Source organism: Massilia aurea (assembly GCF_040790145.1).
GTDB lineage: Bacteria > Pseudomonadota > Gammaproteobacteria > Burkholderiales > Burkholderiaceae_D > Telluria > Telluria aurea_C.
On the sequence record NZ_JBFMMP010000007.1, the window covers coordinates 1 to 230,686 of the forward strand.

The window sequence follows — 230,686 nt, forward strand, 5'->3', positions numbered from 1 at the left end:
ACAGGCCGAGATCAAAAATCAGGGATGTCTATTCTGATGCGACAGTCAACAAGATTATTCCGGACAGCAGTGCGCCTGCGCGGGAACGACGTTGGTTGCGGGTCGGGCGGCGCGGGGTTCGGCGCCTTAGCGACCCCGTCACGGCGCCAGCGCAGCCAGCACCTGCGCCTTCAAGGCCTTGATCAGCGCCGTCTCATCCGGCGGCACGCCTTCCGGCGCGGTGAAGATACGGTCCGCGTAGAACAGCCCCAGCTGGGCCTTGCCCACCACCAGCGGCAACACGATGAAGCTCTCGGCATCCGGCAGCAGCGTCTTGTACCAGGCCGGCAGCAGATCGCGGATCTTCGGGCTGAAGGCGTCCGGGATCATCATGTCGGCATTGTTTTCCAGCGCCAGGTGGAACAGGTCGCGCGTGAATGCACACGGGAAGGTGAAGCCTTCCTGCAGCTCGGCCGTGCCCTCGCCCAGCGACGTGCGCGCCCGGAACTTGCCCGTGCGGCCGTCGCGCAGGCACACGGTGGCGAAGCGAAAACCCAGCGCGCGGTACAGCGTCTCGAGCACCGCCATGATCACATCGTTGGCGCTCGCAGCCGACGCGCCCAGCACCGACACTTCCTGGACGCCCGCCAGCAGCAGGTCGCGCGCATTCTTCGGCTTGCCGCTCGGGTAGAACTCGCCTTCGTCGGCTTCGCCCGCGTCGAGCATCGCCAGCGCCAGCACGTTCGGCAGGCTGCTGCCGGCCTTCGGATCGAGCTTGGGCGCACGCTCCATGTTCATGCTCTGCAGCATGCTATTCATGCCCTCCTGGACGATGTCGAACAGCACCGCCAGCTTGGGAGCGTCGATCGCCAGCGCCACGCCATAGCGCGCCAGCAGCACTTCGGCGTCGGGCGAGTTGGCCGGATCGTGGTGACGGCCCATCAGGCGCGCCACGTCGTGGCTGAACGCGGCCACCTGGCGCATCCATTCGGCGCGCTCGAGCGCGACCTCGAGCGGTCCGGTCGCGAGCGACGCCTGGGCCTGGATGATCAGCTCGGGCAATTGCCATTCGCGCAGCACGGCCTCGGACAGGGTCTCGAAAGTGCAGCCCAGGATCAGGCGCGAGGCTTGCGCGGGCGTGTGCTTGCCGGTGGCAACCAGGGCCGCGATCTCGCGATACCGGTCTGGCTCGTGGCTGGCCAGCAGCATTGGCCCCAGGTTCTTGAACAGCGCGCAGATCGCCGCTTCCTCGGCGCCGGGATAGGGACTGTGGTGGGCCATTTCGCGCCCGACCAGGCTGGCGCACAGGGAAGCCTCAAGCTCCACCCGCACGCCGTGCTCGGCGATATCGAGCGCGTCGACCAGCAACATCGCCAGCGCGGCGGCGCGCACATTGTCAAAGCCGAGCAGGGAGATGGCACGCGAGATCGTCGTCACCGGGGCACCCGACAGCGTGCGGAACCCCACCGTGTTCGACAACCGCAGGATGCGCTGGGTCAGCGCCACGTCGGACACGACGTAGTACGCGAGGTCGCCCGTGCCCTGGTCGTCGCTGTAGCCCATGCCGATCACGCGCGCCATCGCCCCGCCCAGGCTGAACATGCGCTCGGTGCCGCTCAGCTTGCGCATCAGGGCATCGCGCACCCGGGGCCCCTGGCCGCCCTGGGGCAAATTGTTCATCGTCATCCCGCCTTGGGCGTGGGCATGCGCATCCCCTGGCGCACACCCTGGTCGTACTGTTTGAGCACTTGCTGGAACAGCGCCGCCAGCGCCGGCAGCTTGGGATTGAGCGGGTCGAGCTTGCGCACATTGCCGATCAGGGTGGGCACCTGGCCGCCGAGCCGCTCGTCCCAGCCCCCCACTTCCAGGCAGCGCAGCACGGCCAACGTGGCATTGAAGGCCACCGACGGGTTGTTCGGCAGCTTGTGCGCCGCTTCGAGCATCAAGGTGACCGCGCCCCGGTAATCGCCGCTCTTGGCGCGCGCGGCGCCGCTGGCAACCAGGTCGACCACGTGCTGGCGGCTTTCCTTGACCATCGAGCGGGCCAACCCGCCCTGGCCCGCGTTCTCCATCACGCCCACGGCGCGCGCCATGACGGCCTCGTCGCCGGCATTGCGCATCACGTCGCGCACGACCGAGCAGGCGCCCTCTTGCATGTCATGCGCGAGACACGAACGCGCGAGCTCGAGCTTGATGTCGACCGACACGCCCGGCGCATCCTGGCACGCCGTCACCGCCGTGTTCAACGCCTCGCCGAGGCGCACCTCGTTGCCCGTGTACTCATGCACCAGGGCCGACGCCACCGCGCTGCACAGCACCGTCGTGGCGCGCCCGCCCATCGTGCGGTCGAGATCGCGCACCACGGCCGCCGCGCCCACCGGGTCGCCCTTGGTCACCAGGGTGCGCACCAGCTTGACGTGGTCTTCGGGATCGCGAAACTCGGAATACTTGGCCTTGCCCACCACTTGGCGCAGCGATTTTTCGGCGGTGTCGATATCGCCTGCATCGAAGGCGATGTCGGCCAGCGTGCGCAGGCGCCGCACCGCGTGGGGCGAGACCGCCACCGCCTCGGCCAGCACGGCCTGCGCCTTGTCGAGTTCGCCAGCGGCGGCGTGCGTGCGCGCCAGCCAGTCGAAGGCGTCGACAAAGTTGCGATTGGTGTCGACCAGGTCTTCGAGGATTTCCTTGGCTTCCTCCAGGCGCTTGCGCACGAACAGCGTCTTGGCCAGCCCCAGCCGGGCCCAGGCAATGGCCTTGATCTCAAGAAGATGGCGATAGATCGGTTCGGCCAGCTCGGCCTGTCCCAGAAACATGTGCAGCTCGGCGCGCAGGCGCAGAAAATCAATGGCGTAGCGCGTGTGCTTACGCTGGCCCTCGATGCAGGCGGCGACGGCATCGACCTGGTCGCCCGCCTCCATCAGCGTGTACACGGGCAGGAAGGCATTGCGCTTGTCGAGCGCGCGCGCGATACGCTCGAGCAGGCGGTCGGCGGTGAATGGCTTGAGCACATAGTCGGTCGGTGCGAGCTCGGCCGCGCTGACCACCTTGCTGTGGTTGCCTTCGGCCGTGACCATGAAGAACATCGTGGCCAGGCGCATCAGCTTGTGGTGGCGCAGGTCTTCCAGCAACTGCTGGCCATCCTGGCCGCCTTCGAGGTCGTATTCGCACAGGATGAGATCGAACTGGCGCAGGCCGAGGTGCTTGATCGCCTGGTTGGACGTGCTGGCGTGCTCGATCCGGTGCAGGCCGCACAGCGTGAGCATGCTGTGGATGCTGGCCCGCATTCCTGCATGGGGCTCGATGATCAGGGCCGTCAGGCCTTCCAGTTCGTTCATTGTGGTCCGTGTTGGCCTGCATTGGGCGTGGGGCCGCTGCGGTATGCGCGCGCTATGACTCACGACTATCGGCGAGTATATTACGGCGCGGAACGAATTTACTGAATTGGATCGCTGCGCGGGGCCAGAACCCACGCGCAGTGCACAAAAAAACGACAGCTCAGCGCGCCGTCTGGCGGCTGTCGCACTCGGGCCTGCTGGCGCCGACGATGACGTTCTGGTAACGCACCTCGTACTTGCCGGCCGTCAGCCGATCGATCGTGAACGTGGCGCGCGGCTGCACGAAGGCGTGACGCACGTTCGAGCGGCGATCGAGGTCGTACAGCTTGACGAACACCGGCGAGGCGTTCGCGCTGTTGTCGATCGTCACCTGCATCTCGACACCCTCATTGCCCACCGGGTAGCCCGGCAGATACGCCGAATCGGCCGGCCACGGCTCGCCGCTTGGCGCGCTCAGGGTTTGCAGGTCGGTGCTGCAATCGGGCGCATGATCGGGCACGACCAGCTGGGTCGTGCCGAGCATGTGGACGACGGGCGCGCCGCGGCCGGCCCAGGTATCGGCTTCAGGTTTGACCGCTGGCGCTGCGGCCGGTTCGGTTGCCGCTGCCGGTTCCGTCGCCGCTGCAGTCGGCGTGGCGTCCAGCACGCTGGCGGACTTCTGCGCGCCGCTCCAGGCCAGGGCGCTGGGCATGATGCCCGGTTGCTGCATGAGCAAGACGGCAGCGGCGGCGCCGGTCACGAAGCAGGCGGACAGGCCCAGCCACCAGCGCGGATCGCGCATCAGGCGCGCGCGGGGCGGTTTGCCTGCCGGCGGGGCGTCCCACGCTTCGCCGCCCTTGCGCGGCTGGCCGTCCTTGGCATTCGAGCTTTCCAGCCACTCGACTTCCCACTCTTCGGATGCGATCCACTCGTCGTGCTCCTTGCGGCGCACTGGATCGGCCAGCACGTTGTAGGCCGAATTGACGACCGCCATGATACGGGCGGCTTTTTCGTCGCCGGGATTCTTGTCGGGGTGGTATTTCTGGCTCAGCGCCTTGTACGAAGCACGTATGACTTCCTGGGGCGCGTGACGCGACACCTTCAGGTTGTCATAGTGTGTGTGAATCTTGGCCATGGTGTGTCAAATCTGCCCGCTGATGCCTGCCATTGATACTACGTCCCCGGCCGAGGCTGATGTCCGGACCCTGGCGTTGGAATGTCGTACAGCTTAGACGCAATTGTGTCCGTTGTGCAAGATATCACAATCTTCACAGACGATGACTGCGGTCGGCCTGGCTGATTGCATCGGGCAATGTTACATCCTGCCCGACCACCAGCACCTTGAACAATTCGCCCATTTCCGCAGGAGAGACCAGCTTTTGCACGGCGCGCGACTGCGGCAGGAAGCGCAGCGCATCTTCTGGGTTGTTTTCAAGCAACAATTCGCCGATTCCGGCGCCGATCAGGAATGCCGCCTGGCTCATGTAGGCCAGCACCGGCAAGCCGGCATCCTGCGCCGCCAGCGCCATCGCCGTGAAATCGACGTGGGCCGTGATGTCCTGCAGGCCCGGCAGGTAGAACGGATCCGGGTGCGCGTGGTGGCGGTAATGGCACATCAGGGTGCCGCCGATGCGCTGGTCGAGGTAATACTCGTGGGCCGGGAAACCGTAGTCGAACAGGATCGCCGCGCCACGGCCGCCCGCGAACATCGTCGCCAGCGAGCCCATGAAGCCGGCGCCGACCGGGTGCAGCTCGGTCACATAGCCTTCGATCATGTGTTCGTGCCCGGGCACCTGGCGCACCAGTTGCTCGTGCAGGGCGGCATCAAGCGGCGCCTGGATGAACGCGAACGCGCCATCGGCGATCGTCACCATCTGGCGGCGCCAGCCGTCCTGCGTGCGGATGACAAGCTCGACCGGCATTGCGTCGAGCACCTCGTTGGCCAGCACCACGCCGCTGAAGTGCCCGGGCATGGCGTCCTGCCAGCGCACTTGCGGCAGATCGGCCAGGTTGGCCTGCTGGCGCGCGCGCAGCTCGCCCGACAATTCGATGATGGTGTACGAGTTGACGTGCACACCCTGGCGCCCCAGCGCGGCGAGCACGTCGCGCGCCAGGCGGCCGGTGCCGGCGCCGAACTCGATGATGTCGGGCGCGCTTTGGGCGATAATAGCGGCTGCCACGCGCGCCACGGTGGCGCCGAACAGCGGCGTCATCTCGGGCGCCGTGATGAAATCGCCCTCGGCGCCGAGCTTGGACGCGCCGCCGCTGTAATACCCGAGGCGCGGCGCATACAGCGCCAGTTCCATGAACCGCGAAAACGCAATCTGCCCACCGGCTTGTTCGATGTCGAGAGCGATGAGCTGTTGCAGGGCGTGGGACGCGGCCAGGGCGTCGCGGTCGGGTGCGGGCAGGGACATGCCGGCATTGTAGCCAGATTCGCTTTTATCAACAATTTACTGCCTGATGTTCAGGCCCGATAACCACTGATGACCGACACAGTTCCAACCGCCCTGCCCCGGGTTGCGCTGGTGACCGGCGCCGGCCGCCGCCTCGGGCGGGCGATCGCGTTGGGCCTGGCCGAGGCCGGCTGGGATCTCGCGCTGCACTACCGCCACTCGGAACAGGATGCCATCGCCACCCGCGACGCCATCCTGGCCCTGGGCCGGCGCGCCGTGCTGCTGCAGTGCGACCTGGCTGACGACGCGGCCGTGCGCCTGTTGGCGGGCCGCGCCATTGACGCGCTCGGGTCGTTGACGTGCATCGTGAACAACGCCTCGTTGTTCGAATACGACAGCGCCACCGATTTTTCGCCGGCCCTGCTGGGCACGCATATGGCGGCGAATGTCGCCGCGCCATTGCTGCTGGCGCAGGCATTGCACGCGGCCACGCCGGCAGGCGGGCAAGCCGTGGTCATCAACTTGCTGGACCAGAAACTGTACAATCTCAACCCGGATTTTCTGTCGTACACCTTGTCCAAGGCGGCGCTGCACGCGGCCACCACGATGCTGGCGCAAGCGCTGGCGCCGACGGTGCGCGTGGTAGGCGTCGCGCCCGGCATCACGATGGTCTCGGGCGAGCAGAGCGAAGCGGGCTTTGCACAGGCGCACCGCGCCACGCCACTGGGGCGCTCGTCAACGCCGCAAGACATTGCCGACGCGGTCGTCTACGCAGCGGGCGCCCGCGCGCTGACCGGCACCACCCTGCTCGTCGATGGCGGCCAGCACCTGACGCCATCGACGCGCGACGTCATGTTCCTGACCGAACCGGGCACCGACGAACCGAACAACCGCAGCACCGAATCATCTATCCAAAAGGCTTAACCATGTTGTCCGCCCTGTCCCACCCGAGCTTGCGCAATTGCCGCCGGCTGTTCCTGCGCAATTACGAAGTGATGATCAATATCGGCGTGCACGACTTCGAGAAGAAGGGCGAGCAACGTGTGCTGATCAATGTTGAGCTGTATATCCCGCTCGAGATGTCGACGCCGAAGGCCGATCAATTGTCTGAAGTAGTCGACTACGACTTCATGCGCGAGACGGTTGCCCAGCGCATTGCCAAGGGCCACATCCACCTGCAAGAGACGCTGTGCGACGACATGGTCCAGGCCATGCTGGCCCATCCGCGCGTGCGCGCCGCGGGCGTGTCGACCATGAAGCCAGACGTGTATGCCGACTGCGAAGGCGTCGGTGTCGAAGTATTCCGCATCAAGGACGAAGCATGAACGAAACCGTTATCGAGCGCATGACCGAGGCGGATTTCCCGCTGGGCGAGGCCGCCCCCGTGATCGACGCAAAAAAGCAGGAAAAGATCGCCCACGAAAACCACAAGCTGCACAAGCGCCTGTGCCGCCAGGTCGGCCAGGCCATTGGCGACTTCAACATGATCGAAGACGGCGACAAGGTGATGGTGTGCCTGTCGGGCGGCAAGGACAGCTACGCGCTGCTCGACATCCTGCTGACCCTGCGCGAGCGCGCGCCGATCCACTTCGACATCGTCGCGGTGAACCTCGACCAGAAGCAGCCGAACTTCCCGGCCCATATCCTGCCGGCCTACCTGGACAAGCTCGGCGTGGATTACCACATCGAAAACCAGGACACCTACAGCATCGTCAAGCGCCTGATCCCGGAAGGCAAGACCACCTGCTCGCTGTGTTCCCGGCTACGGCGCGGGATCCTGTACCGCGTGGCCGATGAACTGGGTTGCAACAAGATCGCGCTGGGCCACCACCGCGACGACATCCTCGAAACCTTCTTCCTGAATATGTTCTTCGGCGGGAAACTAAAAGGAATGCCGGCCAAGCTGGTGTCGGACGATGGCAAGCACATGGTGATCCGGCCGATGGCGTATGTGAAAGAGGCCGACACCGAGCGCTATGCCGAAGTGAAAGGGTTCCCGATCATTCCGTGCGACCTGTGCGGCTCGCAAGAGAACCTGCAGCGCAAGCAGATCAAGAACATGCTGCGCGAATGGGAAAAAAAGCATCCGGGGCGTGTGGAAAATATCTTCTCGTCGCTGTCGACCGTGGTGCCGTCGCATTTGATGGATCGCGGGATGTTCGGATTCGCCGACCTGAAGACGGATGGCGTGGCCAATCCGCTGGGGGATATTGCGTTCGATGAAGAGCCGTGTTCGACGCCGGCAGCTGGGACGATCTCGTTGACGCAGCTATGATTGTAAAAGCCGGTGTCAGGTCTGACATTCGGACACGGCCTCAACATTAGGCATCCGGTTTCGCTTTCTCGAAAGCAGCAACCGCCCGGCTGACCGTTTTGGTCGAGACGCCAAAGGTGATTGCAATCTGCGGCATGGTGTAGGCGGTCGATCGATAGGCGCGCGCCATCGCCTCACTCCTGTCCGGATACCGATCCTGGTAGTCGACCAGGGGAAGCGCAACTGCGCGCCGTTCGGTTCGCTTGATTTCCAAGAGCGCTTCAGATCGCCGCAACTGCTGGTGCGTCGATATAAAAACTTCATCGCCCAGCAGGATTTGATGGCGGGTAGCGTCCAGCGGGTTCGCTTGCCCAATGCCCGCCAGCACAAACGCCTGATATGCCTCAATGGCGCTGGTGCGCGTATCACCAAAGCGCCCTAGTAGCCAATTGCTCTCCAGCCATGCAGGCGGAAGTTCATCCCCGATAAAATAACGATGACTACTCCATCGCCATTCGTCCAGCGCCTCGACGACATGCGCGCGTAATGGATTTAACACGATGTACCGGGACACTTCCAGAAGATAACTTTCCTTCTGCACCAGGATTGCCTTGTAACGACCTTGAAACAAGTGTCCGACGAGATTGTGCCGTCGACTGACACTCTGCGAATACAGCCCGTTGAGTTGGCGCATGCACTGCGGAAGATTTGCCTCGGCCGTTTCGATCAGCAGATGGTAGTGATTGGTCATCTGGCAAAAGCTATGGATGATGCAATTGTGGCGTTCACACACCTTTGCAAGAACTTCTAACCAGATCCTGCGGTCGGCTTCATCGCGATAAATCGGATTACGCCGGTTACCGCGCGAAGTCACATGGTAAAGCGCACCAGGGAAGTCAAGTCTGAGTGGTCGTGTCATCCGATAACGCTACTGGATGCAGGCTCGCTGACGCTGAGATTGCGCAGTCTCCGGGAGACCATTCGACCAAGGCCGAGGTCGTGTCCGGATGACAGACCTGACACCGGCTTATGTTCGACCAAGGCCGAGGTCGTGTCCGAATGTCAGACCTGACACCGGCTTGTGTGACACCGGCTTGGTTCAGACCCCGGCTTGGTTCAGTTCCAGCGGCCGTTGACACCGCCGACGCTGTGACGCCCCGCTCCCATCAGCGCGACGGCCACAGCTGCAAAGAAGAACATCCCCTGCAGTTCCAACGCCCAGCCACCAGTTTCATTGATCGTGAAGAACTGGCTCGTATGCGCCAGCAGCACCGCCACGATCATATTGACGGCCACGACCAGCGCCGCAGGCCGGGAGAACAGGCCAAACAGGATGAACAACGGCGCGACGACTTCGCCGATATACACCCCGTAGCCAAACACAGCAGGCAAGCCAGCCGCAGCGAGCATGTGGCCGACAAAACCGATGCCGCCGCTGAGTTTGGCAACACCGTGGAACAGCAGCATCGAGGCCAGTGCGACGCGCAGCACCAGTTTGCCGGCGTCGTTGGTATTCGTAGTCAATTGTGTCGTCGTAGTTTGCATGATCGTTCTTTCGTGAATGAAGAAAAAATAAGGGCTTAGTTAAAAGCGTAGGCATCCATGGCAAGCACGCCATGTTCAAAACTCGTGTGCAGCAGCGACGCCCTGGCTTCAGGCCCGGCCGCGCCCATCGCCACGAACAGCGGCAGCAGATGCTCTTCGGTCGGATGATTTTTCTCGGCCATTGGCGCCAGACGGCGGTAGTCCAGCAAGGCGGCGCGGTCATCTGCAACCAAGCGCTCGCGCATCCAGGTCTCGAAGTCGCTGACCCAGGCTGGCGCCGGCGCATCGACGCCCTGTCCGCGAAATTCGTACAGGTTATGCGTCAGCGAACCGGAACCGATCACCAATACGCCTTCCTGGCGCAAAGCCTGCAGCGCCAGGCCAAGTTGCTGGTGGAGCGCGGGACCGGCGCCATGCACGATCGAGATCTGCAGCACCGGCACGTCGGCTTCCGGATACATCAGGCTGAGCGGCACCCAGGCGCCATGATCGAGGCCGCGCGTCGCGCTGCGACCGACCGGGATGCCTGCCGCTTCGAACAGCGCAGCCGCGCGCTCGGCAGCCGCGGGCGCGCCTGGCGCCGGGTAGCGCATGTCGAACAGCGCTTGCGGGAAACCGCCGAAGTCGTGGATCGTTTCCGGCCGGGTGGCCAGCGATACCGCCGGGCCGCAGGCCGTTTCCCAATGCGCCGACACGACCGCGATCGCGCTCGGCCGCGGCAGCGTTTGCCCCAGGCCTTGCAAGAAGCGTCGTGCCGGACTGTCTTGCAAGGCAAGCATGGGCGAACCGTGTGAAACAAAGATGGTCGGTAGATTCATGGTGCACCTCGTTAAATGATGCATTCATCTTATCTAGTTATACTGTGTTGATAAAGCCGCTAAATATAATTAAACTATTTCCATTTGATTGACAATATCTCCGAATGGACCTGCTCGGCTCAATGAAAACCTATGTTGCCGTGGTCGACAGCGGCAGCTTCGCCACTGCCGCAACCAGGCTGAATGTCTCACGCGCCATGGTCTCGAAGCAGGTGCAAAAGCTCGAGGAACACCTGGGCACGCGCCTGATGAACCGCACCACGCGGCGCCTGAGCCTGACGGAAACCGGCCGCGCCTTCTACGAGCGCAGCGTGCAGATTCTGGGTGACGTAAATGAGGCCGAACAGATTGCCGGCCAGATGACGGCGATGCCGCGTGGCGTGCTGCGCGTCACGATTCCGCTGTCCTATGGCCAGCATCGCCTGGGCAGCATCATCGGCGCCTTTACCCAGGCTTACCCGCAGGTGCAGCTCGATATCGCGTTGTCCGACCGCAAGGTCGACCTGGTCGAGGAAGGGTTCGACGTGGCGATTCGCATCGGCACCCTGCCGCAGTCGGATCTGATCGCACGCAAGCTGGGCGTCGCGTACGGCATTGTGTGCGCCTCGCCTGCTTATCTGGCCGCGCACGGCGCGCCGCAGACGCCGGGCGAGCTGGGCCGGCATGCGTGCCTGAGCTACTCATTGAGTGGCGGCGGCGCCGACTGGCGCCTCGAGTCCGCCAGCCAGCAAGTCACCGTACCGGTGAATGGCCCGATGAAGGCCGACAACGGCGACATCATCCGCCTGGCAGCCGTCGCCGGCGCCGGCATCGCCTTCCAGCCGCACTTCATCGTGGGCGAGGATCTCGCCGCCGGGCGCCTGGTACAGGTGCTGCCCGACTGGCGGTCAGCCGAGATGGGCATCTATGCAATCTATCCGAGCCGCAAGCACTTGTCGGCCAAGGTGCGCACCTTCGTCGACTTCATCGTGGCCGCGCTGGCCTGAACCGCCGGGCACAAGACATCAGTACAGCACCACCGAGCGGATCGACTCGCCGCTCTTCATCAGGTCGAACCCTTCATTGATGCGTTCAAGTGGCAAGCGGTGCGTGATCAGGTCGTCGATATTGAGTTTGCCCTCCATATACCAGTCGACGATCTTCGGCACATCGGTGCGGCCGCGCGCGCCGCCAAACGCCGAGCCGCGCCATTCACGGCCGGTCACCAGCTGGAATGGACGGGTCGCGATTTCTTCGCCGGCCGCAGCCACGCCAATGATGAACGATTTGCCCCAGCCTTTATGCGTGCACTCGAGCGCCTGGCGCATGGTGTTCACGTTGCCGACGCACTCGAAACTGTAATCGGCGCCGCCATCGGTGATCTGCACGATCGCATCGACGACATTCTCGACGTCTTTCGGATTGACGAAATGGGTCATGCCGAACTTGCTCGCCATGGCTTGGCGCGCCGGATTGATGTCGACGCCGATGATCTTGTCGGCGCCAACCATTTTCGCGGCCTGGATCACGTTCAGGCCAATGCCGCCCAGGCCGAACACGACCACATTGGCGCCCGCCTCGACCTTGGCCGAAAACAGCACGGCGCCCACGCCGGTCGTCACGCCGCAACCGATGTAGCAGACCTTGTCGAACGGCGCATCTTCGCGGATTTTCGCCAGCGCGATCTCGGGCACCACGATGTAATTCGAGAAGGTCGACGTGCCCATGTAGTGAAACAGCGGCTTGCCGTCCAGCGAAAAGCGGCTGGTTGCATCCGGCATCAGGCCGCGGCCTTGCGTCGAGCGGATCGCCTGGCACAGATTGGTCTTTTGCGACAGGCAGAATTTGCACTGGCGGCATTCCGGCGTGTACAGCGGAATGACGTGATCGTCTTTTTTCAACGTCGTCACACCTGGGCCGACGTCAACCACAATGCCCGCGCCTTCATGGCCCAGGATCGCCGGGAACAGCCCTTCCGGATCGGCGCCGGACAGCGTGTAGTAATCGGTATGGCAAATGCCGGTCGCTTTCAGCTCGATCAGTACTTCGCCTTCGCGCGGGCCTTCCAGGTCGACTTCTTCGATGGTCAGGGGCGCGCCGGCGCGCCAGGCAATGGCTGCTTTGGTTTTCATGGGATGCTCTCTGGTTCAAAAATGGAATGCGGCCATTGTGCAGGCGCGTGCGCGGCCGGCAGCGGCGCCTGGCCGGGAATGGCAGGATTTGGTGCAATAATGACCGGATCTTCGCCCTGGACTGCCCCGACAATGCACGCTGCTTCTCCCCTTGACGCCATCACCGTCGACATCGTCGTCTACCCCGGATTCAAGGCAATGGAAGCGATCGGGCCCATGTCGGTCTTCGAATACGCCAACCTGCACCTGGCGCGGCGCGGCAAGCCCGCCGGCTACGATGTGCGCGTGGCGTCCTGTAAAACCGGGCCGATACCTTCGGATACCCTGATGTCGCTCGACGCCACGAAAGTGGTCAATACGCTGGCCCTGCCCCACACGGCGATGGTGGTCGGCGCGCGCCATATCCAGGATGCGCTGGTCGACAGCGCCGCCATCATCGACTGGATCCGGGATGCCGCACCGCGCCTCGAGCGCCTCACGGCCCTGTGCTCGGGCGCCTTCTTCCTGGCCGCCGCCGGCGCGCTCGACGGCAAACGCGCCACCACGCACTGGGGCGTGGCCGAGCGGCTGCAGGCCGATTTCCCGGCCATCGACATCGATGCCGACGCCATCTTCATTCGCTCCGGCAATGTCTGGACCTCGGCCGGGGTCACCGCCGGCATGGACCTGGCGCTGGCGCTGGTCGAACAGGATTTCGGGCGCGCGCTGGCGCTGGAAGTGGCCACCGAGATGGTCGTGTATCTCAAGCGCCCGGGCGGCCAGTCGCAGTTCAGCGCGCACCTGCTCAGCGAACGCACGGCCAAGCCGAATATCCGCGAGCTGCAGACCTGGATCCTGGACAACCTGCACGAACGCCTGTCGGTGGCCCAGTTGGCGCAAAAAGCGATGATGAGCGAGCGCCATTTCGCCCGCGTGTTCCAGCAAGAGGTGGGCATGAGCACGCAGGAATTCATCGAGACGTGCCGCTTCGAACGCGCCACGCAGTTGTTGGCAGATGTGGCATTGCCGCTGAAAGCGGTGGCCGCGCGCGCGTGCTTCAGCGACGAGGCGCATATGCGCCGGGTATTCCTGAAAAAACTCGGCATCGCGCCGAAAGTGTATCGCGAACGCTTCGCCACGACGGGCGTCGCAACCGGGCGTGCCGACAACGCATACGAAGCGTCTTAGCGTCATGCTACGCTCGGGGTCATCCACACCTGCTGAAAGACCGCGATGCGCTTTTCCCTGACACCATCCACAAAGTTGCTGGGGCGATTGGCACTGCTCGCCGCCATGCTCGCGCCCTGCACCGCCATGGCTGAACCGGGCATGATCTACCTCGTGCGCCACGGCGAAAAAGCAGCCGAAGGCAAAGACCCGGCGCTCACGCCGCAAGGCCGCCAGCGCGCGCAGAACATCGCGACGCTGCTGCACCGCGCCGGCATCCAGGCCATTTTCAGCACCGCCACGATGCGCACGCTCGACACCGCGCAGCCGCTGGCGACGCAACTCGGCCTGCCGGTGCAGCGCTACGACGCCGCCACGCCGCAGGCGCTGGTCGACAAGGTCAAGGCGTTCAATGCGCCGGTGCTGGTGGTGGGCCATTCCAATACGCTGCCGGAATTGGTGCGGCTGTTCGGCGGTGCGCCGGGTGCCGAGATCGGGGATGAAGAATATGACCGGCTGTATCAGCTGGTGGGTGGTGCGGATGGGAAGGTAACGACGGTGTTGTTGACATCGTTGCCGAAAACGCCTTGAGACGTCAGTCCGTCATTGCAGCCAGCGGCGGCAATGACGGACCCAGATCGGGAAGCCCCTGATTACAGCGCCGTATCCGTGCGCAGCACCGGATACAGGTTCAAGCGCTCGTCATACGACGAGTGCCGCTTGGCGAAGAACTCCAGGCGTGCCTGCGGGCTCTTTGCAAACTCCGGGTCCGATGCCAAACGCTTGGCAAATTCGGCCGCCACGGTCGGATCGGCCGCCATCTGCTCGCGCGCCACGTCTTCGGCCACGTAGTCTTCCATGTATTCCTTGCGCTCGAAGGCCGTGTTGAACGTGCCCCAGGCCACCAGCGAATCGGGCGCCTGCGGTTCGAACATCGCCACCACCAGGCGCGCCTTCGGCTGCGCGATCGGCACGAACAGCGAACCGGCCGTTACCGCGCGCGCTTCAGGTTTCCACTTGCCGGTGACCGTCAGACGCTGGTGTCCTTCGACCGATGCCGCGTCCAGCTTGGCCTTGTCGGCGCGGAAGGTTTCGACATTCATGCGTGGGGCGTCCTTGTCCAGCGTGCGGAACACGACGCCATGCTGGCGCAGCTTCTCGCCGACGATGGCCGCCTGCGCAGCCGGCACGATGTAGCCGGCGCCCGGCGCCGTCACTTCCAGGTCGGCGACGACTTCATCGCGCAGCGGCACGCGCCAGACTTGCGGCTTGGTCTCATCGTAGCGCGTCATCAGGGCGCCCGAAATCTCCGACGGCTTGCGCGTGTATTCGTAGCCATTGAAATTGACCATCTCGGTCTTGTCGGTGGTGCGGTAGTTCAGCGCCACCTTCTTGTTGCCCAGCTTGGCCGCGCGTGCGTCGGCGGCATAGGCGGCCTGTTGCCATTCCTTGCCGTGTTGCGCGACCTGGTTCAGCACCGACACCACGGTATTGCGGGTGATGCGCACGCGCACCGGATATTCTTTCCACGAGTGCGTTTCCACCAGCATCGCCATGCGGTTACGCAGCTGGAAGTAGCCGGTCGAGAAACGCGGATCGGACACGCCATCCTCGAAGCCCGACATCGGATCGTCCTGCTTCATGAACGACATATAGTACGACTGCGGCGTCGAGCCCTCCTTGGCGATGTCCTTGATCACGTTGCTGCGCAGCGCCAGCCCGGCCTTGCGAAATTGGTCGTCGCCCGAATAGACCGGTTCGACCTGGATCGAGATATCGTGCTGGAACTTGGCGCCGTTGGTGGCGTGCAGGTCGACATAGGTCAGCGGATCCCATGCGTTCACCAGGCCCAGCATCGCCTGCATCTCGGGCGCGTCGGCTTTCAGGTAATCGCGGTTCAGGTTCAGGTTCTGGCCCGTGGTGCGCCAGCCCATCTCGACCGGACCGCGCTGGTTCGGACGGTTCCACTTGCCGAAGCGCTCGTGGCCGTCGACGTTAAATACCGGCACGAACAGCAGCACCTGCTTGTCGAGCGCGCCCTTGGCCGCGCTGCCCTCGAGGATCTGGCGCAGCGCCAGGAAGCCGGCGTCCTTGCCGTCGATCTCGCCGGCGTGGATGCCGCCCTGGATCAGCGTCACCGGCAATCCCTGCTTCTTTGCAGCCGCAGGCGTGAACACGCCGTTGTTGTTCACCACCAGCGCCTTCATCGGCCGGCCTTCCGGCGTGATGCCGAAGTCGATGCACTGCACCTGCTTCGGATACGCCTGCGCGAACGCGGCGCACAGCGCGATCGTTTCATCGTAGCGGCCGGTAGCCTGGAAGCCGGAGCGCTCCGAGATCGTGGTCAGGTCGGGGATAGCGGCGTGCGCCAGGGGGAATGCGGACAGCAGGGCCAGCAGTAACGCAGAACGAATCATCGAGAAGCTCCGGCAAGTGACAGGGAAGCCGACGATTATAGACGTGTTCTTGAGGAAAAGTTCAGTCTGGAAACACCACGGGCGGCGCGCCGATTGACCACGCCGCCCGTCAATACGGTAGATTCGCGTTAGCGCGGCGGTGCGCCGGGTGTCGGCCGGATCGAGATTTCCTTGACCTGCGGCCGCACGATTTCCATCGGCACAGTGCGTGCCCGGGCGGTTGTCGAGACCGGGCAGGCCTGCGTGGCGCGGTAGGTCAGCGCGGCGGCCAGCAAGCCTTCGTTCTGGTCCCCCACCGGCCGCGTCAGGTCATCGCTGACCTGGCAGGTCGGTGCGAAGCCGTCGGTAAAATCGCCGAAGCCCTTGTTGTTCACGCCCTTGAACTCGATCGAGAAATAGGTCGTGCCGCAGTTGGGCACCGGCGTGAAGCCGTACGGTTTGCCGCAGGTCGTGCCGCCGATCTGGATCACTTCGACGTCGGCGCCGCGCAGGCCGTTGATCACCGATTCGCTGGCCGAGCAGGTGCCGGCCGTGCTCAGCACCGTCACGCGTTTCAGGCCCAGGGTCGGCAGCGGCGTGCCGGTACGCACCGGATCGCTCGAAGCAAAGCCCCAGGCGGTCGAGCGGAACAGGATCGGCGCTTCGCGCGGCTGCTTGTCGTTGTACTGCGATTGCTCGAACACCTTGCCGTTCGTCGACTCCGGGCCCGAGACCATATAGGCCAGCTGGCTGGCCAGGTACAGCAGGCCGCCGCCGTTGTAGCGGATGTCGAGCACCAGGTCGGTCACGCCGGCCTGGCGGAAGGTGGTAAAGGCATCGATCAATTGCTTTTCGGAGACCGCATTGAAGGTGTCGAACGTCAGGTAGCCCACCTTGCCGCTGGCGGTCTCGATGATCTTCACGTTTTTCACGGGCGCCACGCGCACCTCGGCGCCCGTCATCGTCACATCGTACGGCACGCCGCCGCGCTGCAGCGTGAAGCGGTGCGCGCTGCCGGCCGTTTCAGGGAACAGGGCCAGGTTGATACGCGCGACCGAGGCCGCGTCGCTCGCATTGACAAAGTCGATGCCGTCGATTCTGGTGAGCTGGTCGCCGCGCAGCAGGCCGGCGGCGGCCGCCGGCGAGCCCGGCTCGACCGCCGTGATCAGCCACGTGCGCGGCGCCGTACCGCCCGCGTTGCGCGACCACGTGATGCCATAGCCCAGGTCGATCCCCTGGGTCTGCATCGCCTCCCATTCGGCGGTCGAATAGGTGAAGTGATAGCGGTCTTTCAGTTTCCCGGTGGCGGTCACGGCCGGCGTCTTGAGCACGTCGAAGTAGTCGAGCGCGCTCTTGAAATCGGCCATCTTGTAGGTGTTCGGGACTTCGTTGTACCAGAGGTAATACTGGTTGGTCCAGGCGCGCAGGAATTTCAATTCGTCCAGCAGCGTGCCCTGCACATCGGGGAATGCCCTGCCGCTCGCATCGACACCGGTGCGTGGCGCGGCGCACTTGTTCCAGTAGCTGCTGTAGGCGTCGCCGAGCAGGTTGGGATTGAGGTCTTCGGGCGTGGCAGCGCTGCCGGCCGGCGTTGGCGTTGGCGTTGGCGTGACCGGGGCCGTTTCGGCCACCGGCGGCCGCGTACCCACGCCCGGCGAACCACCACCGCCGCCGCACCCGGCGAGGACGAACAGCGCGCCAAGCGCACTGGAAATCAAACGGACGGAAGGCGCCTTGCGCGGGAGGTGGTATGTCGGGCTCATGCGAATGATTATAGACGCCGATATTGCTCCGGAATACCACCAACTGTCACACTGAGGCCATGCGACAACGAAGCATGCCAAGCAGACAATTCCTCAAGATCAGGCTGCACGCGGTGCCGCCCCAACCGGTGCATGAAACGCCGCCAGCAGCGCCGCTTCCTTCTCCTTTGCCGCTGTCAGGTGCCGCGCCTTCACATGCCCGTAGCCGCGAATATCTTCCGGAATGCTGGCAATCGCCACTGCCTGCGCCAGATTATCCTCGGTCAGCTTGGACAGCAGTGCCGCCAGCGTCGCGCGATACTCGCCAATCAGCGCGCGCTCGACGCGGCGCTCGGCCGAGTAGCCGAACACATCGAACGCGGTGCCGCGCAGGCGCTTGAATTTGGCCAGCACGCCGAACGCGCGCATCATCCACGGGCCGAATTCCTGCTTGATGGCGCGGCCTTCCTTGTCATGCTTGGCCAGCAGCGGCGGGGCAAGATGGAACTTGAGCGTGATATCGCCTTCGAACATGGCGGCAATCTTTTCACGGAAGGCCGGATCGGTGTGCAGGCGCGCGACTTCGTACTCGTCCTTGTACGCCATCAGCTTGTACAAATACTTCGCCACAGCTTCGGACAAGCGCGTGCCCTTGCCCAGCCGCGCCTCTTGCGCCCGCACCTGCTCGACGAACGCCTGGTACTGGCCGGCGTACGCCGCGTCCTGGTAGGCCGTGAGCAGGTCGACCCGGCGCTTGATCAGATCATCGAGCGTCTGCATGCGCTTGAACTCGATCACCTTGGCCGGCAGCGCTGCCTTGCTGACGGCGCCCAGGTCATGCGCCGCGCTGCGGCCCCAGTTGAAGGCCGCCTTGTTGAACGCGACCGACACGCCATTGAGCTCGATGGCCTTGAGCAGCGAGGCCGCCTGCAGCGGCACGCGCCCCTTCTGGAACGCATAGCCGAGCATGAACATATTGGTGGCGATCGCGTCGCCCAGCAGGGCCGTGGCGATGCTGCCGGCGTCAAGGAATTCGACGTTCTGTTTGCCGCAGGCTTGCTCGATCGCGCCGCGCGAGCCTTCGGCTGGAAATTGCCAGTCGGGGTTTTTCACGAACGCGGCCGTCGTGGCGCTGCTCGAATTGACGGCGGCCCAGGTACGGCCTTCGCCCATGCGCGACAGGGCGTCGCGGCTGGCGGTGACGATCTGGTCGCAGCCGATCACGAGGTCGGCGCTGCCGGTGCCCACGCGGGTGGAGTGCAGATCAAGCTGGTGTTCGGCCAGGCGCACGTGCGACATCACTGGCCCGCCCTTCTGCGCCAGGCCACTCTGGTCGAGCACGATCGCGCCCTTGCCTTCGACGTGCGCTGCCACCGCCAGGATCTGCCCAACGGTGACGACACCGGTGCCGCCCACGCCGGCAACGAGGATGCCGAATGGCGTGGCGACCGACGGGATACAGGGTGCCGGCAACGATGTTGACAACCCCGGTGGCGCGGCGTCGGAAGCCGCCGCCTTCTTCGGCTTTTTGAGCCCACCGCCTTCGACGGTGACAAAGCTCGGGCAAAAGCCCGACACGCACGAATAATCCTTGTTGCACGACGACTGGTTGATCTGGCGTTTGCGGCCCAGTTCGGTTTCAAGCGGCTCGACCGACAGGCAGTTCGACTGCACCGAGCAATCGCCGCAGCCTTCGCAGACGGCCTCGTTGATGACAGCGCGCTTGGCCGGGTCGGGGAATTCGCCTTTTTTCCGGCGCCGCCGCTTTTCGGATGCGCAGGTCTGGTCATAGATCACGGCCGACACGCCGGGCATCTCGCGCAGCTCGCGTTGTACGTCCATCAGCTCGGACCGGTGGCGCACCGTGGTGCCGGGCGCCCAGGCGTAGTCGCTCGGGTATTTGTCGGGCTCGTCGGTGACGACGATGATCGGCGTGACGCCTTCGGCCGCGATCTGGCGGCTGATCATGCCCGGGTCAAGCGGGCCGTCGACGTTCTGGCCGCCCGTCATCGCCACCGCGTCGTTGTACAGGATTTTATACGTGATGTTGACCTTGGCCGCCACCGCAGCGCGGATCGCCAGGATGCCTGAGTGGAAGTACGTGCCATCGCCCAGATTGACGAATACGTGCTTCTCGTCGGTGAACGGCGACTGGCCGATCCAGGTCGTGCCTTCCGCGCCCATGTGGGTAAACGTCGATGTTTCGCGGTCCATCCACAGCACCATGTAGTGGCAGCCGATGCCTGCCATCGCACGCGAGCCCTCCGGCACTTTCGTCGAGCTGTTGTGCGGGCAGCCTGAGCAGAAATACGGGATGCGGTCGGTCTGCGGATTCGGTTTCGCTGGAATATTGCGCAGCACCAATTCTTTCGCTTCGAGGAAGGCGATGCGTTCCTTCACGCGCTCGGCCACCGGATGCCCGGCGCAATAGTGCCCAATGCGCGACGCGATGGCGCGCGCGATCTGCGCCGGGTTCAGTTCATAGGTTGCCGGCAGCAGCCAGTCGCCGTGGCCCATGCGGTTCTTGTTGCTCCACTCGCCCGTGTCGTCGAACTTGCCGACCACGCGCGGCCGCTCGCCATCGGGCAGGTTGTACAACTCTTCCTTGAGCGCGTATTCCATCACCTGGCGCTTTTCTTCGACCACCAGGATTTCATCGAGGCCCCGTGCGAACTCGTGCACGCCTTCGGCCTCGAGTGGCCAGGTCATGCCGACCTTGTACAGGCGCAGGCCGATGTCACGCGCGGCCTGCTCATCGATGCCGAGGTCGGCCAGCGCCTGGCGCGTGTCCAGATAGCTCTTGCCGGCGGTGATGATGCCGATCTTCGGCTGCGGACTGTCCCAGATAATCCGATTCAATTTATTCGCACGGGCATAGGCCAGCGCGGCATACCATTTGTGATTGCTCATCCGCACTTCCTGGTCCAGCACGGCGTCCGGCCAGCGAATGTTCAGGCCGCCCTCGGGCAGCTGGAAGTCGGTCGGGATCACGGTCTGCACGCGGTCCGGATCGAGGTCGACCACGGCGCCCGATTCGATGATGTCGGTCACGCATTTCATCGACACCCACAGGCCCGTATAGCGGCTCATGGCCCAGGCGTGCAGGCCGAAGTCGAGGTATTCCTGGACCGACGACGGATACAGCACCGGGATCCCGCAGTGGGTCAGGATGTGGTCGGACTGGTGCGCGGTGGACGAGGACTTGGCCGCGTGGTCGTCCCCGGCCAGCACCAGCACGCCGCCGAATTGCGACGAGCCGGCGTTGTTGCCGTGCTTGAACACGTCGCCGCAGCGGTCGACCCCCGGGCCCTTGCCGTACCACATCGAGAACACGCCGTCGTACTTCGCATCCTTGTACAGATTGGTTTGCTGGGTGCCCCAGACAGCGGTGGCTGCCAGGTCTTCGTTCATGCCGGGATGGAACTTGACGTGGTGTGCGTCGAGGTGGGCCTTGGCCTTCATCGCGGTCTGGTCGACCGACGTAACGGGCGAGCCGCGGTAGCCGGTGATGTAGCCGGCCGTGTTCAGGCCGGCTTTCAGGTCGCGCTCGCGCTGCAGCATCGGCAGGCGGATCAGCGCTTGCGTGCCGGTCATGAAGGCGCGACCGCGCTCGAGCGTCCATTTGTCGTCGAGCGTGATCTCGTGTTGTGGCGAGGCGTGTTGGGGCGACGCCAGGTGGGCGCGGTCCAGGGGTGCGTTCATTGTGTCTCCAAGAAACTGGTGGCGGATGCCGGAAGCGGTGCATTTCCTGCATCTCGCTTCTGTGCGGGAGTCGTCTCCCGTCTGTGAGCCAGTATAGACCTGCCCCTCCAGCATTAAATTCCAAACAATTCCCCCTCCCTCTTTAATTGCGCAATAAAATTGCCATACAAAAGACAGATGTGGGGAAGGTATGTCAAAGATTGAACTGGATAAAACAGATCGCAAAATCCTCGAGATTTTGCAGAACGATGGCCGCCTGTCGAACCAGGACGTGGCCGAGCGCGTGAACCTGTCGCCGTCGCCCTGCCTGCGCCGCATCAAGCGCCTGGAAGAGGCCGGCGTGATTCGCCAGTACGTGGCGCTGCTCGATTCCGACAAGATCGGCCTGGGCCTGCTGGCGTATGTGAACGTGCGGCTGGAAAAGCACAGCGAAGTGGCCAGCACCACGCGCCAGCCGGGCCTGCCGGCGACGTCACCGCGCAACGATTTCGCGGTGTCGGTGGGCAGCTGGCCGGAAGTGGTGGCCTGCTACGCGATGACGGGCGACATGGACTTTTTGCTGCGCGTGCACGTGGGCGACATGGACCACTTCTCGCGCTTCATGATGGGCACGCTGCTCAAGCATCCGGCGGTGCTCGATGTGAAGTCGAGCTTTGCGCTGCAGCGGATCAAGGAAACCACGGCAATGCCGCTCGTCTGATTCGGCAAGTGACTGCGGTGGTCGCTTTGTTTATTTCTTCGGGGTGAAAAACTTCACCGCCGCCCGCGTATTGGCCTTGAACGTGTAGTCGATCGCCGCGAACTGTTCTTCCAGCGCCTCGGCCATCACGCTGCCCGGGCTTGGCGGCGGCAGTTCAAGGTGGGCGTCGGCCTCGCCATAGTCGCGCGTCACGCGCATCCCCGCCTTTTTTGCGATATGCATCATCGTCTTGTTTGACGTCAGGCACTGCATGTACAGCGTGTCGACGTCCGAATTGCGGCAGTGGATCGCCGCGCGCTGGAACAGGCGCGTGCCCACCCCCTGCCCGCGCGCCGACTTCGATACCGACACGCCGAATTCGGCCACCTGCGCCTTGGCGGTACTGGTGCGCCCTTCGGTCGGCGCGAACGCCAGGTGCCCGACACCCACCAGCTGGAACACATTGTTGACCACACCAAACACGATGTCGCGCGCAAAATCGAGCTTGCCGACATAGGCCGCGATGCCGTCATCGGACATCATGCTGCCAAAGCGCAGCAGGCGGTCATCCTTGTCGAGCGCGAGCAGATGGCGCAGCACGCGGCGGCGGTCGCGCTCGTGCAATTCCTTGACCAGGACCGGCGCCTGGCCTTTCTTGCCGCGCAAGCCCTGTATCCAGCGGCGTAATGGATTGTCCAGCATCTTGACACCTTTTCGTGCACGGCAACCTGCCGATGTTATCCGATGCGGTCGGCTGGCGCCGTGTTTCTTTGCGCGCCGTCGGCGGGCAGTTCCTTTACTGGTTCACGCCGTGCCTGCTCCAGCGCCAGCCCGGCGCTGTCGTCCTCGTCGCGCCATTGCGACTGCGGGCTGACCACGAAGCGGCCCTTGCCGGCCTGCTTGGCTTCGTACATGGCTTTGTCGGCCTCGGCCAGCAACACCTCTTGCCCGCGCGTCGCGCCCATCTGGCCGCGCGCGCTGGCGATGCCGATGCTCGCCGAGATCTTCACCGGGTGGCCGTCGGCCTCGGTGATTGCTTCGATTTCCGCCAGCGCCAGCCGCGCCACGCGTAGCGCGCCGTCGCGCGAGGTCACGTCTTCGAGCAGGATCACGAATTCGTCGCCGCCCAGCCGCGCCAGCGCATCTTCGGCGCGCAGCTTGGCCTGGACCTTGCGCGCGACGTTCTTGAGCACCAGGTCGCCGGCGGCATGGCCCCATGTATCGTTGACGGCCTTGAAGCCGTCCAGGTCGATGAACATCAGCACCACCACGCTGTCGCGACGGTCGGCCCGGGCCAGTGCCCGTTCGAGCAGGCGCGTCAGCTGGCGGTAGTTGATCAGGCCGGTCAGGCTGTCGTGCTGGGCCAGGCGCTCGAGCTGGACCGACTGCGCCTGCAGCTCGGCGGTGCGCTCGGCCACACGCTGCTCGAGCGTTTCGTTGGCCGACTGCAGGCGGCGATTGACGACGCCGATGATGCGGTAGCTGCGGCGCAGGCGCACGCCGGCATACGCCAGCAGCACCAGCAGCAGGCCGGAATACGCCGCCAGGTAGCCGCGAAAACGCTGGCGCTCGAGCAGCACGGTGTCGAACGAGCGCTCGAACTCCTGCTCGAGGCGGTCGAGCACGACATCGGTGCCGACGGCGGCGATCTGCGCTTCGAGCAGGTTTTCCAGCGGCCGCTTCTCCAGGATCACGCGGCTGCTCTGGATCACGGCGTCCATCTTGTCGACCACGGCCGGCGAAAACGCGATCTGCTGGGCCGCGACATTGCCCAGGATTTCTTCGATGCGGGTGGCCAGTGCCGGTGACGGCGCGATGTTGTAGCGCAGGATGTCGCTGAGCAGCGCATTCAGGGTCGTGTCGAGCCGCACGACGATCCGGGCCGGCGCCAGCGCGCCTTCGATGCCCGAAATCTCGGTCTTGAGGTCGGCCACGGCCGGCGGCATGTGCAGCAGGGCCGCGCGCAGCCGTGGATTGTGCTGCGCGAACTCGGCCACCAGCATCTCCTTGTTGCGCAGCGCCACCCGCAGCTGGACGCAGGCATCGCTCGCGGCGCGGCTGCCGGTAAGGGGCGCGGCTTCTTCCAGCCGATCCATCAGGATCCGCATGCGCGGCAGTTGCGAACTCAGGTCGGGCCGGATGGCGGCGCGGCCGGTGTGGGCGCGCAGCAGATTGGCGTCCCATTCGGCGTCGAGCTTTTCGAATTCGCGCAGGTTGAGCAGCACGTTGCTGCGCACTTCAGGGTCGATGACCTCGGTGCGCGAATAGAGGAACACGAGCAGCGCGCTCATCAATACGACGGCCAGGCTCGCCAGCAACAGGCGGCGGCGCCGTACCCAGCTTCCTGCTCGGCGTCCCAGCATCGTGAACATCGTTTTTCTCCAACGCAACAATTAACATTATTGAAGAATAGCAAAACGACGGCCCGCACTATACAGAGGGTGTAACGACATGTAACTGTGTCGCCCCACAGGGCGCTTTCTCACACTTTATTACAAATGGCGGCCACCGCCTCCACGCGTGCGAGGTGGACGGCTTCGGCAATGCGGTCGCGCCGATCCGCGCAGCGCGCCGCCACGGCGCCGGCATCGACGCCGCGCGCTGCTGCCAGGGCTTCCTGCAGCAGCAGAGACGGGGCCTTTGGATCAACCGCATGGCAAGCGGTTGCCAGCAGCATCTGGGCGAAGCGTGCGGGTTTACGGAAGGCGTCGCTGCGCTCGAAGAGTGTGACGAGCGCTTTGGCATCGAGTTCCCCGGCGTGTGCCAGCACATCGTGCTCGCGTGCCGTCATGATGGTCAGGTCGCGGCATTCATTGGGCACTTTCAGGCGCCTGGAGACGGCCTCGACGGCTGTCGTGCCAAGGTCGCGCATCAGGGCGGCGAAGCGGATCTCGAGCGGGTGATCGTGCTGCGCGGCGGTGTCAATGACGCGCAGCGCAGGTTCATGGGTAGCGAGTTCGGGCAACAGGCGCGCCAGCGCGCCGCACTCGTCCAGCACGACCAGCATGCGCGATGGCTGGCGTTCCATCAGCCCGCGCGCCAGCTCTTGCCAGACGCGCTCGGGCACGAGGGCGTCGACCTCGCCCGCGTCGACCATCTGGCGCATCAGCACATTGGTTTCATCGGCCACGCGAAACTCGGGCAGGCGCGCGGCAAAGCGCGCCACGCGCAGGATGCGCACCGGGTCTTCGGCAAAGGCTTCCGACACATGGCGGAACAGGCGCAATTCGAGGTCGCGCCGGCCGCCCAGCGGATCGACGATCATGCCATCCTCGCCCTGTGCCATGGCGTTGATGGTCAGGTCGCGCCGCACCAGGTCTTGCTCGAGCGTGACGTCCGGCGCCGCATGGAACACGAAGCCGTGGTAGCCGGGCGCGGTCTTGCGCTCGGTGCGCGCGAGCGCGTATTCCTCGTGTGTCTTCGGATGCAGGAAGACCGGGAAATCCTTGCCCACGGCGCGAAAGCCGGCTTGCAGCATTTGTTCGGGGGTGGCGCCGACGACCACGTGGTCGTGGTCCTTCACCGGCAGCCCGAGCAGCGCATCGCGCACGGCGCCGCCGACAACATAACTACGCATGCATTACTCCGGCAGGTCGGCGTCGTGCAGCGGCGTCGGGTGGTTCTCGAGCATCGCTTCATTGACCCAGCGCGCCACGGCCGGCTGGGCCAGCACGCGCTCGCAATAGGCTTGCAGCGCGGGCGCGAGGGTCACGCCATAGGTCTGGAAACGCAGCACGATTGGCGCATAGAACGCGTCGGCAATCGAAAACGCGCCGAACAGGAACTGGTGATGGCCAAAGCGCGACAGGCAGTCTTCCCAGATTTCGCAGACGCGGCCGATGTCGGCCTGGGCGCCATGCGTGCGGCCACGGCCCGGCAGGCGCGCCTGGATATTCATGGGCATGGCGCTGCGCAGCTCGCCAAAGCCGGCATGCATCTCGGCCACGATCGAACGCGCCAGTGCGCGCGCCGCCACGTCTTGCGGCCACATGGGCTTGTCGGGAAATTGCTCGGCCAGGTATTCAATGATCGCCAGGCTGTCCCACACCGTCATTTCGCCGGCCAGCAGTACCGGCACGCGGCCTGCATGCGAGTAGCGCGCGATCTCGTTGGCGGTGTCGGGCTGGTCGAGCAAGACTTTGATTTCAGTGAACGGGATGCCGAACGCCATCGCCGCCACCCACGGCCGCATCGACCACGACGACAGGTTCTTGTTACCAATGATGAGCGTCAAGCCAGGGCTGCGGGTCTGGTCCAGGGTGTGCGTGAGGATCGGGTCGCGTTCGATGGTCTGCATGAGTTCGTTCAGGGTGCGTGGCGAAGGGCATCCCGGGCGGCGGTTGGGCGCCCGGCACGGCTGGGGTTTCAGCGTCAGCTTGCGGCCCAATGACGCGACTGTCAAGGTGGGCGGCCCCCGCCAGCGGGGGCCGCATGCTGGCTTACTTGCCTGTCAGTCGAGCACCGACGTGGCGGGCCGCGGCGTGATCGTGCCCAGGCGCGCCTTGAGCGATTGCGGCTTGCCCTCGAAGATTGACGCGTAGTTGGTGGCGTTGGCCATCACGTTGCGCACATAGCCGCGCGTTTCGGTGAACGGGATGGTTTCGACGAAAATCGCGCCTTCCATTGGCGCCTCGAGCCGGCCGCGCCAGGTGCGCGAGCGGCTCGGGCCGGCGTTGTAGGCAGCGGTGGCCAGCACTTGCGAGCCTTCAAAATTGTTCAGCACCATCGTCATGTAGTTGGCCCCGAGCGTGATATTCACGTGCAAGTCATTGAGCATGCTGGTGACAAAGTTGTTCAAGCCAATCTTGGCCGCCACCCACTTGCCGGTGGCGGGCATCACCTGCATCAGGCCCGATGCCCCCACGCCCGAGCGCGCATCGCGAATGAAGCGCGATTCTTGCCGGATCAGGCCATACACCCAGGCCTTGTCGAGACTGAGGCCCTGGGCGGTGGGCTTGAGTACCTCGAGGTGCGGCGCCGGGAAGCGCTGGTCGTAGCTCAGCTCGGTGCGCGTGCGCAGCGATGTTTCGACCATGCGGTCGAGCAGCTCGTTGCGCCGTGCCAGTTCGGCAGCGGCCAGCAGCTGACGTTCGGACAGGTTGCGCAAACCCCAGCTCCATTCGCGGTTGCCTTCCGCGCGCAGGCGCAAATCGTAGAACTTCAGCGCCCGTTGCAGACTCTGATTATTGGCGGCCTGGGCCAGCTCGGCGGCGGTGATCGGTGTGATCGGCGGTGGCGCGATCACCTGGTTGCCCAGCTCTTCCTGGGCCAGCTGGGTATAGAAGGTGGTCTGGGCGGCGATGCTTTGCCACAGCGTGCGCGCTTCGTCGGGCCGGCCATCGGCCTGGTGCGCGCGGCCAAGCCAATATACCCAGGTCGAGTCGGCGCGCAGGGCTGGCGGCATTGCCTCGATCGTGGCGCGCACGGTTTTCCAGTCGCCGCGGCGCAGCGCCATGCGCGTCTTCCATTGCATCTGGAAATCACTCAGGGGCGCGCCTTTCGCGCGTTCCCAGTAATCGTGCGCTTCGGGCGCCAGCGCGATCGATGCGGCCAGCGCCACATTGGCCCAGCCGATCGCGCGCTCTTCGTTCGTCAGTTGCGCGCTGTTTTTTTCCAGGCCGACCACGGCCAGCCGCAGCGTGGTACGCGCCATGCGGCCCACGGCGACCAGGTACAGCTCGCGCTCGGCGCGGGTCTTGCCGATGCCGCGCGCCATCGCCACGGCCGGCATGTCGACCGCCTGGGTGGCGCGGGTTTCCGGCAAGCCCAGCAACACTGCGGCGCGCCGCGCCGGGCCGGTGGCGTTGTCCAGGCCGGCCAGGCGCAGTTGCGTGAGCAGGTCGGCTTCGGTGAACTGGCCGTTGGCGACCAGTTGCGCAATCAGGGCGCCGCAGGCGTCGCCATAGCCGGCCGGGGTTTTGAGCAGCGTGCGCGCCGCGTCGGCCACGCGCTCGCCCCGCTCGGCTTTGGCCAGCAGCGCGTAGCAGCGGATCGGCAGGCTGCCCGACTGGGCCAATGCGCCGGCTTCGCGCTCGAACGTATTCCATTCGCGGCGCTTGCCCAGTTCCATCAGCCATTCGGCGCGCAACTGCTCGGCGGCCGCCGTGCCTTCATGGCGGCGCAGCACTTGCAGCACCTCGTCCTGGATGGCATCGCGCAGGCGAGGTTTCAGACGATAATAGTCAACGTAGGACGCCAGCAGATAATTGGTGACGGGCAGGCGCGATGCGATGGCGTTGGCCCGCGCATCGTCACTCTGGCGCGCTGCTTCGCGCAGCAACATGAAGTTGTCGTCGTCGGCGCGACTGGCCGCGCCCGCCACGCTGGGCGCACCTGCTGGAACGGGGGTTAGTGCTACCTCGGGCGCGGGTGCTTCCGGGTCTTCCTGGGCTGCTGCGCCTGGCACGAACGCCAGCTGCAGAACAAGGGCAATAGCAGCCGGCAAACCGCCGGCAGACAATTTCGATTGAAACATCTACCACTCTCACAATACGCTGCATTGAAACCATGACCGGCGAACCAAGAATACCACGCGCCTCCGTGCCGCCACCAGACGCAAGTGCTCTACAGCAACTGCATCAACATAAGGCGTTGTTGCGCAACACGCTCAAGGCGCGGCGGCGCGCCATCGCCCCGGCGGACAAAGCCGTGTGGGACGCGCGCATCGGGGCGCGGGTGCTGGCGTGGTGGAAGACCAATCCCCACGCATCGCTGGCCGTCTACTGGCCACTCGCGGGCGAGCCTGACCTGGGGCCAGCGTACGCGGAAATGGCGGCGGCAGGCGTACGGCTGGCGCTGCCTGTGGTCGTTGCGCGCCATGCGGCGCTGGAATTTGCCGAGTGGCTGCCGGGCGAGCCGACCGTCACTGACGCCATGGGCGTAGCGGTGCCGGCCGATCTACGGATGGTGGCGCGCCCGCCGGCGCTGCTGGTGCCGTGCCTGGGATTCAATGCGCTGGGGTATCGCGTGGGATATGGCGGCGGATTTTACGACCGTACGCTGGCGCCCGAGCCGCGCCCGAGCACGGTGGGGATCGCGTATGCGTGCCAAATGGTCGAGTTTGTTGGCGACGCGCACGATGTGGCGTTGGATCGGGTGATTACCGAGGCGTAATGCGGTGGGCGGGAATATCGAGCGTTATTTGAACGCGTCGGCGGCGTAGCCGCCGACGCGTTCAACCGCCGTATGCGCCGCCGTTCAACCCCTGAGCCGCTGCCAGATCGCCGTCGTCGGCGCCACCTGGTTCATGCTGTAGAAATGCAGCCCCGGCGCACCGCCGGCCAGCAATTTCTCGCACAAGCCCGTCACCACATCGAGCCCGAACGCCTTGATCGATGCGCTGTCATCGCCAAAACTGGCCAATTTGAGCCGCACCCAGCGCGGAATCTCGGCGCCGCACATGTCCGAGAACCGCATCAGCTGCATATAGTTCGTGATCGGCATGATGCCGGCCACGATCGGCACCGTCACGCCCAGCTTGCGCACATTGTCGACAAACGAGAAATACGCATCGGCATTGTAGAAATACTGGGTGATGGCGGCGTCGGCCCCGGCGCCCACCTTGCGCGCGAACGCTTGCAGGTCGTCCTGCGGCGAGCGTGCCTGCGGGTGCATTTCGGGGTAGGCCGCCACTTCGATGCGGAACCAGTCGCCGGTTTCCTGGCGAATGAATTCGACCAGGTCGCTGGCATAGCGCAATTCGCCGGCGCCGCCGTAACCGCTCGGCAAATCGCCGCGCAGCGCCACCACGCGGCGGATGCCGCTGTCCTGGTACTGCTTGAGGACGGCGCGGATCGACTCGCGCGTGGCGCCCACGCACGACAGGTGCGGCGCGGCTTCGTGGCCGGCCGCCTGGATTTCTTGCACCGTCTGCAGCGTACCCTGCTGGGTACTGCCGCCGGCGCCGAACGTCACCGAGAAATACCTGGGCTGCAACTCGGCCAGCGTGGCCCGCGTGATGCGCAGTTTCTCGGCGCCTTCCGGCGTCTTGGGCGGGAAGAACTCAATACTGAAATCAGGAGTTTCCATCTTTGTCGGAGAGAAGCAAGCTAGAGAGCGCCCACGAAATGATGCTGTACAAAATCGCTGCCAGGAAGGCTGACCAGAAACCGGCGACTTCGAACCCATCGACCATATTCGACACCAGCCAGAACAGCACGGCATTGATGACCAGGATGAACAGGCCCATCGACACGAGCGTCACGGGCAGCGTCAACAGCACCAGCACGGGACGGATCAGGGTATTGACCAGGCCCAGCACCAGCGCCGCGATCAGGGCGGTGCCGACGCTCGAGACTTCGACGGAATGCATCAGGTAAGGCAGGGCCATCAAGGCCGCGGCATTGATCAGCCAAGTGATTAACAGGCGCATCGGTACAGACTTTCGTGAACTTAGATAAACGAAACGCCCCGAAAGGCGTTTCACATTACAACGGGACAGCTACCGATCAGTAACGGTAGTGTTCCGGCTTGTACGGACCTTCCTGGCTCACCGTGATGTACTTGGCTTGCTCATCGGTCAGCGTGGTCAGTTGGGCGTTCAGCTTGCGCAGTTGCAGGCGCGCGACTTTTTCGTCCAGCTTCTTCGGCAGCGTGTACACGCCCACCGGATACTGCGCGGTGTTCATGAACAGTTCGATCTGGGCGATCGTCTGGTTCGCAAATGACGAGCTCATCACGTACGACGGGTGACCGGTGCCGCAACCGAGGTTCACCAAGCGGCCTTCGGCCAACAGGATGATGCGCTTGCCATCAGGGAAGATAACGTGATCGACCTGCGGCTTGATGTTGTCCCACTCATATTTCTTGAGCGCGGCGACTTCGATTTCGTTGTCGAAGTGACCGATATTGCAGACGATGGCCTGGTCTTTCATCTTGAGCATGTGCTGCTCGGTGATGACGTGGTAGTTGCCGGTGCAGGTGACAAAGATGTCGCCGTGTTCGCAGGCGTAGTCCATGGTCACGACGCGGTAGCCTTCCATCGCCGCCTGCAGTGCGCAGATCGGATCGATTTCGGTGACCCACACTTGCGCCGACAGCGCGCGCATGGCCTGGGCCGAGCCCTTGCCGACGTCACCGTAACCGGCGATGACGGCCACTTTGCCGGCGATCATGACGTCGGTGGCGCGCTTGATGCCGTCGACCAGCGATTCGCGGCAACCGTACAGGTTGTCGAACTTCGACTTGGTGACCGAGTCATTGACGTTGATGGCCGGGAAGGCCAGCTTGCCCTCTTGGTGCATCTGGTACAGGCGGTGCACGCCGGTCGTGGTTTCTTCGGTCACGCCCTTGATTTCTGGCAGGCGTTTCGAGTACCACTTCGGATCGCGTGCCAGTCGGCCCTTGATCGCGTTGAACAGGCAGATTTCTTCTTCCGAACCCGGCTTGTCGAGCACCGAGATGTCGGATTCCGCCCGCACGCCCAGGTGCAGCAGCAGGGTTGCATCGCCGCCATCGTCCAGGATCATGTTGGCGTGGTTGTCGCCTGGCCACTCGAAGATGCGGTGGGTGTATTCCCAGTATTCGTCCAGGGTTTCACCCTTGACGGCGAACACCGGCGTACCGACCGAGGCGATGGCCGCGGCAGCGTGGTCTTGCGTCGAGTAGATATTGCACGATGCCCAGCGCACGGTGGCGCCCAGTGCTTCCAGCGTGCGGATCAGCACGGCGGTCTGGATGGTCATGTGCAGCGAACCGGCAATGCGCGCGCCCTTGAGCGGTTGCGTGGCGGCGTATTCTTCTTGAATCGCCATCAGGCCCGGCATCTCGGTTTCGGCGATGCGGATTTCTTTTTCGCCCCAGGCGGCCAGGGAAATGTCGGCGACCAGATAGTCGGCGGTGTCTTTGAGTACGGCGTTCATCACGCCCTCCTTTCAATGATTAGAAAAAAGTAACGTGAGCGCAGTTGCTGATATCCGAGCCTGGCTGAAAGGATGCTTTCAGTCGCAACGCTCCTCGGAACGAAGTAGTTTAGCACGCTTGATCCACGATGGATACGCTTGCCTGAACGACCACGGGTACACTGGGCCGACCTGACGACGACAAATGGAAGCGGCATGCTGCGATTCGGTCCCTGGAGCACAACGCTTGGCCTGGCCGCCGCTTTCGGCGCGCTGGTCGCGCTACTGCTGTGGTGCGCGCGCGGCAACCGCAGCGCCCAGCGCCTGCTGGCGCTGCTGCTGATCGTCGCGGTGCTGCGCCTGATGCCGTACGTGCTGGGCTTTGCCGGCGCCTACGACCTTTGGCCGTGGCTGTCGTTCGCGCCGTTCGACCTGCGCCTGGCCATCGGACCGCTGCTCTACCTGTACCTGCTGCGGCTGGCCACGCCCGCGCTGCCCCCGCGCTGGGGCTGGCACCTGGCGCCGGCCGCGCTCGACCTGAACTATATGCTGTGGGCCTTTGCCCTGCCCCTCGCGCAGAAGCACGCCTGGGAAGCGCAGGTGCATGGCCCGTGGATCTCGCCGCTGCAGGATGTGGCAGGGGCACTGTCGCTGGGGCTGTATCTGGTGCTGGCGGCACGCTTGCGGCGGCGTTATCTCGACTGGCTGCACGAGCACGTCAGCGACCGCGATGCGCAGCGCCAGCCGTGGGTGGCCAGCGTGCTGCTTGCGCTGGGCCTGTGGCTACTGGTCTCAACCGGCTTCGACCTGTACAGCGCGCTCGTGGCGCCGCTCACCTATTACGACCGCTTTCCGCAATACCTGGCGTTTTCAAGCATCATCCTGTGGCTCGGGCTGGAAGGCTGGCGCCACGCGGGACGGGCCTTCCCACCGATGCGCCCGCTGACACCGGCAGCACCTGCCGGGCGCGACTGGCAAGCAACGGCAGACGCGTGGCATGCGCGCATCCGCGACGAAGGCTGGTGGCGCCAGCCGGGCCTGAGCCTGGCCGACGTGGCGCAACGGCTTGGCACCAACGAGAGTTATGTCTCGCGCGCTTTCAACGGGGGACTGGGGCGCAATTTCAATGGCGCGATCAATGCGTTGCGGGTCGATGCGGTGCAGGCAGGCATGCGCGACGATCCGACCGCAGAACTGCTGGCCCTTGGGCTGGACTGCGGCTTTTCATCGAAAGCGAGTTTCAATCGGGTGTTTCGGGAGCAGACCGGCATGAGTCCCAGCGCCTGGCGCGCGGCTCACATCACGAAACATGCCGCCCCGACGGCTTTTGAGGCGACGCCGGCGACGCGACAGGCTTGAATACGGGTCAGAGGCGCGGGATGGTCCTGCGCCGGAACCGGACCTCATCATGCCTTTCGTTTATGCAATCGTATTGCTCACCGCGCTGTTCCAAGTACCGGCCCCGGCCGCAGCCGCGCCGCCAGCACCCCTTGGCCAGGCGCTGGCGGGCCGCTGGGAAGGAACTTTGCAATACCGCGACTACACGACGGACAACGCCGTCACGCTGCCCACCAGCCTCGTTGCCGATACTGCGCTACGGCTGGCTTTTACCTACGACGATGGTCCGGGCAAGACGGTGCGTTCAAGCGAGCAGTGGACGTTCGACGGGACGACCTTGCAGATGGGCGCAGCCAGCGCGCCGCTGCAGGTCAGGGACTATCGCAGCAACGCGCGCGGCGACCTGGTGCTGATCGCATTCGGCAACGGCATCGAAAACGGCGTGGCGGTCGAGGTGCGCCAGGTCGTGCTGCGGCAAGGCGACACCTTGCAGATCAGCCGCGCGAGCCGCCTGCCACGGCAGGAATGGCTGCTGCGGCACGCCTACCGGCTCACGGTTCGCCGTTAGCGCCAAAGGTCCGGAACCCGGAACGTTCACCCAGGCGCTCGACATAATCGAGCACGGCCGGATAGTGCGGCCGCTCCATCGGCGTGAGCAGCCAGCGGTTGACGGACAGGCCGAGCCCCACATCGGCGAGCGAGAATTGCGCGCCAGTCACAAAGGCGCCGGTGGTGGCCAGCTGGCGCTCGAGGATGCCGATATGCCGGTGCCAGTTGCTCGTGCTGGCCGCGATCTGCTCGGGATCGCGGTGCGCCGGGCTACCCCGTACCAGCGCCATGAAGGCGTAGCGCCAGGCATTGTTCAGTTCGGTGGCCTGCCAGTCCATCCATTGCTCGACCAGCGCACGGGCGCGCGGCGTGGCCGGCAGCAGGTGCTGCTCGGTGCTGCCCGCGCACAGGTAGCGGCAGATTGCGTTCGATTCCCATAGCACGAAGTCGCCATCGACGATGACGGGCACCATCGCGTTCGGGTTCAGCGCAAGGAAACTCGCCTGCGATGGCGACTGGAAGCCCGCGCCCCAGTCTTCGCGCTCGAACGGAATGTCCAGTTCGCTGCACGTCCACAAGACTTTGCGCACATTGATCGAGGCGGCTTTTCCGAGAATTTTCAGCATGCGGTCTCCTGATAAAGAAAAACCCCAAAAACTGCAGCGCAATTTCTGGGGTTCGATGTGCTGGCGCGAATGTCGCGTCAGGAACTTATGCGAGGCCGGCCGCTGCGCGCAGCTCGGCTGCCTTGTCGGTGCGTTCCCAGGAAAACTCGGGCTCTTCGCGGCCGAAGTGGCCGTAGGCAGCGGTCTTGGTGTAGATCGGACGCAGCAGGTCGAGCATCTGGACGATGCCTTTCGGGCGCAGGTCGAAGTGTTCGTTGACCAAGGCCGCAATCTTGTCGTCCGGGATCACGCCGGTGCCTTCGGTGTACACAGTGATATTGATCGGACGCGCCACGCCGATGGCGTAGCTGACCTGCACCTGGCACTGGCGCGCCAGGCCGGCGGCAACGATGTTCTTCGCCACGTAGCGGGCGGCGTACGCTGCCGAACGATCGACCTTGGTAGGATCCTTGCCCGAGAACGCGCCGCCGCCGTGCGGGGCTGCGCCGCCGTAGGTGTCGACGATGATCTTGCGGCCAGTCAGGCCGCAATCGCCCTGCGGGCCGCCGATGACGAAGCGGCCGGTCGGGTTGACCAGGAAACGCGTTTCCTTGAGCCACTCGCGCGGCAGCGTGGTCTTGATGATTTCCTCGATGACGGCTTCTTCGATCTGCGAGTGCGTCACGTCCGGATGATGCTGGGTCGAGAGCACGACGGTGTCGACCGCGACCGGACGACCGTTCACGTAGCGCAGCGTGACTTGCGACTTGGCATCCGGACGCAGCCATGGCAGGCGGCCATCCTTGCGCAGCTGCGACTGGCGCTCGACCAGGCGGTGCGCGTAGTAGATGGCTGCTGGCATCAGCTCTGGCGTTTCGTCGCAGGCGTAGCCGAACATCAGGCCCTGGTCGCCGGCGCCCTGGTCGAGGTCGATGCCCTTGCCTTCGTCAACGCCCTGGGCGATGTCCGGCGACTGCTTGTCATAGCAGACCATGACGGCGCAACCCTTGTAGTCGATGCCGAAATCGGTGTTGTCGTAGCCGATGCGCTTGATGGTGTCGCGGGCGACCTTGATATAGTCGACGTTGGCGTGGGTGGTGATTTCACCGGCAAGCACGACAAGGCCGGTATTGCACAGCGTTTCAGCAGCAACGCGGGCGGTTGGATCCTGCTCGAGGATCGCATCGAGGATCGCGTCGGAGATTTGGTCAGCCACCTTGTCTGGGTGGCCTTCGGAAACGGATTCGGAGGTAAAGAGGTAGTCGTTCGACATGAAGGCTCCTGGTACGGGTCATAATTCTGCCGCAGCAAACTGAGCCTGCGACGCTTTAGCGACATTTATATTCCGCTTCGCAAGTTGTCTGTTAACTCGGCGGATCCAGCATAAAGTGGTATTTTACGCTTCCTTGGAATTTTGGTGTGGAAACGCACGTCGTGCATACCACCCATCAATCGTCATGCTAGTTGTCCTTTTTCGAACATTATCAGTTTTTCCTTTGCCACTCTTGCACGCCCTGGGCGCCGCGATGGGTTGGGTGGTGTATGGCCTGTCGCCGTCGTATCGCAAGCGCTTGCGCGCCAATCTGATCCAGGCCGGCTATGACGCGCACTGGCGCGGGGCCGTGGCCGAAGCCGGCAAGGCCGCCATCGAGCTCGCGTTCGTCTGGTGCGCCAATCCGGAGCGGGTTGCCAGGCATGCCACGGTGGAGAATTGGGGTCTGGTCCAGGCGCGGCTCGACGCCGGTCGCGGGATTGTATTTCTTACGCCACACCTTGGTTGCTTTGAAATGACGGCGCAGCAAATCGCACTGCGCACGGCATTGACAGTCATGTATCGCCCGCCGCGCAAGAGCGCGTTGAAACCGCTGGTCGAAGGCGCCCGCGCGCGCCACAACCTGCATCTGGCGCCGGCCAATCTGTCGGGCGTGCGCATCCTGGCCAAGACGCTCAAGGGCGGCCAGCCGATCGGCTTGCTGCCGGACCAGGTGCCGCAAGAAGGCGAAGGCGTCTGGGCGCCATTTTTCGGCCGCAACGCCTACACGATGACGCTGCCGGCCAAGCTGGCCCAGCTCGGCAAAGCAGATATCTTGCTGGTATACGCCGAGCGCCGCCCCAATGGCGCAGGCTACATCGTGCGCTTCGTGGAATTCGATGGCGACCTGTCCTGCACCGGCGCCGAGCAGGCGGCCGCCATCAACCGCGCAATGGAGCAACTGATTGCCCGCGCGCCGGCACAGTACTTCTGGAGCTATAACCGCTACAAGCAGCCGGACGGCGTGGTGGGCCCGGACAGCGAGGCTACGCCATGAGGATCTTGCTGGGGTTTATGTGGCTGCTGCATTTCTTGCCATTACCCATTTTGGGTCGCTTCGGCGAGGCGGTCGGCAGTTTGATGTTTTTGATCCTGGGCAAGCGCCGCAAGATCGCGCTGACCAATCTGCGCCTGTGCCTGCCAGAGCTCGACGAGCGCGCGCGCCGCACGATGGCCAAGGCACATTTCCGCGCCTACGCGCGCAGTATTTTCGAGCGCTCGATCCTGTGGTGGGCGCCGGAAGAACGCGTGCGCAGCCTGATCCAGGTGGAGCCATCGGTGCCGCTGGCCGCGATGCAGGACGGCCCGACGATCCTGCTGTGTCCGCACTTCGTGTGCCTGGACGTGGCCGGCATCGGCGCGCGTGTGATTCCCGTGTGCAGCATGTACGTGCCGCAAAAGAATGAAGCCTTCGACCGCCTGCTGCGCCACGGCCGCGAACGCTACGGCCCGGTGCGCCTGGTGACGCGCAAGGAAGGCATCAAGCCGATCCTGCGCGCGCTGCGCGACGGCCTGCCCTACTTCATGCTGCCCGATATGGACTTCGGCGAAAAGGATGCCGAGTTCGTGCCATTCTTCGGCGTGCCTGCCGCGACGCTGACCGCGCTGGGCCGCATTGCCGGCACCACCGGCGCCAAGGTCATCCCCGTGATCGCGACCTATTTGCCGAATTACCAGGGCTGGCGCGTGCGCTTTTATCCGGCATGGGAGAATTATCCGGGCGACGATATGGTCGAAGCGACCCGCCGCATGAACGCTTTTATTGAAGAGCGCGTGCGCGAAGCGCCGGAGCAATATTTCTGGACCCACAAACGTTTTAAAACCCGGCCGCCGGGTGAACCTTCGCTGTACGATTAAAGCCATGAAACTGACATTCACCAAGATGCACGGCGCCGGCAACGACTTTATCGTCGTCGATGCGATCAACCAGCAGGTCGACCTGAGCGTGGAGCAATGGCGCCGCCTGGCCGACCGCCGTTTCGGCATCGGCGCCGACCAGATCCTGGTCGTGGAACGCCCGACCGAAGCGGGCGTGGACTTTCGCTATCGCATCTTTAACAACGATGGCGGCGAGGTCGAGCAATGCGGCAACGGGTCGCGTGCGTTCGTGCGCTTTGTCGTCGACAAGGGGCTGACCCAGGCGCGCAGTATTCGCGTGCAGACCATGTCGGGCATCATCAACCCGCGCCTGGAAGACGACGGCAGCGTCACGGTGGACATGGGCGCCCCGCGCCTCGTGCCGGCCGACGTGCCGTTCGACGCGGCCGGCCTGGCGGGCATGGCCCAGGGCGACGACATGCTATGGCCGTTGCCGGTGGGCGATGAAACCGTCTTCGTGTCGGTGGTCTCGATGGGCAATCCGCATGCGGTGCAGGTGGTCGACGATGTCGATGCGGCGCCGGTGGAAACAACCGGCCCGCTGATCGAGCGCCATGCGCGCTTTGCAAAGCGGGTCAATGCCGGCTACCTGCAGGTGGTCGACCGTCACCATATTCGCCTGCGTGTGTTCGAGCGCGGCGCGGGCGAGACGCTGGCCTGCGGCACCGGCGCCTGTGCGGCGGTCGTGGCCGGCATCCGACGCGGCCTGATCGATTCACCGGTGCGTGTGTCGGCCCGTGGCGGCGAACTGAGCATCGCCTGGGCTGGCCCGGGCCAGCCGGTGTATCTGAGCGGCCCGGCTGTTTCGGTGTTCGAAGGCGAAGTCGAGATCTGAGCCGGCGTGCGGCCGCCTGCGCGTCAAGCCGCCAACTCAACATCGGCCTCGTCGTCGCCATCGTCGCCCGGGCCTGCGACATCGAGCAGCGTGCGCAGCCGGTACAGCCGCTGGCGGTAGTTGCCTTCCGGCCCTGCCGGGCCACAATCGACCGGTTCGAACCGGCGCACGATGCGGTCGAGCGCCTGGCGCTCTAGCGTCGACGCCACCATCACCAGCCGCCGTTTGCTGCGGCCGTAACTGGCGCGGATATCGATCACCATGCAGTGGCCCTGGTCGGCGGCGCCCACATCAAGCAGCAACGCTTCGGCGCGCGTGAGGTTGAACAGCCGCGCCAGTTCGAGGCGCGCTGCAAGCAGCGGATGCGCCGCCAGCACCCCGGCGTGCCGCGCCAGCAAGGCGCCCGTGGCGGTGTACGGCGCAGTGGTCAAGCGCGGTGCGATCTTGTCCAGCAAGCCCGCCGCGTCTGGCGCGCCTTGCGCCGCCGCCTTCTGCAGCCAATACACTGACCGCACATCGTTGTTTTCATTCTCGCGACGCGCGCGCCAGGCGTTGTGGCCGCATTCAAGCTGCGCGTCGCGATACCCCATCTCGGCCGAGCGCTCCAGGTAGCGCTGCGCATCGGCGACATTGCGCTGTGAAAATTCAGGCTTGATATAGATGCGCGACAGCGCGTACCACGCCTCGGCCAGCCCCTGTTCGCCCGCCAGTGTCAGCCACCGGATCGCCTTCTTGAAATTGGCAACGTGCGCGAAGTACACATCGCCACTGCCAATACGCCGCCCATCCACGTGCATGCGCGCAAAGCGCAGGCCCAGCGCCAGTTGCGCGTAAGGATCGTGCTCGGCTGCCGCGAGTTCCCAGAAGACGGCCAGCTCGCCGGGATCGCAGGGCTCGGCCGCGGCACCCTCCACCGCCACGCCTTCAACGCCGCCGACGCCAACAAGCGCGGGATCCATCAGGCGCGCGCAACGCGACAGCAGCGCGATCTCGTCCGGCGCAAACCGGCGCATGTCGCCCGGCTCGCCGTGCTCGGCCACCAGCGCCCGCGACTGCGGCAATGCCAGGCGCAGATAGTCGGCCCAGCGCCGCGCGAACCATAGCGCATCGAGTGCCGCGTGCTGCGCCGTGGAAGCGCCATGCGCCGGCGCGGGCCGCCCGACATTCGACGCGCTCTGGGCTGCCGGGATGCGCACGGCCATGACCGGCGCCACGGGCCTGTTCGCAGATTGCTTGCGCTGCTGGGTGAGCAGCATCTGGGCATGGGAGAACCCGGCCCGCGCGGCATCTTCGAGCGCGCGCACGGCTTTCGGGGGTTGCTGCCCGACCGGGGCCAGCGGATCGAGCACCAGTTGCGCAAACACGAGCCCCGCATGCACGCTGCCGTCGTCATAGGCGCGTTCGTACCACTGCGACACGCCCGCCACATCGCGCTGCGCCAGTTCGAGCGGAATATGGTTGCCGATCAATTGCCAGGCCGGCGGGCAATCTTGCCGCGCCGCGCGCTCCAGCCAGTGCAGCGCGGTGGGAAGGCTCTGCGGCAAGCCGGAACTACCGAACAGGTACAGCTTGCCCAATTCGAGTTGGGCCGCCACCTGGCCGGCACGGGCATTGCGGATGATCGCCAGTTCTTCGCGGTTAGCCATCGTTGGAATACGTGTAAGACGTGGAAGGTGAGCCTGCAACACACGGCGGCAACGCGGAATTTGCAAATATACAGCGATCGTGACCGCGCGGCGCTGCTGTGTGACTGAGGCCAGAGTCTAAGCCGTGACGCATAACGATTCGATTGGATTCCGGGGCCGATTGATGGGTCGCAAAACAGCCTGAAACCGATGAAACTGTTCCGGATAACTGCAAGGCAAACCATTGCGGCGGCCTCGGCAACGCCATAACGAAGCGTTCAAGATGTTCGGTTGACACGTTTCATGCCGCTCGTTTCAAAAATACAACAGCACGGTTCGATTTATTGGCAAGGAGCGCAGCGCCCCGCCGATAATTGACCTATTAGCTAGTCTTGACGTTTGAAACATTTAAGGTGCACGTATCGCGCGTTCAGCCAGAGTCTCAACGCTCCAGATGTACGTGTTCACCTTGATTACAGGATTTCCCCATGAAGACTTCTCTCCTGGTCGTCGCACTGCTTGGCGCTTGCGCCGGTGCGGCCCATGCGCAGACGTCAGTGCAGGTCTACGGCAACCTCGATGCCGGCGTCGTCAAGCGCAGCGGTCAGAATGTCAGCATCGGCAAACGTTCCGCCAACACCCTCGGTTTCAAAGGCACCGAAGACCTGGGCAATGGCCTCAAGGCCCTGTTCCAACTTGAAACGCGCTATGAGCCGGACACTGGCAGCAATGAAATCGGTCCCGATGGCAATGCGCGCCGGCTGTTCCAGGGCCAGAGCCGCGTCGGCCTGCAGGGCGACTTCGGCATGCTGCGCATCGGCCGCGGCCTGACCCCGTTCCACGAAACCATCGGCGCCTTCGAGCCGTTCCACGCCATTGAAACCGCGGGTGGCTTTTATACCGACCTGAGCGTGGCCGGCTACAGCTCGCAGCCACTCGACCCGGTCGGTTCTTCCGGCAACCGCTGGTCGAACGCGGTCTGGTACAACTCGCCGGTCGTGAATGGCTTCCAGCTCAACACCGCCATCGCCACCAAAGAAAACAATGGCGGCGTGGCCATCATCGGCCGTGGCAGCGCGACTGCGCCCCAATACGCTGCCGGCGCCGAGGCCTCGGCCAATCCGTTCTCGATCTCGGGCACGTACAACAACGGCCCGGCTGCCCTGATGGCGGCTTACGAGCGCAACGCCGTCGAGTCGAAGGTGTGGTCCATTGGCGCCTCGGTCAACCCGACGCCGGAACTCAAGCTGATGGGCACGTTCACCCGTCTCGACGAAGACAACACCCGCCTGTTCAGTACCGAGACCAGTTCATGGGTCGTGGGCGCGAATTACACGGTCGGGCCCGGCAAACTCCTCGCCGGCTACGGGCAGAAGGACACCGACGGCCTGGAAAAGGTCAAGCAACTGTCGCTGGGCTATGAATACAGCCTGTCCAAGCGCACCTACCTGTATTTCGACGTCTCGCGCAAGAAGGGGCTCCTGACCAACCCGGGCACCATCAACCAGTACGACATCGGTATTCACCACACGTTCTGACAACGGGCAACGCGGCGCATGCCGCGACCTTCTCCAGGGCGAGCATCGGCAACGGTGCTCGCCCTCGTCGTTTGCAACGCTCTGTAGCCTTTTCACAACGACGCCGCCCCGCCTGGCCGTTTCCGCACGAGCGTTCTGTACAGTACGGCAAGGCAGTGGCATATTTGCGTGGCGAGCTCATGCTACGCGACAAGAAAATAATATGGAGACAAGATGAACAAAAGCCTGATCGCCGCCCTGCTCGGCGCGACGTTTGCAAGCACCGCCCTGGCCCAGACCAGCGTCCAGATCTACGGCATTGCCGATGCCGGCGTGATGTGGCAAAAAGGTGGCCCGGCCAAGATCTATAGCGGCGGCGCTGATGGCTCGCGCCTCGGCCTGCGCGGCTCCGAAGACTTGGGCAACGGCTACAAGGCGATTTTCAATCTCGAAGCACGGGTCGAGCTCGACACCGGTTCGCAGCAGCCGACGCTGATGAACGACAATCCGGGCCGCTACCTGCTGCGCGGCATGGAACGCATCCCGGTCGCCATCCGCGAGCGTCTGCAAGCGGCCATCCAGCCGCCGGGCGCCCCGGCCGTCAACCAGGAAAAAGCGCTGTTCGACCGCACCTCGATGGTCGGCCTGATCACGCCGGTCGGCGCCGTGCTGCTGGGCCGCATGTACACCCCGGGCTATGAAGTCTTCAATATGGCCGATGCCTTCGAATCGGGCACCGCCGGCACCTGGGGTCACATCACCGGCGGCACCGCCGGCTTCACCGCGCTGGGCGCCGACATCCGCTCGCAGGAAGCCATCCAGTACCGCATCGCCTTGCCGAACGGCCTTGGCGGCTCGGTGATGTACGGCGCGCGCAATTCCGGCTATCTCGGCCGCTACAACAAGTTCCGCGCCGGCGCGGTGACGTACAAAGCCAACGGTTTCGATGTCGGCGTCGGCTACAACCATGGCTATGACCAGCAGAACCGACCAAGCCTGCGCACGCTGACCGTTGGCGGCTCGTATGCACTGGGCGAGAGCTGGAAATTCTTCGCCGGCTTCCATAGCCAGCGCAACGACAATTCGGCCCTGATTCCCGATTACCTGAATGGCTGGGACACGGCCGTGGCCCCGGCGCTGACCGCGCAAGGCATTCCGGTGGCGACCCAGCAGGGCTTGCGCGCCATTTTCGCCGGCGCGATCTCGGCCAATACCAAACAGGACGCCAACAGCTACCAGATCGGCGCCCACTACAAGATCGGCAACGGCCGCATCGTGGCGTCGTACGCGCACCAGAACGACCGCACCGCGTCCAACAGCGATGCCAATCTGTATGCGCTGGGTTATAACTACTACCTGTCCAAGCGTACCGACCTGTACACGGCGCTGGCGTTCATCAAGAACGACAACGAAGCCCAGTACTCGCCAGGCACCTCGGGCAATCCGGGCGGCTTTACCGAAGCGCCGGGCGCCGACGGCCGCGCCTTGCAACTGGGTATCCGTCACCGCTTCTGACCTCGTCCCGTTCACACGAAGACGCCTGCGGGCGTCTTTTTTTGTTCTCCGGTGCAATGCCTTGCGTCGGTTAAAATGATTCGATTCTTTCCAACACCCCATTCCCCCATGAGCACTGCACCACTGGACGCCAGCACCGTCGCACAATACCTGATCGATCACCCGGAATTCTTCCAGGAGCAAGCCGGTCTGCTGGGTGAAGTGAAACTGTCGAGTCCGCTGACCGGCCGCGCCGTGTCGCTCCAGGAACGCCAGATGGAAGTGATGCGCGACAAATTCCGCGCGCTTGAACTGCGCCTGGCCGACCTGTCGCGCCGCGCCGAGGAAAACGCCGGCATTGCCAATCGCTTCCACGCCTGGACCCAGTCCCTGCTGGTCTCGCAAGGCGGCGCCGCGATGGCGCGCGACCTGACCGAAGGCTTGCGCACCCACTTCATCGTGCCGCAAGTCACGCTGCGCCTGTGGCATGTGGCGCCGGAACACGCCGACGCCTGGTTCGCCAGCAATGTCTCGGACGACGCACGCATCTTCGCCAACAGCCTGCGCGCGCCGTATTGCGGCCCGAACAATGATTTCGAAGCCGTACGCTGGCTCGACGATGCCGCATCGATCCGCTCGACCGTGATGCTGCCGCTCGGCCCGCCGGGCCAGAGCTTTGGCCTCCTGGTGCTGGGTTCACCCGATCCGGCCCGCTTCACCACCGCGATGTCGACCGACTTCCTGGTCCACATCGCCGCCACCTCGACCACCGCCCTGGCGCCGCTGCGCGCTTGAGCCCCATGGACACGCGCGACCCGCCATCCGACTGGGCCGCGCGCTACCTCGGCGAACTGGCCACCCAGCGCCAACTGTCGCCGCACACGATCGCCGCCTACCGGCGCGACCTGGCCGAGCTCGCCGGCTTGGCCGGCCACAGCGACTGGGCCCGGCTGGTCCACGCCGACATCCGCCGCTTTGCCGGCAAGCTGCATGCCGGCGGCCAGTCCGCACGCACCATTGCGCGCAAGCTGTCCGGCTGGCGCGGTTTCTATGAATGGCTGTCGCACCAGACGATGCTGGACGCCAATCCGGTCGATGGCGTGCGCGCCCCGAAACGTGCGCAAAGCCTGCCGAAGGCGCTGGCGGTCGACGATGCCGTGCAATTGATGGAGGCAAACCAGCGCGGCCACCTCGAGCCGTTCGAGCTGTGCAATCACGCGATGTTCGAGCTGCTCTATTCGAGCGGGCTGCGCGTTTCGGAACTGGCCGGCCTGGACGTGGCCTGGCAAGATGCGCGCGCCGGCCAGCCGGGCTCGCTCGGCTGGCTCGACCTGCAGGCGGGCGAAGTGGTGGTGACCGGCAAAGGCAACAAGATGCGCCGGGTGCCGGTGGGCGGGCCGGCGCGCGAGGCGCTGGAACGCTGGCTCGCGGTGCGCCCTGCCGCGCGCGACGGGGGCGCCGCGCTGTTCCTGTCGGCACGCGACACGCGCATCACGCCGCGCGTCGTGCAAACCCGCCTCAAGCAGCATGCACTACGCGCCGGCACGCCGGTGCACGTGCACCCGCACGTGCTGCGCCACTCGTTCGCGTCGCACCTGCTGCAATCGTCGGGCGACCTGCGCGCGGTGCAGGAATTGCTCGGCCACGCCAGCATCACGTCCACCCAGATCTATACGGCACTGGACTTCCAGCATCTGTCAAAGGTGTACGACGCGGCCCATCCCCGCGCCAAGGTCAAGCCGGGATCGTAGCGGGCCGGCTGGTAGCGCCCTTAAAGCAGGCCGAGCAGCGCGGCCTTGACCACGGCGCCGGTCTTGTTGGCCGCACCCAATTTAAGCAACGCATTGGCGACGTGGAAATTGACGGTGCGCTCGGATACGGACAGGATGATGCCAGCCTCGCCCGACGTCTTGCCGTCGGCCATCCAGCGCAGCACTTCGGCTTCGCGCGCGCTCAGCGCAATCGCCGCCCCGGCCGGACGCGCCAGGCGGACCAGCCCCTGATGCGCCGCGTGGGCCAGCCACGACATATTCGCTTCACTCTGGCCCAGCTCGGCGTCGAACAGCGCATCCTGCGAGCGCGCCAGCGTCAGCATGCCAACGCTGCCGTCCGCAGTGCGCGAGGCCTGGGCCCAGCCCACCTGCAAACCATGCCCGCGCGCATCCTCCCACAGGGGCCGGGCCTCCGCGAACACGGCTTCGCTCCACACCACGGGCAAGAGTGAGGCGATGCCATGCTGCACCGTGGGATCGCGCGCCAGATAGCCTTGTTCGGCATAGCGCGCCTGCCAGGCTACCGGGTAATTGTTCAGCATGACGGTCGACGGGTTCGACAGTGGCAATGGCATGCGCATGCCGTACGCGCAGTAGTCGAAGCCGAGTTCGCGCGCGGCCCTGGTGACGACCGCAAACAACCCGCTCGAATCCTGGGCCCGCGTCATGGCCTCCAGGTGGCGGTTGCGCCAGTCAGCCATCGATTCGTTCACTACTGCGTCTCCTGTTCGACCTGCGCCAGCCGACTGTCATATATGACAGTACCGCTGCCTTGCCACGCTTCTTAGAATATTGCTTCGCGTCCAATTGTCGCTGTACCAGGGCTGGATGACAACTAACTTTATGGAGCATCCATGTCCTGCCAGCTGTCCCGTACTGCCGGTGCCATCCTGTTCGCCCTGAGCGCGTTCGCCAGCGCTGAAACGCCCACGCACGCACCCGCGCCCGCTGCGATAGCGGCGCCAGCCAACGACATGCTCGACGTCGGCCCCTACCGGGTGCAGATGGCCAGCCAGGGCACCGGCCCGTACACCGTGATCTTCGAGTCCGGCTTCGGACGCGACCTGAACGTGTGGCGCGCGGTGGCGCCCGAGGTCGCCAAGTCGAACCGGGCCGTGACTTACTCGCGCGCCGGCCATGGCCGGTCGGCACCACGCCCCGGCACACCGACCCTGACCGGCCGCACCGACGAGCTGGAGGAACTGATTGCGGCGGCAGGCCTGCAGCCGCCTTTCGTGCTGGTCGGCCATTCTTACGGCGGCTTTCTGATTCGCAGCTACGCCGCGCGCCATCCGGCGCAGATTGCCGGCATGGTGTTCGTCGATCCCAGCGACGAACACCAGAATATCGAATTGCGCAAGCTCGACGCGGCCGCCGTCGACAACGATACGCGCCTGCTGGCGCAGTGCATGCCGCCCAAGCTCCAGCCCGAACTGAGTCAGTTGCAGGCGATCCTCGACAGCGGCAAGCTGAGCCTGGCCGGTCCGCTGCCGGACGTGCCGGTGGTGGTGCTGACCTCGGTGCAGCGCCGCGAGCAGCCGCAGCTGTTTCTGGAAACCCCTGCCGCAGTCGAGGTCTGGCGCGACCTGCATGCCCGTTTTTTCCGCAGCTTCAAGCGCGGCAGCCATGTGGTCACGCCGTATAGCGACCACAATATTCACCAGGACGAGCCGCAACTGGTGATCGCAGCGATCGCCGATGTGATTGCCGCCGCAGAGACGGCGCGCGCTGCACGCGAGGGGACGGCGCCGGGCAAGTAGCCGGCGAACGAACGGGTAAATCAGGTCGCATAATCGAGTGATGTTTTGAACTCGATCAACACGAAACACGCTAGATGGTGAGGTTGCAAGAATTGCGGCATAATCCCCCGGTTCTTTTGTCCAACCTTGAAGTCAACCACGAGTAGCGAACCAATGGACCTGATTCCCAGCACCATCCTCACCGGCTTTCTCGGCGCGGGCAAGACCACCCTGCTCAACCGCATCCTGCAAGAAGACCACGGCATGCGCATTGCCGTGATCGAGAATGAATTCGGTGAAGAAAACATCGACAATGAGATCCTGGTACAGGATTCAGGCGAACAGATCATCGAAATGAACAACGGCTGCATCTGCTGCACCGTACGTGGCGACCTGATCGAAGCGCTGAACAGCCTGGCCAAAAAACGCGCGGCCGGCGAGATCCATTTCGACCGCGTGGTCATCGAAACGACCGGCCTGGCCAATCCGGGCCCGGTGGCCCAGACCTTCTTCGTCGACGAAGAAGTTGGCGCCCACTACCTGCTCGACGCCGTCGTCACCGTGGTCGATGCCCGCCACGCGATGGAACAATTGACCGAGCACGAGGAAGCCCAGCGCCAGGTTGGCTTTGCCGACAAGATCCTGCTCTCCAAGACCGACCTGGTCGATGCCGCCGCCGTCGGTGCGCTCAAGGCGCGCCTGCAGCGCATCAATCCACGCGCGCCGATCGCCACGAGCGACTTTGGCCGCGCCCCGATCGCCGACGTGCTCGACCTGCGCGGCTTCAACCTGAACGACAAGCTCGACATCGATCCCGATTTCCTGCGCGTCGATGGTGAAGATGGGCACGACCACGATCACAAGCACGAGCATGGGGCTGACTGCGGCCACGACCATGTTCACGATGCCTCGTGCAGCCACGACCACCATCACAGCCACCACAGCGACGACATCGCCGCCTTCGTGTTCAAGAGCGAACGCGCGTTCGACCCGGAACGCCTGGAACAATTCCTCGGCAGCCTGGTACAGGTGTTCGGCCCGCAAATGCTGCGCTACAAGGGCGTATTGCGGATGGATGGCGTCGATCGCAAGGTCGTGTTCCAGGGCGTGCACCAGATCATGGGCAGCGACGTTGGGCCAAAATGGGGGGAGAATGAAGTGCCCGCCACCAAGATGGTGTTTATTGGTAAAAATTTACCAAAAGACGTATTTATCCGCGGACTCGAACAGTGTTTGGTATAAACTGCATCAGTTTGACTGGCCGAGCAGGCATGGCCGACGCCTTGCGTCGATAGTTTGCCGGATCAGGCCGCACGTACCGCCACGACGCGCGTCAAACAGCCAGTGGTGAACCGCCCTTGCCGCCCATGCGGCGCGGACGGAGATAGGATGGCGCAGCGTCGCCATCAAGGCAGCTTGCCCAGCGTGCACCCTTTGTGCGGTGTTACTGATGAGCAAGCTGATAAAATGCAAACCTCTGTCGTATCGAAGGCATCATGACTAAAACAACGAAACCGAATACCGCCCAGTCCGACGACCGTATCATTACGGAAGACGAGATTCGCGCGATGGGCGAAGGCGACTACATGAATGCGGCCCAGCTCGCATTCTTCAAGAACCGCTTGCAAGAACTCGAGCGCGAACTGCTCAAGAACGCTGGCGAAACCACGGAACACCTGCGCGAAACCGTGCTGGTTCCCGATCCGGCCGACCGCGCAACCATCGAAGAAGAACATGCGCTCGAACTGCGCACGCGCGACCGCGAGCGCAAGCTGCTCAAGAAAGTCCAGCAATCGATCCAGTCGATCGACGGCGGCGAATACGGCTGGTGCGAAGAAACCGGCGAGCCGATCGGCATCCCACGCCTGATCGCCCGCCCGACCGCCACGCTGTCGCTGGAAGCCCAGCAGCGTCGCGAACTCAAGCAGAAGCTGTACGGCGACTGATTGATGACCGTGCTGGGTACCAAGCCGGCACCGCAATGAAAAGCATGCGATCCGTCGCATGCTTTTTTTGCGTATGCATATCAGTTCTTGATGGTTGTAACGAGTCATGACAGTCACCGCCCTGCCCTGACGCGCACGCTACAATCGCTCGAATCTATCCAGTAATTTCCCTTAAGATACACTGATGCCCGATCACGTGTGCGCAGCATACGTCGTCAAGGTCCGTGCTAAGGTCATGGGTGGACAGGTTATCAACGACAACGGTAAGCATGGGGCTTTTTTCCTTCCTGAAGAAAAAGAACGATGCGGTGGCCGCGCCCAACTGGCCGCCACCCGAGTCGCGCCTGCGCGGCGAACCGTCACGCCTGGATTCTGAAGCCGAACGCGAGCGCCAGCGCGAAATCGCCCGCGCCACGGCTGCCAAGATCGACGAGATCGAGCTCGAGTTCGCCTCCGACATGTTCGACGACGAGCCGGCCTGGGACAGTGGCGGGCGCCCAGCAAACGGCGTCTCGTCCATTGTTGCCACGTCCGATCCCGACGACATTCCGGACCAGGCCGCAGCACCCGCCAGCGCGCCGGCGGTCGACGAAAGCGCCATCCTGTACGCCAACGGCCAGGTCGCCGCTGCCGAACAATTGCTGCGCGAATCGCTGCCGACCCTGGGTCGCCACGAGCGCCTGCCGTGGTGGATGCTGTTCGACCTGTACCAGGCCGACGGCCGCGAAGAATCGTTCGAGAGCATTGCGATCGACTACGCCAGCCACTTCGAAACATCGCCACCGACCTGGCAGCCGCTCGCACCCGCCACCGTCGCGACGCAGCCGGCGCTGGGCATGGCCGCCGTCGAAACCTTCGACACGCAGCTCGATGCGACTGTCGCGCCCCGCCTGCGGCGCGTGCTCGAAGCGCCGGCGCCGAATGTCCGCCTCGATTTCGGCAAGGTACGCAGCATCGATGCGGACGGGGCCGACTGCCTGCTGGCCGCCTTGCAAGCGTTGCGCGCGAGCGACCGCGAACTGGTGCTGGCCGGCGCCGACACCCTGATCACGGCGCTGCGCCCGATGCTCGTCATCGGCAAGCGCGGGGCCAGCCCGGCACTCTGGCTGCTGCTGCTCGAATTGCTGCTGCTGACCAATCGCGAGAAAGATTTCGAAGAAGCTGCGATGGATTACTGCGTCACTTATGAGGTCTCGCCACCCTCGTTTGAAACGCCCCGGCACGTTTCAACCGCCGCGCCAGCGCCGAGCCAGGGCGATCGCTTCATGCTGCCGGCCCTGATCACCAGCCTGGAGCCGGGGCTGATGACGGCCATCGATGCCTATGCAGCAGAACGCGATATGCTCGTGCTCGACTGCTCAAGGCTGGTGCGCATCGACTACGCTGGCGCTGGCAGCCTGCTGGCGCGGCTCGATTCGCAGGTGGCCGCCGGCCGCACAGTCGAGCTGCGCGAACTGAATCACCTCGTGGCGGCCCTGCTGCGCCTGCTCGGTGCCGGCGATGGCGTGCGGCTATATCCGCACCGCTACTGACGCTACAGCACCCCGAACGCCAGCAGCAGCAGCAGCAGCGTCAGCGTCCATATCCTGCCGAGATAAACTTGCAATCCCGCGCACGGGCCCCACCTGCTGATAGCCAGACAATTACGAGGTCAAAATGGAACAATTTCACGGTACAACCATCGTCAGTGTGCGACGCGGCAATCAGGTCGCGCTCGGCGGCGATGGGCAGGTCACGCTCGGCAACGTCGTCATGAAGGGCTCGGCCCGCAAGGTACGCAAGCTGTATCAGGGCAAGGTCTTGTGCGGCTTTGCCGGCGGCACCGCCGACGCCTTTACGCTGCTCGATCGCTTCGAGGGCAAACTTGAAAAGCACCAGGGCAACCTGCTGCGCGCCTCGGTCGAGCTGGCCAAGGACTGGCGCACCGACCGCGTGCTGCGGCGCCTTGAGGCGATGCTGCTCGTGGCCGACCGCGAGACAACCCTGATCATCACCGGCAATGGCGACGTGCTCGAGCCCGAAGACGGCATCGGCGCGATCGGCTCCGGCGGCATTTACGCCCAGTCGGCCGCCAAGGCGCTGTACGAGAACACCGACATGGCGCCTGCCGAAGTGGTCAAGAAAGCGCTGACCATCGCGGGCGAGCTGTGCATCTACACGAATATGTCCCACATCATCGAGACCCTGGATTGATATGAACAGTTTCATGAACATGACCCCACCCGAAATCGTCTCCGAGCTGGACAAGCACGTCGTCGGCCAGGGCAAGGCCAAGAAGGCCGTCGCGATCGCGCTGCGTAATCGCTGGCGCCGCCAGCAGGTCGACGAACCGCTGCGCTACGAAATCACGCCCAAAAACATTCTCATGATCGGCCCGACCGGCGTCGGCAAGACCGAGATCGCGCGCCGCCTGGCCAAGCTGGCCGATGCGCCGTTCATCAAGATCGAGGCCACCAAGTTCACCGAGGTCGGCTATGTCGGGCGCGACGTCGACACCATCATCCGCGACCTGATCGACATCGGCATCAAGCAGACCCGCGCCAGCGAAGCGAAAAAGGTGCGCCAGCGCGCCGAGGATGCCGCCGAAGACCGCATCATCGACATCCTGGTGCCGCCGGCGCGCGACTTCGGTTTCAATACCGCCAACACACCCGACAGCAAAGAGGGCGACGCCACGCGCCAGACCTTCCGCAAGCGCCTGCGCGAAGGCGCGCTCGACGATCGCGAGATCGAGATCGAGTTGCTTGATGCTGCGCCGCAGATGGAAATCATGGCGCCGCCGGGCATGGAAGAAATGACCGAGCAGATCAAGTCGATGTTTGCCGGCGCCAACAGTGGCCGCAAGAAGCCGCGCAAGCTCAAGATCCAGGAAGCCATGAAAATCCTGATCGACGAAGAAGCCGGCAAGCTGCTCAACGAAGACGAGCTCAAGCAAAAGGCGATCGCCAACGTCGAGCAGAACGGCATCGTGTTCCTGGACGAGATCGACAAGATCGCGACCCGCTCCGAGCACGGCGGCGCCGACGTCTCGCGTGCCGGCGTGCAGCGCGACCTGCTGCCGCTGGTCGAAGGCACGACCGTCAACACGAAGTACGGCATGATCAAGACCGACCACATCCTGTTCATCGCGTCGGGCGCATTCCACCTGGCCAAGCCGTCGGACCTGATCCCGGAATTGCAGGGTCGTTTCCCCATTCGCGTCGAACTCGAATCGCTGTCGATCGAGGATTTCAAGAGCATCCTGACGGCCACCCACGCCAGCCTGACCAAGCAATACCAGGCGCTGCTGGCCACCGAGGGCGTGCAGGTCGAGTTCCTGGACGAAGGCATCCATCGCCTGGCCGAGATTGCTTTCTCGGTCAACGAGCGCACCGAGAATATCGGTGCGCGCCGCCTGTACACGGTGATGGAAAAGCTGCTCGAAGAGATTTCGTTTACGGCCGGGTCGGAAAAAGACCAGGTGGTGCGCATCGATGCGGCCTTTGTCAACGATCGGCTCGACGCGCTGGCGGTCAACGAAGACCTGTCGCGCTACGTTCTGTAAATTTTTTGAGAGAGAACGGCATGGCTAACAAGGCACTGGCGACGCGGCAGAAACTGCGGCTGCGAATCGAACCGTCGCAGCAATTCGGCAAGCCGCGCAATCCGATCGCCGCGCTGGCCAAGGCGCGCGCCGCCGGCCCGCACGCCAAGCCGCTCTCGAGCGAGCGCACTGCCGCCAAGCAGGCACTCAAGAAGGTCAAGCTGGTGGCGGAAGACGACGACTAAGCCGGCGCCTCTGTGCATACACTCTTTGCGGACACTTCGGTGTCCGCTTTTTTTTGGCGGCCGACTCCCGATTCCTCCGCACGTGCCTTGTCCGCACCGTGATTCAACGTTAAAGTCAGCCGTCGTCATCTTCCCTGGATTGCCAATGAGTTCACCCGATCTGATCCTCGACGCGCTGCGCATGCGCTTGCGCGCTGCCGGCATCACGTATAAAACGCTGTCCGAGCGCATTGGCGTGAGCGAATCGAGCGTCAAGCGCATGTTCGGGCAAAAGGATATGGCGCTGTCGCGTCTGGCTGAAATTTGCCAGGCCACCGGCATCGGGCTGGAAGACTTGCTGCGCGGTGCGATCGAAGCGCGGCCCCAGCTCGACGCACTGAGCCTGACGCAGGAACGCTCCATTGTCGCCAACCCACGCTTGCTGTTGATGGCGATCTGTTGCCTGGGCCACTGGAGCATCGAACAGATCATCGAGACCTACAACCTCACCGAGGCGGAGTGCATCACGCTGCTCGCCGAGCTCGACCGGTTAGGGCTGATTGAACTCAAACCGCTGAACCGCTACCTGCTGCGCGTGTCGAACGCATTCCGCTGGCTGCCGGATGGGCCGGTGCAGCATTTCTTCCGCGAGAATGTGGTGAGCGATTACTTCTCGGGCCGCTTCGATGGGGCCGGCGAGGCGCTGCTGTGCCTGCCAGCACGGCTGTCACCGGCAAGCGCGCTTGAACTGTCGCTGAAGATCGACCAACTGGCGGCGGAGCTGGCGCGCCTGCACCGCAACGACCGGCGCCTGCCGGCCGACGAGCGTAAAGGCCATACGCTGCTGCTGGGATTCAGGTCATGGGAACTGGCGGCGTTTACGGCATTGCGGCGCTGAGCCGCGGTTACATCAGCGGCCGGTTCTCGTTCATGGGCGGCGCGTTCGGTGGCATCTGCACCTGGCCCTGCTGACCGGGGTTGTCTTGCTCTGGCGGTGGATCGCGGGGTTGGCCCGGCATTGCAGTATTTCCTGGCAGCCCTTGTGGGTTGGAATTCGGCGGTGCGCTCTGCATCGTCGGCGGCGCATTGACCACGCCTGGTGAAGTCTGCGGCTCCATCATCGGCGCGGCAGCCACTGGCTGCTGCGGCATCGGGCGCGGTTCTGGCTGGCTGATCGAACTGGTCTGGCCGGCATCGGGCGCCAGTTCGACGCGCTTCATCACGCCGCCGTCGGACAACATCACGTAGCGCCGATGCACTTCGGCCACCACCACGCCGGGTGCGATTTCGCGGCCGATGCGCACCGCTTTCGGCGGCGCGCCGTCGGCCACCAGGATCACGGCGCTGTTGGCGCCGGCCGAGACCACACCGGTTAATTGAAAACTGGAAATCGCGACCGTCGGCTGGCCGCCAAACAGCGTTGCCGCAGCTTCGGGACTTGGCTCGGGCTGCATTGCCATGGGCGCTGCCGCCAGCGGGCGCTGCTCGGGCTTGTACAGCTGCAGCACCCAATAGGCGCTCGAGGCCGCCAGCACGATCAGGGCCAGCAGGCTCAAAAGAAGGGGCAAACGCTTGTTCATGGTGTCTTTCGCATCACTATCTTGGCATCACTGCACGATTACTTACTGCACCAGCTGATTGATTTCAATGATCGGCATCAGCACCGCCAGCACGATCAGCAGCACGACCAGGCCCATCGCCAGGATCAGGACCGGCTCGAGCAGGCCGGCGATGGTCAGCGTGCGGCGTTCGAGGTCGGCCTGCTGCGAATTGGCGGCGCGCTCGAGCATCGCCGGCAGTTCGCCGGTGATTTCGCCGGCGCGGATCATGTGCACGAGCATTGGGGGAAACAGCTTTTGCGCCGATAGCGCGCGCGCCAGGCTCACGCCTTCGCGCACGCTGGCCGTGGCTTGCTCGACCAGTTCGGCCATCGCCACGTTCGATAGTGTCTCGCGGCTGGTGTCGAGCGCGCGCAAAATCGGCACGCCCGAACCGGTGGTGATCGCCAGCGTGCTGGCAAAGCGCGCGGTGTTCAGGCTGCGCTCGAACTTGCCATAGATGGGCGCGGTGAGCAGCCACGTGTGCCAGCGCCGTTTGAGCACCGGATTGCGCAGCGCGCGCCGCCACAGCCAGAACGCGCCGACGAGCAGGATGCCGACATAGATGCCATACGCCCGCACGAAGTCGGACACCGCCAGCATGACCACCGTGAGGAACGGCAGCTTTTGCTTGGTGTTGGCGAACACCGAGACGATCTGCGGCACCACGTAGGTGAGCAAGAAAATCACAATGGCAAACGCAACGACGGTGACGATCGCCGGATAGGTGAACGCCAGGCGTACCTTTTGCACGAGGGCGTTGCGGCGCTCGATATAGTCGGCCAGGCGCGAGAGCACACGCGACAGTTGGCCGATTTGCTCGCCCGAGCCGACCAGGGCGCGGTAAATCTCGGCGAAGTCGCGCGGGTGGTGCGTCAGTGCCGTGGAGAATGCCGAGCCGCCGATGACTTCGGCGCGGATCGACGCGACCAGGTCGCGCACGTACGGGCGCTCGGCCTGTTCGAGCAAGGCGGACAACGCTTGCTCGAGCGGCAGGCCGGCTTCGAGCAGGCTGGCCAGCTGGCGCGTGAACAGGGCCAGTTCGTTTTGCGACAGGCGCTCGCCGATGCCGCGCGAACGGGCCACGCCGGCTGAGTCGAGCTGGGCCGCGATGGCTTCGACGCTCAGGGGCGTGAGGCCCTGCGCGCGCAGGTCGGCTCGCGCGGCGCGCGGGCTGTCGGCGTTGACCACGCCTTTGCGGGTGGCGCCCCCGCTGTCGACGGCCTCGTAACGAAATGCCGGCATTAATGCATCCTCAACTTCGCGGTTCCCATCGTTACGGTGCCCATTTTAGTCCTTGGTCACGCGCACGATTTCGGCCCGTGTGGTGGTGCCGTCGAGCAGCCAGCGCTCGCCGTCTTCGCGCATGGTCTTCATGCCGACGCCAAGCGCGGCCTGGCGAATATCGGCTTCGGAGGCGCGGTTGTGGATCTGGGCCCGGATCTGGTCGGTGGTTTCGAGCAGCTCGTACACGCCGACCCGGCCATGGTAACCGGTGTGGCCGCAGCGTTCGCAACCGACCGCGTGCCACGTGGTGCCGTCGAACGTCTTGCACTGCGAGCAGAGTTTACGCACGAGACGCTGCGCCATCACGCCCAGCAGCGACGACGACAACAGGAACGGTTCGATGCCCATGTCGAGCAGACGCGTCACGGCCGAGGCCGCATCGTTGGTGTGCAGCGTGGCCAGCACCAGGTGACCGGTGAGCGACGCCTGCACGGCGATCTGCGCCGTTTCCAGGTCGCGGATCTCGCCGATCATGATGATGTCAGGATCTTGCCGCAGGATGGCGCGCAGGGCTTTCGCGAACGTCATGTCGATGCGGGCATTGACCTGGGTCTGGCCGACGCCGTTCAGGTCGTACTCGATCGGGTCTTCGACGGTCATGATATTGGCCGTCGCCGCATTCAGGCGCGACAGTGCCGCATACAGCGTGGTGGTCTTGCCGGAGCCGGTCGGGCCAGTGACGAGCACGATGCCGTGCGGCTGGTTGATCAGGCGGTCGAACTGCGGCAGCAGATCGCTGGCCATGCCCAGGTGCGACAGGTCGAGGCGCCCTGCTTCTTTATCGAGCAGACGCAGCACGGCGCGTTCACCGTGGCCGGTCGGCAACGTCGACACGCGCACGTCGACCGGCTTGCCGCCCACGCGCAGCGTGATGCGGCCATCTTGCGGCAGGCGTTTTTCGGCAATGTCGAGCTGCGACATGATCTTGATCCGCGAGATCAGCGACGCGTGGATCGCCTTTTTCGGGCGCACGATGTCGCGCAGCGCGCCGTCGATACGAAAACGCACGACCGAGGTTTGCTCGAACGGTTCGATGTGGATGTCGGACGCGCCTTCGCGCAGCGATTGTGTCAGCAGTGCATTGATCATGCGGATCACCGGTGCATCGTCGGACGATTCGAGCAGGTCTTCAATGGCCGGGACGTCTTGCAACAGCTTGGTCAGGTCGAGGTCGGCATCGAACTCGTCGACGACCTGCGAGGCGTCGTTGCCGCCGCCGGCATACGCGCCGGCAATGACTGTATCGAGCTCGTCCTTGTCCATGCGGCGCAGCTGGATGCGGCCGAAACGGCGCGACACCTCGGCGATGGCGGCCGGCGCGGTGGCGCTGGAGACCAGCACTTCGACGCTCTGGCCCGGCTCGCCAGTGCCGCGCGCCAGGACGACGTGGTCACGGGCGAAAGCGTAGGGCAAGAGATTGTTCATGAGATTCACTCCCGGTTCGGTGGCGTCACCGGGCGAAATTGCGAGGCTGGCACAGCAGTGCCTGATGCGGCGCCCGGTGCTGGTGTAGACACGCCGGCGCCCGGTCCGGTTCCCGCAGGATTTGTCGCAGGGCTCACGGGTGCCGGGCGCGATGCGCCTGGCCGGTTGGCCGCGCCATCGTTCGATGCGCCCGGCGCGGCGTTGGCCGGTGGTGGCGTCTGGACCGGCATCGTGGCCATGCCGCCACCTGCCGGCGGTTGACCGTTGACCAGCGGCGGCAACAGCGGCGCGCCCAGGTCGCGCAGCAGCGGCGAGCTTTCGGGCTGGCCGGCAGCGCCGGCGGCGCGCATGAATTCGTAGCGGTCCATCGCGATCGAATTCGACGCATCCTTGCTGCGCACCACGACCGGGCGCAGGAACACCATCAGGTTGGTCTTGTTGCGCGTGCGCGTGCGGTACTTGAACAGGTTGCCGATCACCGGGATATCGCCCAGGCCGCGCACTTTTTCTTCGCCATCGCCCTCGGTGTCTTCGATCAGGCCGCCCAGCACGATGATCTGGCCATCGTCGGCCAGCACATTGCTTTCGATGGCGCGCACATTGGTCGTCAGGCCCGAGGCCAGGTTGCGGGTGGACGCATCGACGCTCGAATTCTCGTGGTAGATGGCCATCTTGATGGTGCCGCCTTCCGAGATTTGCGGGCGCACTTTCAGCAGCAGGCCGACGTCTTGCCGGTCGACCGTCTGGAACGGGTTGCCACTGTTGTTGCCCGATGTGGTGTACGAACCGGTGATGATCGGCACGTTCTGGCCGACCTTGATGGTGGCCAGTTCGTTGTCGAGCGTGATCAGGTTTGGCGTCGACAGGATGTTGGCGTTGCCATCGTTTTCGAGCGCGCGGGCGACAGCCCCCAGGCCGAGCTCGCCACCGACCTGGCGGAACAGGCCGAAGGTCAGGCCGGTCGCGATACTCGGCACCGTCGTTGCGCTGCTGCCCTGGCTGGCGGCCAGCGCCAGGTTGACAATGCTGCTGTTCGAGCCGCCGCCGCTGTAGTTCTGCACGCCGCCAAAGCGGTATTTGCTGTCGGAGTCGCCGGTGGCGCCGACCCATTGCACGCCGAATTCGGACGCCTTGTTGGACGTGACTTCGACCACCAGCGCCTCGATATACACTTGGGCGCGGCGCACGTCGAGCTGGTCGATGACCGAGCGCAGGTTGCGATACACGGCATCGGGCGCGGTGATGATCAGGCTGTTGGTCGAGGCGTCGGCCTGGATGAAGCCGGAACCCTGGCCGCCGCCGGCGCCGCCCGCGTTGGCGGTCAGCTGGCTTTGCTGGCCGAAGGTATTGCCGGTGCCGCCCATGCCGGTGCTGCTCTGCTGGCCCTGCTGGCCACCCAGGCCGCCGGCGCCGCTCTGGCCGCTGCCGGTGGCCGACGTGATCGAGCTGCCCGATGTGCCCTGCTGCTGTACCGGCACGGCCGACGCGTCTTGCGAGACGACGGCGCGCAGCGTTTGCGCCACGCGGCTGGCGTCGGCGTTTTTCAGGTACACGACGTGGATATTGCCGCGGCTCGAGCTCTCTTGGTCGAGGCGCGCAATCAGGCTCTTGGCCAGGTTGGCGCGGGCCTGCGACGGCGCACGCACAATGACGGCATTGGTGCGCGGATCGGCCAGCACCGTGACGCGGCCCGAGTCACCGCCCGCGGCCGGCTCCATCAGGCGCGTGACGAGTTGCGCGATATCGCTGGCGATGGCGTTGCGGATCGGGATCACGTCGAGCTCGGCCGCCACCGGCGCGTCGAGCGCGGCGATGATGCGCGCCAGGCGGCGCAGGTTATCGGCGTAGTCGGTGACGACCAGCGTGTTGTTGCCCGGGTTGGCCATGATCGAGTTGTTCGGCGAGATCAGCGGACGCAGCACGGCGGTAAGGTTGGCGGCCGACTCGTACGACAGGTAGAACACCTGGGTCGCGATCTGGTCGCCGGTGGCCTTGCTGGAGCGCACCCCGCCCACTTGGGTCGGCGACGATTGCAGCTTGGCCTCGGCTTCGGGCACGACCTTGGCATAGCCGTCACCGCTGGTGACCACCGCGAAGCCCTGCAGGCGCAGGGTCGAGGTGAGCAGGCCGAACGCTTCGCTCTTGCTCAGCGACTTTTCGGACACCAGCGTGAGCGTGCCCTTGACGCGTGGGTCGATGATGAAGGTCATGCCGGTGTAGTGGCCGATCGCCTTGATCACCGATTCGATGTCGGCATTGACGAAGCTGAGCGCTGCGGCGTTCGCGGTCTCTTGCGCAAGCGCCGGCAACGGCAAGGCGACGATGGTAGCGGCGCAGCACAGCATGGCGCCGGCGGCAAGGCGGCGCAGGGCCGGAAGTTCGAGGTGCGCGAAGGTGGTGTGGTCTGTTTTCTTCATTATCTGAACTCGAGTGCGATTACGTTTTTGCCGTTCACCATCCGGCGCTGTCCCAGCAGATTCAACATGGTTCCCAGAGTGTCTTCATAGCCATCGGCGGCCGCTGCCTGGCCTGAAAAGCGCAGGCGGCCGTTCTGCAATGCACCCGTGCCCGACAGCAGCAGGGCGCCGCGCACGGTACGCAGCGTCAGGTCGGCCTGCGGTCCGCGCCAGTCCATGATCATTTCGTAGCTGCCAAGCGGCTTGACGGGCGACATGCGCGAACCCATATCGCTCATCGACAGCGTGGTGCGACCCTGCAGCGTCACGATGTTTTGCTGGCGCAGCAGGTCAAGCGTGTTCCATGAAAGCCGGATGCGCCCGCTCGGCGCCAGTGTGTTGAGCGGCGCGCCCAGGCCCGACAAGCCTTCGGCCGGCAACAACAGTTCGCCGGCATTGACTTGCCACTGCGACCAGCTGCCCTGCACGCGTACCGGATTGGCCAGCGCCTGCGTATTCTCGAGCGTCATGCTTACCTGGCCCAGCACCACCAGCGGCGACAAGGTCCAGTTGAAACGGCCTGGCAGCAATGGCGTGACCGCACCACCCTCGCCCGGCGCCCCGCCGATAAAGGCCGAGCCGCGCCAAAGCGTACCCTGCGCATCTCCCAGCGTCAATCGACCGCCGGTCTGGCGTTCGACCATGGGGCCCAGCCAGGCCGCCGGCAAGAACGCCACAACCGTTGCCACCACCGCCAGAACGACCAGCAGGCCCCACGTCAGCACCCGCCTCATGCGGCCGGCTCGCTGCTTTGACGCAGCGTGAGCGTGGCATCGACCTGGCCGAGGGCATCCTTGGCGGTAAATTGCGCGTCTTGCACCAGCAGGCGGCTGTCGCGGCGCTGCGCGTCGAGCCAGCCCATCAGGTTTGCGAACGACACGCCATTGAGTTGTACCTTGGTGTATTCGCCGCTGACCGACAGCGATGCGGGATTGAGCCCGCTGGCGGCCATGCTGGCAGCCAGCGCTTCGCGCGTGACTGGCACGACGGCCGGCGCCGGCTGGGCCGCGACAGCGCGCGCCTCGGCCGCCAGCGCGTCGAGCTGCGCGGCTTGCTGGCGCAGTTCGGGCAGCGAGCGGCGCAATTGTTCGCGGCCAGTTAATGCCGGTTCGAGCAGCACCAGGTACAACAGCGCCAGCGCCACCACGCCGCCACCGACGAGCAGGAACTTGCGTTCTTGCGCGGTGCGCGCGATCCAGTAGCCGCCCACGCGCTCGCGCAAGCCGCTCAGTTTGCCGACGACGCTCATGGCTTGGCTCCTGTGCTGCGGATCAGCCAGGTGGTCGCGTCGGGCGACTCCAGGCTGAGATTACGTGATGACAGGGACGACCGGAGCTGGTCGGCCATGCCAGGATTGGTTGACTCTGGTTTGACGCGCACGGTGAGCGCGCGTTCGCGGTATTCGATTGATGCAATCGCAGGCGCAACGCCCAGACTGCGTGTCGCTTCGCCGAGCGCGGCGGCCATCCAGTTGAATTCGTTGCCCGCCACCTGGCCGCTGCCGGCCTTGGCGCGATCAATGTTCTGGCGCATTTGCGCGACAGGATCGATGGCCGGCTGGTTCGGATACACCGAACGGAACGTTTGGCTCATCTGCAGGCGCACGGCATCGGCTTCGCGCTTCAGACCCAGCCACTCGACATTCAGGCCGATCAGGTTGATGGCCAGCGCCGCCACTGCCAGACGGATCGGCCAGCGCCAGCGCCGCCAGTCGCGCTGCGCAACACCGGCCGTGCCCAGGCCCGGCACCAGGTCGAGCACGGGGCCGGTGCTGCCCTTGGCGCCGGCGATCCAGTGCGCCCAGTCATCGCTTTCGAGGGTGATGCCGGGGCCGGCTTCGGCCACCAGCGCGTTGTATTCGCCGAGCTGGTCACGCTCGACATACAGCACCAGCGGCGCATCGCCCGACAGCGCCCGCGCCGTTTGCAGGGCCATCACCGGGCTGCCGTCGAGCGCCAGGCCCATGCCGTCGTACTGGCTCTGGCGCAGGATCAGTTCGCCGTTGCCGACGGCGGCGCTGACGCTGCCCGGATGCAGCGGCAGGCACAGTTGCTCGGGGACGGCGGCGATCTGGCGGGCACCGAGCGCGAGCAGCGCGCGCACGAGCGGCGCGAGCCAGGCTTGCTGCACCACGGCCACCGGCCGGCGGCCATCGGGCTGCACCGGGCCGGCCACCAGCACGCAATCGAGCGGGTCGCCCAGGATATGTTCTTCGACGAGGGACGGCAGCGCCGCGCGCAGGCGCGCGCCGGCCAGCGGCGGGGCCTGCACCGACAGCAACGTGACGTCGCTGGCGGCCAGCACCAGCACCACGCGGCGGCTGGCGGCCACGACGTCGCCCAGATTGCGCAGCACGCCCTCGCCCTGCTGGCCGATGGCGCCGTTGTCGCCGACCAGCGCGAAACGGCACAGGGCGCCTTCGCCCTGGCTGCGTGCCGGATGCCGGATATAAAGAGTACTCAAACTGTCTCGCTTTCTTCTCAGTTCTGGCGGGTCCAGACGACGGTCACGCTATTGGGATTGACCAGGTTGCCACCGACCAGCACGAGCGATTCGGCGTCCAGTGCGGCGCGGTCGAGCCGGATCCGGCTCTGCACCAGGAAATACGTGCTCTTGGTGGCAATTTTTGGTTCGATATCCGCTTGCCCGCCCTTCCATGTCAATTTGAAGTTCGCCACGTCGAGCCACGGCGCCCGCTGGCGCTGCGCGATGAGCGTATTCGCTTCGGACAGCGAGCTGCCCGGCAACACGGCGGCCAATACTTCGGGCGACGCGGTATTCACGTTCACATTCGTATCCGATGACGGCAGTACGATCACGAACGGGCGCAGGCGCTCGACCGCTTCGGGCTTGAGACCCGGCACCATCAGCAGATCGTCAACCCGCTCCAGCCGCATGGGCGCACCGCTGCGCCGTGGCTGGGCCACCGCTGTCGTGCCCGTGTCGTCCCGTTCCGGCACGGCGGCCAACTGCTGGCCGGCAGCGACGAAATCGGCGATCGGGCGCGCCAGCCGCGCCTCGAGCCGCAGATTGGTCAGCAAACTGCGCATCACTTCCACCTGGGTCAGTTCAACCTTGCCGCCCTTCGCCAGATTGTTCAGATTGTAACGCGCCGTGGCGTCCAAAACCTGCCCCGACAGCGACGCATTGAAGTTTTCGCCCTGTACCCGCTCACGTTCGATGTACTGGTCGAGCCGGGTGTCGGCCAGCGGCGTGGCCCAGACCTGGTCGAGCGATGTGTAGTTGCTATTATTATTGACGCGCAAAATCACGCTGGCCCAGTCGAGCGCGCCGCGCTGGATCCACTTGGTCTGCGATTGCAGGCGCTGGTTTTCCATCGAGCGCACCTGCACCTGCTGCTGCCAGAACAGGCTGGCGACAATCGAGATGGCCAGCGTGGTCAAGAGCATGGCGGTGACCACGGCGACGCCGCGCTGGCGCGCGAGTAGCGATTGTGGCCCGTGCATCAGGTGCCCCCCAGCAGGAAGGCCTTGACCATCGGCTGGGCCAAGCCCTGCACGCTCAGGGCCACCTGCACGCCGGTCGGTTCCAGCGCGCTCTTGGCGGGCGGCTCGGTAGTTGTAGGATCCGCCGGCGCGCCGCCCACGGCGGTGGGTTCATTGCGCCAGACATTGTTTTGCCAGCCCTGCACCTGCATGCCGACCACGCCGACCTGCAGCACGACGGACGGCGAATTGTCGGCCGCCGCATCGGACGCGATGGCTTGCCACAGCTGCTCGATCTGGATCAGGTCGCGCGTGCCGGGCGACTCGCGCCGTACCAGTTGCCCGGCCACCACGCGGTAGCTCACCACTTGCAGACGCGACGGTTCATTTTCGACAAACACCTTGCGCACGAGGGTCAGGCGGTCGGTATCCCACAGCAGCGAGGGACGGCCGGCCATGATGTCGGTGCCAGCCGCATGCTCGCAATCGTTTTCCATCTGGGCAAAGGCCAACTGCATGCCGCGCGTGGTTTCCATGTCGGCAGTGAGCGCCACGCGGGCGCGGACGATGCCGTCCAGCCCGCGCCAGCCGAGCACGGCCACCATGGCGAGGATGGCGATCGCCACCAGCAGCTCGACCAGGGTAAAGCCCGCAGCGCGCGGCCTGCCGCTTGGGATCCATGTCATACCGGGGATGGCCTCAAAACCAGTTGAATCAGTTTGACAATGCGGCGACCGGGATTATCGACGTCGAACACCGACACTTCGATCCTGCGCAACAGCGGATTCGGGCTGGTCAGCACTTCTTCTTCGCACATCAGGTTCAGGCCGCCTTGCGGACACGGAAAGCTGCGCTTGCCCACTTCGGGGAACTCGCGGCCGAGGCGAATCTGCACCAGCCGGTTCTCGGCCGACCAGGTCGCCATCATCGAGGCGCGCAGACCCTGGCTGTTCGATGTCAGGCTGCCGACTGCGCGCAGGCCGGCGGCCAGCGCGGTGCCGACGATGACGAGCGCCACCAGCACTTCGAGCAGGGTAAAACCGGCGGCAGGACGAAACGGGCGGCGCATGGTGGCGAAATAGGTCATTCGACAGTGAAGTGGCCGACGCCGTCGGCGCGGATCGCGACCGTGTTGCCGCCTTTTGCCAGCGTCAGCACGAACGGCCGGTCGACCGGCTCGCGGCCGAACGTGATGCGCAGCATGTCCGGGTTGCCGGTGCCGGTCGGCTGCAGGATCAGTTGCAGCGGTGCGTTCTTGAATCCGCGCTCGCGCAGCAGGTCGTCGCGCGTGACGGGCTCCCAGCCGGCGTCGCCGCGCACCATGAAACGGTAGTGCTCGCCATTGGCCTCGAACGCGACCAGGCGATTGCGCACGATCGCTTCATCGCGCGCCAGTTGCAGCAGCAGCGCCAGGCGCTGCGCTTCTTTCTCGAGATCCTGGCGCGGACTCGGGATGGCGTTGAGCGTGGCCATGCCCAGCGTGAGGCCGATGATGACCATCACGACCAGCAGCTCCACCAGGGTGAAGCCGCGTGTGCGCGGTACGCGCCGGGCCGGCATGGCGATGACTTATTCCCAGGAACCGACGTCGGTGTCTTCACCGGCGCCACCGGGCTGCCCGTCGGCGCCGTACGAGAACACGTCGATCTCGCCTTTCACGCCCGGCGACAGGTATTGGTAGGCGTTACCCCATGGGTCTTTCGGCAGCTTCTCGATGTAGCCGCCTTCTTTCCAGCCATTGGCCGATGGGCCCGAGGTCGGCTTGGTGGTCAGGGCGATCAGGCCCTGCTCGGTGGTCGGGTAGCGCTGGTTGTCGAGCTTGTAGAGCTTGAGCGCCTGCATCATGGTGGCGATGTCGACCTTGGCGGCCGTGACGCGCGATTCACCGGTACGGCCCAGCAGCTTGGGCACGACCAGCGCGCCAAGGATGCCGATGATGACCACGACCACCATGATCTCGACCAGGGTAAAACCGCGTGCACGACCTGTGCTGCGCGCATTGCGCTGAGTACGTTGAAAATTCATAAGCTTTGTGTGAGGACAAGGGAATCGATGGAACCGGAACAGTATAAGCCCGAAATATGACAAGCGTACCGGTGAAAAGTACGCAATTGTATGTCACGTTCACCCGCGCGCCACGTTTGACGACGGGCGTTAAGACGCACCTAATCAACAGTGTTGCCGCTCCCACCATGGCGCGCGGCGCACACCGGGCAAGCCGGATTGCGCGCCACGCCGATGGCGGTCCATTCCATGTGCTTACCGTCCAGCATCAAGAGACGGCCGACGAGCGGCTGGCCGATGGCCATGATGAGTTTCATCGCTTCGGCGGCCTGGACCGCACCGACGACACCGACCAGCGGCGCGAACACGCCCATGGTGCTGCAGGCCACGTCTTCGAAGCCACTCTCCTCCGGGAACAGGCAGGCGTAGCACGGCGCTGCCGGGCGGCGCGCGTCGAACACGGCCAGCTGGCCGTCAAAACGAATCACGGCGCCCGAGACCAGCGGCGTGCCGGCCGCCACGCAGGCGCGGTTAACGGCGTGGCGGGTGGCGAAGTTGTCGCTACAATCGAGTACGACCGTGGCGGCGCGCGCGAGTTCCAGCAAGCGTTCGGGACCGGCGCGTTCGCGCAAGGTGGAGACGGTGATGTCAGGGTTGATTGCCAGCAGGGCCGCGCGGCCCGAGTCGACCTTGGGCTGGCCAATGCGCTCCGTCGTGTGCATGACCTGGCGCTGCAGGTTGGTCAGGTCGACCACGTCGTCGTCGACCAGCGTGATGTGGCCGATGCCGCTGGACGCCAGGTACAGCGCGGCGGGCGAACCGAGGCCGCCGGCGCCAATGATGACGACGTGGGCGTCGAGCAGGCGTTGCTGGCCTTCGATGCCGATATCGTCGAGCAGGATGTGGCGCGAGTAGCGCAGCAGTTGGGTGTCGTTCATGGGGTTCAGGCGCGGGGTGTGCTACGGACTGGGGTTCCCGCCTTCGCGGGAACGACGTGCCGAGTGACGTGGCCGGAGTTGCCCCCTCCTTGCTCACTGACCACCATCAACCAACGTCGTTCCCGCGCAGGCGGGAATCCAAATACACCCCACATCACCCCGCCATCATTTCTTCGCCGGCGCATGCAACTCTGGCGGCTTGTGCTCCGCCCCCGGCAATGACGCCGGCGCAGGCTTGTCTTCCGTCGGCTCGCCTTTCGCCAGCACCACTTTGATGCCCTTGAAGTGATTGATCGCCTGGGCCAGCTGAAAATCGTCCTTGCCGCCGAACTCGAGCGGCTTGCGGTCTTTCAGCAGCGCCAGCGCGCGCTGTTGCTGTGCCAGGCTTGCCGCCTGATCCTTGGCAGCGGTGTCCGGCTTTTCGCCTTCGGCCACCAGATGCCGCTGCAGATCCGATTCGCGCACGCGCAAGGCGTTGAGCAGGTCGCCCTCGGCCGTTTCGTCCACGCGCAGGTCGGGCTGCACGCCCGTGGCCTGGATCGGCCGCCCTTTCGGCGTGTAATAGCGCGCCGTGGTCAGCTTGATCGCGGTATCGGTCGACAACTGGCGCAGCGTCTGCACCGAACCCTTGCCGAACGTGCGGCTGCCCATCACGATCGCGCGCTGGTAATCCTGCAGCGCACCGGCCACGATTTCAGAGGCCGATGCCGAGCCGCCATTGACCAGCACCACCATCGGCACCGTCTTGAGACCGGCTGGCAGACCGGCCAGCGGATCGCCCTGCTGAGCATAGAATTCGCGCCGTCCGTAGAACGACTGGTTCGAATCGGGCAATTGCCCTTTGGTGCTGACAATCACTTGATCGGCCTGGGGCAGGAACGCCGCCGTGACGCCGATGGCGCCTGGCAGCAAGCCGCCCGGATCGTTGCGCAGATCGAGCACCAGGCCCTTGATGTCCGGTTGCTCGGCATACAGTTCCCTGGTTTTCTTGGCCAGCTCGTCGAGGGTGTTTTCCTGGAACTGGCTGATGCGCAGCCAGGCGTAGCCGGGCTCGATCACCTTGGCCTTGACGCTGACGACCTTGATTTCGCGGCGGTCCAGCGGCACGACCCACGGCTTGTCGTCGCCGGGCCGGGCAATGGTAAGCGTGACCTTGCTGCCGACCTTGCCGCGCATGCGCTTGATGGCGTCGTCGGACGACATATTGCGCACGGGGACATTGTCGATCCGGGTGATCAGGTCGCCCGACTTGATGCCGGCCTTGAACGCGGGCGTGTCTTCAATGGGCGAGACAACCTTGATATAGCCGTCTTCGTTCGAGATTTCGACGCCCACGCCGACGAACTTGCCCTGCACCGCTTCGCGCATGTCGCGAAACGCTTTCTGGTCGAGATAGACGGAATGCGGGTCGAGCGAGGCGACCATGCCGCCGATGGCTTCGGTGAGCAATTTCTTGTCTTCGACCGGCTCGACGTAATCGGTCTTGATCAGGCCATACACATCGGCCAATTGGCGCAGCTCGTCCAGTGGCAACGACGTGGCGCTGCCGGCTTTTTGTGCATGCGCGGAGAGCTGGAACGATGCCGCGGCACCCAGCAGCATGCCCACGCCGACCAGCCCGACCCCTTTTGCTTTCATGCCCATGTATGCCCTGTGGTGAACCTAGAACCGGACCCAGCCTGCCGGGTCGAACGCCTTGCCATTACGCCTGAGTTCAAAGTATAGCCCCGATTCTTCGTTACCACCGGTGTTGCCCGCGCTGGCGATCGCCTCGCCCGCGCGCACGCTGTCGCCGGGGCGTTTGAGCAGCGCCTGGTTGTAGCCGTAGATCGACAGGTACTCGCCGCCGTGGTCGATGATGATCAGGTTGCCGAAGCCACGCATCCAGTCGGCATGCACGACACGGCCCGGGGCCACGGCGCGCACTTCGGTGCCTTCCGGCGCCTTGAAGAAGGTGCCTTTCCAGTTCGGCCCATCGCCTCGGCGGGTGCCGAAGCGCGCCACCACGCTGCCATTGATCGGGCTGCCCATGCGGCCCTTGAGGCTGGTGAACGAGCCGGCCGGTGCTGCCGGACCGAGCAGCACTTCCGGCGCCGGCGCCGGCGTCGGTTCAGGCCGCGTTTCCACTGGGCGCGGCTGCTCGACCACGAGCGGCGCCTCCTTGATCGGCTCGGGCATCGGCTCGGGTTTGACGCCTGGCTTGGCAGCCGCATTCTGGCGCGCGATGCGTTCACGTTCGCGTTCGCGTTCGGCCCGCCGCTCGGCCGCGGCCTTGGCGCGCGCCACTGCCAGCACGCGGGCTTTTTCTTCGGCCTCGGCCTTGGCTTTTGCCCTCGCGGCAGCGGCGGCAGCGGCCGCCACCTGGCGTTTGCGCTCGGCTTCGGCCTGTTCGCGGATCAGGCGCGCCAGGCGATCGACCAGGCCCGACATGCGTTCTTCGTCGCCTTTCAGGCGGTCGGCCTGCTTGCGCTGGTCGGCCAGCTTGCTCGACAGCGTGCCGAGCAGCGCGGCACGGCGCGCCTTTTCTTTCTCGAGCGTGTTCTTCTGGTCGAGCTGCTCCTGGGCGATTTCTTCCAGCTCTTGCTGGGCGTTTTCCACCTTGTCGCGGTTGGCCTCGACCTGCGCCAGATTGCTGCGCACCGCGTCCAGCAGGCGCGCCTGGGCCTGAGAGACATACGCCATCAATTGCAGGTCGCGGCTGATGCGGTTCGGATTGTCGCCCGACAGCAGCAGCTTGATGCGGTCTTCGTTGCCAGCCACATAGTGCTCGCGCAGCAGCCTGGCCAGCTGCTGTTGCTGGGCGCGGATGGTCTGCGCCAATTGCGCTTGCTGGTTGGCCAGCTCTTGCAGGCGGGTGGCCGTGGAATCCTGTTCTTCGGACAAGTCGCGCAGCGCGCGGTTGGCGTCGGAAATGGCGGCCTCGGACTCGGCCAGCGTGTCGGCCGCGTCTTCCTTGGCGCTTTCAGTCTGGTTGATGTCGCGCTTGATCGCCGCCAGCTGTTGCTGGATGCCGGCGCGCTGCTTCTCGGCCGCCACTTTCTGACGGCTGCGCTCGGTCTGGCGCTGGGCCCAGGCGTCCGACGCGAATGCGCCGGACAGCGCGACCGCCAGCAAGGCGCTCAGTAGCGCACTGCCGGCGCCCTTCATGGTTGGCAAGCGCAAAAGATTACTTCGCCTTCCCTTGATTCGCGACCGCTGCCATGGCGGCGGCAATCGCTGCCTGGTCGCCCAGGTAGTAGTGCTTGATTGGCTTGAGGTCGGCGTCGAGTTCGTACACGAGCGGCTGGCCGTTCGGGATGTTCAGACCCACGATGTCGGCGTCGCTGATGTTGTCGAGCATCTTGATGATGGCGCGCAGGCTGTTGCCGTGGGCCGAGATCAGGATGTTCTTGCCGGCGCGGATCGCTGGTGCGATGTCGTCGTTCCAGGCCGGCATCACGCGCGCCACGGTGTCTTTCAGGCATTCGGTCAGCGGAATCTGCGACTGGTCGAGGCTGGCGTAGCGCGGGTCGCTGAACGAGGTGCGCGGATCGTCTTTTTCAAGGGCCGGCGGCGGCGTGTCATAGCTGCGGCGCCACACCAGCACTTGCTCGTCGCCGAACTTGGCGGCGGTCTCGCCTTTATCCAGGCCCTGCAGCGCGCCGTAGTGACGCTCGTTCAGGCGCCAGTCATTCTTGACCGGCAAGTACATCGTGTCCATTTCGTCCATTGCCAGCCACAGCGTGCGGATCGCGCGCTTGAGCACCGAGGTGTAGGCCAGGTCGAACGTGAAACCGGCATCCTTGAGCGCGCGACCGGCGGCTTTCGCTTCGGCCACGCCCTTGGCGGTCAGGTCGACGTCGACCCAGCCGGTGAAGCGGTTTTCGAGGTTCCAGGTCGATTCGCCATGGCGCATGAATACGATTTTGTACATGTAAGCTCTTTTCGCAAAATTTCTGGTTGATATCCGGTCCAGCATCTATTTTATAATGCCCCGATTCAGTTCAACCAATCGGAACCCTTGTGAAATTCATTATCGATAATATTTTCCTCGTGGCGATCGCCATTCTTGCCGGCGGCGCGCTGCTATGGCCAGCCCTGGCGCCGCGCGGAAAGCGTGCGACGCCGCTGCAAGTGACGCAGATGATCAACCGCGGCAAGACCACGATCGTCGACGTGCGCAGCAGCGAAGAATTTGCTGCCGGTCACCTGCGCGACGCGAAACACATCCCGCTGGCAGACTTGAGTGCACGCATCGGCGAACTGGACAAGTCGAAAACTCGCACTGTCGTCATGGTCTGCCAGACCGGCGCCCGCAGCGACAAGGCGGCGCGCCAGTTGCAGGCCGCCGGTTTCGAGGACGTTCACAGCCTGGAAGGCGGCCTGGCGGCCTGGAAGGCTGCAGGCCTGCCGCTCACCAAATAAACCGCCCCATCGACTCGATCGGGCACACGAAAGGATTCATCATGGCAGCTCACGTCGTTTTGTACCACACCGCATCCTGCCCTTACTGCGTGCGCGCCGAGCGCCTGCTCGAAGCCAAGGGCGTCACCGACATCGAAGGCATCCGGGTCGACCTGGATCCCGAGCAGCGCCAGGTCATGATGCAGCGCACCGGCCGCCGCACGGTTCCGCAGATCTATATTGGCGACACCCACGTCGGCGGTTTCGACGAATTGTATGCGCTGGACCAGGCAGGACGCCTGGACCCGCTGCTCAAGGGCGAGTAAGCTGTAGGCGCATCGTTTGGCGTGGCCGTCGGCGGCAAGACTGCTATTGCTGGCAAGTTGATTTTGCTACAATTGCCGTCGTGATCGATCCGACGGCACGTTCACGACGTCGCGCTCGACCAGGCAACCGGAGTGGCCCGCCACTTCCCACTATTATTAGAAAGCGTTCCATGTCCGACGAAACTCTGCAACCAGTATTCCAAATCCAACGCGTCTACCTGAAAGACATGTCGCTGGAGCAACCGAACTCGCCATCGATCTTCCTGGAGCAAGAAGCGCCAGCGATCGAAGTGTCGCTCGACGTGGGTGCTGAAAGCATCGCCGAAGGCATCTACGAGTCGACCGTGACGATCACCGTCACCGCCAAGGTCAAGGACAAGGTTGCGTTCCTGGTCGAAGGCAAGCAGGCTGGTATCTTCGAAGCCCGTAACATCCCGGCTGACCAGATGGATCCACTGCTGGGCATCGGCTGCCCGAACATCATCTATCCATACCTGCGCGCGAACATCGCCGACGTGATCAGCCGTGCCGGCTTCCCGCCAGTGCACCTGGCCGAGATCAACTTCGAAGCCTTCTACCAGCAGCGCGCCCAGGCCATGGCCGAAGCCGCAGCAGCGCCGTCGAACTAAGCAGCAACAGTCGTACCCGACGAACGCGGCACCGCGCCGCGTTCGTGCCAGATGTCCGGCGTCCCGGTTTCACCCACCATCCAGGCCCGCCATGTTCCCGTCCCGCCGTCTTGCCGGCCTCCCGCTCATTGCCTCATGCGCCGCATTGCTGGTCGCCCCGAGCGCATTGGCGTTTGATTTCAAGACAGTTGGCAAGGTCCCCGCGATTCTCTACGCGACGCCATCGGCCAAGGGAAACAAACTCTATGTCGCGCCGCCCGGCATGCCGTTGCAAGTCATGCTGACCTATGGCGACTGGGTCAAGGTGCGCGACATGAACGGCGACGTGGCCTGGACCCAGGCCAAGGGCCTCCAGGCGCAGCGCAATGTGCTGGTGAAAACACCCGGCGCGCGCATGCATGCCGGTCCCGATGAGTACTCCGCTGTCCTGATGACGGCCGACAAGGGCGTCGTGCTGGCACTGAGCGATCCGACTGCCGTCGTCTGGGCGCACGTGCGCCACCGCGACGGCATCGATGGCTATATCAAGGTCTCCGACATCTGGGGTCTGTAATCCACTGCAGGAGTTCCATGCAACAGCAAAACCTCAACAAAATCACTGTCCTCGGCGCCGGCGCCTGGGGCACCGCCGTTGCCATTGCCCTGGCGGCGCGCCACGACGTGCTGCTATGGGGCCGCAATCCCCAGCAGATGCGCGATATCGACGCCGCGCGCGACAACCTGGCGTATCTGCCGGGCCATCCGCTGCCGGCAGCGTTGCGCGTGAGCGCCGACTTCGACGCCGCACTGGCCCATGTCGCCACGACCGCACCGGACGACACGCCGCTGCTGATCCTGGCTTGCCCGGTGGCCGGCCTGCGCCCGCTGCTCGAACAATTGCGCGGCCGGCCGATTCCGAACGTGGTCTGGCTGTGCAAGGGTTTTGAAGCCGGCACCGCCCTGCTGCCGCACCAGGTGGTGGCGCAAGTGCTGGGCGACGCCGTGCCCGGCGCGGCGCTGTCCGGCCCGTCGTTCGCGCAAGAAGTGGCGCGCGGGCTGCCATGCGCGCTGACCGTGGCGTCGAGCTCGCGCGCGCTGCGCGAACGCGTGGTCGCGCTGGCGCATGGCGACAATCTGCGCGTGTATTCGTGCGACGACGTCGTCGGCGTGGAAGTCGGTGGCGCGGTCAAGAACGTGATGGCGATTGCCACCGGCACGTCCGATGGTCTGGGGCTGGGCCTGAATGCCCGCGCCGCCCTGATCACGCGCGGGCTGGCCGAAATCACGCGCCTGGGGCTGGCGCTGGGCGCGCAGCCGGGCACGTTCATGGGCCTCAGTGGCATGGGCGATCTGATCCTGACCTGCACGGGTGACCTGTCGCGCAACCGGCGCGTGGGGCTGGCGCTGGCCGAAGGCAAGGCACTGGCGACCATCGTGGCCGAACTGGGCCACGTGGCCGAAGGCGTGCCGTGTGCGAAGGCGGTGCGTGAACTGGCGCGCAAGATGGGCGTGGATATGCCGATTACCGAGGCGGTGGCGGGCGTGCTGTTCGATGGGGTGGATGCCGCGCACACGGCGGCGGGGTTGCTGGCGCGGGATCCGCGGATTGAAGTGGCGTAGGGGCTGGGCGGCGGACTTGGGTTCCCGCCTTCGCGGGAACCCAAGTCAATGTGCACGCCGCAACCGTAAAACCTCAGCCGGTTGGCCCACCCGACCGTTCCGGCCCCATCAAAATCGTCATCAACGCCACCGCATCCTTCACGGCGCGCACCGTGTGCGGCACGCCACCGGCCAGATACACCATCTCGTTCGGCAGCAGCGACGTCGTTGCGCCATGCGCATCGACGGCGATCTCGCCTTCCAGGCACAGCACCGTCACTTCGCCATCGACCCGGTGTTCGGGAATGGGCCGTTCCACCGGCAGCACCAGCCGGATCAGTTCCATATGCTCGGTCTTGACCAGGGCCACCGAGGTGAAATGGGCGATGTCGTCGTCGCCGCGTTGCAATGCGATTTTCTCGCCGGATGTAGCGTGATGCAAGGCCATGTCGCCCTCCTCTATTCGTCGTGTTCGTCGTGTTGTTCCGGGACGCTGCGCAGCCAGGTGACCAGCGCAAACGCATCCTTGAATCCCTGCGCCAGTTGCGGCACCAGTTTCTCTGGTGCGTTCAGCGCCAGATCGACTTCGGTCCACACGAAAAAGCTTTTCAGCTTCAGGTACTCGACATGCGGATGATCCGCATCGAAACCCTTTGGTGGACGCTGCAACTTGTCCTCTTCCAGGAGGTCACCATAGGTGGCGCGGAGATGCTTATTCTTCAACATTTTGGCAAAACCCGTCGCATCGTTGACCACGTGCTCGCGGATCGCTTTCAGGCGCGGCGGTGGCGGCAGGTATTCGCCGACGCCAAAACCGAGCTTGCCGCTGGCGTCGATCTGGAAATAATAGGTCGAGCCGCCGCCGGCACTGGGGCGGCGCTTGTCGTTCGGCGTGATGCCGGCCGAGAAGCGCGTCTTGTACGGCGTCTTGTTTTTTGAAAAGCGGATATCGCGGTTGATGCGAAACATCGCCTTCTTCGGGTTGCAGGCCGCCACCTGCTTGTCGAAGGCCGTGATGGCGCGGATCAGTTCAGTGACGACGTCGTGGAATTCTTCGCGCAGGATGTCGTAGCGCGGCTTGTTCATGATGAACCACGGGCGGTTGTTGCTCTCGGTGAGTTCGTTCAGGTATTGCGTCAGGTCGCGCAGGTGCATGTGGGTCCGAAAATAGAAATCAAAAAGTTCAGGGTGCCTGGCGTGGACGGCGACCAACCTTGACGTCGATCGTCGTTTCGCGCTGCTGGCGCAGGATCGTCATCGGGACGGACGCGCCCGGTTCGAGCTGGGCGATCAGCTTGAGCATCTCGTTCGTATCAAGCACTTTTTTACCAGCAACTGCCACCAGGATGTCGCCCGGCTGAATGCCGGCGCGCGCGGCCGGCCCGCCACGCACGACGCCGGCGATGATGGCGCCGCTGCTTTTTGGCAGGCCAAAGCTGTCGGCCATCTCGGGCGTGATGTCCTGCGACTCGATGCCGATCCAGCCGCGCACCACGTGGCCGTTCTTGACGATGGCGTCCAGCACGCTCTTGGCGGTGGACACGGGAATGGCAAAGCCAATGCCGACCGAGCCGCCGGTCTGCGAATAAATCGCCGAATTGATGCCAAGCAGGTGGCCATTGGTATCGACCAGCGCGCCGCCCGAGTTGCCGAAGTTGATCGCGGCATCGGTCTGGATGAAATTCTCGACGTGGTTGATGTGCAGGTTGTTGCGCCCGAGCGCCGAGATGATGCCCATCGTGACGGTTTGCCCGACACCGAACGGATTGCCGATGGCCAGCACGACATCGCCCACGCGCGCCTGCTCCGGGTCGCCCAGCACCATCACCGGCAACTTGCCTTCCCTGATGCGGATCACGGCCAGGTCGGTTTCGGGATCGGTGCCGACCAGCGTGGCTGCGGCCTTGCGCCCGTCGGCCAGGCCGACCTCGATGGCATCGGCGCCATCGATCACGTGAAAGTTGGTGACGATATAGCCGTCGCTGCTGACGATGACGCCCGAGCCAAGGCTGGCCAGTTGCTCGTCCTGCGGCGCGCGGCCGCCGAAGAAGCGGCGAAACAGCGGGTCTTTCAGCAGCGGATGCGCCTCGCGCGACGCCTTGCTGGTATAGATATTGACCACCGACGGCATCGCCTTGGCAGCCGCATCGCGATAACTGCCTGTTGCGGCCCGGGGCGGCGCCTGCAGCATCGGCACCGACTTGCCGGGTGCGCCCACCTGCACTTGCGTGGGCTTCTGCTCGAGCCAGCCCGGACGGACAGCGGCCACGACCATCCAGGCAGCCAGCGCAATCGTCACCGCTTGCGCAAACAGCAGCCAGTAGCGCCGCAGCGGGTGCGGGCGCCTCAAGTCGCGGACGATGTCATGGCTCACTTTTTAAGCGAGTCGCGAATCTCGCGCAGCAGCAGCACATCTTCTGGTGTGGCGGCCGGTTTTGGCGCTTCGATCGGGCCGCGCAGGCGGTTCATGATGCGCACCATCTGGAAGATGATGAATGCCAGAATGATAAAGTTCAGCAGGATCGTCACAAAATTTCCGTATGCAATCACCGCACCCGCCTTTTGCGCCTCGGCCAAAGGTAGGCTATAACCTTGGTTATTGAGGGGAATGTAATAATTGGCGAAATCCAGGCCACCGAACAGGGCGCCGATCGGCGGCATGATGACATCCTTGACCAGCGAATCGACGATGCGGCCGAACGCGCCGCCGATGATCACGCCGACGGCGAGGTCCATCACATTGCCGCGTACTGCAAATTTCTTGAACTCTTCCATCATCGCCATGATCGCGCCCTCATTGTTGTTGAAATAAGAGTTTGCATGATACCCGATGCATATTGAGGGCGGTTTCACCCGGGCGCCGCCATGGTGCAAAAGACCACGCCAGCAAGGCGTGTAGACGAGACAATATTTTTTCTACACGTGTTGCCGTTCACATATAATTTTGCATGCTGGAAGCTCGGTATTAATTCTTATAATTCGTATATTCACGGAGTGGGGTTGGTATGAGTACTCAAAAGCAGGTCGATCCTGGTCGACGGGGCTTGCTGGTCGCGACATGCGCCGCAGGCGGCGTCGTCGGCGTGGCCACGGCGGGAGCCCTGGTCAGCACCTTCCAGCCATCCGAGCGCGCCAAAGCGGCCGGCGCGCCGGTTGAAGTCGATATCGGCGACGTCGCCCCCGGCGAGATGAAAGTCGTCGAATGGCGCGGCAAGCCGGTCTGGATCTTGCGCCGCACCCCCGCCATGATGGCCACGCTCGACAAGGACCAGGGCGAACTGGCCGACCCCGCCTCCGAAAAGATATTCCAGCTCGACATGCCGGAATACTGCAAGAACCCCCACCGCTCGCGCGTCGAACACAAGGAAGTGCTGGTCACGGTGGGCATCTGCTCGCACCTGGGCTGCTCGCCTTCCTCGCGCCTGGCGGCCGGGCCGCAGCCGAACCTGCCCGACAACTGGCCGGGCGGCTTCTTGTGCCCATGCCATGGTTCGACCTTCGATTTGTCCGCGCGCGTGTTTAAAAACAAGCCGGCGCCGACGAATATGGATGTCCCCCCGTACATGTATCTGTCCGACAGCAAGATCGTGATCGGCAAAGACGAGAAAGGCGAGGCATAACCATGGGCGCGTTCAAGGAGACAAAGCTGCCGGCCGATGCACCGGCAGCCGAAAAAGCGCTGGCCTGGGTCGATGACCGCTTTCCGGCCACCAAGCTGTGGAACGATCAGTGGGGCCAGTACCGCGCGCCCAAGAATTTCAACGTCTGGTATCTGTTCGGCTCGCTCTCGGCCCTCGTGCTGGTGCTGCAGATCGTCACCGGCATTTTCCTCACAATGCACTACAAGCCCGACGCGGCGCTGGCGTTCGGCTCGGTCGAGTACATCATGCGCGAAGTGCCATGGGGCTGGCTGGTGCGCTATATGCACTCGACTGGCGCCTCGGCCTTCTTCATCGTCGTCTACCTGCACATGGCGCGCGGCCTGATGTACGGCTCGTACCGCAAGCCACGCGAGCTGGTCTGGCTGTTCGGCTTCGGCATCTTCTTGTGCCTGATGGCCGAGGCGTTCTTCGGCTACCTGCTGCCGTGGGGTCAAATGTCGTACTGGGGCGCACAAGTGATCGTCAACCTGTTCGGCGCGATTCCCGTGATCGGCGCCGACCTGTCGCTGTGGATCCGCGGTGACTACGTGGTGTCGGACGCCACGCTGAACCGCTTCTTCGCCTTCCACGTGATCGCCCTGCCCCTGGTCATCATCGGCCTGGTCGTCGCCCACCTGACCGCGCTTCACGAGGTCGGCTCGAACAATCCGGACGGCATCGAAGTCAACGACCATATCGGCCCGGACGGCTACCCGCTCGACGCGATCCCGTCGCATCCGTACTACACCACCAAGGATCTGTTCGGCGTGACCGTGTTCCTGCTGCTGTTCTCGGCGGTCGTGTTCTTCGCACCCGAAATGGGCGGCTACTTCCTCGAGTACAACAACTTCTTGCCAGCCGACTCGATGAAGACCCCGTCGCACATCGCGCCGACCTGGTACTTCACGCCGTTCTACTCGGTGCTGCGCGCCACCACGGCCGACTTCATGTACGTGCTGATGGCCGCGGTCGCCGCCTACGTCGTGTTCATCTGGTTCAAGTCGCGCCTGGCCTTCATCACCAAGGCCATCATCGCCGCGATCGGCCTAGTGCTGATCATCGGCATGCTGCCGCAAGTGCTCGATGCCAAGTTCTGGGGCGTGGTGCTGTTCGGCTCGTCGGTGATGATCATCGCCGGCATGCCGTGGCTCGACCACTCGCCGGCCCGCTCGCTGCGCTACCGTCCGGACTGGCACAAGTGGGTATATGCGATCTTCGCGCTCGTGTTCGTCACGCTGGGCTACCTGGGCACGCAACTGCCGACCGCCGCCTTCACCCTGATCTCGCAGGTGTGCACGCTGGCGTACTTCGGGTTCTTCCTGCTGATGCCGTGGTGGAGCACGATGGGCGCCTTCAAGCCGGTGCCGACCCGTGTCACCTTCACCCCGCACTGATTGCCCACGGACACGCGCACAAGGACATCCCATGACATTGCTTGTGAAAAAACTGATCGCCATCCTGGCGCTGGCGCCTGGCTTGGCCTTCGCCGCCGAGGGCACCTTCCCGCTCGACCGCGCCCCCGAGCGCGGCGACCTGGGGTCGTTGCAGAACGGCGCCAAATTGTTTGTGAACCATTGCCTCAACTGCCATTCGGCCACGTCGATGCGTTACAACCGCCTGCGCGACCTGGGCTTGTCGGACGACCAGATCCGCCAGAATCTGTTGTTTTCTGCCGACAAGGTCGGCGACATGATGACGACGGCGATGCGTCCGAAAGATGCCGCGGCCTGGTTCGGCGCGGTGCCGCCCGATTTGTCGGTGATCGCGCGCGCCAAGGCCTCGCCGGCCGGCACCGGTGCCGACTACCTGTACACCTATCTGCGCACGTTCTACCAGGACGAGACCCGGCCGACCGGCTGGAACAATATGGTGGTGCCGAATGTCGCGATGCCGCACGCCATGTGGCTGCAGCAGGGAATCCGCACGGCGAAGTTCACCGACCAGCCCGATCCGCACGAGGCCGGCAAAACGGTCCACACCTTCGCCGGCTTTGAGCAAGTGAGCCCGGGCACCATGAGCCAGCAGGATTTCAACACCGCCACGGCGGATCTGGTCGCCTACATGGTCTGGATGGCCGAACCGGCCCAGGCCACGCGAAAGCGATTGGGTGCGTTTGTGCTGTTATTCCTGACGATTTTCGCCTTTTTGGCCTGGCGATTGAACGAATCGTACTGGAAAGAAGTGAAGTAATTCGCTTTCGTTGCTCGGTTGGCTATAATACGGGCAATCATTTCTCTGGGGTGAGTGCTCGGCGCTACACCCCTTTGTTTCTTAAGGAACTATAAACCATGATGGTTCTCTACTCCGGCACCACGTGCCCGTTCTCCCAACGCTGCCGCCTCGTCCTGTTCGAAAAGGGCATGGACTTCGAAGTGCGCGACGTTGACCTGTTCAACAAGCCGGAAGATATTTCGACGATGAACCCGTACGGCCAGGTGCCAATCCTGGTCGAGCGCGAACTGATCCTGTACGAATCGAACATCATCAACGAGTACATCGACGAGCGCTTCCCGCATCCGCAACTGATGCCGGCCGACCCGTTGATGCGCGCCCGTGCCCGACTGATGCTGTTCAACTTCGAAAAAGAGCTGTTCGTCCACGTGCACACGCTGGAAAGCGAGCGCAACAAGTCGAACGACAAGATCCACGACAAGGCCCGGACCGAAATCCGCGACCGCCTGACCACGCTGGCGCCGCTGTTCCTGAAGAACAAGTACATGCTGGGTGACGAGTTCTCGATGCTCGACGTGGCCATTGCCCCGCTGCTCTGGCGCCTGGACCACTACGGCATCGAACTGTCGAAGACCGCTGCACCGCTGATGAAGTACGCCGAGCGTATCTTCTCGCGCCCTGCTTATATCGAGGCGTTGACCCCGTCCGAGAAAGTGATGCGTCGTTGATCGACATTGGGCGGGATTATTCCCGTCCCTTTCTGCACCCGCACCTGACGCGCCGAAACTGGACGTTCTTCGGGCGAATCCGATAGACTGGCGCGAACACCCGTTTTGCCCGTATTGCTAGACACCACCACCATGTCAGACATCTCCACCAAACCCTACCTGCTGCGCGCCATCTACGAATGGTGTACGGACAGTGGCTTCACGCCTTATCTCGCAGTCAAGGTCGATGGATCGACGACGGTGCCGATGGAATACGTCCGCAAGGGCGAGATCATCCTGAACATCAGCTTCGGCGCTACGTCGGCGTTGAAAATGGACAACGACGCGGTCCACTTCCGGGCACGCTTCAATGGCGTCTCGCGCGAGATCTACATCCCTGTGCACAATGTGTTGGCGATTTATGCCAATGAGAATGGTCAGGGAATGGCGTTCGAGGTGGGGGCGTTGCCTGATGCTTCATCAGATGATTCGTCACCTGGAGTGGGGACTGCACCTGCGGGGCCGTCGCTGTCGGCGGTGCCATCAAAAGGCGTGGATTCGCCAGTGGTGCCGGATACGGAAGTGTCTGCGCCAGCGCCCTCGGGCGGTGACGATGAGCCACCGAAGAAGGGTGGACGACCGACCCTCACGCGCATCAAATAGCGTATAATTCTTGCTCTAAAGATCACGCCGGCTTAGCTCATTTGGTAGAGCAGTTGATTTGTAATCATCAGGTGATCCGTTCGATTCGGATAGTCGGCACCAAAAATATGCAATAAAACAAAGGGTTACGCGATTTATTCATGTAACCCTTTTCCTCTTTTGAGTTTTACCCACGGTCATGTAAGCGCCATGTAACCCGACTAGGCGAGTTCCTATTTGTTGTGGCTTTTCCTATAATTGACATGTCACTCGTGATAACGCACAAGTCGCATGTAGTACGCCTGAGGAGCGCGCAAGTCTCGGTTGCTCCAAAAGGAGTGACGCTGTTAAAATCAAGGCTTAGTACTGTAAAAACGTACAGTAGAAATTTTCACCGCACATCATGAAGGAGGGAACCGTGGGACATCTATCCAGCAGCCCGTTTGCCTTCTTGGGAGCAGAGGGAGCAGCTCGAGAGTTGCTGTCCAGATACTGGGATGGCCAATTACCAATCGATCCAGTCAAGATTGCCACCATAGCTGGTATTTCTGTCTACGGACGTGGAGGCTGGGATGACATGGATTACTCGTATAGCGGGTATTACAAAACGCTTAATGGCCGACCGTCTATCGAATATAACGTTTCCGAGCCTCCAGTACGCCAGCGGTTTACGGTTGCACACGAGCTAGGACACTTCGCTCTTGGGCATGAGGATGCACCAAGAGATACAGGTAACTTTCAGTCGAGTGGTGACCAGCGCGAGCGGCAGGCAAATAGATTTGCCGCCGAACTGCTTATGCCGTCTTCTTTGGTGACTCAGTACTTCCAAAATGGCGTTGCAAGCAGCATTGAAGCTCTGGCTAACATTTTTGGTGTCTCCAAGGACGCGATGGGTTATCGCTTGATTAACTTAGGATTGCTCCGATAACCGGAAATATGTTTTAACTCGGCAGAAGCAGTCGCTACTTAAATTAGCTCAGGAAAAATATTGAGTTTTCAATCCTCGACGGCAGACGCGCCTTCTTCGCCTCAGTCCCTGGAAAACCATTCTCCAGACCCAAGTAACACACTAAATGGAAGTGTTAATCCACCTCAAGCAAGCCAGCTAAGGACAGAGCTCGGTTCGCAACCAAACTCAGCAACAGCTGAGCCAGGTGATAGTCGCCCATTGCCGCCCTTTCACGGAAACCTTTTAAACGACGGGATTACTGACCAGATATCACGGCGCGCCCAAAGACGCCCAATTGTTATAGCGGCATTATTTGTGCTAGGGGCGTTTACGGTGTGCCTGATTGGGGTCGTCTTCACGCTGGGCGTGGCATTTCACCAAGCATTAAAGCCAGACAATATCGCGAAATTTGTAGCTGTGGAACTACGGGGAAAAGTTAACGAAGTTGCTTCAAAGCAGGCTGAAAAAGCTGGCATTTCTTCTAAATTGGAAAAGCCTTCTCCTGCTTCCGATAAGGATGCAAAGGCTATTAACGCGAAGACCGATAGCGAAGACGCTGTGGCTAAAGAAGCTGAACCAATCAAAGTAGAAGCTAAAATCTACGGCGAGATACGTGACTCAATGGTCCCGTTGGTTGCCTTAGTATCCATCCTCACTGTAGCTGTTATCGTGATTTTAGGAACTATGTTGAAAGCGGCTTTTTCTCCCCACCCTAACAGTGGATACAACTTGGCGGAGAAAAACGATACATCTCCGGTTCCCCTTCTTGAAGCTCTTAAGTCTTTGATTGAGTCAGTTAAGGCAGCGTGGAAATAGTGTTTGTGCAATCCAACAAGGTCTAACTGTTAGTTGAAAGGCTGCGTTGCCGCCACCCAGGATGGCAACGCCGAATAAATCCTTTCAGCCAAATCTCATTCTAAATCGTAGCTCGTTTCTTCTCGCCCTGCTCGAGACTATCCGTCAGATTTGCAGTTTCTTCAGAACTGGATCCCTCGGCTGGGCAGGGCCCAGTGGCGATAGGACAAGCTCGAACAGGATCTTCGAGTGTGACATTCATAGCGTTTTCGGCTTTGAAACGTAGCGCTCGTCCAAAACGACTCATACCCTCCCAATCTACGACTTGCTCACCGTTAACGTCTGTTTTCACAGGCACCATAATGCGGGTAGCCTTAAGTCGCTCCAAAGATGCCCCGTTTCCCCACTGGAACTTGCTCATCTGTTCTCGGAGCAGCGCAACGAGAATTGCTCCATTGTCGGCAGAAAGTCGAGGATGTCGCAGCACCTGGATTTCTTTGCTCGTATAGAAAGCCGCCGGCTGATAAAACACTGTAGATGTTGAAACTCCGATTGTGATCGCGTTCGCAGCATTAGGCGGATCGAACCTTTGGTGCGGCAGAAATGCTCCGATTCCGTTTCCGCCACCCGAACGCGCCACATATGGAACCGATGGATTACCAGATAGGATCGCTTTACTGAGATCGAACCACTTTCCAGCTGCGCGCATAGTCTCAAACACATCCGTAATGAGTACTGGCGCATACACCAACTCTGGCACTACGGTATCGTCGATCGAGGTCAACTTCCGAACAAGTCTCACTCGATTTTTTGCGTTTGCCAGCAATTCTGCGCCGAGGCGTGTTAGTCCCTCCCAATCAACAACCTGCTTGCCCTCCGCGTTAGTAGTCACAGGAGCCATGATTTTTTGACGGTTAAGTCGAGTCAGCGTAAGCTTGTAGCCGAAACCGAACTTCGGTACACATTGTTGCGTAAGCATGCTCGCAATTAACAGCAGGGCCGGCTCGGTAGCCTGATCGGACAGCGGTTCAAGCGCAATGACGTCGTCCGAGGCGCTGAACGGAGCTGGCTGGAATCTTGCGTGCCCAGTTCCGCCGTCACCGTTATAAATCAAGGTAACCCAGCCCCCTGGAAACAATACTGGAGTAGCTGCGAAATCAGTAATGCTGTTGTTTACTCTGGATGCGCCGACAAACGGAGTCGTTCCAATTTTTCTATGCGCTGCGATCAACCGCTTACCCTTATGAGCGCGGAACAGCCCAGATTGCTTCTTATCGACATCGACCACGTACACCGGGGCAAAGGTCAGCTCATCGAATGTGCTCAAGCGTCTGCTCCTGCCGGCTGTAGCTTCTTCTCTTTAGGCGTGATGAGGGCGCCTTTGCCATGGGCGTGCATATCGACCTGCCACGAAAGGTAGTCCGCGACTGTTGCCATAAAGTCCTCGACAGTTGGAGGCTGGTCATTGAAGTAAAAATACGAGTGCTGCCATTCATCCTGCGCCGTGATTTCGGAACGGACGATAAACCGGGTGTCATCGACCGCCTCACCGCGTAACACTTCAAGCAGGTGCTTGCGTCGCGAAGCCGCCGTGCCGTCGTCAGTGAGTCCTCGATGCATTTTTACCTTGTAGCCGTCGCGCTGGAAGTTGACAAATTTTACTTTCGCATCTGCCGCGTGTGGCCGCCATGCGGTGAATAGCGCAATTACTGGATGGACTCCAACTCCTGAATCCGCAAATGTCTCGCCATTCATCGTAATGACTGCATCGAGCGTGTGCTTCTTCAGGAGCGCCACTTTTCGGTCCTTGTCCTCCTTTGTCTTCCCTACCATGGTCGATTGCGGAACAATCGCTGCGAGACGACCACCGGGGTTCAGAAACTCTAACGCTTTTGAAATAAAAGCCAGCTCAGATAGGTGACGCGTTGTCTTGTCCTTCGCTTGCGAGTATGGCGGATTCAGCAGTACCTTTGTGAAGCCGTGACCGTCTCTGGTCCAACTATCTCCTGGCCCCTTTGTGTCACCCCGCATTTCGTGTAAGGGAGCTTCAAAGATCGAGTCGCGACGGAAGTTCGCCTTACCGTCGCCGCGCAGAATCATATTCGTAGCACCGATAGCAAACAGTTTGTCTTGTAGTTCGATACCGTAGAGCCGATTCTTGCGAATGTCCTCCCTTATCGCTTCGTCGTCCCCAGCATCTTTGAACATGCGGTGCATTGCAGTGATAAGGAACGATGCGGTACCAGCCGTCGGGTCTAAAACCCAGTCCGCAGCGCCAACATCAATAAGCTCAGTCATGAGCGATGTGACGTGATCTGGAGTAAGCACAATGCCGAGTGTATTACCGTCGCCGCCGCCATACGAGATAAACTCGTGGTAGAAGTTCCCGAGTACGTCAAATGAACTCATTGATGGATCTGTGACGACCTTCTGCACATCGTCTTTGAGGATTTTTGCAAAATGCTTGAGTGGGGTCATCCCCAACTCAGGATGTACGCGATTTAAAGCGGGTGATTTTTCAATGAACGCGAACTGATCAAGCAATGTGCCGATCTTCTGCTGCGGACCGAAACCCTTCGAGACCATATACGCATTGGCTGCTTTATAGATCTTTGCACCGTCCCAGTCGTCCGGCAATTTCTCGTGGTATGAGCCCTTTAGCTCGTCGATGACGAATCCTGGCTTCTCCAGAGCTAGCAAAATTGCGGATACGAGAGGCGCCTTTCGATCGTTTTCAACCGACCCGAAGTTGCGCATCCCTTCATGCAAACGCGAAGCAGCTGCCTTTACAGTATCAAGCCGAATCTCTGCCCGTGACTTATTTCCGCGCACTGAGACTGAGTAATACTCGCTAATTGCTTCCGCACCGAACACATCAAGGTTTGCAAGATCGTCGAGCAACTTAACTTGGCCAGGCTCAACGTAAGCGACGGCGATCTCGTGATGATGCTCTTCACCGCCAATGCCAACGGCAAAGATGCCCTTATCATACGGCACCCCATTTTTTAACATCGTCTGGGCGTAATGCACAGCGCCATTCAGCGCATAATCTTGCCTATATGGGAATTCAGTGGTTACCTTATCGTCTTCAAGGAACCGGGTAAAGCGTGCTTCCTTTTTATCTTCGATAACTACAATAAAATCATCGACGGTGAAAACGAATTCGGGTTTGCCTTCACCCTTTTGAGTCTTCGACTTAGAGCCTCCCGCAAGCGCGCTCCGCTTCCAAGCTGGGCCCCCATCATGCTCCCACGGTCTCGTTTCTCCGATATCGCGCAAGAGTTCTCGAACGAACTGATCGGTAGCCTTCTCGTTGCCCATCTATATTACCCTTAAAATCTTGTAAATTTTTTAATAAACTTCGTAAAGCGAGAGACTCTCATTCTTCTCCCAGCCGCACTGTCTTGACACCCAATGCAGCCATGCACTGAGAAAAGAACACGAAGCTGAAGGTACCCCGATTGATCTTCGCAGCAATACCCTTGTAGGTCTCATGTACACCGATTGAATTCAGACGGCTTGCAAGCTCTTCATAGCCAACGCCAGAGCGGGCCAGCTCTGCTTTAAGCAGGTTTGATGAGCATCGGTTCCATTCGTCAGCAATCATCTCAGCCCCTATTGTTAGTATTAGGCAATACTACACGAACGTATAAATTTCTACAAATATATTGATTTTCTTGCGTATGCGGGTAGCTGGATACTCATAGGCGTGTTGGCAACTCCTCTACGTCGTCACACAGATCGTGCATTAGCTTACTGCGTGAGGGGCTAGTCCTGGCGTCCGAAGGACGAGTACCACCGTAGGCCTACACCTAAGAGATAGCAGATGGGTTGTGGGCAGATTACGTTTAGCGTTTCGACCGCTTGATCGAGCAATGTTGTCTGCAAAAACACGAGCAAACGTTACATCCAGACGCTTCTCGGCCCTAGGCGAAAGCGTCGGGCCGTGCTGCAACCTAGCGCTCTCTTCACAGCTACCAGTCCCCATTTGGCAAATTCGACAAATGGGCAAGCGCTTGCGCTCATGAGTCGCCGCACTACTTAACCCAGCCCTCACTTGAGAGAGTGGTATAGAACAGACCTTCTACATGTGATATTTACCCGTTTGACGATCCTCCCATTTGGCAAATCCAACAAATGGGACGACGTGAGCGGTCGCGGCAGGCGGCCTACGGCAGCAACAGGCTGTAGGTTTCAACGTCCAAGGCCCTAGCAATTTTCTCTAGATTGTCGAGAGATATGTTCCTTGCATGGCGCTCCACATGAGCGATGAATGTACGGTGTAGGCCAGCCTCGAGCGCAAGTCGCTCTTGCGACCAGTCACGTGCTTGACGCAGGCAGATCATATTTTTCGCAAGGAGGCTCCTGGCGGAGAGGACGCTTGGTGGCGTCGTAGGGGTGGTTGGCTGCATCGAAGCAGTCTTACAACGTGCCGCTTTTGCGTCAGCCGCTTTTGCGTCACAATATGATTTTTGACTGGGTTTGAGCGTCAGAAGTGCCCCGAGGCTCTTCTCTAGCGCCACTCTCTAGCTGAGCGAGGCAAAGACCATGACCCTTAGCAATGATGATGATAGATTTGCAAACGACCCAGAAGATATGGACGAAGGGAGTCTAGGATTGACCGTGGAGGAAATTAGTGAGCAGGCAGTAACAGCTTTCTATAACGAGACTTGGGGCAAACGCTCCAACGTTGCTGACAGGAACGCTGAGCCGAGTGAATTTGCAAGGTTGCACGCGCTCCCTGGGACAATGCACGTCAGTGGCTTAATAGATCTTGCACAGATTACAGATTCTTTATTTTTGCCTGATGAGCGAAAACTGTCTGCTGTACGGCCACCGGTACCACTGGAGCTGCTCAAACGAAGGGCAGAGGTCCGACGGTATGCGGAGGAGGTTTTTGGCTCGGAAAAGAAGGCTAACGGGTGGTTTGAGAGGCCGATGGCAGTGGTCTTAAATCGAAGGAGGCCTGCTGAGCACTTGCAAACTCTCGAAGGTGTGATGAGGTAGAGGCATTTCTGCGCTCCTTTTATCCGCCAGAAGATAAGACCGAGTGAGGCGCGACTGTTTGCATTCGACGTACTGCTCACTAGGTGTAACGAGCATTATCCGTCGCAAGCTTTGGGACCAGACTCAAATCCGTTCGTTACCGTTTACACCACCAGAACCTATGAACTCCCCTGACGACTTCCACGAATTTCCACGAGACCTCGGCGGCTGGCATGGACCAATGACCCGCCCTCCTGCGCCACGTGAGCCTGAGCCAGGCCTGAGCTTCATAGCCCGGCTTCGCTGGCATGTACGTGAGTATTTTCGCCCAAAGTCTGACTGGGAACGTATAGGTATCAAACTAGCTAAGGCACAGCAACAATAATGAAGCACACGCTACTCAGGACTGGAACCTACACGCCATGGGAAGGTAATGAAGGAGAATTTAGAACACAACTTTACCCTGATGGATCAGCGATGAGTGTAAATGAACGAGGCATTTTTTTTGTTAGGAGAAGGCATCCATACTTTGTCAGCATAGCTTGCAGGGGCCAGCAGGCATCGATCGAACTGGACCGAGGTGTAAGCAACCAGACCTTGCAACGAGCCACTTTTCTACGAGTTATTTCTCCGGTTTCTTAAACGGCGCCTCGTTGGCACTAACTATTCCACTAACCTTGCCCCACTAACCAGTAGTGGATTGCGTAGCATTCAGCGGTTAGGATCTACTTAGCATTCGTCACTCGCAAGAGGCTTTACGATCCGCATCACACTAGCGCGTGAGATGTCGTAATCCCTAGCGAGTGCGCTAATTGATGCGCCGGCAGAATGACGAGCGGTCATCACCGTGCGCTGCTCATTTGTCGTGCTGGCTGGGCGGCCGAGAATCTTACCCTGCGCTTTGGCTCGCGCCAACCCCGCCTGCGTTCGCTCGACCAACAGGTCCCGCTCCATCTCAGCCATCGCCGCAAGCATAGTTAGCATCAGTTTGCCTGCCGAAGAGGTCAGGTCCAGCTTGCCGAGTTGGAGGACAATAACCTCAATGTGGCGCGCGGCTAACATCTTGATCGTAGCTCCGATATCCTGGGCATCCCGACCAAGGCGATCAAGTTTGGTCACGACCAAAGTCTCATGATCGCGAATCTTGCCGAGCAAGATGCGGAACTGTTCACGTTGCAATGCTGGGACCTTACCGCTTACTCCCTCATCTGCATACCAGTAATTCACGTCGTACCCAGCACGCTCAAGTTCGAGACGTTGGTTTTCGCTTTGCTGCTCTTTCGTACTCACGCGACCATATCCAAAAATTGCCATTTATTACATTTCCCTGTCCAGTTCGATGCTCATATGTTCATTAACCTCAGAATTTTATTTGAACATGTTCATAAATAGAAGAACTATTTTATGAACATCCCAGTCAGACATGAAGACGCACTGTTCAAAACCGGTCCATTTTGAACAGGATCGCCGACGGCACAAGACATAGAGAACACAGGGAAGGATGGGCAGACACGGCAAGCTATGCAAGGCGGACTCGACAAGCCTGTGCGATGCGGATGCGCGCTACTGACTGGAGACGCGCACTTTTAAGTAACTCAGTTGAATTTTTCAACCAAGAGTGGTAACCTTGGTTCATTGAGACGTTGGTGCGCCGGACAGAAGTACGTTATCCGGGCGAACTGATCAATAGACGTGAGGCCGCTCTTTGAGTGGCCTTTTGTCTTTCTATGCGGCAGAACGCACGTTCTTCGGCAGCACGTTGTCTCCCTTCGGAATGACAGAGTAGAGCTCAGCCTTGGGCTTACGCTGTGTCAGTTCAAACACCGCTTCGTCCAGTACTTCATTTCCATACCCATCCTTCCTCCTAGCCGTGCTCTTCAGCGCAGTCATCCTTACAGACGACTGCACTTTAGCCGATGCCGCTAGGGCATGCTCAATCTGCAAAACTACATCATCGATCGTGTAGCCGTCACGTTGCACCCTGCTTTTGTATACATGGGAGCCGATGAATACGATCTCTGGACTTTCTAAGCGAGGCAGTTGGGCCGCCACCTTGAGCTGGTTGAGCGTTGCGAACTGCTCTGGTGTAAAGCAGCCAATCACGACGGCGCGTACTCGCCCACATCTAGCCACCTCTTCCAGATTGGCGCGGATTAAACATTGTGCATTATTAAATAGAGGCATATGCTGAAAGCAGGCTTCGACCTGGTACCTTCTCGCTAGTACAGTGGTGGTTCTGGCTACATACGTCGTCAACGGTTGTCGGCCGAGCTATGTCACGTAATTTCTTCTATGTCTTACAAGTCCTCATCCTCGGCTTCGTCGAGGTCAGTGGCTCGGATTTCCTGAGCCCGTTGGAAGACTGCGGTGTAAGCAGCCTGCTGTACCCATCCCTTAGCGAGCAAGGCCCTAACTGCGTGGTAGGGGTTGAGCAACAATACAAACTGACACGGCCCAGCCAAGCCAGCCGCGTAATCGATGAAGCCTAATTCCTTGAGTACCCGGAGGTGCTCGCGCCAAGTGGTCACGTTACGCTCACCGGTATAGCCTGCTTCCATGGCAGCCGCAGCCTCAACCTCGATCTTTACCAAGCCTTCATCGAATACACGGCACCACAGTACCAAGTAGGCCTTGCCGGCTGGAACTGACTTGCCGGCCGTGACCTGCTTAGAAGCGTCGGCAATCAGATCCATGAAGAGTGGCATCGTACGTGGAATAGTAGTAAATCCGTCGCGGTCGTTGCGCAGCCAAAGGTGTTCATCGGTAATGTCCGGCCAAAGTTGCTTGCGCATAGCCAGCGTCGCCTTTTGAGCCTTTGAAAGGCGCTTCTTTGTAGCTTTTTCACTGAGCCTAGGTGATATTGGAACCGCTTTCGCGGCCGCCTGGGCACGTGGTTTAATCGTGATCGTTTCGGGAAGCTTCGCCATAATTATCTGGTCTTTCGTTGTTTTGGAATTTCTTAAAAATCATCGTTTCGATGTGCTCTACTTTGACATAAATACGTTTTAAATCAAACACTTACGTTTATTTTACTTAGAAACGGCTTGCAAACATATTTACAATCAACTTTGCTTATTTTTCTTCCATTATACAACTCAGATTCCGAGTTTCGTGATTTGCCGACGCCTAGACCTGCGAGAGGCAGTATCCATGCGGGTTCTCAGTAAATTTGTGGTGCTCATGGTGCTCGTTGTGCTCTCTGTGCTCCTCGTGCTCACGGTGCTCATGGGTATTGCCAAAGGGGCTGGTCCGCCCATCAAGACAAAAAAAAATTTAGTCTAGTCGATGGAAGTAGGCGTGTCGGAAGACAGATAAGCTAGACACGTTCGCATGTAAGAGCGAGCGGAGCAACGGGAGACTAGTGACAGGCGGCACTTTCTCACGAAGACACACCGCCAGCGCGGTATGTAGCGCCAGTAGGAAGTTCTGTTGGATCACCCAGGTATTGAACTGCTGTACTGGCCGGCCAACGAACGTTCAGCCCATGTGGCCCAGCGGGAGACGGCGAGTGCATGCATCAGCTTGCGTGGCGCGCCGTGCTGGCCCGCTCTCATCACCCAAAGGAACTCCGCTGCATTTTTGCCCACTGGGATCTGGCGAGTATTGTCGCGTTCGGCGGAAGTTGATACGCAATAGAGCCGGCGCGGTATCGTGCCACAGGGGAGCGGCCGAAGCACGGGCTCGCGGCCCTCATCAAACACGCGACCTGCTCGTTACTGAGGCAGCTCCTAAGTCGCGTATGCGTTCGCGGCCCGTTAGCCGTGGATCGCGGCGATCTATCTAACATGCTGCGCGATGCAATGCTTATAGCTGCGCTAACTCGAGGAGTTGTGCGCCCGATACGTCAAGTGCCCGAGCGATCTGGCACAAGGTCATAACAGCGACGTTGTTATCGCCCCGTTCGACTCTACCGAGGTAGCTGCGATCCACCTCTGCTAAGTGAGCAAGCTCCTCTTGTGAAAGGCCAGCGGCGAGACGCAAGGTGCGGATGGCGCCCCCTAAAGAAACGAGTTGCGGAGACTGTCGTAGATGGGAAGGGTTTGGCACCCAAGAATGATCCAGCTATACTCTAGAGCAGGCCACGGTACATGTACCTCAAAACGCAGATCTACCCCTTCAGAGTGGTGGAGTCGCGCTAGCTTCAGGCTTATAAAGAATCAATACTTGACAATACATGGGTGCTCGAAATTTCAAGCAGCGGACATGCAGCACATGCGATGTAACGTTTCTTCCTACTGGCCCAAAGACTAGGCAATGTGACAATTGCATGCAAATTTTTAAGCTGTGCGAATGGTGTCACACTAAATTTAGCTTCCGATCTGTTGGACCACAAAATAACGCGAAGCGTCGATTTTGCGCCAACCCTTGTGCAGCTAGTTGGCGCAACGCGCAGCCCGGAAGAGCTGAAGCTTTTAATGAATGGATGACAGGTATCCGTGGCGTGGTGCTGCGCGGCAGGAGTAGCCCCCAGAGTTCCGTTCGCATGAAGGCTAACAATCCTATGTCGAAACCGGAAACTGTTGAGAAGATGAGAAGCAAATTACTCGGCAGGACGTTTCTTGCTAGAGGAGGAAACTCCAAACTGACTAAACCCCAGCTACTGGTGGCAACCAGCCTTGGATTGCCTACCGAAGTAGCAATTGCTACTCGCGAAGTCCGAGCTGATTTTGATAGTCTTCCTCCGTGCTACAAGGTCGATATCGCCAGTGTCCCGCATCGACTTGCCATTGAAATTGATGGGAAGACACATCGTCTTAAAAAATGGAAGTTTCTCGATCGGAGGAAAACAGAAGTTCTTGCTGCGCTCGGCTGGACCGTGATCCGCTTTTGGAACGAGGAAGTTGAGAACGACTTCGATCGGGTTTTAAGCAATATCAAGCACTACCTTGAGACCATGCCTGTAGTTGAGAGGAGCAGCAACGTGTGACACAGTGGCGTTCTTAGCCTATCGCCGCAACCGTGCCTCATGATCCCTTTGACGGTGTCGAAGACATCAGTCGTGCTCGGCATGGTGCCACTATAGTCGCGCGAGAACCAGGAAATCCATTCCAGCGTGGCCAGTTCAACGGCTTCACGTGTTTTCCAAGGAGCGCGGCAGTGGATCAACTCAGCCTTGTAGAGCCCGTTGATAGTCTCGGCCAGGGCATTATCATAGCTGTCGCCTTTGCTGCCTACAGAGGGCTCAATGCCGGCTTCTGCCAGACGTTCGCTGTACTTTATTGACGCGTATTGCGAGCCCCTATCGCTAGGGTGGGCCAAGGCATTTCGTTCGGGCTGACGTGCGTACAGCGACTGCTCTAGTGCATCGAGCACGAAGTTGGTCCGCATCGAGCTGCTTACCCGCCAGCCGACGATACGTCGAGCAAAGACGTCGATAACGAAGGCAACGTAAACGAAACCCTACCATGTCGAGACGTACGTGAAATCGCTAACCCTGGTTTGGCCGCTACGCCTTGAACTGGCGAATGACCCAGTCGAGCGGGCACGGCAGCCGATCTTGGCCGCGATTGACGTGATAGCCGCCCACTGCGACTCATACTCGCTGCCAGACTCGCTAACCGTGGGCACAGCGCGCTCGATGACTTCAGGGGATACTTGAGTTGCTTCTTCATAGCTCCGTTTTCTCAAAGAATGGAGCCTCCACAAAACCCGGGGCGTTTCAAAGTCATGCCGCGTGCTTGCTGCAAATTGGATAGCGGAGCGCGGTGATTGCATGCATCACTACCGATACTGAATAGCTGCTATGGGCAATGCCTGCTTAGTCTCCAACTTAGGTCGTCTCATACAACGGCTGGGAAGCCGTTGTACTCTAGCCAACAAGCCCCCGCGACCCAAATCGTGCTTCAAGCTGTCATTAAGTCGATGAAGGAGCCTGGCTCGGCGCGCGCTCCCCGAAACACAACACCAAAGCTCCTAGCCAATGGCAGCGGATCAGCCTTGTGAGGCTTGAGCAAAGCTTGGATCTGCTTGCCAGGCAACATCGTCTTCGCTAAGACATCCGCGCATCTCTGCAATAAAAGCATGCGCTGCCCCAACGGGTGCTTGACCCGCACTTCGGGCCGGGTAAGGCCATATCTCTTTCCCACTGTTTCGTAGAACGAGGAAAGCCGTGCCGACATCTGGGTCTTGCCACCGTAGAGACGAGCTCCGTTCATTTTTCCTTTCACGAGCGGAATCAAGATGACATGGCAGTGCGGAGAGCTTTCGTCGAGATGAGCAACCGAACTTAACAAAGGCGCTTTAAATTCGGCCTCTGCCCAACGAGTGCAATCTGCAAAATATTCGACCAAGTCCCCTTTCGTCTTGGGCAACGCGGTGAAGATGAGTTCAATACCCACAACGGCGTCCTTCCTCAACGCTTTCCCCTCGGTATCTGCCGTGCTGACAATACCTTTTGCAATACCCATGGCTGCTGTTGACGTGTCTGGTCCGTGCAACGCGTAGTTGTTGATCGTGCGTTTGCTGTCAATGTTGCCGTACGAACCCCGTTCGGCAGCAATCTCTCGAAGGTTATGCCTCAACGCTGCTTGTAAGTGCAAAAATCCGCTCAGTTTGCCGCTGGAGAAGGCACCAGCATCCTGGCTGGATGCTGATACTTCCGCCAAGGCGACGGCCGAGTCATCGCCGACGGTGTCCCTTGGCCATGGGCTCACTTGCCCGCTCCTGCGAGCAGTGCATCCACGTCACTGACGCGCCAGTGGAGCCGATTGCCGAATTTGACGGGGACGATCCCGAAGAAGTGTCCAGTTTGGCAGTACGCCTTCCTGATGGTTTGCTGTGCTCGCTGCATTAGCTTGCCCAGTCCGGCAGTAAGGATGAACTCGCTGCCGTTCGCAACGGCTGCAAGGGCTGGAGAGGAAATCGTGTTGTTGCGCATCGCCATAGTTAGTCCAAAAGCTGCACCAACGTGAGCGGGGTGCTCGAGTTAAAGCGCAGGACGATCAAGACTGTATAGCGGACTTTCGGAAAACTTAGAATTTTTTTTTGCAGCGACGCGTTAGAGCCTCCAGGTCGCTGTTTTACACCCATGAGCGCGTCTTCGGCATCCCAGTCAACGATCAAGCGAGCAATGGGTGCCCCCACAGCTAGGATGCGTTGACGGCAACAGTCAGGCGCCGTCGAGATGCCAGGAACGATGTCGGATTTTGGTGAAGTCTACACAAGTATAGACTTCACACGCCTAGAGAGCCGGGCGCCGTTTCGGCTTGTGCTTAAGCAGCTATCTATGGGTGAACCGGGATTTCTACTACTTGTGAATGCTCATCAGCATGGCGCGGCGTTGCAAAATTTACCCCAGCCTCTTGCAAAATCCACGTTTCGATCTTGGCATGCCACTTCGCTAGAAGGTCCAGCGGACGCCGGATGTAATTCTGTTCACGGACACCTTGAGGTGCATGCCCTTGGATTTGGGCTGCGATTCCTGCTGGGGTTTCCTCCCACTCACTAAGGGTCGCAAAAGATCTTCGTAGCCCATGTAGAGTCAGGTGCGGCAGCCCGGCGGAGGCTAGAGCCTCATTGTGCGCGATCCGTGGCTCCGCAATACGTCCTGACGCTGCTGCTGGGCTGGAGAAGACCCATTCATTGCGACGTGGTAGTTGCTCAAGAAGACGCGCTACGTACGGAGTCAGTGGCACCTGTCGTGCACCTTCGATCTTGTCCTTTATGGTGATGTATCCCCATCTAAAATTCACATCGTCCCATCGCAGTTGAGCCAACTCGTCCCTCCTAGCCCCTACAAGTAACAGACACTGCAAGTAGGCACTGATGACAGGATTCTTGATCTGGCGTACTGCGTCGAACCATGGCTTCAACATAGCCCGCTGCAACACATCATTACGTTTTTTGGGTTTGCCCAAGCTCTCCCGAGCTCGGGTGCTCTTCGTCGGGTTGTTCGGAACCATGTCTGAGTAGATTTTGTGCGTGGAGCACCAGTTCATACAGGCCTTGAGCAGCCTCCAGGAAAGCCTTGCACTGGAAGGACGAGTTTTGGCTTCCACTTTGGCCCACTCTTCAATGCGCTCCGTGGTCAACGCTATCAATGGGACACTCGAAAGCGTAAACAGCGGGCCCGGTTGAGTTAGTTTTCGACTGCGACTGCGGGCCTCTCCTCCCGCTTGGATGAGCTTACGATGTGCGGCGATATGGTGCTCTGACCAGCCATTCTCGCGGCTTCCGATCCGATCTGCAACGTACTCTGGCCAGATATGTCCGAGCGTCACGGACTCCCGCAGGCTAGCCGCCTCAGCGGCATCTCGTGCTGCATCTTGAGCAGCCTGTTGCTCTACTTTCACTTGGCGTGGATCTTGTCCACCATCGACGAGCACTTTCAGGCGTCTGGCCTCAGCTTGTGCCTTGTCCAGGTGCCAGGCCTTTTCTAAACCAATGGTCGTGCGCAAGGTTGCATTGTTCAGCTTCGCCTGAAAGATGTATGCTTTTACCCCATTTGCGGTTGCGCGTAGGCCGAGCCCCGGTGCTTCTGTGTCCCAAAGAAACGACTGACTCTTGCAAGGCTCGCATTCAAAAGCCCGAATGCGGCCCGCGGTGAACTTCACTCTCGCCATTGATGAGCTGCTCCGAAACGTCTAACGTGTAACCGCCATGTAACCCGAACCGGAGTATATCAATCAACGATGAGCAATACAACATCAGTGAAAAATACACGCAACCATTTGAATTTTAAGTGTTTTCTGGCTTATATATACGATAATCAACACTAAGGAATATGGCTTTTCGGCGATTTGTAATCATCAGGTGAGCAGTTCGACACCGGCAGCCCGCACCATCATGGAGCCTAGCCTTTCTTCAAATGGGGCTTTTTGTTGCCAGCAACTTCTATTACGGCTTCCGACAGCGACTCCACGCCGTGTACAGCCGCAATACACTTCCGCTCTGAACGTCCACAATCCTTTCACGTTGGCATTGTCTTTGTACCAGTCATCCCTGTTTTTCCTTTCTAACCATCCCCAACTTGGGTACACTCAATGCATGCCACGTTTGTCGAGCTTCCTGCGTTTCAGCGCGTGCGAGAACTCTACTTCGACGACGAATCATTCAAGCAATTACAGAATGAAATGATGAGACTGCCCGAGGCAGGTGACATCATTCGAGGCACAGGCGGCTTGCGGAAACTCCGCTTTGGGGATGAGCGCCGTGGCAAGGGAAAACGTGGTGGACTGCGCGTTATCTACTTCTGGAAAGACCCTAATGACCAGTTCTGGTTATTTACCGTGTACGACAAAGATGAAGCAAGCAACCTGAGCGCAAAACAGCGTGACGCACTGCGCGAGCGGTTGCAGATGGAAATTGCAGCGGAGAACCAAACAATGACAAAACGCGATATTTTTTCCGAGTTGCTGGAAGGCTTTGACGCTCTTGAGCAGGCCCGACTAGGGAAAACCACACTCAAGACGACGTCAGCCGAATACAAGCCCCCTTCTCCATCACACCAGAAAAGGTACGGCAAATCCGTACCAAACTAAACGTGTCGCAACCCGTATTTGCACGCCAATTACGCACCGAAGCACGCACAATCGCAAACTGGGAGCAAGGCGTTTCCAAACCCAATGCGCAGGCAGCGATCCTGCTTGCATTGGTCGATCGGCACCCTGAACTCATCGACGAAAATCGTCGCATTCTCCTGACCCAGAGCCCCAATCTCGATGCAATAATTACAATCCACAAGATTAGTTTGACCGTAAATTAACCCGATGCTATAGTCGGGCAAAGCCAATGGTAACGTTTCCAAACGTGCCAAAAAAACATGGCACTGAACGGAGACAAGATGGTCAAATCCCGCAACCTGGCAGCAGCCTGCACCTGGTTGTGCGCCGCTGCTTCCTTGCTGGGAATCGCGATCAGCAGCAGCGCACCAGCCAATGCGGCCGCACCCAAAGCAGAAGTCATCCACTGGTGGACCTCCGGCGGCGAATCGAGCGCCGTGAAGCAGGTCGCCCAGGCCTTCCGCAATGCCGGTGGCGTGTGGGTCGATAGCGCCATCGCAGGCGGCGACCAGTCGCGCGCCGTCACCATCAACCGCATCATCGGCGGCAACCCGCCGACCGCTGCGCAGTTCAACACCTCCAAGCAGTTCACCGACGTCATCGAGCAGGATATGCTCAACAACGTCGACGCCGTCGCCAAGGCCCAGGACTGGGACCGCATCCTGCCCGAGCCGCTGATCGACGTCATCAAGCACGATGGCCACTACTACGCGGTGCCGCTCAACATCCACATGCAGACCTGGATCTGGTACTCGAAAGCCGCTTTCAAGAAGGCGGGTATCGACAAGGAACCGGCGAGCATGGACGAATTTTTCGCCGCACTCGACAAGCTGAAGGCCGCCGGTCTCATTCCCCTCGCCCACGGCGGCCAGTCGTGGCAAGAAACCGTGCTGTTCTCGGCGCTTCTGGCCAATATCGGCGGGCGCGAACTGTACCTGAAAGCGATCCGCGACCGCGACCAAACCACGATCCTGTCGCCCGCGTTTCGCGATGTGCTGCTGGCCTTCAAGCGCATGAAGTCCTATGTCGATCCCGGCGCGCCGGGCCGCAACTGGAACGACGCCACCGCGATGGTCATCAGCGGTAAAGCAGGCTTCCAGGTGATGGGCGACTGGGCCAAGGGCGAGTTCACCAATGCCGGCCAGCTGCCGGGCCAGCACTACGGCTGCATCGCGGGCCTCCAACCCGACACGCCGTACCTGATGCAGGGCGACGTCTTTGTTTTCCCGCGCACCGACAAGCCTGAAGCCATCAAGGCCCAGCAACTGCTGGCGCAAGTGGTCTCGCAGCCAGCGTTGCAGATCGCCTTCAGCAAGCTCAAAGGCTCGATCCCGGTGCGCCTGGACGCCCAGTCCAATGAGCTCGACCTGTGCGCGCAAAAGGGCGTCGCCATCATCAAGGACCGCACGCGCCAGGTCGGCGTGACCGAGGTGTATCTCACGCCCGACCAGAACGGCGCGATGCAGGATATCCTGACCGCGTACTGGAATATGGACACGCGGGTCGAGAAGGTCCAGCGCAGCATCGCCCGCGCCCTTAAATACTGACGGCATGCACACACCGCGCCTCTCCACACGCCTGAGTCCCCACATCGCCCTGCTGCCGATGGCGCTGACGGTGCTGCTGGCCTATGTCGGCGGCGCGCTGTGGACCTTGCGCACATCGTTCACCGCGTCGCGCACCTTCCCGTCCGATACGTATATCGGCGTGGCGCAGTACGTGCGCCTGTTCGACAACGAGCGCTGGCTGCTGTCGCTGCACAACCTGGCCGTCTACGGCGCGGTGTTTATCGTCGCCTGCATGGTCATCGGCTTTTTGCTGGCCGTGTTCATCGACCAGAACGTGAAGGGCGAAGGGCTGCTGCGCACCGTGTTCCTGTATCCGTATGCGATGTCGTTCATCGCCACCGGCCTCGTATGGCAATGGCTGCTCGCGCCGGGCAGCGGCATCGAAGGCGCCGTGCGCCAGCTGGGCTTTCCCGGTTTTTCGTTCGACTGGATCGTGCACCAGGACCTGGTGATCTACACCGTCGTCATCGCCACCGTGTGGCAAGCCTCGGGCCTCGTGATGGCGCTGATGCTGGCCGGCTTGCGCGGCATCGACCCAGAGATCTACAAGGCCGCGCGGCTCGACGGCATCCCGGCCTCTCGAGTTTATCTACAAATTGTGCTGCCGATGCTCGGCCCCACTGTGGCCACCGTGTCCCTGCTGCTCTCCACCGCCGTCGTGAAACTGTTCGACGCCGTCGTCGCAATGACGCAAGGTGGGCCCGGCATCGCCAGCGAAGTGCCGGCCAAGTTCATCATGGACCATCTGTTCCTGCGCTCGAACATCGGCCTGGCCTCGGCTGGCGCCGTGACGCTGCTGGTGCCGGTGCTGGCCCTGCTCGCGCCGTATGCGTATGCGCGCAGTCGCCGCGCGCGGATCCAGGGAGGCCACGCATGAATGCGCCGCACATGTTCACCCCGCCGCTGCCGGTTGCGAGCCGTCCGGCCGCGCGGCGCAAGCGCGGCTTGACGCCTGCGCGCATCGGCGTGTACGCCTTCCTGTTCAGCGCTGCGCTGTTTTTCCTGCTGCCGCTGTATGTCATGGTCATCACGTCGTTCAAGCCGATGAGCGAGATCAGGATGGGCAATGTGTTCGCCCTGCCCGGCGTGGCCACGCTGGGTCCGTGGCGCGATGCCTGGGGCGCGGTCAGCCAGGGCTTCTGGAATTCGGTGGCGATCGCCGTGCCCAGCACCGTGATCCCGATCCTGCTCGGCGCGATCAATGGCTACGCGCTGTCGTTCTGGCGCCCGCGCGGCGCGAACCTGCTGTTTGGCGTGCTGCTGGCAGGCGCCTTCATTCCGGTGCAGGTGATGATTTATCCACTGGTGTGGATGATGGCGCATGCCGGTGTCTTCGGCTCGCTGCCGGCGATCGTCGTCGTGCACGTCATCTTCGGCATGCCCCTCATGACGCTGCTGTTCCGGAATTACTATGCGTCGGTGCCGCACGAATTGTTCCAGGCTGCGCGCATCGATGGCGGCGGCTTCTGGCGCATCTTTTTGCAAGTGATGCTGCCGATGTCGCTGCCGATCATCGTGGTCGCCGCGATCATGCAGGTCACGGGCGTGTGGAACGATTACATCCTGGGCCTGGTGTTCGCCGGACGCGAGAACCTGCCGATGACGGTGCAGCTCAATAACGTGATCAACACCACCACCGGCACGCGCATGTACAACGTGAACATGGCCGCCACCATCCTCACGGCCGCCGTGCCGCTGGCGATTTATTTCATCTCGGGACGCTGGTTCGTGCGCGGTATCGCCGCCGGCGCCGTGAAAGGCTGACCCTCATGTCGAATGTCCATCTGCGCAAACTGTGCATCAATCGAGGCAACAACGAGATCATTCGCGACCTCGATCTGCAGATCGCGCCGGGCGAATTTCTCGTGCTGCTCGGGCCATCGGGCTGCGGCAAGTCCACGCTGTTGCACAGCATCGCCGGTCTGATCGACATTTCGGGCGGCGCCATTGAGATCGGTGGGCGCGACATGAGCCACGCAGATCCGAGCGAGCGCGGGATCGGCATGGTGTTCCAGTCGTATGCGCTGTATCCGTCCATGACGGTCGAGAAGAACATGTCGTTTGGCCTGCGCATCTCTGGCACGCCGAAGGCGGAAGTGACGCGCCGCGTGCGCCGCACGGCCGAGATGCTGCAGCTCGATGCCCTGCTCGATCGCAAGCCGGCGCAGCTCTCGGGCGGCCAGCGCCAGCGCGTGGCGATCGGGCGCGCGCTGGTGCGCGAAGCGGGCGTGTACCTGTTCGACGAGCCGCTGTCGAATCTCGACGCCAAGCTGCGCGCAGAACTACGGCGTGAGCTCAAGCTGCTGCACCAGACGCTTGGCTCGACGATGATCTACGTAACGCACGACCAGGCCGAGGCGATGACGCTGGCAACCCGCATCGTCGTGATGCAGGGCGGGCGCATCCAGCAGATCGGCACGCCGGCCGAGGTCTACGACACGCCGGCGAACCGCTTCGTGGCGGGCTTTCTCGGTTCGCCGTCGATGAATTTTGTGGACGGCGATATCGATGCGAACGGGCGCTTCAGCGCCGGCACGTTCACGGTACAAATCAGGCGTGGCGGCGGCGCCGGCGCCGTGACGCTGGCCGCGCGCCCGGAACACATCCACATCGACGATCACGGGCCGCTATGCGCCAGCGTCACGCTGGTCGAGCCGATGGGGAATCACCAGGTGGTGTGGCTCGACTGCGCCGGCCAGGCGTTATCGAGCATCGTGCACGATGCGCGGCCGCTGGTGGCTGGCCAGGCCGTGCGCTTTGCGATCGACGCGGGCCGGGTGTCGCTGTTCGATCGCGCCACCGGCAAACGCCTGTAAAGAGAGGTGTCAGATGCAGGTGAATGCAGTATGCTTGACGGTTATTTTGATCAAACATTGAACAAGGATCGCTCGTGGCGACAATCAAGGACGTAGCGCGGCTGGCCGGCGTCGGTCTCGGCACCGCCTCGCGCGTGGTCAGCGGCAAGGGCTCGGTATCGCCCGCCACGCTCGAACGCGTGCGCAAGGCGATCGACGAGCTGGGTTTTCGCCCGTCGCATGCGGCGCGCGCCCTGCTGTCCGGCACGAGCCGGATGGTGGGTGTCTACATCCCTGTTTTATCGGGCACCTTCTACACGCCGATCCTGCAGATCATCGACACCGAACTGCGCGCGGCCGGCCTGCACATGGTGGTCGCCTTCGGCGTGGGCCTGGGCGACGCGCGCAACCAGGCCATCGAGGGCATCGAGTTCCTGATCGAACGCGGTTGCGATGGCCTGATCATGATGACCAGCGCGCTGACGGCTGAAGACATCGCGGCCCTTGGCGCCAAGCGCCGCATGATCGTCTCGCTGAACCACGATTTCACCGACCTGCCCGGCCAGTGTTTTACCGTCGACCATGCGCTGGGCGGGCGCCTGGCAGCGTGCACGCTGCTCGAGCACGGCCACCGCGACATCGCCGTGATCTCGGGCCCGAATGCGCTGGTCGACAACGTGGCGCGTATCGACGGCTTCATGCATGAACTTCTGGCCGCCGGCCTCGACACCGATAAAGTCTGGATCGCCGAGAGCGACTTCTCGCCACAGGGCGGCTGGCTCGCGGCCAAGGCCCTGGTCGAATCGAAGACGCCGTGCACGGCGCTCTTTTGCGCCAACGACGAGATGGCGGTGGGCGCGCTGTCGTACTTCCAGGAAGCCGGCATCAGCGTACCCCGCGATCTGTCGGTGATTGGCTACGATGACACGCCCAGCGCCGAATTCGCGGCGCCGCGCCTGACGTCGGTGCACATGCCGTGGCGCGAGATGACCCTCAGCGGCGTAAATGCCCTGCTCAATCGCTGCTACGACTTGGGGCGCCCGGTCACGCGCACGTTCCCGGTCAGCGTGACGATGCGCGCATCGCTGGCCAACGCCGGTGTGGGCAAGGCCAACCCCAAACCCAAGCGCGGGGGCAAAAAGACATGACGCCACTGGCGACGCCAGCACGGGCCGCGCGCGGCCATTTTTTTGAACACGAACTGGAAAGCTTTCCAACAGCATGCCGATGCTTTCCCCGATTTTCATTCAGACCTTGTTGACCAGATAAAGCGAGACCCATGACCACTGCCAACCGCCCCGAGCCACAAGCGCCGCAGCGCAGCGATTTCGCCCGCGACTTCCTGTGGGGCTGCGCCACATCGTCGTACCAGATCGAAGGCGCCGCCCGCGACGACGGCCGCGTCGAATCGATCTGGGACCGCTTCGCCGCCACGTCCGGCGCCATCCGCGACGGGTCGGACGGCCTGGTCGCGTGCGACCATTACCACCGCTGGCCGGAAGACTTCGATATCGCGCGCGGCATGGGCCTGAACGCCTACCGCTTCTCGATCGCGTGGCCGCGCATCTTCAGCGAAGGTGGCGGCGCCCCGAACCAGAAGGGCCTGGATTTTTATTCGCGCCTGGTCGATGGCATGCTCGAACGCGGCCTGCAGCCATGGGCCACGCTGTACCACTGGGACTTGCCGCAAACGCTGCAGAATGCGGGCGGCTGGGAAAACCGCGCGACGATTGACGCGTTCCTCGAGTACACCGATGCGATGACGCGCACGCTCGGCGACCGCGTCAAGCACTGGATCACCCACAACGAGCCGTGGTGCACGGCGATCATCGGCAACTTCGAAGGCTGGCACGCGCCCGGCAAGACCGACCTGAAAGCGGCATTGCAGGTCGCGCATAACGTGCTGGTCTCGCACGGCAAGGCCGTGCCGTTGATCCGCGCGAATGTGCCGGACGCGCAGGTGGGCATGGCGGTCAGCCTGCACCCGCTGCGCGCGGCCAGCGACAGCGCCCTCGACATCGCGGCAAAGGAACGCCACGACGGCCTGCGCTACCGCTGGTTCCTCGATCCGCTGTTCGGTCGCGGTTATCCTGAGGCGACGCTCGCGCAGGTGGGCGCTGCGGCGCCCGACGTCGCGCCGGGTGACATGGCCGCCATCGCGGTCAAGACCGACTTCATGGGCGTGAATTACTACTTCCCCGAAGTGGTCGCGCATGCGGCCGGCCACGCGCCGCTCGATGCGAAGGTGCTGCCGACCACGCAGGGCGAAATCACCGCGATGGGCTGGCCGGTGGTGCCGGAAGGCCTGGCCGAACTCTTGCTGCGCATCGAGAACGACTACCACCCGGGCCCGATGTACGTGACCGAAAACGGTTCGGCCTTCGACGACGTGGTGGGCGCCGACGGCGAGATCGACGACGTGCAGCGCCGTCATTACCTGATGCGGCACCTGGCGTCGCTCAAGAGTGCCATCGATAGCGGCGCGCCAGTGAAAGGTTACTTCGCCTGGAGCCTGCTCGATAATTTCGAGTGGGCCGAAGGTTACCTGAAGCGTTTCGGGCTGGTGCACATCGATTACCTTACACAGCAACGCCGCCTCAAGAGCAGCGGCAAGTGGTACGGCGCGTTCCTGCGCCAGGCATGACTATTTAAAAAACAACCATAGAACGAGACAATCCATGACAACTACGCTTCGCCCTTCCGTCCTCGCCATTGCGATCGCCCTTGCCCTGCCTGCCTTCGCGCACGCCGCCCCCGTCGATACCAAATTGGCCGACTGGCCACGCGTCACCAGCGCGATCAAGCAGGACGCCGCGCTTGAACAGCGCGTCCGGGACATCGTCAGCAAGATGACGCTGGCCCAGAAGGTCGGCCAGATGACGCAGCCCGAGATCAAGACCGCCACGCCGCAAGACGTGACGACGTACTACCTTGGCTCGGTACTCAATGGCGGTGGCAGCTGGCCGAACGGGAACAAGGCGGCCAGTGCCAAGGAATGGCTCGATCTGGCGCAGGCGTATCACGAAGCGTCGATGAAGACCGACATGGCCATCAAGGTGCCGGTCGTGTGGGGCACCGATGCAGTCCATGGCCACAACAACGTGCCGGGCGCCACGCTGTTCCCGCACAATATCGGGCTGGGCGCGGCGCGCAATCCACAGCTGATGCGCGAGATCGGCGCGGCCACTGCCAAGGCCGTGCGCGCGACCGGCATCGCCTGGGTGTTCGGGCCGACGCTGGCCGTCGTGCGCGACGATCGCTGGGGCCGCACCTACGAAAGCTATGCCGAGCATCCGGAAGTCGTGCGCAGCTACGCCGGCGAGTACGTGGCCGGCATGCAGGGCGCGTTCAAGAGCGATGCCAACACCATCGCCACCGCCAAGCACTTCATCGGCGATGGCGGCACAAAGAACGGCAAGGACCGCGGCGTGACCGAGGCCAGCGCCGTTGACCTGATCAACATCCACGGCGCCGGCTACGTCCCGGCGCTGGCGGCCGGCGCGCAGACCGTGATGTCGTCGTTTAACAGCTGGACCGATACGGCCGCCGGCGTCGAGCATGGCAAGCTCCATGGCAGCAAGGTGGCGCTCACCGATATCCTCAAGGGCAAGATGGGTTTTGACGGTTTTGTCGTCACCGACTGGAATGGCATCGGCGAAGTGAAAGGCTGCCGCAACGACAGCTGCGCCCAGGCGGTCAACGCCGGCAACGACATGTTCATGGTGCCGGACGACTGGAAAGCCTTTATCGCCAACACGATCAAGCAGGTCGAAGCGGGCGAGATTCCGATGGCGCGCATCGACGACGCCGTCACCCGCATCATCCGCGTCAAGCTGCGCGCCGGCCTGTTCGACAAGAGCCCGGCCCAGAATGCGTATGCGGGCAAGGATGACGCGATGCAGGCGCGCGCGCTGGCGCGGCGCGCCGTGCGCGAGTCGCTCGTGCTGCTCAAGAACGAAGGCCCTGCCCTGCCGTTGAAACGCGGCCAGAAAATCCTCGTGGTGGGCAAGAGCGCCGATGAGCTGGCGAACCAGAGCGGCGGCTGGTCGATCACGTGGCAAGGCACCGCCACCACGAATGCGGACTTCAAGAACGCCGACACGATCCTGGCCGGCATTCGCGAAGCGGCGGGTAGCGACAACGTGAGCTTCAGCCTCGACGCCAAGGGCATCGACGTGTCGAAGTTCGACGCCGTCATCGTCGTCATCGGCGAGCGCCCGTATGCGGAAGGCGATGGCGACATCCACCCATCGGGTACGCTGCGCCATAGCAGCCGCTATCCGGAAGACCTGGCGGTGCTGAAGGCGGTGGCCGGCAAGGGCAAGCCGGTCATCACGCTGATGGTCACGGGCCGCCCGGTGTACGCCAACGACCTGCTCAATCTGTCGGATACCTTCATCTCGGTCTGGCTGCCGGGTTCCGAGGGCAAGGGCGTGTCGGACGTGCTGTTCGCCGGCAGCCAGCGCCATGACTTCCGCGGCACGCTGCCGTTCTCGTGGCCGAAGTCGGCCTGCCAGGTCAAGCTCAATGTCGGCGACAAGGATTACGCGCCGCTGTTCGCTTATGGCTATGGGCTCAAGGCCGGCACGCGCTCGAAACTCGGCAAGCTCGATGAGACGATCCCGCAGGGCGGCTGCAGCGCCGGCAATACCTTCCCGGTGTTCAGCCAGGCCGACCGCACCAGCTTCCCGCTGGCGATCCGCAGCAGCCAGCAAGCCACGGTACTGAGCGCGGACCTGAATGCGAGCTTCACGCTGCCGGGCATCGTGGTGACGACCGCGCAGGTCAATACGCAGCAGGACGCGAAGATGGGCGCCTGGACCGGGCCGGCGACGCTCGAAGCGCGTGGCGCGCGCACCATGACCGTACCTGCGGCTGCCGTGAAGGATGGCGTGCTGCGCTTCGATACCATCGTCGCCAAGGCGCCGGCCGGCAAAGTCACGCTGGCGATGCGCCAGGGCGCGGATAGCTTTGAGCTGGATGCAACAAGCCTGTTCAAGCGTCTGGCCGACGGCGGCAAGCATACGGTCTCGATTCCGCTGGCCTGCTTCCAGACCAAGGGACTTGATCTGGCCAAGGTCGATACGCCGTTCAGCGTGACCAGCAGCGGCGCGTTCACCGCCGCCTTTGCCAACATCGAGATAGCCGGCGGCGCCGCCAAAGAGGCCGATGCCGTGCAGTGCGGGGAATTCAAATAACGGCAGGTCTGGGATCTTCGCGGTCAAGAAGCGCCGGGCGATCACCCGGCGCGCATACGGCCTGCTTGATTACTGAACAATATTCCGCTTCGCGCGGCGTTTCGGCTATCCTGTCGGATCAAATTTTTAGTCTGCACCAATAACGGAGACACCATGCAGAATCCCATCCAGACCCCGACCGTGGCCAGCGCAGCGACGCAGGGCGAAAGCAATCCGCATACCGGCGCGCTGTTCATCGTCACCATCCTGTTCTTCATGTGGGGCCTGATCACGTCACTCAACGACGTCCTGATCCCGCACCTGAAATCGATCTATACCCTCACCTACATGCAGGCGATGCTGGTGCAGCTGTGCTTCTTCGGCGCCTACGTCGTTGTCTCGCTGCCGGCTGGCGCGCTGATTCGCCGTCTCGGTTACCAGAATGGCGCCGTCGCCGGCCTGCTGGTCGCGGCCACCGGCTGCGCCCTGTTCTATCCGGCGTCGAACGGCGGCTATGGCCTGTTCCTGTTCGCGCTGTTCGTGCTGGCCAGCGGGATCACGATCCTGCAGGTGGCGGCCAACCCGTACGTCACCGTCCTTGGCCCTGCGCGCACCGCCGCCAGCCGCCTGACGCTCACGCAGGCGTTCAATTCGCTGGGCACCACGGTGGCGCCGGCGCTGGGCGGCTTCCTGATCCTGTCGACCGTGGCGCTGTCGGCCGACCAGCTGGCGCTGCTGCCGGAAGCCGACCAGGTTGCGCACCGCGCGGCCGAAGCGGCTGCGGTACAGGGCCCGTACCTGGGCCTGGCCGCAGCGCTCGCGCTGCTGGCCGTGCTGTTCGCACTGGCGCGCCTGCCGAAGATCGCGTTCCAGGACACCACCACCGCCGCCGTCGACGGCAAGGGCGGCGCGATGGCGTACCGCCACCTGGTGCTCGGCGCACTGGGGATCTTCCTGTACGTGGGCGCTGAAGTCAGTATCGGCAGCTTCCTGATCAACTTCATCGGCGAGCCGCACATCGCGGCCCTGTCGCATGCCGATGCGGCCAGCTACGTCAGCCTGTATTGGGGCGGCGCGCTGGTGGGCCGCTTCATCGGCTTCGCCGTGATGCGTTACGTCAGCCCGGGTAAATCGCTGGCCGTCACCGCGCTCGGTTCGATGGCGCTGGTGCTCATCGCGATCTTCACCGACGGCAGCCTGGCGATGTGGGCGATCATCGCGGTTGGCCTGTGCAACTCGATCATGTTCCCGACCATCTTCAGCATGGCGCTGCACGGCCTTGGCAAGTTCACGGGCCAGGGCTCGGGCATCCTGTGCATGGCCATCGTCGGCGGCGCCATCGTGCCGTTCATCCAGGGCATCCTGGCCGACACCATTGGCCTGCAGATCTCGTTCCTGGTGCCGGCGGCGTGCTACCTGTTCATCGTGTACTACGGTGTGAAGTATGCCAATCTGCACCAGCAGAAGGTGGTGACGGAATAAGCGCCAACAGCTACAGTTAGCCGCAAGACCGTCGTTCCCGCGCAGGCGGGAACCCAAGTGTGCCAGCGTTTCGATAACGCGAACAACTTGGGTTCCCGCCTCCGCGGGAACGACGTTTTGAGGGTGCGGAAACTGCGTTGACTGCACCGCCGGTTAGCCGATTACCGGTTCAAACGCTTGAGCAGCTGCGCGCGCACCATGCGCGATGCGTTGTCGTCCATCGGGCCGAGCAGCCCCCGCGCCCCCGGCGGGATATGCGCCGCGGTGTCGGCATCGGCCTCGAACACATAGTGCCGGAACAGTTCAGCCCACGCCGCGCGCTGCGCTGGCGGCAGGTCGCGCACCGTCATCAGGGCGTGCATCAGGGCGTTGTTGGGCGTGTCCATCCAGCCCGGCGACTGGCGCCACCAGTAGTTGACCAGTACATTGACATCGTCGAGCGCTTCGACGTGGTGCCACCACATCGATGGGATGAACAGCGCATCACCCGGCGCCAGTTCGGCGCTTTGTGCGCTCGCCAACGCCTCGGCAAAGCGTGGAAAGCGTTTGAAGTCGGGCTGCGCGAAATCCACCAGGCTGACTGGTTGCCCGGCCGGTGTCAGGTCGATCGGGCCCACATACAGATTGTGCTGCTGGCCAGGCGGGAACAGCGTGAAGCGGCGCCGGCCGGCCGCGATGCAGGCCAGGTTGTCGGGTAAATCGTAGTGGGCGGCGATGCGCGTGCGGTTGCCGATCCAGATGGACGCCAGCGGGTCGCGCGAGCCCAGGTCGATGTCGTTCTCGGCCCGGAAACCCGGCAGCGCGCCGTCGATCGTGGTCGAGCCGACGTAGATCGCTGGCGGCGTTGGCGTGGACACGTACTTTGCCAGTTCATCGAGCACCGCATCGAGACGCACTCGCAGCGACTGAAAATTGAAGCCGTCGAGCGCCGCATTGTAGAAGAAGCGCCCGTCGATTTCGGGTGGGCCGAGCATCGCATTGACGGTGGCATCGCCACACCAGCGGCGCAGGTAGGCGATGGCGGCCTGCGGCGCTTCGCGGCCGGCCGCCACCACCGGCCAGCCGGCCACCAGGCCGCGCAGCAGCAGCGGCTCGGTCGACGCCAGGATCGTCGTATCGAGATCCGCCGGCGTCAAACCGACGATTTCGCGGATGGCGCTAACGGCGGGCGGCATCGCGCTGATTCCGGCGATCGATCAGGTTGCGGAAGTTCGACAGCGAGGCCAGTGCGAAGTAGATTGGGGCAAGGTAGCCGGCCGCGTGCAGTTCGGCGATGGCCGCGCCATCGAGCGCGCCGAGGCGTTCTTCGTGGATGGTAAAGAAGCCGCCCAGGCGGTTCTGCGCGCCGCTGTCGAATTCCATGTCGAGTACAAAAGCGTCGAGCAGCTCGTGGCGCTTGAGCGCTTCGAGAAAGCCGATATTGGCCTGCACGCCATTGTGGATGTTCGACAGCATGGCGCTGACCTTTTCCAGATACCCGGTGTTGCCGCCATGCGGCATGAATACCGGTTCGCCTTCGGTCGTACTCACGCGCGGGTGGTCGAGGTCGACCTGGATCATCAGCTCGTCGCCGTTGCGGCCGATGTAGAACGGCTGGCGCTCGTGCATCCATGGCACGAGCGGCGCGTCCCAGCGGCCATCGATCAGGAACAGGTTTTCGTCTTCGGTAAAGCCCAGGAGCGCGATCGCTTCGAAGTTGGCGCCGTCTTCGAGCTGGCGGAAGATGATCGGATAGATCCCCTGCAGGGAGCGAAATTCGTCGGCGAAGGTGGGCACCCAGGCGACTTCGCTGCCCAGGCCGGGACGGTGGCCGGCGACGATGCGCAGGTCCTTGTGTTCGATATTGTTCAGCAGGGCGATATTGGGCATGGATGTCTCGTTGTCGTTGTTCGAATCACGCGGTAAAACGGCAACGGCGGGACGGCTGCTGCCGACCCGCCGCTGCGGTTGCAGGGCCGGTGTGCGGGAAAGTCTACTCCCGAACGCCGGCGCCGGCCAGATGGTGCGCTATCAGAATTTGTAGCGCGCCGCGAGCATGTAACGTGGACCCGATTGCGTCACGAACAGCACCTGCTGCTTGGTGCGGCCATGCGTGCGCTGGATCTCGTCGGTCAGGTTGATGCCCTCGAACGACACCGACAGGTTCTTGTTGACGTTGTAGCCCACGCTCAGGTCGAGCTGGCCGTACGCTTCGACGTAGTTCGGGTTCGGGCCCGAGCCGTCGAACGTCGACGACAGGAACTCGTCGCGCCAGTTGTAGGCCGCGCGCACATTCCACTTGTCGTTCTCGAAGATACCTACCAGGTTGGCCGAGTCGCCCAGGCCGACCAGCGCGAACTGCTCGCCGACGCTGCCGTTGTCGTACTTCAGGCCCGAATTGACGTAGGTGTAGTTGGCCTGCACGCCAAAGCCGCTGTTGCCGAACATGTGCTGGACATTGAATTCCAGGCCGCGGATGTTGGCCTTCTTCTGGTTCGAGTACGACGTGATGCGGAAGTTCGCGACCGGATCGGTGCCGATGGCCGTGATGGTGCCGGTGGCGTCGCCCGATGCATTGTTCGGCCCCGCGACCACGCCTGGCTGGCCATTGAAATTGCGGAAGATGTAGTTGCGGATGCAGGTGGTGTCCGCCGTGGTGCAGCTGCCCAGCGCCGCATTCCAGTAGGCGCCGCCGACCGGCGTGCGCACGCCGAACGGCTGGGCGATGATCTGCGACTGGCCGGCGTAGTTTTCAAGCTGCTTGCGGAAGTGGTTGATCGACACAAAGCTCTGGCGACCGTAGTACCACTCGAGGGCCAGGTCGAAGTTCTTCGACTTGACCGGCTCGAGCGCCGGGTTGCCCTGCGAGCCGGTGCCGCCCTCGACACGCGCCAGCGTGTCGAGCACCTGGCCGCCGGCGATCTGGTCGTAGCGTGGACGGCCAATGGTATGGCCGTAGCTGAAGCGCCCCTTGATGTCGTCGCGCAGCGCGATGTCGGCGTCGAAGCTTGGCAGCACGTGGCTGTACTTGCCCTTCAGGGTCGTGAAGCCCGACTCGCCGAACACCACCGGCAGCTCGTTCTGCGAGACCCAGCTGATCGCGACCGGGGTCGGCACCAGCGCGGTGGAGCTCACGTCGGTCTTTTCGTAACGGACGCCAAGCGAGGTATTGATCGGGAAGCGCGTCGCGAACTCGGTATTGAATTGCAGGTACAGGCTCTTCGATTTCTCTTCGGTGCGGCGGTCGGTGTCGTAGGTGGTCTTCGGCAGGTACAGCTGCGGCAGGCCGGAAGCCTGGGCCACGATGTCGCGGATCTGGCCAAAGTTGAAGGTATGGAAGCGATCGAACAGGGCCGGGTTGCCGCTGCCATTGACCTGGTCAAAGTACTTGCCCAGGCTGTCGACGGTGAACAGGCTGGCCGGGTAATCGGAGGCCTGCGTCGCGCCGCCCCAGGTGTCGCGCTGCTGCACCGAGAACGCCGAGCGGTAATCGACCTTGGTCGCGCCCAGGCCGAACTTGACCTCGGACGCTTCCATCACTTTCCAGCTGCCGTGGGTCTGGATCTGGTCGACCTCGGTCTTCATGTAGCCGTTCTCGAACACCGAGCCGGTGACCTGCTGCGGCGCGCGCGCGTAGTCGGCGCCCTGGATGCTCAGCACCGGGAAATCCTGCGAGAAGTCGGCGGTGGTGTTGCCGCGGCTGAAGCTGGCGGTGCCGATCACATTGCTCGATCCCCAAGGGCTGTCCGGCGTCGATTCGGCCGACGAGCTGTGGGCATCGAGCTCGAAACGCAGGTCGGGATTGACGCGCCAGACCGTATTAAAGCCCAGCGATTTGTTTTCGCTCCTGGTCGCGAAGTCCGACACGCCCATGGCGATGTCGGCGTTCCCGGCCGGGATGAATTCGGTATAGGTCAGCGGGCCGGCGATCGGGCCGTCGGTCCAGCTGCTCGACGACGGGCCGAAGTTGAACCACGCCGACATGTCGTTGCGGCGGGTGTGGATCTTGTTTTCCGAATAGGTGTAGTCGAGGGTGCTGGTGATCGACTTGTTCGGCGCGAACTGGAACACCACCTGGCCGTTGGTGCGCTCGCGCTGCACGCCGCTCAGGTTGTAGTTCAGGTTCTGCGGGGTCTGGTACAAGTCGTTCGGGCCGGGACGGTTCGTGATCAGCTCGGAACCCGGCTGGCCCGGCAGCGGAATCGCGCCGTAGGTTGCCTGGTCGCCGCGGAACGGGCCCTTCCAGCCGTTGGCCACCGACGCGCGGTTGTAACCCAGGTTGCGCTCCTGGTAGCTGGCCGACAGGCCGATGCCGAAGCGGCCGTCGGCCGAGGTGTTCGAGTAGATGCCCGAGATTTCAGGGGTCACCTTGTTGCCGTGCTGGAGACCGTCCGGCAGGTTGGTCGCCGACGTGTCGTGCACGCCCTTGATGCCGACGCTGGCCTGCATGCCAGGACGCGACAGCGGACGCGCGGTGATCACGTTGATGGTCGCACCGACGCCGCCGGTCGGGGTCTCGGCGCGGCTCGATTTGTACACTTGCAGCTGCGAGATCGCTTCGGACGCGATATTGGCGAAGTCGAACGCGCGGCCATTGCGGTCGCCCAGGTTAGACACCGGCATCTGGCGGCCGTTGAGCAGCACCAGGTTGAAGTCGGGGCCGACGCCGCGCACGGTGATCTTCGATCCTTCGCCGATTTCGCGGTCGATCGACACACCCGAAATGCGCTGCAGCGATTCGGCCAGGTTCGTGTCGGGGAATTTGCCGATGTCTTCGGCGACGATGCCGTCCACGAAGCCTTGTGCATTGCGCTTGAGGTTCATCGACGATTCGAGACTGGCGCGCAGGCCGGTCACGACGACGGTTTGCGTGCCGTTCTGGGCGGGGCCGGTGATCGATGCGGTGGGGTTGCTGGCCGCGTCGACCGCCTGGTCGGGAGCACTGGTCGCGGTCTCGGCTGGCGGCGTGCTGGCCGCTTCCTGGGCGAACGCCGGCATGAACGCCGCGCACGCGCTGGCAACCGCCAGACTGATCAAGGTCTGTTTAGCCTTTGGGTAGTACATGTCTTCTCCTGTTTTTATAAATATGACCGTGCTCAGACACGGTGTCTCCGCCATCCGGTTGCGTCGCCGCTGCCCCCGGGTACTGCCTTTCAAGCCCGGGCGCCTCCCTGCCCGGCCATGCACCACCATGCGGCGCAGCGAGACCGATCGGCTGGTACCGATGGCCTCGTTGCGTGGATTACCTGGTGCGCGCTGCACTGTTTCATGTGTCCTCGGCTCCTTGGCGGGATACGCCGAGAGGGGATCGAAGCTGGTTTGTCTATCGCATGGAAACGTTTCCATGCTGTGATCTGAATCTTAGAGTTATGAAAATAAATTGTCAACGGAATATTCTGTAACCTCACCGAGGTGTGTGACGTAGTTTCGCAACACTTTGGTGCGCCTGGTACATTGACCAGACGTCACAGTGGCAGGCGTCGAGCGGCCGTCCCTACGTTGACAGCGATTTTTCGGCTCGTTATAGTGACTTGACGTTTTGGTAACGTTTCCAAATTGGAGCATCGATGCACCATTTTCTGGCCCGCCGCGCGCGGCGCTTCGTCGGCGCAGCACTGTTCGCCGCTGTCTGTGTCACCTTTGCCAGCGCCGCGCATGAAGTCGCTCCGGCTCCCGCGTTTGCCTGGCCCGGCGGCGCGCGCGCCGCTGTCAGCCTGGCGTACGACGATGCGCTCGACTCGCAGCTCGACAACGCGCTGCCGACGCTCGACCGGCATGGCGTCAAGGGCACCTTCTACCTGCAGCTATCGAGCCCGCCGGTGGCGGCGCGCCTGCGCGAGTGGCGCGCGGCGGCCGCGCGCGGCCATGAACTGGGCAACCACAGCCTGTTCCACCAGTGTTCGGGCGCGTTCCCCGATCGCGGCTGGGTCGTCGCGCACCGCGACCTGGCGACTACCAGCCGCGAGCAGATGGTTGACCAGGTCGTGCTGGCCAATACGATGCTCGAGGCGATCGACGGTCAGCGCGAACGCACCTACACCGCGCCGTGCGGCGACGTGCAGGCGCTGGGTGGCGCTTATCTGCCGGCGCTGCATCCGGCGTTCGTTGCGATCAAGGCGGGGCATGGGCCGGGCGTGCCGGCGTCGATGGCGGCGGTGGATCCGTATGCGGTGGCCTCGGTGGGCCCGGTGGGGAGCAGCGGCGCGGAACTGATCGCGCTGGTCGAGCAGGCCGTTGCACGCGGCACGATGGTCGCTTTCACCTTCCACGGCATCGGGGGCGACCATCTGAGCGTGCCGTCAAAGGCGCATGAAGAACTGGTGCGTTACCTGGCCGCGCATCGCGACGTGGTCTGGACCGACACGTTCCTCAACATCATGAAACACGTGAGGCGGGAGCAGACGCGCCTGCCCCGGCCGGCGCCTTGACCTTGACAGTGACCGGCTCAGCGTAGCGACAGCGATTCGGTCGCACTCACGCCCAGGTGCAGCGCGGTGCCATGGCGCGCCAGGTCGCGGCCCAGTACCAGGCGCAGGTTGGTCGGTGCGTTGCGCCCGACTTCCTGCAACTGGGCGCTGCCCAGACGCTGCGCCAGGCGCCGGGCGGCATCGAAATACGCCGCTTCGTATTCGATGCGCGTGTGGCGCACCGCGAAGCCGGGCTGGTTCGACAGGCGCGTGACCTGCATGCCCGGCTCGTCGATCCGGCGCGACAGCGCACGTGCCATGCCGGTCACGCCGTTGCCGTTGCTGATCTCCAGCTGCGTCACGTGCCGACCCAGCGCGGGCGGCTGCGGCGCGTCGTGGTGTGTGCTGCCGCCCGCTCCTGTACCTATGACTGTGCGGCGCAATGCCATCATGCCGTCTTCACCAACCTCGACCTGTTCCTGCGCCCAGCCGGGATGGGCCGATGGCAGCGGCGCCCCCATCGCCTGGCCAAGCGAGGCGACCGCAGTCTGGCCACCGGCGGCGGCGAAATCGGCGCGCAGGTCATGCTGGCGCAGCGCGGCGGCCTGCCGGAACATCTGCTGCGCCCGCTCATCCTGCCCCTGAGCGCCCAGGGTTTCGCCCAGCAGCTGCCACGCGCGTGGATTGAGCGGATCGAGCAGGCAGGCGCGTTCGAGCGCGGCGCGGGCTTGGTCGTGATCGCCGTCCAGCAAGTGGGCGTGTCCCAGGTTGACCAGCAGGTAGGCCTTGTCCGGCGCGGCGTCGCGTACCAGCGCGGTAACCAGGTCACGCCAGATGGCGATCGCCGGTGTCAGTTCGCCGCTTTCGGCATGCAGTGTCGCCAGGCCGTTGCGCGCGCCCGGATGGCCAGGCGCCGCCTGCAGCGCGGCGCCGTAGGCGGCGCGCGCGGCATCGGGTTGTCCGGCCAGGTGCCGGTCGCGCCCAAGCGCGTAGGCCGCGTCGGCCTCGGCCAGGGGGCCGGTGGTGCGCGACACGAACGGTGCGCAGGCCGCGAGGCCGGCGCACAACAGCGCCAGCCGGGTCAATCGGCTGCATCGGGTCAACGTGGTGGTGCGGGTGGTCGTCGGGCGCATTGTTTTCTCCATTGGTTCAGTTAGCACCGGGCAGTGCCTTCAGGGCGCGTGAAATCTGGATCGCGGCCGGTCCGAGCAGGACCATCATCAGCGTCGGGAAAATACAGAAAATCAGTGGGAACAGCAGCTTGAGGCCGATGCGCGCGGCGCACTCCTCGGCGATCATGCGCCGCTTGTGACGCAGGTTATCGGCGTACACGCGCAGCGAATCGCCGACGCTGGTGCCGAAGCGTTCCGACTGGATCAGCATCGCCACCAGTGTGTCGACATCGTCGACACCCGAGCGCAACGCGAAATTGCGCAGCGCTTTTTCCTTGCTGAAGCCGGCGCGCATTTCCATCAGCACCAGTTGCAGCTCCTGTGCCAGCACCACGCTCTTGATGTGGATTTCGGCGGCCACCTTGACCATTGCCCGTTCCAGGCTCAGGCCCGCTTCGACGCAGACGGTCAGCAGGTCGAGCGCATCGGGGACGGTCTCGAAGATCTCGCGCCGACGCCGTTTGATGCGCCGCGCCAGCACGACGTTGGGCAGGTAGTAGCCGATCGCCGCACTGGCCACCAGGACCATCAGCACCATCCGGCTCGATGCGCCGCCACGCAGGAGCATTACCGGCGCCACCATGGCCGGCGTCAGGAGCGCCAGCGCGGTCTTGGATGCGAAGTACAGTGTCGGCACCGATGGATTGCGCCAGCCGGCGTTCATGAAGCGGGTGCGCAGCGTCGACTTTTCCCAACCCTCGTCGGGGATGGACAGCCGGGTGAGCGGACGGACAATACCAGCCACGCGTTCGGTCCAGCGCAGGCCCGGCATGCTGGCCTCCGACGGCGCGCGCTGGCCGAGGAAGTGGCGCAGGCGTTCGCGCAGCGCCAATGGTGCGAACAGGGCCAGCGCAACCCAGGCCAGCATGCAAATGACGACAAAGATAACGAGCAGGAACAGCAGCTGAGCGGCATTCATGGCAGCCTCACACGCGAATACGGATGGTCTGGCGCAGCCACAGCACGCCGAACACGATCATGCCCAGGCCGTACCACAGCAGGCGTACACCGGCCGGATCGGTCCACAGCATGCTGATGTAGTTCGGGCTGCTCACCGCCAGCATGCCCATCACGCAAAATGGCAGCAGGCCGAGGATCCAGGCCGACATGCGCCCTTCGGCCGACAGCACCCTCACTTGGGCCACGAGCTTCAGGCGCGCGCGGATGATGCCGCTGATATTGCCGAGGATTTCAGCCAGGTTGCCGCCCGAGTCGCGCTGGATCAGCACCGCGATGACCAGGTAGCGCAGGTCGGTCAGCGGAATGCGCGCGGCCAGGCCGTGCAGCGCTTCGTTCATCGGCACGCCGTAATTGATCTCTTCGCGCGCGATGCGAAATTCGCCGGCCAGCGGCTCGGGAAGTTCGTTTCCGACGATCTGCAAGACGTTGGTAAACGAGTGACCGGCGCGCAGCGCGCGCGCGATGAAGTCGGCGGCCTCGGGCAATTGCAGCTCGATGCGCACCAGGCGCCGCCTACGCATGCGATGCACCAGCCACCAGGGCAGGGCCAGGCTGGCGCCGCTCAACGCCAGGCGCAGCAGCAATGGCAATGACCAGGCGGTGGACAGGATCAGTACCAGTAGCAGGCAGCCGAACGAGGCGATGATGAAGTGGCTGACGGTCCAGCTGGCGCCGGCCTGCACCAGCAGCGCATCGATGCGCTGGGCCAGGACGGCGCGGTGCAGCAGGCGGTCCAGCGCAGGCTGGGGGCTGTAACGGCGCTGCTTGAGGATCGAGATGCGCTCGCCCGAACGCGCCTGCAGCGAGCCGGACATGACCTGCAGGCGGCGCGCGATCCGGCGCGCGGCCGCGCCATGGGTGCCCATCCACCACAGGTAGAAGCCTTCGACCGCCAGGATCACTGCGGCGAACAGCAGGATCACGAAACCGTAGAACAGGGTGTCCATGGTGCGCCTCAGTCGAAAATGCGGTCGGGGTCGAAGGCGTCGTCCGCCACCGGCACCCCGAACAATCTGAGGCGGTCGGCAAAGCGCGGCCGCACGCCGGTGGCGCCGAAGTGGCCGAGTACTTTGCCCTGCTGGTCGACGCCGCTCTGTTCGAAACGATAGATCTCTTGCATCGAGATGATCTCGCCTTCCATGCCGGTGATCTCCTGCAAGCTCACCAGCTTGCGCGTGCCGTCGGTCAGGCGCGAGACTTGCAGCACCACCGTCACCGCCGAGACAATCTGCTGGCGGATCGCGCGCGGCGTGAGGTTCACGGCGGCCATGCTGACCATGTTTTCCAGGCGCGACAGCGCGTCGCGCGGCGTATTCGAGTGGATCGTGGCCAGCGAGCCTTCGTGGCCGGTGTTCATCGCCTGCAGCATGTCGAGCGCCTCGGGACCGCGCACCTCGCCCAGGATGATGCGGTCGGGGCGCATGCGCAGCGCATTGCGCACCAGTGCGCGCTGGGTGACTTCACCCTTGTCTTCGATGTTCGGCGGCCGGGTTTCCAGGCGCACCACGTGCGGCTGGCGCAGTTGCAGTTCGGCGGCGTCCTCGATCGTCACCACACGCTCGCTGGCGGGAATGAAGCCCGAGATCAGGTTGAGCAAGGTGGTCTTGCCACTGCCGGTGCCGCCCGAGATCAGGATGTTGACCTTGGCCGTGCCCAGGCCTTCGAGCACCTGGATCATCGGCGGGGACATGCTTTTATAGTCGAGCAGGTTCTGCACCGTCAGCGGACTGCCGCCGAAACGGCGGATCGACAGGATCGGACCATCGACGGCCAGCGGCGGGATGATCGCGTTGACGCGCGAGCCGTCCGGCAGGCGGGCGTCGACCATCGGACTCGATTCATCGACGCGGCGCCCGACACGCGAGACGATCTTCTCGATGATCTTCATCAGGTGCGCGTTGTCGTGGAACGTGACGTCGGTCAGTTCGAGCCGGCCGCGCCGCTCGACCCAGACCTTGCTTGCCGTGTTGACCAGGATGTCCGAGATCGTCGGGTCGGCCAGAAGCGGTTCGAGCGGGCCGAAGCCGAGCATTTCGTGCTGGATGTCGAGCACCAGGTGGTGGCGCTCGTGCTGGTTCAGGACGATGCACTCGTCTTCGATGATGCGCTGGACCAGCAGCGCCAGCTCGTGCTTGAACTGTTCGGCGGTCAGCCGCTTCAGGCGCTCCAGGTCGATCCGGTCCAGGATCATCTGGTGCATCAGCTTCTTGAGCTCCTGGTAGGCATGGTTGGGGGCTTCCTGCGATTCGGCGCCGGTCGGGCGCTCGGGACCGGACAGCGCGAGGCGTTCGCGAAGGGACATCGATGTCTCCAGAGCGTGGTTGAAACAGGGGGAAGGACGTCAGTCGTCGGGATTCTGGCGTCCGAACAGGCGCTCGAGCAGGCCGCGGCTTTCCTGGACCCGGTGCGCGGTGACCAGTTCGACCAGGTCGGCCAGGCTGCGCGCGGCGGCGCTGGCGCGCGACAGTTGCAGCACCGGCACGCCCTGGTTCACCGAATCGGTCACGGCGACGTAGTCGTTGGGGAAGGTGTGCACCACTTCGCAGCCGAGCGCCGCGTGCAGGTCTTGCAGGCGCAGCTTGCCGCCCTTTTCGTAGCGGTTGACGATCAGGCGGATGTTGTCGAGCGCGTAGCCGAGCGAGCGGAAGATGTCGAGCAGGCGGCGCGCATCGCGGATGTCGGGCAGCGCCAGCTGCAGCAGCGGGTAGATGGTGTCGGTCACGTCCAGCGCGCGCAGCGATACGGCATCGATCTGGCGCCCGACATCGAGCAGCACATAGTCGTAGTGCTGGCGCGCCACGCGCAGGATGGTGTCGATGTGCTCGGGCTTGGCCTGCTTTTCGTGGGCCGGATCGTCAGCCGCAGCCAGCACGCCAAAGCCCGGCGTGACATGCACCAGGCACGATTCGAGAAATGGCCCGTCCACGCGCGCGATCTGGGCGCACACGTCGGACATCGTCATCGCCGGCTTCTGGTCCGACACGTACAGGGCGGCGTCGCCGAACTGGCCGTGCAGATCGATGAGCAGCACCTTCTTGTTGGCCAGCGTGGCCAGCGCATAGCCGAAATTGGTCGAAATGAAGGTGGCGCCGCTGCCGCCCTTACAGGCGATAAAGGCGAGCACTTTACCGTCGCGCATGGTGGACACGCCGGCGGCGCTCGCGATCCGGTCCATCGCCTCATGGAAGGCGCGGTGCTCTAGCGGCAGTTGCAGCAGCTCGCGTACGCCGGCGCGCATCGCCGTGATCAACAGGTCGGGCTGATGCTGGGTGGTCAGCAGCATCAGCTGCGAAGTCGGGTACTGGCGGCCCAGGCGCTCGAGCAGGTTTGCCTCGGACGGTTCGAGGTTGCTCGCATCGACGATCACCAGTTGCGGCGCGTCGGCATCGGGCCGGTCCAGCGCCTCGCGCAGGCCCTCGCGGGTCGCGGCCAGGTGCAGTGGCGGCATCCGTGCGGCGCCCTGGGAGGCGAGTTCCGCATACAGATGACTGTCACGGCTGATCAGGAGCGCTCTCATGAATTCCTCGGTCAATGGGGCTGGCTGCGCGTGTTCATCGCGTGCCAACCATGGGCGCCGGCTGGCCGGTTGCCGGACTGGCAAACGCGCGCTGGTAGTTATCGATGGCGGCGCGCGCCGCCGGGCCATCGAGGCCCAGGGCTGGATTGCGGTTGGCGCCAGCGCCCGGATCGATCGTCTGCGCCGCCAGATTGCTGCTGGTCGCGGTGCCGAACTGGCTGTCCCAATGCGGCGTCGCCGATGTGCAGCCTTGTGCGCCGCAGACCAGCAGCGCCAGCACCGCCCAACGATTGAAGGTGGTTGTCATCGCGCTCTCCCTAGTGCAGTTCGAAGCCGCCAGCGGTCTGCCGCGGTGAGGATGCCGCGGACGCGCCCCCGGGAGCCGGGCTGCCAGCGGCCGGCTCGCCTTCCAGCCGGCCTCCCAGCAGCACACCGGCGCGCGATGGCACGATGAACTTGTCGGTGGGAAGGCTCAGGCTTCCCCCTGGCAGCGGCTTGACCAGGCGCGCCGTGATGACGAACACCAGTTCGGTACGCTCCTCCTGGAAGTCGGTACTGCGAAACAGCGCGCCCAGCACCGGCACGTCGCCCAGTCCCGGCAGGCCCTTCATGTTGGCGACGACGTTGTTGCGTACCAGGCCGCCGATGGCGAAGCTCTGGCCGTCATACAGCTGCACCGTGGTGCTGGCGCGACGCGTGGTCAGGAGCGGCATGATGGCCGTGCCCGAGATACCGGCGGCGCTGATGCCGATCCCCTCGCGCGACAGCTCGGACACCTCGGGCGCCACCTTCAGGTTGATGCGCCCGCCGGCCAGCACGGTCGGCGTGAAACGCAGACCGACCCCGAATTCACGCTCTTCCAGGGTGACCTTGCTGTTTTCCTGCGCCACCGGGATGAAGAACTTGCCGCCAGCGAGGAACGAGCCTTCCTGACCGCTGATGGCCAGGACGTTCGGCTCGGCCAGGATGCGCACGATGCCATCGAGCTTGTCGGCCTCGACGCCGAACCGGTTGCCGTTGGTCTTGAGTCCGGACAGACCGGCGAGTGCCTTCCCGCTGAGGAAATCGGTGACCAGCGTGGTGGTCCAGCTGCCGGAACCGAAGCTGAAGCGGGCCCCGGTCTCGAGACGCTCGAGCAGCGTGCGCGCGACTTCGGCCACCTTGACCTCGAGCTGCACTTGCTGCGGCGCGCTCACGGCCAGCAGGTTCACCACGCGGGCGCCGCCCCCGACCGCAGCGCCGCCAGTGCCGGCGCCGTTGCCGACCAGGATCACGCCATCGGTCGCGTTGTCCTTGTCGGCCGCGGGCAGCTGGCGCAGCGGCCGGCGCACGTAGGCGCTCGCCAGTTCCACCGCGCGGGCCACGGCCGTCGCATCGCTGACCGTGCCGGTCAGGACCAGGGTATCGTTGGCCGCCATCACCCGGATCGCCTTTTCATCCGGCATGGCTGCGGCCAGCATGGCCTGCAAGCTGCTCGGGTCCATCGCGACCGTGATGTCGATCACGCTGCATGCCCCGCTGCGGCCCTGCACGATCATATTGGTGCTGCCAACGTCGATGCCGGCGATGTACAGCGTGTCCGGCGCGACCAGCATCGCCTGCACCACGGCCGGATCGCCGACACTGCGCCGGCGCACGGGTTCCGGCAAGCGCAGCATGGTCGACTTGCCCATCTGGAGCGCCATGACGGCCGGCCGCGCCGCCGCGCCCTGGCAACCCGTTTCGATGCGCGTGGCCGTCTCTGGCGCCACGGCTTTCCGGACTGCGGGCGCAGCGGCCGGCGCCAATCCACTCATGCCGGCCAGTGCGGCCGCCAGGCAGGCGTGCAGTGCGATCGTGGGACGTCGGTTCATGATCGATCCAGTCGTAGACATCAGAAGCATTCCTGCGACGCATGCAGGCCGTTGATGACGCTGATGCAGTCGCGTCGCGCCGTCGGCGCCGCAGCGCGCACCTGCTGCACCCGTGGCCGTGGTGGCATACGCACGACGAGTGGCGGCGCGGGCGGCACTGGCATTGGCAGCAGGTTCTGCTTGGTCGCGCCGGCAGTGGCCGCGGCAGCCGGATCGACCTGGTTGCGCAGCGCCAGCGACAGCGAACCGACACTGCGCGCCAGGTCCAGCATTTCGGCCTGCTGGGGCGTGACCTCGAGCGTGACGGCGTTGACGACCTTGGGCTTGGTCCCGTCGCGGCTGACTTCCTGCGCCACCGCCAGCACGAGGATCCGTTCCAGCACAATCTTCGAGATGCTCTGCGCCCGTGCCTGTGCGGCGGCCGGGTCAAGCATCGTTTCGGTGCTGACGATGATGTCGACGAAGTTGCCGGGCAAGGCGAAACCGGCCACGCCGATCACGTCATTGACGCGCACCGTGATCGCGCGCTTGCCTTCGGTGATCAGGGCCGACAGCCCGCCGAGCGTGCCCACCGGCGCCAGCTTGGCTTCGCTGACCGGCTCGCCCGTCAGCAGGCTGCTTTTCAGGACCCGCCCACCCAGCGGCTGGGGATCGGTGAACGCGCCCTTGGGCACGCTGGCAGTCGGCCAGTCGACAATCAGGAACATCTCGGGAGCGAGACGCTGGCCGATGTCCACATCGCTCTTCGCGACGACGATCCGGCCCGCGCTGGGGACCGGCGCATTGAGCAGCCAGCGTGCGGCCAGCGCCACGGCGAGCAGGCCGAGCACCACCGCCAGCGCCATCACGATCATGGCTCGCTTGTTTTTCATGCTGCCTCTCCTTCGTCCGGCGCCGCACCGCCGCACCATGGGGTCAGCGGCATGGCGGCCGCACCAAACAGGCTGCTCCAGGCCCGGATCAGGCCATCGATATCGCAGCGCGGCGCATGCCCGGCGAAGCTGGCAAAATCGGCGATCCGACCGAGCAGCTCATGCGGATAGGCCGCCAGCAGCGGACGACGCGTGCGGCGGTGCAGTTCATCGATCAGGAACGCAAGCGCAGCGTCATCGAGGTCGATCCGGCGCAAGCGCGCCTGGCGCCGCAGCAGCGCGCGGTAATTGGGTTCCGACAGCGGTCCGAGCGGGATCCGGTAACCGATGCGGCGCAGACAGGCGTCGTCGAGCACCGACTCGGGTGTCAGGCTGGTGGCGATCACCAGGCAGACATCGAACGGCAGCGCATGACTGGGACCGCCGGGCACCGTGACGTGGTCCTGGCCGGCCTCCAGCGCACCGAGCCAGCGATGCAGCAGTTCGCCCGGGGCCACGCGCTGGCGGCCCAGGTCGTCCACCACCAGCAAGCCGTTGTTGGCCAGGATGTGGGGCGGCGCGCGCAGCACACCGCTGGCCAAGTCGCTGCGCAGTTCGAGCATGTCGCGCGCCAGTTCGGCGCCCACGTGCACCAGTGGCCGCTGGCTCAGCGCCCAGCGTGCATCGACACTGCGGCGCTCTTCCAGGCCGCGCATGTGCAGCGGCACCGGATGCAGGGCCGGATCGTGCAGCTGCACAACCTCGTGATTGACCAGCACCGCGTAAGGCACGGCAATCGGATCCTGGCGCAGGCGTGCGAGCTTGCGCGCCAGTGTCGTCTTGCCGCAGCCGGACGGGCCATACAGTAACAGCGGGCGGCCCGAATGCAGCGCCGCGCCGATCAGTTCGCGCACGCCCGGCGCCAGGCCGTCGCCGTCGAGCACCGCTTCCAGTTCGGAGGGCGTGACGCGCGCGGCATCCGGCTGGCGCTGCGACTGGCGCGCCACCACGGCGCGCCAGGCCGCCAGGGTGACCGGGGCCGGACCGACATAGCGCGATTCGGCCAGGTGCTCAGCCGCCGCACGCTGGCCGATGGCCGTCAGCTGGTAGTGCACATCGAGGTCGGTATCGCCCGAATAGGCGACTTCAGCCTGTTGCGCGCCGACCATGCCCTGCAACACTTCACGCAGCACGCTGACCGACAAGCGCAGGCGGCCGGTGAGCTTGGACAACGGCGTCTTGCCGCCGGCATGCAGCGTCTTGATCACCAGGGCGGTCACCAGGCGCACATCGAGCCCGGTATCGCGCACGGTACGCGGCTGGCGCGGCAGCACGGCCGCCACGTCGCCGTCCGCATCGATGCCTGCCGGTGACACGGCAAATGCCGCATCCGGCCCAATCCACGCGGCGGCCGATAACACGTCGATCATGACGCCTCCTGCTGCTGAAGTTGATCTCAGGAAAATCTAAATTGATTCTATCGAGCATTTTTTGTGAGCATTTGATGCCTCACAAGCGGGGTGCCCGGTCGTCAACCAAGGGGGGTTGGGCCGTAGCGTCCGACCAGATGCACGATCGTCCCGGCCGCGATTGCAACACCGTACGGAATCGATCCGGCGCTGCGATATCCGTCGACCCCGGGCGTGAACCCGCGCGGCAGACGCAGCAGCATGGGCCGCAGCATGGCCCACAGATTGGACATGGCCAGGCGCAGCCGTCCATTGACAATGATGATCACGAGCGCCATGACCCCGCCCACGCACCAGGCCACGATCACGATGTGCAGTGCGTCGCCCGCACCGGTAAAGGCGCCGACGGTGGCCATCATCTTGACGTCGCCGGCCGCCATGCCGCGCAGAAGATAAAATGGCAGGAGCACCGCCAGGCCCAGGGAAAAACCACCCAGTGCCGCCAGCAGTGCGTCGAGCGGATGTGGCGAGAGCAGGTGCAGCACCAGCGCGCCCGACAGTCCCGCTAACAGCAACCGGTTCGGAATACGCCGGCTTTCCAGATCCTTGATGGCCGCCACCGTTACCAGCAGCAGTAGCAACGTGTCGAGGTAAGGTGCGACATCCATGATCGATCCCAGAAAAAATGCCCCCCGGGGCCGTACTGCAACCCTGGGGGGCCGTGGATTACGGAGCAGCAGCTACCGGGACAGCCGTGTTGAGGCTGTCGCGAATTTGCTCGAACACCCGTTTGATACCATCACCGACCTCGTCAGCCACCGTGGCCATTGCGACGCCGATGAGGGCGGCGATCAGGCCATACTCGATGGCAGTGACACCGTTCTCGTCTGCAATAAAGGCTTTGATGGCGGAGGTAATCGTGCTCATGACAAAACTCCTTGTGGTAGTTAAGAAATACTGGCTGCGACCGGGCCCGATCGCCATTGCCGTGTTACGTTGTGCCAGTAGATCGACTATAGGATTAGTGCCGTACGGCAATTTGACGATGCGCAGTTTTTCCACATGGAAATATTCGCGTTTGAGGAAAAACAAGGCTGCCCAGTTGGTGCACAATGCCTGGCCAAAGCGGGATAAAAATCGTCAAGAATAGTTGCCGCTAGTACAAAAAAGCATTATGCTGCTTTGCTTGACCGCTGAAAAATGCGGCACATTTGGCCCGACAGCGCGTTACGCAGCGCCACTTGCAGGGTCTTCTTTTTAGCACTTGGTTGGTCTGATAACGACGACATGGATTCCCTGCTGCAACACATGGTGGATATGACCGGCCACCGCGATCACGCCATGCTGGATATCTCCGTCATCTCGGCGGTCCAGGAGTTGTCGGGCGCAAGCCAAACCCGGGTGTTGGGCATTTCCACGGTCGGCGGCCAGCTTTTCGTGCGCTCGCGCGCCTGCATCCGTGCCGGCGGCGCGGCCTGTCAGGAAGAACCGCAAGACAGCGGCCCGGGCGAGTCGATCGCCAACTACCCCGAACTCGAAGCGTGCCTGCGCCAGCGCGCCGCGCGCGCCGAAGGCCAGGGTGACGACGGCTCGCGCCGCCTGTGGTTGCCGATCTGGTTTGGCGAGCGGGCCAACACCTGCCTCGAGATCGCGCACGACAGCCCGTTCACGCCAGAGGCGCTGTACATGGTCAACGGCATCGTCAGTGTGTACCGCAACTTCCAGAATCTGCTCGACTACAGCGAACGCGATTCGCTCACCGGCCTGCTCAACCGCAAGACCTTCGACGACCAGCTGGCGCGCATGCTGCACGCGGCCGACGTCGAAGCCGTCACGCCCGGCCTGGCCGAGCGGCGCGGCCAGCAGGGGCAGCTCGGGACCGAACAACAGTGGCTGGCCGTGATCGATGTCGACCACTTCAAGACCGTCAACGACCGCTTCGGCCACCTGTACGGCGACGAGGTCCTGATCCTGATCGCCAACCTGCTGCAGTCGTCATTCCGCACGCAGGACCGGGTATTTCGTTTCGGCGGCGAAGAGTTCGTGGTGCTGCTGCGCTCGACGACGCTGGAGAACGCGCGCCGCATCATCGAGCGCTTTCGCCTCGACGTCGAGAGCCACCACTTCCCGCAGGTGGGGCAAGTCACGGTCAGCGTCGGCTTTACCAGCGTCAGCGCGGCCGATTCGCCGGTCGTCACGCTCGGCCAAGCCGACCAGGCGCTGTATTTCGCCAAGGCCCACGGCCGCAACCGCGTCTGCTACTACAAAGAGCTGGTCGAGGGCGGCCTGCTGCAGACCGTCACCACGAACGACACCGCCGAATTCTTCTGAGTGGCGTTGCGCCCTCAGGCCAGCTGCATGAAGCGCAGCGGTTCGACCTGCCATTTTTCGGCCGTTTCGTGACGCACGATCCGGTCGCCGCCGCCAAAGCCGAGCGCCCGTGACAAATCGACGGTCTCCGGCTTGATATAGCGCTGCTGCCTGGTGTGGAAGAAGACGTTGACCTTCGGCGTGAGCAGGCTCGTTTCGTGCGGCTCGACCACCACGCCCAGGCGCCCCGATTCCAGCAGCACCAGCGTGCCGACCGGGTAGATCCCTACGCAGCGCATGAATTCCTGGGCCAGCGCGGGATCGAAGTGAAATTTGCTCCACTCGTAGATCTTGCGCAGCGCTTCGGCCGCCGGCATGCCCTTGTGATAGCAGCGCTCCGACGTGATCGCGTCGTACACGTCAACGATGGCCGCCATCTGTGCCAGTTCGCTGATCCCGCCCTCGGCCTGGCGGTCGGGATAACCGCTGCCATCGCGCCGCTCGTGGTGGTGCAGCGTGATGTCGAGCGGGATGGCGCCGATGCCGGGCGTGCGCAGCAGGATGTCGTGGCCATCGCGCGGATGGCGCTTGACGATCTCGAACTCGGCATCGGTCAGGCGCCCGGCCTTGTTGAGGATCGCGTCCGGCACCAGCGCCTTGCCGGTATCGTGCAGCAGGCCGCCGATGCCGGCCTGGTAGATGCGCTCTTCGTCCATATTGCGCGAGCGGCAGAACGCCACCAGCAGCGCGCATACGCTCACCGAATGCAGGAACGTGTAATCGTCCTTGTTCTTGATTTGCAAAAGGCCCAGCAAGGCGCCCGCATTGCGCAGGATCGATTCAGTGATGTTCTGCACCACCGGACTGACCTCGTCGAGTTCGATGGCCTTGCCCAGGCGCGCGTCCTGCATCACCGTGCGCACCAGGCTCACCGCCTGGCGCCGCACATTGGCGGCGCGCTGCATCTCTTCGCCCACCGACACCCGTACCGGGCTGTTGACGGTCGCCGCCAGCGCGGTCACTTCGGCCTCGGTGGCCGCCTGCGCCTGGGCCAGCGTCGGCGCGTCGACGTCCATGCCGCGGCTGCAATCGATCACGACGCCGTGGATGCCCGCGTCGAGGATTTTTTGTATTTCAGTGTCGCAGGTCAGCAGGAACTGACTGCGCACGAAAGGGTGCTCCATCCAGCCACAATCGAGATCGTGGATGAACATGCCGACCTTGAGCTGTGATGCATCCACTTTTTTCAACATCTGACGCCTCTTTCGATCACTGAATGCCAGCGCAGTGCGCCGTTATGCATCCAGTATAACCAACAGATTTCTATTAATCACTTATTGTTAATTTAAGGATATTTTGATCGCCACACCCGCCCTGCTTTCTACTTGACGTTAACGTTAACGTCAGATACCGTACCAGCACTCCTCGTCCTCACGCCTACAAGGACTGCTACCCATGAACGACCCTACCCCTGCCGCCAACCTGGCCGCCCCCGTCACCCCGCAACTGGCCAACAAGGTGCGCTTCGTCACTGCCGCCTCGCTGTTCGACGGCCATGATGCGTCGATCAATATCATGCGGCGCATCCTGCAATCGAACGGCGCCGAAGTGATCCACCTGGGTCATAACCGCTCGGTCGACGACGTCGTCACGGCGGCGCTGGCCGAGGATGCGCAGGGCATCGCCATCTCGAGCTACCAGGGCGGCCATGTCGAATACTTCAAGTACATGATCGACCTGCTGCGCGAGCGCGGCGGCGCACACATCAAGGTGTTCGGCGGCGGCGGCGGCGTGATCGTCGCGCGCGAGATCGACGAGTTGCACGCGTACGGCGTCACCCGCATCTTCAGCCCCGAAGACGGCCAGCGCCTGGGCCTGGTCGGCATGATCCACGCCATGCTGCAAGCCTGCGACATCGACCTCTCGCCGTACGCCCCGACCACGCTGGCGGCGCTGCAGCAGGGCGAACTGGCCGCGCGCCACCGCCCGCTGGCGCAACTGATCACGGCCCTTGAAAACGACAAGGTCGACCCCGCGCTGCGCGCGCAGATCCTGGCACACGCCGCGCCCTTGCGCGTGCCGACGCTGGGCATCACCGGCACCGGCGGCGCCGGCAAATCCTCACTCACCGATGAACTGATCCGGCGCATTCGCCTTGATCAGGGCGACCGCCTGAACATCGCCGTGATCTCGATCGACCCGTCGCGCCGCAAATCGGGCGGTGCGCTGCTGGGCGACCGCATCCGCATGAACGCGATCAACCCGTGGAACGGACAGACCCGCATCTTCATGCGCTCGCTGGCCACGCGCGACGCCGGCTCGGAAATCTCGCAGGCCCTGCCCGACGTGATCGCCGCCTGCAAGGTCACCGGGTTCGATCTCGTGATTGTCGAGACGTCCGGCATCGGCCAGGGCGACGCCGCCATCGTGCCGCATGTCGACACGTCGATGTACGTGATGACGCCGGAATTCGGCGCCGCCTCGCAGCTCGAAAAAATCGATATGCTCGATTTCGCCGACTTCATCGCCATCAACAAGTTCGACCGCAAGGGCGCGCTCGACGCGCTGCGCGACGTGGCCAAGCAGTACCAGAGAAACCGCGAACTGTGGAGCCAGAGTCCGGACCAGATGCCGGTGTTCGGCACCCAGGCATCGCGCTTCAACGACGATGGCGTGACCGCCCTGTACCACGGCCTGCTGCCCAGGCTCGCGGCACTCGGCCTGCCGATCGACGCGAGCAGCCTGCCCTCGCCCGCGTTACGCTACTCGAGCGGCAAGAACGTGATCGTACCGCCGGCACGCAGCCGCTACCTGGCCGAGATCGCCGACACGGTGCGCGGCTACCACCGCCACGTGGCGCGCCAGGTCAAGCTCGCGCGCGAGCGCCAGCAACTGGGTGAATCGAAACGCATGCTACTGGCGGCCGGGCAAGGCGCGGCGACGGGCGACGCACTCGATGGCTTGATTGCAGAGCGTGACAACGCGCTGGATGGCGCGGCCAAGCTATTGGTTGCGGGCTGGCCCGCGCTGCAGGCCGCGTATGCCGGCGACGACTACGTTACCCAGGTGCGCGACAAGGAAATCCGCACGCGCCTCGTGACCAGGACCCTGTCGGGCAATCCGATCCGCAAGGTGGCGCTGCCACGCTTTGAAGACCACGGCGAGATCCTGCGCTTTTTGATGCTCGAGAACGTGCCGGGCGCGTTTCCGTTCACGGCCGGCGTGTTCCCGTTCAAGCGCGAAGGCGAAGATCCAACCCGCATGTTCGCCGGAGAGGGCGACGCGTTTCGCACGAATAAACGGTTCAAGCTCGTGTCGACCGGGATGGACGCCAAGCGCCTGTCGACCGCGTTCGACTCGGTCACGCTGTACGGCGCCGACCCCGCGCTGCGGCCCGACATCTACGGCAAGGTCGGCAACTCGGGCGTGTCGATCGCCACGCTGGACGACATGAAGGTGCTGTACGACGGCTTCGACTTGTGCAGCCCGTCGACGTCGGTGTCGATGACGATCAACGGCCCGGCGCCGACCATCCTTGCGATGTTCATGAACACGGCGATCGACCAGCAGATCGACAAGTTCGCGCACGAAAACGGCCGCCAGCCGACGCCGGACGAAACCGAAAAAATCCGCGCCTGGGTACTCACCAGCGTGCGCGGCACGGTGCAGGCCGACATCCTGAAGGAAGACCAGGGCCAGAACACCTGCATCTTCTCGACCGAGTTTTCGCTGAAGGTCATGGGCGACATCCAGGAATATTTCGTGCGTCACGGCGTGCGCAATTTTTACTCGGTGTCGATCTCGGGGTACCACATCGCCGAGGCGGGCGCCAATCCGATCTCGCAACTGGCCTTTACGCTGTCGAACGGTTTTACCTTCGTCGAAGCCTACCTGGCACGCGGGATGCACATCGACGACTTCGCACCGAACCTGTCGTTCTTCTTCTCGAACGGCATGGACCCGGAATACACGGTGCTGGGCCGCGTCGCGCGGCGCCTGTGGGCGGTGGCCATGCGCGAGCGCTACGGCGCCAACGACCGCTCGCAAAAACTCAAGTACCACATCCAGACGTCGGGCCGTTCGCTGCACGCGCAAGAGATCGACTTCAACGACATCCGCACCACGCTGCAGGCCCTGATCGCGATCTACGACAACTGCAACTCGTTGCACACCAATGCCTACGACGAAGCGATCACCACGCCGACCGACGAATCGGTGCGGCGCGCGCTGGCCATCCAGCTGATCATCAACCGTGAATGGGGCCTGGCCAAGAACGAGAATCCGAACCAGGGCGCGTTCATCATCGACGAACTGACCGACCTGGTCGAAGAGCAGGTGCTGCAGGAATTCGAGCGCATCGCCGAACGCGGCGGCGTGCTGGGCGCGATGGAAACCGGCTACCAGCGCGGCAAGATCCAGGAAGAGTCGATGCTGTACGAGCATCAGAAGCACGATGGCACGCTGCCGATCATCGGCGTCAATACCTTCCGCAACCCGAAGGGCTCGGGCGCGCCGGCCACGATCGAACTGGCGCGCTCGACCGACGATGAAAAGCAGTCGCAATTGCAGCGCCTGGATGCCTTCCACGCGCACCACGCCGACGCCGCGCCGGCCGCCCTGGCCGCGCTGCGCCAGGCGGCGATCGACAACCAGAACGTGTTCGCGCACCTGATGGACGCCGTACGCGTATGCTCGCTGGGGCAGATCACGACGGCGCTGTTCGAGGTGGGCGGGCAGTATCGGCGCAATATGTAGTCTGCGCACGGGCAACCCGGCCTAGAATGGGTCCGTCACCACGATGGAGCCGTCCATGCCGATCCACCCCGTACAACTGGCCGCCCTGATGCGCGAAGTCGAACAGGAAGACCCGATCGACTTCGCCGACCTGCCCTTCCCCGAGGACGAACTGCGCGACCTCGTCGCCAACCACCTGTGCGAGATGGCGGCGGCGATGGAAAACTTCAGCCAGGAAGATCGCCTGATGACGCTGCTTGCCGTGTCGGCCAAGCTGGTGCTGGAGAACCTCGTGCTGCACGTGCAGCTGCTACGGCGGCATGGAATACCAGTCAGCGACGACGTCGAGACCCTGTTGACCCGCTTGCGCAAGCCATCCTAGCCCAATGTCTCGTGCCGCATGCCGGCAAACCGATTTATTTCCTTTAGTCAACATTTTGTGCCGGATTTCCCCACACAATTTACAACTGCGATGTGTGATTTTCGATAAGTAATGATAAGAAGGAACTGATCGCAACCTCATGGGTTATGATTATTATTCGGGAAACTACGCTTGCATCCCAAACATATTGCGAGCTTCATCAGAAGGAAACACAATGTCGGGTAATCTTACCAAGAAGCAACTTGCTGTTGCTGCGATCGCTGGAACGATTTTGTTCGGCGCGGGAATCAGTGGTTGCAGTCGCACCCAGACAGCGGAAGAGCTACTGGTCGAAGCACAGCAATATGAACAAAAGGGCGACCGCAAGGCGGCCTTGATCCAGCTGAAGAATGCTGTTGAAAAAAACCCGGAAAACGCCCAGGTGCGCCTGCGTCTTGGCACGTTGCAGCTCGAAATGGGTGATGCGCCATCGGCCGAAAAAGAACTGCGCAGGGCGGCAAGTCTCAATCTGCCAGCCGCCACCATTGCGCCCTTGCTCGCGCAAAGCTTGCTCGCGCAAGGCAAGTTCGAACCGCTGTTGAACGACATCAGCGCCGATCAAGCCAAAGGATCGGCCATCTTGCTGGCGCGTCGCGGTGACGCGTTCTTGGCGCTCAACAAGCGCGACGAGGCGCGTGCATCGTACCAGGCTGGTCTTGCCGTCGACGCCAATTCCGGCGATGCGCTCGGCGGGCTGGCGCGGATCGCCCTGCTCGGTAACGACACTGCAACTGCCGAGGGCATTCTCGACGATGCAGCCGTGCGTGCCCCGAAGAATACCGACATCTGGATGATGAAGGCGGCGATACTGCGCAGCCAGGCGAAAAGCCAGGAAGCCCTGGCTGCCTATGACAAGGTATTGACGATCGATCCGACGCACCGCAGTGCGAACCTGGAGAAGGTCTTCGTCCATGTCGGCCTGAAAGATACGGCCGCGGCCAAGGTCGATCTCGAAGCAGCGCGCAAGAATGGCGCCAATTCACTGAACCTGACCTACGCGCAGGCACTGCTGCAATTTAACGGCGGCGAATACCCAGCGGCGAAAGAGTCGCTGCAAAAGATCTTGAAGGTTGCACCGGATCATCCGCCCAGCATGCTGCTGGCGGGCGCCGTTGAACTCAATCTGAACAACCTGCGTCAATCCGAACAGCATTTGCGGCGTTATCTGGAAGGCAATTCAGACAATCTGTATGCGCGCAAGTTGCTTGCGCAAGGGCTACTCAAGCAGAAGGAATCGGCCGCCGCCGTTGCGGCATTGGAACCTGCGCTCAAAACCGGTTCCGACGACGGTCAATTGCTGGCGCTGGCCGGTCAGGCCTATCTGCAGACACGCGACTATGCCAAAGCCACGCCTTACCTCGAGAAGGCAAGCGCGCTGGCGCCGGAGGCCGCTGGCGTACGCACTGCGCTTGGCATGTCGCGCCTCGGCCAGGGCAATGCGGCCGGCGGTATCGGCGAGCTGGAGCAGGCCGCACGTCTGGATCCGTCCTCGATCGAGGCTGGCGCTGCCCTGGTGCAGGCGCAACTCGGCATTGGCAAAACGGAGCGCGCCCTGGCGGCGATGGCAGCGCTCGAGAAAGCCCAGCCGGGCAGCGCTGTCGTACAGAACATCAAAGGTGATGTCGCGCTGCGTAGCAACGATCGCAAACTGGCCCGCGCCAGCTTCGAAAAAGCCATTGCGCTAGATGCCGCCTATTTCCCGGCAATTACCAATCTGGCCCAGATGGATGTTGCCGAAAAGAACTTTAGCGGCGCCAAGAAGCGCTTTGAAGCCGTCCTGGCCCGCGATGACAAGAATGTCGACGCCATGAATGCCATGGCCGCGCTCGGCAAGCTGCAAAACGATCCTGCAGAAACAGGAAAATGGCTGGAGATGGCGCAGACCAAGAACCCCGACGCGCTGCGGCCAGCCCTCAATCTTGGCGGGCATTACTTGAGCTCGAAGCAGCCGGAAAAAGCCGTCGCGTTGCTGCGCAAGACCTTGGTGACGCATCCAACCGATGTGCAGGTCATCGATTTGCTGGGCCAGGCACAGCTTGCTACTAAAGATTTCCCGGGCGCCCTCGAAAGTTTCAGCAAGCTTGCCGCAGCGGATCCCAAGTCGCCGATGCCGCAGATGCGACTGGCAGCGGTGCGGATGCAGATGAAGAACGAACCGGCTGCGGCGGAAGCGCTCAAACGCGCGCTGACAATCAGTCCGAACTTCCTCCCGGCACTGGCTGGTCAGATGGAAATGGCGCTGCGCGCAGGCAAGCCAGATGACGCGCTGGCCATCGCGCGCCGGGTCCAGGCCGACAGTCCCAAGGCGCCTAACGGCTACGTGCTCGAAGGCGACATGATGCTGGCGACGAAAAACGTGCCCGGCGCCTTGGCTGCTTACGACAAGGCATTTGCCATTACTAATTCGCCAGCACTGCTGGTGAAGATTTCGCAGGTGCTGGCGCAGAATGGCCGCGCGCCCGATGGCGCTGCGCGACTCGAAAAATTCCATGCAGCCTATCCGGGCAACGACATGATTGCCATGCTCGTGGCGGACAACCACTTGGCGAAGCGCCAATTCAAGCCTGCGATCGCCAGCTTGGAAGCGGCGCTGAAGGTCAGGAAAGAGGATCCCGCTGCGCTCAACAACCTGGCGTGGGCGTACCAACAAGAAAAAGATCCACGCGCCTTGCCGACGGCAGAGCAGGCTTACAAGCTCGCAGGACAGAACGCCGCCATCATGGACACGCTAGGCTGGATTCTGGTCGAACGCGGCGATACCGCGCGCGGAATCGACTTGCTGCGCAAAGCAGTCGCTACAGCACCGGAAGCTTCTGACATGCGCTATCACCTTGCCGCCGCGCTGGCCAAGTCCGGCGACAAGGCCGGGGCACGCAAGGAGGCTGAACAGTTAGTGGCAAGTGGCAAGCCATTCCCAGCCCTCGAAGATACCAAAGCACTGTTAAAACAACTGTAAGTTCTTCAACGGCCGCCTGAGGGCGGCCGAATTCTTTCGCCTCTATCGGTTTGACCATCCCATCATGACGTCCATTACGCAGCGTACAGAATCCCGTAAAACAGGAAACGGCGTCCTTCGCCGCTTATACAAGCGGCTTACCGGTCGACGGGACATTCTCGTTCCCTACTTTAATTTCCAACGAGTACTAAAAGGGGAAATGGAATCGGCCGTCTTGAAAGAAATATTTCGATTACGTTACGAAGTTTACTGTTTGGAACGTAATTTTCTTGATGAGAATATTTTTGACGGGGAGATGGAATCTGATGAGTTCGACGACTGTTCCATTCACTTCGCTGCTTATACCCTGAGCGACGAAATCATCGGTACGGTACGGCTTGTGCAGCCAGGTGTGGAACGGGCATTTCCCTTCGCTTCCCACTGCGCAGCGTTCCCGGAGTTTATCCATCCACATCCGGACCAAGCCGCTGAAATTTCACGTCTGGTCGTCCGTAAAACCTTCCGCCGCCGGCGTGGCGACTCGATGGAAGGTATCTCCCAAGACTTCATGGAACGAGGGAAAACTGAAAAAATTCAGCCCCGATCGGCAATGCAGCGCGACAAACGCGGAAATAGTCCGTTATTATTGCTCGGGCTTTACCGGGAGATGTTCCGGCATAGTCGACAAAATGGCATCAGATATTGGTATGCGGCAATGGAACGTTCCTTGGCTCGCTCTTTAGACAAGATGGGGTTTCGGTTTGTTCCAGTGGGACCGCAAGTGGATTACTACGGCCCTGTCACATTGTTTATGGCAGATCTTGAGGAACTGAACGAGCGTTTATACCGGGAAAATAAATTCTTAGCAGCATGGTTCAATGATGAACCCATTCCTTTTTGGATCGTGGCAAAGACCATGGCCAGTAATTTCCTGGAGGCACGCTCCAAGAAAAAATAACTAGGGTCCGAGACAGGACAAAAATATATTCATGAATAACGGAAAAACGCGCGTCGATCCCGAGGCGTTTCTATCTCGTATTGGTTTCGCGGCGCATCAGGAAACCTATGACCACGCTAACAGCCAGATTTTTCGCGCATACCGAGGGCATGCAGGCACGGCACCGAGCGATATTTTCAGGCTGCGTCACCAGGTCTATTGCGTAGAATGTGCTTTTCTCCCGGTCGAACACTCGGTCGACGGGATGGAACTGGACGACTATGACAACGACTCCACCCATTTCGCCGCCTACACCATGGACGAAAAACTGGTAGGCGCGGTCAGGCTCGTTCAACCTGAGCCTGACAGGGCCTACCCCTTCGAATTGCACTGCGAAGTCTTCGATGATTTCAATCTGCCTGAGCGCGAAGAAGCAGCCGAGGTATCACGCCTGGTGGTCAAGAAGAGCCATCGCCGCCGTCGCGCTGACAGCGTACTCGGCATTCCCGGATTCGCTCCCCTTCCAGGCCACGACTTCGATCCCACCGTCGATCGTCGCGACAGCACGTCGCCCATGCTCCTGCTGGGGATGTATCGTGAAATGTTCCGCCACAGCCTGGAAGCGGGGATCCGGTACTGGTACGCGGCGATGGAGCGCTCGCTTGCGCATGCGTTGAAGAAAATGGGATTCCGTTTCCAGGCAATCGGGCCGGAAGCCGATTATTACGGCTCTGTCACGCCTTACGTCCTCGACCTGCATGACCTGGGACGCAAGATGATGCATACCAACCCGGAACTGGCTTCATGGTTCAGTGAAAAAGTCCCGGTCGTCGAACGTCATCACCCTTCACGCATGCACGTTGTGCGCAAGCCTGAATCAGGCAGCGATATTAATTAATTTGGTGACGTGGTTGCGGAAGCTGTGAACGACCATATTGGGCGCGGACGGTACATCCATTCCAGCCAGCATATCGTGCATCATTGCCACGGCCAGCGCAGCCACCGAGAAACTGCCCACGGCAATCTGCGATGCCGGGCAGACCGTGCCATCTTCCATGATGGTCAGCGCCTTCGAGACCTCTTCCATCACCTGGGAGTCCAGGTGAGCGCCGATGCGGGCCATGACGCGTCCGAACACTTCTGTATAGCTGAGATTGCCTGCAGCGGCGGCGGCCTCGACATCTTTCTGCAGGATTGCCGGCAGCGAGTTGCCGGCGTTCGGCGGGAAATACAGTACACCCGCCCCGAAACCGATATTCATGGCCGTGAAAATTGGCTTGGCCAGTGCCGCGGCATTCCCGTGCAACGCCAGTACAGCCGAGAGGTCGACGAAATCGATCGTATCGAAGATCAGATCGACCTTGGCGACCAGCTCCGCCGCATTGTCGGCGTCGAGCATGGCAACGTGCGCCTCGACCTGGGCTTCCGGGTTGATCCGCAAAATATGCTTTTTCAGCGACTCGACTTTCGGCATACCGACGTCCTCGAAATCGAAAAATTGACGGTTCAGGTTATGCGCATCGACGACATCGCCATCGATCAAGACAAAATTCTGGAAGCCGCTACGGGCAGCGCAAATCACCGGACCACTGCCAAGACCGCAGCCTGCGAACAAAATCCGTTTGGTCCGGATTTGATCCTGGGTTGCCGCTGCAATGTAGCCGCTATTGCGTTTAACAAACTCGTCGTACTGGAAAGTGGCCATGATTGTTCCGATCGTAGAGGTACGTTTATGTGTGGACATAATTGTAGACAGAAAAACCTGGCCGGGACAGATGATTCAAGTGTCGGGATACTTTACAGTTAGTCGTCAGTAGTCAAGTAAACTATTTTTCAAGAACAAAAATAGTCATATTAATCAATAACTTAAACATATATTTGATTAGCTGGCATGCCTCGTGCTAGTAGAGGCATATTGCAGTCGTACACGTCAACCCTTGTGAGGAAATACAAAATGAACGTCAAGAAAATTTCGGGTATCGCCGCTGGTGTCGCACTGGCATTCGGCATGATGGCTCCAGCAAGCGCAGTCACCCTGACCGCTGGCGATCTGAAGATCACCTTCAATGCCTTCGATGCCGGCACCGTCAACTACGGTAACAGCGCTAGTGTCAAGTGCACCAGCGTGGTCGCTTGCGACAACGTCGCTGGCATCAACAAGGCGCCGAATTCGTTCGGTAGCGAAGACACCTGGGGTATCTTCTCGGTACAGAGTATTTCCAAAGTGTCGGATGGCAGCGCCATCTACACCGCTGGCCAAGGCGGCAAATTCCTGACCGGTATGTTCGGCGGCATCATGGATACGGCTGTTGAAGTTGCAGGCTCCCTGTCCCCAACCACCACGACCTTCGGTACCGGCGGCTGGCTGAACATGTACGAAACCACCACCAACTACGATTCGTCGTTTGGTCCTAGCGGCCGTCTGGGTGAAAAAGGCTACAACGGCATCACCAACGTCGGCGGCACGCTGGCGCTGGAAGCCGTCTTCGGTGCTGGCGTTTCAGGCGGCAACACTGAATACACCTACAACTCGACCTTCAACAACTCGACCATCGGTGGTAACGGTCTGGGCTACCTGGACGTCCTGAGCGGTTCGTTGTACGACCTGTTCAACACCAACTCGCAAATCGATCCGAACGGCAACGCTCGTGACCTGTTCCTGAAAACCACCTTCAGCCAGACCGGTGCTTCTGCTGCTGCAGGCTGGACCGTCGATGCTAGCGGCGACGTCCTGGGTGAAGTTGGTGAAGTTCCAGAGCCAGGTTCGGTCGCTCTGCTGGGTCTGGGCCTGGCCGGTCTGGCAACCCTGCGTCGTCGTCGCCGCGCCTGATCGCACTGCATTCGTACCGAAACAATGCCTGGCATTGAGCTGACTTCCCAGAATTTGGACAGTTAGTTCGCCGGGCAGCAAAAAGGCTGAGTTCTGTATAACAGAACTCAGCCTTTTTTATTGGCAATCATGATTATCCATATCAGGGTGATGACATGGTCGCGGCCACGCGCGATTGGCGCAGGGGGTATTGACATGCCCAGCGCTCGGCCTTGCGGTAGTGGGACGGACCCGTATTAGTTGTTCTCGATGCCCGGCAATGCCTCTTTCGGCCCATCCGCAGGCTTTGGCGAGAGGAATGCTTTGTGGAACAAATGCCGCGCCAGCAATAGCGGCGGCATGCGTAGCCAGTTGCCGCGCACATACAGCAAGAAATGGGCGGCGCCATCGAACCGCCGAGCGCACTCGGGATGTGGCGGCGCCAGTGCCCGCAGAAACAGCGCATCCATCCATTGCAGCACGATACGGGGCGGTGCATATTCGGCAGCGGCCGCCATGACCGTGGCGGGCACGGGCGTGCCATACAGCCGGGTGGCATAGCGTAGCGCGTAGAACATGGGGCGTGTCAGCGACAGCGCATTCGCGCGCTTGACCATCCCCTCCCAGAAGCCGGGCTCGGCGCCAAAATGCGTCGCCAGGCGATGCATATCGAACAGGTCGCGCAAGCCCTGGTCGAATTCGCCCCCGAAGAACAGGTGGACGGCGCTGTGCAGGAACATATCGTGCGGGCACAAGGTGCTCACGCCCAACGCGCCAAGCTCACCAGCAATCGGGCGCGCCGCGGCGCGCAGCATGGCCGGATCGGGCCGCACCGGCGCCGTTTCGGGCAGGATCGCGTGGTGGACGTCGATGGCATTGCCGCGGCGCAGATGCACCATCGGCGGCAGCTCATGCATCCAGCTACGGTAATAACGCTGGTCGTAGGCGTCGTGGTGGGTGCTGGCCCAGCCATGGACCATCAGCGCACTTTCCACCTCGTGCAGGCTGTCCTTGGGCACGAGGATGTCGATGTCCGAGAACAGGCGGCCACGACCGGATGGCAAGCCGGCCATCGCATACGCCGCCCCTTTGAGCAAGATCAGGGGCAGACCCAGGTCGGCCAGGTCGCTGTGGATACGCTCGACCTCGTAGCCGGTCAGGCGACGGTGGCGCAGTGCGACGATGCGGGCCGCCTCGAGATGCTCGCGCGGCTGCGGCGGCACGTCCTCGAGCAGGCCATGCTCTTCGAGCAGGAAGACCAGGATCGCGCCGACATTGGCACTGTTGGCTTGACGCAGCAGGCGCTCCCAGCCGGGTAAATCAAGAAGCCGGACGCGGCCTGGCGTCGACAGCACCTCGACCAGCAGCGATGGCGGGCGCGCCGTCACGCCGTCACGCCCGCGAGACGGTCGAACAGGGCCACCGCTTCGTCCAACTGGCTGTAGCGGAACTCGTGGCCGTCACAGCCCTCGACCAGATCGGCCAGGCAATCGAAGCCGGCAGGACCCAGCACGAAATAATTGAACGCGTTTTCAGCCACGCGAATGAACAATTGGCCCTTGGGCAGCGGCATGAGCGTGGTGGGTGCGCCCGCCTCGTAGCGTGGAAACACGATGTGACGCGCACGCCCAACGTCGCCGACTCGCGCCACGCTTTCCGTCGGGGCCTTCAGGTGCGCGATCGTGCCCTTGTTGGTGCCGGGTACCGATGGGCCGAGCACGGCGTCGGGTGCAAACGCGCGAATCACGTCGATCGAGGCATTCTTGAGACTCACGGGGCGCACCAACGGCGCGAGCATGCCGTCGCTGCGCCGCACCAGCGTCAATTCATCCGACAGCAGGCGCCAGCCGCGGCATACCAGAGCGGCGCACAGCGTGCTCTTGCCAGAGCCGGGCGGGGCCGGCAGGACGATCGCACAACCATTGCGCTCGATGACGGCGGCGTGCACGATCAGATAGCGGTGGGCACGGTTCGAAACGCACCAGTTCATGACCCATTCGAACATCGGCCAGGCCTGCGCCACCGGCAGCGGGGCGAATGGCTCACGGCCATCGTGGTCAAAACGCACCTGCGGATGCCACCAGCGGCGCAGGCCGCTGCTCTGGCGCAGGCGCACCTGGAAATCGGCGAAGCCCCCCGGCTCCTCGATCGGATTGTCGCGATACATCAACCCGATGCCATCGGCGACCAGGGGAATATTCGATTGGATTCGGCTGACAAACGGTCCGGTACGCAGTAACAGACCAGGGCCGCCCAGGCGCCGCACCAGTTCGGCACGGCCCAGATCGGCTACAAGGGGCATGGTTCGATCAGATTCAGGCAGGAGAGTTGTTCGAGCAGCTCAGCCACATCATGGGTCAGCGTGGCGTCGTCGACTTCGAAACGTTCGCGCAGGACTGCGGCAAGGGCCGATTCGGGCGTGGGCGCGGCGCCTATATGTTGCAGCACGACCAGGGCCTCGAGGGTCAGCAGATGGGTCGCGCCGGACACTTCATTGAACAACACCACGTCGTCCTGCCACTCGCGGTAATGCAGAACTGCAGGGCCTGGACGACGCCAAGCCCCGGATTGCTCACTCGCCGTGGACAGCGACAAGATATTTCCTGACCTGATGGATGTTCCAGAATTCGCTGGCATTAACCTTGTACAGGCCGCCATTCTTGAGCTCGTTCCACATGCGCTGCAGCGTCGGCACGTCGAGGAAGTCGATGCGGCGCGAGATGACGTTCAGGTAGGCCGTGGACAAATGCCGCCCGATATACGCGTATTGCGAGTCGAAATCGGCCGTCATCACCTCAGCCAGCGTGTGCGCAAAGTAGGTTTTCTCGAAGCGTTTTTCGCGGCAGCTGAACACATCCGCAAAACGCTTCGACTTGTTGCACGGCCAGCTGCGCTGGACATGGCACCAGTTCGATGGCGACAGCGGATAGCAACGCTGTTCGGTGGCGACATTGCTGTTCAGGCCAGCCGAGTGGAATGCCGATGCCGACTCGCACACGAAACCGGTTTTCTGGAGCGTCGCGTGGCTTTCAAGCGTCATCAACACACCTGCCGCGCCCAGGCCGGCTTTGGCCAGGCGGCGCCGCGTGGCGCCATGCTGGGGCATCGCCGAAGGGAGGTGAAGGTGTTGCGGCTCGTTACCGCTTTGTTGCTGATCGTTAGCCACGGCTAGTCCTCGATTTCATATACGCACTCAGATGACTGAGCAAGTTTCGTGCCCGAAAGATTCCTGCGGGAATATTTTCACTTAAAACAACTACTTAGGCGCTTGTCAAGCACGATTCACACTGCATTGTAGAGCCGGACACCGGGGCAGTGTAAAAATAATCGACAGCGGCTTAGAAGAAGCTCTCTGGGATGACCAGAATGTCGCCTGGACGCATCATGATGTTGGCCGAGATATCGCCATCCTTGATGAGGTCATCGAGACGCACAGGAAGTTTTTCTTGCTTTCCATCAACGGTACGAATGATGCTGGCTTTATTGCCCGAGGCAAATTCAGTCACGCCACCGACGGCGATAACAACATCCATCACCGACATTTCACGACGGTATGGCAACGCCTGAGGACGCGCCGCCTGGCCGATAACGCGGATCTGGTCGTTGAAGTTGCCAATGAAATTGGTCACGATAACGGTCACAACCGGTTGCTGGATGAACTTGGCCAGCGCACCCTCGATATCGCGCGCCAGCTGGGTCGAGGTCTTGCCGGCAGCCGGCAAATCTTCGACTAGCGGGGTTGTGATCTTGCCGTCCGGACGTACCGGGACCGTCATCGACACTTCCGGATTGCGCCAGACGATAATGTTGACGCTGTCGCCAGGGCCGATCAGGTAATCCGGATTGATCGGCGCCATCGCGGCGGTGCTAGGCGGCAGCGGCGTGGCGCAGCCGGCCAGGATCAGCATGCAGGCAGCGGCGCCAGCGGCGACCAGGTGTTTCGTCAGTTTCGTCATCATTGCGTTCATCCCTTGCGCGCTCCGTAATCCACCTGCCTGCATGGTTTACCGCGCGAATCAATAATTGTTATTTCGCCATCATGGCCTGCGCTATTGTAGCGCAGACGGGGATGGGAACAAGCCATGCACAATTGAAATACTTTCTTGTTGCGAGATCAACACGTTGGCATCGGCAGGTGTGTGCAGACCGCGCTAGCGCTCCAGCAATTCCTGCACGTGGCGTACCGGAATCGCATACGTAATCCCGCTTGGCGCCGTGATGGCGGTCTCCTTCAACCCTTTCACGAACACCATATTGATTACCCCCAGAACCTGCCCGGTCTCGGGATCGTAGAGCGGGCTACCGCTATTGCCTGGATACGCGGTGCCGTCGAGCTGATAGATGCTGAAGGGCGAGCGTTGCAGCTGCACCACGGCGCGGGCATCGAGCCGGCGCGCGCTAAGCGACGGCTGCATCACCGGCGTGATCGCCGCCAGCAGCGCGCGGTGCGTGGCCGGATACAGGCCCAGCACCATCCCGAGCGGGAAACCGGTGAATGCCAGCGCCTGCCCCTCGGCCGCCATGCCCGCGTTCCCCAGGCGCAGTGCCGGCAATGGTGCGCCCTCGAGGCGCAAGTGGGCCAGGTCGTGCTGGCGGTCAAGTCCGACCAGCTGCGCCGCGCGAAAGCGCACGCCGGCGCCGTCGGGCACCACGATCCCCAATTTTTCCAGCTTGGCCCCGTCGAGTTCATTGGGTACCACGTGGGCATTCGTGATCACGCTCAGGCCATCGCCGACCACGAAGCCGGTGCCACTGAACACGATGGCCGGGCTGCGTGTCTGCATCTGGGTGCCGATGCCGACGATCGACGGCTTGACCGCCGCCACCGTCTGCGGCAGCGTGGCCGCAGCAGCAGGTATCACGTGGCACACCAGCGCTGCCAGAACGACGGCAACGAGCTTTTTTCCAATCAATTGACTAATCATCAAACAATCTCGTTAGGTTGTAGTTGCACGACGGAAGCAATCGTACGGCCCCTTTCGGTTTTTAGCCATTACAATAAGGGTCTTTGAATTTCAGCAACATTTTCGATGCCTCGCCATGCTCCCGCCATACCATCCTGATTCCAAAAAATACAACAAGCGATTTCGCTAAATGTTTGCGATAATGCAACAGTTAAGCGTCCTGTAATGAAATTTACTTAAGCTTTTCCTTTGACTGTTTGCGCTTGTGTTGCAAACAGACGGTATCGTTTACCCAGAATCGCTGGATTTTCTAACCCGCAATTGCAATTGCTTAGGGTACAAGCGATCATGCACTTTGTTTATTTGTGAGCCTGGTCTTTTGCAGACCAGAACCCGACCGGCGAGACTGACACGATGGCTGAAATTACTTCCCAGATTCTTAATCTATTAAAAGCCATCGGCAAGTACCGCTGGCATGCGGTCATCATCGCCTGGGTGGTGGCGCTGGCCGGCTGGCTGGTTGTCTACAAGCTGCCGAATCAGTATGAGGCGTCGGCACGCGTGTATGTCGATACCCAGAGCATTCTCAAGCCACTGCTGTCGGGCATGACCATGCTGCCGAACCTGGAACAACAGGTTCTGTTCATGCGCCGCACCCTGATCAGCCGTCCTAATGTGGAGCGGGTGGTGCGCGAGGTCGATCTCGACGTCAAGGCAACTGACGCCAAGGAAATGACCAAGCTTGTCGATGACATGATGGCCAATATCAAGATCGGCGGCACCGAGCGCGATGACATCTACACCATCAGTTACACCGGCAGCAGCGCGCGCGAGGGCAAGGACGTGGTCCAGGCCTTCCTGACCATCTTCGTGGAAGGCAGCTTCGGCGGCAAGAAACAGGATTCCGAAAAAGCGGTGCAGTTCATCGACGACCAGATCCGCAGCTACGAAGAGCGCCTGGCCGCGGCCGAGAATACCTTGAAGGAATTCAAGATCCGCCACATCGGCATGTTGCCAAGCGAAGGCGCCGACTACGGCACGCGCATGGTCGCCACCAACGAAGGCCTGAACCAGGCGCGCCTGGAATTGGCCGAAGCCGAACAGGCGCGTAATGCCATCCGGCGCCAGATTTCGGGCGGCGGCAGCAGCGCAGGCGGCACGCGCCCTGCGCCGATCTTCATCGATCCGGAACTGGACGAGCGCATCGCCACAGTCAACAAGACGCTCGATACGCTGCGTACCCAGTACACCGAGCAGCATCCCGACATCGTCGCCAATCGCCGCCTGCTCGAGCAGCTGCGCGAGCGTCGTGCCGAGGCAGCCAAGAATACCAAGCCGAGCATGGATCCGGGCGCCAACTACAGCCCGATGCTGCAACAGCTGACCGTGCAGTTGTCCGACGCCGAAGCACGCGTCGCCTCGCTGCAGGCGCGGGTCGCCGAATACAGCGGCCGGGTCGGCCGTTTGCGTGGCCAGGGCGAGCAGGTGCCGGAGATCGAGGCCCAGCTGTCGCGCCTGAACCGCGACTATGAAGTCAATCGCGAAAACTACCAGAAGCTGGTGGCGAGCCGCGAGTCGGCCAAGCTGTCGGGCGACCTGTCGTCAGCCACCGACATGCTGACCTTCCGCGTCATCGATCCACCGACCGCGCCTGAAATTCCAAGCGGCCCGAACCGCCTGCAACTGTTCTCGCTGGTCTTCGTTGCCGCCCTGCTGATTGGCCTGGCCGGTGCATTCCTGCTGAGCCAACTGCGTCCAACCTTCCTCAGCCAGGCGACCCTGCGTGAAGTCACGGGTCTGCCGATCCTGGGCTCGGTCAGCATGAACTGGACCGCCGAGCAGACCGTGCTGCGCAAGCGCCGCCTGCTCGCTCTGGCCGCCTCGGTGCTGCTGCTGTTCGGCATTTATGGCGCCGGCATCGCCACCATCATGGTCCGTCCGACGTTGTAAGGCCGGTTGGCCAACAAGGAGCAAATGTGAGCATTATCGAAAAAGCGGCCAGCCGCATCGACCAGCAGCGCCAGAACGCTGCTGCCACCCCTGCAGCCGTGATCGTGGCGGATCCGCTCGACCCCATCACCACCGATGCCGGCTTCGTCCCGGCGCGCGCACCCGAGCAGGCCGCCGCTCCGGCTGCGCCGGATGTTGCCCCCGCTACTGTCTCCGGCGTGGCGCCGGCTGTTGCACCGACCACGGGCCGCCACAGCACCCGTCGCATCGAACTGGACCTGGCGCGCATGCGCGAGCTGGGCATGGTCACCGCCGCCGGCGGCCGCACGAACCTGCTGGAAGAATTCCGAATCATCAAGCGTCCGCTGCTCAAGCGTGCATTTGCCGAGCGCGGCCCGAAAGACAATCCGGGCAACCTGATCATGGTGACGAGCTCGCTGCCGGGCGAAGGCAAGACCTACAGCGCGATCAACCTGGCGATGAGCATCGCCATGGAACTCGATCACACCGTGCTGCTGGTCGATGCCGACGTGGCGCGTCCTTCGGTGCTGCGCACGCTCGGCCTGCCGGCCCAGCGCGGCCTGATGGACATCCTGCTCGACGACACGCTCGACCTGTCGGACGTCATGCTGCGCACCAACGTCGACACGCTGTCGATCTTGCCAGCCGGCACCAGCACACCCCGTGCGACCGAGCTGCTGGCCAGCTCGACCATGACGGCGATGGTGCACGAACTGGCGCACCGCTATCCGGACCGCGTGATCATCTTCGATTCGCCGCCGCTGATGCTCACCAGCGAATCGCGCGTGCTGGCCAGCCACATGGGCCAGATCATCGTGGTGGTGGAAGCCCAGACCACGACCCAGCACGCGGTCAAGGAAGCACTGCAGCAGCTCGAAGGCATGGCCAACGTCAATCTCCTCTATAACAAGACCAGGGACATTCCTGGCATTGAAGAAACGTATGACTACCACTATGGCTAAAGGGCGCGCCAGCCTTTCCGTGCCGCGCCTGGCGCCATTGGCAGCAGCAGCAATGCTGCTGGCCGCGTGCCCGGCGCAGGCCGAATGGCGCGTCACGCCGCTATTGCTCGTCAGCGAAATCTGGACTGACAACGTCAACCTGACTGAGGACCAGTTCGCGCACAGTGACCTGATCACCCAGGTTTCGCCAGGCATCACGGTGGTCAACCGCAGCCGGCGCCTGACAGTCGATGCCACTGCTCAACTGCACGGTTTCGCCTACCTGCACGACAGCGACAAGCGCAACCTGGCCGACCCGGGCGTGATTGGCGCCGCGGACAGCACCTCGAACACGCAGCGCACCTACAGTGGCAATCTAAAAGGCGAGCTGCTGTCCGACCTGTTCTTCGTCGAAGCCACCGCCTCGCGTGGCCAACAGAGCCTTTCGGCATTCGGTCCGCGCGCGGGCAACGACCTGTATTCGAACCGCAATCGTGCCGAGATCGATACCTGGAGCATTAGCCCCTACCTGACCCACCGCTTCGGCAGCTTTGCCTCCGGCTTGGTGCGCTACACGCGCGACTCGGTCGGCGGCGGCGATGCTTTCGGCTACAACAACACTGGGGGCGACACCATCCATGCGACGCTTGCCAGCGGCGCATCCTTCAGGACCGTCACCTGGGGCATTACCTACGTAAAGCAGAAACTGGGCGGCGCCGACTATGGCGACTCGACGAACGAGAACCTGGCCACCAACCTGCGCTACGTGCTGAGCCCGCGCTGGTCGTTGCTCGCCAACGCCGGTTACGATCGCTACCGCTACGAAGGTCTGGGCGGTGGCGATCAGGGCGCCAACTGGTCGCTCGGCGCTGCGTGGTCGCCATCGCTGCGCACGAACGTTCAGGCAACGCTCGGACGTCACTTCTATGGCACTACCGGCACGTTGTCGGCGTTGCACCGTTCGCGCCACACAACCTGGAACATCAGCTACGACGATATCGTGACGACCTCGCGCGAGCAGTTCCTGTTGCCGTCGACGCTCGATACGGCCAACCTGCTCAACAGCATGTTTGCCACTGCCTACCCCGACCCTGTCGAGCGCCAGCGCATCGTCGCAGCGTACATTCAGGCCAACGGGTTGCCGTCGTCACTGACCGACAGCGTCAACTATCTGAGCAATCGATTCATACGCCAGAAATCGCTGCGCGCATCGATGGGATACAGCAAGGGAATCAGCAACGCCGTATTCTCGGCATACGCCAACGACCGCAATGCCCTGTCCGATCAGCAAAGCGACAGTTCGTTGCTGGGCATGGCGCAAAACAGTCTGAACGACAACGTGCGACAGCATGGTTTCGACGCGAGTTATACGTATCGGCTCAGTTCCCGTTCCAACCTGACCGCCGGCTACGACTTCAACAAGAGCGAATCCCGTTCCGGGAACTACGAAGACCACCAGCGCACGCTGCGCTTTGGCGTGTCACGCCGCTTTGGCGATCTGCTCGCCGCCGCCGACCTGCGCCGCCGCAGCGGCACCGTCGGTCGCTGGACCAACGACGGCGCCACCAGCAACGGCACCTACACCGAGCACGCCATTGTGGCGAGCCTGTCCATGCAGTTCTGAGAGCTACGACAATCACGATGTACGAAACCTATTACGGCCTGTCGGCCAAGCCATTCCAGCTGCGCCCCGATCCGCACTTCTTCTACGGCTCGAAGGGCCACAAGCGCGCCATGGCCTACCTCGAGTACGGCCTGTCGCAGGGCGAAGGCTTCATCGTCATCACGGGCGAAGTCGGCGCCGGCAAGACCACGCTCGTGCGCAACCTGCTCGGTCACCTGCCGCATGACCAGATCATCGCCGCGCACATCGTCAACACCAGCCTCGATCCGGAAGACACGCTGCGCATGGTGGTTTCGAGCTTCGGCCTGTCGTTCGAAGGCCAGAGCAAGGCCGAACTGCTCAACCGCCTCGAACAGTTCCTGCGCACCGTCGACCGCCAGGGCAAGCGCGCCCTGCTCGTGATCGACGAAGCCCAGAACCTCAATGCCCGCACGGTAGAAGAACTGCGCATGCTGTCGAACTTCCAGACCGACGAGCGCTCGCTGCTGCAGACGTTCCTGCTTGGCCAGCCCGAGTTTCGCGCCACCCTGCACAGCCCCGGCATGCAGCAGCTGCGCCAGCGCGTGATCGCCAGCTACCACCTGGGCCCGATGGATGCGGCCGAGACGCGCGCGTATGTCGAACACCGCCTGGCCACCGTCGGCTGGCAGGGCACGCCCTCGTTCGACGATGGCGCGCACGCAGTGATCTACGCCTACAGCGGCGGCATCCCGCGCAAGACCAACACGCTGATGGACCGCGTGCTCCTGATGGGCTATCTGGAAGAACTGCAGGCGTTCACCGAAGCGCACATCAACGACGTGGTGCGCGACATCTCGGAAGAATTCGATGCGCCCGACACCGACGATTTGATTGATGCACAAGCCGGCCAGAAGACGGCCGACGGCCACGCCAATGAACTACACCCGGGCGAACGCCGCGCCAGCGTCGAGCAGCTCGACGAACGCATGATGCGCCTCGAGAAATCGATCGTCTCGGTGTTGTCGATCCTGAAGAAGATCGCGGCTACCCCACCGACTGCAGCCGGCGCCGCGCCCCATCACCCGGACCATCAGGAGTAACGCCCCATGAAAATGACCGCTCCCGCAGCCCGGCCGCGTCCAGCGCCGGGTGAAAAAATCCGCAACGCCATGACCTGCGACGTGGAAGACTACTTCCAGGTCTCGGCGTTTGCCCCGTACATCGACCGCGCCAGCTGGCCGACGCGCGAATGCCGCGTCGAAGCCAATATGGAACGCATCCTGGCGCTGTACGAGCGCGAAGGCGTGCGCGCCACCTTCTTCACGCTGGGCTGGATCGCCGAGCGCTATCCCGCCATGGTGCGCCGCATCGTCGAGGCTGGCCACGAACTGGCCAGCCACGGCTACGGCCACCTGCGCGCGTCGGACCAGAGCCGCGCCGAATTCGACAACGACATCCGTTCGGCCAAGGCGCTGCTGGAAGACATCGGCGGCCAGCAAGTCGTCGGCTACCGCGCGCCGAGCTTTTCAATCGGCCACGCCAATCTGTGGGCGCTCGAGGCGCTGCACGAAGCCGGCTACAAGTACAGCTCGAGCATCTACCCGATCGCGCACGACCACTACGGCATGCCCGACGCACCCCGTTTCGCGTTCTACCCCAACGGCCCGGATGGCATCCTCGAAGTGCCGATCACCACGGTGAAAATGGCTGGCCGCCACCTGCCGGCCGGCGGCGGCGGCTACTTCCGCCTGCTGCCGTACGCGCTGTCGCGCTGGATGATGGAAAAGGTCAACCGCGAAGACGGCGAGTCGGCCCTGTTCTACTTCCACCCGTGGGAAATCGACACCGACCAGCCGCGTCCCGAAGGCCTGGGCGCCAAGGCGCGCTTCCGTCACTACGTCAATATCGACCGCATGGAGCGCCGCCTCGAACAGCTGGCGCGTGATTTCAAGTGGGACCGCATGGACCGTATCTTTCTGGACAAGCCATGAATTCGATCATCGAAGCGGCGCAAGCCAGGCGCGCGGCGCCACATGCCGCAGCCGCCGGGCCGCAGACGCTGCATTTGATGACGCCGCAGAGCGCGGCGCGCTGGGACGCGTTCGTGCGCGCCTGCCCCGAGGCCACCTTCTTCCACCTGTCCGGCTGGCAGTCGGTGATCGAGCAGTCGTTCGGCATCAAGACCTGGTTCTATTTCGTCGAGCAGGATGGCCAGATCCAGGGCGTGCTGCCGCTGGCCGAGATCAAGAGCCGCCTGTTCGGTCATTCGCTCGGCGCGATGCCGTTCTGCGTGTATGGCGGCGTGGCCGCCATTGACGACGGCGCGCGCGTGCTGCTCGACGGCGCGGCCGATGCGCTGGCACGCCAGCTTGGCGTGGGCCACCTGGAATACCGCGCCATGGAACGCGCACACCCGCATGACCCTAGCTGGCTGACCAAGGAACTGTACGTCACGTTCCGCAAAGAGATCAGCGCCATCGACGACGAAAACCTGAACGCCATCCCGCGCAAGCAGCGCGCCATGGTGCGCAAGGGGATCAAGCTGGGTCTGAAGGGCGTGGTCGAGGACAACGTCGAGAATATGTTCACGGCCTACGCCCACAGCGTGCTGCGCCTGGGCACCCCGGTGTTCCCGAAGAAGTACTTCGCGCTGCTGCAGAAAACCTTCGGCGCCGAATGCGAAGTGCGCTCGATTTATACGCAGGATGATCGCCTGGTCGGCTCGGTGCTGTCGTTCTACTGGCGCGACGAAGTGGTGCCCTACTACGGCGGCGGCATGGACCTGGCGCGCGAAGTGGCGGGCAATGACTTCATGTACTGGAACCTGATGCAGGCAGCCAGCGCGCGCGGTTGCCGCCTGTTCGATTTCGGCCGCAGCAAACTGGGCACCGGTGCCTACGACTTCAAGAAGAACTGGGGTTTCGTCGCCACGCCGCTGCCGTACGAGTACAAGCTGTACGCCACCGATGCGCTGCCGGACAATAACCCGCTGAACCCGAAGTACCAGTTGTTCATCAAGGTCTGGAAAAAGCTGCCGCTGCCGGTGGCGAACTTCCTCGGGCCTTACATCGTGCGCAACCTGGGCTGATAACGTGCAAGACCTGCTGCTGCTGATCCACCGCATCCCGTACCCGCCCAACAAGGGCGACAAGATCCGCTCCTACCACCTGCTCAAGCACCTGGCGCGCGACTACCGCGTGCACCTGGCCACGTTCGTCGACGATGCCGACGACTGGCAGCACGTGCCGACGGTAGAGGCGCTGTGCGCCAGCAGCCATTTCGCGGCATTGCATCCCCTGCGCGCACGCGTGCGCAGCCTGGGCGCGCTGGTCAGGAACCGTTCGCTGTCGCTCGATTATTACGAGGATGCCGGCATGGCGCGCTGGGTCGACCAAGCAGTCGCCACGCACAAGATCGATCGCGTGATGGTGTTCTCGTCGCCCATGGCGCAGTACGCCGACAAACTGGCCGGGGCGCGCCGCGTGATCGACTTTTGCGACGTCGATTCGGACAAGTGGCGCCAGTACGCCGACAAGAAGTCACCGCCAATGAGCTGGCTGTACCGGCATGAAGCGCGCCAGTTGCTGCGTTACGAGCGCCAGGTCGCCAGCGAATACGACGCGTCGCTGTTCGTCTCGGCGCCCGAAGCCGATCTGTTTCGCAAGCTGGCCCCGGAAAGCATCGCGCGCATCGGCCACTTCAGCAACGGCGTCGATACCGAGTATTTCTCGCCCGAGCACGCGTTTGCCAGCCCGTACGCCGTCGGCGAACGCGCCCTGGTGTTTACTGGCGCGATGGATTACTGGCCCAACGTCGACGCGGTGCAGTGGTTCTGCGACGAGGTCTTCCCGGCGCTGCGCGCGCGCGATCCTGCCCTCTCCTTTTACATCGTCGGCTCGCGTCCCAACGCCCAGGTGCAGGCGCTGGGCAGCCTGCCTGGTGTGACCGTGACGGGCACCGTGCCCGACGTGCGCCCGTTCATTCGCCACGCCTGCGTGGCGGTGGCGCCGCTGCGCATCGCGCGCGGCATCCAGAACAAGGTATTGGAAGCGATGGCCATGGCCACGCCGACCGTGGTCTCGCCGCAAGCGCTCGAAGGCATCGACGCGCTGCCCGGCAGCGAGCTGGCGGTGGCCGACGGCGCGCCAGCCTGGATAGAGACCGTGGGCGCGCTGCTGGCGCGTCAGGACCAGCTCAACACCATCATGGGCCGCGCCGCACGCGCGCGGGTCGAACATCACTACAGCTGGCCGAGCAATCTGGCCTGCATCGAGGAGCGACTGGAATGCACGTGACCCCCCCATCCGGCATCGCCGGCGCGAACCTGGACACCGCCCTGGACGCCAACCTGGTTGCTACTCCCACGCCGCTGGCGCGCTCGAGCGCCATGCTGATCGCGCTGGCGCTGCTGGCGCCCTTCTTCCTGTACCTGAGCACCGCCGAATCGCTGGTCGCGATCTGGAACAGCTCCGAGACCTTCGCCCACGGCTACGCCATCCTGCCGATCAGCCTGTGGCTGATCTGGCGTCGGCGCGACGTGTTCGACGCGATTCCCGCGCGCCCGTGGGCGCCGGCCCTGATCCTGCTGGCGATGCTGGGCGCCGGCTGGCTGCTGGCGCGCATGGGCGAAGTGCAGGTCGTGATGCAGTACGCCTTTGTCGCCATGTTCCCGATCATCGCCCTGGGCATGCTCGGCCCGCGCCTGGCGGGGGCGCTTGCGTTTCCATTGCTGTTCCTGCTGCTGGCGGTGCCGTTCGGCGAAGTGTTCGTCGGCCCGCTGATCAACCTGACCGCCGACTTCACCGTGTGGGCGGTGCAGGCCACCGGCATCCCGGTGCTGCGCAACGGCACCCGATTCGATCTGCCCACCGGCTCGTGGTCGGTGGTGGAAGCCTGCAGCGGCGTGCGTTACCTGATTTCATCCGTCACGCTGGGCTGCCTGTACGCCTACCTGACCTACCAGTCGACCAAAAAACGTCTGCTATTTGTGGCGGTGTCGATCGTCGTGCCGATCATCGCCAATGGTTTGCGTGCCTACATGATCGTGATGATCGGCCACTTGTCGGGCATGGAACTGGCCACCGGCGTCGACCACCTGATCTACGGCTGGGTGTTCTTCGGCCTGGTGATGCTGCTGATGTTCTGGATCGGCAGTTTCTGGCGCGACGACGAGCCGCTGCCCGCAAGCGAATTGCCAGTTGCAGCGCGTACCAGCCGCGATGGCGTGCCCCCTGTCAGCACGGCCCGCATGGCGGCGATGTGCGCCGCCGTGGTGGCCGTGACCGCGCTGTGGCCGGGCTTTGCCCGCTACAACGACGCGGCCAACCTGAACCCGCAGCCGGCGCAACTGACGAGCGTCTCGATCGGCTGGCCGCAGGTGGCGCCATTTACTGGCTGGACGCCGCGCTGGGTCGATCCGGACGCCACGTACCGCGCCACCTTCCGCAACACCGAGGCGATGGGGCCGGTCGCGCTCGACATCATGTACTACCGCAACCAGCGCAACGGCAAGGCCCTGATCAGCTCCATCAATATGCTGGCCGAGCCGGACGACGCCTGGCATGCGCTCGGCGGTTCGGCGCGCAGCGAGACGATCAACGGCAAGCCGGTCACGCTGCGCGAGACGCGGATGACTGGCCCGGGTGGCCAGTTCCTGGTGTGGCAGTGGATGTCGATCGACGGCCACCTGACCTCGAACAACTACGTCGGCAAGCTGCTGCAGGCCCAGGCCAAGCTGCGCTTCCGCGGCGACGACGGCGCCGTCGTGCTGATCTCGGCGCCGGTACGCGACGACCAGGAAGCGGCGCGCGCGGCCCTGCGTGCCTTCCTGGCAGGCGAAGGCGAGGCCATCGAGCGCGCGCTCGAGCACGCACGTACGCATTGAACGGGGCCGAACAAGACATGCACAGTGACTTGTCCGTGCTGAACGCCCAGCGGCCTCTCGTGGTGCATCTGGTGTATTCGCTCGATGTGGGCGGACTGGAAACGCTGCTGGTCGATTGCATCAACCGCATGCCGGCCGAAAAATACCGGCATGCGGTGGTATGCCTGACCGGCTACAGCGCGTTCGCCGACAAGATCACGCAACCGGGCGTCGAACTGTACGCGCTCAACAAGCCGCCCGGGAACGGGCTGCGCGTGCACGTCGATTTCTGGAAGCTGATGCGGCGCCTTCGCCCGACGATCCTGCACACTTACAACCTGTCGGCGATGGAGTACTGCTTCACGGCCGCCGCCGCCGGCGTGCCGGTGCGCATCCACGCAGAGCATGGCCGCGACGCGTCCGATCCGCATGGCCTGAACCGCAAGCACAACATCCTGCGCCGCCATCTTGCGCCGGTCATCGACCGCTATGTGCCGGTGTCGGACGATTTGCACCGGTGGTTCGCGGAGGTGGTCGGCATCCCGGCGGCAAAGAATCACCTGATCAAGAACGGTGTCGACACGGCCCGCTACGCCCCGCGTGCGCAGGCCAGCACCGCTGCGCCGTGGCGCGCCGACGACATCGTCATCGGCGCCGTCGCGCGGGTGCAGGACGTCAAGAACCACGCCAGCCTGGTGGCCGCCTTCGCGCTGCTGCGCGAGCGCCTGCCGGCCCTGCGCGACCGGCTGCGCCTGACGATCGTCGGCGACGGCCCGTTGTACGGCCAGGTGAAGCAGCAAGTCAACGACGCCGGCCTGCAGGACGTGGTGTGGCTGCCCGGCGCGCGCGCCGACGTGGCCGACCTGCTGCATGGCTTCACCATCTTCGCCCTGCCCTCGCTGGCCGAAGGCACGCCGGTCTCTCTGCTCGAAGCGATGGCGTGCGGCTTGCCGTCGGTGTGCTCGCGGGTGGGTGGCATTCCCGAAGTGGTCACCGATGACGTGCATGGTATCTTGGTGTCGGTCGAGATCGACGCGCTGGCCGACGCGCTCGCGCGTTACGTACAAGACCCGGCCCTGAGGGCGCGCCACGGCGCCGCGGCCCGTGCGCGCATCGAAGACAAGTACAGCATGGCTGCCATGCTCGGCGCCTACACCGCGCTGTACGACGCCCTGTATGCGCGCAAGGCCCAGGCGCGACAACGCCCCACCGTCAACTCTTAACTTCAGCGGAACCAGAACAGCATGTGCGGAATAGTCGGCATTTTTGATACCCTCGGCAACCGGGAAATCGACCGCGCGGCCCTGGGCCGCATGAACGAGAGCCAGCACCATCGCGGGCCCGACGAGGGCGAGCTGTATCTGGAGCCGAGCATGGGCATGGGCCACCGCCGCCTGTCGGTGATCGACCTGGCCAGCGGCCAGCAGCCGATCGTCAACGCCGAGTGCGACGTGGTGATGGTGTTCAACGGCGAGATCTACAACTACCGCGAACTGCGCACGGAGCTGCAGGCGCTGGGCTTTGTGTTTCGCACCAAATCGGATTCCGAGTCGCTGCTGCACGCCTACCAGGCCTGGGGCCCGGACTGCGTGCACCGGCTGCGCGGCATGTTCGCGTTTGCGATCTGGGATCGCAAGCAGCAAACGATGTTTTTGGCGCGCGACCATGTCGGCGTCAAGCCGATGTTCTATTCGCTGCTGCCGAACGGCCTGTTCGTGTTCGGCTCCGAGCTCAAGTCGATCATGACCCACCCCGAACTGTCGCGCAAACTCAATCCGCGCGCGGTCGAGGATTACTTCGCCTTCGGCTACGTGCCCGAGCCGCACACCATCTTCCACAACGCCTACAAGCTCGCGCCGGGCCACCGCATCGTGATCAAGGCCGGTGCGCGCGACGTCAAGCCCGAGCAGTACTGGGACGTGCCGTTCAAGCGCGCCCCGGCCCGCCCGATGCAGGAGATCGAGCACGAACTGATCGAGCGCGTGCGCGAATGCGTGCAGAGCCAGACCGTGGCCGACGTGCCGCTGGGCGCCTTCTTGTCGGGCGGCGTCGATTCGAGCGCGGTCGTGGCGATGATGGCGCAGAATAATCCCGAGCCGGTCACCACCTGCTCGATCGGCTTCGACGACCCCGAATACGACGAATCGAAGTTCGCGAGCGAGGTGGCCACGCGCTACGGCACGACCCACCACGCGCAGATCGTCGACAAGGACGACTACGGCCTGATCGACACGCTGGGCCACCTGTACGACGAACCGTTCGCCGACAGCTCGGCGATCCCCACGTACCGCGTGTGCCAGCTGGCGCGCAAGCACGTGACGGTATCGCTGTCGGGCGATGGCGGCGACGAAAGCTTTGCCGGCTATCGCCGCTACCGCTACGCGATGGCCGAACAGCGCGTGCGCGACAAGGTGCCGGCCAGCCTGCGCAAGCCGGTGTTCGGCACGCTGGGCAAGCTGTATCCGAAGGCCGACTGGGCGCCGCGCATGTTCCGCGCCAAGACCACCTTCGAGGCGCTGGCGCGCGACACGGTCGAGGGCTACTTCCACGGCGTGTCGATCATGCCCGACCGGGTGCGGGCGCAGCTGTTTTCCGATTCGTTCAAGCGCGAACTGCAAGGCTACAGCGCGATTGACGTCTTCCTGCGCCACGCGGCCAATTCGCCGACGGACGATCCGCTGTCGCTGATCCAGTACCTCGACTTCAAGACCTGGCTACCGGACGATATCCTGACCAAGGTCGATCGCGCCAGCATGGCGCATTCGCTCGAGGTGCGCGTGCCGCTGCTGGACCATACGTTCGTGGAATGGGCGTCAAGCCTGCCGCCGGACATCAAGCTTGGCGGCGGCGAAGGCAAGTACATCTTCAAGAAGGCGCTCGAGCCCTATCTGTCGCACGACGTGCTGTACCGTGCGAAAAGGGGATTTTCGATTCCGCTGGCGGCCTGGCTGCGCGGCCCGCTGCGCGAAAAATTGCGCGCGGCCGCGCTGTCGCCGCTGCTGCTCGACACCGGCATGTTCAACGAAAAATTCTTGCGCGAGATGGTCGACCAGCATATCGCCGGCAGCAAGGATTACAGCGCGCCGTTATGGTCGGTGCTGATGTTCGAGACGTTCTTGCGGGTGAGCGCCAACCGCCCATAAATGCCGGCCTGCCGCAGCGGCCACGATTTCTCAATTATTTTCAAGATGGACGACGCCATGACCGCAATGCCGAGACTGATTGCCTTCTACCTGCCGCAGTACTACCCGGTGGCAGACAACGACAAATTCTGGGGCAAGGGATTTACCGAGTGGACCAACACCGCCAAGGCGCGGCGCCGCTTCCCCGGCCATTACCAGCCCCACGTGCCGGCCGATCTTGGCTTCTATGATTTGCGGGTGGCTGAAACACGCCAGGCGCAGGCAGACCTGGCCCGTCAGTACGGCATCGAAGGCTTCTGCTATTACCACTATTGGTTTGGCAACGGCAAGCGCGTACTCGAGCGTCCCTTCGCCGAAGTGCGCTCGTCGGGCGAGCCGGATTTCCCGTTCTGCCTGTGCTGGGCCAACGAAACCTGGAGCGGCGTCTGGCACGGCGCGGAAAATCGTATCCTGATCGAGCAGCTGTATCCGGGCCCCGAGGACGACCAGCGCCATTTCGATGAGCTGCTGCCCGCCTTCCAGGACCCGCGCTACATGAAGGTCGATGGCAAGCCTATCTTCCTGGTCTACCGTCCATTCAACATCAAGGATACCGAAGCCACCGTGACACGCTGGCGCGAGATGGCGGCCAGGGCCGGCCTGCCAGGCATCTACTTCGTCGGCGTGTGCGCCGCAGGCCAGCCCAATCCCGAAGATGTCGGTTTCGATGCTTCGATCTTCCACGGCAATGCGCCGCTGCGGCCTTGGGGCAGCTGGAAAAATCCGGTCACGATGATCAAGAACGCCGCCCTTCGGCGCCTGGGCATCCCGACGATCCACGATTACGAGCGCTCGATCAAGTACTTCGTGCCCGACAGCCTGCCGCCGACGCGCTATCCGTCGGTGATCAATGGCTGGGACAATACCGCGCGCAGTGGCGCACGTGGGTTGGTCCTGCAAGGCACCACGCCACAGCTATATGGCCGCGCGCTGAAAAAAGCGTTCGACGTGACGCGTGACCGCCCGCAGCACGCGGATGCCCGCCTGATCTTCTTGAAATCATGGAACGAGTGGGCGGAAGGCAATCACCTGGAGCCGGACTTGAAGGATGGCCACGCCTATTTGCAGGCTGTGGCAACCGAACTGGAACAGGAACGGGTTCGTCTTGGACAGAATCAGGTAGATCCGCTTTTGACGCAAGCGGCTTGACCCGATGCCCCCTTGCCGCCCTGCCGCCCGATAGCGGGATGGGGCAGGCCGCGATGCATCACGGTCTGCCGCTTTGACACCGTGTCAATCGGGCGTTACATTCGGCTTGCCGAACGAATCGCGCAGAAATGGATTCTCGAAGCGCGTCTGACCTTCTGCCCCTGCATCCAGCTGTGATACTGCCAGTTCACTGGTAATCATCGTCGATGCAGTCACAGCCATTGACTGGCTGAACTCCACACCATTGTTATAGCTACGACGATCGATTACCCACGCACGTCGAACGCCGCTGGCGCAAGCAGCAACGTCGGACCCGACGCAATACCTGATGCCACCGGCATCCACAAAGGCCTTTTCGGGAATCAACGATAGCGCCTGGCTGCGTTCTGCACCCAATTTGGCCGTCAGATTGCGCCATTGGGGATTGTCAGGAGGCCGGATCGCAAGCGGAAAACCCCAGTCGGCGCCTTCGGCATAGAACATTACCCCCCAATACACGCTCAAATGAGGAGCGATCACCATATCGCCCGGCAAAGCGCGCTGCTTGACATAGGCGGCGGCAGCTTGGTAGCTCTCTTGCGGTATGAAATTGCCGGCCCAGGGCATCGTCACGCAAGCGAGCGCTGCCGTAAACACCACGGTCAACGCGGTCGCAAGGCGCCGTCTTTGTTGCAGCACGTGCGCAATACCGGCGCCGGCGCCCAGCGCCAGGAAAGGCATCAGGTTGGCCGAGAACACCGGCGGCTTGAAAATGGGCTTACCGAGAAAACCGATGATATATACCGCCAACAAGACGCCAACCGGCACGACCAACACAGTGATGCGCCACCGCTTGCTCTGCATCCCAAGAAACACCAAAGTGCCGAACACGAGCACGCCGGCCCAGGTCAGCATCTCGAGGTAATCTCCGCCCGCGCCAGCGACTGTCTGGCCAAAAATCATGATGAAACTATCCCAGGAACTTGGGGGCAACGGCTCGGTGCCGCGCATCAGGGCGCTCAAGGGTAAGGGCAGCATCGCCACCCCCGCAATGCATTGCAGGATCACCCAGTGCTTGACGACCTTAGCTGTTGTCGTTTTGAAGTGTTCGATTGCAATTGCCAGCACGACGAACGCGACGAAGATGAATTCGATGGCGTGTACGTAGGCTGCGCATGCTTCAAGCAACACCAGCGCAACAGCGCACCAGCGTGACGGACGTTGTATGAAGCGAACGTTCACGTACCAAACGCCCACAATCAACGCTGGCACCAGCCCGTACATACGAAGGTTACCGGCGCCCCATGCAGTGGTCGGCAGCAACAGGAAAATCGCCGTAGCCCACAAGGCCGCGGTTGCGCCGCTCGTCGAGCGGGCCACCAGATACAGCACCAGCGCCGACACCAGCGTCAACGCCAGCGAGCTCGCCAGGGCCCAGGTTCCGCTCTCCGGCGAGAACAGCATCCACCCCTTCAAAACGAGGAAATAGACGAACGGATGTATATCGTTACGCAGGACCTCCATGAAAAAACTGGGCAGCGGCTGGAACGTATGGGTCAGCGCAATCAGCTCATCTTCCCATAGCGAACTGCGTAGCGAGAAGTAATGGATGAGCGCGACCAGGCCGATGCCGATGGCCAGCAACGGCAAAAACCGGTGAAGCAGCCGCTGTCTGGTGGTGTTGCCGGAAGAAAGAGATGTCATGTTATTTTTGGGTGTCGACTCGAAATGCGAATTTGCGATAACCGACATAACTCGCGCATGCTTGCAGCACAGATGCGATTGCGATGGCCAGCGGCGGCGGGCATTGTTTCCAGACCAGCAGTGAGTAGATGCCATAATTGATGGCGGCAGCCGCCAGCGCCGTCAGCGCATAACGCATCGCTTCGCCAGCTGATTTTTCTTCCTTGACGTCAAACGTAAAGGTACGGTTTGCAAGCCAGGTCACGACAGTGGCGATGGCAATGGCAGGAGGACGGGCGTAAAACGGCGAGACGCCGCTCCAGATCAGGAATGTTGTACAGCCGAGGTCCACGACGAAGCCGAGTCCCCCGACCAGAATGAAGCGCAGGATCACTCGCCGCCCTGCCCGTTTTTGAAACGGGACACCAGCAGATACTGAATACGCTTTTGCTCGAGGCGGCCACGGGCGACACTGTCGAGTATCAGTCCGCACATGAGCGAGATACCGGCAAGCAGCATCAGGCCGGTAGCCAGGATGGCGGTCGGGAAGCGCGGCACGGTACCAGTCTCGATATACGTGTCGAGCAGCGGAATGCCAAGTGCGATGGAGACGAACACGAATACGAGTGCAATCGTGCCGTAGAACTGAGCCGGCCGGACTTCTTTCAGCAAAAGCATGAAGGTCAACAGGATCCGGATACCATCACGAATCGTGTTCAGCTTGCTGGTACTGCCCTCCTGGCGTGCGCCATAGGCGGTCGGCATTTCCACGATCGGCATGCGCAACTGGGATGCATGCACGGACATTTCCGTTTCGATTTCGAAGCCCGCCGACACGGCAGGGAAGGTTTTCACGAAACGGCGCGAGAAGACCCGGTAGCCCGAAAAGATATCGGTGAACAGGCGGCCAAACAGGCGTCGGTACAGGCCATTGAACAGGCGGTTGCCAAAGCCATGACCGGCGCGGTGCGCGTTCTCGTAGACGTTTTCGCGGGTGCCGACCACCATATCGAGCTGCTCCTCGATCAGGCGCGCAATCATTGCTGGCGCGCGGTCGGCATCGTAGGTGCCGTCGCCATCGGCCATCAAATAAATATCGGCATCAATGTCGGCAAACATGCGCCGTACGACGTTACCCTTGCCAGGCCAGGGCTCGTGACGCACGACGGCTCCGGCAGCGCGGGCTTCACTGGCGGTATTGTCGCTCGATCGATTGTCGAATACGTATACGCGCGCACTGGGGACCACTTGCTGAAACTTTTTTACAACAGCGCGGATTGCCAGTCCTTCGTTATAGCAAGGCAGCACGATCGCAATCTGCAGGCCGTCGAACACGTGCGAATGAGAGATGGACGGGGTTGAGACCGACGAGTCTTCATGGACAAACTCGTTGACGATCGATGCGGCTTCTGCGGTGTTCATGATTCCCTGTTCTGCTGAAGATGAAATTAAAGTGCTTTCCCACGCACAATAGCGCAGCATGTTTTTGATTTTATTGCAGGAATCAGGCTTGCGCCAGCATTAGCACCCGACGTACCGTTCGATCCCATTTCCGCTACGCTCGTGTCGCTGCCCAGTCACGGTACCAGGTCCAGAACTTGCCCAGCCCGGTCGCCAGCGGCGTGGTCGGCGCAAAGTCCACCCAGGCCTTGAGCTTGGCGATCGACGCATGCGTGGCCGGCACGTCGCCCGGCTGCATCGGCAAGAATTCTTTCTGCGCCTCGATGCCCATCACGGACTCCAGCGTACGGATGAACTCGAGCACCTGCACCGGATTGTGGTTGCCGATGTTGAACACCGTGTGCGGCGCGCTGGTCGCCGTCGCTGGCGTCGGCTTGAACAGCAGCCGCACCACGCCCTCGACGATGTCGTCGATATACGTGAAGTCGCGCGTGAGCAAGCCTTCGGCGAACACGGGAATCGTGGCACCGCGCAGCATTTTCTCGGCAAAGCTGAAGTACGCCATATCGGGCCGGCCCCACGGACCGTACACCGTGAAGAAGCGCAGGCCGGTAGCCGGCAATCCGAACAGGTGGCTGTACGAGTGCGCCATCAACTCATTGGATTTCTTGGTGGCCGCGTACAGCGACACCGGCGCATCGACCTGGTCGTCTTCGCTGAACGGGACCTTGGCGTTCTTGCCGTACACGCTGCTGCTGCTGGCGTACAGCAAATGCTCGATCGCACCCTGGCGACACGCTTCGAGAATATTTCCGAAGCCCACCAGGTTCGACTGGATATACACCGCCGGATTGTCGATCGAGTAGCGCACGCCGGCTTGCGCCGCCAGGTGCACCACCAGTTGCGGCCGTTCACGCTCGAACAACGCGGCGACCTGGGCCGCATCGCTCAGCTCGACCGTGTGGCAGGCCACGCCCGCTGGCGCGAGCAGCGCCCGCACCCGGTCATGCTTGAGCCGCGGGTCGTAATAATCGTTGAAGTTGTCGCAGCCGACCACCTGATGGCCCATGGCCGCCAGGCGCGCGGCCACGAAGCTGCCGACGAAGCCGGCAGCGCCCGTGACGAGGATGCGCTGGGCTGCCATCAGACTGCCGTCCGACTGACGCGGCCAATCCCTTCATAGGCCAGGCCGGCGGCAGCGACGACGGCCGGATCGTAGATATTACGGCCGTCGAAGATCGCCTTGTCGCGCAGGGTGGTCGCCAGGCCGGTGAAGTCCGGCGCGCGGAATTCTTTCCACTCGGTGACCAGCACCAGCACGTCGGCGCCCTCGGTCGCGGCGGCGGCCGAGCTGACGATCGTCAGCATGGCGTCGACGCGCGCGGCGCCATGCTCGCGTTCCAATACGCGCAGCGCTTCGCTGCTGGCGACCGGATCGTAGGCGCGCACGTGGCAGCCGGCGTCGAACAGTTCTTTCAGCAGTACCAGGCTCGGCGCTTCGCGCATGTCGTCGGTGTTTGGCTTGAACGACAAGCCCCACAGCGCGATCGTCTTGCCCTTCAGGCCTTCGACGCCGCCGTAGAAGCGGGTCAGTTTCTTGAACAGCACGTTTTTCTGGTTGTCGTTGACCAGTTCGGTCGCTTCCAGGATGTGCAGCACCTGGCCATGGTCGCCGCCGGTCTTGACCAAGGCTTTGACGTCTTTCGGGAAGCACGAACCGCCGTAGCCCATGCCGGCGTACAGGAACTGCGAACCGATGCGCGGGTCCAGGCCCATGCCGTGGCGCACCGCTTCGATGTCGGCGCCCAGCACTTCGGCCAGGTTGGCCAGCTCGTTCATGAAGCTGATGCGGGTCGCCAGCATGGCGTTGGCGGCGTATTTGGTCAGCTCGGCGCTGCGCACGTCCATCTCGACCAGCTTTTCGTGGTTGCGGCTGAACGGCGCGTACAGTTGGCGCATCAGCCTGGTGGCGATGGCGTCGTCGCTGCCGACCACGATGCGGTCAGGGCGCATGAAGTCGTCGATGGCCGCGCCTTCTTTCAGGAATTCAGGATTGCTCACCACCGAGAACGAGAGCGTGCTGCCACGCTTGTCGAGCTCGCCCTGGATCGCCGCGCGCACCTTGTCGGCGGTGCCGACCGGCACGGTCGACTTGTCCACCACGACCACCGGCTTGTCGATGCGCTGGCCGATCGAACGGGCTGCGGCCAGGATGTGGGTCAGGTCGGCGCTGCCATCTTCATCGGGCGGCGTGCCCACGGCCAGGAATACGCACTCGGCGTGGGCGACGGCTTCGTCGTAACTCGTCGAAAACAGCAAACGGCCAGCATTGGCGTTGCGCTCGACCATATTGTCGAGGCCAGGCTCATGAATCGGGATGACACCGTTCTTGAGCATCGCGATTTTTTCTTCGTTGACGTCAAGACACAGTACAGTGTTACCGACGTCGGCGAAACAAGCGCCTGAAACAAGCCCGACATAGCCGGTGCCAATGATGGTGATCTTCATGATTTAAATTGGGGACGAAGTAACTGAACGAAGGAACCGGGCAGAGCAGCACGGCGAACCAAGCCATTTTTCCACAGATCCGAAAAGGATTGCCACACGTAACAAATGCAGTATAAAACTTGAATTATAGTATCATGCTTGTCAAAAATTTATGCGTCTGGCCCCCAATCGTGCTGCTTTACGGCAAAATTTTTCGCATAATGACGACATTGCAGTCCAACACACCCACTCCCGGACCACGGTGTCCGGCGGTGCATCGACCGGCACCCGTCACGACACGATGAAGTTACTTACCTTCAGCACCCTGTATCCCAATTCGCAGCAACCGAACCACGGTATTTTTGTGGAAACCCGCTTGCGCTACCTGATTGCCAGCGGGCAGGTCGAGTCGCGCGTGGTGGCACCGGTGCCCTGGTTCCCGCTAGAGGGAGAGCGTTTTGGCCACTATGGCACCCTGGCCAAGGTACCGCGGCGCGAAACCCGCAACGGCATCGACGTCACCCATCCGCGCTACTTGGTGCTGCCGCGCGTGGGCATGAACGTGACGCCCTACACGCTGGCGCATGCGGCCAAGAAGGAAATTGGCCGCATCCTCGACAGCGGCTACGACTTTGACGCCATCGACGCTCACTATTTTTATCCGGACGGCGTGGCTGCAGTGATGCTCGGCAAGTACTTCAAGAAGCCCGTGGTGGTCACCGCGCGCGGCACCGACATCAACCTGATTCCGCAGTTCGCACGACCGCGCCGGCTGATCCTGGACGCGGCGCGCGATGCCGACGGCATCATCACCGTGTGCAAAGCGCTCAAGGACGAAATGGTTGAACTTGGTGTAGCCCCTGGCAACATCACCCCGCTGCGCAACGGCGTCGACCTCGAGCGTTTCGCGCCGCTCGATCGCGCCGCCGCCCGCGCGGCCGTGGGACTGGTTCCGGGCCGCTTTACCCTGCTCTCGGTTGGCCTGCTCGATCCGCGCAAGGCGCACGACCTGATCATCCGCGCCCTGCCCCACTTGCCGGACGTTGACCTGTTGATCGCCGGCATCGGCCCGGAAAAGAACAACCTGGAACGTCTCGCGCGCGAGTTGAACGTACAGGATCGCGTTAAACTGCTGGGCAGCGTGCCGCAGACCGAACTGAAGACTTATTACAATGCCGCCGACACCCTGGTGCTGGCCTCGAGCCGTGAAGGCTGGGCCAATGTGCTATTGGAAAGCATGGCGTGTGGCACGCCGGTGGTGGCAAGCAATGTGTGGGGCACGCCCGAGGTCGTGGCGGCGCCGGCAGCCGGCGTCCTGATGCCGCAGCGTACGCCCGAGGGTTTGGTACAAGCGCTCAAGCAACTGCGCGCCAACTACCCGGCGCACAGCGCCACCCGCCGCTATGCCGAAGACTTCGGCTGGCAACCGACCACCCAAGGCCAGATCGACCTGTTCCACTCCATCTTGGCGAGAAAAGCCGCGTGAAAATCCTTTATCACCACCGCACCCGTTCCAAGGACGGCCAGTACGTCCACATCGAAGAAATGATCCGCGCGCTGCGCGCCGAAGGCCATGAGGTCGTGATCGTGGCCCCGCCCAGCGCCGAAACCGAATCGTTCGGCTCGGACGCCGGCCCTGTCGCCTGGCTCAAGCGCCATCTGCCCAAGACGTTCTACGAATTGATGGAGTTGTCGTATTCGCTGGTCGCGTACCGGCGCCTGGCCAACGCGGTCAAGCAGCACCGCCCGGACGTGCTGTACGAGCGCTACAACCTGTTCCTGCCAGCGGGCATCTGGCTGGCGCGCAAGTACAAGCTGCCGATGCTGCTCGAAGTGAACGCGCCGATCCTGGAAGAGCGCGCCAAATACGACGGCCTGGCGTTGACGAAGCTTGGCCGCTGGTCGCAGGCCTATGCCTGGCGCAACGCCGACATGGTGCTGCCGGTTACGCACGTGCTGGGTGATATCGTGCAAGCGTACGGCGTGCCGGCCGAGCGCATCGACGTGATCCCGAACGGCATCGACCCCGAGCGCTTCGCCGGCGCGCCGGATGTCGAGCAAGCCAAGCGCGCGCTGGGGCTGCAGGATGTGCTGGTACTGGGCTTTACCGGCTTCGTGCGCGACTGGCACGGCCTGGACAAGGTGATCGAGCTGATTGCAGAAGACCCGCCGGAAGCGCGCCGCCATCTGCTGATCGTCGGCGACGGCCCGGTGCGCGCCACGCTCGAGCAGCAGGCGCGCGACCTGGGCATCGGGCACCGGGTGCAGTTCACCGGCATCATCGGGCGTGACGACGTGGCGCGTTACGTGGCCGCGTTCGACATTGCGCTGCAACCGGCCGTGGTGAAGTATGCTTCGCCATTGAAGCTGTTTGAATACCTGGCGCTGGGCAAGGCAATCGTCGGCCCGGACCAGCCGAATATCCGCGAGATCCTGCGCGCCGACCACAACGCCGTGCTGTTCGATCCGGATGTACCAGGCGACCTGGCCGCCGCGGTCAAGCGCCTGTGCGACGACCCTCTGCTGCGCGCCCGGGTGGCGCAAGGCGCGCGTGACGCCATCGACGAACAGCAATTGACGTGGCGCGCCAATGCGCGCCGCGCTGTCACCCTGTTCGAAAGGTTGATCCAGCGTGCGTGACATCATTCTGTTTCTCGCCTTCGCAGGGGTTATTCCATTCATCTTCAAGCGGCCGGTAGTCGGTGCCATGGCGTACGCCGTGGTCAGCCTGATGAACCCGCACCGCCTGACTTACGGCTTTGCTCAGAATTTTCCTTTTGCGCTGTATCTGGGCGTGGTCACGCTCGCCGCAGTCCTGATCTCGCGCGAGCAGAAGAAGCTTCCCATGACGCCCCCGGTTCTGGTCATGCTGCTGTTCTTTACCTGGTACACCGTTACCACGGTGTTTGCTCAGGTACCCGTCGGCGCGTGGATCGACTGGGAACGCTATGCCAAGACCATGTTAATGGTCTTCATTACCATCATGACCGTGCGCACGGTCAGCGACGCCAAGGTGCTGGCGCTGGTGGTGGCGCTCTCTCTCGGTTTCTGGGGCGCCAAGAGCGGCGTGTTCGTGATTTTCAGTGGGGGTGGTGAAGGCTTGCGCGGCCCGATGAGCAGCTTCATCAGCGACAACAACACGCTGGCGCTGGCCATGGTTACCATTACGCCGCTCACCGTCTACGTGGCTACCCGTGCCAGGACAAAGTGGGTCAAGCGCGCAGCAATGGCGATGACGGCACTGACCATGCTGGCCGCGATTGGTTCGTATTCGCGCGGCGCGCTGCTCGGCACCTTCGCCATGGGTTTCTTTCTGTGGCTCAAGTCGACGCACAAGCTCAAGACTGGTTTGGCCTTTGCGCTGATCGTGCCAATTGTGTTCGTCATGATGCCGCCTGAATGGACCGGGCGAATGCATACCATCCAGACCTATGACGAAGACGCATCGGCAACGGGCCGTATCAATTCCTGGCATTTCGCGATCAACGTGGCCAACGAATTCGTACTCGGCGGCGGTCCGAACGTATTCACACCCCACATGTTCATGCTATATGCACCAGAGCCGGAGCGTTACTACGATGCGCACAGCATCTATTTCCAGGTGCTGGGCGAACAGGGGTATATCGGACTGGCGATCTTTCTGCTCATGTTCGTGGTTACCTGGCGCGCGGGTGGTCGTTTGATCCGCCATTGCCGTGGCAAGGAGGATCTTGCCTGGGTTGTGACACTGGCGCGGATGTGCCAAGTCAGCATGATCGGCTACCTGACCGCCGGCGCTTTCCTGACCATGGCCTACTACGACCTGATCTATTACATCATCGCGATCCTGATCTGCCTGGAAAAGGTCCTGGTCCAATCGCCCCAAAAAGACGACGTACCGCCGATGCGGCTCCAATTCGTCGAGCGCTTTCTGGAGCGCCGCAAGGCGAAAAAGAAGACGCGCGTTGTACGCCTGAACAAAGGTGCCTGAGCACCATTTACCGGTCTCAGACCAGCACTTCCAGCGCCGCCGGATGGCCCAGGAAACCGGCGGGGCTGGCGCTGGCGCCATAGGCGCCCGACTGGAACACCACCACCAGGTCGCCGACGCGGGCGTGTGCCAGGTCCATGCGCTCGGCGAGGATGTCGAGCGGCGTGCACAGCGGGCCGGTAGCCGACGCCGGGCCGCTGTCCGGCGCATCGCCCCCTGCATTCATGCGGTTGCCGATCGCGACCGGATAATTCTTGCGGATCACCTGGCCCAGGTTGCCTGACGCGGCCAGGTGATGGTGCATCCCGCCATCGAGCACCAGGAATACCTCGCCGCGCGAGATCTTGCGATCGATCACCCGCGCCACGTACACACCGGCTTCGCCGACCAGATAGCGGCCCATCTCCAGCGCCAGGCGCGCTTGTGGCAGCGCCGCGGCCAGGCGTGGCAGCCACTCGGCCAGGTGCGCCCCCATTGGTGCCGGATCGAGGCGCTGCTCTCCCGGGAAATAAGGAATCCCCAGCCCCCCGCCGATATTCACCTGGCGCACCGCCAGAGGGCTCTCGCCGGCCAGCCGCGTCGTCAATTCAATGGCCAGCTCGATGCTGCGCGACTGGGCCTCGATGATGGCGTCCAGGCGCAGGCTCTGCGAGCCGCTGAATATATGGAAGCCCTCGAAGTCGCACCCCAGTGCCGCCACCTGGCGCAAGACGGCTGGCGCCTGCTCGGCGTCGATGCCGAACGGCTTGGCGCCGCCCCCCATGCGCATGCCGGACGACTTCAGCTCGAACGCGGGATTGATGCGCAGCGCCACGCGCGGCGCGATGCCCAGCAGGTCGCCAATGCGCGCCGCGTTGTCGAGTTCATGCTGCGACTCGATGTTCAGGCAAGCGCCGGCAGCGATCGCCTGGGTCAGCTCGCCCTCGAGCTTGGCCGGGCCGGCAAAACTGATGCGCGCCGGGTCGATGCCGGTGTCGAGCGCAGTTTTCAGTTCGCTGCCCGAGGCGACGTCAAGGCCATCGACCAGGCCCGCCATATGCTGCACCAAGGCCGGCATCGGGTTGGCCTTGATCGAATAGTGCAGCGCCACTTGCGGCGGCAGGATCGCGCGCAGGCTGGCCACGCGCGCGCTGCACAGCGCGCGGTCGATTGCATAAAACGGCGTGCGGCCGACGCGCTGCGCAAGGCGCGGCAGCGCAATGCCGCCGACGTGCAGGACGTCGTCGACAACCGGGAAGTAGATCTGGGGAGCGTGCTGGGGCTTGGTGCCGGTCATGGGCTTGCGGTCAAAACGGTTGGATTGGCGCCGGCGCTAGCCGGTCTGGATGGTGTGCTTGAGCAGGTTGCGATCAATCTTGCCGTTCGGGTTGCGCGGCAAGGCTTCGCTGCGCAGCACGATATGCGCTGGCACCATGTAGGCCGGCAGGCGGCGCTTGCACTCGGCCAGCAGCGCCGCGCGGTCGACTGCGCCCGGATCGGCCACGGCCACCGCCACGATGGCCTGGCCCAGCGTCGCGTCGTCGATGCCGAATACCGCGACCTCGCTCACCAGGCCGCTGGCATGCAGCACGCTCTCGACTTCGGTCGGGCTGATGCGGTAACCGGAGACCTTGATCATCTCGTCGCCGCGGCCGACGAAATACAGAAAACCGTCGGCATCGCGGCGCACGGTGTCGCCCGACCAGACGGCCAGTTCGGGCAGCGGCAGCGCGGGGTCCTGGCCGGGCGCGGGGCGGAAGCGCAGCGCGGTGCGCGCGGCATCGTTCCAGTAACCGAGCGCCACCAGGGCGCCACGGTGCACCAGTTCACCCGGTTCGTCGGCGTCGCAGGGCGTGCCGTCGGGCCGCACCACGAGCACCTCGGCATTCGGGATCGCGCGCCCGATCGAATCGGGTCGCCGCGCCACTTCGGCCGGTGGCAGATAAGTCGAGCGAAACGCTTCGGTCAGGCCATACATCAGGAAGATCTCGGTCTGCGGCAACGCCGCTTGCAAGGCCTGGACCGTCACGACCGGCATGGCGCCGCCGGAATTGGTGATGAAGCGCAGCGTGCAGTCGTGTGGCCAGGCCAGGCGCGCCAGCGCGATCCATAACGGCGGTACGGCGGCCAGGCCCGTGATGCGGTGCTCGCGCACGGCGGCGACGATATCTTTCGGGAACAGGTAGTTCATGAGCACCACCGAGGCCCCGCGCAGGAAGGCGGTGGTGAGCTGGCTCAGGCCATAGTCGAAACTGAGCGGCAGCACCGCCAGCAGGCGGTCGGCGGCTGTCAAGCGGAGGTAATCGGCGACGCTGGCGGCGCCGGCGACCATGTTCCGGTGCGACAGCACCACGCCCTTGGGCGCGCCGGTGCTGCCCGACGTGTACAGGATCGCGGCCATGTCGGTGTCGATGCGGCGATGTGGCTGCCATGGCGCCGCCGGCGCTTGCAGCGCGTCCCAGTGCAGCAGGGCCGGCCCTGGCGTCGCGGCCACGGGTGCGCCGGTGGTCACCAGCACGCTCGTCAGATCGGGGCACCCCGCCAGCACCGGCGCCAGTTGCGCCAGGCGCTCGGGCGTCGTCACCAACAGGCGCACGCTGCAATCGGCCAGGATATACGCCACCTGGTCTGGCTTGAGCAACGGATTGACCGGCACGAACACGCAGCCGGCGGCGGCGGCGCCGAACATCGCGGCCACGTTCTCGATGCGTTTTTCCATGTACACCGCCACGCGTTCGCCTGGCTGCAAGCCGCGCGCCAGCAACAGGGCGGCCACCGCCGTGACCTGGCCGGCCAGCGAACGGTAGGTGCAGCGCGCCGCGCCGTAGACCAGGGCCTCGGCGTCGGGAGTGCGTGCTGCGCTGTCGAAAATGCTGTCGTGGATCAGGTGATTCATCGCGGTCCGGGCCCGTGCCCGCTAGGGAATGGATGTGACATGACGCCGCTGGCGGCACCCGCCATCTTACCAGTTCAAGCCCGTGCGTTGGAGAAAGCTGGCCCCTTAAAAGGCTGTGGCGCCATGGTATATTTCGATGATGCCGAGTATACACACCAGCGTTGCCGTTCGCCGTCTGATCCCGTCCGTTCCCGTGCTTTCGCTCGCCGCATTTCGTGCCGGACCTGACGCCGGCCGCGCGCTGCCGTCGCTGCTCGACGGCGCGCAGACGCGCCTCGTCACCAGCGGGCGCATCGCCATCGGCCTGGCGCTGCGCGCCCTGGGCGTCGGCGCCGGCGACCTGGTGCTGGTGCCGGCCTATCACAGCCCGTCGATGATTCCGCCGGTGCACTGGTGCGGCGCAGAAGTCGTGTTCTATCGGGTGCTGCCCGACACCTGCGCCGACCTCGACGACATCAAGGCCAGGCTGGCCGACCATCCCGCCGTCAAGGCCGTCATGGTCACCCACTTTTTCGGCGTGCCGCAAGATCTGGCGCCGCTGCGCGCCCTGTGCGACGCGCGCGGCATCGGCCTGGTGGAAGACTGCGCCCACTGCTTTTTCGGCGAGCGTGACGGCGTGGCGGTCGGTGGCAGCGGCGACTACGCGATCGGCAGCAGCATGAAATTCTTTCCGATCCATGAAGGTGGTTGCCTGGTATCGCGCCGACACGCATTGGATGCGCGCCTGCATTCGGCCGGCCCCGGCTTCGAAGCCAAGGCCGCGCTGGCCGCGCTCGAAACCAGTTTTTCCTACGGTCGCCTGCCCGCGCTGCGCGTAATGCTGGCCCTTCCGCTGCGCGCCAGGACGCTGGTCTGGAACGCCCTGAAGGCGGCGCGTGCTCCGGCCGGCACCGCTGGCGCCGCCGCAGCACCGAGTCTGGCGCCCTCATCGTCGGACAGTAGTTACAGCTTCGATCCGCGCTGGATCGACAAACGCTCGTCCTGGTTTTCGCGGCTGACGTTGCGGTTGGTCTCGCATACACGCATCGTGGCGCGGCGGCGCCGGCATTACCTGGCCTTGCACGAGGCCCTGCATGACACGCCAGGCTGCCGGCCTCTGTTTGCCGCATTGCCCGATGGCGCATGTCCGTGGGTGTTTCCGCTGCTGGTCGAGCAGACCGACGCGGTGGCTGAGCGCCTGGCGCACGCCGGCGTGCCGATGGTGCGCTTCGGCGCTAGCCTGTGGCCAGGTGTCGATGCCACGGTCTGCGCCACCAGCGTCGAACTCGGACAGCGGGTGATCGCGCTGCCCTGCCATCAAGCCTTGCACGGCACCGAACTGGCCTGGATGATCACCACCGTGCGCCAGGCGCTGCAGGCCAGCGCGAAGGTCGAGGCATGAGCTGGAACGTGGTACCGGTCAGCCAGTTCGGCGCGCACGCGCAGCGCTGGCGCACGCTGCACGCGGCAGGCGCGGCCTCGCCGCTGCTGGCCGCCGACTTCGTCGACGCGCTGCTGGCCCACTTCGGCACCGGCCGGGAATTGCTGGCGTGGCATGACACGGACGGCGTCACGGACGCGATGACCATCCTGGCCCCAGGTGGCGTCGGGGTCTGGCACACTTTCCAGCCGTCCCAGGCGCCGGTTGGGCTGTGGCTGCAGCGCGATGACGGGGCGTCTGCGGCGCTGCTGCGGCCATTGCTGGCCCGCCTGCCCGGACCGGCGCTGCTTGTTGGCCTGACCCAGTGCGACCCGGCGCTCGTCGCGCGCCCGGCGGATGCCGCCTGCGTGCGCACGGCCGACTATATCCGCACTGCCCGCATCACACTGCGCGGCGCCGGCGGCTTCGGTGCGTTCTGGGAAGCGCGCGGCAAGAACCTGCGCAGCAATCTCAAGAAGCAGCGCAACCGGCTGCGTCAGGATGGCGTCACGCCGCGCCTGGAAATTTGCCGCGCGCCCGGACACATGGCGCAAGCCGTTGCCGATTATGGCCAGCTCGAAGGCAGCGGCTGGAAAGCGGCCGGCGGCACCGCCGTCGATGCCGGCAACGTGCAGGGTCGGTTTTACAGCGCCATGCTCGAAGCCTTCGCGGCGCGCGGCGCGGCCAGTGTGTATCGTTACTGGCTGGGCGACCAGCTGGCGGCGATGGACTTGTGCGTGGAAGGGGGCGACTGCATCGTGGTGCTCAAGACCGCCTACGACGAGACGATCGCGGGCCAGTTGTCGCCAGCACTGTTGATGCGCGAAGAGGCGTGCCGCCAGCTGTTCGACGACAACCGTTTCGGGCGGATCGAGTTCTATGGCCGCGTCATGGAGTGGCACCTGCGCTGGACCGACGAGGTGCGCACGATGTACCACTTGAACGGCTATCGGTGGCCTGGGCTGGCACGACTGCATGCCATGCGCAACAGAAGTGGGCCTGCAGGGTAATCAAGCCGGTAACTCGAAGAGCCTGTGCATCTGACGTCACGAGATTGGTGGCAGGCCGGATATTTTCAGGCGCACCAATGCCCGTTCTTCTTCGGAATATACCGGCGCCAGTGCTGGCCGCAGTAATATCCGCCGCTCAGCATGTTTTGGCTTGTTTGATCGGGCACCGATCATGACGTTGAATACCTTGGGTACATGGCGCACCGCGACGTCGAAAATGATCACCAGAATTGCGATAGTTGCGATAGGTGTGACAAGCCAATACACGACGTACGGAACAAATTGCATGTGACTCATCACAGCCCACCACGACAGTTCCATGAACGGCATGTGGGCAGCAAAGACAAAAAAACTGTACTTGCTGTACCGCGTAGCCAAAAATTCAACTCTGCTGCCGGTCAACAATGATGCGGCAGGCCAGATGATAAAAGGCGATATCAGAACCAGTAAAGTGTTGTCTTCCACTTTAAATATCATCATGCCCACGCAGATTAAAAAAAATAGGGCAATCAGTGGTTTTGCATATTTGTCCCACCCAAAAATCTTCCAGCGATACACGGCGGCCATGCCGCCAATGTAGAACACGATGAAGCTACTACCCCGGAATACCAAGTCGCCATCTTGATTATTACCGAAGATGATAGCCATACTGAGCAGTCCCAATACTGGGACCGTTCGGATTATGCAGCCCAGCAGCGGAGCCAGGAGCACGAATACAATCAGGTCACGCAGGAAGTGCAACGGACCGTTCGCCGGATAAGTGCTTACGCCGAGCAAAAGGTCAGCCCAGGCAATGGGCAGTTGATTGATCAGTTCGGTGTATCTTGCCATTCCAAACAATATTTCAAAAACCCACATCAATTTGAAATAGATAAGAGCAAAGACAAAGAACGGAATGACCAGCGTGGCGAATTTTTTCTTAAATAGCCGCACCCCTTGCAGGTCCAGATCAGCACTGAACAACAAGAACCCGGCAATGAGTGACATGGTCGGTACCGTGCCACGGCCAACACCGTGAAGGATGAACGCATTAAAGTAGTTAAAGAAACCAGGCGTGATATCGGACATATTGACCGATACGCCTCGCAGATGCGTAAACACCATGGCGACTATTAAAAGCGGGCGCAACACTGTGATTCGGTTACTTACGCTGCGATCAAGCATGGTTTCTTCATATGAGATTAGACACAATTTTTGGAAATTGAGTTCATATCCACATGATTCAATTATTTCCAATGTTGATTTTTTGAAAATAATATCATTATAAAAATAATAGCAGTTAAAAATATATGTTTTTTATGTTGTAAAAATGATACCAATTTTGGCGAAAAATTGTGCTACTGATATATGTGTGATTTGTCAGCGACATGGTAACGCCAGGTAAACCATGACGAAAGATTGCCTCCTCTGGATACAGGTGCTGAATCGAAGAGACAGGTTGCGCGTGCAAAGCAGCTGCGCGGCGTTGCTCAAGTCTGCCTGTGGCCAGGCGCCTGAGGGCCGATTATCGTGCCTGCGTCAGTCGCCACAAGGGACGACGTACAAATGACGGCGAGTTCAGGATCGCGTGTTTGATCTTGAATCGTTTGTCTTCGGGCTGCTTGATGAACTTTTTTACCGTCTGCGATGCCAGCGCAAAATCGCCGCGTGCGAACGCCGCATCGAACACATAGGCGCATTTTTCGTCCATGCCGGCATCGAACGCCGAACGGGCCGCTTCCAGGCCGCCATGGTGTTGCAGCGCATATTCCATGATCGTGATCTCGCCCTGGACCTGGCGCAGTTGGTCGCTCGAGTCATTGCCGTCGTGGCGCCGTATCCGGGCCAATGGCCGCGTGCAGAAGCCGACCTTCGCCCTGACCACTGCCCGCAGCACGAACTCGAAATCCTCGGCGCCGACGCCATTGAAGGCGGGGTCATAGCCGCCGATCTCATCGTAGATGGCGCGCCTCACCGTCGAGCCGGTCGGGAACAGGACCTGGAACTTGATCACCCGCGCCAGCAGATCGGGCACGTCGAGCCAAACGGCATCGTTAGCCGGGAGGTCGTCATAGACGCCAGCCGGCGCGTACGAGAGCCGATCCCGGAACACCGTGCTCTGATTGAACGAGAGGAAATTGCTGTACAGGACGTCGCAAGCAGAATTGTCAGCCAGCCAGCGCGAGAACATCGTGAGGAACCCGGGCTCGAGCAGGTCGTCGGAATCGCACAGCGTGGCATAGTCGCTCTTCGCGGCGCGGATGCCGGTATTCCTGGCCGACTGCACGCCCCGATTTGGTGTCGCGATGACGGTAATCCGGTCGCCGTAGCGCTCGAGAACCTCGAGCGTATTGTCGGTCGACCCATCGTCGACGACGATGATCTCTGCGAACGGCGTGTGCTGGTTGAGGGCGCTGTCGATCGTCTCGCCAATCAGGTGCGCGCGGTTATACGCGGGAATGACCAGGGAAAACGATGGTTCGGTGCGAAGCGGATCAGGCATGCGCCATCCTCAAGCGGGTGAAGCGGCGCCGGTCTGCGCCGCCAGATGGGCCTGCAGCTGCGACACGCTCATGAACTGGCCGCCGGCATCGCGGAACCAGGCGCAATAATCATGCACCATGGTGATGAAGCGTTCCAGGTCGGCGGCCGTGCGAACATAGGGTGTATGGCCCGGGACCATCGACGGGCTGTGATAGGTGAGCGAAAAAACCTGGCAACCGTCGGCCAGAAGGGCTTGCGTCAAGCGCCGCATTTCAGCGCCATTGGCCTGTTCCGGACTGAGGCGAATGCGTTCGAGCGCGCCGCTGCGAGCCAGTACGCCGCCCAGGCGCGCCTTGCGCGCCCATGGCTTTTGCGCCAGCTCGTACAGGGCCGGCCCGTGGCTGCGCAGCCAGCCGGCATAGCCGGTCGTGACCGGCAATTCGAGCAATGTGGCAGCGCCCGTCGCGCACCAGTACGGATGCTCGTCGAATGCACGAAAATCGGGACCGCCATCGTCCTGGAAGCTGCTGTAAGGTACGACGCTGGCGTCGACGCGATAGCCGAGCGAGGCAATCGAATCGGCCGTGTGCGGCCCCAGGCCGTAACGACCGGCCTTGAATCCCACGGGTGCGCGCCCGAACGAGGTGGTGATCGCCTCGGTGATCATGCGCAACTTGTCGAATTCGAGCTGGCGCGGCAAATTGCCGGCATACGAATTGAAGTGCGTGACGTCTTCATCGTACGGCGGCGAGACCCAGGGATGCAGGTGGGTGCCGATCTCGCAGCGCCCCGCTTCCATCAGATCGCGCAGCACCGCAACCGATGCCGGCGTGGTCGCTACAGGCCAATCGATCATATAGGTCGGCACGATGCCCATGCGGTCGTACACGCGTTCGTGCATCAGAGGTTGCGCGGCGATCGAACTGGTGCCGACGCTGCTGCGGTCGAACGGCTGGCCCCAGTCGAATTCTTCTTCGGTGTCGATGATGACCAGCAACACTGGCCGCTCTCCGGCGGCAAGCCTGGCAGTGGTATGGTTGCTCGTGCCTAGCATGGGGTATTTTTTCGCAGGGATTCAGAAGACGCCGACACAGTGGGTTGCAGCGCGGCGAGGCAGGCGTCGATGCGCCGATAGGTCGACAGGAACGTGGTGTCGTCCTTGCCCTCGGGGTCGAGGATCTGGACATCGGCCGCGTCGCCCGCATCGGCTTCGCCAAGCAGGTAGATCCGGTCGGCCAGATGCGGGTACCGCGCCGCGATGCTGTCGAGATTGATCCGATCGAACGCGATCACCAGGTCGGCCGCTTCCAGCAATGGCGCGCTGGCATGCCGCGAGCGGTGCGTGTCCATGGCCACGCCATGGCGCGCCGCCGCTGCGATGGCCACCGCAGGCGACGGGCGTTGATTGCGCGGCAGCATGCCGGCCGAAGCGAAATGAAGCTTGGCGCCAGCAAACATCTGCGCCGATTTCAGTTCGGCATAGCTGCTTCGGTTGATATTGCCCTGGCAGACGAACAGCACCTCGACCGGACGCGCGCCAGCGCTTGCCAGTAGTTCGCCGAGGCGCTGCTTCAGGCGGGCAACTGCCGGCTGTCCCTTGCGGCGCTGGTGTCGCGCGGCAAGGCGACCCGCGACCAGCTCGCGTAGTTCACGCAGGCCGGGCTGCGGGTCGTCCAGCACCAGGGTATCGAAGTGTTCGCGGCCGATCAGCAGGCGATGGAAACCCCAGGCCCAGCTGGCGTAGTGTGCGGCCAGCTTGCCTGGCCGGCCCGCCAGTTCGGCAGCGCTCATTCTGGTCTGCCACATGTCGAGCACCAGGTTGCGGCAGTAGCGACCGGCGGGATAGTCCACCGCCGGCGTGGTCTCGCCGCGCACCAGCAAGCGATACAGGCGATACGGGAAATCGACGCCGATCGATACCGGCAAGGGCAGCGAGCCCCATGGCCGCGCATTCACTTCGATCAGGATCCAGCCGCCACCCTCACCGTCGATCTTGAACTCGAACATCGCCAGGCCGGTGTAGCGGCTGGCGCGCACCATCCGCTCCACCGCCGCCAGCCGGCCCGGATCGAGCGCGGCGCTCTTGCGGTAGTAGCCGCTGCCGTTGAATTCGTGGGCGCGGACATGCTCGAAAGCCTGCAGCACCGCGCCCTCATGGCACAGGACCGAGACGCCGGCGCCAAAGCCGGGAAACTTCTGTTCGAACAGGATCGGGGCGTGCCGGTCTTGCTTTGCCAGCCATGCCGCCAGTGCCTCGCGATCGTCGACGATGCGGGTGCTGGTGCGCACGTACAGTTCGGGCAAGGCGTACGACATCGGTTCCTTGATCACAATCGGCAGGCCGATGTCGGCCACGATGGTCTCGACTGTGTCATGTGGCGCCAGCATCCGCCCCGGCGCAACCGCGACGTCGCACGCCTGCGCCAGTTCGCGCGTCTTGACCTTGTCGAAGAACGTGTCGAGCGTAGCGGCCGACGGAATCGCCAGCGCGCAGCGGGCCGCCAGGGTGTCGCGGTGCAGGCACAGGGGCAGCAGGCCACGCTCGTCGCACGGAATGACCAGCTTGAAATCGTGCTCGCGCAGCAGTGTTTCGATCGCGGCCAGCCAGGCGGCGCCGCCGTCGAGGTAATACGGCAAGAAATGGACCGCGTGGATATACCGCGACGCCAGCGACGGCGACCGGAAGTCGAACGGCGCGGCATGCACTTCCAGGCCCTGGCGCCCAAGCGAGCGCACGGTGGCCAGGAAGCTGCGGGTGTCGTCCCCGATGACCAGCACTTTGTCGCGCGTGCTCATGCCCGGCCCCGGATCAGCTGACGCGCCGCCAGGGCGCCGGTATACATCGCCCACTTGAATGACGCGCGCGCGGCCAGCGCGCGGCGCGCGTACTGCATGCCCAGCGCATGCCGGCCCTGGCCGGACCAGTAGCGCGACAGGTGACGCAGGATATCGCCCTCGTAGACCTGGCATAGCCGGCGGATCGCGGGACTGTCCACGCTCATCGCGATGTGCTGCGACACCAGGGCCGACAGCAGCCAGCGTTCGGGCTGCGAAAAGCTGCGCGACAGATTGTTCTGGCGCGCCGGATCGGGCACATTGTGCTGCGCCACCAGGTCGGGGTTGAAGAACACGGCGCGCGCCGCATCGGCCGCGCGCCAGAAGAAATCGCGGTCTTCCTCGTACGAGGTGCGGGTCCAGAAACCGCCGATGCGCTCGGCCGTGCTTTTGCGCAGCGCCAGGATATTGAGCTGCGCAAAGCCACCTGCGCGCGTCAGCTCATCCAGCGCGATCTGGTAACCATGCGCATGGGTGCGCGGGCGATTTGCGACCATCTCGACGAGCGCCGGCAACCAGTGCGCGCGTTCGGTGACGCCAAGGTGCGATACTGCAATCTGATTGGCGATATACAGGTCGACGTCGGGTTGGCTGTCGAACACCTCGGCCATCGCGGCCAGATGCGTGTGGCTGGTCCATACGTCATCGTCGTCGCAGAAGGTGACGATGTCGCCACTGGCAGCGTCGATGCCGATATTACGAGCGACTGACGGTCCGAAGCCCGGTCCGCCAGCAATGCCCAGTTCGATCACCCGGAATCGGCTGTCGAACCGTTCTTGAAAGCCGGCATACGCCTTGCGGGTATCCAAGCTGGAACCGTCATCGACCACGATGACTTCGAAGTCGTCGAACGTCTGGGCATCAATGCGCGTGAGCATTCGCTCGAGCAGCAGGTGCCGGTTACGCGTGGGAACAATGACCGAAATATGGCGTCCGGGATGCGGATCGCGGCGCGCCAGAAGGCTTTCAAGTGGTCGGGCATTATCGCGGGATGACAATTCTTCGCCTTCGGTGCGTTAGATTGCGGCAGGCCAGGGCCGCGGAAAGAATCTTGCCATCCTAACACACCCGATCCCCAGTACGCAGTATTCGCGCGGAGCGGCAGCCGCAGCTACATCACGCCCCACGGTTTGTTTGCAAGCCGATGACAGGCCATCGGATCGATCATCCGCTTTTAACAATGCACTCACTGCAGCCATCTGAATATGTTTTTTAAAAGAAATATATATTTATTCTTGGAAATGTTTTTGCGAGGGTTTTCAGTAAATATTGTTTGATTATAAATGAGCGATTTCGAGAATGATGAACTTGTCGTGCCAAATGAATCCCTGAATAAAACTGCATGCAAAATCGCTAGCAATTACATCATCCTGGATAGATTGCTTTAGGATAGCTCGGCGTCAAAAGATGCCTATATGCAGCCTTCGACCTGCGTTCTTACAACAAAATCAGGAAATATTGGTGATGAATCATTGCTCGATTTTTAATTCATTTGGCTTTTCGCCAATGAAGCAAATTAATCGCTTGACATATCGCTACATTTTGTTAGCGCTTTGTGCTTTATCTGTTGTTTTCGTGTGGAAACAAATGGAATTTGGCGGGAATCAGAACACACAAATGATGGATCAGGGTAAAGTTAAGTTCTTCGAAGAAATTCTTTCCTTGGCGAATCAGTTGCCCCACTCCACGAATTCTTATATGACCACTCTGAATATTCAAGCTGCGAGCGACGAACACAGTTTCGCGCTGCATCCTGCTCAGGTTCTAGTACGTAGTACCAGCACCCGTATCGTCACCGCCATGTGCGCCGTCATGCTCACCGCCTGCGGCGGCGGCGGCGGTGACACCGCGACCGATACCGTGTCGCTGGCAAAAACCACCACAGCGTTCACGCCAAAGCCGACGTCGACTTCGCCAGTTACCCCTGTAACGCCAAGCACGCCAGCAGATGACAAGGGCAGCGCAACACCCATTGTCGCGGGCGTCTTGCTGACAGACTTCAGCATCCAGAATATCGGTGCGGCCCAGACCAATGTGCCGTTCACCTTCGGCCAGGTAATCGCCGAAGGCCAAATGAATGCCAAGGAAGGCCTGGCCGCCAAGTTGCCGGACGGCACCCTGATTCGTCTGCAAAGCGACATCAAGGCCACCCATGCTGATGGTTCAGTACGTCACGTGGTTATTTCGGGTGTGCTGCCTGCACTGGCACTCGGTCAGACGCAAACCCTGCAACTGGTCAAATCGAGCGCGTCGACCAAGAGCGCGGAAAGCCTGCAAACGCTCGCAGCCTCCGGTCTGACCAGCAAGGTCACCGTGACGCTCGACGGCGTGAAGTACACCGCCTCGCTGGCTGACGCGCTGGCCGCCGATACCGCGCCACGTAACTGGCTTTCCGGCAATATCGCTAACGAATGGCATCTGAATGCACCGCTGAAGAATGCCGCTGGCGTGGTGCAGCCCCGACTGGCTGCGCGTTTCGACGTACGCTGGTACTCCGGCTTGGCGAAACAGGCGCGAGTTGATGTCGTGGTCGAAAACAACAAGGCATTTGTCACCGGCAGTAACCTTACCTATGACGTCAACGTCGAAGTGGCAGGGCGCTCGGTATACGCCAAGTCGGCACTGCTCCACTACCATCACGCACGTTGGCACCAGAATGGCTGGTGGGATGCGGCTCGCGTTCCGCTCATTGACGTCAAGCTCAATTCCAAGTACCTGATGGCCACCAAGGCCGTGCCAAACTTCGACAGCACCATTGTGCCGTCTGAAAAAGAACTGGCAAATTGGGGCCAGGGTATTTCGGACGTCAACAGCGGGCCGATGAAGGTAGGCCCGATTGTGGACTACATGCCGATGGCTGGTGGACGGGGCGACATTGGCCCGCTGCCAGGGTTCTCGGCAATGTACTTGCTTTCGATGGACAAGCGGGCACGCAACGCGATGATGGCTGCGGCCGATGGATCGGGCACATGGTCCATCCACTATCGCGACGAAAACACCGGTTACCCGATTCGTACCGACAATGAAGCAAACTCCCGCGTCACCACGCACTACAATCTGTCGACCGTGGGACCATTGCCGATACCGCGCTTTGTCAATGCTGCTACGCCTTTTGAACCTGATACCGCACACCAGCCATCACTGGCCTACCTGCCATACCTGGTTACCGGCGACTATTACTATTTGGAAGAGTTGCAGTTCTGGGCCGCATGGAATCCATTGGGCACCGATCCGGGCAACAATGGCAACGGACAAGGCCTTGTGCGTTGGCAACAGCTGCGCGGACAAGCCTGGTCGCTGCGCACGCTTGGCCACAGCGCCTACATCACGCCCGATTCTCATCCATTGAAAGCGTATTTCACGAAACAGCTCGACAACAATCTTGACTTTTACCACAAGACCTATGTGGTGGGTAACCCGAACAAGCTGGGCATGTACGATGGATCGGGTGAGAATGCCGCCAGTCTGACGACCTCGCCACCATGGCAGGACGATTTCCTGACCTGGAGCTTTGGCTACCTGTCCGAACTGGGCTTCACCAAGGCAACGCCGATTCTGAAGTGGAAAGCCACCTACCCGGTTGGCCGCATGACGGCACCAGGCTACTGCTGGATTCAGGGTGCTGCGTACCAGCTCAAGTTCCGCGATTCGCCAACCTCGCCGATCTACGACAGCTTTGAACAATTGTATAAATCGAATTACGACGGTCCGAATCACTACGACGACAATGGCACCCTGTTCATTCATCCACAAGGTCTGCGCTACATCGACCAGCCTTGCGGTAGCCAGGCGCAAGTTGACTTCCTGTCGCTGGTTCACCATTTCCAGTTTGAGTTCCGTCGCATGACCGGCTATGCGGACTCGACACTGGGCTATCCAGCGAATATGCAGCCAGCTCTGGCAGTTTCGGCCACGTCGGGGATTCCCAACGCTGCACAGGCCTGGACGCTGTTCGAAAGCCGCTCGGCGAAGCCGCCATACCAGAACTCGCCGCAGTGGGCCATCGTCCCGCGTTAAGCACGATGCAGTAACCCTCCTGGCCGGGCCTTTGGATTAACCAAAGCGCCCGGCCAGCGTACATCTGGGCCGGGTATGTCGGCGCCATCTCGTCACCGGTCACGCGATTTTCACTGTTTATTTACAACAATCTTTCAATTGCAACAATTTCGGTGACGGGCGGTGTGCGCTTGCTGTAGCAGCTTATAATGTCGTGCGTAATAGCAAGAATTTATACAGGACCACTGTTTGCTGTTCATGAAACAGGCAAGCCAGTCTCGAGATCAGTCAAGTCAGGAGTTAGCGTACATGTCGTTGATGAACAGGATCATTCAGCGTGTCAAACGTGATTATTTTCGGGCGCGCCACCACAAGGTAGCCCTGAAGGTCATGGCAACGAAGCCCGCCAGTCGGGGCGACGTGCCTTTCATGCTGCTGTCGATGGTCCATACGCGTGACGTCTACGTCTACCTGGTTGCTGTCAAATCCTTCATCCACTTCGTCAATCCCGAGCGTATCGTGGTGGTCTGCGATCCATCGATCACGGACGACGACCGCGCAGCGTTCAGGCAGCAGGTACCACACATCGAGTTGCGCGACGCCGATGAGTTCACTCACCCGGACATTCCGCGTGGCGGCACATGGGAGAGGTTGTTTGCCATTTCGGAATATGTCCGTGATCATTACGTGATTCAGCTCGATGCCGATACGCTGACAGTGCGTCCGATTCCAGAGGTGCTCGAAGCGATCCGCAACCAGAATGGCTTCGTGCTCGGTGAAATGCCAGATACTCCGGTGCGTTCGCTGCCCGCAGCACGTGAAAATGCCTTGCCCTGGATGCATCCCGGCGCCCATATCCAGGGTGTTGTCGAAACGGAAATGGTGTTTGCCGGCCTGCCAGAGAACGCCGTGTATATCCGGGGGTGCTCCGGCTTTTCGGGTTTCCCACGCTCGACGACGATGCGCGAGACGATGCTTGATTTTTCGCGCCGCATGGGCGGCAAGTTTGGTGAGCGCTGGACCGAATGGGGCACGGAGCAGATCACATCGAATTACGTCGCATCGAATATGCCGGGCACCCGGGCCTTGCCGTACCCCAAGTACGCCACACCTGATGAGGCGACGACCGACACGGCATTCTTCCACTTCATCGGTTCAATGCGTTTCATTAACAACAAGTATGAAGTCACGTCACGCCAGGCACTGCGCCTGATCAGCGGCGTTCCTGCCTAGCTCGACCGCTGCGCTCATTCATCATCACCTGGTAACACGCTGTATGGTAAATCTGCGCCGCTCGCTGGTCATCAACTTCTTCTCCTCGTCCGGCGCAGCGCTTCTGCAATTCATTGTCAGCGTGCTGCTGGCGCGCATGCTCAGCCCGAGCGAGATCGGCGTCTACTCGATGACGGTGGTCTTCGTGAATCTGGCGCATGTGTTCCGCGACTTCGGTGTATCGACCTACCTGCAGCGTGAGTCGGTACTTACACCAGACAAGATCCGCTCGGCCACCGGCGTCGTGTTTGCCACGTCGTGGCTGATCGCCATCAGCATGTTCCTGGCCAGCGACTGGATCGGGCGCTGGTTCAATGAGCCCGAGATCGTGCCGGTCATGCAGGTGCTGGCAATCGGCTTCCTGTTCATTCCATTCGGCACGGTGACCAATGCCTTGCTGACACGCGAATTCGCAGCGGAAAAGCAGGCCATCGTGATGGCCGTTGGCACCTCCAGCTTCTGCATCAGCTGCCTGGTGTTAGCCAAACTGGGATTCGGCAGCATGAGCCTGGCATGGGCTAACCTGATCAATATCCTGGCCTGTGCAATTGCATACATCCCGCTACGTCCAAAAAACACCCCATGGAGCCCATCGTTTCGGCACTGGCGCAGCGTGGCCCACTTCGGGCTGGGTTCGCTGCTGACGAGCTGCACCGTGGCGATCAACAATGCCATTCCCGACATCTTGCTGGGCAAGATGGGATCGGCACGCCTGGTCGGTTTGCTCAGCCGTGCAAATTCGACGGTGACGATCTTTACCTACGTCGCCGGCTCGACGGTCAACTATGGCGCCGTATCCTATCTGGCCCAAACCTACCACCGTGGCGAATCTCTGATCCCGACCATGAGCCGGGCGACGGCGCTGCTGACCGGCGTGGGATGGCCTGCGCTCGCCCTGACGGCCCTGCTGGGTCATGAAATCGTGCTGGCGCTGTATGGCGCGACCTGGCTGGCCAGCGTGCCGGCGATCCTGCCGCTGACGATTGCCGCTGCGGTCGGCATGACGTTCAACTACATTCATCCGGCCATCGTCGCCATCGGGCGCCCGTACCTGAGTGCGATTCCGGTCCTGGTCACCCTGACAACCCGGATCGGTTTTGGCGTTGCGCTGTTCGACGGCGGCCTGACGGGTTTCGCCTGGGCCCTGTGCTGGGCATCGCTCGCCGCCACGCCCATCGTCATCATGCAGCAGAAGCGCTACTTCCAGTGGGGGTTGATACCGCTGCTGCGCGCCATGGTGCCAAGTGCGTGGGTCGCGATCGGCACGACGGCGGCCGGCGCTGTCCTGAACCTGGTCATTCCCGCCGACTGGCCGGCGCTGGTGCGCCTGCTGGTCATGCTCACGCCGCTGGCCCTGTTCTGGTACCTGATGTTGCGCGTAACCCGGCACGAACTGCTCGAAGAAGTGCATCGCATGACCGCGACGGTCAAGATGAGACTGGGTCGGCTGCTCCCGACTGTATAATTCGAACAAGGTTCCTCCAGACGAGAATGACGATTATGTACTTCGATGAAGTAAAGACCATCCTGATTGACGTGCTTGCCCTGGGCGAGTCGGGCCAGCACCTCAGCGAAGATTCGCCCCTGCTGGGCAGCCTGCCGGAGCTCGATTCGATGGCCGTGGTCAGCCTGATCGGCGCACTCGAAGAACGTTTCGGCATCGCCATCGACGACGACGACATCAGCGCCAGCACCTTCGCCACTGTGGGCACGCTCGCTGCGTTCGTCGCGCAGAAGCAGGCCGAATGACAGCCAGCCAGGTTGCGTCCTCCGCCGAGCCGTTCTTCCTGAAGATTGGTGCCGGTCAGCGCTTCTGCCTGTTTCATCCACCGCACGGGCCATGCCGTGGGGCGGTGCTGTATGTGCCGCCGTTTGCCGAAGAAATGAACCGCTCGCGCCGGATCGCGGCGCTTCAGGCGCGCGCGCTGGCGGCGCTCGGCTATGGCGTGCTGCAACTCGATCTGTACGGCTGCGGCGACAGCAGCGGCGATTTTGGCGATGCGCGCTGGGACATCTGGAAAGAAGACCTGGCCGCTGGCGCGCGCTGGCTCGACGAACGCCTTGGCCAGCCGCTGCTGCTGTGGGGCCTGCGCCTGGGCGCCCTGCTGGCGCTGGACTATGCACGCACCGCGCAGCACCCGGTCAAGACCCTGATCCTGTGGCAGCCGGTGCTCAGTGGTTCGGCCTACCTGACCCAGTTCCTGCGCCTGCGCACGGTCGGCGCCTTGCTGGCAGAGGGCGCGTCCGGGCATACCGGCACGGCGGCGCTGCGCGCCTCGCTGCAGGCCGGCGAGACGCTCGAGATCAGCGGCTACGACCTGGCGCCCGAACTGGCCGCCGCCATCGATGCGCTGGCGCCGCTCGAAGACTTCACGCCTGACTGCCCGGTCCACTGGTTCGAAGCGCTGGGCATGACCGGCCAGGGCGCTTCGCCCGGCGTGTCGCCCGGTACGGCGCGCGCCAGCGCGGCCTGGCTGCAGCGTCAGGTCGACCTGACGCTGCACCAGGTGCACTGCCCGCCATTCTGGACCACCCCCGAAATCACGATCTCGCCGGCCTGGCTGGCGGCCACCTCGACGGCCTTGCAGGAGCACGGCGATGGACATTGAAGAACGGGTCGTGGCCTTCGACTGCCATGGCGACAGCCTGTATGGCATCCTGAACCTGCCCGAGACGCCGGGCACGCGCGCGGTGCTGGTGGTGGTGGGCGGACCGCAATACCGCGCCGGCAGTCACCGCCAGTTCACGCTGCTCGCGCGCAGCCTGGCCATGAACGGCATCGCCGCCATGCGCTTCGATTACCGCGGCATGGGCGACAGCGAAGGCGCCGAGCGCGCATTTGGCGACGTGCAGGACGATATCAAGGCAGCGATCGACGCATTCATGGCGGCCGCGCCAAGCGTGCGCGAAGTGGTGCTGTGGGGCCTGTGCGATGGCGCCTCGGCGGCCATGATGTACGCGCCGCTGGACGCGCGCGTGAGCGGCGTCGTGCTGCTCAACCCGTGGATCCGCACGGCCGACAGCATCGCCCGCACCACGCTGCGCCACTATTACCGCGACCAGCTGGTGGACCGCGCATTCTGGGCGCGGGTACTGCGCGGCAGCTTCAATTACCGGCGCTCCCTGGCCTCGATGTTCCAGCTGGTGCGCACCGCGTTCGGCCCGGGAACGGGGCCGCGCACCACGCTCGCGCTGCCCGACCGGATGCACGCCGGCCTGCACGCCTTCGGCGGCCAGGTGCTGGTGATCATCAGCGGCGCCGACCTGACCGGCCGCGAATTCTGCGACCTGGCCGAGGCCACGCCGAAGTGGCGCCAGTTGCTGCAATCGTCGCGCGTGACCCAGTACCGGATCGACCGGGCCGACCACACGTTCTCGCGCCGCGTCTGGCGTGACCAGGTCGCGCACTGGACCGGCAGCTGGCTGCGCAGCTGGTAAGTAAAACGTACGCTCCGGTCAGCGCGCTCCGTTCACCAGGCAGCTGTTGAAATCGTCGAACGCGCCGTAGATGGCGCTCTTGCCACGCTGCGCGCCGCACAAGTCGGTCCCGGCGGTGGCGCCAGAGGCCCGCCCGGGCGCACCGCCGTCCCAGTGCAGATCCCCGCTGGCAGGCGCCGCGAACAGGTTGCGCACAGGGTGGTAGCCAGCAAACATCTGCCACAGCGGCGTACTGCGGTTATCCTCCAGGTGCAGCAAGCCGTTGTCGCGGCTGCGGATCGGCCCATCGACCAGGTTGCCGTCCAGGCGCGCGCTGCTCGTTGCAAAGCGCACGTCGATGCCGCCCGTATCGAGCAAGGTATTGTCCACGACACTGCTGCGCGCCGCGCTGTTGAGATAGATGCCGACGTCGGAACACCCCATCACGAGGTTGGCGCGCAGCGTGCCTTGTTCGTGCTCGGTGATGCAGCGCCCGTCGCGGCACACTGCCGCACCGGTGCCACCGCCGCCCAGCGACAGCCCCACGCGCTGCCCCGGCACGCCGCGCAGGGTGCGTTCGCACCACACCAGATTGCGCTCGAAGACGTTGCCGCTGCCGCCGCCCTTGGCGAACGCGCCATAGCTGATCAGGTCACCCTCGCCCTTGATGAAATCGCTGATCACGTTGGCACGCATGGTCCAGCCATTGGCGGCGACGAGGTCGATCGGCGTGACCGGGTTGGATGTCCGGCGCACACGCGTTGCCGTCAGCGTGTTCTGCTCGATCAGGCCGTCGTCCGGAAAGCGCCCCTGTTCGCCATTGATCTTGAAGTGGGCGTTGAAGTCGGTGATCGTGTTGTTGCGCGCGACGAAATGGCTGGCCGCACCCACCACGTGGAAGGCATGCTCGCAGTAGCGGTCCTCGGCGCACACGCCGCGGATGGCCAGGTTTTCAAAACGCCAGTGTGGCGCCTTGACGCGAAAGCCCTCCATCAGGTCGAATTCGAGCTGCGCGCTGCCCGGTTTGAGGGCGCGCACGACGATCGGCGCACTGGCGCGGCCGGGCCGGTTGACGTCGAGCGGTGCGCCGCCGAACCGGTACACGCCCGGCAGCAGCGTGATCGTGTCGCCCGGGTTGGCCTGCGCCAGCGCAGCGCGCAGCGCGTCCGGCGTGGCCACTTCGATGGCGCCGGCTGCATCGACGCCGACGGCGCCCGCTTGCGCGCCAAGGGTGATGGCGAAGTCCGCCGGCAGCGCCGCTTCGCCCCGATCGAGCCGCAGCAACAGCGCGGCGCTGACCTGCCCCGCCTTGACGATGACCGGATTGTGGCCGCTGGTGCGTTTTTCGATATACGGCGCCAGCGCGCGCGGCGTCACGCCCACCCGTTCGACCAGGTAGGCTGCGCCGGCGGCGCCCAGCACCAGCAGCGCCAGCGCGCCGACGACGGCCTTGCGCATCATGCGCTGCTCTTGATGCCGTGACGGCTCATCAGGTCGTACATGGTCGGCCGGCTGATGCCCAGCATTTCCGACGCCTTGACGATATTGCCGTCCGCGCGTGCCAGCGCCTTCACGATGGCGCCCTGCTCGGCCTCGTCGCGCACCTGGCGCAGGTTCAGCGGCTCTTCGACCGGCGTGTCGCCTTCGGGCAGACCCAGATCGTCGGCCACGATGGTCGGGCCATCGGCCATGATCACGGCGCGCTTGACGCAGTTTTCCATCTCGCGCACATTGCCCGGCCACGCGTAGCCTTCGATCGCCGCGATCGCGTCGGGCGAAAAGTGCAGCGTCGGGCGCGATTCCTGGGCGCAGAACTTGTTCTTGAAGTGGTGCGCCAGCAGGGCCGCATCGCCCTGGCGGTTGCGCAGCGGCGGGATCGTCACAACGATCTCGGACAGGCGGTAATACAAGTCTTCGCGGAAGCGCCCGGTGCTGCACAACTCCTTGAGCTTCTGGTGCGTCGCGCACACGATGCGCACGTCGACCGCGATTTCTTCATGGCCGCCGATACGCTCGATCACGCGCTCCTGCAAGAAACGCAGCAGCTTGGCCTGCAGCGCCATCGGCAAATCGCCTACTTCATCGAGGAAGAACGTGCCGCCGTGGGCCAGTTCGACCTTGCCCTTGGTTTGCTTGGCCGCGCCGGTGAAGGCGCCTTTTTCGTAGCCGAACAATTCGCTCTCGAGCAGGTTCTCGGGAATCGCGGCGCAGTTGATGGCGACGAAACGCTCCTTGGCGCGTGGTGAAAGCGCGTGCACCGCGCGCGCCAGCACTTCCTTGCCGGTGCCCGATTCGCCCAGCAGCATTACCGAAGCCGAGGTCGGGGCGACCTTCTCGATGCTGCGGCACAGCTTGAGCATGCCGGGGTCGCGGCTGATCACGCCGGCCATCGGCGAGTCGGCCTGGCCAGATTGCATGCGGCGGTTTTCTTCCTGCAGATTGTGCAAGAAGAATGCGCGCTGGATCACCAGGTTCAGCACTTCAGGCTCGGGCGGCTTCTGGTGGAAGTCGTAGGCGCCCATGGCGATCGCCTTGACCGCATTGGCGCGGTCCTGGTTGCCGGTCAGGACGATCACGCGCGTCTCCGGCGCCAGCGCCAGGATCTGCTGCAGCGTGGCCAGGCCTTCGGTCGAGCCATCGGGATCGGGCGGCAGGCCCAGGTCCATCGTGACCACGGCCGGCTCGTGGCGGCGGATCTGCGCCAGCGCGCTTTCGCGGTCGTCGGCGACCACCACGTCATAGGCGTCGAAACTCCAGCGCAGCTGCTTTTGCAGGCCCGGGTCGTCTTCGATGATCAACAGTTTTGGTTTGGTTTGGCTCACGGTTGTCCTTTGGTCACGCAGCGCGCTCGGCGCCCTGCTCGCGGTACAGCGGCAATGTGACGGTAAATGTGCTTCCCTGTCCCGGCACGCTGGTCAATGCCAGCGCGCCGCCCAGTTCCTGGATGTATTCGCGGCTCTCGAACACGCCGATGCCCATGCCTGCCGGCTTGGTCGATTCGAATGGCTTGAACAGCCGCTCACGGATGAACTCCTCGCTCATGCCGGCGCCGGTGTCGGCCACGGTGACCGTGACCTGCCCACCCGCGCGGGCAATCGCCACGTTGACACGGCCGCTCTTGGGCGTGGCTTCGATCGCATTCTGGATCAGGTGGCCCAGCACGCGCTCGAGGCGTTCGCGGTCGGCCAGCACCAGCAGGCCCCCATCGACCACGTCCAGCACCGGATGCGGCTCGAACGCGCTCTTGAGCGCAAGCGCCTGGCGCACCACGTTCTCGACGCGCAGCGGCAAGGGCCGTTCCGGCGCGTCGTTGCGACTGAGCTTTTGCAGCATCATCTTCATCTTGTCGACCGAGTGTGTCACGGTATCGAGCATGTCGCGCTGGAACTCGGGATTGTCGCGGTGCTTTTCGGCGTTCGCGTTCATCAGGGACAGCTGGGCCACCAGATTTTTCAGGTCGTGCACGACGAAGGTCGACATGCGATTGAACGACTCGAACTGGCGCGCCACCATCAGCTCATTGGCCGCATCCTGCTGCGCCAGATAGCTGGCGGCCTGGCTGCCGGCGATTTCCAGCAGGTCGAAGACTTCCCAGTTCAGCGACACGGCGCTGCGCGCATCCTGCAGCACGACGAAGCCGAACAACTTGCCATGCAAGATCAGCGGCACCACCAGCCAGCCGCGCGGGAACGCGGCGAGCCAGGCCGGCAGGGCCAGGTCGCCGTATTTCTCGGGCAGGGCTGCAAATTCACGCAGGTCGATTACCCACTGGGTGGTTTCCAGGAAGCGGCAGAAACTCGAGTCGGCCGGTTCGACCGCGGTGCTGGTGGCCTGCCACCCCGCCACCGGCTGGTAATTGCCGTCATCGCCGTCGCGGCGCTGCCACAACACGCCGCCGGGACTTTCGACCAGCGCGCCGACCGCCTCGATCGCGCGCTCGCCGATATGCGTGCTGTTGGCCGACAGGGTGCGCGTAAAGCGCATCCATTCCTCACGGTAGTCGTAGCCATAGCTGTAGAAATGCTTGCTGATGAAGACCTTGAGCCAGGCGCGGAAGGTGCCGGAGAACAGGGTCCCGGTCAGCAGCAGCAAGGCGCCACACAGGAAAGCGACCTGCATCACGCCGCCCCAGCTGCCGCCGAAATAGCGCAGGTAATAACCGGCAAACCCCATCGCCAGCAGGTAGATCGCCGAGCCGAACAGCGCGGTGGAATGGAACATCACGCGCCGCGACAGCACCAGGGCGTTCGAGCGCGACACGCTGCGCTTGACGGCGGTGCCGATCAGCGGCATGGCCAGCGCATTGACGATGCCGCGCGCAGCCCAGGTGTCCGGGTGCATCTCGTGGAACAGCATCGCCTGGCTGTACATGTAGAAGTCGTAGACGAACATGGCGCCGATGCCCAGGCAGGCGAACTTGATGGCCCAGCGCTCCTGGATCGTCTTGTTGCGGTACACCTGCTCCACCAGCAGCATGCCCAGCACCGCCTGGCATACGCGCGCGGTGACATTGGGCAGCAGGCCGCCGTCCAGATTGAGCATCAGGTCGGTGCGCAGCAGGATGGTCGCCAGCAGCAACGCCATATAGCACGCGGCGCCGATGAAGATGGACGGACGCAGGCTGAAGGGCCAGCGGCTGGCAGGATCGCGGGAATTGCCCAGCAAGAGCAGCAGGACCACGCACCAGGCGGCGCTGCGCAGGATTTCGAGGGTATCGGTCCAGACCGACCACATTTCGTGGCCACCCGCGCCCTGCCATGCCACAGCGGCGGACCAGAGCGCGGTGAATCCGCAGGCCATGGCGATGGCGGCAACCTGGACGCGGCCGCGCCAGATCGTGAGCAACAGGCCGATCAGCAGCAAGAAACCGATGGCGGCGACGCTATAGCTGTAGACGGCTATGGTGGTCAACGTTTGCCATCCATGAAAACGACCATTGAAAAATTCGGGATAGAAACGTTAAAAGCCATCGACCCGGGTGCGCGCACCACAGGTCAATCCAGGATGATCAGCGTCCGCTACGGAACAACACAACCTTGAGCGTATTGATCAGGATGAGCACGTCCAGGAACAGGCTGTTGTTCTTCACATAATAAAGGTCGTACTGCAGTTTTTGCAATGCGTCCTCGGCCGATGATCCGTAGCCATAGCGCACCTGCGCCCAACCGGTGATGCCAGGCTTGATGCTATGACGGACATTGTAGTATGGAACCACCTCGATCAGCTGCTCGACGAAGTAGGCGCGTTCCGGCCGCGGGCCAACGAACGACATGTCGCCCTTGAACACGTTCAGGATTTGCGGAAGCTCATCGATCCGGGTCTTGCGCATGAAGTTGCCCACACGCGTCACGCGCGGATCGTTCTGGGCCGCCCACTGTGGCGTCCCACCCTTTTCGGCATCGGCGCGCATGCTGCGAAACTTGTGTACACGGAAAATCTTGCCATCTTTGCCGACCCGCTCCTGCGAGTAGAACACGGGGCTGCGGTCTTCCAGCCAAACGGCCAGCGCAGCGCCGAGCATGATCGGAAACGTTACGGCCATGATCAGGGTGCTGCAGATCAGGTCAAAGCCACGCTTCATGAACGTGCGGATAAAGCTCTGGTCGAAGCCACCGCCGAATACCAGCCAGCTCGGCTGCAGCGAATCGACCCGGATCTGGCAGGTTTCGCGCTCGAAGAAGGTGGCGGCATCGGTGACCTTCACGCCTTGCAGCTTGCAGTCGAGCAGTTCCTTGATCGGGAAACTGCCACGCCGGTTTTGCACTGATACCACGATTTCTTGCGCGCCATACTGGTTGGCCATCTTCACGAGCGAATCGCCGTCGCGCACCTTGAGCAAGTCGGCGGCCGGCACGCACACTTCATCGCTGCCCACCGGAATGAAGCCGACAACGTGGTAGCGGTGGTAGCTGTTCTTGTTACGGGCCAGTTCACTGCATTCCTTGGCCAGTGCGCCATTACCCAGGAACAGGATGCGCGACTGCATCAGGCTCAGTTCGGATGTCTTGAAGAAGATGATGCGCGCGATAAAAATACCGGCAGCGGCCAGGCCGAACCCGAGCAGCAGGATGCCACGGCCAAAGTACAGGTCGGGTGCCACGTAGAACACCAGCGTCAGGATCAAAAAGCCCATCACGAACGCCGGCATCAGCTTCATGAAGAACGGATGACGCAGGCCTTCGTCGAAATCGAGCTGGTACATGCCCATGGCGCTCATGCTGAAGCTGACCGCCACGGCAAACGCGACGGCCGAGGCCAGGAAGTGATCGAACTGATCGGTCGTGAGCGGTGCGCCGATGTCGAGGAAACGCATGGCCGCACCTGCATAGGCGGCCCCCAACAGGATCAATATTTCCACGAATAGCAGGACGAAGACGATCTTCGACACGTAGTGGTTAGAGATCCGAAACATGTTATTCCCCAGATTGATGATTACGCTTACTACATGCCGAGATGCCGGATGCACGCGCCGTACACCCGCTACACCACCATTGCCTATCTTGGCAGCGACAGAATTTCAATTGATTTCAAATCGAAGCGTTGCCCGGCCCAATGTACGACAACACTGTGTATGGCTAATGACCTGGAGAACACTTGTCCAACCAGAAAATTATTCCAAAACCACCATAAAGACGCGATTTTGTTGCAATAAAAATATCGTTTGATGTTTATTTTTTTGACATATTTTTAACATTCAATATAGCATGGAAACACCTGCTTACTCAACGAGAGGCTGTCAGCCCGTCAGGTAGATGCAACAGCACGCAACAAAGCCGGTGCAATCATGAATACTTTCGCATCGGAATGACAACACTAATTCCTTGGTGCAATAAAGTCGAAGGATTTTAGCATTGACTGTGCATAAAGCTGCGCAATGTTCGTAATCGTGCGCTCTTGCTTTAATAACAATTCTGGATGAATCGGGAAGCGCCCGGCGCATGGCGACCCGGCGCCGCAGGTGGCGCCGATACGATGCGGGGAACGATGAGACAAGCGTTGCAGACAACGCCAGATGATGAAGGCAAGAGCGGCAAGAACCGCAATATGCCGAATTGGTGCGGCTGGCTGGAATCGAACCAGCGACCCTTGGCTTCGGAGGCCAATACTCTATCCACTGAGCTACAGCCGCACTGGCAAGCGTAGCGAAGGATACAGTCTTTCGCCGGGTACGTCCATGGGCAGCGCCTGAAAAACCCTGGCATCAATACAGGTTTACACTATAATAAGATGCTCGACGGCACTTGCAAAAAAGCCACTAGATCGCAGCGCCCCAGTGGCCGGTTTTTTTAATTGAATTAAGGAAATCATGAGCGACGCACAGCACGACCACGAATCCCTCATTCGTACGCCAAAACAGCTCGTGATCGCTGTCGCGGGTTTCTTCCTAGTCATTGTCCTCGGCATTATCTTGTTGGTTACCTTCGTCACCAGTGCGCCCACGACCGGCGCCGGCACCGATGGCAAGAGCGCCGACGCGATCGCTGCGCGCATCCGGCCCGTCGCCGCAGAAGGTTTCACACTGCGTGATGCCAATACCCCGCGCGTCCTGTTGGCAGGCTCGGCTGTCTATGCCGCCACCTGCGCCACGTGCCACGACAGTGGGATGGCCGGGTCCCCCAAAATCGGTGACAACGGCGTCTGGGCCGCGCGTCTGGCGCAGGGGTATGACACCCTGCTCAAACATGCGATCGAAGGTATCCGCGCGATGCCGGCCAAGGGCGGCAATCCCGACCTCGACGACCTGGAAGTGGCGCGGGCAGTCGTGTTCATGACCAATAAAAGCGGGGCCAGTTTCAAGGAACCGACGGCACCTGCGCCCGCCGCAGCAGCGGCGCCGGTGGCCGGTGGCGCCGCTGCTGCGGGCGCAGCGGTGGCTGCGCCTGCGCCGGTGCCAATTGCCGCCGCCGTGGCGACAACACAACCGATGGCGAGCGCACCGGTTGCGGGGCCGGTCGTTGCCGGCGCCGATAGCGGCAAGAAGGCCTACGACACGGCATGCATCGCCTGTCATGGCGCCGGCATCGCGGGTGCGCCCAAGTTTGGCGACAAGGCGGCGTGGAGCGCGCGACTTGGCCAGGGTGCCACGGTGATGTATGACCACGCCATCAAGGGCTTCCAGGGAAAAGCCGGCTTCATGCCGCCAAAAGGCGGCTCCACGCTTCCCGATGCCGACATCAAGGCTGCGGTGGACTACATGGTCGCCGCAGTCAGATAATCAGCGCAGACATTGGCAAGACAAGAAAGCGCCGCTCCCGGCGCTTTTTTTCGCCTGTCAATTTCATGCAGACGGGCGATGTACCAGGCTCACCGTCCTGCGAAGCCAGCAATATTATAAAAATAGTTCCGACAGTTTCTTTACCGCCTTTAACTTTGCCAACTGTGACATATTGACGCAAATACAAAGTAACAATTGCTTACAATCCACAGTGCGTAAATACCTTATCCTGCACAGCCTCCAGTCGAAATAAATTCCTACCGGAATCTTTACAGGATTAGACCATCATGCATCCTCGCTCCAAATCTGCCGTGTCTGCTTCGTTTCGGCTGAATGCCGCGCTCCTGGTGTCCCTCGCTGCGGCCGGCGGCGCATCCGCCGCCACCTTGTCGGTTGGCCCCGGAAAAACCTACGCGGCGCCCTGTGCCGCCTTTGCCCGCGCACAGTCCGGGGACATCGTCCAGATCGACGGCGGTAAAACCTACAGCGGCGACGTCTGCGCCATTGGTGCCAGCAACCTGACCATCCGCGGTGTGAATGGCCGTCCAAAGATCGATGCAGCTGGTAAAAACGCTCAAGGTAAAGGCACCTGGGTTATCCAGGGCAATAACACCACAGTCGACAACGTCGAGATGGCTGGTGCTTCAGTGCCGGACGGAAATGGCGCAGCACTGCGTGTGGAAGGCGCCAACTTCACGCTGCGCTCGTCGTTCTTGCACGACAACGAGAACGGCATCCTGACCGGCGCGAATGAGAACAGCCACATCGTGATCGAAAATACCGAGTTCGGCGCTAATGGCCGGGGCGACGGTTACACCCACAATGTGTATATCGGCCACGTCGGCAGCCTGACGTTCCGCTACAACTATTCGCATGACGCCAATGCTGGCCACAACCTCAAGTCGCGCGCCAGCGTCAACACGATCAACTACAACCGCTTCTCGAGCAGCACCGGCAAACCGAGCTACGAGATCGACCTGCCGAATGCCGGTACTTCGTATGTCATCGGCAATGTGATCCACCAGCCGGCCAATCATAACAACCCCGGTTTGCTGTCGTATGGCAACGAGGGGGCGAGCAATCCTGGCCAGGATCTGTATGTTGTCAACAATACGTTCCTGAACGACGACAGTGTGCGCGGCACCTTCGTGGTCGTGGGCGGCAGTGTGACCACGCCAGTTCTGCTGCAAAACAATATCTTTGGCGGTACGGGCGCCGCGACCAACCAGGCCAATGCCATTGACCGCACCAACTTCCGTTCGCTCGTGCCCGGCTTCGTCAATCGCCTGCTGTTCGATCTGCATCCGACCGCGAACGTGCTGGTGATTAACGCCGGTTCGGTGCCGGGCGTGTCGGCAACCGGTGTGTCCCTGGCGCCAGTAGCCCAGTACAAGCACACGGCTGCCGGCGAGACCCGCCTGGCTGCGAGCGCGCGCGATATCGGCGCCTACGCGGAATTGACGGCGGGCAGCACGCCGGCGCCAACGCCAACGCCGACACCAACGCCTGCCACCTGGACGCAATGCGCCAACGAAAACGCCACGTGCAGCTTCAATGGCTCGCGTGAAGTGCGCTACGGCGCCGGCAATGCCTGGGTCGTCAAGGTATTTACCAATTCGGTGCAGTGCACGAACGCGGTATTCGGCGACCCGGCGCTGAACACGGTCAAGACCTGCAGCTACGCCGGCGCGGCGTCGACTGCCCCGACCCCGACGCCACCCGCACCGGTGACCTGGACTGTTTGCGCCCCTGAAAACGGCACCTGCTCGTTCAGCGGCGCTCGTGACGTGCGCTACGGTGTGCCAGGCGCCTACGCCACCAAGGCGTTCACCAACCGGGCCGCCTGCACCAATGCCGTGTTCGGCGATCCAAAGCCGAACGTGGTCAAGTCGTGCAGCTATTCGAGCCAGGCACGCTGATCGCATAGCGGTCAGGCAGTACCAACGACAAGGGCCGCATACGCGGCCCTTGTCACATGCAAGCATCTACGGCGTGCGCAGGCTTACCAGATGATCACGCGATCCTTCGGCGCCAGGTACATCTTGTCGCCAGCCTTGACCTTGAACGCTTCGTAGAAGCCAGGCTGGTTCTTCAGCGTGCCGTTGGCGCGGTATTGCGCCGGCGAGTGCGGGTCGGTCTTGATCTGGGCGATCTGCGCCGGCTCGCGCATCTTCGTGCGCCACACCTGGCCCCAGCCCATGTAGAAGCGCTGGTCGCCGGTCAGGCCGTCGATCACGGGCGCTGGTTTGCCCTTGAGCGAGATCTTGTATGCCTTGTAAGCAATCGCCAGGCCCGAGTTGTCGCCGATGTTTTCGCCGAGGGTCAGTTCGCCGTTGACGTTATAGCCTTCGAGCGGGCTGAACGCGGCGTACTGCGCGATCAGGGCCTTGGTCTTTTCGCCAAAGCGCTTGCCGTCTTCTTCGGTCCACCAGTTGCGCATGTTGCCGTCGCCGTCGTACTGCGAACCCTGGTCGTCGAAGCCGTGGCTGATCTCGTGGCCGATCACGGCGCCGATGCCGCCGTAATTGACCGCATCGTCAGCCTTCGCATCGAAGAACGGCGGCTGCAGGATCGCGGCCGGGAACACGATCTCGTTCAGTTCCGGGTTGTAGTAGGCGTTGACGGTTTGCGGCGTCATGCCCCACTCTTCGCGGTCGATCGGTTTGCCCAGTTTGTTCAGTTCACGGTTGTATTCCACTTCGCGCGAACGCATCACGTTGCCCACCAGGTCATCGCGCTTGACGGTCAAGGCCGTGTATTCCTTCCACTTGTTCGGATAGCCGATCTTCGGCGTGAACTTGGCCAGCTTGGTCTGCGCTTCCTTCTTGGTCGCAGGGCTCATCCAGTCGAGCGTGTCGATCGAATCCTTGTAGGCGGCCAGCAGGTTCTTGACCAGCACTTCCATATGCGCCTTGCGCTCGGCCGGGAAGTGGTCTTTCACGTACAGCTTGCCCACTGCATCACCGAGGCTGCCTTCGAGCGTGGACACGCCGCGCTTCCAGCGTGGTTCCAGTTCCGGGATACCGGCCAGCGTGGTGCCGTTGAACGCGAAGCGTTGGTCGACAAAGGCCTTCGACAGGTAATTGGCGTAGCCGTTCACGGTCTGGAATTGCAGGTACGCTTTCCAGGTCGCCAGCGGAACACGGCCCAAGACGTCAGTAAAACCCTTCAGGTAGGTCGGCTGGCTGACGATCAGGTAGGTTGCCTTGCCCTGCAGGCCCGCGGCTTTCAGCCACGTGTTCCAGTCGTAGCCCGGCGCCATCGTGGCCAGCTGATTGAATTCGACCTTGTTATAGGTCTTGATCGGATCGCGGTTTTCGACCTTGGTCCACTGCACCTTGGCCAGTTCGGTTTCCAGGGCGACGATGGCTTTGGCATCGGCTGCGGCAGTTTTGCTGCCTGCCAGCGCCAGCATCTTCTCGATGTGCACCTGGTACTTGGCGCGCACCTCAAGCAGCTTGGCGTCGTCGAGCTTCAGGTAATAGTCGCGGTCGGGCATGCCCAGGCCGGCCTGGTACAGGTCGGCCACGTACTTGGTCGAATCCTTGGCATCCTGGTGGATGAAGAACACGAACGGCACGTTCACACCGGCGCGGCCCAGGTGCGCGAACAGCGCCGGCAGTTCAGCCTTGCTCTTGATCGCGGCGATCTTGTTCATCTCGCCCTTCAACGGCGCAGCGCCCAGCTGCTCGAGGCGCGCTTCGTCCATGTAGCTGGCGTAGAAGTCGCCGATCTTGCGCGCTTCGCTGCCGGCGGCGGCGTTCTTGTCGGCGGCGGTGCGCTCGATGATCGCGCGCAGCTGCGGCAGCGTGTCGTCGCGCAGCTGGTGGAACGCGCCCCAGGTCGACTTGTCGGCCGGGATCTCGACGCTCTTGAGCCATTTGCCGTTCAGGTGTTCGAAGAAGTCGTCCTGCGCGCGCACGCCCGGCTCGATGTATTGCGTCGCGATGCCCGACGATGCGCCGGCCGGCGCGGTCGCTGCGGCAGCGTTGGCCTGGGCCATCGCCATCGGCGCGATGAACGATGTGGTCAACACAAGCGCCGCAGCGCTGAACAGATTGCGTTTCATGTGATCTCTCTCTTGTGTGTGAGTGCAATGCAAAAGGCCGACGCTCATGACGCCGGCCTGATGTTCTCTATACGATTACCAGATGATGACGCGGTCTTCCGGCGCCAGGTACATCTTGTCGCCCGGCTTCACGTTGAACGCCTCGTAGAACTCGGGCATGTTCGACACGGTGCCGTTGGCGCGGAACTGGCCCGGCGAGTGCGGATCGGTTTTCACCTGATTGATCTGCTGGGCTTCACGCATCTTCGAGCGCCACACCTGGCCAAAGCCCATGAAGAAGCGCTGGTCGCCCGTGAGGCCGTCGATCACCGGCGCCGGCTTGCCGGCCAGCGACAGTTTATACGCCTTGTAGCCGATCGACAGGCCGGCGTTGTCGCCGATGTTCTCGCCCAGCGTCAGTTCGCCGTTCACGTTGTAGCCCGGCAGCGGGGCATAGCCGTTGAACTGCTTGACCAGCTTGTCGGTGCGGGCCTTGAAGGCGGTGCGGTCTTCGGCGGTCCACCAGTCGCGCAGGTTGCCGTCGCCATCGGACTGGCTGCCCTTGTCGTCGAAGCCATGGCCGATTTCGTGGCCGATCACGGCGCCGATCGCGCCGTAGTTGACCGCGTCGTCGGCGCGCATGTCGAAGAATGGCGGCTGCAGGATCGCGGCCGGGAACACGATCTCGTTCATCGTGCTGCGGTAATACGCGTTGACCGTCTGCGGCGTCATGCCCCATTCGGTGTGGTCGATCGGCTTGCCGAGCTTTTCGATATTGCGGTTGTAGGCGAAGGTCGACGAACGCATCGCGTTGCCCACCAGGTCATCGCGCTTGATCGTCAGGCGCGAATAGTCGCGCCACTTGTCCGGGTAACCGATCTTCGGCGTGAACTTGGCCAGCTTGGCGCGCGCTTCCTTCTTGGTCGCCGGGCTCATCCAGTCCAGGTTGTCGATCGACTGGCCGTAGGCGATGATCAGGTTCTTCACCAGCTGTTCCATGCGCGCTTTGCGTTCGGCCGGGAAGTGCTCGGCCACGTACAGCTTGCCCAGCGCCTCGCCCAGCGCGCCTTCGACGGTGGCCACGCCACGCTTCCAGCTCGGACGCTGCTCGGCCACGCCGGTCAGTGCGGTGCCGTAGAACGCGAAGTTCTCGTCGACGAATGCCTGCGACAGATACGGCGCGTATTCGCGCAGCAGCTGCCATTCGAAGTACGACTTGAGCGTGGCCAGGTCGGTCTTGGCCAGCAGCGCGTCAAAGCCCGTGAAGTAGCTTGGCTGATTGACGATGATGGTGTCGGTCTTGCTGCCCACGCCGGCGGCGCCCAGGGCGCCTTTCCAGTCGTAGCCCGGCGCCAGCTTGGCCAGCTCGGCGACCGTCATCTTGTTGTAGCGCTTGACCGGGTCGCGGTTCTCGACCTTGGTCCACTGGACCTTGGCCAGTTCGGTTTCGAAATCGACGATCGCCCTGGCCTGCGCGGCGGCGTTCTTTTCGCCAGCCAGCGCCAGGATCTTCTCGACGTGCACCTGGTACTTGGCGCGGATCTCGGCCAGCTTGGCGTCGTCCGCCTTCAGGTAATAATCGCGGTCGGGCATGCCCAGGCCGCTCTGGCTGATATAGGTTGCGTGGCGGGTCGATTCGCGCATGTCCTGGCCGACGTAGATGCCGTACGGGCTGGCCACGCCAATCTTGCCCAGGTGAGCGGCCAGTGCCGGAATACCCTTCTTGTCCTTCAGTGCGCGGATGCGCGAGAGCTCGCCGGTCAGCGGCTTGTAGCCCAGCGTCTCGCGGCGCGCGTCGTCCATGAAGCTGGCGTACAGATCGCCGATCTTCTTCGCTTCCGTACCCGACTTGGCGCCGGTGTCCTTCTGCGCCGCCTCGATGATCGCCAGCAGTTGCGGCGTGGTGTCTTCGCGCAGCTTCATGAAGGTGCCCCAGCTCGAGCGGTCGCCCGGGATCTCGGTCTCTTTCAGCCACTTGCCGTTCAGGTGCGTGAAGAAGTCGTCCTGCGGACGCACGCTGTTGTCGATGTACTGGGTGTCGATGCCGGAGATAACCCCTGCCGGTGCGGCAGTGGTGGCGGCAACGGCAGGTGCTGCGTCGGCGGCCATGGCTGGCGCGGCGAAGGCTGCCGCAAGGGACAGGGTCAGGGTACTCAGGAGGTGTCGCTTCACGGAAAAATCCTTACTTGCTAAGTGTTCGCAGGAATAAACAACGTCCTGCCGGGCGCGCCTGCTGCGTGCCGGCAAAAGAACATTCTAGCGGGTGGACTCCCGACAGCACCTGGCATGGTGGTTTTTTTACTTTTCGATACACATGGAAATGGAATTTTCGCGTATGCATGTGTTGGAAGGAGACAACACGTTGAGAGCGGGCAAAAAAAATCCCGCGCCAGGAAAGCCGCGGGAAAAGACCACTTCAAGAGTGGAGAGAGAGAAAAACTAGCCACAACTATAGGCGGCCTCTTCAGGACCAAGCGCGACTCTTACAATTACTTACCCTCGCTAACGGCATGTAACAAATCGCTATTCGGCCGAATTACGCCGATTTTCCCTAATTAACTCGACTGTAACGACATGACTGCGATGGGAGGACCGTCTGCGCCCGCGCGCGAACCGGTTTATACTCCGCTTGCGCAACCTCAGGCATATCGCAGCGCCTCGGGTTCCACGATCGGCGCGCGCTGCCACAATGGGTCACCATGGGTTCCACCTTCAAGAATGCCTGTCTGATCGGCCTGGGCGCCGTTGCCGGCGTCGGCCTGACGATGCAGTTTTCCGCTCTCTCGTTCAAACCGTCGCTCGACGCGAGCATGCCGGTGGCCGGGCTGCGCGAGCTGGCCGACGTCGTCGGCGTCATCAAGACCAGTTACGTCGAGCCGGTCGAAGACAAGGCCCTGCTGTCCCAGGCGATCACCGGCATGGTCGCCTCGCTCGACCCGCATTCGGCCTACCTCGACGCGCGCGCGTTCCGCGAACTGCGCGAAGGCACCGAAGGCCGCTTTGTCGGCCTGGGCATCGAGATCAGCATCAGCGAAGACGGCTACATCGAAATCATCAGCCCGATGGAAGATTCGCCGGCCTACCACGCCGGCATCAAGGAGGGCGACCTGATCACGCGCATCGACGGCCACCCGATCCAGGGCACGCCGATCGACGAGGCCATCAAGCGCATGCGCGGCGAGCCGGGCACGCGCGTGACACTGACCATCGCGCGCAAGTCGGCGCCGGCGCCGCTCACCATCACCGTCGAGCGGCGCGAGATCGTCCAGAAAAGCGTCAAGGCCAAAATGGTCGAACCGGGTTACGCCTGGCTGCGCGTGGCGCAGTTCCAGGAGCCGACCGTGGACGACATGGCCGCCAAACTGCAGGCGCTGTACCGCGAAGACCCCGACCTCAAAGGCCTGGTGCTCGACCTGCGCAACGATCCGGGCGGCCTGCTGCAGGGCGCGATCGGCGTGGCCGCCGCCTTCTTGCCGAACAACGCCGAAATCGTCTCGACCAATGGCCAGCTGATCGAGCAGCGCCAGCGCTTCTATGGCCGGCCCGAGTTCTACATGCTGCGCAGCGGCGCCGACCCGCTGGCGAACCTGCCGCCCGCTTTCAAAAAGCTGCCGATGGTGGTGCTGGTGAATACCGGTTCGGCCTCGGCCTCCGAGATCGTCGCCGGCGCGCTGCAAGATTACAAACGCGCCGCCATCCTCGGCAGCCAGACCTTCGGCAAGGGTTCGGTGCAGACGATCCGCCCGATCGGGCGCGACGCCGCCGTCAAGCTCACCACGGCGCGCTACTACACGCCGGCCGGGCGCTCGATCCAGGCGCGCGGCATCGTGCCCGATTTCCCGGTCGACGAATACCTCGATGGCGATGGCCTGAATGCCCTGCGCATGCGCGAAGCCGACCTGCAGCACCACCTGGCCAACGGCGCCGGCCCCGAAGTGGCCACGCGCGAAGACGACATCGAAGAGCAGATGCGGCTGCTGAACGAAGCGCGCCAGCGCAAGCCGCTCGATTACGGCAGCGCCGACGACTTCCAGCTGGCCCAGGCGCTGCGCCACCTGAAGGGCGAAACAGTGGTGTTATCCAGCCGCGCCGCCGGCACGACCCTGGCGCGCCAGGGGCGCTGAAGTTACGCCGCCGCTGCCCGAATGCTGCCCGGTTTTCCTCAGATTCCCACGCCTGCGCCGAGCGTGTAGAATCGGCGCACCTTGCGGCAACGTGCCCTTATCTTCCTTGAAAGTTTCACTAACATGATACCTGTCGTCATCAGCGGTACCGGCCTGTTTACGCCGCCGCATTCCATCTCGAACGACGAGCTGGTGACCGCGTTCAATGCCTACGTCGAACTGCACAATGCCGAACACGCGGCCGCCATCGCGGCAGGCGACGTGACGGCGCTCGAGCCATCGAGCAGCGGCTTCATCGAAAAAGCGTCCGGCATCAAGTCGCGCTATGTGATGGAAAAAAGCGGCATCCTCGATCCGGCCCACATGACGGCGCGCATCGCCGACCGCCCGGACGACCAGATGTCGCTGCAGGCCGAGATGTGCGTGGCCGCCGCACGCGAAGCGCTCGAGCGCGCCGGCAAGGCGCCGCAAGACATCGACATGGTGCTGGTCGCGTGCAGCAATATGCAGCGCGCCTATCCGGCAATGGCGGTCGAAGTCCAGGAAGCGCTTGGCATCGACGGCTTCGGCTTCGACATGAACGTGGCCTGTTCGTCAGCCACCTTCGGCATCGCCACGGCGGTCGACGCGGTGCGCGGCGGTCGCGCCCGTGCGGTGCTCGTGCTGAACCCCGAGATCACCAGCGGCCATTTGAATTTCCGCGACCGCGACAGCCACTTCATCTTTGGCGACGCCTGCACCGCGATCATCATCGAGGCGCAAGCCACGGCCACCGGCGCACACCAGTGGGAAATCCTCGATAGCCGCCTCAAGACCAGCTTCTCGAACAATATCCGCAATAATTTCGGCTTCATGAACCGCTTCGATGAAGCCGGCGTCGGCCAGCCGGACAAGCTGTTCCGCCAGCAGGGCCGCAAGGTGTTCAAGGAAGTCTGCCCGATGGCGGCCGAGACGATCAAGGACACCTTGGCTGCCGCCGGCTTGAGCACCGACGACGTGTCGCGCTACTGGCTGCACCAGGCGAACCTGAACATGAACCTGCTGATCGTGCGCACGCTGCTGGGCCGCGACGCGACAGCCGGCGAAGCGCCGGTGATTCTGGACAGCTACGCGAATACGTCGTCGGCCGGGTCGATCATTGCGTTCCACAAGTACCAGGACGATCTGGCGGCGGGCACCAATGGCGTGATCTGCTCGTTTGGGGCCGGGTATTCGATTGGGTGCGTGGTGGTGCGGAAGGTGTAATTGGCGTTGGTGGTGTGCTTGCTCACTTGGGTTCCCGCCTCCGCGGGAACGACGTTGTTAAATAATACGATCAGCCACACGCCAACTCTTTAGCCATCGACCTTGGCACGTCGTTCCCGCGGAGGCGGGAACCCAAGGCAAGCACACCACAACCACAATTCAAAGCCGCGCCGCCAACTCAAAACCCTCACGAATCGCCCGCTTCGCATCCAGCTCCGCCGCCAGCGCCGCGCCGCCGATCTTGTGAAAACGCGGCCCGCCGCTCGTCGCTTCGGCCGGCATCAACTCGGCCAGGCTCTCCTGTCCCGCGCAGATGACGACGTTGTCCACCGCCAGCACGCGCGCTTGCCCACCGACCGTGATGTGCAGGCCCGCGTCGTCGATGCGGTCGTACTGCACGCCGGCCAGCATCGTCACGCCACTACGCACCAGCGTAGCGCGGTGCACCCAGCCCGACGTCTTGCCCAGCCCCGCCCCCGGGCGCGTGCTCTTGCGCTGCAATAGCCAGACCTGGCGCGGCGGCTGCGGCGCCACGGGCGCCGTCAAACCGCCCGCCGTGGCCACCAGCGGATCGACGCCCCACTCGCCCATCCAGTGCGCCGGCGTCATTGGCAGCGCCACGTGGGGATCGTGCACCAGGAATTCACCCATGTCGAAACCGATGCCGCCGGCGCCGACGATCGCCACGCGCGCACCGACAGGGCGGCCATCGCGCAGCACGTCCAGGTAACTCAGGACCATCGGATGGTCGATGCCGGGGATGGCCGGCTTGCGGGTGCGGATGCCCGTGGCGACGATCACGTCGTCGAATCCCCCGGCCAATAACGCCTCGCGCGTGACGCGGCAGTTCAAGCGCACGTCGACGCCGAGCAGCGACAGACGGCGCCCGAAATAGCGGATCGTCTCGGCGAATTCTTCCTTGCCAGGCACGCGCAGCGCGACATTGAACTGGCCGCCGATGCGGTCCAGCCCATCGAACAGCGTGACGCGGTGACCGCGTTCGGCCGCCACTGTCGCTGCCGACAGGCCGGCTGGCCCCGCGCCCACCACCGCAATGCGGCGCGACTGCGCGGCCGGGCGTAGTACCAGTTCGGTCTCGTAGCAGGCGCGCGGATTGACGAGGCACGTGGCGCGCTTGTTCGAGAACGTGTGGTCGAGACACGCCTGGTTGCAGGCGATGCAGGTGTTGATCTCGTCCGCGCGGCCGCTGGCGGCCTTGTTCACGAAATCCGGGTCGGCCAGGAACGGCCGCGCCATCGACACCAGGTCGGCGTCGCCGCGCGCCAATAACGCGTCGGCTTCACCAGGCATATTGATGCGGTTCGAGGCCACCACGGGTATGCCAACCTCGGCCCTTAAACGGCCCGCCACTTGTGCGAACGCCGCGCGCGGCACCGACGTGACGATCGTCGGAATGCGCGCCTCGTGCCAGCCGTAACCGGTATTGATGATCGTCACGCCGGCGGCCTCCAGTGCTTTCGCCACCAGCACCACCTCGTCCCACGTATTACCGCCTTCGACCAGGTCGAGCACCGAATGGCGGTACATCAAAATGAACTCCGGACCGACGGCGGCGCGGATGCGGCGCACGATGTCGATGGCCAGGCGCATGCGATGTTCGATCGGCCCGCCCCACGCATCCGTACGGCGATTGGCGCGCGCGCACAGGAACTGGTTCAGAAGGTAGCCTTCGCTGCCCATGATCTCAACGCCATCGTAGCCAGCCTGTTGCGCGAGCCGCGCGCAGCGCACGTAGGCAGCGATCGTCGATTCGATCCCCGCTTCGCTAAGGGCCCTGGGCTTGAAGCGCGAGATCGGCGACTTGAGATTCGACGCCGACACGACGAACGGCTGGTAGCCGTAGCGCCCCGCATGCAGGATCTGCAGCACGATCTTGCCGCCCTCGTCGTGCACGGCGCGCGTAACGCGCCGGTGGTTCGGCACGTCGCCAATAAAATTGAGCGTGCCGCCGAACGGCAGCAACCAGCCCTGGCGATTCGGCGAGATGCCGCCAGTGACGATCAGGCCCACGCCGCCGCGCGCGCGCGCGCGGTAGAACGCGGCGAGCTTGCCGTAGTTGTAGAAGCGGTCTTCGAGCCCGGTGTGCATCGAGCCCATGATCACGCGGTTCTTCAGCGTGGTGAAACCCAGGTCGAGCGGCGCGAGCAGGTGCGCGTAAGCAGAAGAGGTAGTCATCGCGGCATTACACCGCGATTTTGTCGAGCCGTGTGTCTAAACACGGCCCGCACGCATCACGCGAGGTGGCTGTCGCGGTCGCGCAGCTCGGCGAAGCTCTCGATGCTGCCGATCTTGACGACGATGGGGTTCAGGCTCGCGCCTGGCGACATCGAGCGCCATGCGAACTGCCATTCCTTTTCGCGCGCCTGGCCTGCGCTGCGGGTGAATGCGGCGCCCAGTGGCGAGCGGCTGCCGTATTCGATGGCGCCGTCGATGCCGGCCCAGTTGGGCAGCATGCGCTGCACCGCGCGGTGCAGGCGCTCGCCGAATTCTTCGCTATTGTGGATCACCAGGCAGGTGTCACTCGGCGTGATGATGTCGAACAGCGCCTTGTCCCAGGCGGTGGAAAACGACAGGTTCAAAAAGCCGCCGCTGGGCTCGAGGCGAAACTGGCCGAGGCGCAGCGAGTTTTCAAGTTCGGTGCGCAGCGCGTAGCGGTGCAGGGTCGGAGGGCGTTGGTAGTCGTGCATGAGATTCTTTCTGGCCGCGCGCATCAAGGCAGTGGCGGCGGCGGTTGCTGCATCATGATTTGCTGGTGCTGCATGCGCATGAAACGCGACGAGATGAAGATCTCGCGCAAAAAATAAACGAAGCTGCTGATCAGGGCCAGCATCGCCAGCACGAAGCTCGCGGCGATGTACTGGTCAAGCGGAATGCCCGTGGTGTCGCCCGCGAACAGCATCGCGATGACGACGCACACCAGCAAGCCGCAGGCGGTGCTGGAGGCGATCGCGAAGTTGATCAGGTGCGAGCGCTGGTACAGCAGTTCGAGCTCGCTGGAAAACTCGGTATTCGGGCTGACCTTCAGGCGGTCTTCGAGCACGCGGGTGCGGTCGATGATGCGCGCCAGCCGGTTGGTCAGCACCGTCAGTTTGGTGGCCACGCCGGTGAGCAGGAAAACAGGCGCGATCGCCAGCTGGATAACGTGGCCGATGTCGCTGATCTGGATATTCATGAGAACACGTTGGTCTTGTTGTGGTGTGTCTGAGGTACGTCGGGCGTAGTTTAACAGCCGCCGCTCATTCGAAGCGCCCGTGGCGCTTGAACTGTTCGGTGGCCGCGACCAGTGCGCGTGCGATGCCCGTTTCCAGCGCGCCGTGGCCGGCGTCGGGGATCATGTCCAGCTTCGAGCCGTGCCACGCCTGGTGCAGGCGCCAGGCCGACAGCGGCGGGCAGATCACGTCGTAGCGGCCCTGCACGATCACGGCCGGCAGGTGGGCGATGCGCCCCACGCCCTGCACCAGCTGGTCTTCGTCGAGAAACGCGCCGTTGACCATATAGTGCGCCTCGAGCCGGCCCACGCCCAGGTCGAGCGTGTCGCTGGCGATTTCTTCGGGCTGCGGCAGCAAGAACACGCGGCGGCCTTCGAAGCGGCTCCAGGCGCGCGCGGCCGGCCAGTACACCTCGGGGTCGTGGCACAGCAGGCGGCGCGCGTAGGCGCCCAGCAGATCGTGACGCTCGTCCAGCGGGATCGGCGCGACGAATTCGTCGTACAGCTCGGGATAGAACCAGCGCATGTCGTTGATGAACCAGTCGACTTCGGCGCGCGTGCACAAGAAAATCCCGCGCAGCACGAAGCCCAGGCAGCGCTCGGGATGCGCCTGGCCATACGCCAGCGCCAGCGTCGAGCCCCACGAGCCGCCGAACACGAGCCACCCCTTGATGCCGAACATCGCGCGCAGGCGTTCGATGTCGTCGATCAGCAGTTGCGTCGTGTTGTTGCGCCACTCGCCCAGCGGCGTGGACTTGCCGGCGCCACGCTGGTCGAACAGGATCACGCGGTAGGCCTTGGGATCGAAAAAGCGGCGGTGCTGCGGCGACAGGCCGGCGCCGGGGCCGCCGTGCAGGAACAGCACGGGAATGCCGTCCGGGTTACCGACTTCTTCCCAGTAGATCGTGTGCAGTTCGTCGACCGCGACCACGCCGGTGCGAAGTGGCTGGATCGGCGGGAACAGCGACGGCGGCGTGACTGGCATGGCGGCTTTGACGGACAGTGAATCGGGAAACCGATTGTAACGTACCGCCGCGCGGATGCAGAAGTGCAGCCACGGCAAGAGACAGCGCGTTCACGCCAACTGACCCAGCACCCAGCCTTCCCAGCGCCGTACCTGCGGGTCGGCGGGATGGCCTTCGGCGCGGTGGCCCTCGACCACGTCGAGCATGCCGAACAGGCCGACGAGTGCATCGAAGCGGTCTTCGCCGCTGGCGTGCGCGCCGAAGCCATCCATGATGGCAGCGTCCAGGCCCGCGGCCTGCGCATGGCCGCGCTGCGCCAGCCAGGCTGCCAGGTGAGGTGCGACCGAGCGGCGGCCTGCCTGGCTGCGCTTGCTCCAGACCGGCCGGCGCCCGATGCCGAGCCGGTGGTAAGTGTCGCCCGGATAGGTCTCGGCAACGATGGTCCGTTCGCCGCCAAGCAAATCAGGCAGCGTTCCGTCGAACGGCCACAGTGCGATGCGCGCGCCCTGAGGCTGCAGCACCTCGCGCCAACCGGCCTGCGCCGCCTTGCCCACCTGGTTGCCGCCCAGCGTCCAGAACAGGCTGCACGCGGCCGGGCGCTGCGCCGTCTTGCGCTCGCAGACGCGCAGCAGATCGGCCGCGCAGCAGTTGCCCAAGCCTGTGAGCAAGTGCTCCCGCAGGCGGCCGCCTGGCCGGATCGGATAGAAAGGCCGATGGATGCCGATGTCGGCGCAGTCGTCGCAGACATCGAACCAGCGGTCCCACATGCCGCTGCCAACGGTCGCCAGCAGTTCGGCAAAGTTCGCCAGCCCGGTCGCCGCGCCATATGCAGCGGGCACGCCGATCGGAAAATCGACGCCGACCAGCACCGGCCCGGGTTCTTCCGGGCGCGCCTCCAGCCGCTGCAGGAAGGTGCCGGTCACGCCCACCGGCTCGGGCAGGCTGATATGCCAGCCGGTGCCGACGCGCAGCGCCACCGCCATCCAGCGTTTGCCGGGGTGGACGCTCCAGTCGCAATGCGCGATGACGCGCGGCAGTGGCCCTGTCACGTTTGCGCGCACCAAAGAAAAAAGCCGTGTCGCCACGGCTTCACGACGCCAGCTGGCGTCACGCTGGTTGACTCGATCAAGACATGTGCTGCCCGCCATTGATCGCGATATTCGCGCCCGTGACGAACGCCGCTTCATCCGACGACAGATAGGCGACCAGGCCGGCGACTTCTTCTGGCTTGCCAAGACGGCCCATCGGGATTTGCGGGATGATTTTCGTCTCCAGCACTTCGCTCGGGATGTCCATCACCATCTTGGTGCCGATGTAGCCGGGCGAGATGGTATTGACCGTCACGCCCTTGCGCGCGACTTCGAGCGCCAGCGCCTTGGTAAAACCATGCATGCCGGCCTTGGCCGCCGAGTAGTTGGTCTGGCCGAACGCGCCCTTCTGGCCATTGACCGACGAGATATTGATGATCCGGCCCCAGCCGCGCTCGACCATGCCGTCGCACACGGGCTTGGTCATATTGAAGACGGAGTCGAGATTGGTCTTGATCACGGCATCCCAATTGACCTTGTCCATCTTCTTGAAGGTCATGTCGCGGGTGATGCCGGCGTTATTGACCAGCACGTCGACCGGGCCGACGTCGGCGATCACCTGGCGCACGCATTCCTGGGCTGCATCGTAGTCGGCCACGTCGCAGGCGTAAGCCTTGAAATCGAAGCCCTGCTCGCGCATGGCGCCCAGCCAGCCGTCGACCTTCGTATTGCCCGGTGAAAAAGTGGTGACGACCTGGTACCCCAGCGCCGCCAGTTTGATGCACACCGCCTCGCCCAGGCCGCCCATGCCGCCGGTTACTAACGCTACTCTAGCCATTGTCTTCTCCAGTTTTATTGTTGGTTGCTACGTCGAAACCGGCAACGGTGCCGGCGCTCGTACTGGCCGCCTTGGCACCTTGCCGTGATAGATACGCTTGTTGGATGCAAGTAGCGTGTCAGTCGCGCTCGATCGCCAGCGCCACGCCCATGCCGCCGCCGATGCACAAGCTGGCCAGACCCTTCTTGGCGTCGCGCCGGATCATTTCGTGCAGCAACGTGACCAGCACGCGCGCGCCGGAGGCGCCGATCGGGTGGCCCAGCGCGATGGCGCCGCCATTGACATTGATCTTGGACGTGTCCCAGCCCATTTCCTTGTTCACGGCAACGGCCTGGGCGGCAAAGGCTTCGTTGATTTCCATGAGGTCGACTTCTTCATGGGTCCAGCCGGCTTTTTTCAGGCACAGCTTCGAAGCCGATACCGGGCCCATGCCCATGACCGCGGGATCCAGCCCCGACGACGAATAGGCCTTGATGCGCGCCAGTGGCGTGAGACCCAGTTCGCGCGCCTTGGACGCGCTCATCATGATCACGGCGGCGGCGCCGTCGTTCAGGCCCGATGCGTTGCCGGCGGTGACGGTGCCCTCTTTATTGAAGGCAGGACGCAGGCCGGCCAGGGTTTCGATGGTGCTGCCCTGCTTTGGATACTCGTCGGTATCGAACATCGTGGTGCCTTTTTTGGAGGCGATTTCGATGGGGATGATTTCGTCCTTGAAGCGGCCTTCTTTCTGGGCCGCTTCGGCCTTGAGCTGCGACTGCAGCGCGAATTCGTCCTGTTCGGCGCGCGAGATCTCGTACTTGCGGGCGACATTTTCGGCAGTGACGCCCATGTGGTACTGATTGAAGACATCCCACAGGCCGTCGACGATCATGGTGTCGACCAGCTTGGCGTCGCCCATGCGGAAGCCGTCGCGCGAACCGGCCAGCACATGCGGCGAGGCACTCATGTTTTCTTGCCCGCCGGCGATGACGATGTCGGCGTCGCCGCAGCGGATCGCCTGGGTCGCCAGATGGGTGGCCTTGAGGCCGCTGCCGCAGACCTTGTTGATGGTGTAGCCGGGTACCATCTCGGGCAGGCCGGCCTTGATCAGGGCCTGGCGCGCCGGATTCTGGCCGACACCGGCGGTGAGCACCTGCCCCATGATGACTTCGCTGACAGCGGCGGGATCGATGCCGGTCTTTGCCAGCAGGTGCTTGATGACTTGCGCGCCCAGTTCGGCGGCGGGGATCTTGGCGAGGGTTCCGCCGAATTTACCAACTGCGGTGCGGCCAGCGGCCACGATGACGACGTCTTCCATTTCATTCTCCGTTCAACCAGCCTGAGGCCGGCATTATTCAGGACTTCCCTGGGACGGGGCGCAGCGTTTTCGGGTGCCGTGCCCATGCGCATGGAATATTGAAGCCTCGACCAACCGGCGCGCCATGAAAATAGCAGCGGGATCGAGGGTTGAGGAACCCATGCTGATCTTTTAGCACTGGCAATCTTAGCAGTTTATTCATCGAAAACAAGGTGACGAATAAGGCAATTTGATCTGGCACAGAACTTTAATTTTCAACACGATACGCGCGCAATTGCCAGCAGGAATGATGCGTGCGCTTCTGTCCTTTTCTACAATTTTCACAGTAGAATGCACAAGCGCAATGCCAACCACTCTGTTTTATGCCCAAGACCACGCTTCCCATCGAGATCAAGATTTCCACGGTCGTCGCCATTTCGACGATCCTGCACTCGGCAGACCTCGAGGCCATCGATGCCGCCCTGGCGTCGATGACGGGCGGCGTGTCGGACTTTTTCGAGGATGAGTTCGCGGTGATCGACGTGAGTGCCTTCACTTCAAGCGCCTGGACGATCGACTGGGCGGCCATCGTGGCGCTGCTCAAGAAGTATCGCCTCAACGCGGTGGCCGTGCGCGGCGCCAGCCCTTTGATGATCGATGCAATCCGGGCCCAGGGCCTGGCGCTGGACGATGGCTCGGGCGGCGTGCACGCCGGCGGCCATGCCACGCCGCCCCCGCTTGTGGTGCACGCCGCGGCATCGGAACCGGCGCCCGCACCAGCCGCGCCAACTGCACCGGCGCCTCAACCGGCATCGGCATCGGCATCGGCACCGAGCCAGGCCAGCGCGCCGGCCCTGGTGCCGATGGTGATCGACACCCCGGTGCGCGCCGGCCAGCGCATCTATGCGCGGGGCACCGACCTGATCGTCACCGCGGTGGTAAACAATGGCGCCGAACTGATCGCCGATGGCAGCATCCACGTGTATGCGCCGCTCAATGGCCGCGCGCTCGCTGGCGCCTCGGGCAACGCCGATGCGCGGATCTTTGCGCTGTCGATGCAGCCCGAGCTGGTCTCGATCGCCGGCGTGTATCGCACCTTCGACGAAGGCTTTCCGTCCGACCTGGCGCGCCAGCCGACGCAAATCCGGCTGGTCGGCGACCGGATCGATATCCAGTCGCTGGCGACGCCGTCGCGCGCCTGACCTCCGAACTGAACAGATACTGAAAAGGACTTATTTGTGGCACGAATTATTGTTGTGACGTCCGGCAAGGGCGGAGTGGGCAAGACCACCTCGAGCGCCAGCTTCGCCTCCGGGCTGGCCATGCGTGGCCACAAGACCGCCGTCATCGACTTCGACGTCGGCCTGCGCAATCTCGACCTGATCATGGGTTGCGAGCGCCGCGTGGTGTATGACCTGATCAACGTCGTCAATGGCGAAGCGACCCTGAACCAGGCGCTGATCAAGGACAAGCACTGCGACAACCTGTTCATCCTGCCGGCGTCCCAGACTCGCGACAAGGACGCCCTGTCGGAAGAAGGCGTCGAGCGCGTGATCAACGACCTCGTCAAGATGGAATTCGAATTCATCATCTGCGATTCGCCGGCCGGTATCGAGCACGGCGCGCTGATGGCGCTGACCTTCGCCGACGAGGCGATCGTGGTGACGAACCCGGAAGTCTCGTCGGTGCGCGACTCGGACCGCATCCTGGGCATCCTGCAAGCCAAATCGCGCCGTGCCCAGAGCGGCTCGGAGCCGGTCAAGGAACACCTGCTCATCACCCGCTACTCGCCAAAGCGCGTCGACGCCGACGAAATGCTGTCGTACCAGGACGTGCAGGAAATCCTGCGGATTCCCCTGATCGGCATCATTCCCGAATCGGAATCGGTACTGCACGCCTCGAACCAGGGCAATCCGGCGATTCACTTCAAGGGAACCGACGTGGCCGACGCCTATGAAGACGTGGTAGCGCGCTTCCTGGGCGAAGAACGCCCACTGCGCTTTACCAACTACGAAAAGCCGGGTTTGTTCCAGCGTATCTTCGGAGCCAAGTGATATGGCGCTGCTTTCATTTCTCTTCCCCGAAAAAAAGAAGAGCGCGACAGCCGCCAAGGAACGCCTGCAGATCATCATTGCACGCGAACGCACCAACCGCGCCGGTCCGGACTTCTTGCCGGCCCTGCACCAGGAACTGATCGCGGTCATTTCGAAGTACGTCAAGGTCAATCCGGACGATATCAAGGTATCGCTCGACCGCCAGGGCAACCTGGAAGTGCTCGATGTGAACGTGGTGCTGCCGGATAATTGACATGCGGGGCGTCCGCGCCGCATGTCATCCCCGCGGAGGCGGGGATCCAAGTTTCCCTGAGTACCCCGCGCCGCACGTCATCCCCGCCCTCGCCGACGCCTTGGCGGGGATCCAAGTTTCCCTACAAAGCCCGCTGCAAGCGGGCTTTGTTTTTTTATACGTTACATCACCAGAATCGGCGCCTTCTCCGTGCCGCTGACTGCGCCGACGGCGTCGTCGTCGTCGTCGTCGTCGTCGGCCACGTTATGCTCGATCCCGGCGTTCTCCAGCTCGCGCGCCACGGCCACGCACGCTTCCACGTGCTGCGTGCCCATCCGCTTGAACAGCGTGTAGCCGATCGCGGCCGATGCGATCTGGCCAGCGATTGGCACCATCTTCGCGCTCGACTTGACCGCCATCCGGCCGGCCACGCGCTGGAACAGGCGCAATACCACGCCGCGCGTGACGAGTTTGCCAACCAACATGCCGCCCACCGATGCCGCCGCTTTATACGCGATGATGCGCAAACGGGGATTGAGGCGCTCGATCTGCTTCTGGGTCAGGCCGAACTCGGCGTTGACCTCATCAACGAGGGACGCAAAACCGGTAATATCAGCTAAAAGATCCAAGCCAGGAATCGGAACAGCCGCAACAGCGGCCGACATGGCGGCGCGTTTCTTCACGAGGGCAAGACACCGCAGGCGCGTGGCCGCAATTTCAGGGCCGCTGACGGGCACACGGTCTTCTGGGACAGTCACATCTTTGCGTCGAAACAACATAATCTCACCCTTTTCATTATTTGAATATCATCTGAAAATGAGTGTACGCCTGTGGCGAGAGCTGGTAAGTGGTCCCTTTAACACAACAGTCAGAACAATAAGCGAAAAAACGATATTTACCTTTAGCACTATTTTGTAAAAGTCTGATATATTCGTTTTTAACCTTGTAGGAATCTTCCTACACCGAAAACTTTCACTCTCGTCCTATCATGAAGATTGCCGTTCTGGAGCAAGACCGCCCGCAGGCTGACCTGATTTGCCAGGTCCTCAGTGGTGCCGGCCACAGTTGCCAATCGTTCGACAGCGCCCGCGAATTGCTGGCGCAACTGCGCAAGGATAGCGCGGACATGCTGGTGATGGATTGGAACGTTCCGGATATGGACGGCGCCGAAGTGCTGCGCCGTGCCAAGGAAAAACTGGCTTCGCATGCGCCAACGATGTTCCTGGTCGGCAATAACGCGGAAGACGACATCATCGCCGGCGTCAATGCCGGCGCCGACGACTACCTGGTCAAGCCGCTGCGCCGCGGCGAACTGGTCTCGCGCGTGTCGGCCCTGCTGCGCCGCGCCTACCCGTCGCAAAATAGCGCCGAGCAGCTGCAGTTCGGCCCGTACACCTTCGAGACCCGTCCGGGCCGCCTGCTCAAGGATGGTTCGGTGATCGACGTGACGCAGAAGGAATTTTCGCTGGCGCTGCTGTTCTTCCGTAACATCGGCCGGCCGCTGTCGCGCGCCTATATTCATGAGTCGGTCTGGGTGCGCGATAACGACTTGCCGTCGCGCACGATGGACACGCACGTGTCGCGGGTGCGCAATAAATTGCATTTGCGGCCAGAAAACGGGTTCCGCCTGGTGCCGGTCTATAGCTATGGCTACCGCCTGGAAAAGCTGGGAGCGTGATCCCCGGCCGTGGCCCGACCTGATCCCCTTCTGCCATGAGGGTATAATGACCGCAGTCATTCACCCTCTTACCTCCCCAGAATGCAACTTCTTGCCGTTGGCCTGAACCACACGACCGCACCGGTCTCGCTGCGCGAGCAGCTGGCGCTCGCCCCCGATCAGATCGGCACGGCGGTGCAGTCGGCGCGCGGCTGGTTCGCGCGCAATGGTTCCACGGGCAATGAAGAAGCGGCGATCCTCTCGACCTGCAACCGCAGCGAACTGTATGCGGCCACCAGCCTCGCCGACCCGCTCGACGCGTCGGCGCAATTTCTGGCCCATTACCACGCCCTGAACTACGCCGAGCTGCGCCCGCACCTGTACCTGCTGCCGCAGGATGACGCCGTGCGCCACGCGTTCCGGGTTGCCTCGGGCCTCGATTCGATGGTGCTGGGCGAGCCGCAGATCCTGGGCCAGATGAAGGATGCCGTGCGCACCGCCGACGAAGCCGGCGGCCTCGGTACCTATCTGCACCAGCTGTTCCAGCGCACCTTTGCCGTGGCCAAGGAAGTGCGCACCACGACCGAGATCGGCGCGCACAGCGTGTCGATGGCCGCCGCCGCCGTGCGCCTGGCGCACCGCATTTTCGATCGCATCGCCGACCAGCACGTGCTGTTCATCGGCGCCGGCGAAATGATCGAACTGTGCGCGGCGCACTTCTCGGCGCAAAACCCCAAGTCGGTCACGATCGCCAACCGCAGCATGGAACGCGGCGCGCTGCTGGCCACCCGCTACAACGGGCGCGCGATCGCCCTGGCCGACCTGCCCGACTGCCTGCACCAATTCGACATTGTCATTTCGTGCACCGCCTCTACCCTGCCGCTGATCGGCCTGGGCATGGTCGAACGGGCCGTCAAGGCGCGCCGGCACCGGCCAATGTTCATGGTCGACCTGGCCGTGCCGCGCGATATCGAATCCGAAGTGGCGCGCCTGGACGACGTGTTCCTGTACACCGTCGACGACCTGGCCCAGGTGGTGCAGACCGGCATGGAAAGCCGCCAGGCCGCCGTGCGCCAGGCCGAAGCCATCATCGAAACACGGGTCGAATCGTTCATGCACTGGGTGGGCGACCGCGCCGTGGTGCCGGTGATCCGCGACCTGCACGAATCAAGCGAAACGCTGCGCCTCGCCGAACTCGAACGGGCGCGGCGCATGCTGGCGCGCGGCGACGATGCCGACGCCGTGCTCGAAGCCTTGTCCAAGGGCCTGACCGCCAAGTTCCTGCACGGCCCGCAACAGGCCCTGCACCATGCCCAGGGCGACGAACGCGCGCGCCTGGCCAGCTTGCTGCCGCAGCTGTTCCGCGGCCGCCGTTAGCGCACCTGTCCTGCGGCGGCCTGCCCGCCCGCGCCGTGCCTGGCGCATCCCGGCCGCGACCCGCGGCTTGCCGAATCCTCTTCATCCTTGATACCGCCCATGAAACCTTCCATGCTCTCCAAGCTGGACCAACTCGCCAACCGCCTGGTCGAGCTGGATGAACTGTTGATGACCGAAGGCGTCACCGCCAATATGGACAGCTACCGCAAGATGACGCGCGAACACGCCGAACTCTCGCCGCTGGTGGCCGTGTACCGCCAGTACGAAAGCGCGCTGGCCAATACCGCCGAAGCCCAGGAGATGCTGCAGGACCCTGAAATGAAGGACTTCGCGCAAGAAGAAATCGAGGCCGCCAAGGTGCAGATGGCCGCCCTGGAGCAAGAGCTGCAAAAAATGCTGCTGCCGAAGGACGCCAACGACGAGCGCAATATCTTCCTCGAGATCCGCGCCGGCACGGGCGGCGACGAATCGGCCCTGTTCGCCGGCGACCTGCTGCGCATGTACACCCGCTTTGCCGAGCGCAATCGCTGGCAGGTCGAGATGGTGTCCGAGTCGACGTCCGACCTGGGCGGCTACCGCGAGGTGATCGTGCGCGTCGTTGGCAACGGCGCCTATTCGAAACTGAAATTCGAGTCGGGCGGCCACCGCGTGCAGCGCGTGCCGGCCACCGAAACGCAGGGCCGCATCCACACCTCGGCCTGCACGGTGGCGGTGATGCCCGAGGCCGATGAAGTCGAAGACGTCGACATCAACCCGGCCGACCTGCGCATCGACACCTACCGCGCCTCGGGCGCCGGCGGGCAGCACATCAACAAGACCGATTCGGCCGTGCGCATCACTCACTTGCCCACCGGCCTGGTGGTGGAATGCCAGGACGACCGCAGCCAGCACAAGAACAAGGCGCAGGCGATGAAGGTGCTGGCCGCGCGCCTGAAGGATGCACAACTGCGCGAGCAGCAATCGAAGGAAGCGGCCACGCGCAAGAGCCTGATCGGTTCGGGCGACCGCAGCGAGCGCATCCGCACCTACAACTTCCCGCAGGGGCGGCTGACCGATCACCGCATCAACCTGACGCTGTACAAACTCGATTTCATCATGGATGGCGACTTGAGCGATCTGACCAATGCGCTGGCGTCGGAGCACCAGGCCGAGCAACTGGCGGCGCTCGGGGATTAAGCAACCATTAAGTTGCCAGATTGAAAATCGCGGAAAGCCGGTCAGGACGTTTGTGAGAAAATGACCGGTACCGATTATGTCCACGATAGAGCCGACGCCGTTCCATTGTCAGCCCTGGCACGTCATCCCCGCGCAGGCGGGGATCCAAGTCTGTTGAGCAGCCACTGTCGAGAAACGCAGCGACTGCGCAGGCAAACTTGGGTTCCCGCCTTCGCGGGAACGACATGCAAGTGCTAACGAGGAAGGGTAGCGACTTGCGTTCACGCTGAGAAAACATCATGCAACCTACTAACCGCCAGGCCCTGTTCATCATCTCATTCATCAGCTTTGCGCTGGTCGGCTTCGCGCTGTATCTGCAGCACAGCCTGGAAATGCGGCCTTGCCCGCTGTGCGTGATCCAGCGTTATTTCTTCCTCGGCGTCGGCCTGGCCGCGCTCGTTGGCGCCTTCAGCGGCAAGATCAGCGGCAGCGTCGTGGTCGCGCTGCTGGCCGCCGTCGGCGGCTTGATCACGGTCGGCAAGCACCTGTATGTGATCGCCAACCCCGGTTTCTCGTGCGGCATCGATCCGATGGAAACCATGCTCAACAAGATTCCGACGGCCGAATACCTGCCATGGCTGTTCCGCGCCGACGGCCTGTGCGAAGGCGCCACCGACAAGGTGCTGGGCCTGGCGATACCGCAATGGTCGGCCGTCTGGTTCGTGGTTCTCACCGTGCTGCTGGCCTGGGTGCTGGTGCGCCAGATGCGCCGCGTCAACGCATGATCGAGGCGGGCGCCACCCTGGCCCAGGCGCGCCTGGCGCTGCCGCTCGATGCGCTGGAAAACCGCATCCTGCTATGCCATGCGTTGAATCTGCCGCGCGTGGCGCTGATCACGCAGTCCGAGCGCGTGCTGACGACCGACGAAGCCAGCGTGCTGAACGCACTCGTGGGGCGGCGCCTTCGAGGCGAGCCGATCGCCTACATCGTCGGCGAACGCGAATTCTTCGGGCTGCCGTTCAAGGTCACGCCGGCCGTCCTGATTCCGCGGCCCGATACCGAACTGCTGGTCGAGCTTGCACTCGAGCGCCTGGCGCCGCAAGCGTGCCTGCTCGACATGGGCACCGGCAGCGGCGCCATCGCGGTGGCCGCCGCACATACCCGGCCCGACCTGACCGTCACCGCCCTCGACGTCAGCGACGACGCGCTGGCCATCGCGCGCGCCAACGCCACCGCCAACGCGGCGCGTGTGCGCTTCGTGCGCAGTGACTGGTTTGCCGCGCTCGGCGACGCACGCTTCGACGTCATTGCATCCAATCCCCCCTACATCGTGGCCGGCGACGTCCACCTGAGCGAGGGCGACCTGCGCTTCGAGCCAGTCGACGCACTGACCGACCATGCCGACGGCTTGTCCGACCTGCGCCAGATCGTCGCTGGCGCCAGCGCGCATCTGGATGCCGGCGGCTGGCTGCTTCTCGAACACGGCTACGACCAGGCCGGCGCCGTGCGCGCACTGCTGGCGGCGCGCGGCTACACCGATGTGCAAAGCTGGCGCGACCTGGCCGGCATCGAACGCGTCAGCGGTGGCCGGCGCGGCGCCTGAGGTGCATATAGCGCGCCCACCCGGCTATGGACTTGCTAAAATGACTAGTCCTGTTACCGGAGCCTGCATGCGCACCTTGTTCGCATCACTTGCTTTGCTCGTGGCGCCTTTATGCGCCGCCGTGCCCGCCGTGCCCGCCGTGCCGGCACTGCCGCCGCCAGCTGCCGTGCAGCCTGTCGTCCAGACGGAGGCGCCGGCACAGCAGGCGGCCCAGCTGTTCGAGCGCGACTGGCAATGGCAACTGCGCCGTGCGCCCGAACGCGCCACGGCCCTGGGCGAGCAGCGCTACAACGCCTACCTGACCGACACCTCGCTGGCCGCACGCGCCCAGGCGGTCGAGCATGAGCGCAGCATGCTGGCAGCGGCGCGCACGATCGAGCGCAGCGCCCTCACTGGCCCGGACCAGACGTCGCTTGACCTGTTCATCGCCGACAAGCAGCGCATTCTGGCTGGCGCAGCCTTGATGCCGTTCGATCCGCAACCGCTGACCGCCTACGACGGCCTGCAGGTGCAACTCCCGCGCCTCGTGGCCCAGATGCCCTTCGCGACCGACGCCGACTACCAGACGTACCTGGCGCGCCTGCAGGCGCTGCCGGCCCACGTCGATGGCCTGATCGAGCAGTTGCGCGCGGGCCGGCAAGCCGGTTGGACCACGCCGAAGGCGGCGCTGGCCACCGTGCCGGACGCCTTGCGCGCGCTGCGCGAAGGCTTGCAGGATGGCCCGCTCGGCGCGCCATTCAAGCGCATCCCGGCGTCCATCGCGCCCGAGGCGCGCGATGCCTTGCGCGCCGCCGGCGCCGCCGCCCTGGCCCACACCGTGGCGCCCAGCCTGCGCACGCTCGAGACGTTCCTGCGCCAGGACTATCTGCCAGGTGCGCGCGAGACGATCGGCGCGAACAAGCAGGCTGGCGGCGCCGACTGGTACGCCCACCTGGTGCGCACCAGTACTGGCACCGCGCTGACACCGGCCCAGGTGCACGCGCTGGGTGTGCAGGAAGTTGCGCGCCTGCGCGCCGCGATCGAGGCCGTGATTCCACGTACCGGTTTTCGCGGCGGCTTTGCCGAATTCATCGTGTTTGCGCGCAGCGACCAGCGCCTGTTCTTCACCGACCCGAACGCCCTGCTCGACCGCTACCGGCGCACGCTGGCGCTGGCCCAGGCGCGCCTTGGCCGCGTGGTCACGAACGTGCCGGCGGCCGGCATTGTCGTCAAGCCGATGGGTACCAACAGTGTCGGCCAGCCGGCCGCATACTACGAGGCCGGGAGCGCACAGCGCACGGCGGCACTGGTGGTCGACAATGTCCGCCTGGACGCGCGGCCGATGTGGCAGGTCGATACCATCGCGCTGCACGAGGCGGTGCCCGGCCACCACCTGCAGGTTGCGCGCGCCCAGGAACTCGCGCTGCCGGCGTTTCGTCGCTACGGCTGGTACGACGCGTTCGGCGAAGGCTGGGCCACCTACGCCGAGGGCCTGGGGCCGGAGCTCGGTCTGTTCAAGGACCCGTTCTCGCTGTTCGGGCACCTGAACGAAGAGATGTTCCGCGCCGCGCGGCTGGTGGTCGATACCGGCATCCACACGCTGGGCTGGTCGCGCCAGCAGGCGATCGACTTCCTGGGCGCGCACACGGCCAATCCACCGGCCGACAACGAGGCCGAGGTCGACCGCTACATCGCGCGCCCGGCGCAGGCGCTGAGCTACAAGATCGGCCAGTTGCGCATCCTGGCGCTACGCAACAAGGCCAGTGCCGCGCTGGGCCCGGCCTTCGACGCGCGGCGCTTCCATGACGCGGTGTTGAGCGGCGGCGCGCTGCAGCTGCCGGCGCTGGAACGCCAGATCGAGCGCTGGATCGCGGCCGAGAAAAACCCGGCGCCAGCGCCGCAGACAACGCCGGACGACGCCTTCAACGCCGAGTTCGAAACGCCCGTTCCGGCATTCGAACCGGCATTCGAATTCGACTTCGAATTTGACGGTGAAGTCGCGCCGGGGTTCGATCCCGGTCCGGCGCCCGATTTCGCGTTGCCGCCAAAACCCGCTCCGCCGCCCGTTATCCCGTCGTACCAGGGGCCTGCCTGGCGCGAATGAAGTGCCCCCGAACGTGGAGTCCGATTTTCGGTTAATCTCTGCACCAGCCGAAACAGGCAGTACAAGAAAGGAAACACCGTGTCGAACCAATTCAACCGCCGTCTGGCCCTGCTGGGCGACGACGAACACCGCGCCTTGCTGGGCCAGGGCCTGCGCGGCATCGAGCGCGAAACGCTGCGCGTGGACGCCGCCGGCCAGCTCGCGCGCACCCCGCATTCGCCTGCCCTCGGTTCGGCACTGACGCACCCCAGCATCACCACCGACTACGCCGAAGCGCTGATGGAATTCATCACCCCGGCCGAACAGGATATCTCGCTGGCGCTGCACCGGCTCGACGCGATCCACCGCCACGCGTACGCCAGGCTGGGCGACGAAATGCTGTGGGGCGTGTCGATGCCGGGCGAATTGCCGCCCGAAGAAGACATCGAGATCGCCTGTTACGGCACCTCGAACATCGGCCAGCTCAAGCACGTATACCGGCGCGGCCTGGCGCTGCGCTACGGCAAGGCCATGCAGTGCATCGCGGGCATTCACTACAACTACTCGCTGCCTGAAAAGCTGTGGCAGGTGTTCGCACACGACGACGGCATCGTCGAAGAACGGCGCCACGCGCTGCGCGACTTCCAGTCCGAAAGCTATATCGCGATGGTGCGCAACTTCCGCCGCTATTCGTGGCTGCTGATGTACCTGTTCGGCGCGACGCCGGCGCTGACCACGAGCTTCTTGCGCGGCCGTCCGCACAACCTCGAGACGCTGTCGAACGACACGCTGTACCTGCCGTACGCCACCAGCCTGCGCATGAGCGACCTCGGTTACCAGAACGACGCGCAATCGGGCCTGCGCCCGCACGAGAACAGCCTGGAAAGCTACGTCACGAGCCTGATGGACGCGGTCAACCGCCCGTATGGGCCCTACCAGGAGCTGGGCACGAAGAAAAACGGCGAGTGGATCCAGCTGTCGACCAATGTGCTGCAGATCGAGAACGAGTACTACTCGACGATCCGGCCCAAGCGCGTGATCCGCACCGGCGAACGTCCGGTGCAGGCGCTGTGCAACCGCGGCGTGCAGTACATCGAGGTGCGCTGCATGGACGTCGATCCTTACGAGCCGATCGGCATCTCGCTCGAGACGGGGCGCTTCCTGGACGCGTTCCTGCTGTTCTGCGCCCTCGAGGACAGCCCGCTCATCAGTGACCATGACAGCGCCCTGCACGCGCGCAATTTCGCGCGCACGGTCAAGGAGGGCCGCCGCCCCGACCTGACGCTCACGCGCGACGGCGTGGAAGTGCCGCTCAAGACCTGGGCCCTCGAACTGATCGAGCGCATTCGTCCCGTGGCTGCATTGCTCGACGACGGGCACAACGACGGCGACGTGCACACCGCCTCGCTGGGCCGCCAGAAAGCGAAAATCGAGGATCCGGCACTGACGCCGTCGGCGCGCGTGCTGGACGAGATCCGCACCCTGGGTTCGGCGGCGGCGTTCGGCCTGCAGCAAAGCACGCTGCATGCGGCGTCGTTCCGCGACAGCCCGCTGATGCCGGCCGAAGAAGCGCTGTTCGACGAGATGGCCGCCGCCTCGATCGCCGAGCAGGTGATCATCGAGCAGACCGATACCGGCAGCTTCGACGCCTTCGTTGCGGCCTACAACAGCAGTACCCTGTGTTGCGATAGCTAGCGCTGCAGTACCGAGACTGTACCCGACGCCGCATCTGCCCGGACCTGCGAGGAACACTTGCTCACGTTTTATAACGAACACCATGCCCAGCATGACGGCCGCGTCGACATGTACCGCGGCGAGCTGGTGCCGTGTTCGGAAAAACCCGCGCGCGTGGCCATGGTCTTGAAGGAGTGCGAGCGGCGCGGCCTGGGCGCGATCGTCACGCCGCACGGCGTGCCCCTGATGACGCTCGAGCGCGTGCACAGTCCGCGCTACCTGCACTTTCTGCGCACGGCCTGGAGCGAGTGGCTTGCACTCGATCCCGGCAACGCCGGCAAGGATGCTTTTCCGGCCGTGTGGCCGGTGCGCACGCTGCGCAGCGACATCGAACCAGAGAATTTCTGCGCCCGCCTTGGCCTGTACTCGATGGATTGCGGCACCCCGCTCACGAGCGGCACCTGGGTCGCGGCCAAGACCGGCGCCGACTGCGCCGTCAACGCCGCCCATGCGCTGCAGCGTGGCGAACGCGGCACCTTCGCGCTCACGCGCCCGCCCGGCCACCACGCCGGCAGCGATTTTTTTGGCGGCTCGTGCTTTCTGAACAATGCGGCGCTGGCGGCCCAGCACCTGCTCGACGACGGCTTTGAGCGCGTCGCCATCCTCGACCTCGATTACCACCACGGCAACGGCACCCAGAGCATTTTTTATGGCCGCAGCGACGTGCTGTTCATCTCGATCCACGCCGACCCGCGCTTCGAATATCCGTTCTACCTGGGCCACGCCGATGAAACCGGCAGCGGCGCAGGCGCCGGCTACACCATGAATCTGCCGCTGGCGCCAGGCAGCAGCAGCGCCGCCTGGTTCGCAGCGCTGGAGACAGCCTGCGTGAAGATCGCGATGACGCGCCCGCAGGCGCTCGTGGTGTCGCTGGGCGTCGACACCTTCGCCCATGGCAACGACCCGCGCTTCAACCTGCACAGCGGCGACTTCCTGCGCATCGGCGAGCGCATCGCGCATCTCGGCCTGCCGACCGCTTTCATTTTCGAGGGCGGCAACCTGAGCCCCGAGCTGGGCATCAATACTGTCAACGTGCTCGAAGGGTTCGAGACCGCCGCCGAATAACGCACATCCGCTGCACCTTTTTTTATTTCATCCGCACCTTCCCATGACCACCCCAAGCACCATCGACTGGCAATTCTCCCGCTTCGCCGACCTGACGCCGTTTGACCTGTACGAGGTGCTGGCCCAGCGCCAGAACGTTTTCATTCTCGAACAAACGTGCCTGTATCCAGACATCGACGGCTACGACCTCGAGGCCCGCCACCTGCTCGGCTGGCGCAACGGCGCCGGCGACGGCAACGGCGATGGCAAGCGCCAGCTGGCCGCCTACCTGCGCGTGCTGGCGCCGGGCGCGAAGTACGACGAGATGTCGATCGGCCGCGTCATCACCACGCCCGCCGCGCGCGGCACCGGCGCCGGCCGCGCGCTCCTCGAGCAGGGCATCGCCCACGCCGAAGCGCTGCATCCGGGCCATCGCATCCGCATCGGCGCCCAGCAATACCTGGAGCGCTTCTATGCGAGCTTCGGCTTCGAGACCGTCTCGGCGCCGTACGACGAAGACGGCATCATGCACATCGACATGCTGCGCTGAGCACGCTGACCGCACCGCCGCGCCGCCGTGCCACCGTGCTCTATGGCGCCGGCGGATCGAGGCGCACGTGCTGGCACGCATCCACGCTGCAGGCCAGCGCCAGGATCTGGCGCGCATCGTTGATGTCGAGCGCGGTCGTGAGCACCCAGCCTGCCGGCATGCTGCTCAGCGTGTTCAAATCGCGCAGCGCGCCGCCTTCGTACAGGAAGGCGCGCGGCTCGAGAAATTCACGATCGCGATACGACTGCCCCACCACCGCACCGAGGTTGTTCAGGCCGTTGGCCATGCCGTAGTTGCCGCCCAACGAACCCAGGTTGCGCATGGCGCCGTTCGTGTACAGGAATGGGGCCGTGGGCGAATTGCCGTTCTCGTCCACTTCGGCCGTGGTGCCATAGCCCGCCACCTGGCCGGCATCGTTGATGTCGTTGCCGGCACTGTCGCGCCCGCCCAGCGTGCCCAGGTCGAGCAAGGTCCCGTCGCGAAAGATGAAGGCGCGGTACGCGGCATCGGCCGAATCCGATGTCACCGCCGCATTGCCGGTCACCTGGCAATGGCGGTTGATCGCCAATGCAAAGCTGAAGTCGCCGCCGAGGCTGGGGATGGGGCGCGTGACGCCCCTGGCGACGACGAAGCCACGCACGCGCTCGCCTGCGCCCCAGTAAGCATTGCCGATCACGGCGCCGCTGTCATTCAGACCGATGGCATAGCTGCTGGCAAACAAGGTGCGGCGTTCGACGTTGCGCAGCCCTGCGGCCGAGAACACCACCGCGGAATCCTCGTAGCCGCCGGCCAGCTGGCCCCCGTTGTTGATGGCCTGGGCGAACGAGCCCGGCGCCAGCGCGCCGTAGTCGCGCACGGTTGCGCCGTCCCACACGGCGGCGGCGCCGTTGGTACCCGCCACGTGGCCACGGTTGTTGATGGCGTAAGCAGTAAAGCCGGCGGGAACGAAGGTGACCCGGAAACGTGCCGTTGGGCCCAGCGGCGCGGCGCTGACCGACGTGGCCAGCGGCGCCGTCAGCAGCACCGCCAGCATGCTCGCCAATGCGGCAGGCAACGGCGCCCGCCCGATCGGTCGCATGCGTCCGCGCGCGCGCCACGCCAGCATCAGCAGACCCGTCGCCAGCATTGCCCACGCGCCCGGTTCGGGCACCGACGCGATGATGTCGAGCCGCACCGCGCGGCAGTCGTCCAGCCCGCTGCGACAGGCTTCGGCCAGGATCTGGCCCGCATCGTTGATGTCGATGGCCGTGACGAACTCCCAATCGCCCTGCCCCGTCACGAGCGCGTTCAGGTCGCGCATCGCGCCGGCTTCGTACACGAACGCGTGGTAATCGAAGCCGTCACTGCCGCCGATATCGGACAAGCCCACCACGCGCCCGGCGCTGTTGAGCGCATTGGCGCGCCCGACGACGCCGCCCAGCGTGCCGAGATCGGTCATGCGCTCCTGGTCTGGTGCGAACAGGAACGGCCGTTCATCGATCCCCTCGCTTAGGCGCGACCAGCCGGCGACGACGCCGGCGTCGTTGATGTCGTTCGCTTCGCTGATGCGCCCGCCGAGCGAGCCGAGATCGTGCTGGCTGCCGTCGCGGTACACCGATGCGTAGCGTTCGGGATCGGGCCAGTCGTCGGCGCCGCCACTGAACGGCCGGGTGGCAAAGCCTGCCACCTGGCCGCCGGCATTGATGGCGTTGGCCACGCTGATCGACCCGCCAAAGCTGCCCAGCTCGGTGATGGTGCCGGCGGCGTAGACAAAGGCGCGAATGCTGCCGAAGCTGTAGTTGGCGAAACCGGCGACCTGGCCGGCGTCGTTGATGGCGGTGGCCCAGGTGTCGAATGCGCTACTCAGGGTCGTGACGGCGCCATTGGCGTAGACAAAGGCGCTGAAACCCTGCAGGCCCACGACCGCGCCATTGTTGTTGAGCGCGAGGCCTTCGCTGCCGGGCAGCACGGACGCAAGATAGGTGGTGCTTGCCGGCGACCAGATCGCGGCGCCGCCATGGGCCGTGCCGACCACCTGCCCGGCGCCGTTGAGCCGGGACGCATTGAAGTCTTGCGGCAGCAGCGTCATGCGGTACTGCGGCGTGGCCAGTGCTGCCAGCGGCAGCGCCAACATAAGTAGCAGCAGCAAGTTATTCAAGAAAAGTTTGCGGAGGAACATGAACCATCCTTTGCGGGTACCCGGAAAACTCAACGATGTCGTAGATGACCTGTGGCTGTTCTGCGCCAGCGCAGAGTTGCGCGTGGGTGTCAGGATGCCGCCACACGGCCAGCGACCAGCAGGACGACCGCACTGGCCAGCAGCAGCCATGCGGGCGGTTCATGTCCCGCTGCATGGCGGGCCATGGCAACGATGCAGACAGGATCGGCCACGGCGGGCGCGGGCATGGCGGCGCTGGACGAGGTCAGGATGAGAAACGGTAACGCGCCGAGGACAGGCAAGAAATGCGGCATGGTGGGCCCGGGGAGAAAAAGTCCCGAGCATCGCCGATGGGCAGGCGCCGATCCGTGCGCCAGATCAGCCGTGCGCGCCGCATCTGGCCTGAATACCACATGGACGACGGCCCGGACCGGGCGAACCGACGAAAAAAAACCGGAGCCAGGCTCCGGTCTGTTCCCGCGCACTGCCGTGCGGGCTTATCCGACCTTGTTCAGGGTCACTTCGAATACCAGGCCCGAATTCGGCGGGATCGGACCGCGGCCGGCGGAGCCGTAGCCCAGTGCCGACGGGATCAGGATCGTGCGCTTGCCACCGACCTTCATGCCCGTCACGCCCTGGTCGAAGCCGGTGATGGTCTCGCGACTGCCGAGGGTGAAGGCAAATTCGCCGGATTCCTGACGCGTGCCCTTGAAATCGCTTGCGGTCGAGCTGTACAGCCACAGCGTATAGGCCACCGTGGCGGTCTTGCCGGCGACGGCTTCGGCGCCGGTGCCAACCACGTTGTCGGTCCTGGTCAGGGCCGCCGGGCTGCTCACGGCCGGCAGGGCGGGTGAATCGTCGCTGCCGCCGCCGCAGGCGCTGAGGGCGAGCATGGCCGCAAAGGCGGCGATCAGGGGGAGCTTCATCATGGGAATCCTTGACTCGAAAAAAGGCACACGAAGTGTGTACAACGAAAGCTCGTACCTTATCGAATCAGCCACATGAAACTGTCCGGATTTTGTCTAAAAATTGTAGTCGGGCAAATTCCCTCACCTTAGATTTCGATTTGCGTGCCCAGCTCGATCACCCGGTTGGTCCGGATCTGGTAATAGTCGGCCGCGCTGCGGGCGTTGCGCGACATTGTCACGTACAGGTGCTCGCGCCACGGCGCCATGCCGCCGCCCGGGGCCGAGATCACGGTCTGGCGCGCGATGAAGAACGACGTTTCCATCATCTCGAATTCCAGCCCCAGTGCGGCGCTGCGCTGCATGATGTCCGGAATATCGGCCTCGTCCTTGAAGCCGTAATGGATATTGAGCTGGTAGCAGTTGTGGCCCAGGTCGACAATGTCGATCTGATCTTCCGTCGGCACCCACGGCTCTTCGCGCATGTGCACCGTGAGGAACACGACGCGCTCGTGCAGCACCTTGTTGTGCGACAGGTTGTGCAGCATCGCGTGCGGCACGCCATCGCTTTCGCCGCGCAGGAAGATCGCGGTGCCCGGCACGCGCGTGGGCGGCGCCACGAACAGCGACTCCATGAACGCTTCCAGCGGAATGGCATGCTTTTGCAGGTTCTCGAACACCAGCTCGCGGCCGCGCTTCCAGGTCAGCATCAGGGTCAGCAGCACGCCGCCCATCAGCAGCGGGAACCAGCCGCCGTGGAACAGTTTGGTGGTGGTGGCGGCGAACAGCATGACGTCGATCACCAGGAAGAAGCCGGTCGCAATCAGGCACATCCACAGCGGCAGATGCCAGCGGTAGCGCGTGACGAAGAACGTCAGGATCGTCGTGGCCATCATGGTTGCCGTGACCGCGATGCCGTAGGCGCCAGCCAGTTCGTCCGACGAACCGAAGCCGATCACGGCCACCAGCACGACGGCCAGCTGCAGCCAGTTGACGGCCGGGATGTAGATCTGGCCGATCTCGCTTTCCGACGTGTGCATGATGCGCATGCGTGGCAACAGGCCCAGTGCAATGGCTTGCTTGGTCATCGAATAGGTGCCCGAGATTGTCGCCTGCGAGGCGATCACGGCCGCCATGGTCGACAGGATCACCAGCGGGATGACGCTCCAGGTGCCGAGCTGGTGGTAGAAAGGATTCTCGACCGCTTCCGGCTGCACGATCAGCAGGCCGCCCTGGCCCAGGTAGTTCAGGGTCAGCGCCGGATAGGCGATCAGGAACCAGGCCCAGCGGATCGGCTTGGCGCCGAAGTGGCCCATGTCGGCGTACAGCGCCTCGGCGCCGGTAATCGCCAGCACCACCGCGCCCAGAGCGATGAAAGCCAGCATTTTATTTTCCAGCATGAAGTGCAGCGCATGCCATGGATTGAGCGCATTGAGGATCACCGGTGCTTCGATGATATTGACGATCCCCATCGCGGCCAGTACCAGGAACCAGACCGCCATCACCGGGCCGAAGAAGCGCCCGATGCCGGCCGTGCCATGGCGCTGCACGCTGTACAGGCCCACCAGCACGATCACCGCCAGCGGAACGACGTAGTGCGACATGCCGGGCGCGGCGACCTCGATGCCCTCGATCGCGCCGAGCACCGAAATGGCCGGCGTGATCACGCTGTCGCCATAAAACATGGTGGCGCCGATGACGCCGATGGCCAGCAGCGGGAAACTCCATTTCGAGGTGCGCGGAATCGAACTGGTGGCCAGCGCCATCAGGGCCATGATGCCGCCCTCGCCACGGTTGTGCGCGCGCAGCACGAGGATCACGTACTTGAGCGAGACGATCATCGTCAGGGCCCAGAAAATCAGTGAAATGATGCCGAGGATATTCGGTGTATTGAGCGGCAGGCCATGGTCTTCGTCGAACACTGCGCGCAGCGTGTACAGCGGGCTGGTGCCAATGTCGCCGTAGACGATCCCGACCGCGGCCAGGGTCAGGGCCGCCAAGCTGCTTTTCTTGTTATCTGAGGTCAAGAGTCCACCATCGCTGTTGAATAGGTGCGGCGCACCATAAATTGAAGTGTTCGGCAATGCAAGAAGATTTCGTTGTGCATCATACACCTGTGCAAAACCGGGGGCGCTTCAGCAGGTCTTTACAGTTTCAGTGATAATGTCTTCCCTGCAACCTCGCCCCTCCTTCCCATGCGTTCCGGCATCATTTACGCGGCCCTGGCCTTTTTCTGCTGGGGCTTGTTCCCCATTTATTTCCATGCCCTGGGGGAGGTACCGCCGTTGCAGATCCTGGCGCACCGCATGCTGTGGTCGCTTGCCTTTCTGTTGATCCTGCTTTTGTTGCGGCGCGACTGGAAATGGCTCGCCATCGTGCGCCAGCCGCGCGTGTTCTTCAGTTTTGTATTGTCCGCCCTGCTGCTCAGCGCCAATTGGCTCGTGTATATCTGGTCGGTGATGAACCACCACGTGATCGAAGCGAGTCTCGGCTACTTCATCAATCCTTTGGTGAACATCGTGCTGGGTTATCTGATCCTGAAAGAACGCATGCGCCCGCTGCAGTGGGCTGCCATCGGCGTGGCCGCGATGGGCGTGGCCTGGTTGACCTGGCAAGCGGGCACCGTGCCGTGGATCGCGCTGTTCCTGGCGCTGTCGTTCGGCGGTTACGGCTTGCTGCGCAAGACCGCCGCGCTCGGCCCGCTCGAGGGCCTGTCGTTCGAGACCATCGTGCTGTTTCCGCTGGCGGCCGGCTACGTACTCTGGCTGACGGTGCAGGGCCAGAACGTGTTCATCAACACGGCATCGGACACCACGCGCTGGCTGTTGATCATGGCCGGCCCGCTCACGGCCATTCCCCTGCTGCTGTTTGCCACCGGCGCGCGCAAGATCCCGTTGTCGATCCTGGGGCTCTTGCAATACCTGTCGCCGACCCTGCAATTCCTGCTCGGCGTGTGGCTGTTCAAGGAAGCGTTCAGCGCCGATCGCCTGGTCGGCTTCGCGCTGATCTGGTCCGCGCTGGCGCTGTTCGCCGGCGAAGGATTGCTGCGCCGGCAGCCGGTTGTCGCCAAGGCTTGAAGGGAGGCATCCCGGGCAAACTTGGCAAGAAATCCTGTGTCGGGCGCGGGTTCTGGCGTATCCTGTGCACCTCGAACAACACCAGAGTACAAGCATGGCCAATTACGTCTATACCATGAACCGCGTGGGCAAAATCGTCCCACCGAAACGCCAGATTCTGAAGGACATCTCGCTGTCCTTCTTCCCGGGCGCCAAGATCGGCGTGCTGGGCCTGAACGGCTCGGGCAAATCGACCCTGCTGAAAATCATGGCCGGCATCGACACCGACATCCAGGGCGAAGCGCGCCCGATGCCGGGCCTGAACATTGGCTACCTGCCACAAGAGCCGCAGCTCGACCCTGAAAAAACCGTGCGCCAAGAGGTTGAATCTGGCTTGGGCGAAGCGTTCGAAGCGCAAGCCAAGCTCGAAGCCGTGTATGCCGCATACGCCGAAGAAGATGCCGATTTCGATGCGCTGGCCAAGGAGCAGGAACGCCTGGAAGCGATCATTTCGTCGTCCGACGGCGGCAACCTGAACCTGCAACTGGAAATGGCCGCCGACGCGCTGCGCCTGCCGCCATGGGATGCGAAAATCGCCGTGCTGTCGGGCGGTGAAAAGCGCCGCGTGGCGCTGTGCAAGCTGCTGCTCTCCAAACCCGACATGCTGCTGCTCGACGAACCGACCAACCACCTGGATGCTGAATCGGTCGAGTG

At 63.0% G+C, this 230,686-nt stretch carries 203 protein-coding genes, 2 tRNA genes, 1 pseudogene and 1 riboswitch (1 of these 207 cut by a window edge); of the genes and pseudogenes, 98 read left to right on the top strand and 108 right to left on the bottom strand.

The features are described 5' to 3' along the window. Positions 1-138: 138 nt before the first annotated feature. From AB2N08_RS12180 to AB2N08_RS12195, 4 genes are all read right to left on the bottom strand, one after another. Entirely contained in the window at positions 139-1,659 is a 1,521-nt protein-coding gene (locus tag AB2N08_RS12180) for an HDOD domain-containing protein (protein WP_367610915.1), read from the bottom strand. 2 nt (positions 1,660-1,661) lie between these two features. Next, the gene (locus AB2N08_RS12185; RefSeq protein ID WP_367610916.1) at positions 1,662-3,314 is read right to left on the bottom strand and encodes a response regulator; all 1,653 of its coding nucleotides are present in this window, start codon (positions 3,312-3,314) and stop codon (positions 1,662-1,664) included. A 160-nt stretch (positions 3,315-3,474) separates the two neighbouring features. Then, positions 3,475-4,428 carry a J domain-containing protein gene (locus AB2N08_RS12190; RefSeq protein ID WP_367610917.1) on the bottom strand — a complete coding sequence of 318 codons (954 nt, stop codon included), beginning with the start codon at positions 4,426-4,428 and terminating at the stop codon, positions 3,475-3,477. 133 nt (positions 4,429-4,561) lie between these two features. Then, positions 4,562-5,710: a class I SAM-dependent methyltransferase gene (locus tag AB2N08_RS12195; protein ID WP_367610918.1), complete on the bottom strand. Its 1,149-nt coding sequence runs from the start codon at positions 5,708-5,710 to the stop codon at positions 4,562-4,564. A gap of 69 nt (positions 5,711-5,779) precedes the next feature. Between AB2N08_RS12195 and AB2N08_RS12200 the strand changes: the two genes are divergently transcribed. Genes AB2N08_RS12200 through ttcA form a run of 3 tightly spaced genes read left to right on the top strand, consistent with a single transcriptional unit; the run spans position 5,780 to position 7,964 of the window. Further along, entirely contained in the window at positions 5,780-6,613 is an 834-nt protein-coding gene (locus AB2N08_RS12200) for an SDR family oxidoreductase (RefSeq protein WP_367610919.1), read from the top strand. Positions 6,614-6,615: 2 nt separating this feature from the next. Next, positions 6,616-7,014 carry a dihydroneopterin aldolase gene (locus tag AB2N08_RS12205; protein ID WP_367610920.1) on the top strand — a complete coding sequence of 133 codons (399 nt, stop codon included), beginning with the start codon at positions 6,616-6,618 and terminating at the stop codon, positions 7,012-7,014. 20 nt (positions 7,015-7,034) lie between these two features. Then, positions 7,035-7,964 carry a tRNA 2-thiocytidine(32) synthetase TtcA gene (gene ttcA / locus AB2N08_RS12210; protein ID WP_367611109.1) on the top strand — a complete coding sequence of 310 codons (930 nt, stop codon included), beginning with the start codon at positions 7,035-7,037 and terminating at the stop codon, positions 7,962-7,964. 46 nt (positions 7,965-8,010) lie between these two features. Here the strand turns inward: ttcA and AB2N08_RS12215 are convergent, their stop codons facing one another. The 3 genes from AB2N08_RS12215 to AB2N08_RS12225 all read right to left on the bottom strand — a co-directional run bounded on the left by AB2N08_RS12215 (position 8,011) and on the right by AB2N08_RS12225 (position 10,306). Beyond that, on the bottom strand, positions 8,011-8,862 hold the full coding sequence (locus AB2N08_RS12215) for a transposase (protein WP_367610921.1): 852 nt from the start codon (positions 8,860-8,862) through the stop codon (positions 8,011-8,013). Between the two features lie 197 nt (positions 8,863-9,059). Next, positions 9,060-9,488: a DoxX family protein gene (locus AB2N08_RS12220; protein WP_370662416.1), complete on the bottom strand. Its 429-nt coding sequence runs from the start codon at positions 9,486-9,488 to the stop codon at positions 9,060-9,062. Between the two features lie 35 nt (positions 9,489-9,523). Then, positions 9,524-10,306, bottom strand: a complete 783-nt coding sequence (locus tag AB2N08_RS12225; protein ID WP_367610923.1) for a DODA-type extradiol aromatic ring-opening family dioxygenase — start codon at positions 10,304-10,306, stop codon at positions 9,524-9,526. Positions 10,307-10,428: 122 nt separating this feature from the next. On the opposite strand from AB2N08_RS12225, the gene AB2N08_RS12230 reads away from it, so the two are divergent. Beyond that, a complete protein-coding gene (locus tag AB2N08_RS12230; protein WP_367610924.1) occupies positions 10,429-11,292 on the top strand; it encodes a LysR family transcriptional regulator in 864 nt (287 codons plus the stop codon). An 18-nt stretch (positions 11,293-11,310) separates the two neighbouring features. On the opposite strand, the gene AB2N08_RS12235 is transcribed toward AB2N08_RS12230, so the two are convergent. After that, the gene (locus AB2N08_RS12235; protein ID WP_367610925.1) at positions 11,311-12,417 is read right to left on the bottom strand and encodes an S-(hydroxymethyl)glutathione dehydrogenase/class III alcohol dehydrogenase; all 1,107 of its coding nucleotides are present in this window, start codon (positions 12,415-12,417) and stop codon (positions 11,311-11,313) included. Positions 12,418-12,549: 132 nt separating this feature from the next. Between AB2N08_RS12235 and AB2N08_RS12240 the strand changes: the two genes are divergently transcribed. Then, entirely contained in the window at positions 12,550-13,584 is a 1,035-nt protein-coding gene (locus AB2N08_RS12240) for a GlxA family transcriptional regulator (RefSeq protein WP_367610926.1), read from the top strand. Between the two features lie 87 nt (positions 13,585-13,671). Then, positions 13,672-14,154 carry a SixA phosphatase family protein gene (locus tag AB2N08_RS12245; protein WP_367610927.1) on the top strand — a complete coding sequence of 161 codons (483 nt, stop codon included), beginning with the start codon at positions 13,672-13,674 and terminating at the stop codon, positions 14,152-14,154. 62 nt (positions 14,155-14,216) lie between these two features. Here the strand turns inward: AB2N08_RS12245 and AB2N08_RS12250 are convergent, their stop codons facing one another. From AB2N08_RS12250 to AB2N08_RS12260, 3 genes are all read right to left on the bottom strand, one after another. Then, the gene (locus tag AB2N08_RS12250) at positions 14,217-15,980 is read right to left on the bottom strand and encodes a M14 family metallopeptidase (protein ID WP_367610928.1); all 1,764 of its coding nucleotides are present in this window, start codon (positions 15,978-15,980) and stop codon (positions 14,217-14,219) included. Positions 15,981-16,108: 128 nt separating this feature from the next. Next, complete coding sequence (locus tag AB2N08_RS12255) at positions 16,109-17,722, bottom strand: S41 family peptidase (protein ID WP_367610929.1); 1,614 nt, start codon at positions 17,720-17,722, stop codon at positions 16,109-16,111. A gap of 99 nt (positions 17,723-17,821) precedes the next feature. Then, positions 17,822-21,403, bottom strand: coding sequence for an indolepyruvate ferredoxin oxidoreductase family protein (locus AB2N08_RS12260; protein WP_367610930.1), 3,582 nt, complete (start codon positions 21,401-21,403; stop codon positions 17,822-17,824). 190 nt (positions 21,404-21,593) lie between these two features. On the opposite strand from AB2N08_RS12260, the gene AB2N08_RS12265 reads away from it, so the two are divergent. Continuing rightward, entirely contained in the window at positions 21,594-22,103 is a 510-nt protein-coding gene (locus AB2N08_RS12265; RefSeq protein ID WP_183554481.1) for an Lrp/AsnC family transcriptional regulator, read from the top strand. A gap of 30 nt (positions 22,104-22,133) precedes the next feature. Here AB2N08_RS12265 and AB2N08_RS12270 read toward each other — a convergent pair whose 3' ends face one another. From AB2N08_RS12270 to AB2N08_RS12290, 5 genes are all read right to left on the bottom strand, one after another. Continuing rightward, positions 22,134-22,784, bottom strand: a complete 651-nt coding sequence (locus tag AB2N08_RS12270; RefSeq protein WP_367610931.1) for a GNAT family N-acetyltransferase — start codon at positions 22,782-22,784, stop codon at positions 22,134-22,136. A 35-nt stretch (positions 22,785-22,819) separates the two neighbouring features. Continuing rightward, entirely contained in the window at positions 22,820-24,454 is a 1,635-nt protein-coding gene (locus AB2N08_RS12275) for a diguanylate cyclase (RefSeq protein WP_367610932.1), read from the bottom strand. A gap of 110 nt (positions 24,455-24,564) precedes the next feature. Continuing rightward, entirely contained in the window at positions 24,565-25,659 is a 1,095-nt protein-coding gene (locus AB2N08_RS12280) for a multifunctional CCA tRNA nucleotidyl transferase/2'3'-cyclic phosphodiesterase/2'nucleotidase/phosphatase (protein ID WP_367610933.1), read from the bottom strand. Between the two features lie 3 nt (positions 25,660-25,662). After that, positions 25,663-26,379, bottom strand: coding sequence for a glutathione S-transferase family protein (locus AB2N08_RS12285; protein WP_367610934.1), 717 nt, complete (start codon positions 26,377-26,379; stop codon positions 25,663-25,665). 153 nt (positions 26,380-26,532) lie between these two features. Continuing rightward, positions 26,533-28,557, bottom strand: coding sequence for a lytic transglycosylase domain-containing protein (locus tag AB2N08_RS12290; protein WP_367610935.1), 2,025 nt, complete (start codon positions 28,555-28,557; stop codon positions 26,533-26,535). 32 nt (positions 28,558-28,589) lie between these two features. Between AB2N08_RS12290 and AB2N08_RS12295 the strand changes: the two genes are divergently transcribed. Next, positions 28,590-29,195, top strand: coding sequence for a 5-formyltetrahydrofolate cyclo-ligase (locus tag AB2N08_RS12295; protein ID WP_367610936.1), 606 nt, complete (start codon positions 28,590-28,592; stop codon positions 29,193-29,195). 84 nt (positions 29,196-29,279) lie between these two features. Here AB2N08_RS12295 and metF read toward each other — a convergent pair whose 3' ends face one another. From metF to ahcY, 3 genes are all read right to left on the bottom strand, one after another. Next, positions 29,280-30,110, bottom strand: a complete 831-nt coding sequence (metF, locus tag AB2N08_RS12300) for a methylenetetrahydrofolate reductase [NAD(P)H] (RefSeq protein WP_367610937.1) — start codon at positions 30,108-30,110, stop codon at positions 29,280-29,282. Continuing rightward, the gene (locus AB2N08_RS12305; protein ID WP_367610938.1) at positions 30,097-30,453 is read right to left on the bottom strand and encodes a phage holin family protein; all 357 of its coding nucleotides are present in this window, start codon (positions 30,451-30,453) and stop codon (positions 30,097-30,099) included. Before AB2N08_RS12305 ends, metF begins: the two co-directional genes overlap by 14 nt. A 76-nt stretch (positions 30,454-30,529) precedes the next feature. Further along, on the bottom strand, positions 30,530-31,942 hold the full coding sequence (ahcY, locus tag AB2N08_RS12310) for an adenosylhomocysteinase (protein ID WP_367610939.1): 1,413 nt from the start codon (positions 31,940-31,942) through the stop codon (positions 30,530-30,532). A gap of 29 nt (positions 31,943-31,971) precedes the next feature. Further along, a riboswitch (S-adenosyl-L-homocysteine riboswitch) is annotated at positions 31,972-32,044 on the bottom strand. A gap of 93 nt (positions 32,045-32,137) precedes the next feature. Here ahcY and AB2N08_RS12315 point away from each other — a divergent pair. Together AB2N08_RS12315 and AB2N08_RS12320 are read left to right on the top strand one after the other, a co-directional pair. Next, on the top strand, positions 32,138-33,280 hold the full coding sequence (locus AB2N08_RS12315) for a helix-turn-helix domain-containing protein (RefSeq protein WP_367610940.1): 1,143 nt from the start codon (positions 32,138-32,140) through the stop codon (positions 33,278-33,280). Positions 33,281-33,329: 49 nt separating this feature from the next. Next, on the top strand, positions 33,330-33,827 hold the full coding sequence (locus tag AB2N08_RS12320) for a hypothetical protein (protein WP_367610941.1): 498 nt from the start codon (positions 33,330-33,332) through the stop codon (positions 33,825-33,827). Here the strand turns inward: AB2N08_RS12320 and AB2N08_RS12325 are convergent. Both AB2N08_RS12325 and metK read right to left on the bottom strand, forming a co-directional pair. Next, positions 33,811-34,434, bottom strand: coding sequence for a glutathione S-transferase family protein (locus tag AB2N08_RS12325; RefSeq protein ID WP_367610942.1), 624 nt, complete (start codon positions 34,432-34,434; stop codon positions 33,811-33,813). The genes AB2N08_RS12320 and AB2N08_RS12325 overlap by 17 nt on opposite strands. 85 nt (positions 34,435-34,519) lie before the next feature. Then, positions 34,520-35,686: a methionine adenosyltransferase gene (gene metK / locus AB2N08_RS12330; RefSeq protein ID WP_367610943.1), complete on the bottom strand. Its 1,167-nt coding sequence runs from the start codon at positions 35,684-35,686 to the stop codon at positions 34,520-34,522. Positions 35,687-35,864: 178 nt separating this feature from the next. Between metK and AB2N08_RS12335 the strand changes: the two genes are divergently transcribed. The 3 genes from AB2N08_RS12335 to dapF are packed head-to-tail and all read left to right on the top strand — an operon-like array spanning position 35,865 to position 38,438. Then, complete coding sequence (locus AB2N08_RS12335) at positions 35,865-36,722, top strand: lysophospholipid acyltransferase family protein (protein ID WP_367611110.1); 858 nt, start codon at positions 35,865-35,867, stop codon at positions 36,720-36,722. Continuing rightward, on the top strand, positions 36,719-37,582 hold the full coding sequence (locus AB2N08_RS12340; RefSeq protein ID WP_367610944.1) for an LpxL/LpxP family acyltransferase: 864 nt from the start codon (positions 36,719-36,721) through the stop codon (positions 37,580-37,582). Before AB2N08_RS12335 ends, AB2N08_RS12340 begins: the two co-directional genes overlap by 4 nt. A gap of 4 nt (positions 37,583-37,586) precedes the next feature. Further along, entirely contained in the window at positions 37,587-38,438 is an 852-nt protein-coding gene (gene dapF, locus AB2N08_RS12345; RefSeq protein ID WP_367610945.1) for a diaminopimelate epimerase, read from the top strand. A gap of 23 nt (positions 38,439-38,461) precedes the next feature. On the opposite strand, the gene AB2N08_RS12350 is transcribed toward dapF, so the two are convergent. Beyond that, positions 38,462-40,084, bottom strand: a complete 1,623-nt coding sequence (locus AB2N08_RS12350; protein WP_367610946.1) for a tetratricopeptide repeat protein — start codon at positions 40,082-40,084, stop codon at positions 38,462-38,464. 467 nt (positions 40,085-40,551) lie between these two features. Here AB2N08_RS12350 and AB2N08_RS12355 point away from each other — a divergent pair, with 467 nt between their 5' ends. The 4 genes from AB2N08_RS12355 to xerC all read left to right on the top strand — a co-directional run bounded on the left by AB2N08_RS12355 (position 40,552) and on the right by xerC (position 44,825). After that, positions 40,552-41,601, top strand: a complete 1,050-nt coding sequence (locus AB2N08_RS12355) for a porin (RefSeq protein ID WP_367610947.1) — start codon at positions 40,552-40,554, stop codon at positions 41,599-41,601. Between the two features lie 213 nt (positions 41,602-41,814). Beyond that, positions 41,815-43,095: a porin gene (locus AB2N08_RS12360; protein ID WP_367610948.1), complete on the top strand. Its 1,281-nt coding sequence runs from the start codon at positions 41,815-41,817 to the stop codon at positions 43,093-43,095. Between the two features lie 108 nt (positions 43,096-43,203). Continuing rightward, positions 43,204-43,869, top strand: coding sequence for a DUF484 family protein (locus AB2N08_RS12365; RefSeq protein ID WP_367610949.1), 666 nt, complete (start codon positions 43,204-43,206; stop codon positions 43,867-43,869). Positions 43,870-43,874: 5 nt separating this feature from the next. After that, positions 43,875-44,825 carry a tyrosine recombinase XerC gene (xerC, locus tag AB2N08_RS12370; protein WP_367610950.1) on the top strand — a complete coding sequence of 317 codons (951 nt, stop codon included), beginning with the start codon at positions 43,875-43,877 and terminating at the stop codon, positions 44,823-44,825. Positions 44,826-44,845: 20 nt separating this feature from the next. On the opposite strand, the gene AB2N08_RS12375 is transcribed toward xerC, so the two are convergent. Continuing rightward, positions 44,846-45,559, bottom strand: a complete 714-nt coding sequence (locus AB2N08_RS12375; RefSeq protein WP_367610951.1) for an autoinducer binding domain-containing protein — start codon at positions 45,557-45,559, stop codon at positions 44,846-44,848. Positions 45,560-45,700: 141 nt separating this feature from the next. On the opposite strand from AB2N08_RS12375, the gene AB2N08_RS12380 reads away from it, so the two are divergent. The 8 genes from AB2N08_RS12380 to AB2N08_RS12415 all read left to right on the top strand — a co-directional run bounded on the left by AB2N08_RS12380 (position 45,701) and on the right by AB2N08_RS12415 (position 53,176). Further along, positions 45,701-46,606, top strand: a complete 906-nt coding sequence (locus tag AB2N08_RS12380; RefSeq protein ID WP_367610952.1) for an alpha/beta fold hydrolase — start codon at positions 45,701-45,703, stop codon at positions 46,604-46,606. A gap of 153 nt (positions 46,607-46,759) precedes the next feature. Then, entirely contained in the window at positions 46,760-47,827 is a 1,068-nt protein-coding gene (locus AB2N08_RS12385; protein WP_367610953.1) for a CobW family GTP-binding protein, read from the top strand. Positions 47,828-48,081: 254 nt separating this feature from the next. After that, positions 48,082-48,531, top strand: coding sequence for an RNA polymerase-binding protein DksA (gene dksA / locus AB2N08_RS12390; RefSeq protein ID WP_367610954.1), 450 nt, complete (start codon positions 48,082-48,084; stop codon positions 48,529-48,531). A 269-nt stretch (positions 48,532-48,800) separates the two neighbouring features. After that, complete coding sequence (locus tag AB2N08_RS12395; protein WP_367610955.1) at positions 48,801-50,063, top strand: STAS domain-containing protein; 1,263 nt, start codon at positions 48,801-48,803, stop codon at positions 50,061-50,063. 124 nt (positions 50,064-50,187) lie between these two features. Continuing rightward, complete coding sequence (hslV, locus tag AB2N08_RS12400) at positions 50,188-50,724, top strand: ATP-dependent protease subunit HslV (protein ID WP_367610956.1); 537 nt, start codon at positions 50,188-50,190, stop codon at positions 50,722-50,724. 13 nt (positions 50,725-50,737) lie between these two features. Continuing rightward, the gene (gene hslU, locus AB2N08_RS12405; protein WP_367610957.1) at positions 50,738-52,075 is read left to right on the top strand and encodes an ATP-dependent protease ATPase subunit HslU; all 1,338 of its coding nucleotides are present in this window, start codon (positions 50,738-50,740) and stop codon (positions 52,073-52,075) included. 20 nt (positions 52,076-52,095) lie between these two features. Continuing rightward, positions 52,096-52,299 (top strand): hypothetical protein, encoded by a 204-nt coding sequence (locus AB2N08_RS12410; protein ID WP_367610958.1) that lies wholly within the window; start codon positions 52,096-52,098, stop codon positions 52,297-52,299. A 145-nt stretch (positions 52,300-52,444) separates the two neighbouring features. Continuing rightward, positions 52,445-53,176 (top strand): helix-turn-helix domain-containing protein, encoded by a 732-nt coding sequence (locus AB2N08_RS12415; protein WP_367610959.1) that lies wholly within the window; start codon positions 52,445-52,447, stop codon positions 53,174-53,176. A 7-nt stretch (positions 53,177-53,183) separates the two neighbouring features. Here the strand turns inward: AB2N08_RS12415 and AB2N08_RS12420 are convergent, their stop codons facing one another. From AB2N08_RS12420 to gpmA, 16 genes are all read right to left on the bottom strand, one after another. Then, the gene (locus AB2N08_RS12420) at positions 53,184-53,858 is read right to left on the bottom strand and encodes a hypothetical protein (RefSeq protein ID WP_367610960.1); all 675 of its coding nucleotides are present in this window, start codon (positions 53,856-53,858) and stop codon (positions 53,184-53,186) included. Positions 53,859-53,900: 42 nt separating this feature from the next. Next, positions 53,901-55,121, bottom strand: a complete 1,221-nt coding sequence (gene gspF, locus AB2N08_RS12425) for a type II secretion system inner membrane protein GspF (protein WP_367610961.1) — start codon at positions 55,119-55,121, stop codon at positions 53,901-53,903. Positions 55,122-55,166: 45 nt separating this feature from the next. Beyond that, positions 55,167-56,588 (bottom strand): type II secretion system ATPase GspE, encoded by a 1,422-nt coding sequence (gspE, locus tag AB2N08_RS12430; RefSeq protein ID WP_367610962.1) that lies wholly within the window; start codon positions 56,586-56,588, stop codon positions 55,167-55,169. Positions 56,589-56,593: 5 nt separating this feature from the next. Beyond that, positions 56,594-59,005 (bottom strand): type II secretion system secretin GspD, encoded by a 2,412-nt coding sequence (gene gspD, locus AB2N08_RS12435; protein WP_367610963.1) that lies wholly within the window; start codon positions 59,003-59,005, stop codon positions 56,594-56,596. Beyond that, positions 59,005-59,778: a type II secretion system protein N gene (gene gspN, locus AB2N08_RS12440; protein WP_367610964.1), complete on the bottom strand. Its 774-nt coding sequence runs from the start codon at positions 59,776-59,778 to the stop codon at positions 59,005-59,007. The genes gspD and gspN overlap by 1 nt, the downstream gene beginning before the upstream one ends. Further along, a complete protein-coding gene (gene gspM / locus AB2N08_RS12445) occupies positions 59,775-60,293 on the bottom strand; it encodes a type II secretion system protein GspM (protein ID WP_367610965.1) in 519 nt (172 codons plus the stop codon). The genes gspN and gspM overlap by 4 nt, the downstream gene beginning before the upstream one ends. Next, positions 60,290-61,507, bottom strand: coding sequence for a type II secretion system protein GspL (gene gspL / locus AB2N08_RS12450; protein WP_367610966.1), 1,218 nt, complete (start codon positions 61,505-61,507; stop codon positions 60,290-60,292). Before gspL ends, gspM begins: the two co-directional genes overlap by 4 nt. A gap of 17 nt (positions 61,508-61,524) precedes the next feature. After that, positions 61,525-62,511 carry a type II secretion system minor pseudopilin GspK gene (gene gspK, locus AB2N08_RS12455; protein WP_367610967.1) on the bottom strand — a complete coding sequence of 329 codons (987 nt, stop codon included), beginning with the start codon at positions 62,509-62,511 and terminating at the stop codon, positions 61,525-61,527. Continuing rightward, positions 62,511-63,176: a PulJ/GspJ family protein gene (locus AB2N08_RS12460; protein ID WP_367610968.1), complete on the bottom strand. Its 666-nt coding sequence runs from the start codon at positions 63,174-63,176 to the stop codon at positions 62,511-62,513. The genes gspK and AB2N08_RS12460 overlap by 1 nt, the downstream gene beginning before the upstream one ends. Beyond that, entirely contained in the window at positions 63,173-63,577 is a 405-nt protein-coding gene (gspI, locus tag AB2N08_RS12465; protein ID WP_367610969.1) for a type II secretion system minor pseudopilin GspI, read from the bottom strand. The genes AB2N08_RS12460 and gspI overlap by 4 nt, the downstream gene beginning before the upstream one ends. After that, positions 63,574-64,050, bottom strand: a complete 477-nt coding sequence (locus tag AB2N08_RS12470) for a GspH/FimT family pseudopilin (RefSeq protein WP_367610970.1) — start codon at positions 64,048-64,050, stop codon at positions 63,574-63,576. The genes gspI and AB2N08_RS12470 overlap by 4 nt, the downstream gene beginning before the upstream one ends. A 9-nt stretch (positions 64,051-64,059) precedes the next feature. After that, complete coding sequence (gene gspG, locus AB2N08_RS12475) at positions 64,060-64,515, bottom strand: type II secretion system major pseudopilin GspG (RefSeq protein ID WP_367610971.1); 456 nt, start codon at positions 64,513-64,515, stop codon at positions 64,060-64,062. Between the two features lie 140 nt (positions 64,516-64,655). Then, on the bottom strand, positions 64,656-65,432 hold the full coding sequence (locus AB2N08_RS12480; protein WP_367610972.1) for a HesA/MoeB/ThiF family protein: 777 nt from the start codon (positions 65,430-65,432) through the stop codon (positions 64,656-64,658). Positions 65,433-65,597: 165 nt separating this feature from the next. After that, positions 65,598-67,076 (bottom strand): S41 family peptidase, encoded by a 1,479-nt coding sequence (locus tag AB2N08_RS12485; RefSeq protein ID WP_367610973.1) that lies wholly within the window; start codon positions 67,074-67,076, stop codon positions 65,598-65,600. Between the two features lie 18 nt (positions 67,077-67,094). Next, complete coding sequence (locus AB2N08_RS12490) at positions 67,095-68,579, bottom strand: murein hydrolase activator EnvC family protein (RefSeq protein ID WP_367611111.1); 1,485 nt, start codon at positions 68,577-68,579, stop codon at positions 67,095-67,097. 19 nt (positions 68,580-68,598) lie between these two features. Next, positions 68,599-69,345, bottom strand: a complete 747-nt coding sequence (gpmA, locus tag AB2N08_RS12495; RefSeq protein WP_367610974.1) for a 2,3-diphosphoglycerate-dependent phosphoglycerate mutase — start codon at positions 69,343-69,345, stop codon at positions 68,599-68,601. An 89-nt stretch (positions 69,346-69,434) separates the two neighbouring features. Between gpmA and AB2N08_RS12500 the strand changes: the two genes are divergently transcribed. The 5 genes from AB2N08_RS12500 (at position 69,435) to AB2N08_RS12520 (ending at position 72,369) form a co-directional block, all read left to right on the top strand. Then, a complete protein-coding gene (locus tag AB2N08_RS12500; RefSeq protein ID WP_367610975.1) occupies positions 69,435-69,836 on the top strand; it encodes a rhodanese-like domain-containing protein in 402 nt (133 codons plus the stop codon). A 41-nt stretch (positions 69,837-69,877) separates the two neighbouring features. Then, positions 69,878-70,141, top strand: a complete 264-nt coding sequence (gene grxC / locus AB2N08_RS12505; RefSeq protein ID WP_367610976.1) for a glutaredoxin 3 — start codon at positions 69,878-69,880, stop codon at positions 70,139-70,141. Between the two features lie 170 nt (positions 70,142-70,311). Beyond that, positions 70,312-70,770 (top strand): protein-export chaperone SecB, encoded by a 459-nt coding sequence (gene secB / locus AB2N08_RS12510; protein ID WP_183554579.1) that lies wholly within the window; start codon positions 70,312-70,314, stop codon positions 70,768-70,770. A gap of 91 nt (positions 70,771-70,861) precedes the next feature. Beyond that, positions 70,862-71,323 carry an SH3 domain-containing protein gene (locus AB2N08_RS12515; RefSeq protein WP_367610977.1) on the top strand — a complete coding sequence of 154 codons (462 nt, stop codon included), beginning with the start codon at positions 70,862-70,864 and terminating at the stop codon, positions 71,321-71,323. A gap of 17 nt (positions 71,324-71,340) precedes the next feature. Further along, a complete protein-coding gene (locus tag AB2N08_RS12520) occupies positions 71,341-72,369 on the top strand; it encodes an NAD(P)H-dependent glycerol-3-phosphate dehydrogenase (protein WP_367610978.1) in 1,029 nt (342 codons plus the stop codon). 73 nt (positions 72,370-72,442) lie between these two features. Here AB2N08_RS12520 and AB2N08_RS12525 read toward each other — a convergent pair whose 3' ends face one another. Genes AB2N08_RS12525 through mscL form a run of 4 tightly spaced genes read right to left on the bottom strand, consistent with a single transcriptional unit; the run spans position 72,443 to position 75,132 of the window. After that, entirely contained in the window at positions 72,443-72,796 is a 354-nt protein-coding gene (locus tag AB2N08_RS12525; RefSeq protein WP_367610979.1) for a hypothetical protein, read from the bottom strand. Between the two features lie 11 nt (positions 72,797-72,807). Then, the gene (locus AB2N08_RS12530) at positions 72,808-73,503 is read right to left on the bottom strand and encodes a DUF2461 domain-containing protein (protein ID WP_367610980.1); all 696 of its coding nucleotides are present in this window, start codon (positions 73,501-73,503) and stop codon (positions 72,808-72,810) included. A 28-nt stretch (positions 73,504-73,531) separates the two neighbouring features. After that, on the bottom strand, positions 73,532-74,680 hold the full coding sequence (locus tag AB2N08_RS12535) for a Do family serine endopeptidase (RefSeq protein ID WP_367611112.1): 1,149 nt from the start codon (positions 74,678-74,680) through the stop codon (positions 73,532-73,534). Between the two features lie 38 nt (positions 74,681-74,718). Then, the gene (mscL, locus tag AB2N08_RS12540; protein ID WP_367610981.1) at positions 74,719-75,132 is read right to left on the bottom strand and encodes a large conductance mechanosensitive channel protein MscL; all 414 of its coding nucleotides are present in this window, start codon (positions 75,130-75,132) and stop codon (positions 74,719-74,721) included. A 221-nt stretch (positions 75,133-75,353) separates the two neighbouring features. Here mscL and petA point away from each other — a divergent pair, with 221 nt between their 5' ends. The 8 genes from petA (at position 75,354) to AB2N08_RS12580 (ending at position 81,275) form a co-directional block, all read left to right on the top strand. Then, positions 75,354-75,968 (top strand): ubiquinol-cytochrome c reductase iron-sulfur subunit, encoded by a 615-nt coding sequence (petA, locus tag AB2N08_RS12545; RefSeq protein ID WP_367610982.1) that lies wholly within the window; start codon positions 75,354-75,356, stop codon positions 75,966-75,968. A 2-nt stretch (positions 75,969-75,970) separates the two neighbouring features. Continuing rightward, entirely contained in the window at positions 75,971-77,383 is a 1,413-nt protein-coding gene (locus tag AB2N08_RS12550; protein WP_367610983.1) for a cytochrome b, read from the top strand. A gap of 31 nt (positions 77,384-77,414) precedes the next feature. Next, the gene (locus AB2N08_RS12555; RefSeq protein WP_367610984.1) at positions 77,415-78,179 is read left to right on the top strand and encodes a cytochrome c1; all 765 of its coding nucleotides are present in this window, start codon (positions 77,415-77,417) and stop codon (positions 78,177-78,179) included. A gap of 98 nt (positions 78,180-78,277) precedes the next feature. Then, entirely contained in the window at positions 78,278-78,889 is a 612-nt protein-coding gene (locus AB2N08_RS12560) for a glutathione S-transferase N-terminal domain-containing protein (RefSeq protein WP_183554595.1), read from the top strand. 132 nt (positions 78,890-79,021) lie between these two features. After that, on the top strand, positions 79,022-79,531 hold the full coding sequence (locus AB2N08_RS12565) for a ClpXP protease specificity-enhancing factor (protein WP_367610985.1): 510 nt from the start codon (positions 79,022-79,024) through the stop codon (positions 79,529-79,531). A gap of 26 nt (positions 79,532-79,557) precedes the next feature. Beyond that, positions 79,558-79,633, top strand: a tRNA-Thr gene (locus AB2N08_RS12570). 295 nt (positions 79,634-79,928) lie between these two features. After that, positions 79,929-80,438, top strand: coding sequence for an ImmA/IrrE family metallo-endopeptidase (locus tag AB2N08_RS12575; protein ID WP_367610986.1), 510 nt, complete (start codon positions 79,929-79,931; stop codon positions 80,436-80,438). A 60-nt stretch (positions 80,439-80,498) separates the two neighbouring features. Continuing rightward, positions 80,499-81,275 (top strand): hypothetical protein, encoded by a 777-nt coding sequence (locus AB2N08_RS12580; RefSeq protein WP_367610987.1) that lies wholly within the window; start codon positions 80,499-80,501, stop codon positions 81,273-81,275. 100 nt (positions 81,276-81,375) lie between these two features. On the opposite strand, the gene AB2N08_RS12585 is transcribed toward AB2N08_RS12580, so the two are convergent. The 4 genes from AB2N08_RS12585 to AB2N08_RS12600 form a co-directional block, all read right to left on the bottom strand. After that, positions 81,376-82,581: a restriction endonuclease subunit S gene (locus AB2N08_RS12585; RefSeq protein ID WP_367610988.1), complete on the bottom strand. Its 1,206-nt coding sequence runs from the start codon at positions 82,579-82,581 to the stop codon at positions 81,376-81,378. Further along, the gene (locus AB2N08_RS12590; RefSeq protein ID WP_367610989.1) at positions 82,578-84,575 is read right to left on the bottom strand and encodes an HsdM family class I SAM-dependent methyltransferase; all 1,998 of its coding nucleotides are present in this window, start codon (positions 84,573-84,575) and stop codon (positions 82,578-82,580) included. The genes AB2N08_RS12585 and AB2N08_RS12590 overlap by 4 nt, the downstream gene beginning before the upstream one ends. Before the next feature lie 58 nt (positions 84,576-84,633). Then, on the bottom strand, positions 84,634-84,861 hold the full coding sequence (locus tag AB2N08_RS12595; protein ID WP_367610990.1) for a DUF6471 domain-containing protein: 228 nt from the start codon (positions 84,859-84,861) through the stop codon (positions 84,634-84,636). 562 nt (positions 84,862-85,423) lie between these two features. Continuing rightward, the gene (locus tag AB2N08_RS12600; RefSeq protein ID WP_367610991.1) at positions 85,424-85,666 is read right to left on the bottom strand and encodes a helix-turn-helix domain-containing protein; all 243 of its coding nucleotides are present in this window, start codon (positions 85,664-85,666) and stop codon (positions 85,424-85,426) included. A gap of 136 nt (positions 85,667-85,802) precedes the next feature. Between AB2N08_RS12600 and AB2N08_RS12605 the strand changes: the two genes are divergently transcribed. Continuing rightward, the gene (locus AB2N08_RS12605; protein ID WP_367610992.1) at positions 85,803-86,261 is read left to right on the top strand and encodes an antitoxin Xre/MbcA/ParS toxin-binding domain-containing protein; all 459 of its coding nucleotides are present in this window, start codon (positions 85,803-85,805) and stop codon (positions 86,259-86,261) included. Positions 86,262-86,969: 708 nt separating this feature from the next. Here AB2N08_RS12605 and AB2N08_RS12610 read toward each other — a convergent pair. The 4 genes from AB2N08_RS12610 to AB2N08_RS12625 form a co-directional block, all read right to left on the bottom strand. Next, positions 86,970-87,554: a recombinase family protein gene (locus AB2N08_RS12610; RefSeq protein WP_367610993.1), complete on the bottom strand. Its 585-nt coding sequence runs from the start codon at positions 87,552-87,554 to the stop codon at positions 86,970-86,972. Positions 87,555-87,965: 411 nt separating this feature from the next. Then, complete coding sequence (locus tag AB2N08_RS12615; RefSeq protein WP_367610994.1) at positions 87,966-88,343, bottom strand: hypothetical protein; 378 nt, start codon at positions 88,341-88,343, stop codon at positions 87,966-87,968. A 194-nt stretch (positions 88,344-88,537) separates the two neighbouring features. Continuing rightward, a complete protein-coding gene (locus AB2N08_RS12620) occupies positions 88,538-89,167 on the bottom strand; it encodes a hypothetical protein (RefSeq protein WP_367610995.1) in 630 nt (209 codons plus the stop codon). 877 nt (positions 89,168-90,044) lie between these two features. Then, positions 90,045-90,287 carry a helix-turn-helix domain-containing protein gene (locus tag AB2N08_RS12625; protein ID WP_367610996.1) on the bottom strand — a complete coding sequence of 81 codons (243 nt, stop codon included), beginning with the start codon at positions 90,285-90,287 and terminating at the stop codon, positions 90,045-90,047. Between the two features lie 220 nt (positions 90,288-90,507). On the opposite strand from AB2N08_RS12625, the gene AB2N08_RS12630 reads away from it, so the two are divergent. Beyond that, positions 90,508-91,167 (top strand): endonuclease domain-containing protein, encoded by a 660-nt coding sequence (locus tag AB2N08_RS12630; protein ID WP_367610997.1) that lies wholly within the window; start codon positions 90,508-90,510, stop codon positions 91,165-91,167. On the opposite strand, the pseudogene AB2N08_RS12635 reads toward AB2N08_RS12630, so the two are convergent. From AB2N08_RS12635 to AB2N08_RS12650, 4 genes and pseudogenes are all read right to left on the bottom strand, one after another. Next, positions 91,122-91,728, bottom strand: a pseudogene (locus AB2N08_RS12635) (IS3 family transposase); the annotation flags it as partial. The gene AB2N08_RS12630 and the pseudogene AB2N08_RS12635 sit on opposite strands and share 46 nt — an antisense overlap. 355 nt (positions 91,729-92,083) lie before the next feature. Further along, positions 92,084-92,893: a plasmid recombination protein gene (locus AB2N08_RS12640; RefSeq protein WP_367610998.1), complete on the bottom strand. Its 810-nt coding sequence runs from the start codon at positions 92,891-92,893 to the stop codon at positions 92,084-92,086. After that, on the bottom strand, positions 92,890-93,123 hold the full coding sequence (locus AB2N08_RS12645; RefSeq protein WP_367610999.1) for a hypothetical protein: 234 nt from the start codon (positions 93,121-93,123) through the stop codon (positions 92,890-92,892). Before AB2N08_RS12645 ends, AB2N08_RS12640 begins: the two co-directional genes overlap by 4 nt. A gap of 340 nt (positions 93,124-93,463) precedes the next feature. After that, positions 93,464-94,801, bottom strand: coding sequence for a tyrosine-type recombinase/integrase (locus tag AB2N08_RS12650; protein ID WP_367611000.1), 1,338 nt, complete (start codon positions 94,799-94,801; stop codon positions 93,464-93,466). 420 nt (positions 94,802-95,221) lie between these two features. Here AB2N08_RS12650 and AB2N08_RS12655 point away from each other — a divergent pair, with 420 nt between their 5' ends. The 10 genes from AB2N08_RS12655 (at position 95,222) to AB2N08_RS12700 (ending at position 106,762) form a co-directional block, all read left to right on the top strand. Continuing rightward, positions 95,222-95,719, top strand: a complete 498-nt coding sequence (locus tag AB2N08_RS12655; RefSeq protein ID WP_367611001.1) for a hypothetical protein — start codon at positions 95,222-95,224, stop codon at positions 95,717-95,719. A gap of 2 nt (positions 95,720-95,721) precedes the next feature. After that, entirely contained in the window at positions 95,722-95,943 is a 222-nt protein-coding gene (locus tag AB2N08_RS12660) for a helix-turn-helix domain-containing protein (RefSeq protein WP_367611002.1), read from the top strand. Positions 95,944-96,021: 78 nt separating this feature from the next. Further along, the gene (locus tag AB2N08_RS12665; RefSeq protein WP_367611003.1) at positions 96,022-97,287 is read left to right on the top strand and encodes an ABC transporter substrate-binding protein; all 1,266 of its coding nucleotides are present in this window, start codon (positions 96,022-96,024) and stop codon (positions 97,285-97,287) included. Between the two features lie 4 nt (positions 97,288-97,291). Further along, positions 97,292-98,185 (top strand): carbohydrate ABC transporter permease, encoded by an 894-nt coding sequence (locus AB2N08_RS12670; RefSeq protein WP_367611004.1) that lies wholly within the window; start codon positions 97,292-97,294, stop codon positions 98,183-98,185. Continuing rightward, positions 98,182-99,072 (top strand): carbohydrate ABC transporter permease, encoded by an 891-nt coding sequence (locus AB2N08_RS12675; RefSeq protein WP_367611005.1) that lies wholly within the window; start codon positions 98,182-98,184, stop codon positions 99,070-99,072. Before AB2N08_RS12670 ends, AB2N08_RS12675 begins: the two co-directional genes overlap by 4 nt. Before the next feature lie 5 nt (positions 99,073-99,077). Beyond that, a complete protein-coding gene (locus tag AB2N08_RS12680) occupies positions 99,078-100,124 on the top strand; it encodes an ABC transporter ATP-binding protein (protein WP_367611006.1) in 1,047 nt (348 codons plus the stop codon). 74 nt (positions 100,125-100,198) lie between these two features. Beyond that, entirely contained in the window at positions 100,199-101,251 is a 1,053-nt protein-coding gene (locus AB2N08_RS12685; protein ID WP_367611007.1) for a LacI family DNA-binding transcriptional regulator, read from the top strand. Positions 101,252-101,382: 131 nt separating this feature from the next. After that, positions 101,383-102,747, top strand: coding sequence for a GH1 family beta-glucosidase (locus tag AB2N08_RS12690; protein ID WP_367611008.1), 1,365 nt, complete (start codon positions 101,383-101,385; stop codon positions 102,745-102,747). Positions 102,748-102,781: 34 nt separating this feature from the next. Next, positions 102,782-105,301 carry a glycoside hydrolase family 3 protein gene (locus AB2N08_RS12695; RefSeq protein ID WP_367611009.1) on the top strand — a complete coding sequence of 840 codons (2,520 nt, stop codon included), beginning with the start codon at positions 102,782-102,784 and terminating at the stop codon, positions 105,299-105,301. 153 nt (positions 105,302-105,454) lie between these two features. Then, positions 105,455-106,762, top strand: coding sequence for a sugar MFS transporter (locus AB2N08_RS12700; RefSeq protein WP_367611010.1), 1,308 nt, complete (start codon positions 105,455-105,457; stop codon positions 106,760-106,762). Between the two features lie 161 nt (positions 106,763-106,923). On the opposite strand, the gene AB2N08_RS12705 is transcribed toward AB2N08_RS12700, so the two are convergent. From AB2N08_RS12705 to AB2N08_RS12715, 3 genes are all read right to left on the bottom strand, one after another. After that, a complete protein-coding gene (locus AB2N08_RS12705) occupies positions 106,924-107,937 on the bottom strand; it encodes a cupin-like domain-containing protein (RefSeq protein ID WP_367611011.1) in 1,014 nt (337 codons plus the stop codon). Next, complete coding sequence (locus tag AB2N08_RS12710; protein WP_367611012.1) at positions 107,921-108,631, bottom strand: SapC family protein; 711 nt, start codon at positions 108,629-108,631, stop codon at positions 107,921-107,923. The genes AB2N08_RS12705 and AB2N08_RS12710 overlap by 17 nt, the downstream gene beginning before the upstream one ends. Positions 108,632-108,772: 141 nt before the next feature. After that, the gene (locus AB2N08_RS12715) at positions 108,773-111,805 is read right to left on the bottom strand and encodes a TonB-dependent receptor (RefSeq protein ID WP_367611013.1); all 3,033 of its coding nucleotides are present in this window, start codon (positions 111,803-111,805) and stop codon (positions 108,773-108,775) included. A 503-nt stretch (positions 111,806-112,308) separates the two neighbouring features. On the opposite strand from AB2N08_RS12715, the gene AB2N08_RS12720 reads away from it, so the two are divergent. Then, complete coding sequence (locus AB2N08_RS12720) at positions 112,309-113,169, top strand: polysaccharide deacetylase family protein (RefSeq protein ID WP_367611014.1); 861 nt, start codon at positions 112,309-112,311, stop codon at positions 113,167-113,169. 17 nt (positions 113,170-113,186) lie between these two features. Here the strand turns inward: AB2N08_RS12720 and AB2N08_RS12725 are convergent, their stop codons facing one another. The 11 genes from AB2N08_RS12725 to AB2N08_RS12775 form a co-directional block, all read right to left on the bottom strand. After that, the gene (locus AB2N08_RS12725) at positions 113,187-114,281 is read right to left on the bottom strand and encodes a tetratricopeptide repeat protein (RefSeq protein ID WP_367611015.1); all 1,095 of its coding nucleotides are present in this window, start codon (positions 114,279-114,281) and stop codon (positions 113,187-113,189) included. A 16-nt stretch (positions 114,282-114,297) separates the two neighbouring features. Further along, complete coding sequence (locus tag AB2N08_RS12730; RefSeq protein ID WP_367611016.1) at positions 114,298-115,239, bottom strand: type II secretion system F family protein; 942 nt, start codon at positions 115,237-115,239, stop codon at positions 114,298-114,300. 7 nt (positions 115,240-115,246) lie between these two features. Then, positions 115,247-116,227, bottom strand: a complete 981-nt coding sequence (locus AB2N08_RS12735; protein ID WP_367611017.1) for a type II secretion system F family protein — start codon at positions 116,225-116,227, stop codon at positions 115,247-115,249. An 8-nt stretch (positions 116,228-116,235) separates the two neighbouring features. Next, positions 116,236-117,582, bottom strand: coding sequence for a CpaF family protein (locus AB2N08_RS12740; protein WP_367611018.1), 1,347 nt, complete (start codon positions 117,580-117,582; stop codon positions 116,236-116,238). 39 nt (positions 117,583-117,621) lie between these two features. Next, complete coding sequence (locus AB2N08_RS12745) at positions 117,622-118,797, bottom strand: AAA family ATPase (RefSeq protein WP_367611019.1); 1,176 nt, start codon at positions 118,795-118,797, stop codon at positions 117,622-117,624. A 34-nt stretch (positions 118,798-118,831) separates the two neighbouring features. Then, positions 118,832-119,104, bottom strand: a complete 273-nt coding sequence (locus AB2N08_RS12750; protein ID WP_367611020.1) for a hypothetical protein — start codon at positions 119,102-119,104, stop codon at positions 118,832-118,834. 10 nt (positions 119,105-119,114) lie between these two features. Continuing rightward, the gene (locus AB2N08_RS12755; protein ID WP_367611021.1) at positions 119,115-120,650 is read right to left on the bottom strand and encodes a type II and III secretion system protein family protein; all 1,536 of its coding nucleotides are present in this window, start codon (positions 120,648-120,650) and stop codon (positions 119,115-119,117) included. A 20-nt stretch (positions 120,651-120,670) separates the two neighbouring features. Beyond that, complete coding sequence (gene cpaB, locus AB2N08_RS12760; protein WP_367611022.1) at positions 120,671-121,522, bottom strand: Flp pilus assembly protein CpaB; 852 nt, start codon at positions 121,520-121,522, stop codon at positions 120,671-120,673. Beyond that, positions 121,519-122,931, bottom strand: a complete 1,413-nt coding sequence (locus AB2N08_RS12765) for an ATP-binding protein (RefSeq protein ID WP_367611023.1) — start codon at positions 122,929-122,931, stop codon at positions 121,519-121,521. The genes cpaB and AB2N08_RS12765 overlap by 4 nt, the downstream gene beginning before the upstream one ends. 101 nt (positions 122,932-123,032) lie before the next feature. Then, positions 123,033-123,578 (bottom strand): A24 family peptidase, encoded by a 546-nt coding sequence (locus AB2N08_RS12770; protein ID WP_367611024.1) that lies wholly within the window; start codon positions 123,576-123,578, stop codon positions 123,033-123,035. A 58-nt stretch (positions 123,579-123,636) separates the two neighbouring features. Next, positions 123,637-123,837 carry a Flp family type IVb pilin gene (locus tag AB2N08_RS12775; protein ID WP_367611025.1) on the bottom strand — a complete coding sequence of 67 codons (201 nt, stop codon included), beginning with the start codon at positions 123,835-123,837 and terminating at the stop codon, positions 123,637-123,639. A 360-nt stretch (positions 123,838-124,197) separates the two neighbouring features. On the opposite strand from AB2N08_RS12775, the gene AB2N08_RS12780 reads away from it, so the two are divergent. After that, positions 124,198-125,241, top strand: coding sequence for a GGDEF domain-containing protein (locus AB2N08_RS12780; RefSeq protein WP_367611026.1), 1,044 nt, complete (start codon positions 124,198-124,200; stop codon positions 125,239-125,241). Positions 125,242-125,255: 14 nt separating this feature from the next. On the opposite strand, the gene AB2N08_RS12785 is transcribed toward AB2N08_RS12780, so the two are convergent. Beyond that, entirely contained in the window at positions 125,256-126,473 is a 1,218-nt protein-coding gene (locus tag AB2N08_RS12785; protein WP_367611027.1) for an HD-GYP domain-containing protein, read from the bottom strand. A 202-nt stretch (positions 126,474-126,675) separates the two neighbouring features. Between AB2N08_RS12785 and icmF the strand changes: the two genes are divergently transcribed. The 5 genes from icmF to AB2N08_RS12810 all read left to right on the top strand — a co-directional run bounded on the left by icmF (position 126,676) and on the right by AB2N08_RS12810 (position 135,145). Beyond that, on the top strand, positions 126,676-129,975 hold the full coding sequence (icmF, locus tag AB2N08_RS12790) for a fused isobutyryl-CoA mutase/GTPase IcmF (protein ID WP_367611028.1): 3,300 nt from the start codon (positions 126,676-126,678) through the stop codon (positions 129,973-129,975). A gap of 55 nt (positions 129,976-130,030) precedes the next feature. Continuing rightward, positions 130,031-130,336, top strand: a complete 306-nt coding sequence (locus AB2N08_RS12795; protein ID WP_367611029.1) for a hypothetical protein — start codon at positions 130,031-130,033, stop codon at positions 130,334-130,336. A gap of 214 nt (positions 130,337-130,550) precedes the next feature. Further along, the gene (gene prsT / locus AB2N08_RS12800; protein ID WP_367611030.1) at positions 130,551-133,331 is read left to right on the top strand and encodes an XrtA/PEP-CTERM system TPR-repeat protein PrsT; all 2,781 of its coding nucleotides are present in this window, start codon (positions 130,551-130,553) and stop codon (positions 133,329-133,331) included. A gap of 64 nt (positions 133,332-133,395) precedes the next feature. Continuing rightward, complete coding sequence (locus AB2N08_RS12805; RefSeq protein WP_367611031.1) at positions 133,396-134,268, top strand: PEP-CTERM/exosortase system-associated acyltransferase; 873 nt, start codon at positions 133,396-133,398, stop codon at positions 134,266-134,268. Positions 134,269-134,299: 31 nt separating this feature from the next. Beyond that, positions 134,300-135,145 carry a PEP-CTERM/exosortase system-associated acyltransferase gene (locus AB2N08_RS12810; RefSeq protein WP_367611032.1) on the top strand — a complete coding sequence of 282 codons (846 nt, stop codon included), beginning with the start codon at positions 134,300-134,302 and terminating at the stop codon, positions 135,143-135,145. On the opposite strand, the gene AB2N08_RS12815 is transcribed toward AB2N08_RS12810, so the two are convergent. Then, positions 135,125-135,952, bottom strand: coding sequence for a HesA/MoeB/ThiF family protein (locus AB2N08_RS12815; protein WP_367611033.1), 828 nt, complete (start codon positions 135,950-135,952; stop codon positions 135,125-135,127). The genes AB2N08_RS12810 and AB2N08_RS12815 overlap by 21 nt on opposite strands. Positions 135,953-136,201: 249 nt before the next feature. On the opposite strand from AB2N08_RS12815, the gene AB2N08_RS12820 reads away from it, so the two are divergent. Then, positions 136,202-137,077, top strand: coding sequence for a PEP-CTERM sorting domain-containing protein (locus AB2N08_RS12820; RefSeq protein ID WP_367611034.1), 876 nt, complete (start codon positions 136,202-136,204; stop codon positions 137,075-137,077). Positions 137,078-137,313: 236 nt separating this feature from the next. On the opposite strand, the gene AB2N08_RS12825 is transcribed toward AB2N08_RS12820, so the two are convergent. From AB2N08_RS12825 to AB2N08_RS12850, 6 genes are all read right to left on the bottom strand, one after another. Further along, the gene (locus AB2N08_RS12825; protein ID WP_367611035.1) at positions 137,314-138,444 is read right to left on the bottom strand and encodes a nucleotidyltransferase domain-containing protein; all 1,131 of its coding nucleotides are present in this window, start codon (positions 138,442-138,444) and stop codon (positions 137,314-137,316) included. Next, complete coding sequence (locus AB2N08_RS12830) at positions 138,441-139,358, bottom strand: HprK-related kinase A (RefSeq protein ID WP_367611036.1); 918 nt, start codon at positions 139,356-139,358, stop codon at positions 138,441-138,443. The genes AB2N08_RS12825 and AB2N08_RS12830 overlap by 4 nt, the downstream gene beginning before the upstream one ends. After that, positions 139,346-139,651 (bottom strand): HPr-rel-A system PqqD family peptide chaperone, encoded by a 306-nt coding sequence (locus AB2N08_RS12835; RefSeq protein WP_367611037.1) that lies wholly within the window; start codon positions 139,649-139,651, stop codon positions 139,346-139,348. Before AB2N08_RS12835 ends, AB2N08_RS12830 begins: the two co-directional genes overlap by 13 nt. After that, positions 139,629-140,222, bottom strand: coding sequence for a hypothetical protein (locus AB2N08_RS12840; RefSeq protein ID WP_367611038.1), 594 nt, complete (start codon positions 140,220-140,222; stop codon positions 139,629-139,631). The genes AB2N08_RS12835 and AB2N08_RS12840 overlap by 23 nt, the downstream gene beginning before the upstream one ends. 172 nt (positions 140,223-140,394) lie before the next feature. Continuing rightward, positions 140,395-140,964 (bottom strand): XrtA/PEP-CTERM system exopolysaccharide export protein, encoded by a 570-nt coding sequence (locus AB2N08_RS12845; protein ID WP_367611039.1) that lies wholly within the window; start codon positions 140,962-140,964, stop codon positions 140,395-140,397. Between the two features lie 243 nt (positions 140,965-141,207). Further along, on the bottom strand, positions 141,208-141,981 hold the full coding sequence (locus tag AB2N08_RS12850) for a S1 family peptidase (protein ID WP_367611040.1): 774 nt from the start codon (positions 141,979-141,981) through the stop codon (positions 141,208-141,210). 393 nt (positions 141,982-142,374) lie between these two features. On the opposite strand from AB2N08_RS12850, the gene AB2N08_RS12855 reads away from it, so the two are divergent. The 11 genes from AB2N08_RS12855 to AB2N08_RS12905 are packed head-to-tail and all read left to right on the top strand — an operon-like array spanning position 142,375 to position 156,651. After that, entirely contained in the window at positions 142,375-143,910 is a 1,536-nt protein-coding gene (locus AB2N08_RS12855; RefSeq protein ID WP_367611041.1) for an XrtA system polysaccharide chain length determinant, read from the top strand. Positions 143,911-143,936: 26 nt separating this feature from the next. Then, complete coding sequence (locus AB2N08_RS12860) at positions 143,937-144,893, top strand: XrtA-associated tyrosine autokinase (RefSeq protein WP_367611042.1); 957 nt, start codon at positions 143,937-143,939, stop codon at positions 144,891-144,893. Further along, entirely contained in the window at positions 144,874-146,496 is a 1,623-nt protein-coding gene (locus AB2N08_RS12865) for a TIGR03016 family PEP-CTERM system-associated outer membrane protein (RefSeq protein WP_367611043.1), read from the top strand. Before AB2N08_RS12860 ends, AB2N08_RS12865 begins: the two co-directional genes overlap by 20 nt. 17 nt (positions 146,497-146,513) lie before the next feature. Further along, positions 146,514-147,557: an XrtA/PEP-CTERM system-associated ATPase gene (locus AB2N08_RS12870; protein WP_367611044.1), complete on the top strand. Its 1,044-nt coding sequence runs from the start codon at positions 146,514-146,516 to the stop codon at positions 147,555-147,557. A gap of 6 nt (positions 147,558-147,563) precedes the next feature. Further along, positions 147,564-148,448: an XrtA system polysaccharide deacetylase gene (locus AB2N08_RS12875; RefSeq protein WP_367611045.1), complete on the top strand. Its 885-nt coding sequence runs from the start codon at positions 147,564-147,566 to the stop codon at positions 148,446-148,448. Further along, positions 148,445-149,545, top strand: a complete 1,101-nt coding sequence (locus AB2N08_RS12880; protein WP_367611046.1) for a FemAB family XrtA/PEP-CTERM system-associated protein — start codon at positions 148,445-148,447, stop codon at positions 149,543-149,545. The genes AB2N08_RS12875 and AB2N08_RS12880 overlap by 4 nt, the downstream gene beginning before the upstream one ends. Positions 149,546-149,549: 4 nt before the next feature. Next, positions 149,550-150,752: a TIGR03087 family PEP-CTERM/XrtA system glycosyltransferase gene (locus AB2N08_RS12885; protein ID WP_367611047.1), complete on the top strand. Its 1,203-nt coding sequence runs from the start codon at positions 149,550-149,552 to the stop codon at positions 150,750-150,752. Beyond that, complete coding sequence (gene xrtA, locus AB2N08_RS12890) at positions 150,743-152,341, top strand: exosortase A (protein WP_367611048.1); 1,599 nt, start codon at positions 150,743-150,745, stop codon at positions 152,339-152,341. Before AB2N08_RS12885 ends, xrtA begins: the two co-directional genes overlap by 10 nt. A gap of 17 nt (positions 152,342-152,358) precedes the next feature. After that, entirely contained in the window at positions 152,359-153,543 is a 1,185-nt protein-coding gene (locus tag AB2N08_RS12895) for a TIGR03088 family PEP-CTERM/XrtA system glycosyltransferase (RefSeq protein ID WP_367611049.1), read from the top strand. Between the two features lie 21 nt (positions 153,544-153,564). After that, on the top strand, positions 153,565-155,463 hold the full coding sequence (locus AB2N08_RS12900; RefSeq protein ID WP_367611050.1) for an XrtA/PEP-CTERM system amidotransferase: 1,899 nt from the start codon (positions 153,565-153,567) through the stop codon (positions 155,461-155,463). A 57-nt stretch (positions 155,464-155,520) separates the two neighbouring features. Continuing rightward, positions 155,521-156,651 carry a glycosyltransferase WbsX family protein gene (locus AB2N08_RS12905; RefSeq protein WP_367611051.1) on the top strand — a complete coding sequence of 377 codons (1,131 nt, stop codon included), beginning with the start codon at positions 155,521-155,523 and terminating at the stop codon, positions 156,649-156,651. Between the two features lie 84 nt (positions 156,652-156,735). Here AB2N08_RS12905 and AB2N08_RS12910 read toward each other — a convergent pair whose 3' ends face one another. From AB2N08_RS12910 to AB2N08_RS12930, 5 genes are all read right to left on the bottom strand, one after another. Further along, positions 156,736-158,334 carry a hypothetical protein gene (locus AB2N08_RS12910; RefSeq protein WP_367611052.1) on the bottom strand — a complete coding sequence of 533 codons (1,599 nt, stop codon included), beginning with the start codon at positions 158,332-158,334 and terminating at the stop codon, positions 156,736-156,738. 1 nt (position 158,335) lies between these two features. Then, positions 158,336-158,707, bottom strand: a complete 372-nt coding sequence (locus tag AB2N08_RS12915) for a GtrA family protein (protein WP_367611053.1) — start codon at positions 158,705-158,707, stop codon at positions 158,336-158,338. Next, entirely contained in the window at positions 158,704-159,735 is a 1,032-nt protein-coding gene (locus AB2N08_RS12920; protein ID WP_367611054.1) for a glycosyltransferase, read from the bottom strand. Before AB2N08_RS12920 ends, AB2N08_RS12915 begins: the two co-directional genes overlap by 4 nt. Positions 159,736-159,868: 133 nt before the next feature. Then, positions 159,869-160,858: an NAD-dependent epimerase/dehydratase family protein gene (locus tag AB2N08_RS12925; RefSeq protein WP_367611055.1), complete on the bottom strand. Its 990-nt coding sequence runs from the start codon at positions 160,856-160,858 to the stop codon at positions 159,869-159,871. Continuing rightward, positions 160,858-162,222: a UDP-glucose dehydrogenase family protein gene (locus AB2N08_RS12930; RefSeq protein ID WP_367611056.1), complete on the bottom strand. Its 1,365-nt coding sequence runs from the start codon at positions 162,220-162,222 to the stop codon at positions 160,858-160,860. The genes AB2N08_RS12925 and AB2N08_RS12930 overlap by 1 nt, the downstream gene beginning before the upstream one ends. 280 nt (positions 162,223-162,502) lie before the next feature. Between AB2N08_RS12930 and AB2N08_RS12935 the strand changes: the two genes are divergently transcribed. From AB2N08_RS12935 to AB2N08_RS12945, 3 genes are read left to right on the top strand one after another with little or no spacing between them, the layout of a single operon-like run. Beyond that, on the top strand, positions 162,503-163,687 hold the full coding sequence (locus AB2N08_RS12935; protein ID WP_367611057.1) for a glycosyltransferase family 4 protein: 1,185 nt from the start codon (positions 162,503-162,505) through the stop codon (positions 163,685-163,687). Then, positions 163,684-164,841, top strand: a complete 1,158-nt coding sequence (locus tag AB2N08_RS12940) for a glycosyltransferase family 4 protein (RefSeq protein WP_367611058.1) — start codon at positions 163,684-163,686, stop codon at positions 164,839-164,841. Before AB2N08_RS12935 ends, AB2N08_RS12940 begins: the two co-directional genes overlap by 4 nt. Then, positions 164,834-166,171 (top strand): putative O-glycosylation ligase, exosortase A system-associated, encoded by a 1,338-nt coding sequence (locus AB2N08_RS12945; protein ID WP_367611059.1) that lies wholly within the window; start codon positions 164,834-164,836, stop codon positions 166,169-166,171. Before AB2N08_RS12940 ends, AB2N08_RS12945 begins: the two co-directional genes overlap by 8 nt. Before the next feature lie 16 nt (positions 166,172-166,187). Here the strand turns inward: AB2N08_RS12945 and AB2N08_RS12950 are convergent, their stop codons facing one another. Both AB2N08_RS12950 and AB2N08_RS12955 read right to left on the bottom strand, forming a co-directional pair. Then, a complete protein-coding gene (locus AB2N08_RS12950) occupies positions 166,188-167,447 on the bottom strand; it encodes a pyridoxal-dependent decarboxylase, exosortase A system-associated (protein ID WP_367611060.1) in 1,260 nt (419 codons plus the stop codon). 36 nt (positions 167,448-167,483) lie between these two features. Continuing rightward, the gene (locus AB2N08_RS12955; RefSeq protein WP_367611061.1) at positions 167,484-169,046 is read right to left on the bottom strand and encodes an acyl-CoA ligase (AMP-forming), exosortase A system-associated; all 1,563 of its coding nucleotides are present in this window, start codon (positions 169,044-169,046) and stop codon (positions 167,484-167,486) included. Between the two features lie 193 nt (positions 169,047-169,239). Between AB2N08_RS12955 and AB2N08_RS12960 the strand changes: the two genes are divergently transcribed. Together AB2N08_RS12960 and AB2N08_RS12965 are read left to right on the top strand one after the other, a co-directional pair. After that, positions 169,240-170,427: an aminotransferase class I/II-fold pyridoxal phosphate-dependent enzyme gene (locus AB2N08_RS12960; RefSeq protein ID WP_367611062.1), complete on the top strand. Its 1,188-nt coding sequence runs from the start codon at positions 169,240-169,242 to the stop codon at positions 170,425-170,427. Further along, a complete protein-coding gene (locus AB2N08_RS12965; protein WP_367611063.1) occupies positions 170,424-171,455 on the top strand; it encodes a GNAT family N-acetyltransferase in 1,032 nt (343 codons plus the stop codon). Before AB2N08_RS12960 ends, AB2N08_RS12965 begins: the two co-directional genes overlap by 4 nt. 36 nt (positions 171,456-171,491) lie before the next feature. On the opposite strand, the gene AB2N08_RS12970 is transcribed toward AB2N08_RS12965, so the two are convergent. The 5 genes from AB2N08_RS12970 to AB2N08_RS12990 form a co-directional block, all read right to left on the bottom strand. Further along, complete coding sequence (locus AB2N08_RS12970) at positions 171,492-172,619, bottom strand: acyltransferase family protein (RefSeq protein WP_367611064.1); 1,128 nt, start codon at positions 172,617-172,619, stop codon at positions 171,492-171,494. Between the two features lie 340 nt (positions 172,620-172,959). Continuing rightward, positions 172,960-173,937 (bottom strand): glycosyltransferase family 2 protein, encoded by a 978-nt coding sequence (locus AB2N08_RS12975; RefSeq protein ID WP_367611065.1) that lies wholly within the window; start codon positions 173,935-173,937, stop codon positions 172,960-172,962. A gap of 9 nt (positions 173,938-173,946) precedes the next feature. Next, entirely contained in the window at positions 173,947-174,972 is a 1,026-nt protein-coding gene (locus AB2N08_RS12980; protein ID WP_367611066.1) for a polysaccharide deacetylase family protein, read from the bottom strand. Next, on the bottom strand, positions 174,966-176,714 hold the full coding sequence (locus AB2N08_RS12985) for an arsenate reductase/protein-tyrosine-phosphatase family protein (protein WP_367611067.1): 1,749 nt from the start codon (positions 176,712-176,714) through the stop codon (positions 174,966-174,968). The genes AB2N08_RS12980 and AB2N08_RS12985 overlap by 7 nt, the downstream gene beginning before the upstream one ends. Then, positions 176,711-177,751 carry a glycosyltransferase family A protein gene (locus AB2N08_RS12990; protein ID WP_367611068.1) on the bottom strand — a complete coding sequence of 347 codons (1,041 nt, stop codon included), beginning with the start codon at positions 177,749-177,751 and terminating at the stop codon, positions 176,711-176,713. Before AB2N08_RS12990 ends, AB2N08_RS12985 begins: the two co-directional genes overlap by 4 nt. Positions 177,752-178,217: 466 nt before the next feature. Between AB2N08_RS12990 and AB2N08_RS12995 the strand changes: the two genes are divergently transcribed. The 6 genes from AB2N08_RS12995 (at position 178,218) to AB2N08_RS13020 (ending at position 185,459) form a co-directional block, all read left to right on the top strand. After that, positions 178,218-180,770: a hypothetical protein gene (locus AB2N08_RS12995; protein ID WP_367611069.1), complete on the top strand. Its 2,553-nt coding sequence runs from the start codon at positions 178,218-178,220 to the stop codon at positions 180,768-180,770. 288 nt (positions 180,771-181,058) lie between these two features. After that, entirely contained in the window at positions 181,059-181,982 is a 924-nt protein-coding gene (locus AB2N08_RS13000; RefSeq protein WP_367611070.1) for a hypothetical protein, read from the top strand. 43 nt (positions 181,983-182,025) lie between these two features. Continuing rightward, entirely contained in the window at positions 182,026-183,486 is a 1,461-nt protein-coding gene (locus AB2N08_RS13005; RefSeq protein ID WP_367611071.1) for an oligosaccharide flippase family protein, read from the top strand. Between the two features lie 35 nt (positions 183,487-183,521). Then, positions 183,522-183,770: an acyl carrier protein gene (locus tag AB2N08_RS13010; protein ID WP_367611113.1), complete on the top strand. Its 249-nt coding sequence runs from the start codon at positions 183,522-183,524 to the stop codon at positions 183,768-183,770. Next, positions 183,767-184,630 (top strand): hydrolase 2, exosortase A system-associated, encoded by an 864-nt coding sequence (locus tag AB2N08_RS13015; RefSeq protein ID WP_367611072.1) that lies wholly within the window; start codon positions 183,767-183,769, stop codon positions 184,628-184,630. The genes AB2N08_RS13010 and AB2N08_RS13015 overlap by 4 nt, the downstream gene beginning before the upstream one ends. After that, positions 184,620-185,459 carry a hydrolase 1, exosortase A system-associated gene (locus AB2N08_RS13020; protein ID WP_367611073.1) on the top strand — a complete coding sequence of 280 codons (840 nt, stop codon included), beginning with the start codon at positions 184,620-184,622 and terminating at the stop codon, positions 185,457-185,459. Before AB2N08_RS13015 ends, AB2N08_RS13020 begins: the two co-directional genes overlap by 11 nt. A gap of 18 nt (positions 185,460-185,477) precedes the next feature. Here AB2N08_RS13020 and AB2N08_RS13025 read toward each other — a convergent pair whose 3' ends face one another. From AB2N08_RS13025 to AB2N08_RS13045, 5 genes are all read right to left on the bottom strand, one after another. Then, the gene (locus AB2N08_RS13025; protein ID WP_367611074.1) at positions 185,478-186,899 is read right to left on the bottom strand and encodes a right-handed parallel beta-helix repeat-containing protein; all 1,422 of its coding nucleotides are present in this window, start codon (positions 186,897-186,899) and stop codon (positions 185,478-185,480) included. Further along, the gene (gene prsR, locus AB2N08_RS13030) at positions 186,896-188,260 is read right to left on the bottom strand and encodes a PEP-CTERM-box response regulator transcription factor (protein WP_367611075.1); all 1,365 of its coding nucleotides are present in this window, start codon (positions 188,258-188,260) and stop codon (positions 186,896-186,898) included. Before prsR ends, AB2N08_RS13025 begins: the two co-directional genes overlap by 4 nt. Positions 188,261-188,273: 13 nt before the next feature. After that, positions 188,274-190,349: an XrtA/PEP-CTERM system histidine kinase PrsK gene (gene prsK / locus AB2N08_RS13035; protein ID WP_367611076.1), complete on the bottom strand. Its 2,076-nt coding sequence runs from the start codon at positions 190,347-190,349 to the stop codon at positions 188,274-188,276. A 97-nt stretch (positions 190,350-190,446) separates the two neighbouring features. Further along, a complete protein-coding gene (locus AB2N08_RS13040) occupies positions 190,447-191,850 on the bottom strand; it encodes a TIGR03013 family XrtA/PEP-CTERM system glycosyltransferase (protein ID WP_367611077.1) in 1,404 nt (467 codons plus the stop codon). A gap of 641 nt (positions 191,851-192,491) precedes the next feature. Then, a tRNA-Arg gene (locus tag AB2N08_RS13045) sits at positions 192,492-192,567 on the bottom strand. Between the two features lie 177 nt (positions 192,568-192,744). Between AB2N08_RS13045 and AB2N08_RS13050 the strand changes: the two genes are divergently transcribed. Both AB2N08_RS13050 and AB2N08_RS13055 read left to right on the top strand, forming a co-directional pair. Continuing rightward, the gene (locus tag AB2N08_RS13050) at positions 192,745-193,653 is read left to right on the top strand and encodes a c-type cytochrome (RefSeq protein WP_367611078.1); all 909 of its coding nucleotides are present in this window, start codon (positions 192,745-192,747) and stop codon (positions 193,651-193,653) included. Positions 193,654-193,940: 287 nt separating this feature from the next. Further along, the gene (locus AB2N08_RS13055; protein ID WP_367611079.1) at positions 193,941-195,572 is read left to right on the top strand and encodes a hypothetical protein; all 1,632 of its coding nucleotides are present in this window, start codon (positions 193,941-193,943) and stop codon (positions 195,570-195,572) included. A gap of 83 nt (positions 195,573-195,655) precedes the next feature. On the opposite strand, the gene AB2N08_RS13060 is transcribed toward AB2N08_RS13055, so the two are convergent. Both AB2N08_RS13060 and AB2N08_RS13065 read right to left on the bottom strand, forming a co-directional pair. Continuing rightward, on the bottom strand, positions 195,656-197,722 hold the full coding sequence (locus tag AB2N08_RS13060; RefSeq protein WP_367611080.1) for a M13 family metallopeptidase: 2,067 nt from the start codon (positions 197,720-197,722) through the stop codon (positions 195,656-195,658). A 75-nt stretch (positions 197,723-197,797) separates the two neighbouring features. After that, on the bottom strand, positions 197,798-199,873 hold the full coding sequence (locus tag AB2N08_RS13065) for a M13 family metallopeptidase (protein ID WP_367611081.1): 2,076 nt from the start codon (positions 199,871-199,873) through the stop codon (positions 197,798-197,800). Positions 199,874-200,400: 527 nt separating this feature from the next. On the opposite strand from AB2N08_RS13065, the gene AB2N08_RS13070 reads away from it, so the two are divergent. Further along, positions 200,401-201,825 carry a S41 family peptidase gene (locus AB2N08_RS13070; RefSeq protein ID WP_367611082.1) on the top strand — a complete coding sequence of 475 codons (1,425 nt, stop codon included), beginning with the start codon at positions 200,401-200,403 and terminating at the stop codon, positions 201,823-201,825. A 123-nt stretch (positions 201,826-201,948) separates the two neighbouring features. After that, positions 201,949-203,070 (top strand): beta-ketoacyl-ACP synthase III, encoded by a 1,122-nt coding sequence (locus tag AB2N08_RS13075; protein WP_367611083.1) that lies wholly within the window; start codon positions 201,949-201,951, stop codon positions 203,068-203,070. A 159-nt stretch (positions 203,071-203,229) separates the two neighbouring features. Here the strand turns inward: AB2N08_RS13075 and AB2N08_RS13080 are convergent, their stop codons facing one another. The 7 genes from AB2N08_RS13080 to AB2N08_RS13110 all read right to left on the bottom strand — a co-directional run bounded on the left by AB2N08_RS13080 (position 203,230) and on the right by AB2N08_RS13110 (position 210,427). After that, positions 203,230-205,266: an oxidoreductase gene (locus AB2N08_RS13080; RefSeq protein WP_367611084.1), complete on the bottom strand. Its 2,037-nt coding sequence runs from the start codon at positions 205,264-205,266 to the stop codon at positions 203,230-203,232. A gap of 56 nt (positions 205,267-205,322) precedes the next feature. Next, on the bottom strand, positions 205,323-205,778 hold the full coding sequence (locus AB2N08_RS13085) for a hypothetical protein (protein WP_367611085.1): 456 nt from the start codon (positions 205,776-205,778) through the stop codon (positions 205,323-205,325). Between the two features lie 23 nt (positions 205,779-205,801). Further along, positions 205,802-206,263, bottom strand: a complete 462-nt coding sequence (locus tag AB2N08_RS13090) for a DUF2721 domain-containing protein (protein ID WP_367611086.1) — start codon at positions 206,261-206,263, stop codon at positions 205,802-205,804. Between the two features lie 64 nt (positions 206,264-206,327). Then, positions 206,328-207,284: a prolyl aminopeptidase gene (pip, locus tag AB2N08_RS13095; protein ID WP_367611087.1), complete on the bottom strand. Its 957-nt coding sequence runs from the start codon at positions 207,282-207,284 to the stop codon at positions 206,328-206,330. A gap of 90 nt (positions 207,285-207,374) precedes the next feature. Continuing rightward, entirely contained in the window at positions 207,375-208,313 is a 939-nt protein-coding gene (locus AB2N08_RS13100) for a hypothetical protein (RefSeq protein ID WP_367611088.1), read from the bottom strand. A gap of 76 nt (positions 208,314-208,389) precedes the next feature. Continuing rightward, positions 208,390-209,130 carry an acetoacetyl-CoA reductase gene (gene phbB / locus AB2N08_RS13105; protein WP_367611089.1) on the bottom strand — a complete coding sequence of 247 codons (741 nt, stop codon included), beginning with the start codon at positions 209,128-209,130 and terminating at the stop codon, positions 208,390-208,392. Positions 209,131-209,248: 118 nt separating this feature from the next. Then, complete coding sequence (locus AB2N08_RS13110) at positions 209,249-210,427, bottom strand: acetyl-CoA C-acetyltransferase (RefSeq protein WP_367611090.1); 1,179 nt, start codon at positions 210,425-210,427, stop codon at positions 209,249-209,251. Positions 210,428-210,789: 362 nt separating this feature from the next. Between AB2N08_RS13110 and minC the strand changes: the two genes are divergently transcribed. Genes minC through minE form a run of 3 tightly spaced genes read left to right on the top strand, consistent with a single transcriptional unit; the run spans position 210,790 to position 212,713 of the window. Continuing rightward, a complete protein-coding gene (minC, locus tag AB2N08_RS13115) occupies positions 210,790-211,608 on the top strand; it encodes a septum site-determining protein MinC (RefSeq protein WP_367611091.1) in 819 nt (272 codons plus the stop codon). A gap of 36 nt (positions 211,609-211,644) precedes the next feature. Continuing rightward, positions 211,645-212,460: a septum site-determining protein MinD gene (gene minD, locus AB2N08_RS13120; RefSeq protein ID WP_367611092.1), complete on the top strand. Its 816-nt coding sequence runs from the start codon at positions 211,645-211,647 to the stop codon at positions 212,458-212,460. A gap of 1 nt (position 212,461) precedes the next feature. After that, positions 212,462-212,713 (top strand): cell division topological specificity factor MinE, encoded by a 252-nt coding sequence (minE, locus tag AB2N08_RS13125; RefSeq protein WP_183554769.1) that lies wholly within the window; start codon positions 212,462-212,464, stop codon positions 212,711-212,713. A 161-nt stretch (positions 212,714-212,874) separates the two neighbouring features. On the opposite strand, the gene AB2N08_RS13130 is transcribed toward minE, so the two are convergent. Continuing rightward, positions 212,875-213,471: a hypothetical protein gene (locus AB2N08_RS13130; RefSeq protein WP_367611093.1), complete on the bottom strand. Its 597-nt coding sequence runs from the start codon at positions 213,469-213,471 to the stop codon at positions 212,875-212,877. A 209-nt stretch (positions 213,472-213,680) separates the two neighbouring features. On the opposite strand from AB2N08_RS13130, the gene AB2N08_RS13135 reads away from it, so the two are divergent. The 9 genes from AB2N08_RS13135 to AB2N08_RS13175 all read left to right on the top strand — a co-directional run bounded on the left by AB2N08_RS13135 (position 213,681) and on the right by AB2N08_RS13175 (position 223,874). Continuing rightward, positions 213,681-214,370: a response regulator transcription factor gene (locus AB2N08_RS13135; protein WP_367611094.1), complete on the top strand. Its 690-nt coding sequence runs from the start codon at positions 213,681-213,683 to the stop codon at positions 214,368-214,370. Between the two features lie 81 nt (positions 214,371-214,451). Further along, positions 214,452-215,726, top strand: a complete 1,275-nt coding sequence (hemA, locus tag AB2N08_RS13140) for a glutamyl-tRNA reductase (RefSeq protein WP_367611095.1) — start codon at positions 214,452-214,454, stop codon at positions 215,724-215,726. A 99-nt stretch (positions 215,727-215,825) separates the two neighbouring features. Next, complete coding sequence (gene prfA / locus AB2N08_RS13145; RefSeq protein ID WP_367611096.1) at positions 215,826-216,902, top strand: peptide chain release factor 1; 1,077 nt, start codon at positions 215,826-215,828, stop codon at positions 216,900-216,902. A gap of 278 nt (positions 216,903-217,180) precedes the next feature. Further along, entirely contained in the window at positions 217,181-217,666 is a 486-nt protein-coding gene (locus AB2N08_RS13150) for a disulfide bond formation protein B (RefSeq protein ID WP_367611097.1), read from the top strand. Further along, positions 217,663-218,484: a peptide chain release factor N(5)-glutamine methyltransferase gene (prmC, locus tag AB2N08_RS13155; RefSeq protein ID WP_367611098.1), complete on the top strand. Its 822-nt coding sequence runs from the start codon at positions 217,663-217,665 to the stop codon at positions 218,482-218,484. The genes AB2N08_RS13150 and prmC overlap by 4 nt, the downstream gene beginning before the upstream one ends. Positions 218,485-218,551: 67 nt before the next feature. Beyond that, positions 218,552-220,567, top strand: coding sequence for a DUF885 domain-containing protein (locus tag AB2N08_RS13160; protein ID WP_367611099.1), 2,016 nt, complete (start codon positions 218,552-218,554; stop codon positions 220,565-220,567). 78 nt (positions 220,568-220,645) lie between these two features. After that, positions 220,646-222,241 carry a glutamate--cysteine ligase gene (gene gshA, locus AB2N08_RS13165; protein WP_367611100.1) on the top strand — a complete coding sequence of 532 codons (1,596 nt, stop codon included), beginning with the start codon at positions 220,646-220,648 and terminating at the stop codon, positions 222,239-222,241. Positions 222,242-222,298: 57 nt separating this feature from the next. After that, on the top strand, positions 222,299-223,345 hold the full coding sequence (locus AB2N08_RS13170) for a histone deacetylase family protein (RefSeq protein ID WP_367611101.1): 1,047 nt from the start codon (positions 222,299-222,301) through the stop codon (positions 223,343-223,345). 43 nt (positions 223,346-223,388) lie between these two features. Further along, positions 223,389-223,874 carry a GNAT family N-acetyltransferase gene (locus tag AB2N08_RS13175; protein WP_367611102.1) on the top strand — a complete coding sequence of 162 codons (486 nt, stop codon included), beginning with the start codon at positions 223,389-223,391 and terminating at the stop codon, positions 223,872-223,874. Positions 223,875-223,914: 40 nt separating this feature from the next. Here AB2N08_RS13175 and AB2N08_RS13180 read toward each other — a convergent pair whose 3' ends face one another. The 4 genes from AB2N08_RS13180 to AB2N08_RS13195 all read right to left on the bottom strand — a co-directional run bounded on the left by AB2N08_RS13180 (position 223,915) and on the right by AB2N08_RS13195 (position 228,943). Continuing rightward, positions 223,915-226,002 carry an HAF repeat/PEP-CTERM domain-containing protein gene (locus AB2N08_RS13180; RefSeq protein WP_367611103.1) on the bottom strand — a complete coding sequence of 696 codons (2,088 nt, stop codon included), beginning with the start codon at positions 226,000-226,002 and terminating at the stop codon, positions 223,915-223,917. 119 nt (positions 226,003-226,121) lie between these two features. Further along, positions 226,122-226,325, bottom strand: a complete 204-nt coding sequence (locus AB2N08_RS13185) for a hypothetical protein (RefSeq protein WP_367611104.1) — start codon at positions 226,323-226,325, stop codon at positions 226,122-226,124. 183 nt (positions 226,326-226,508) lie between these two features. Then, a complete protein-coding gene (locus AB2N08_RS13190; RefSeq protein ID WP_367611105.1) occupies positions 226,509-226,940 on the bottom strand; it encodes an FKBP-type peptidyl-prolyl cis-trans isomerase in 432 nt (143 codons plus the stop codon). A gap of 125 nt (positions 226,941-227,065) precedes the next feature. Further along, positions 227,066-228,943 carry a potassium transporter Kup gene (locus tag AB2N08_RS13195; RefSeq protein ID WP_367611106.1) on the bottom strand — a complete coding sequence of 626 codons (1,878 nt, stop codon included), beginning with the start codon at positions 228,941-228,943 and terminating at the stop codon, positions 227,066-227,068. A 168-nt stretch (positions 228,944-229,111) separates the two neighbouring features. Here AB2N08_RS13195 and rarD point away from each other — a divergent pair, with 168 nt between their 5' ends. Next, complete coding sequence (gene rarD, locus AB2N08_RS13200; RefSeq protein ID WP_367611107.1) at positions 229,112-229,993, top strand: EamA family transporter RarD; 882 nt, start codon at positions 229,112-229,114, stop codon at positions 229,991-229,993. A gap of 94 nt (positions 229,994-230,087) precedes the next feature. Then, positions 230,088-230,686, top strand: partial view of an energy-dependent translational throttle protein EttA gene (gene ettA, locus AB2N08_RS13205; RefSeq protein WP_367611108.1) — the 5' end (the start) only. 1,069 nt of this gene lie beyond the right edge of the window; 599 of the gene's 1,668 nt are visible here — the first part of the coding sequence; the start codon lies at positions 230,088-230,090; the stop codon falls past the right edge of the window.

Bases quoted from the DNA above. Each gene is read 5' to 3' on its own strand.
- AB2N08_RS12180 (WP_367610915.1), bottom strand. From the start codon at position 1,659: ATGAACAATTTGCCCCAGGGCGGCCAGGGGCCCCGGGTGCGCGATGCC.
- AB2N08_RS12185 (WP_367610916.1), bottom strand. From the start codon at position 3,314: ATGAACGAACTGGAAGGCCTGACGGCCCTGATCATCGAGCCCCATGCA.
- AB2N08_RS12190 (WP_367610917.1), bottom strand. From the start codon at position 4,428: ATGGCCAAGATTCACACACACTATGACAACCTGAAGGTGTCGCGTCAC.
- AB2N08_RS12195 (WP_367610918.1), bottom strand. From the start codon at position 5,710: ATGTCCCTGCCCGCACCCGACCGCGACGCCCTGGCCGCGTCCCACGCC.
- AB2N08_RS12200 (WP_367610919.1), top strand. From the start codon at position 5,780: ATGACCGACACAGTTCCAACCGCCCTGCCCCGGGTTGCGCTGGTGACC.
- AB2N08_RS12205 (WP_367610920.1), top strand. From the start codon at position 6,616: ATGTTGTCCGCCCTGTCCCACCCGAGCTTGCGCAATTGCCGCCGGCTG.
- ttcA (WP_367611109.1), top strand. From the start codon at position 7,035: ATGACCGAGGCGGATTTCCCGCTGGGCGAGGCCGCCCCCGTGATCGAC.
- AB2N08_RS12215 (WP_367610921.1), bottom strand. From the start codon at position 8,862: ATGACACGACCACTCAGACTTGACTTCCCTGGTGCGCTTTACCATGTG.
- AB2N08_RS12220 (WP_370662416.1), bottom strand. From the start codon at position 9,488: ATGCAAACTACGACGACACAATTGACTACGAATACCAACGACGCCGGC.
- AB2N08_RS12225 (WP_367610923.1), bottom strand. From the start codon at position 10,306: ATGAATCTACCGACCATCTTTGTTTCACACGGTTCGCCCATGCTTGCC.
- AB2N08_RS12230 (WP_367610924.1), top strand. From the start codon at position 10,429: ATGAAAACCTATGTTGCCGTGGTCGACAGCGGCAGCTTCGCCACTGCC.
- AB2N08_RS12235 (WP_367610925.1), bottom strand. From the start codon at position 12,417: ATGAAAACCAAAGCAGCCATTGCCTGGCGCGCCGGCGCGCCCCTGACC.
- AB2N08_RS12240 (WP_367610926.1), top strand. From the start codon at position 12,550: ATGCACGCTGCTTCTCCCCTTGACGCCATCACCGTCGACATCGTCGTC.
- AB2N08_RS12250 (WP_367610928.1), bottom strand. From the start codon at position 15,980: ATGATTCGTTCTGCGTTACTGCTGGCCCTGCTGTCCGCATTCCCCCTG.
- AB2N08_RS12255 (WP_367610929.1), bottom strand. From the start codon at position 17,722: ATGAGCCCGACATACCACCTCCCGCGCAAGGCGCCTTCCGTCCGTTTG.
- AB2N08_RS12260 (WP_367610930.1), bottom strand. From the start codon at position 21,403: ATGAACGCACCCCTGGACCGCGCCCACCTGGCGTCGCCCCAACACGCC.
- AB2N08_RS12265 (WP_183554481.1), top strand. From the start codon at position 21,594: ATGTCAAAGATTGAACTGGATAAAACAGATCGCAAAATCCTCGAGATT.
- AB2N08_RS12270 (WP_367610931.1), bottom strand. From the start codon at position 22,784: ATGCTGGACAATCCATTACGCCGCTGGATACAGGGCTTGCGCGGCAAG.
- AB2N08_RS12275 (WP_367610932.1), bottom strand. From the start codon at position 24,454: ATGTTCACGATGCTGGGACGCCGAGCAGGAAGCTGGGTACGGCGCCGC.
- AB2N08_RS12280 (WP_367610933.1), bottom strand. From the start codon at position 25,659: ATGCGTAGTTATGTTGTCGGCGGCGCCGTGCGCGATGCGCTGCTCGGG.
- AB2N08_RS12285 (WP_367610934.1), bottom strand. From the start codon at position 26,379: ATGCAGACCATCGAACGCGACCCGATCCTCACGCACACCCTGGACCAG.
- AB2N08_RS12290 (WP_367610935.1), bottom strand. From the start codon at position 28,557: ATGTTTCAATCGAAATTGTCTGCCGGCGGTTTGCCGGCTGCTATTGCC.
- AB2N08_RS12295 (WP_367610936.1), top strand. From the start codon at position 28,590: ATGACCGGCGAACCAAGAATACCACGCGCCTCCGTGCCGCCACCAGAC.
- metF (WP_367610937.1), bottom strand. From the start codon at position 30,110: ATGGAAACTCCTGATTTCAGTATTGAGTTCTTCCCGCCCAAGACGCCG.
- AB2N08_RS12305 (WP_367610938.1), bottom strand. From the start codon at position 30,453: ATGCGCCTGTTAATCACTTGGCTGATCAATGCCGCGGCCTTGATGGCC.
- ahcY (WP_367610939.1), bottom strand. From the start codon at position 31,942: ATGAACGCCGTACTCAAAGACACCGCCGACTATCTGGTCGCCGACATT.
- AB2N08_RS12315 (WP_367610940.1), top strand. From the start codon at position 32,138: ATGCTGCGATTCGGTCCCTGGAGCACAACGCTTGGCCTGGCCGCCGCT.
- AB2N08_RS12320 (WP_367610941.1), top strand. From the start codon at position 33,330: ATGCCTTTCGTTTATGCAATCGTATTGCTCACCGCGCTGTTCCAAGTA.
- AB2N08_RS12325 (WP_367610942.1), bottom strand. From the start codon at position 34,434: ATGCTGAAAATTCTCGGAAAAGCCGCCTCGATCAATGTGCGCAAAGTC.
- metK (WP_367610943.1), bottom strand. From the start codon at position 35,686: ATGTCGAACGACTACCTCTTTACCTCCGAATCCGTTTCCGAAGGCCAC.
- AB2N08_RS12340 (WP_367610944.1), top strand. From the start codon at position 36,719: ATGAGGATCTTGCTGGGGTTTATGTGGCTGCTGCATTTCTTGCCATTA.
- dapF (WP_367610945.1), top strand. From the start codon at position 37,587: ATGAAACTGACATTCACCAAGATGCACGGCGCCGGCAACGACTTTATC.
- AB2N08_RS12350 (WP_367610946.1), bottom strand. From the start codon at position 40,084: ATGGCTAACCGCGAAGAACTGGCGATCATCCGCAATGCCCGTGCCGGC.
- AB2N08_RS12355 (WP_367610947.1), top strand. From the start codon at position 40,552: ATGAAGACTTCTCTCCTGGTCGTCGCACTGCTTGGCGCTTGCGCCGGT.
- AB2N08_RS12360 (WP_367610948.1), top strand. From the start codon at position 41,815: ATGAACAAAAGCCTGATCGCCGCCCTGCTCGGCGCGACGTTTGCAAGC.
- AB2N08_RS12365 (WP_367610949.1), top strand. From the start codon at position 43,204: ATGAGCACTGCACCACTGGACGCCAGCACCGTCGCACAATACCTGATC.
- xerC (WP_367610950.1), top strand. From the start codon at position 43,875: ATGGACACGCGCGACCCGCCATCCGACTGGGCCGCGCGCTACCTCGGC.
- AB2N08_RS12380 (WP_367610952.1), top strand. From the start codon at position 45,701: ATGTCCTGCCAGCTGTCCCGTACTGCCGGTGCCATCCTGTTCGCCCTG.
- AB2N08_RS12385 (WP_367610953.1), top strand. From the start codon at position 46,760: ATGGACCTGATTCCCAGCACCATCCTCACCGGCTTTCTCGGCGCGGGC.
- dksA (WP_367610954.1), top strand. From the start codon at position 48,082: ATGACTAAAACAACGAAACCGAATACCGCCCAGTCCGACGACCGTATC.
- AB2N08_RS12395 (WP_367610955.1), top strand. From the start codon at position 48,801: ATGGGGCTTTTTTCCTTCCTGAAGAAAAAGAACGATGCGGTGGCCGCG.
- hslV (WP_367610956.1), top strand. From the start codon at position 50,188: ATGGAACAATTTCACGGTACAACCATCGTCAGTGTGCGACGCGGCAAT.
- hslU (WP_367610957.1), top strand. From the start codon at position 50,738: ATGAACATGACCCCACCCGAAATCGTCTCCGAGCTGGACAAGCACGTC.
- AB2N08_RS12410 (WP_367610958.1), top strand. From the start codon at position 52,096: ATGGCTAACAAGGCACTGGCGACGCGGCAGAAACTGCGGCTGCGAATC.
- AB2N08_RS12415 (WP_367610959.1), top strand. From the start codon at position 52,445: ATGAGTTCACCCGATCTGATCCTCGACGCGCTGCGCATGCGCTTGCGC.
- AB2N08_RS12420 (WP_367610960.1), bottom strand. From the start codon at position 53,858: ATGAACAAGCGTTTGCCCCTTCTTTTGAGCCTGCTGGCCCTGATCGTG.
- gspF (WP_367610961.1), bottom strand. From the start codon at position 55,121: ATGCCGGCATTTCGTTACGAGGCCGTCGACAGCGGGGGCGCCACCCGC.
- gspE (WP_367610962.1), bottom strand. From the start codon at position 56,588: ATGAACAATCTCTTGCCCTACGCTTTCGCCCGTGACCACGTCGTCCTG.
- gspD (WP_367610963.1), bottom strand. From the start codon at position 59,005: ATGAAGAAAACAGACCACACCACCTTCGCGCACCTCGAACTTCCGGCC.
- gspN (WP_367610964.1), bottom strand. From the start codon at position 59,778: ATGAGGCGGGTGCTGACGTGGGGCCTGCTGGTCGTTCTGGCGGTGGTG.
- gspM (WP_367610965.1), bottom strand. From the start codon at position 60,293: ATGAGCGTCGTCGGCAAACTGAGCGGCTTGCGCGAGCGCGTGGGCGGC.
- gspK (WP_367610967.1), bottom strand. From the start codon at position 62,511: ATGCACGGGCCACAATCGCTACTCGCGCGCCAGCGCGGCGTCGCCGTG.
- AB2N08_RS12460 (WP_367610968.1), bottom strand. From the start codon at position 63,176: ATGACATGGATCCCAAGCGGCAGGCCGCGCGCTGCGGGCTTTACCCTG.
- gspI (WP_367610969.1), bottom strand. From the start codon at position 63,577: ATGACCTATTTCGCCACCATGCGCCGCCCGTTTCGTCCTGCCGCCGGT.
- AB2N08_RS12470 (WP_367610970.1), bottom strand. From the start codon at position 64,050: ATGCCGGCCCGGCGCGTACCGCGCACACGCGGCTTCACCCTGGTGGAG.
- gspG (WP_367610971.1), bottom strand. From the start codon at position 64,515: ATGAATTTTCAACGTACTCAGCGCAATGCGCGCAGCACAGGTCGTGCA.
- AB2N08_RS12480 (WP_367610972.1), bottom strand. From the start codon at position 65,432: ATGAACGACACCCAACTGCTGCGCTACTCGCGCCACATCCTGCTCGAC.
- AB2N08_RS12485 (WP_367610973.1), bottom strand. From the start codon at position 67,076: ATGGGCATGAAAGCAAAAGGGGTCGGGCTGGTCGGCGTGGGCATGCTG.
- AB2N08_RS12490 (WP_367611111.1), bottom strand. From the start codon at position 68,579: ATGAAGGGCGCCGGCAGTGCGCTACTGAGCGCCTTGCTGGCGGTCGCG.
- gpmA (WP_367610974.1), bottom strand. From the start codon at position 69,345: ATGTACAAAATCGTATTCATGCGCCATGGCGAATCGACCTGGAACCTC.
- grxC (WP_367610976.1), top strand. From the start codon at position 69,878: ATGGCAGCTCACGTCGTTTTGTACCACACCGCATCCTGCCCTTACTGC.
- secB (WP_183554579.1), top strand. From the start codon at position 70,312: ATGTCCGACGAAACTCTGCAACCAGTATTCCAAATCCAACGCGTCTAC.
- AB2N08_RS12515 (WP_367610977.1), top strand. From the start codon at position 70,862: ATGTTCCCGTCCCGCCGTCTTGCCGGCCTCCCGCTCATTGCCTCATGC.
- AB2N08_RS12520 (WP_367610978.1), top strand. From the start codon at position 71,341: ATGCAACAGCAAAACCTCAACAAAATCACTGTCCTCGGCGCCGGCGCC.
- AB2N08_RS12525 (WP_367610979.1), bottom strand. From the start codon at position 72,796: ATGGCCTTGCATCACGCTACATCCGGCGAGAAAATCGCATTGCAACGC.
- AB2N08_RS12530 (WP_367610980.1), bottom strand. From the start codon at position 73,503: ATGCACCTGCGCGACCTGACGCAATACCTGAACGAACTCACCGAGAGC.
- mscL (WP_367610981.1), bottom strand. From the start codon at position 75,132: ATGGCGATGATGGAAGAGTTCAAGAAATTTGCAGTACGCGGCAATGTG.
- petA (WP_367610982.1), top strand. From the start codon at position 75,354: ATGAGTACTCAAAAGCAGGTCGATCCTGGTCGACGGGGCTTGCTGGTC.
- AB2N08_RS12550 (WP_367610983.1), top strand. From the start codon at position 75,971: ATGGGCGCGTTCAAGGAGACAAAGCTGCCGGCCGATGCACCGGCAGCC.
- AB2N08_RS12555 (WP_367610984.1), top strand. From the start codon at position 77,415: ATGACATTGCTTGTGAAAAAACTGATCGCCATCCTGGCGCTGGCGCCT.
- AB2N08_RS12560 (WP_183554595.1), top strand. From the start codon at position 78,278: ATGATGGTTCTCTACTCCGGCACCACGTGCCCGTTCTCCCAACGCTGC.
- AB2N08_RS12565 (WP_367610985.1), top strand. From the start codon at position 79,022: ATGTCAGACATCTCCACCAAACCCTACCTGCTGCGCGCCATCTACGAA.
- AB2N08_RS12590 (WP_367610989.1), bottom strand. From the start codon at position 84,575: ATGGGCAACGAGAAGGCTACCGATCAGTTCGTTCGAGAACTCTTGCGC.
- AB2N08_RS12595 (WP_367610990.1), bottom strand. From the start codon at position 84,861: ATGATTGCTGACGAATGGAACCGATGCTCATCAAACCTGCTTAAAGCA.
- AB2N08_RS12600 (WP_367610991.1), bottom strand. From the start codon at position 85,666: ATGCAGCCAACCACCCCTACGACGCCACCAAGCGTCCTCTCCGCCAGG.
- AB2N08_RS12605 (WP_367610992.1), top strand. From the start codon at position 85,803: ATGACCCTTAGCAATGATGATGATAGATTTGCAAACGACCCAGAAGAT.
- AB2N08_RS12610 (WP_367610993.1), bottom strand. From the start codon at position 87,554: ATGGCAATTTTTGGATATGGTCGCGTGAGTACGAAAGAGCAGCAAAGC.
- AB2N08_RS12620 (WP_367610995.1), bottom strand. From the start codon at position 89,167: ATGGCGAAGCTTCCCGAAACGATCACGATTAAACCACGTGCCCAGGCG.
- AB2N08_RS12630 (WP_367610997.1), top strand. From the start codon at position 90,508: ATGCAAATTTTTAAGCTGTGCGAATGGTGTCACACTAAATTTAGCTTC.
- AB2N08_RS12645 (WP_367610999.1), bottom strand. From the start codon at position 93,123: ATGGCGATGCGCAACAACACGATTTCCTCTCCAGCCCTTGCAGCCGTT.
- AB2N08_RS12650 (WP_367611000.1), bottom strand. From the start codon at position 94,801: ATGGCGAGAGTGAAGTTCACCGCGGGCCGCATTCGGGCTTTTGAATGC.
- AB2N08_RS12655 (WP_367611001.1), top strand. From the start codon at position 95,222: ATGCATGCCACGTTTGTCGAGCTTCCTGCGTTTCAGCGCGTGCGAGAA.
- AB2N08_RS12665 (WP_367611003.1), top strand. From the start codon at position 96,022: ATGGTCAAATCCCGCAACCTGGCAGCAGCCTGCACCTGGTTGTGCGCC.
- AB2N08_RS12670 (WP_367611004.1), top strand. From the start codon at position 97,292: ATGCACACACCGCGCCTCTCCACACGCCTGAGTCCCCACATCGCCCTG.
- AB2N08_RS12675 (WP_367611005.1), top strand. From the start codon at position 98,182: ATGAATGCGCCGCACATGTTCACCCCGCCGCTGCCGGTTGCGAGCCGT.
- AB2N08_RS12680 (WP_367611006.1), top strand. From the start codon at position 99,078: ATGTCGAATGTCCATCTGCGCAAACTGTGCATCAATCGAGGCAACAAC.
- AB2N08_RS12690 (WP_367611008.1), top strand. From the start codon at position 101,383: ATGACCACTGCCAACCGCCCCGAGCCACAAGCGCCGCAGCGCAGCGAT.
- AB2N08_RS12695 (WP_367611009.1), top strand. From the start codon at position 102,782: ATGACAACTACGCTTCGCCCTTCCGTCCTCGCCATTGCGATCGCCCTT.
- AB2N08_RS12700 (WP_367611010.1), top strand. From the start codon at position 105,455: ATGCAGAATCCCATCCAGACCCCGACCGTGGCCAGCGCAGCGACGCAG.
- AB2N08_RS12705 (WP_367611011.1), bottom strand. From the start codon at position 107,937: ATGCCGCCCGCCGTTAGCGCCATCCGCGAAATCGTCGGTTTGACGCCG.
- AB2N08_RS12710 (WP_367611012.1), bottom strand. From the start codon at position 108,631: ATGCCCAATATCGCCCTGCTGAACAATATCGAACACAAGGACCTGCGC.
- AB2N08_RS12715 (WP_367611013.1), bottom strand. From the start codon at position 111,805: ATGTACTACCCAAAGGCTAAACAGACCTTGATCAGTCTGGCGGTTGCC.
- AB2N08_RS12720 (WP_367611014.1), top strand. From the start codon at position 112,309: ATGCACCATTTTCTGGCCCGCCGCGCGCGGCGCTTCGTCGGCGCAGCA.
- AB2N08_RS12725 (WP_367611015.1), bottom strand. From the start codon at position 114,281: ATGCGCCCGACGACCACCCGCACCACCACGTTGACCCGATGCAGCCGA.
- AB2N08_RS12730 (WP_367611016.1), bottom strand. From the start codon at position 115,239: ATGAATGCCGCTCAGCTGCTGTTCCTGCTCGTTATCTTTGTCGTCATT.
- AB2N08_RS12735 (WP_367611017.1), bottom strand. From the start codon at position 116,227: ATGGACACCCTGTTCTACGGTTTCGTGATCCTGCTGTTCGCCGCAGTG.
- AB2N08_RS12740 (WP_367611018.1), bottom strand. From the start codon at position 117,582: ATGTCCCTTCGCGAACGCCTCGCGCTGTCCGGTCCCGAGCGCCCGACC.
- AB2N08_RS12745 (WP_367611019.1), bottom strand. From the start codon at position 118,797: ATGAGAGCGCTCCTGATCAGCCGTGACAGTCATCTGTATGCGGAACTC.
- AB2N08_RS12750 (WP_367611020.1), bottom strand. From the start codon at position 119,104: ATGACAACCACCTTCAATCGTTGGGCGGTGCTGGCGCTGCTGGTCTGC.
- AB2N08_RS12755 (WP_367611021.1), bottom strand. From the start codon at position 120,650: ATGAACCGACGTCCCACGATCGCACTGCACGCCTGCCTGGCGGCCGCA.
- cpaB (WP_367611022.1), bottom strand. From the start codon at position 121,522: ATGAAAAACAAGCGAGCCATGATCGTGATGGCGCTGGCGGTGGTGCTC.
- AB2N08_RS12765 (WP_367611023.1), bottom strand. From the start codon at position 122,931: ATGATCGACGTGTTATCGGCCGCCGCGTGGATTGGGCCGGATGCGGCA.
- AB2N08_RS12770 (WP_367611024.1), bottom strand. From the start codon at position 123,578: ATGGATGTCGCACCTTACCTCGACACGTTGCTACTGCTGCTGGTAACG.
- AB2N08_RS12775 (WP_367611025.1), bottom strand. From the start codon at position 123,837: ATGAGCACGATTACCTCCGCCATCAAAGCCTTTATTGCAGACGAGAAC.
- AB2N08_RS12780 (WP_367611026.1), top strand. From the start codon at position 124,198: ATGGATTCCCTGCTGCAACACATGGTGGATATGACCGGCCACCGCGAT.
- AB2N08_RS12785 (WP_367611027.1), bottom strand. From the start codon at position 126,473: ATGTTGAAAAAAGTGGATGCATCACAGCTCAAGGTCGGCATGTTCATC.
- icmF (WP_367611028.1), top strand. From the start codon at position 126,676: ATGAACGACCCTACCCCTGCCGCCAACCTGGCCGCCCCCGTCACCCCG.
- AB2N08_RS12795 (WP_367611029.1), top strand. From the start codon at position 130,031: ATGCCGATCCACCCCGTACAACTGGCCGCCCTGATGCGCGAAGTCGAA.
- prsT (WP_367611030.1), top strand. From the start codon at position 130,551: ATGTCGGGTAATCTTACCAAGAAGCAACTTGCTGTTGCTGCGATCGCT.
- AB2N08_RS12805 (WP_367611031.1), top strand. From the start codon at position 133,396: ATGACGTCCATTACGCAGCGTACAGAATCCCGTAAAACAGGAAACGGC.
- AB2N08_RS12810 (WP_367611032.1), top strand. From the start codon at position 134,300: ATGAATAACGGAAAAACGCGCGTCGATCCCGAGGCGTTTCTATCTCGT.
- AB2N08_RS12815 (WP_367611033.1), bottom strand. From the start codon at position 135,952: ATGGCCACTTTCCAGTACGACGAGTTTGTTAAACGCAATAGCGGCTAC.
- AB2N08_RS12820 (WP_367611034.1), top strand. From the start codon at position 136,202: ATGAACGTCAAGAAAATTTCGGGTATCGCCGCTGGTGTCGCACTGGCA.
- AB2N08_RS12830 (WP_367611036.1), bottom strand. From the start codon at position 139,358: ATGCCCCTTGTAGCCGATCTGGGCCGTGCCGAACTGGTGCGGCGCCTG.
- AB2N08_RS12845 (WP_367611039.1), bottom strand. From the start codon at position 140,964: ATGCTGATCCTGGCCGGCTGCGCCACGCCGCTGCCGCCTAGCACCGCC.
- AB2N08_RS12850 (WP_367611040.1), bottom strand. From the start codon at position 141,981: ATGATTAGTCAATTGATTGGAAAAAAGCTCGTTGCCGTCGTTCTGGCA.
- AB2N08_RS12855 (WP_367611041.1), top strand. From the start codon at position 142,375: ATGGCTGAAATTACTTCCCAGATTCTTAATCTATTAAAAGCCATCGGC.
- AB2N08_RS12865 (WP_367611043.1), top strand. From the start codon at position 144,874: ATGACTACCACTATGGCTAAAGGGCGCGCCAGCCTTTCCGTGCCGCGC.
- AB2N08_RS12870 (WP_367611044.1), top strand. From the start codon at position 146,514: ATGTACGAAACCTATTACGGCCTGTCGGCCAAGCCATTCCAGCTGCGC.
- AB2N08_RS12875 (WP_367611045.1), top strand. From the start codon at position 147,564: ATGAAAATGACCGCTCCCGCAGCCCGGCCGCGTCCAGCGCCGGGTGAA.
- AB2N08_RS12880 (WP_367611046.1), top strand. From the start codon at position 148,445: ATGAATTCGATCATCGAAGCGGCGCAAGCCAGGCGCGCGGCGCCACAT.
- xrtA (WP_367611048.1), top strand. From the start codon at position 150,743: ATGCACGTGACCCCCCCATCCGGCATCGCCGGCGCGAACCTGGACACC.
- AB2N08_RS12895 (WP_367611049.1), top strand. From the start codon at position 152,359: ATGCACAGTGACTTGTCCGTGCTGAACGCCCAGCGGCCTCTCGTGGTG.
- AB2N08_RS12900 (WP_367611050.1), top strand. From the start codon at position 153,565: ATGTGCGGAATAGTCGGCATTTTTGATACCCTCGGCAACCGGGAAATC.
- AB2N08_RS12905 (WP_367611051.1), top strand. From the start codon at position 155,521: ATGACCGCAATGCCGAGACTGATTGCCTTCTACCTGCCGCAGTACTAC.
- AB2N08_RS12910 (WP_367611052.1), bottom strand. From the start codon at position 158,334: ATGACATCTCTTTCTTCCGGCAACACCACCAGACAGCGGCTGCTTCAC.
- AB2N08_RS12920 (WP_367611054.1), bottom strand. From the start codon at position 159,735: ATGAACACCGCAGAAGCCGCATCGATCGTCAACGAGTTTGTCCATGAA.
- AB2N08_RS12925 (WP_367611055.1), bottom strand. From the start codon at position 160,858: ATGGCAGCCCAGCGCATCCTCGTCACGGGCGCTGCCGGCTTCGTCGGC.
- AB2N08_RS12930 (WP_367611056.1), bottom strand. From the start codon at position 162,222: ATGAAGATCACCATCATTGGCACCGGCTATGTCGGGCTTGTTTCAGGC.
- AB2N08_RS12935 (WP_367611057.1), top strand. From the start codon at position 162,503: ATGAAGTTACTTACCTTCAGCACCCTGTATCCCAATTCGCAGCAACCG.
- AB2N08_RS12950 (WP_367611060.1), bottom strand. From the start codon at position 167,447: ATGACCGGCACCAAGCCCCAGCACGCTCCCCAGATCTACTTCCCGGTT.
- AB2N08_RS12955 (WP_367611061.1), bottom strand. From the start codon at position 169,046: ATGAATCACCTGATCCACGACAGCATTTTCGACAGCGCAGCACGCACT.
- AB2N08_RS12965 (WP_367611063.1), top strand. From the start codon at position 170,424: ATGAGCTGGAACGTGGTACCGGTCAGCCAGTTCGGCGCGCACGCGCAG.
- AB2N08_RS12970 (WP_367611064.1), bottom strand. From the start codon at position 172,619: ATGCTTGATCGCAGCGTAAGTAACCGAATCACAGTGTTGCGCCCGCTT.
- AB2N08_RS12975 (WP_367611065.1), bottom strand. From the start codon at position 173,937: ATGCCTGATCCGCTTCGCACCGAACCATCGTTTTCCCTGGTCATTCCC.
- AB2N08_RS12980 (WP_367611066.1), bottom strand. From the start codon at position 174,972: ATGCTAGGCACGAGCAACCATACCACTGCCAGGCTTGCCGCCGGAGAG.
- AB2N08_RS12985 (WP_367611067.1), bottom strand. From the start codon at position 176,714: ATGAGCACGCGCGACAAAGTGCTGGTCATCGGGGACGACACCCGCAGC.
- AB2N08_RS12995 (WP_367611069.1), top strand. From the start codon at position 178,218: ATGAATCATTGCTCGATTTTTAATTCATTTGGCTTTTCGCCAATGAAG.
- AB2N08_RS13000 (WP_367611070.1), top strand. From the start codon at position 181,059: ATGTCGTTGATGAACAGGATCATTCAGCGTGTCAAACGTGATTATTTT.
- AB2N08_RS13005 (WP_367611071.1), top strand. From the start codon at position 182,026: ATGGTAAATCTGCGCCGCTCGCTGGTCATCAACTTCTTCTCCTCGTCC.
- AB2N08_RS13010 (WP_367611113.1), top strand. From the start codon at position 183,522: ATGTACTTCGATGAAGTAAAGACCATCCTGATTGACGTGCTTGCCCTG.
- AB2N08_RS13015 (WP_367611072.1), top strand. From the start codon at position 183,767: ATGACAGCCAGCCAGGTTGCGTCCTCCGCCGAGCCGTTCTTCCTGAAG.
- AB2N08_RS13020 (WP_367611073.1), top strand. From the start codon at position 184,620: ATGGACATTGAAGAACGGGTCGTGGCCTTCGACTGCCATGGCGACAGC.
- AB2N08_RS13025 (WP_367611074.1), bottom strand. From the start codon at position 186,899: ATGATGCGCAAGGCCGTCGTCGGCGCGCTGGCGCTGCTGGTGCTGGGC.
- AB2N08_RS13040 (WP_367611077.1), bottom strand. From the start codon at position 191,850: ATGTTTCGGATCTCTAACCACTACGTGTCGAAGATCGTCTTCGTCCTG.
- AB2N08_RS13050 (WP_367611078.1), top strand. From the start codon at position 192,745: ATGAGCGACGCACAGCACGACCACGAATCCCTCATTCGTACGCCAAAA.
- AB2N08_RS13055 (WP_367611079.1), top strand. From the start codon at position 193,941: ATGCATCCTCGCTCCAAATCTGCCGTGTCTGCTTCGTTTCGGCTGAAT.
- AB2N08_RS13060 (WP_367611080.1), bottom strand. From the start codon at position 197,722: ATGAAACGCAATCTGTTCAGCGCTGCGGCGCTTGTGTTGACCACATCG.
- AB2N08_RS13070 (WP_367611082.1), top strand. From the start codon at position 200,401: ATGGGTTCCACCTTCAAGAATGCCTGTCTGATCGGCCTGGGCGCCGTT.
- AB2N08_RS13075 (WP_367611083.1), top strand. From the start codon at position 201,949: ATGATACCTGTCGTCATCAGCGGTACCGGCCTGTTTACGCCGCCGCAT.
- AB2N08_RS13080 (WP_367611084.1), bottom strand. From the start codon at position 205,266: ATGACTACCTCTTCTGCTTACGCGCACCTGCTCGCGCCGCTCGACCTG.
- AB2N08_RS13085 (WP_367611085.1), bottom strand. From the start codon at position 205,778: ATGCACGACTACCAACGCCCTCCGACCCTGCACCGCTACGCGCTGCGC.
- AB2N08_RS13090 (WP_367611086.1), bottom strand. From the start codon at position 206,263: ATGAATATCCAGATCAGCGACATCGGCCACGTTATCCAGCTGGCGATC.
- pip (WP_367611087.1), bottom strand. From the start codon at position 207,284: ATGCCAGTCACGCCGCCGTCGCTGTTCCCGCCGATCCAGCCACTTCGC.
- phbB (WP_367611089.1), bottom strand. From the start codon at position 209,130: ATGGCTAGAGTAGCGTTAGTAACCGGCGGCATGGGCGGCCTGGGCGAG.
- AB2N08_RS13110 (WP_367611090.1), bottom strand. From the start codon at position 210,427: ATGGAAGACGTCGTCATCGTGGCCGCTGGCCGCACCGCAGTTGGTAAA.
- minC (WP_367611091.1), top strand. From the start codon at position 210,790: ATGCCCAAGACCACGCTTCCCATCGAGATCAAGATTTCCACGGTCGTC.
- minE (WP_183554769.1), top strand. From the start codon at position 212,462: ATGGCGCTGCTTTCATTTCTCTTCCCCGAAAAAAAGAAGAGCGCGACA.
- AB2N08_RS13130 (WP_367611093.1), bottom strand. From the start codon at position 213,471: ATGTTGTTTCGACGCAAAGATGTGACTGTCCCAGAAGACCGTGTGCCC.
- AB2N08_RS13135 (WP_367611094.1), top strand. From the start codon at position 213,681: ATGAAGATTGCCGTTCTGGAGCAAGACCGCCCGCAGGCTGACCTGATT.
- hemA (WP_367611095.1), top strand. From the start codon at position 214,452: ATGCAACTTCTTGCCGTTGGCCTGAACCACACGACCGCACCGGTCTCG.
- prfA (WP_367611096.1), top strand. From the start codon at position 215,826: ATGAAACCTTCCATGCTCTCCAAGCTGGACCAACTCGCCAACCGCCTG.
- AB2N08_RS13150 (WP_367611097.1), top strand. From the start codon at position 217,181: ATGCAACCTACTAACCGCCAGGCCCTGTTCATCATCTCATTCATCAGC.
- prmC (WP_367611098.1), top strand. From the start codon at position 217,663: ATGATCGAGGCGGGCGCCACCCTGGCCCAGGCGCGCCTGGCGCTGCCG.
- AB2N08_RS13160 (WP_367611099.1), top strand. From the start codon at position 218,552: ATGCGCACCTTGTTCGCATCACTTGCTTTGCTCGTGGCGCCTTTATGC.
- AB2N08_RS13175 (WP_367611102.1), top strand. From the start codon at position 223,389: ATGACCACCCCAAGCACCATCGACTGGCAATTCTCCCGCTTCGCCGAC.
- AB2N08_RS13185 (WP_367611104.1), bottom strand. From the start codon at position 226,325: ATGCCGCATTTCTTGCCTGTCCTCGGCGCGTTACCGTTTCTCATCCTG.
- AB2N08_RS13190 (WP_367611105.1), bottom strand. From the start codon at position 226,940: ATGATGAAGCTCCCCCTGATCGCCGCCTTTGCGGCCATGCTCGCCCTC.
- rarD (WP_367611107.1), top strand. From the start codon at position 229,112: ATGCGTTCCGGCATCATTTACGCGGCCCTGGCCTTTTTCTGCTGGGGC.